At 57.2% G+C, this 230686-nt stretch carries 190 protein-coding genes, 1 tRNA gene, 9 pseudogenes and 1 other annotated feature (1 of these 201 running past the window's edge); of the genes and pseudogenes, 100 read left to right on the top strand and 100 right to left on the bottom strand.

Annotated features, from left to right (window positions below; genetic code table 11):
* Positions 1 to 1614: pseudogene (locus tag BJF97_RS08265) on the top strand (glycosyl hydrolase family 18 protein); it begins 503 nt to the left of the window's first position.
* A gap of 400 nt (positions 1615 to 2014) precedes the next feature.
* Here the strand turns inward: BJF97_RS08265 and BJF97_RS34670 are convergent.
* Together BJF97_RS34670 and entS are read right to left on the bottom strand one after the other, a co-directional pair.
* On the bottom strand, positions 2015 to 2221 hold the full coding sequence (locus BJF97_RS34670) for a hypothetical protein (protein ID WP_158657244.1): 207 nt from the start codon (positions 2219 to 2221) through the stop codon (positions 2015 to 2017).
* A gap of 116 nt (positions 2222 to 2337) precedes the next feature.
* The gene (gene entS, locus BJF97_RS08260; protein ID WP_014228354.1) at positions 2338 to 3579 is read right to left on the bottom strand and encodes an enterobactin transporter EntS; all 1242 of its coding nucleotides are present in this window, start codon (positions 3577 to 3579) and stop codon (positions 2338 to 2340) included.
* A gap of 112 nt (positions 3580 to 3691) precedes the next feature.
* Here entS and fepD point away from each other — a divergent pair, with 112 nt between their 5' ends.
* From fepD to fepC, 3 genes are read left to right on the top strand one after another with little or no spacing between them, the layout of a single operon-like run.
* On the top strand, positions 3692 to 4699 hold the full coding sequence (fepD, locus tag BJF97_RS08255) for a Fe(3+)-siderophore ABC transporter permease (RefSeq protein WP_014228353.1): 1008 nt from the start codon (positions 3692 to 3694) through the stop codon (positions 4697 to 4699).
* Positions 4696 to 5688 (top strand): iron-enterobactin ABC transporter permease, encoded by a 993-nt coding sequence (gene fepG / locus BJF97_RS08250; RefSeq protein WP_009653197.1) that lies wholly within the window; start codon positions 4696 to 4698, stop codon positions 5686 to 5688. Before fepD ends, fepG begins: the two co-directional genes overlap by 4 nt.
* The gene (gene fepC / locus BJF97_RS08245; RefSeq protein WP_014837773.1) at positions 5685 to 6479 is read left to right on the top strand and encodes an iron-enterobactin ABC transporter ATP-binding protein; all 795 of its coding nucleotides are present in this window, start codon (positions 5685 to 5687) and stop codon (positions 6477 to 6479) included. Before fepG ends, fepC begins: the two co-directional genes overlap by 4 nt.
* A 98-nt stretch (positions 6480 to 6577) precedes the next feature.
* Here fepC and entF read toward each other — a convergent pair whose 3' ends face one another.
* From entF to fes, 3 genes are read right to left on the bottom strand one after another with little or no spacing between them, the layout of a single operon-like run.
* On the bottom strand, positions 6578 to 10459 hold the full coding sequence (gene entF / locus BJF97_RS08240; RefSeq protein ID WP_032693530.1) for an enterobactin non-ribosomal peptide synthetase EntF: 3882 nt from the start codon (positions 10457 to 10459) through the stop codon (positions 6578 to 6580).
* Positions 10460 to 10469: 10 nt separating this feature from the next.
* Positions 10470 to 10673 carry an MbtH family protein gene (locus BJF97_RS08235; protein WP_004848660.1) on the bottom strand — a complete coding sequence of 68 codons (204 nt, stop codon included), beginning with the start codon at positions 10671 to 10673 and terminating at the stop codon, positions 10470 to 10472.
* A gap of 27 nt (positions 10674 to 10700) precedes the next feature.
* On the bottom strand, positions 10701 to 11900 hold the full coding sequence (gene fes, locus BJF97_RS08230; RefSeq protein ID WP_032693529.1) for an enterochelin esterase: 1200 nt from the start codon (positions 11898 to 11900) through the stop codon (positions 10701 to 10703).
* Between the two features lie 272 nt (positions 11901 to 12172).
* On the opposite strand from fes, the gene BJF97_RS08225 reads away from it, so the two are divergent.
* Positions 12173 to 14422 (top strand): TonB-dependent siderophore receptor, encoded by a 2250-nt coding sequence (locus BJF97_RS08225; RefSeq protein WP_032693528.1) that lies wholly within the window; start codon positions 12173 to 12175, stop codon positions 14420 to 14422.
* 68 nt (positions 14423 to 14490) lie between these two features.
* Entirely contained in the window at positions 14491 to 15114 is a 624-nt protein-coding gene (entD, locus tag BJF97_RS08220) for an enterobactin synthase subunit EntD (protein ID WP_014228347.1), read from the top strand.
* 55 nt (positions 15115 to 15169) lie between these two features.
* Here entD and BJF97_RS08215 read toward each other — a convergent pair whose 3' ends face one another.
* Together BJF97_RS08215 and BJF97_RS08210 are read right to left on the bottom strand one after the other, a co-directional pair.
* Positions 15170 to 16105 (bottom strand): transketolase family protein, encoded by a 936-nt coding sequence (locus BJF97_RS08215; RefSeq protein ID WP_014228346.1) that lies wholly within the window; start codon positions 16103 to 16105, stop codon positions 15170 to 15172.
* Entirely contained in the window at positions 16098 to 16928 is an 831-nt protein-coding gene (locus BJF97_RS08210) for a transketolase (protein WP_004848651.1), read from the bottom strand. The genes BJF97_RS08215 and BJF97_RS08210 overlap by 8 nt, the downstream gene beginning before the upstream one ends.
* A gap of 364 nt (positions 16929 to 17292) precedes the next feature.
* On the opposite strand from BJF97_RS08210, the gene BJF97_RS08205 reads away from it, so the two are divergent.
* From BJF97_RS08205 to BJF97_RS08170, 8 genes are all read left to right on the top strand, one after another.
* A complete protein-coding gene (locus BJF97_RS08205) occupies positions 17293 to 18243 on the top strand; it encodes a sugar-binding transcriptional regulator (protein WP_004848649.1) in 951 nt (316 codons plus the stop codon).
* A 362-nt stretch (positions 18244 to 18605) separates the two neighbouring features.
* Positions 18606 to 20126: an FGGY family carbohydrate kinase gene (locus BJF97_RS08200; protein ID WP_032693527.1), complete on the top strand. Its 1521-nt coding sequence runs from the start codon at positions 18606 to 18608 to the stop codon at positions 20124 to 20126.
* A gap of 280 nt (positions 20127 to 20406) precedes the next feature.
* Complete coding sequence (locus tag BJF97_RS08195) at positions 20407 to 21342, top strand: D-ribose ABC transporter substrate-binding protein (RefSeq protein WP_004130307.1); 936 nt, start codon at positions 20407 to 20409, stop codon at positions 21340 to 21342.
* A gap of 43 nt (positions 21343 to 21385) precedes the next feature.
* Positions 21386 to 22006, top strand: coding sequence for a DUF2291 family protein (locus BJF97_RS08190; protein WP_014228344.1), 621 nt, complete (start codon positions 21386 to 21388; stop codon positions 22004 to 22006).
* Between the two features lies 1 nt (position 22007).
* Entirely contained in the window at positions 22008 to 23552 is a 1545-nt protein-coding gene (locus BJF97_RS08185) for a sugar ABC transporter ATP-binding protein (RefSeq protein WP_014228343.1), read from the top strand.
* Positions 23553 to 23569: 17 nt separating this feature from the next.
* Positions 23570 to 24625 carry an ABC transporter permease gene (locus BJF97_RS08180; RefSeq protein ID WP_004848640.1) on the top strand — a complete coding sequence of 352 codons (1056 nt, stop codon included), beginning with the start codon at positions 23570 to 23572 and terminating at the stop codon, positions 24623 to 24625.
* Between the two features lie 60 nt (positions 24626 to 24685).
* Complete coding sequence (locus BJF97_RS08175; protein WP_014228342.1) at positions 24686 to 25483, top strand: SDR family oxidoreductase; 798 nt, start codon at positions 24686 to 24688, stop codon at positions 25481 to 25483.
* 179 nt (positions 25484 to 25662) lie between these two features.
* A complete protein-coding gene (locus BJF97_RS08170; RefSeq protein WP_004130297.1) occupies positions 25663 to 26448 on the top strand; it encodes an SDR family oxidoreductase in 786 nt (261 codons plus the stop codon).
* Between the two features lie 194 nt (positions 26449 to 26642).
* Here BJF97_RS08170 and BJF97_RS08165 read toward each other — a convergent pair whose 3' ends face one another.
* Positions 26643 to 26795 carry a Hok/Gef family protein gene (locus tag BJF97_RS08165; protein ID WP_004130292.1) on the bottom strand — a complete coding sequence of 51 codons (153 nt, stop codon included), beginning with the start codon at positions 26793 to 26795 and terminating at the stop codon, positions 26643 to 26645.
* 222 nt (positions 26796 to 27017) lie between these two features.
* Positions 27018 to 29051: a choline BCCT transporter BetT gene (gene betT, locus BJF97_RS08160; protein WP_025107047.1), complete on the bottom strand. Its 2034-nt coding sequence runs from the start codon at positions 29049 to 29051 to the stop codon at positions 27018 to 27020.
* Between the two features lie 128 nt (positions 29052 to 29179).
* On the opposite strand from betT, the gene betI reads away from it, so the two are divergent.
* From betI to betA, 3 genes are read left to right on the top strand one after another with little or no spacing between them, the layout of a single operon-like run.
* Positions 29180 to 29773, top strand: a complete 594-nt coding sequence (gene betI / locus BJF97_RS08155) for a transcriptional regulator BetI (protein WP_032693526.1) — start codon at positions 29180 to 29182, stop codon at positions 29771 to 29773.
* 10 nt (positions 29774 to 29783) lie between these two features.
* Positions 29784 to 31256 carry a betaine-aldehyde dehydrogenase gene (gene betB / locus BJF97_RS08150; RefSeq protein WP_032693525.1) on the top strand — a complete coding sequence of 491 codons (1473 nt, stop codon included), beginning with the start codon at positions 29784 to 29786 and terminating at the stop codon, positions 31254 to 31256.
* Between the two features lie 14 nt (positions 31257 to 31270).
* Positions 31271 to 32935: a choline dehydrogenase gene (gene betA / locus BJF97_RS08145; protein WP_014837759.1), complete on the top strand. Its 1665-nt coding sequence runs from the start codon at positions 31271 to 31273 to the stop codon at positions 32933 to 32935.
* 51 nt (positions 32936 to 32986) lie between these two features.
* Here betA and BJF97_RS08140 read toward each other — a convergent pair whose 3' ends face one another.
* Positions 32987 to 33682, bottom strand: coding sequence for a GNAT family N-acetyltransferase (locus BJF97_RS08140; protein ID WP_014228336.1), 696 nt, complete (start codon positions 33680 to 33682; stop codon positions 32987 to 32989).
* Between the two features lie 209 nt (positions 33683 to 33891).
* On the opposite strand from BJF97_RS08140, the gene BJF97_RS08135 reads away from it, so the two are divergent.
* The 5 genes from BJF97_RS08135 to BJF97_RS08115 all read left to right on the top strand — a co-directional run bounded on the left by BJF97_RS08135 (position 33892) and on the right by BJF97_RS08115 (position 39027).
* A complete protein-coding gene (locus BJF97_RS08135) occupies positions 33892 to 35460 on the top strand; it encodes an ABC transporter substrate-binding protein (protein WP_025107051.1) in 1569 nt (522 codons plus the stop codon).
* 164 nt (positions 35461 to 35624) lie between these two features.
* A complete protein-coding gene (locus BJF97_RS08130) occupies positions 35625 to 36674 on the top strand; it encodes an ABC transporter permease (protein WP_032693524.1) in 1050 nt (349 codons plus the stop codon).
* Positions 36674 to 37507, top strand: coding sequence for an ABC transporter permease (locus tag BJF97_RS08125; RefSeq protein ID WP_014228333.1), 834 nt, complete (start codon positions 36674 to 36676; stop codon positions 37505 to 37507). Before BJF97_RS08130 ends, BJF97_RS08125 begins: the two co-directional genes overlap by 1 nt.
* Entirely contained in the window at positions 37500 to 38336 is an 837-nt protein-coding gene (locus tag BJF97_RS08120) for an ABC transporter ATP-binding protein (protein WP_032693523.1), read from the top strand. The genes BJF97_RS08125 and BJF97_RS08120 overlap by 8 nt, the downstream gene beginning before the upstream one ends.
* Entirely contained in the window at positions 38323 to 39027 is a 705-nt protein-coding gene (locus tag BJF97_RS08115) for an ABC transporter ATP-binding protein (RefSeq protein WP_032693522.1), read from the top strand. Before BJF97_RS08120 ends, BJF97_RS08115 begins: the two co-directional genes overlap by 14 nt.
* A 108-nt stretch (positions 39028 to 39135) precedes the next feature.
* Here the strand turns inward: BJF97_RS08115 and BJF97_RS08110 are convergent, their stop codons facing one another.
* On the bottom strand, positions 39136 to 40473 hold the full coding sequence (locus BJF97_RS08110) for an aspartate aminotransferase family protein (RefSeq protein ID WP_032693521.1): 1338 nt from the start codon (positions 40471 to 40473) through the stop codon (positions 39136 to 39138).
* 182 nt (positions 40474 to 40655) lie between these two features.
* On the opposite strand from BJF97_RS08110, the gene BJF97_RS08105 reads away from it, so the two are divergent.
* Positions 40656 to 41420, top strand: a complete 765-nt coding sequence (locus BJF97_RS08105) for an SDR family NAD(P)-dependent oxidoreductase (RefSeq protein WP_014228329.1) — start codon at positions 40656 to 40658, stop codon at positions 41418 to 41420.
* Between the two features lie 544 nt (positions 41421 to 41964).
* On the opposite strand, the gene BJF97_RS08100 is transcribed toward BJF97_RS08105, so the two are convergent.
* The 4 genes from BJF97_RS08100 to BJF97_RS08085 are packed head-to-tail and all read right to left on the bottom strand — an operon-like array spanning position 41965 to position 44940.
* Positions 41965 to 42726 (bottom strand): amino acid ABC transporter ATP-binding protein, encoded by a 762-nt coding sequence (locus BJF97_RS08100; protein WP_014228328.1) that lies wholly within the window; start codon positions 42724 to 42726, stop codon positions 41965 to 41967.
* Positions 42719 to 43384, bottom strand: coding sequence for an amino acid ABC transporter permease (locus BJF97_RS08095; RefSeq protein WP_032695098.1), 666 nt, complete (start codon positions 43382 to 43384; stop codon positions 42719 to 42721). Before BJF97_RS08095 ends, BJF97_RS08100 begins: the two co-directional genes overlap by 8 nt.
* A 14-nt stretch (positions 43385 to 43398) precedes the next feature.
* Positions 43399 to 44040 carry an amino acid ABC transporter permease gene (locus tag BJF97_RS08090; RefSeq protein WP_004100025.1) on the bottom strand — a complete coding sequence of 214 codons (642 nt, stop codon included), beginning with the start codon at positions 44038 to 44040 and terminating at the stop codon, positions 43399 to 43401.
* Positions 44041 to 44088: 48 nt separating this feature from the next.
* Entirely contained in the window at positions 44089 to 44940 is an 852-nt protein-coding gene (locus BJF97_RS08085) for a transporter substrate-binding domain-containing protein (RefSeq protein WP_004848610.1), read from the bottom strand.
* Between the two features lie 234 nt (positions 44941 to 45174).
* On the opposite strand from BJF97_RS08085, the gene pdxR reads away from it, so the two are divergent.
* Positions 45175 to 46641: a MocR-like pyridoxine biosynthesis transcription factor PdxR gene (gene pdxR, locus BJF97_RS08080; RefSeq protein WP_014228326.1), complete on the top strand. Its 1467-nt coding sequence runs from the start codon at positions 45175 to 45177 to the stop codon at positions 46639 to 46641.
* Positions 46642 to 46665: 24 nt separating this feature from the next.
* On the opposite strand, the gene BJF97_RS08075 is transcribed toward pdxR, so the two are convergent.
* Together BJF97_RS08075 and BJF97_RS08070 are read right to left on the bottom strand one after the other, a co-directional pair.
* Positions 46666 to 47307, bottom strand: a complete 642-nt coding sequence (locus tag BJF97_RS08075; protein WP_014228325.1) for a LysE family translocator — start codon at positions 47305 to 47307, stop codon at positions 46666 to 46668.
* A gap of 275 nt (positions 47308 to 47582) precedes the next feature.
* A pseudogene (locus tag BJF97_RS08070) lies at positions 47583 to 48005 on the bottom strand (PLP-dependent aminotransferase family protein); the annotation flags it as partial.
* Here BJF97_RS08070 and BJF97_RS08065 point away from each other — a divergent pair.
* Positions 47994 to 48694, top strand: a pseudogene (locus BJF97_RS08065) (DMT family transporter); the annotation flags it as partial. The pseudogenes BJF97_RS08070 and BJF97_RS08065 overlap by 12 nt on opposite strands.
* Before the next feature lie 817 nt (positions 48695 to 49511).
* On the opposite strand, the gene BJF97_RS08055 reads toward BJF97_RS08065, so the two are convergent.
* Genes BJF97_RS08055 through BJF97_RS08025 form a run of 7 tightly spaced genes read right to left on the bottom strand, consistent with a single transcriptional unit; the run spans position 49512 to position 57552 of the window.
* Entirely contained in the window at positions 49512 to 50780 is a 1269-nt protein-coding gene (locus tag BJF97_RS08055) for a Zn-dependent hydrolase (protein WP_032695063.1), read from the bottom strand.
* Positions 50770 to 51954, bottom strand: a complete 1185-nt coding sequence (locus BJF97_RS08050) for an amidase (RefSeq protein WP_032695062.1) — start codon at positions 51952 to 51954, stop codon at positions 50770 to 50772. Before BJF97_RS08050 ends, BJF97_RS08055 begins: the two co-directional genes overlap by 11 nt.
* An 18-nt stretch (positions 51955 to 51972) precedes the next feature.
* Positions 51973 to 52983, bottom strand: a complete 1011-nt coding sequence (locus tag BJF97_RS08045) for an ABC transporter ATP-binding protein (RefSeq protein WP_032695061.1) — start codon at positions 52981 to 52983, stop codon at positions 51973 to 51975.
* Complete coding sequence (locus tag BJF97_RS08040; RefSeq protein ID WP_004848592.1) at positions 52973 to 54016, bottom strand: ABC transporter ATP-binding protein; 1044 nt, start codon at positions 54014 to 54016, stop codon at positions 52973 to 52975. The genes BJF97_RS08045 and BJF97_RS08040 overlap by 11 nt, the downstream gene beginning before the upstream one ends.
* Positions 54017 to 54019: 3 nt before the next feature.
* Complete coding sequence (locus BJF97_RS08035) at positions 54020 to 54913, bottom strand: ABC transporter permease (RefSeq protein WP_014228319.1); 894 nt, start codon at positions 54911 to 54913, stop codon at positions 54020 to 54022.
* A gap of 2 nt (positions 54914 to 54915) precedes the next feature.
* Positions 54916 to 55869 carry an ABC transporter permease gene (locus BJF97_RS08030; protein ID WP_032695060.1) on the bottom strand — a complete coding sequence of 318 codons (954 nt, stop codon included), beginning with the start codon at positions 55867 to 55869 and terminating at the stop codon, positions 54916 to 54918.
* An 18-nt stretch (positions 55870 to 55887) separates the two neighbouring features.
* Positions 55888 to 57552: an ABC transporter substrate-binding protein gene (locus tag BJF97_RS08025; protein ID WP_014228317.1), complete on the bottom strand. Its 1665-nt coding sequence runs from the start codon at positions 57550 to 57552 to the stop codon at positions 55888 to 55890.
* A 324-nt stretch (positions 57553 to 57876) separates the two neighbouring features.
* Here BJF97_RS08025 and BJF97_RS08020 point away from each other — a divergent pair, with 324 nt between their 5' ends.
* Positions 57877 to 58992: a YbdK family carboxylate-amine ligase gene (locus BJF97_RS08020; RefSeq protein WP_025107066.1), complete on the top strand. Its 1116-nt coding sequence runs from the start codon at positions 57877 to 57879 to the stop codon at positions 58990 to 58992.
* Between the two features lie 51 nt (positions 58993 to 59043).
* Entirely contained in the window at positions 59044 to 59763 is a 720-nt protein-coding gene (locus BJF97_RS08015; protein WP_014837746.1) for a phosphodiester glycosidase family protein, read from the top strand.
* Between the two features lie 643 nt (positions 59764 to 60406).
* Here BJF97_RS08015 and BJF97_RS08010 read toward each other — a convergent pair.
* The 3 genes from BJF97_RS08010 to BJF97_RS08000 form a co-directional block, all read right to left on the bottom strand.
* Entirely contained in the window at positions 60407 to 63499 is a 3093-nt protein-coding gene (locus BJF97_RS08010; protein ID WP_032694565.1) for an efflux RND transporter permease subunit, read from the bottom strand.
* Positions 63500 to 63509: 10 nt separating this feature from the next.
* The gene (locus BJF97_RS08005; protein WP_032694566.1) at positions 63510 to 64592 is read right to left on the bottom strand and encodes an efflux RND transporter periplasmic adaptor subunit; all 1083 of its coding nucleotides are present in this window, start codon (positions 64590 to 64592) and stop codon (positions 63510 to 63512) included.
* Between the two features lie 70 nt (positions 64593 to 64662).
* Positions 64663 to 67386, bottom strand: a complete 2724-nt coding sequence (locus BJF97_RS08000; RefSeq protein WP_032694567.1) for a cation-transporting P-type ATPase — start codon at positions 67384 to 67386, stop codon at positions 64663 to 64665.
* Between the two features lie 493 nt (positions 67387 to 67879).
* On the opposite strand from BJF97_RS08000, the gene BJF97_RS07995 reads away from it, so the two are divergent.
* The gene (locus BJF97_RS07995; protein WP_032694568.1) at positions 67880 to 68128 is read left to right on the top strand and encodes a DUF1158 domain-containing protein; all 249 of its coding nucleotides are present in this window, start codon (positions 67880 to 67882) and stop codon (positions 68126 to 68128) included.
* Positions 68129 to 68491: 363 nt separating this feature from the next.
* Here BJF97_RS07995 and BJF97_RS07990 read toward each other — a convergent pair whose 3' ends face one another.
* The 7 genes from BJF97_RS07990 to BJF97_RS07960 form a co-directional block, all read right to left on the bottom strand.
* The gene (locus BJF97_RS07990; RefSeq protein WP_032694569.1) at positions 68492 to 69490 is read right to left on the bottom strand and encodes a LacI family DNA-binding transcriptional regulator; all 999 of its coding nucleotides are present in this window, start codon (positions 69488 to 69490) and stop codon (positions 68492 to 68494) included.
* Between the two features lie 291 nt (positions 69491 to 69781).
* Entirely contained in the window at positions 69782 to 71176 is a 1395-nt protein-coding gene (locus BJF97_RS07985) for an MFS transporter (RefSeq protein WP_032694570.1), read from the bottom strand.
* A gap of 18 nt (positions 71177 to 71194) precedes the next feature.
* Complete coding sequence (locus BJF97_RS07980; RefSeq protein ID WP_032694571.1) at positions 71195 to 72895, bottom strand: glycoside hydrolase family 32 protein; 1701 nt, start codon at positions 72893 to 72895, stop codon at positions 71195 to 71197.
* 59 nt (positions 72896 to 72954) lie between these two features.
* Positions 72955 to 74304, bottom strand: a complete 1350-nt coding sequence (locus BJF97_RS07975; protein WP_032694572.1) for a glycoside hydrolase family 172 protein — start codon at positions 74302 to 74304, stop codon at positions 72955 to 72957.
* A 362-nt stretch (positions 74305 to 74666) separates the two neighbouring features.
* Positions 74667 to 75959: a NosD domain-containing protein gene (locus BJF97_RS07970; RefSeq protein ID WP_050595151.1), complete on the bottom strand. Its 1293-nt coding sequence runs from the start codon at positions 75957 to 75959 to the stop codon at positions 74667 to 74669.
* Between the two features lie 417 nt (positions 75960 to 76376).
* The gene (locus BJF97_RS07965) at positions 76377 to 76718 is read right to left on the bottom strand and encodes a RamA family antibiotic efflux transcriptional regulator (RefSeq protein WP_004848570.1); all 342 of its coding nucleotides are present in this window, start codon (positions 76716 to 76718) and stop codon (positions 76377 to 76379) included.
* Positions 76719 to 76750: 32 nt separating this feature from the next.
* Positions 76751 to 77851, bottom strand: a complete 1101-nt coding sequence (locus BJF97_RS07960; protein ID WP_014228309.1) for an MBL fold metallo-hydrolase — start codon at positions 77849 to 77851, stop codon at positions 76751 to 76753.
* A 190-nt stretch (positions 77852 to 78041) separates the two neighbouring features.
* Between BJF97_RS07960 and BJF97_RS07955 the strand changes: the two genes are divergently transcribed.
* From BJF97_RS07955 to BJF97_RS07915, 9 genes are all read left to right on the top strand, one after another.
* Entirely contained in the window at positions 78042 to 78623 is a 582-nt protein-coding gene (locus BJF97_RS07955) for a TetR/AcrR family transcriptional regulator (protein ID WP_004848568.1), read from the top strand.
* Positions 78623 to 78991, top strand: coding sequence for an MmcQ/YjbR family DNA-binding protein (locus BJF97_RS07950; protein WP_032694574.1), 369 nt, complete (start codon positions 78623 to 78625; stop codon positions 78989 to 78991). The genes BJF97_RS07955 and BJF97_RS07950 overlap by 1 nt, the downstream gene beginning before the upstream one ends.
* A 118-nt stretch (positions 78992 to 79109) precedes the next feature.
* Positions 79110 to 79763 (top strand): oxygen-insensitive NAD(P)H nitroreductase, encoded by a 654-nt coding sequence (gene nfsB, locus BJF97_RS07945; RefSeq protein ID WP_032694575.1) that lies wholly within the window; start codon positions 79110 to 79112, stop codon positions 79761 to 79763.
* Positions 79764 to 80011: 248 nt separating this feature from the next.
* Positions 80012 to 80446 carry a PTS sugar transporter subunit IIA gene (locus BJF97_RS07940; protein ID WP_004099989.1) on the top strand — a complete coding sequence of 145 codons (435 nt, stop codon included), beginning with the start codon at positions 80012 to 80014 and terminating at the stop codon, positions 80444 to 80446.
* Positions 80439 to 80909: a PTS sugar transporter subunit IIB gene (locus BJF97_RS07935; RefSeq protein ID WP_004099987.1), complete on the top strand. Its 471-nt coding sequence runs from the start codon at positions 80439 to 80441 to the stop codon at positions 80907 to 80909. Before BJF97_RS07940 ends, BJF97_RS07935 begins: the two co-directional genes overlap by 8 nt.
* Before the next feature lie 14 nt (positions 80910 to 80923).
* Entirely contained in the window at positions 80924 to 81667 is a 744-nt protein-coding gene (locus BJF97_RS07930; RefSeq protein ID WP_004099986.1) for a PTS mannose/fructose/sorbose/N-acetylgalactosamine transporter subunit IIC, read from the top strand.
* A gap of 2 nt (positions 81668 to 81669) precedes the next feature.
* Entirely contained in the window at positions 81670 to 82524 is an 855-nt protein-coding gene (locus BJF97_RS07925; RefSeq protein WP_032694576.1) for a PTS system mannose/fructose/sorbose family transporter subunit IID, read from the top strand.
* 17 nt (positions 82525 to 82541) lie between these two features.
* Positions 82542 to 83603, top strand: a complete 1062-nt coding sequence (locus BJF97_RS07920) for an SIS domain-containing protein (protein ID WP_032694577.1) — start codon at positions 82542 to 82544, stop codon at positions 83601 to 83603.
* 64 nt (positions 83604 to 83667) lie between these two features.
* Complete coding sequence (locus tag BJF97_RS07915; RefSeq protein WP_032694578.1) at positions 83668 to 84654, top strand: SIS domain-containing protein; 987 nt, start codon at positions 83668 to 83670, stop codon at positions 84652 to 84654.
* 52 nt (positions 84655 to 84706) lie between these two features.
* On the opposite strand, the gene BJF97_RS07910 is transcribed toward BJF97_RS07915, so the two are convergent.
* Both BJF97_RS07910 and BJF97_RS07905 read right to left on the bottom strand, forming a co-directional pair.
* The gene (locus BJF97_RS07910) at positions 84707 to 87436 is read right to left on the bottom strand and encodes a sigma 54-interacting transcriptional regulator (protein WP_032694579.1); all 2730 of its coding nucleotides are present in this window, start codon (positions 87434 to 87436) and stop codon (positions 84707 to 84709) included.
* Between the two features lie 95 nt (positions 87437 to 87531).
* A complete protein-coding gene (locus BJF97_RS07905; RefSeq protein ID WP_032694580.1) occupies positions 87532 to 88401 on the bottom strand; it encodes a helix-turn-helix transcriptional regulator in 870 nt (289 codons plus the stop codon).
* 109 nt (positions 88402 to 88510) lie between these two features.
* Here BJF97_RS07905 and BJF97_RS07900 point away from each other — a divergent pair, with 109 nt between their 5' ends.
* Both BJF97_RS07900 and BJF97_RS07895 read left to right on the top strand, forming a co-directional pair.
* Complete coding sequence (locus BJF97_RS07900) at positions 88511 to 89938, top strand: MFS transporter (RefSeq protein WP_032694581.1); 1428 nt, start codon at positions 88511 to 88513, stop codon at positions 89936 to 89938.
* Positions 89939 to 90015: 77 nt separating this feature from the next.
* The gene (locus BJF97_RS07895) at positions 90016 to 91260 is read left to right on the top strand and encodes a mechanosensitive ion channel family protein (RefSeq protein WP_014837733.1); all 1245 of its coding nucleotides are present in this window, start codon (positions 90016 to 90018) and stop codon (positions 91258 to 91260) included.
* A gap of 5 nt (positions 91261 to 91265) precedes the next feature.
* On the opposite strand, the gene BJF97_RS07890 is transcribed toward BJF97_RS07895, so the two are convergent.
* Positions 91266 to 92246: a LacI family DNA-binding transcriptional regulator gene (locus BJF97_RS07890; protein WP_032694582.1), complete on the bottom strand. Its 981-nt coding sequence runs from the start codon at positions 92244 to 92246 to the stop codon at positions 91266 to 91268.
* Between the two features lie 211 nt (positions 92247 to 92457).
* On the opposite strand from BJF97_RS07890, the gene BJF97_RS07885 reads away from it, so the two are divergent.
* From BJF97_RS07885 to BJF97_RS07855, 7 genes are all read left to right on the top strand, one after another.
* Positions 92458 to 92856, top strand: a complete 399-nt coding sequence (locus BJF97_RS07885) for an NUDIX hydrolase (RefSeq protein ID WP_025107080.1) — start codon at positions 92458 to 92460, stop codon at positions 92854 to 92856.
* Positions 92857 to 93536: 680 nt separating this feature from the next.
* Positions 93537 to 94154, top strand: a complete 618-nt coding sequence (locus BJF97_RS07880) for a LuxR C-terminal-related transcriptional regulator (RefSeq protein ID WP_014228281.1) — start codon at positions 93537 to 93539, stop codon at positions 94152 to 94154.
* Positions 94155 to 94224: 70 nt separating this feature from the next.
* Positions 94225 to 94803, top strand: a complete 579-nt coding sequence (gene ecpA, locus BJF97_RS07875; protein WP_032694583.1) for a common pilus major fimbrillin subunit EcpA — start codon at positions 94225 to 94227, stop codon at positions 94801 to 94803.
* Positions 94804 to 94867: 64 nt separating this feature from the next.
* Positions 94868 to 95545 carry a hypothetical protein gene (locus BJF97_RS07870; RefSeq protein ID WP_014228279.1) on the top strand — a complete coding sequence of 226 codons (678 nt, stop codon included), beginning with the start codon at positions 94868 to 94870 and terminating at the stop codon, positions 95543 to 95545.
* An 8-nt stretch (positions 95546 to 95553) separates the two neighbouring features.
* Complete coding sequence (locus tag BJF97_RS07865; protein WP_032694584.1) at positions 95554 to 98091, top strand: TcfC E-set like domain-containing protein; 2538 nt, start codon at positions 95554 to 95556, stop codon at positions 98089 to 98091.
* Entirely contained in the window at positions 98081 to 99700 is a 1620-nt protein-coding gene (locus BJF97_RS07860) for a hypothetical protein (RefSeq protein WP_014228277.1), read from the top strand. Before BJF97_RS07865 ends, BJF97_RS07860 begins: the two co-directional genes overlap by 11 nt.
* Entirely contained in the window at positions 99697 to 100380 is a 684-nt protein-coding gene (locus tag BJF97_RS07855; RefSeq protein WP_032694585.1) for a fimbria/pilus periplasmic chaperone, read from the top strand. Before BJF97_RS07860 ends, BJF97_RS07855 begins: the two co-directional genes overlap by 4 nt.
* Before the next feature lie 6 nt (positions 100381 to 100386).
* Here the strand turns inward: BJF97_RS07855 and BJF97_RS07850 are convergent.
* Together BJF97_RS07850 and BJF97_RS07845 are read right to left on the bottom strand one after the other, a co-directional pair.
* Positions 100387 to 101086, bottom strand: a pseudogene (locus BJF97_RS07850) (helix-turn-helix transcriptional regulator).
* Positions 101087 to 101352: 266 nt separating this feature from the next.
* Positions 101353 to 102261 (bottom strand): LysR family transcriptional regulator, encoded by a 909-nt coding sequence (locus tag BJF97_RS07845; RefSeq protein WP_032694586.1) that lies wholly within the window; start codon positions 102259 to 102261, stop codon positions 101353 to 101355.
* Between the two features lie 180 nt (positions 102262 to 102441).
* Between BJF97_RS07845 and BJF97_RS07840 the strand changes: the two genes are divergently transcribed.
* Together BJF97_RS07840 and BJF97_RS07835 are read left to right on the top strand one after the other, a co-directional pair.
* Positions 102442 to 103191 (top strand): SDR family NAD(P)-dependent oxidoreductase, encoded by a 750-nt coding sequence (locus tag BJF97_RS07840; RefSeq protein ID WP_014228273.1) that lies wholly within the window; start codon positions 102442 to 102444, stop codon positions 103189 to 103191.
* Positions 103192 to 103318: 127 nt separating this feature from the next.
* The gene (locus tag BJF97_RS07835) at positions 103319 to 103735 is read left to right on the top strand and encodes an Exc2 family lipoprotein (RefSeq protein WP_014228272.1); all 417 of its coding nucleotides are present in this window, start codon (positions 103319 to 103321) and stop codon (positions 103733 to 103735) included.
* A gap of 38 nt (positions 103736 to 103773) precedes the next feature.
* Here the strand turns inward: BJF97_RS07835 and BJF97_RS07830 are convergent.
* From BJF97_RS07830 to BJF97_RS07785, 10 genes and pseudogenes are all read right to left on the bottom strand, one after another.
* Positions 103774 to 104926: pseudogene (locus tag BJF97_RS07830) on the bottom strand (Gfo/Idh/MocA family protein).
* Complete coding sequence (locus tag BJF97_RS07825) at positions 104926 to 105951, bottom strand: sugar phosphate isomerase/epimerase family protein (protein WP_014228270.1); 1026 nt, start codon at positions 105949 to 105951, stop codon at positions 104926 to 104928. The pseudogene BJF97_RS07830 and the gene BJF97_RS07825 overlap by 1 nt, the downstream one beginning before the upstream one ends.
* A gap of 16 nt (positions 105952 to 105967) precedes the next feature.
* Positions 105968 to 107209, bottom strand: coding sequence for an MFS transporter (locus tag BJF97_RS07820; RefSeq protein ID WP_014228269.1), 1242 nt, complete (start codon positions 107207 to 107209; stop codon positions 105968 to 105970).
* Positions 107210 to 107359: 150 nt separating this feature from the next.
* Positions 107360 to 108736 (bottom strand): phenylalanine transporter, encoded by a 1377-nt coding sequence (pheP, locus tag BJF97_RS07815; RefSeq protein ID WP_014228268.1) that lies wholly within the window; start codon positions 108734 to 108736, stop codon positions 107360 to 107362.
* A 267-nt stretch (positions 108737 to 109003) separates the two neighbouring features.
* Complete coding sequence (locus BJF97_RS07810; RefSeq protein WP_014228267.1) at positions 109004 to 111241, bottom strand: TonB-dependent receptor; 2238 nt, start codon at positions 111239 to 111241, stop codon at positions 109004 to 109006.
* Positions 111242 to 111583: 342 nt separating this feature from the next.
* Positions 111584 to 112537: an aldo/keto reductase gene (locus BJF97_RS07805; protein ID WP_014228266.1), complete on the bottom strand. Its 954-nt coding sequence runs from the start codon at positions 112535 to 112537 to the stop codon at positions 111584 to 111586.
* Positions 112538 to 112668: 131 nt separating this feature from the next.
* Positions 112669 to 113445, bottom strand: a complete 777-nt coding sequence (locus tag BJF97_RS07800; protein ID WP_032694587.1) for an ABC transporter substrate-binding protein — start codon at positions 113443 to 113445, stop codon at positions 112669 to 112671.
* A gap of 19 nt (positions 113446 to 113464) precedes the next feature.
* Positions 113465 to 114643 carry a M20 aminoacylase family protein gene (locus BJF97_RS07795; protein ID WP_004848538.1) on the bottom strand — a complete coding sequence of 393 codons (1179 nt, stop codon included), beginning with the start codon at positions 114641 to 114643 and terminating at the stop codon, positions 113465 to 113467.
* Positions 114644 to 115082: 439 nt separating this feature from the next.
* On the bottom strand, positions 115083 to 115565 hold the full coding sequence (locus BJF97_RS07790) for an RcnB family protein (protein ID WP_032694588.1): 483 nt from the start codon (positions 115563 to 115565) through the stop codon (positions 115083 to 115085).
* Positions 115566 to 115873: 308 nt separating this feature from the next.
* Complete coding sequence (locus BJF97_RS07785) at positions 115874 to 116266, bottom strand: hypothetical protein (protein WP_004130158.1); 393 nt, start codon at positions 116264 to 116266, stop codon at positions 115874 to 115876.
* Between the two features lie 274 nt (positions 116267 to 116540).
* On the opposite strand from BJF97_RS07785, the gene BJF97_RS07780 reads away from it, so the two are divergent.
* The 8 genes from BJF97_RS07780 to BJF97_RS07745 all read left to right on the top strand — a co-directional run bounded on the left by BJF97_RS07780 (position 116541) and on the right by BJF97_RS07745 (position 126366).
* Positions 116541 to 117659, top strand: a complete 1119-nt coding sequence (locus BJF97_RS07780) for an ABC transporter substrate-binding protein (protein WP_009654147.1) — start codon at positions 116541 to 116543, stop codon at positions 117657 to 117659.
* A gap of 6 nt (positions 117660 to 117665) precedes the next feature.
* A complete protein-coding gene (locus tag BJF97_RS07775; protein WP_032694589.1) occupies positions 117666 to 118748 on the top strand; it encodes a FecCD family ABC transporter permease in 1083 nt (360 codons plus the stop codon).
* On the top strand, positions 118745 to 119536 hold the full coding sequence (locus tag BJF97_RS07770; protein WP_014837719.1) for an ABC transporter ATP-binding protein: 792 nt from the start codon (positions 118745 to 118747) through the stop codon (positions 119534 to 119536). The genes BJF97_RS07775 and BJF97_RS07770 overlap by 4 nt, the downstream gene beginning before the upstream one ends.
* 281 nt (positions 119537 to 119817) lie before the next feature.
* Complete coding sequence (locus BJF97_RS07765; RefSeq protein ID WP_025107095.1) at positions 119818 to 120741, top strand: aminoimidazole riboside kinase; 924 nt, start codon at positions 119818 to 119820, stop codon at positions 120739 to 120741.
* A gap of 164 nt (positions 120742 to 120905) precedes the next feature.
* Positions 120906 to 122423: a carbohydrate porin gene (locus BJF97_RS07760; protein WP_032694590.1), complete on the top strand. Its 1518-nt coding sequence runs from the start codon at positions 120906 to 120908 to the stop codon at positions 122421 to 122423.
* Between the two features lie 137 nt (positions 122424 to 122560).
* Positions 122561 to 123931: a sucrose-specific PTS transporter subunit IIBC gene (locus tag BJF97_RS07755; protein WP_014837718.1), complete on the top strand. Its 1371-nt coding sequence runs from the start codon at positions 122561 to 122563 to the stop codon at positions 123929 to 123931.
* Entirely contained in the window at positions 123931 to 125331 is a 1401-nt protein-coding gene (locus BJF97_RS07750; protein WP_032694591.1) for a sucrose-6-phosphate hydrolase, read from the top strand. Before BJF97_RS07755 ends, BJF97_RS07750 begins: the two co-directional genes overlap by 1 nt.
* Positions 125332 to 125361: 30 nt before the next feature.
* Entirely contained in the window at positions 125362 to 126366 is a 1005-nt protein-coding gene (locus BJF97_RS07745; protein WP_032694592.1) for a LacI family DNA-binding transcriptional regulator, read from the top strand.
* Between the two features lie 84 nt (positions 126367 to 126450).
* Here BJF97_RS07745 and BJF97_RS07740 read toward each other — a convergent pair whose 3' ends face one another.
* From BJF97_RS07740 to BJF97_RS07700, 9 genes are all read right to left on the bottom strand, one after another.
* Positions 126451 to 127740, bottom strand: coding sequence for a type II toxin-antitoxin system HipA family toxin (locus tag BJF97_RS07740; protein WP_032694603.1), 1290 nt, complete (start codon positions 127738 to 127740; stop codon positions 126451 to 126453).
* Positions 127730 to 128068: a helix-turn-helix domain-containing protein gene (locus tag BJF97_RS07735; protein ID WP_032694593.1), complete on the bottom strand. Its 339-nt coding sequence runs from the start codon at positions 128066 to 128068 to the stop codon at positions 127730 to 127732. The genes BJF97_RS07740 and BJF97_RS07735 overlap by 11 nt, the downstream gene beginning before the upstream one ends.
* 149 nt (positions 128069 to 128217) lie before the next feature.
* Positions 128218 to 129057 (bottom strand): PRD domain-containing protein, encoded by an 840-nt coding sequence (locus tag BJF97_RS07730; RefSeq protein ID WP_032694594.1) that lies wholly within the window; start codon positions 129055 to 129057, stop codon positions 128218 to 128220.
* On the bottom strand, positions 129054 to 130478 hold the full coding sequence (locus tag BJF97_RS07725; RefSeq protein ID WP_032694595.1) for a glycoside hydrolase family 1 protein: 1425 nt from the start codon (positions 130476 to 130478) through the stop codon (positions 129054 to 129056). The genes BJF97_RS07730 and BJF97_RS07725 overlap by 4 nt, the downstream gene beginning before the upstream one ends.
* Positions 130475 to 132355 carry a beta-glucoside-specific PTS transporter subunit IIABC gene (locus BJF97_RS07720; RefSeq protein ID WP_032694596.1) on the bottom strand — a complete coding sequence of 627 codons (1881 nt, stop codon included), beginning with the start codon at positions 132353 to 132355 and terminating at the stop codon, positions 130475 to 130477. Before BJF97_RS07720 ends, BJF97_RS07725 begins: the two co-directional genes overlap by 4 nt.
* A gap of 253 nt (positions 132356 to 132608) precedes the next feature.
* The gene (locus tag BJF97_RS07715) at positions 132609 to 133631 is read right to left on the bottom strand and encodes an ABC transporter permease (RefSeq protein ID WP_176394052.1); all 1023 of its coding nucleotides are present in this window, start codon (positions 133629 to 133631) and stop codon (positions 132609 to 132611) included.
* Between the two features lie 19 nt (positions 133632 to 133650).
* Positions 133651 to 135135 (bottom strand): sugar ABC transporter ATP-binding protein, encoded by a 1485-nt coding sequence (locus tag BJF97_RS07710; protein ID WP_032694598.1) that lies wholly within the window; start codon positions 135133 to 135135, stop codon positions 133651 to 133653.
* Positions 135136 to 135159: 24 nt separating this feature from the next.
* Entirely contained in the window at positions 135160 to 136083 is a 924-nt protein-coding gene (locus BJF97_RS07705) for a sugar ABC transporter substrate-binding protein (RefSeq protein WP_004848507.1), read from the bottom strand.
* A gap of 449 nt (positions 136084 to 136532) precedes the next feature.
* A complete protein-coding gene (locus tag BJF97_RS07700) occupies positions 136533 to 137552 on the bottom strand; it encodes a LacI family DNA-binding transcriptional regulator (RefSeq protein WP_032694599.1) in 1020 nt (339 codons plus the stop codon).
* A 104-nt stretch (positions 137553 to 137656) separates the two neighbouring features.
* Between BJF97_RS07700 and BJF97_RS07695 the strand changes: the two genes are divergently transcribed.
* Positions 137657 to 138664 carry a Gfo/Idh/MocA family oxidoreductase gene (locus BJF97_RS07695; protein ID WP_014228249.1) on the top strand — a complete coding sequence of 336 codons (1008 nt, stop codon included), beginning with the start codon at positions 137657 to 137659 and terminating at the stop codon, positions 138662 to 138664.
* 43 nt (positions 138665 to 138707) lie between these two features.
* Here BJF97_RS07695 and BJF97_RS07690 read toward each other — a convergent pair whose 3' ends face one another.
* Complete coding sequence (locus BJF97_RS07690) at positions 138708 to 139739, bottom strand: Gfo/Idh/MocA family protein (protein WP_032694600.1); 1032 nt, start codon at positions 139737 to 139739, stop codon at positions 138708 to 138710.
* Positions 139740 to 139901: 162 nt separating this feature from the next.
* Here BJF97_RS07690 and BJF97_RS07685 point away from each other — a divergent pair, with 162 nt between their 5' ends.
* Positions 139902 to 140777, top strand: coding sequence for an extended-spectrum class A beta-lactamase OXY-1-1 (locus tag BJF97_RS07685; RefSeq protein ID WP_014228247.1), 876 nt, complete (start codon positions 139902 to 139904; stop codon positions 140775 to 140777).
* A gap of 267 nt (positions 140778 to 141044) precedes the next feature.
* On the opposite strand, the gene BJF97_RS07680 is transcribed toward BJF97_RS07685, so the two are convergent.
* The 6 genes from BJF97_RS07680 to cadC all read right to left on the bottom strand — a co-directional run bounded on the left by BJF97_RS07680 (position 141045) and on the right by cadC (position 150499).
* Positions 141045 to 141458 (bottom strand): hypothetical protein, encoded by a 414-nt coding sequence (locus BJF97_RS07680; protein WP_014228246.1) that lies wholly within the window; start codon positions 141456 to 141458, stop codon positions 141045 to 141047.
* 152 nt (positions 141459 to 141610) lie between these two features.
* The gene (lysS, locus tag BJF97_RS07675; protein WP_004848495.1) at positions 141611 to 143128 is read right to left on the bottom strand and encodes a lysine--tRNA ligase; all 1518 of its coding nucleotides are present in this window, start codon (positions 143126 to 143128) and stop codon (positions 141611 to 141613) included.
* A gap of 372 nt (positions 143129 to 143500) precedes the next feature.
* The gene (dtpD, locus tag BJF97_RS07670) at positions 143501 to 144976 is read right to left on the bottom strand and encodes a dipeptide permease DtpD (RefSeq protein ID WP_014228245.1); all 1476 of its coding nucleotides are present in this window, start codon (positions 144974 to 144976) and stop codon (positions 143501 to 143503) included.
* Positions 144977 to 145035: 59 nt separating this feature from the next.
* On the bottom strand, positions 145036 to 147183 hold the full coding sequence (cadA, locus tag BJF97_RS07665) for a lysine decarboxylase CadA (protein WP_004848492.1): 2148 nt from the start codon (positions 147181 to 147183) through the stop codon (positions 145036 to 145038).
* Between the two features lie 81 nt (positions 147184 to 147264).
* Complete coding sequence (gene cadB / locus BJF97_RS07660; protein ID WP_004848490.1) at positions 147265 to 148602, bottom strand: cadaverine/lysine antiporter; 1338 nt, start codon at positions 148600 to 148602, stop codon at positions 147265 to 147267.
* A 364-nt stretch (positions 148603 to 148966) separates the two neighbouring features.
* Positions 148967 to 150499: a lysine decarboxylation/transport transcriptional activator CadC gene (cadC, locus tag BJF97_RS07655; protein WP_014228244.1), complete on the bottom strand. Its 1533-nt coding sequence runs from the start codon at positions 150497 to 150499 to the stop codon at positions 148967 to 148969.
* Between the two features lie 351 nt (positions 150500 to 150850).
* On the opposite strand from cadC, the gene BJF97_RS07650 reads away from it, so the two are divergent.
* Positions 150851 to 151717, top strand: coding sequence for a GNAT family N-acetyltransferase (locus BJF97_RS07650; RefSeq protein WP_014228243.1), 867 nt, complete (start codon positions 150851 to 150853; stop codon positions 151715 to 151717).
* A gap of 37 nt (positions 151718 to 151754) precedes the next feature.
* On the opposite strand, the gene BJF97_RS07645 is transcribed toward BJF97_RS07650, so the two are convergent.
* Positions 151755 to 152630: a LysR substrate-binding domain-containing protein gene (locus BJF97_RS07645; RefSeq protein ID WP_032694546.1), complete on the bottom strand. Its 876-nt coding sequence runs from the start codon at positions 152628 to 152630 to the stop codon at positions 151755 to 151757.
* A gap of 137 nt (positions 152631 to 152767) precedes the next feature.
* Here BJF97_RS07645 and BJF97_RS07640 point away from each other — a divergent pair, with 137 nt between their 5' ends.
* The 3 genes from BJF97_RS07640 (at position 152768) to BJF97_RS07630 (ending at position 156288) form a co-directional block, all read left to right on the top strand.
* The gene (locus BJF97_RS07640; RefSeq protein ID WP_014228241.1) at positions 152768 to 153310 is read left to right on the top strand and encodes a hypothetical protein; all 543 of its coding nucleotides are present in this window, start codon (positions 152768 to 152770) and stop codon (positions 153308 to 153310) included.
* Positions 153311 to 153319: 9 nt separating this feature from the next.
* Positions 153320 to 154147, top strand: coding sequence for an MBL fold metallo-hydrolase (locus BJF97_RS07635; protein WP_032694547.1), 828 nt, complete (start codon positions 153320 to 153322; stop codon positions 154145 to 154147).
* A gap of 185 nt (positions 154148 to 154332) precedes the next feature.
* A complete protein-coding gene (locus BJF97_RS07630; RefSeq protein ID WP_032694548.1) occupies positions 154333 to 156288 on the top strand; it encodes a glycosyl hydrolase family 28 protein in 1956 nt (651 codons plus the stop codon).
* A gap of 223 nt (positions 156289 to 156511) precedes the next feature.
* On the opposite strand, the gene BJF97_RS07625 is transcribed toward BJF97_RS07630, so the two are convergent.
* Positions 156512 to 157126, bottom strand: a complete 615-nt coding sequence (locus tag BJF97_RS07625; protein ID WP_032694549.1) for an FMN-binding negative transcriptional regulator — start codon at positions 157124 to 157126, stop codon at positions 156512 to 156514.
* Positions 157127 to 157551: 425 nt separating this feature from the next.
* Here BJF97_RS07625 and BJF97_RS32255 point away from each other — a divergent pair.
* Positions 157552 to 157749: pseudogene (locus tag BJF97_RS32255) on the top strand (integrase); the annotation flags it as partial.
* 331 nt (positions 157750 to 158080) lie between these two features.
* On the opposite strand, the gene BJF97_RS07620 reads toward BJF97_RS32255, so the two are convergent.
* From BJF97_RS07620 to BJF97_RS07610, 3 genes are all read right to left on the bottom strand, one after another.
* Positions 158081 to 159334: a pyridoxal phosphate-dependent aminotransferase gene (locus BJF97_RS07620; protein ID WP_050595147.1), complete on the bottom strand. Its 1254-nt coding sequence runs from the start codon at positions 159332 to 159334 to the stop codon at positions 158081 to 158083.
* A 64-nt stretch (positions 159335 to 159398) separates the two neighbouring features.
* Entirely contained in the window at positions 159399 to 160322 is a 924-nt protein-coding gene (locus tag BJF97_RS07615) for a dihydrodipicolinate synthase family protein (RefSeq protein ID WP_032694550.1), read from the bottom strand.
* A 131-nt stretch (positions 160323 to 160453) separates the two neighbouring features.
* On the bottom strand, positions 160454 to 161230 hold the full coding sequence (locus tag BJF97_RS07610) for a LamB/YcsF family protein (protein ID WP_077253369.1): 777 nt from the start codon (positions 161228 to 161230) through the stop codon (positions 160454 to 160456).
* A gap of 125 nt (positions 161231 to 161355) precedes the next feature.
* Here BJF97_RS07610 and BJF97_RS07605 point away from each other — a divergent pair, with 125 nt between their 5' ends.
* The 10 genes from BJF97_RS07605 to BJF97_RS07565 all read left to right on the top strand — a co-directional run bounded on the left by BJF97_RS07605 (position 161356) and on the right by BJF97_RS07565 (position 170730).
* Positions 161356 to 162405 carry an ABC transporter substrate-binding protein gene (locus tag BJF97_RS07605; protein ID WP_050595148.1) on the top strand — a complete coding sequence of 350 codons (1050 nt, stop codon included), beginning with the start codon at positions 161356 to 161358 and terminating at the stop codon, positions 162403 to 162405.
* Positions 162406 to 162490: 85 nt separating this feature from the next.
* Positions 162491 to 163777, top strand: a complete 1287-nt coding sequence (locus BJF97_RS07600) for an ABC transporter permease subunit (RefSeq protein WP_228706701.1) — start codon at positions 162491 to 162493, stop codon at positions 163775 to 163777.
* Positions 163720 to 164202 carry an ABC transporter permease gene (locus BJF97_RS35045; RefSeq protein ID WP_236945566.1) on the top strand — a complete coding sequence of 161 codons (483 nt, stop codon included), beginning with the start codon at positions 163720 to 163722 and terminating at the stop codon, positions 164200 to 164202. The genes BJF97_RS07600 and BJF97_RS35045 overlap by 58 nt, the downstream gene beginning before the upstream one ends.
* Positions 164183 to 165184, top strand: coding sequence for an ABC transporter ATP-binding protein (locus BJF97_RS07595; protein ID WP_032694552.1), 1002 nt, complete (start codon positions 164183 to 164185; stop codon positions 165182 to 165184). The genes BJF97_RS35045 and BJF97_RS07595 overlap by 20 nt, the downstream gene beginning before the upstream one ends.
* Positions 165181 to 165897 (top strand): 5-oxoprolinase subunit PxpB, encoded by a 717-nt coding sequence (gene pxpB / locus BJF97_RS07590; RefSeq protein ID WP_032694553.1) that lies wholly within the window; start codon positions 165181 to 165183, stop codon positions 165895 to 165897. Before BJF97_RS07595 ends, pxpB begins: the two co-directional genes overlap by 4 nt.
* Positions 165897 to 166856, top strand: a complete 960-nt coding sequence (locus BJF97_RS07585) for a biotin-dependent carboxyltransferase family protein (RefSeq protein WP_050595149.1) — start codon at positions 165897 to 165899, stop codon at positions 166854 to 166856. Before pxpB ends, BJF97_RS07585 begins: the two co-directional genes overlap by 1 nt.
* Positions 166853 to 167530 (top strand): GntR family transcriptional regulator, encoded by a 678-nt coding sequence (locus tag BJF97_RS07580; RefSeq protein ID WP_050595150.1) that lies wholly within the window; start codon positions 166853 to 166855, stop codon positions 167528 to 167530. Before BJF97_RS07585 ends, BJF97_RS07580 begins: the two co-directional genes overlap by 4 nt.
* A gap of 16 nt (positions 167531 to 167546) precedes the next feature.
* The gene (locus BJF97_RS07575; RefSeq protein ID WP_032694554.1) at positions 167547 to 168485 is read left to right on the top strand and encodes a dihydrodipicolinate synthase family protein; all 939 of its coding nucleotides are present in this window, start codon (positions 167547 to 167549) and stop codon (positions 168483 to 168485) included.
* Positions 168485 to 169270 (top strand): SDR family oxidoreductase, encoded by a 786-nt coding sequence (locus BJF97_RS07570; RefSeq protein ID WP_032694555.1) that lies wholly within the window; start codon positions 168485 to 168487, stop codon positions 169268 to 169270. The genes BJF97_RS07575 and BJF97_RS07570 overlap by 1 nt, the downstream gene beginning before the upstream one ends.
* 14 nt (positions 169271 to 169284) lie before the next feature.
* On the top strand, positions 169285 to 170730 hold the full coding sequence (locus BJF97_RS07565; protein ID WP_196548528.1) for an N-acyl-D-amino-acid deacylase family protein: 1446 nt from the start codon (positions 169285 to 169287) through the stop codon (positions 170728 to 170730).
* Between the two features lie 103 nt (positions 170731 to 170833).
* Here BJF97_RS07565 and BJF97_RS35040 read toward each other — a convergent pair.
* Positions 170834 to 171068: pseudogene (locus BJF97_RS35040) on the bottom strand (hypothetical protein); the annotation flags it as partial.
* 82 nt (positions 171069 to 171150) lie between these two features.
* Between BJF97_RS35040 and BJF97_RS07555 the strand changes: the two are divergent.
* Positions 171151 to 171399, top strand: a complete 249-nt coding sequence (locus BJF97_RS07555) for a helix-turn-helix transcriptional regulator (protein ID WP_032694558.1) — start codon at positions 171151 to 171153, stop codon at positions 171397 to 171399.
* 115 nt (positions 171400 to 171514) lie between these two features.
* Here the strand turns inward: BJF97_RS07555 and BJF97_RS07550 are convergent, their stop codons facing one another.
* From BJF97_RS07550 to BJF97_RS07535, 4 genes are all read right to left on the bottom strand, one after another.
* Entirely contained in the window at positions 171515 to 172351 is an 837-nt protein-coding gene (locus BJF97_RS07550; RefSeq protein WP_064388308.1) for a DUF2971 domain-containing protein, read from the bottom strand.
* Positions 172352 to 172429: 78 nt separating this feature from the next.
* Positions 172430 to 172741 (bottom strand): hypothetical protein, encoded by a 312-nt coding sequence (locus tag BJF97_RS07545; protein ID WP_050595142.1) that lies wholly within the window; start codon positions 172739 to 172741, stop codon positions 172430 to 172432.
* 24 nt (positions 172742 to 172765) lie between these two features.
* Positions 172766 to 173149, bottom strand: a complete 384-nt coding sequence (locus BJF97_RS07540) for a Rap1a/Tai family immunity protein (RefSeq protein WP_032694173.1) — start codon at positions 173147 to 173149, stop codon at positions 172766 to 172768.
* A 2-nt stretch (positions 173150 to 173151) separates the two neighbouring features.
* Positions 173152 to 173784, bottom strand: coding sequence for a hypothetical protein (locus BJF97_RS07535; protein ID WP_032694172.1), 633 nt, complete (start codon positions 173782 to 173784; stop codon positions 173152 to 173154).
* A 244-nt stretch (positions 173785 to 174028) separates the two neighbouring features.
* Between BJF97_RS07535 and BJF97_RS35035 the strand changes: the two are divergent.
* Positions 174029 to 174149, top strand: a pseudogene (locus BJF97_RS35035) (hypothetical protein); the annotation flags it as partial.
* A 15-nt stretch (positions 174150 to 174164) separates the two neighbouring features.
* Here BJF97_RS35035 and BJF97_RS07530 read toward each other — a convergent pair.
* A tRNA-Arg gene (locus BJF97_RS07530) sits at positions 174165 to 174241 on the bottom strand.
* 340 nt (positions 174242 to 174581) lie between these two features.
* Between BJF97_RS07530 and folD the strand changes: the two genes are divergently transcribed.
* Both folD and ybcJ read left to right on the top strand, forming a co-directional pair.
* The gene (gene folD / locus BJF97_RS07525) at positions 174582 to 175448 is read left to right on the top strand and encodes a bifunctional methylenetetrahydrofolate dehydrogenase/methenyltetrahydrofolate cyclohydrolase FolD (RefSeq protein WP_004099791.1); all 867 of its coding nucleotides are present in this window, start codon (positions 174582 to 174584) and stop codon (positions 175446 to 175448) included.
* A gap of 1 nt (position 175449) precedes the next feature.
* Positions 175450 to 175662, top strand: a complete 213-nt coding sequence (ybcJ, locus tag BJF97_RS07520) for a ribosome-associated protein YbcJ (RefSeq protein WP_025107125.1) — start codon at positions 175450 to 175452, stop codon at positions 175660 to 175662.
* 294 nt (positions 175663 to 175956) lie between these two features.
* Here ybcJ and cysS read toward each other — a convergent pair whose 3' ends face one another.
* On the bottom strand, positions 175957 to 177342 hold the full coding sequence (cysS, locus tag BJF97_RS07515) for a cysteine--tRNA ligase (RefSeq protein WP_004848430.1): 1386 nt from the start codon (positions 177340 to 177342) through the stop codon (positions 175957 to 175959).
* Positions 177343 to 177515: 173 nt separating this feature from the next.
* On the opposite strand from cysS, the gene ppiB reads away from it, so the two are divergent.
* The 5 genes from ppiB (at position 177516) to mnmH (ending at position 181867) form a co-directional block, all read left to right on the top strand.
* Complete coding sequence (gene ppiB, locus BJF97_RS07510) at positions 177516 to 178010, top strand: peptidylprolyl isomerase B (protein WP_004099775.1); 495 nt, start codon at positions 177516 to 177518, stop codon at positions 178008 to 178010.
* A gap of 3 nt (positions 178011 to 178013) precedes the next feature.
* Positions 178014 to 178736: a UDP-2,3-diacylglucosamine diphosphatase gene (gene lpxH, locus BJF97_RS07505; protein WP_014837623.1), complete on the top strand. Its 723-nt coding sequence runs from the start codon at positions 178014 to 178016 to the stop codon at positions 178734 to 178736.
* 272 nt (positions 178737 to 179008) lie between these two features.
* Positions 179009 to 179518 (top strand): 5-(carboxyamino)imidazole ribonucleotide mutase, encoded by a 510-nt coding sequence (gene purE / locus BJF97_RS07500; protein WP_004130058.1) that lies wholly within the window; start codon positions 179009 to 179011, stop codon positions 179516 to 179518.
* The gene (gene purK / locus BJF97_RS07495; protein ID WP_014228235.1) at positions 179515 to 180582 is read left to right on the top strand and encodes a 5-(carboxyamino)imidazole ribonucleotide synthase; all 1068 of its coding nucleotides are present in this window, start codon (positions 179515 to 179517) and stop codon (positions 180580 to 180582) included. Before purE ends, purK begins: the two co-directional genes overlap by 4 nt.
* A gap of 205 nt (positions 180583 to 180787) precedes the next feature.
* Positions 180788 to 181867: a tRNA 2-selenouridine(34) synthase MnmH gene (gene mnmH / locus BJF97_RS07490; protein ID WP_032694170.1), complete on the top strand. Its 1080-nt coding sequence runs from the start codon at positions 180788 to 180790 to the stop codon at positions 181865 to 181867.
* 117 nt (positions 181868 to 181984) lie between these two features.
* On the opposite strand, the gene BJF97_RS07485 is transcribed toward mnmH, so the two are convergent.
* Entirely contained in the window at positions 181985 to 183130 is a 1146-nt protein-coding gene (locus BJF97_RS07485; protein ID WP_004130005.1) for a porin, read from the bottom strand.
* 209 nt (positions 183131 to 183339) lie between these two features.
* On the opposite strand from BJF97_RS07485, the gene BJF97_RS07480 reads away from it, so the two are divergent.
* Complete coding sequence (locus BJF97_RS07480; RefSeq protein WP_014228233.1) at positions 183340 to 183648, top strand: monooxygenase; 309 nt, start codon at positions 183340 to 183342, stop codon at positions 183646 to 183648.
* A gap of 123 nt (positions 183649 to 183771) precedes the next feature.
* On the opposite strand, the gene ybbP is transcribed toward BJF97_RS07480, so the two are convergent.
* Positions 183772 to 186189 carry a putative ABC transporter permease subunit YbbP gene (ybbP, locus tag BJF97_RS07475; protein ID WP_032694169.1) on the bottom strand — a complete coding sequence of 806 codons (2418 nt, stop codon included), beginning with the start codon at positions 186187 to 186189 and terminating at the stop codon, positions 183772 to 183774.
* A complete protein-coding gene (gene ybbA / locus BJF97_RS07470; RefSeq protein WP_014228231.1) occupies positions 186186 to 186872 on the bottom strand; it encodes a putative ABC transporter ATP-binding protein YbbA in 687 nt (228 codons plus the stop codon). The genes ybbP and ybbA overlap by 4 nt, the downstream gene beginning before the upstream one ends.
* Between ybbA and tesA the strand changes: the two genes are divergently transcribed.
* The 3 genes from tesA to BJF97_RS07455 all read left to right on the top strand — a co-directional run bounded on the left by tesA (position 186843) and on the right by BJF97_RS07455 (position 189181).
* Complete coding sequence (gene tesA / locus BJF97_RS07465) at positions 186843 to 187466, top strand: multifunctional acyl-CoA thioesterase I/protease I/lysophospholipase L1 (RefSeq protein WP_014228230.1); 624 nt, start codon at positions 186843 to 186845, stop codon at positions 187464 to 187466. The genes ybbA and tesA overlap by 30 nt on opposite strands.
* Positions 187456 to 188265: an SDR family oxidoreductase gene (locus tag BJF97_RS07460; protein WP_177341165.1), complete on the top strand. Its 810-nt coding sequence runs from the start codon at positions 187456 to 187458 to the stop codon at positions 188263 to 188265. The genes tesA and BJF97_RS07460 overlap by 11 nt, the downstream gene beginning before the upstream one ends.
* Before the next feature lie 61 nt (positions 188266 to 188326).
* Positions 188327 to 189181, top strand: coding sequence for a co-chaperone YbbN (locus BJF97_RS07455; protein WP_014837618.1), 855 nt, complete (start codon positions 188327 to 188329; stop codon positions 189179 to 189181).
* A gap of 108 nt (positions 189182 to 189289) precedes the next feature.
* Here BJF97_RS07455 and fetB read toward each other — a convergent pair whose 3' ends face one another.
* Positions 189290 to 190072: an iron efflux ABC transporter permease subunit FetB gene (fetB, locus tag BJF97_RS07450; RefSeq protein ID WP_014228227.1), complete on the bottom strand. Its 783-nt coding sequence runs from the start codon at positions 190070 to 190072 to the stop codon at positions 189290 to 189292.
* A complete protein-coding gene (gene fetA / locus BJF97_RS07445; protein ID WP_004848402.1) occupies positions 190059 to 190739 on the bottom strand; it encodes an iron efflux ABC transporter ATP-binding subunit FetA in 681 nt (226 codons plus the stop codon). Before fetA ends, fetB begins: the two co-directional genes overlap by 14 nt.
* 136 nt (positions 190740 to 190875) lie before the next feature.
* Here fetA and BJF97_RS07440 point away from each other — a divergent pair, with 136 nt between their 5' ends.
* From BJF97_RS07440 to BJF97_RS07425, 4 genes are read left to right on the top strand one after another with little or no spacing between them, the layout of a single operon-like run.
* A complete protein-coding gene (locus BJF97_RS07440; RefSeq protein WP_004129981.1) occupies positions 190876 to 191793 on the top strand; it encodes an SPFH domain-containing protein in 918 nt (305 codons plus the stop codon).
* A complete protein-coding gene (locus BJF97_RS07435) occupies positions 191790 to 192248 on the top strand; it encodes an NfeD family protein (RefSeq protein WP_014228226.1) in 459 nt (152 codons plus the stop codon). The genes BJF97_RS07440 and BJF97_RS07435 overlap by 4 nt, the downstream gene beginning before the upstream one ends.
* A 21-nt stretch (positions 192249 to 192269) precedes the next feature.
* Complete coding sequence (locus BJF97_RS07430; RefSeq protein WP_032694167.1) at positions 192270 to 194435, top strand: hypothetical protein; 2166 nt, start codon at positions 192270 to 192272, stop codon at positions 194433 to 194435.
* A complete protein-coding gene (locus BJF97_RS07425; protein ID WP_032694166.1) occupies positions 194405 to 195121 on the top strand; it encodes a DUF3142 domain-containing protein in 717 nt (238 codons plus the stop codon). Before BJF97_RS07430 ends, BJF97_RS07425 begins: the two co-directional genes overlap by 31 nt.
* Here the strand turns inward: BJF97_RS07425 and cueR are convergent.
* Positions 195118 to 195528, bottom strand: coding sequence for a Cu(I)-responsive transcriptional regulator (gene cueR / locus BJF97_RS07420; protein WP_014228223.1), 411 nt, complete (start codon positions 195526 to 195528; stop codon positions 195118 to 195120). The two genes, BJF97_RS07425 and cueR, sit on opposite strands and share 4 nt — an antisense overlap.
* Positions 195529 to 195634: 106 nt before the next feature.
* On the opposite strand from cueR, the gene copA reads away from it, so the two are divergent.
* Positions 195635 to 198136 carry a copper-exporting P-type ATPase CopA gene (gene copA / locus BJF97_RS07415; RefSeq protein ID WP_032694165.1) on the top strand — a complete coding sequence of 834 codons (2502 nt, stop codon included), beginning with the start codon at positions 195635 to 195637 and terminating at the stop codon, positions 198134 to 198136.
* Positions 198137 to 198210: 74 nt separating this feature from the next.
* Here the strand turns inward: copA and BJF97_RS07410 are convergent, their stop codons facing one another.
* Genes BJF97_RS07410 through BJF97_RS07390 form a run of 5 tightly spaced genes read right to left on the bottom strand, consistent with a single transcriptional unit; the run spans position 198211 to position 203548 of the window.
* Positions 198211 to 199461, bottom strand: a complete 1251-nt coding sequence (locus BJF97_RS07410; protein WP_014228221.1) for a phospholipase D-like domain-containing protein — start codon at positions 199459 to 199461, stop codon at positions 198211 to 198213.
* Positions 199454 to 200101, bottom strand: coding sequence for a MotA/TolQ/ExbB proton channel family protein (locus BJF97_RS07405; RefSeq protein ID WP_004137930.1), 648 nt, complete (start codon positions 200099 to 200101; stop codon positions 199454 to 199456). The genes BJF97_RS07410 and BJF97_RS07405 overlap by 8 nt, the downstream gene beginning before the upstream one ends.
* 19 nt (positions 200102 to 200120) lie before the next feature.
* The gene (locus tag BJF97_RS07400; protein WP_014228220.1) at positions 200121 to 202361 is read right to left on the bottom strand and encodes a TonB-dependent receptor family protein; all 2241 of its coding nucleotides are present in this window, start codon (positions 202359 to 202361) and stop codon (positions 200121 to 200123) included.
* Between the two features lie 34 nt (positions 202362 to 202395).
* The gene (locus tag BJF97_RS07395; protein WP_014228219.1) at positions 202396 to 203139 is read right to left on the bottom strand and encodes an energy transducer TonB family protein; all 744 of its coding nucleotides are present in this window, start codon (positions 203137 to 203139) and stop codon (positions 202396 to 202398) included.
* Between the two features lies 1 nt (position 203140).
* A complete protein-coding gene (locus BJF97_RS07390; protein ID WP_004848379.1) occupies positions 203141 to 203548 on the bottom strand; it encodes an ExbD/TolR family protein in 408 nt (135 codons plus the stop codon).
* Positions 203549 to 203870: 322 nt separating this feature from the next.
* Between BJF97_RS07390 and BJF97_RS07385 the strand changes: the two genes are divergently transcribed.
* Positions 203871 to 204665 (top strand): TraB/GumN family protein, encoded by a 795-nt coding sequence (locus BJF97_RS07385; protein ID WP_014228217.1) that lies wholly within the window; start codon positions 203871 to 203873, stop codon positions 204663 to 204665.
* 201 nt (positions 204666 to 204866) lie between these two features.
* A complete protein-coding gene (gene ybaK, locus BJF97_RS07380) occupies positions 204867 to 205346 on the top strand; it encodes a Cys-tRNA(Pro)/Cys-tRNA(Cys) deacylase YbaK (RefSeq protein WP_032694164.1) in 480 nt (159 codons plus the stop codon).
* Positions 205347 to 205474: 128 nt separating this feature from the next.
* Here ybaK and ushA read toward each other — a convergent pair whose 3' ends face one another.
* Positions 205475 to 207127: a bifunctional UDP-sugar hydrolase/5'-nucleotidase UshA gene (ushA, locus tag BJF97_RS07375; protein WP_014228215.1), complete on the bottom strand. Its 1653-nt coding sequence runs from the start codon at positions 207125 to 207127 to the stop codon at positions 205475 to 205477.
* Between the two features lie 163 nt (positions 207128 to 207290).
* Between ushA and BJF97_RS07370 the strand changes: the two genes are divergently transcribed.
* Positions 207291 to 208511, top strand: a complete 1221-nt coding sequence (locus BJF97_RS07370; protein WP_032694163.1) for an MFS transporter — start codon at positions 207291 to 207293, stop codon at positions 208509 to 208511.
* A 357-nt stretch (positions 208512 to 208868) separates the two neighbouring features.
* The gene (gene ybaL / locus BJF97_RS07365) at positions 208869 to 210545 is read left to right on the top strand and encodes a YbaL family putative K(+) efflux transporter (protein ID WP_014228214.1); all 1677 of its coding nucleotides are present in this window, start codon (positions 208869 to 208871) and stop codon (positions 210543 to 210545) included.
* A gap of 43 nt (positions 210546 to 210588) precedes the next feature.
* On the opposite strand, the gene BJF97_RS07360 is transcribed toward ybaL, so the two are convergent.
* From BJF97_RS07360 to BJF97_RS07320, 9 genes are all read right to left on the bottom strand, one after another.
* Positions 210589 to 211893, bottom strand: coding sequence for an inosine/guanosine kinase (locus BJF97_RS07360; RefSeq protein WP_004137947.1), 1305 nt, complete (start codon positions 211891 to 211893; stop codon positions 210589 to 210591).
* A gap of 63 nt (positions 211894 to 211956) precedes the next feature.
* The gene (gene hemH / locus BJF97_RS07355) at positions 211957 to 212919 is read right to left on the bottom strand and encodes a ferrochelatase (protein WP_014228213.1); all 963 of its coding nucleotides are present in this window, start codon (positions 212917 to 212919) and stop codon (positions 211957 to 211959) included.
* 127 nt (positions 212920 to 213046) lie between these two features.
* Complete coding sequence (gene adk / locus BJF97_RS07350; RefSeq protein WP_004848363.1) at positions 213047 to 213691, bottom strand: adenylate kinase; 645 nt, start codon at positions 213689 to 213691, stop codon at positions 213047 to 213049.
* A 188-nt stretch (positions 213692 to 213879) separates the two neighbouring features.
* Complete coding sequence (htpG, locus tag BJF97_RS07345; RefSeq protein WP_009653565.1) at positions 213880 to 215754, bottom strand: molecular chaperone HtpG; 1875 nt, start codon at positions 215752 to 215754, stop codon at positions 213880 to 213882.
* Between the two features lie 111 nt (positions 215755 to 215865).
* On the bottom strand, positions 215866 to 216471 hold the full coding sequence (gene recR, locus BJF97_RS07340; RefSeq protein WP_004129946.1) for a recombination mediator RecR: 606 nt from the start codon (positions 216469 to 216471) through the stop codon (positions 215866 to 215868).
* On the bottom strand, positions 216471 to 216803 hold the full coding sequence (locus BJF97_RS07335; protein ID WP_004099673.1) for a YbaB/EbfC family nucleoid-associated protein: 333 nt from the start codon (positions 216801 to 216803) through the stop codon (positions 216471 to 216473). Before BJF97_RS07335 ends, recR begins: the two co-directional genes overlap by 1 nt.
* 57 nt (positions 216804 to 216860) lie before the next feature.
* On the bottom strand, positions 216861 to 218768 hold the full coding sequence (dnaX, locus tag BJF97_RS07330) for a DNA polymerase III subunit gamma/tau (RefSeq protein WP_032694162.1): 1908 nt from the start codon (positions 218766 to 218768) through the stop codon (positions 216861 to 216863).
* Positions 217464 to 217528: a sequence feature (DnaX frameshifting element), on the bottom strand. It overlaps the preceding gene by 65 nt.
* A gap of 91 nt (positions 218769 to 218859) precedes the next feature.
* Positions 218860 to 219411: an adenine phosphoribosyltransferase gene (apt, locus tag BJF97_RS07325; RefSeq protein WP_004099669.1), complete on the bottom strand. Its 552-nt coding sequence runs from the start codon at positions 219409 to 219411 to the stop codon at positions 218860 to 218862.
* Positions 219412 to 219561: 150 nt separating this feature from the next.
* Positions 219562 to 219939: a DUF454 family protein gene (locus tag BJF97_RS07320; RefSeq protein ID WP_004848353.1), complete on the bottom strand. Its 378-nt coding sequence runs from the start codon at positions 219937 to 219939 to the stop codon at positions 219562 to 219564.
* 69 nt (positions 219940 to 220008) lie between these two features.
* Between BJF97_RS07320 and priC the strand changes: the two genes are divergently transcribed.
* From priC to BJF97_RS07305, 3 genes are all read left to right on the top strand, one after another.
* Positions 220009 to 220536, top strand: coding sequence for a primosomal replication protein N'' (gene priC / locus BJF97_RS07315; protein ID WP_032694161.1), 528 nt, complete (start codon positions 220009 to 220011; stop codon positions 220534 to 220536).
* A gap of 14 nt (positions 220537 to 220550) precedes the next feature.
* A complete protein-coding gene (gene rsmS, locus BJF97_RS07310; protein WP_064506547.1) occupies positions 220551 to 220724 on the top strand; it encodes a pleiotropic regulatory protein RsmS in 174 nt (57 codons plus the stop codon).
* A gap of 66 nt (positions 220725 to 220790) precedes the next feature.
* Positions 220791 to 221726, top strand: a complete 936-nt coding sequence (locus tag BJF97_RS07305) for an Rpn family recombination-promoting nuclease/putative transposase (RefSeq protein WP_032694160.1) — start codon at positions 220791 to 220793, stop codon at positions 221724 to 221726.
* 35 nt (positions 221727 to 221761) lie between these two features.
* Here BJF97_RS07305 and mscK read toward each other — a convergent pair whose 3' ends face one another.
* Together mscK and acrR are read right to left on the bottom strand one after the other, a co-directional pair.
* Entirely contained in the window at positions 221762 to 225103 is a 3342-nt protein-coding gene (mscK, locus tag BJF97_RS07300; RefSeq protein ID WP_014228209.1) for a mechanosensitive channel MscK, read from the bottom strand.
* 130 nt (positions 225104 to 225233) lie between these two features.
* A pseudogene (gene acrR / locus BJF97_RS07295) lies at positions 225234 to 225884 on the bottom strand (multidrug efflux transporter transcriptional repressor AcrR).
* Positions 225885 to 226026: 142 nt separating this feature from the next.
* Here acrR and acrA point away from each other — a divergent pair.
* Positions 226027 to 227220 carry a multidrug efflux RND transporter periplasmic adaptor subunit AcrA gene (acrA, locus tag BJF97_RS07290; protein ID WP_004136054.1) on the top strand — a complete coding sequence of 398 codons (1194 nt, stop codon included), beginning with the start codon at positions 226027 to 226029 and terminating at the stop codon, positions 227218 to 227220.
* 22 nt (positions 227221 to 227242) lie between these two features.
* Positions 227243 to 230389: a multidrug efflux RND transporter permease subunit AcrB gene (gene acrB / locus BJF97_RS07285; RefSeq protein ID WP_070082856.1), complete on the top strand. Its 3147-nt coding sequence runs from the start codon at positions 227243 to 227245 to the stop codon at positions 230387 to 230389.
* Positions 230390 to 230686 lie beyond the last annotated feature (297 nt).

Below are 230686 nucleotides of genomic sequence, written 5' to 3'. Positions count from 1 at the left end.
CGGCGGCCTGCGCGATCTGCAGGCTAAAGCGAAGCAGCAGGGCCACGACCTGGTGCTGTCCATGAGCATCGGCGGCTGGAGTATGAGTAACGGTTTCCATGAAACCGCCGCGTCTGACGCCTCGCGTAAGGTCTTTGCCAAAGGCGTAGTAAAACTGTTCAAGCAGTTCCCGATGTTCAGCGAAGTGGACATTGACTGGGAATATCCGAATGCCGAAGGCGCTGGCAACCCGTACGGCCCGGAAGACGGCGAGAACTACGCCCTGCTGATTGGCGAACTGCGTAAGCAGCTGGACGCCGCAGGCCTGAGCAACGTCAAAATCTCCATTGCCAGCTCCGCGGTGGTCAAGACGCTCGGCTACTCCAACGTCAATGCGCTGCTGAAAGCGGGCCTGTACGGTATCAACGTCATGACCTATGACTTCTTCGGTACCCCGTGGGCGGAGAGCGTGACCCACCACACCAACCTGAAGGCGCTGGAAGAAGGCGGCTGGGGGTGGATACCGTTGTCGGCCATCTGCTGTCCGAAGGCTTCCCGGCAGAGCGAATCAACATTGGTTACGCTGCCTACACCCGTAACGGCCGCAACGCGGAGCTGGAATCCCTGTCCCCGCTGAAAGGCACCTATAGCCCGGGCACCGGCACCACCGTCGGCTCCTTCGAATCGGGTACCACCGAATGGTACGACATCATTTATAACTACCTGGACCTGGAAAACCAGAAAGGCCGTAACGGCTTCAACGTCTACACCGACAAGGTTGCCGACGCGGACTACCTCTACAACCCTGACAGCAAACTGTTCATGTCCCTGGATACGCCGCGCACGGTGAAAGCCAAGGGCGAATACGCCGCCAGCCTCGGCCTGGGCGCGCTGTTCACCTGGACAATCGACCAGGACAACGGCGTGCTGGTTAACGCCGCCCGTGAAGGTCTGGGCTATGAAATGGCGTCTGAAGTTATCGATATGGAGCCGTTCTATTTCGAAGGCATCAACGTCGACCCGGCGGATGAACCGGCTGAACCGGAGGAAGAGGAGGAGGATACCGTCCAGCCTGAACCGTCGGTAAACCATGCGCCGAAAGCCGCTATCGAACTGATGGTGGTAGGCGGCTCCCGCGTGCGCCTTTCCGGCGAAAAATCTTCTGATGAAGATAACGACGAGTTGACCTTTAGCTGGGGCGTGCCCGCGGCGATCAACGTCGCCGATAAAACCGCGGCGGTCATTGAGTTCGATGTGCCGAAAGTGGCTGAGGATACCGAGTATACCTTCACCCTGTTCGTGCGCGATACCTGGGGTGAACCGTCAACGCAGCAGCGCTTTGTGCTCTCCGTCGTCGCCGCGACTCAGACCGATGATACCGAGGACGAGCCGGCTGACGACCAGGATCGCACCGATGATACGCCTCAACCGGCAGATGATGATGTTGTTCCTTCTGACGAAACCACGCCTTACCCGCTGTGGAATGCCAGCACCGTCTATGGTAGCAACTGGGGCAGCTTTGAAATCGTGAGCTGGAAAGGCCATAACTACCAGGTGAAATGGTGGTCTCAGGGCAACCAGCCGGATCTGAACTGCGGTCAGTTCCAGGTCTGGAGCGATCTCGGCGCGTACTAAGCGTAAATCGTCACTGACGAGTGATAGCCAGCCCCGGAGCGATCCGGGGCTTTTTATTATCGCTCTTTTCGGTTTTCCCGGTGGCGCTACCGGGCAACTGCAGGTCGGTAGCCTGGGTTGCTCCGGGATGAATGCATCGGTGCGGCTTCTTCCCGGGTCGCGCTGCGCTTACCCGGGCTACGAGTCCACCGCCGTCTGTGGGCTAGTAGCCCGGGTCAGGCGTTTACGCCGCAACCGGGAATGTACGGGGATAAATACATCGATGCGGCTTCTTCCCGGGTTGCGCTGCGCTTACCCGGGCTACGGGTCCTACCGGGCAACTGCAGGTCGGTAGCCTGGGTTGCTCCGGGATGAATGCATCGGTGCGGCTTCTTCCCGGCTCGCGCTGCGCTTACCCGGGCTACGAGTCTACCGCCGTCTGCGGGCCAGTAGCCCGGGTCAGGCGTTTACGCCGCAACCCGGGAATGCGCCGGGATAAATACATCGGTGCGGCTTCTTCCCGGGTTGCGCTGCGCTTACCCGGGCTACGAGTCCACCGCCGTCTGCGGGCCGGTAGCCAGGACAGGCGCAGCGCGCCGCCTCCGGGAATGCGCCGGGATAAATACATCGGTGCGGCTTCTTCCCGGGTTGCGCTGCGCTTACCCGGGCCTGGAGTCCACCGCCGTCTGCGGGCCGGTAGCCCGGACAGGCGCAGCGCGCCGCCTCCGGGAAAACCCGGCTCAATTAATTTTCGCTCGCCGTCTCCGGGCGCTGAAAGCGGCGCAGCTCGCGTAGCAGCCCCACCAGCACCACGCCCACAATGACCAGCGCCCAGCCGCTGGCGCTCGCCGAAGCGGCCGGCGTCAGAATCGCGCCCAGGCCGCCGAGCAGCGCCGCGCCTATCGCATCGCCGGTCACGTTCTGCGCGGTCCACAGTCCGTTGATACGCCCAAGCATATTTTCCGGGGTTTGCGTCTGAATCAGCGTATATTGCAGCAGCGAGCTTATCGCGCTCAGCCAGCCAAACAGCGCCAGGCACAGGGCGCCCAGCGCCCACACCGGCATCAGGCTGAACAGCGCAATCGCCACAAAAGAGCCAACGGTGGTCGCCAGCATCAGCACGCCGGGCCTCGCCGTCTGCGCCAGCTGTCCGCTGGTCAACGCCCCGAACGCCGCGCCCAGAGGGATCGCGGCGTACAGCAGGCCAATCTGCGACGTCGACATCTGCCAGCTCCCGGCCAGCGCCGGATAGAGCACGCGCACCGCGCTGGCCATGGTCAGCAGGCCGCCAAGCAGCGCAATGCCGCCGATAAGCGGGCTGTTAAACAGAAACTTCAGTCCCGCGTACAGCGATTTTAGCGGATGCTCGCGCGGCTGCGGCGGCGGCGCCAGCCGCGGCAAACGCAGCAGCGTCAGCGTCGTAATAAAGGTACCTGCCGCCGCCAGACCGTAGTTCCAGGCCACGCCGCCGGTTGCCAGCAGCAGGCCGCCGATCATCGGCGAAATCACCGATCCCAGCCGCACCGTCAGCATGGTGATCGCCCCGGCCTGCATCAGGTTTTCCCGGCCAACCAGCGCCGGAGTCGCCGCCAGCAGCGCGGTCACGCCGATTGAGGCAAACAGGCCGTCCCAGATGCCCAACAGATAGATGGCGATGAGCGACGGCTCCGGCAGCATGGCGTTGAGACACAGGCCGACGAAGCCAATCCCGCAGGTGCCGCGCGCCAGCAGGATCAGACGTTTACGCTCATAGCGGTCGGCAAGCACGCCGCCGATCATCAGACCGACAAACATCGACCCGCCGGTTAAGGTCACCGACAGCCCCACTTGCCAGGTGGAATGGGTCATCAGCTGGATTTGTACCGGGATCGCCACGCCCAGCAGGCCAAGCGACAGGATCGAGATAAAGCGGGCGATAAAGACGGCGCGAAAGGCCGGGTGGGTTTTCAGCAAACTGAGATTCAGCAGCCAGGATTGTCGGTTCATGACAGCGCCTTGTTATTATTTTCCATACCATTTTTATGGGTGCACATGCTAACATAACCGGATAGAATCGATAACGATAATTACTATCATTATCATGTCAGGGATGTAAGCCATGTCGTCTTCCACGACCGCGGCGCGCGCCTTTGCCGTGCCGGGTCTTTTAATCGTTTTAATCATCGCCGTTGCGCTCAGCCTGCTGGTCGGCGCCAAACCCCTGCCGTTTAGCGTCGTCATTGATGCCTTCACCGGCACCTGCCAGAGCGCCGATTGCACCATCGTCCTTGATGCACGACTGCCGCGAACCCTCGCCGGGCTGCTGGCCGGCGCCGCGCTGGGTCTGGCCGGGGCGCTGATGCAAACGCTGACCCGCAACCCGCTGGCGGACCCGGGGATCCTCGGCGTCAACTCCGGCGCCAGCTTCGCTATCGTGCTGGGCGCGGCGCTGTTTGGTCTCTCCTCGCCGCAGGAGCAGCTGCTGATGGCCTTTTGCGGCGCGTTCGGCGCCTCGCTGCTGGTAGCCTTTACCGGCAGCCAGGGCGGCGGCCAGCTGAGCCCGGTTCGCCTGACCCTCGCGGGGGTCGCCCTGGCGGCGGTGCTGGAAGGGCTTTCCAGCGGTATCGCCCTGCTTAACCCTGACGTCTACGACCAGCTGCGCTTCTGGCAGGCGGGCTCGCTGGATGTGCGCACCCTGCAAACACTGAAAATCGTGCTGATCCCGGTACTCATTGCCGGCCTGGTGACGCTGCTGCTGAGCCGGGCCTTAAACAGCCTGAGCCTCGGCAACGATACGGCCACCGCGCTCGGCAGCCGGGTCGCGCGTACTCAGCTTATTGGTCTGCTGGCGATTACCGTCCTGTGCGGCAGCGCCACGGCGGTGGTCGGGCCCATCGCCTTTATCGGCCTGATGATGCCGCATATGGCCCGCTGGCTGGTGGGCGCGGATCATCGCTGGTCGCTGCCGGTGACCCTGCTGGCGACCCCTGCCCTGCTGCTGTTTGCCGACGTGCTGGGGCGCCTGCTGGTGCCCGGCGAACTGCGGGTTTCGGTGGTCAGCGCCTTTATCGGCGCGCCGGTGCTGATCTGGCTGGTACGCCGCCAGCCGCGCGGAGGTGGCATGTGATTGCGCCTTCTCGTCGCCTGATTTTTAGCTGCCTGCTGCTGCTGGTCGCCAGCGCGCTGGTCTCCCTGTGGGGGCTGGGCACCGGCCTGGTGCCATTGAGCGTTGAGCAGGTTATCTCGGCGCTGCTCGGCGATGCGCCGCGCAACGTCGCCATGGTGGTGACCGAGTGGCGCCTGCCCCGCGTGCTGATGGCGCTGCTGATTGGCGCCGCCCTCGGCGTCAGCGGCGCGATTTTCCAGTCGCTGACCCGCAACCCGCTGGGGAGCCCGGACGTGATGGGGTTTAACACCGGAGCCTGGAGCGGCGTGCTGGTAGCGATGGTGATGTTTGGCCAGAACCTGGCGGCCATCGCCATGGCGGCCATGGCTGGCGGGATCCTTACCGCGCTGGCGGTCTGGCTGCTGGCGTGGCGCAACGGGATTGAAACCTTTCGCCTGATTATTATCGGCATCGGCGTGCGCGCTATGCTGGTGGCATTCAATACCTGGCTGCTGCTGCGCGCTTCGCTGGAAACCGCCCTCTCCGCCGGGCTGTGGTATGCCGGTTCGCTTAACGGTTTGACCTGGGGAAAAACCTGGCCCTCGGCGCCGCTGATTCTGCTAATGCTGGTCTGCGGGGCGCTGCTGGCGCGGCGCATGCGGCTGCTGGAGATGGGTGACGATACCGCCTGCGCCCTGGGCGTGCGGGTTGAGCGCTCGCGGCTGCTGCTGATGCTGGTCGGGGTGGTGCTGACCGCCGCCGCTACCGCGCTCGCCGGGCCGATTTCGTTTATCGCCCTGGTGGCGCCGCATATCGCGCGCCGCCTCAGCGGCACCGCGCGCTGGGGGCTGGCCCAGGCGGCGCTGTGCGGCGCCCTGCTGCTGGCGCTGTCTGACTACTGCGCGCAGCGTCTGTTTATGCCCTATCAGTTACCGGTGGGCGTGGTGACCGTCAGCCTTGGCGGCATCTACCTTATCGGGTTGTTAATTCAGGAGTCCCGCAAAAAATGACCGCTGTAACCTCCCGTTTGCGCGGCGACCAGCTGACCCTGGCGTACGGCAAAAAAACCATCGCCGAATCGCTGAGCGTCACCATTCCCGACGGCCACTTCACCGCCATTATTGGCCCTAACGGCTGCGGTAAATCGACGCTGCTGCGTACCCTGAGCCGCCTGATGACCCCGACATCCGGTCATGTGTATCTCGACGGCGAGCAGATCCAGCGTTACGCCAGTAAAGAGGTGGCGAAGCGGATCGGCCTGCTGGCGCAGAACGCCACTACGCCGGGAGATATTACGGTTCAGGAGCTGGTGGCCCGCGGGCGCTATCCGCACCAGCCGCTGTTTACCCGCTGGCGCAAAGAGGATGAAGAGGCAGTCAGCAGGGCGATGAAGGCCACCGGCATTACCGACCTGGCGCTGCAAAGCGTCGATACGCTCTCCGGCGGCCAGCGCCAGCGGGCGTGGATCGCCATGGTGCTGGCCCAGGAGACGGCGATTATGCTGCTCGATGAGCCCACCACCTGGCTGGATATCAGCCATCAGATCGACCTGCTTGAGCTGCTAAGCGAGCTGAATCAGGAGAAGGGCTATACCCTGGCGGCGGTGCTGCACGATCTGAACCAGGCCTGCCGCTACGCGACCCATTTGATCGCCCTGCGCGACGGCAAAATCGTCGCCGAGGGCGCGCCGAAGGAGATTGTCAACGCGGCGCTGATCGAGGAAATTTACGGCCTGCGCTGTACGATCATTGACGATCCGGTGGCGCATACGCCGCTGGTGGTGCCGCTGGGTCGCAAGTAGCTCTTCCCGGCTCGCGCTGCGCTTAGCCGGGCTACCCACTCTGGCGCAAACGGTAGCCCGGGTAAGGCGTTAGCCGCAACCCGGGAGTTCATCTGCCCCTAACCTAATATCTCCCTGAGCACCGGGCCGATCGCTTCAAAGGCCTGCGGAGAGATAATATCCACGTGGGCGCAATCCTGGCTGAATACCTCCAGCTCGCCGACCCACGGCCCCCACACCACCTGCGGGTCCATCCCCGGCTGACGGGTTTTCTCCGCCACGAACAGCGTCGCCTTACCGTCAAACTTCGCGCTATGCGCGGTGGTCAGCAGGCGCACCGCATCGGCATAGTTGCCTTCGATAACGCTGAACAGCTCGCCGGAAGCCTGCCCCTGCCGGGCGGCCAGAAACGCCTCGCGTTCACGGGCAATCTCCGCCAGCACCTCAGGATCCAGACCGTTCGCCTCTTTCTCCGCCCAGTTCTGCGTCTCCGGCGGCCAGGTATCGAGCAGCCCGAGGAAGGCCACCGCTTCGCCGCGCTGGCGTAACCGGGCGGCAATCCCCTGCGCCAGGGTACCGCCGAGCGAATAGCCCAGCAGATAATAGGGGCCGTGAGGCTGCTGCGTCAGCAGAGTGTGGAGATGATGTTCACACACCGCATCCAGATCCGCCGCCGTGGCCATCGGTCCCTGCGGTCGCGGCGACTGAATGCCGACGATCGACCAGCGCGGGCTTAAATAACGCGCCAGCACGCTGAACTGCCAGGCAAAACCGGAAGCAGGATGGAAGCAAAATAGCGTCGGGCCGTCGCTCTCGCGCAGCGGCAGGAGAGCGTCGAAGCCCAGCCGTTGCGCCTGCTCATCGCTGAGGTCCGATGCCAGCAGCGCGCTCAGCTTGCCGACGGTAGACGCGACCATCACCTGCCCCGGCGTCACCTGCCGCTCCAGCTCGCGGCCGAGCGTCGCCGCCAGGCGCATCGCCAGCAGCGAATGGCCGCCGAGGGCGAAGAAATCGGCGTCGATATCGTTCACCTCGCAGCCGAGCAGCTGGCTAAAGGCCGTGGCGACGGTGGTTTCCACGCCAGGCTCCGGCGGACGGCCACTGCGCTCACTGCTCAACGTGGGTAACGGCAGCGCTTTACGATCCAGCTTGCCGTTAGCGCTCAGCGGCAGCGCCGGCAGCTGTATCAGCACCACCGGCACCATATGCGGCGGCAGCTGTTCGCCAAGCCGCGCTTTGAGCGCGACGGCGTCCAGCGGCAGGCCGGAGTCAGAAACCAGGTAGCCCACCAGCTGACGGGCATCGCCGCCGGTTGCCGCCGCCTGATTGAAGACGCAGGCGTGAGCCACCGCCTGCGCAACGTCCGGCAGCGCGGACATCGCGCGGTCAATCTCGCCCAGCTCAATCCGCTGGCCGCGAATTTTTAGCTGGTCGTCGCTGCGCCCGAGATACTCGACGGCGCCGTTATCCAGCCAGCGGGCAACGTCCCCGGTGCGGTACATGCGCTCGCCCGGCGCGTAAGGGTCGGCAATAAAGCGGCTGGCGGTTAAATCGGGGCGCCCCAGATAGCCCTGCGCCAGCTGAATGCCGGTCAGGTAGAGATCCCCCGCCACGCCCGGCGGCACCGGGCGCATGGCGGCATCAAGAATACGCAGCCCGGTATTCCACACCGGCCAGCCAATCGGCACGCTGGTGCCGCTTACCGCCGCCAGTTCGGGCCCACAGGCCGGATACCAGCTAACGTCCACCGCCGCTTCCGTCGGGCCATACAGGTTATGCAGCGGCGCGCCGGTCAGCTGCTCCCATTCCCGACACAGCGCCGTCGGCAGCGCTTCGCCGCTGCAAAATACCCGGCGCAGGGTTTGGCAGGCGCCGACGTTCTCCGCCTCCAGCGAGGCGACGAACGCCGCCAGCATCGACGGCACAAAGTGGGTAGTGGTGACGCCATAGCGGGCAAAGAACCGCTGCATCGCCAGCGGATCGCGATGGGCTTCCGGCTCGGCCATCACCAGCCGCGCGCCGGCGATAAATGGCCACCAGAACTCCCAGACCGACACATCAAAGCTGCACGGCGTTTTCTGCGCCACGACGTCGTCAGCGCAGAGCGGATAGTGGTCCTGCATCCACAGCAGGCGGTTGACGATGGCGGTTTGCCCGACCATCACCCCTTTCGGTCGCCCGGTAGAGCCGGAGGTAAAGATGATATAGGCAGTATGCTCCGGCCGTGAGAGCGCCAGCGGCGCGGCATCCGCCGCCGCCAGCGGCTGCTGGTAGCACAGGCTTTCCAGTCCGGGAATATCGCTAAAGCGCGCCCGCTGATCTTCAGAAGTAATCAGCAGCGACGGCCGGGCGTCTTCCATCATCATCCGCAGACGATCGTCGGGATAGCCGGTATCCAGCGGCAGCCACGCGGCGCCGGCCTCAACAATACCGTGCAGCGCCAGCGTCAGGAATACCGAACGCGGCAGCGCGACCGCGACGCTATCGCCCGGCTTGACGCCCCGCGCGCGAAGCTGTTCAGCCAGCGCCACCACCTGCTGGCGCATCTCGCGGTAGCTAAACTGCCAGCGGCCGTCCGCCAGCGCAGGGGCATTCGGGGTTTTCGCCGCCTGCTCCGCTACCAGCGAGCTCAGGGTGGTGAGCGGCAGGTCGACGGCGGTCGCGTTGACCTGCCGCAGCTGTTCCGTTTCCGCCGCCGACAGCATATTCGCCTCGCCGCAGCGCAGGGTCGGATTATCGGCAAACTGGGCCAGCAGCGCGGAGAGTCGGGAGATATGGTTACGCAGCGTCCGTTCCTCGTATCGCTGCTTATTCGCCAGCACCTCCAGCGACAGACCGCCAGCTTCATCCGGGAAGAGCGCCAGCTCCAGGTCATTGACCGGGCCGGTGGCCAGAGTGTGGGTAATAGCCTCCACGCCGTCGATATCCAGCTGATAGTCGAAGACTTTAATATTGAGCACCGGGCCAAACAGCGGTTCATCGCCCGCCGCTCTGCCGCTGTCGCGCACAATCTGTTCGGCGTCATAGCGCTGATGGCGGCGCATTTTCTTCAGCTGCCCGGCAAGACGCGTGGCCAGCTCCGGCAGCGTTTCCCCGGCGTCAATAGTGACCGCCAGCGGCAGAACGTTGAGCACCGGGCCGGTAGCGGTGAGCGCCGCAGAGCCCATGCGGCGCATAAAAATAAAGCCCGCGGCGTAGTCCGTTCGGCTGCACAGCCGTCCCAGCCACAGGGCGGTCAGCGCCAGCGCCAGATCGGCGCGCTGGCACTGCGGCGCGCCTGCCGCCAGCCGGCTAAAGACCCCGGCATCCACCTCCAGCTTCATGCGCCAGATATCGCTGCTGGTCGCCCTTCCCGCCAGCGGCGCGTCCGACAGCGAGGCCGGTGCCGGCAGCGCCTGACGCTGCGCCTGCCAGAACTGTTTGTCGCGCTGCCAGGCGTCGCTGCCGTAGTAGCGCTGATACTCTTCCACCACCTCGGCAAACGGCGTAAACGGGGAATCAGGCGTCGCTTCGCCGCGCTGCCAGGCGCGGTAGATCGCGGCGATCTGGCGGGTAATCGCCGGGAAGCTGAAGCCATCGACCAGCAAATGGTGGTAACGCTGATACCAGTACCAGCGGTTATCACCCACCCGCAGCAGCTGATGGCAGACCAGCGGATTGCCGCCGTCCACCCGCAGGTTTTGTCCGAGGTCGGCCTGCATCAGCGCCAGCGCGGCCGCGTGCGGGTCGCTCGCGGCAAGCAGATCCCGACAGTCCGGTTCGGCAAACGCGCGATGTTCATCGACCCACTGCCAGGCTTCGCCGTTATCTTCGCAAAAACGCATGCTGAGGGTGTCGGCCTGCGACAGCCCGGTGACAATGGCCCGGCCGAGCAGTATCGGGTCGATATCACCGCGCAGTTCAACATAGTGGGCGACGCTCCAGGCGCCGGGCAGCGTCGAGAGGCGCTCCGCCATCCAGATCCCCGGCTGCGCCGCAACCAGCGGTAAACGTGTGGTCATCGTGAGCTCCTCAGGATGCATGGTGCGCGGGGGTCAGCGTTGACCAGTTTGCCGCCAGCCAGGCATTGCACGCCGCTAACGACTGCGGCGGGCACTCCACCGACCAGCCTTCCGGCAGCGCGCAGGAGTGCGGCCACAGGCTGAACTGCTGCTGGCCATTGCGCAGGATGTAAAACTGCCCTTGCGGATTGTCGAAGGGGTTACTGAATTGCATGTCTAATTCCTCGTAAAGCGCGCGTTGTTACTCATCACGGCATAAAGGCTGCCACAGCTGGATAAGCCCGGCGGTCAGCCCGCCGCGCCAGCACAGCGCATCATGCCCGCCGTCAACCTGACGCCAGAAAATCGTCTGCTGCTCCAGATGCGCGAGCAGCGCCTGGTTGGCGCGAAAAATGATCGGCTCGCGAATACCGGCTTCCAGCCAGATACGTAGCCCTTGCGGATGTAATTCGCCGCGGCTCAGGCGGTCAATCAGCAGACCCGTCTGCGCGCCGCCGCGATGCGGCCACCAGTAAGAGCCGGACTGGCTGAGCACGCAGCCAAAGCGCTGGGGCCAGTAGAGCGCGGCGAACATCGAGGCCAGGCCGCCAAAGCTCTGACCCGCCACCACCGAGCGATCGGCGCGATCGCTGAAAGGCGCCAGCCGGTGAACCATTGGCAGCAGTTCTTCCTGAACCGCCAGCCAGAACGCCTCATTGCAGGGAAGCTCCGCGGCCCGGTGCGGATTATCAATCGCGTCAATCAGCAGATAAACCGCCGGCGGGAGCCGTTTTTCGCGGGTTAAGCCCGCCAGCGGCGCCCATACCGGCATGCTTTCGGCCCAGAACTGGCCATCCAGCAGGATCGCCAGCGGGCGCGCCTGCGGCTGCGCGTCGCCGGTGGCGTAAACCCATATCCGTCGGCGGTTGCCGAGGCGCTGGCTCTGCCATTCGATGCAGAGCGGAGGCGGGTAAGATTCATCGCGCAGGGCCCAGCCGGGCTGTTCGGGGGCGTGCGGCAGCTCCAGCGCGGAGACCGCGTGGCCGCGCCCGCCCTTCCAGCTTTGCGGATTGAGCGGGTCGGCAATCGCCTGCGGCAGCAGCCTGCGCCAGCCTTCGCGCAGCAGCGCGCGGTCCGGGCCGTCACCGTTAAAAAGCTGGGGGGAAAAGTCGTCGTCGCGGGCGGAAGGGATAAAGCAATAGCTGCCGCGCCAGGTCGGAGAAAGCGTGGTTTGCCAGCACCAGGCATCGGTACCGGGAATGCGCCGCAGGGTTTGCGGTACGGCGTTTTTATGATGGTCAGTCACGCCGGTGATATAAATCCATACCCGCCGGGTTGCCGAAGACGTTTCGTTGCCCGCCGGATCGCGCCACCAGAAGGTTACCCGATACGCGTCGTCCACGGCCTCTATTTGCGGACCGGAGATATTGCGCCACCAGTCGTCGCATCCTGTCTTATGCATTCCTTTTCAACCCTATGTTTATCGTGACATTTATCAACAAACGCATTAATAAACGCAATATTTATTGATAATATTATTGATAACTATTTTCATTTGCAATAGCGTATTAGCGCGCTGTGGGAAGCGCGTCTTTTAAAAATAAACATGTCAGAGAGAGCTCATTTAGTCCGCGACGGAGCGCCCTTTGCCCTCGACTGGCAACATTGATACCGCCTCTCCTCCCGCTGGGAAGGGTCTTTTGGAGAAGGTGGCGACAAAAAGCAGGAATTACAATGAATAACAGGATCAAATCCCTGGCCTTGCTGGTCAATCTGGGAATCTACGGGGCTGCGTTTCCGCTGAGCGCGGCGGAAACCGCCTCCGATAGCAAAACCGCAACCGCTGATGAAACCATGGTCGTCACCGCCGCCGAGCAGAACCTGCAGGCGCCCGGCGTTTCAACCATTACCGCAGATGAAATTCGTAAACGCCCGCCAGCGCGCGACGTGTCGGAAATTATCCGTACCATGCCCGGCGTTAACCTGACCGGCAACTCCACCAGCGGCCAGCGCGGCAACAATCGCCAGATTGATATTCGCGGCATGGGCCCGGAAAACACCCTGATCCTGATTGACGGCAAGCCCGTGACCAGCCGCAACTCCGTGCGTCTGGGCTGGCGCGGCGAGCGCGATACCCGCGGCGATACTTCATGGGTACCGCCGGAGCTGATCGAACGTATTGAAGTCATTCGCGGCCCGGCGGCCGCGCGCTATGGCAACGGCGCGGCGGGCGGCGTGGTCAATATCATTACCAAGAAAAGCGACGGCGAATGGCATGGTTCATGGAACACCTACATGAACGCCCCGGAGCATAAAGAAGAAGGCTCGACCAAACGCACCAACTTTAGCCTCAGCGGCCCGCTGGGCGGCGATTTCAGCTTCCGCCTGCTGGGCAACCTCGATAAAACGCAGGCCGATGCCTGGGATATCAACGACGGGCATCAGTCAGAGCGTACCGGCGCGTACGCTAATACCATGCCTGCCGGGCGTGAAGGGGTTAAAAATAAGAACATTAACGGCGTCGTGCGCTGGGATTTCGCCCCGATGCAGTCGCTGGAGTTTGAATCCGGCTACAGCCGTCAGGGCAACCTCTACGCGGGCGATACGCAGAACACCAATACCAACGATCTGGTAAAAGAGAACTACGGGAAAGAGACGAACCGCCTCTATCGCCAGACTTACTCCGTCACCTGGAACGGCGGCTGGGATAACGGCGTGACCACCAGCAACTGGGCCCAGTACGAACGTACCCGCAACTCGCGTAAAGGCGAAGGTCTGGCGGGCGGTACGGAAGGTATCTTCAACAGCAACCAGTTCAGCGATATCGACCTGGCCGACGTGATGCTGCACAGCGAAGTTAACATCCCGCTGGATCTGGTGTTTAACCAGAACCTGACGCTGGGCTCCGAGTGGAATCAGCAGCGGATGAAGGATTTGGCGTCAAATACCCAGACCTTTATGGGCGGCGATATCGACGGCTATGACAGCACCGGCCGTAGCCCATACTCGAAGGCCGAGATCTTCTCCCTGTTTGCCGAAGACAACGTGGAGCTGACCGACACCACCATGCTGACGCCGGCGCTGCGTTTCGATCATCACACGATCGTCGGCAACAACTGGAGCCCGTCGCTCAACCTGTCTCAGGGTCTGTGGGATGACTTCACGTTGAAAATGGGCATCGCCCGCGCCTATAAAGCGCCGAGCCTGTACCAAACCAACCCGAACTATATTCTCTATAGCAAAGGCCAGGGCTGCTACGCCAGCGGCACCGGTACCGGTTGCTACATGATGGGTAACGATGACCTGAAAGCCGAAACCAGCATCAACAAAGAGATTGGCCTTGAGTTTAAACGCGACGGCTGGCTGGCGGGGGTGACCTGGTTCCGCAACGACTACCGCGATAAAATCGAAGCCGGCTACGCGCCGATTGCACACACTTCGAAAGGTAACGTCAATACCGATATCTATCAGTGGGAAAACGTGCCGAAAGCGGTGGTTGAAGGTCTGGAAGGCACCCTGAACGTGCCGGTCAGCGAAACGGTGAACTGGACCAATAACATCACTTATATGCTGCAAAGTAAAAACAAGGAAACCGGCGATCGTCTGTCGATTATTCCGGAATATACCCTGAACTCCACTCTGAGCTGGCAGATTCAGCAGGATATTTCCGTACAGTCGACCTTCACCTGGTACGGCAAGCAGCAGCCGAAGAAATATAACTACAAAGGTGAGCCCGCGGTGGGTTCTGAAACGGATGAAGTCAGCCCATACAGCATCGTTGGCCTGAGCGCCACCTGGGATGTGACCAAAAACGTCAGCCTGACCGGCGGCGTGGATAACGTCTTCGACAAGCGCCACTGGCGCGCGGGGAATGCGCAAACCACCGGTAGCCTGACCGATGTTTCTTATATGGCTGGCGCGGGCGCCAACACCTATAACGAATCTGGCAGAACCTGGTATCTGGGCGTCAATACCCACTTCTGATTGTCTGGCCGTTCCCCCCGCCCTCTTGCCATAGAGGGCGGCGGGGAGAATCTGTTAACATCCCCCCTATGCAAACCCAACGTTCTATTATTCAGCTTGCCGATCGCTCGCTGCAGCGTGTCGATTTCGACCCATTGACCTTTCGGCCTGAAGATCTCCTCTGGCTGCCTCATCATGCCCGGCTAAGCGACTGCGCCCGCAAGCGGCAGACCGAGCACCTCGCGGGGCGTATCGCCGCGGTTTACGCGCTGCGGGAGGTCGGTGAGACAGAGATCCCTGCCATTGGCGACCAACGCCAGCCCCTGTGGCCCGCGCCGTGGTACGGCAGCATCAGCCACTGCGAACGCAGCGCGCTGGCGGTTGTCTCCGCCGGGCCGGTCGGCGTTGATATTGAACGCATCCTGTCTCCCGCCCTCGCGGCCGAGCTGGAAAGCAGCATCGTCAATAGCGCGGAAAAAAGCCTGCTGGACGCCAGCGGCCTGCCGTCGGCGCTGGCGCTGACGCTGGCGTTTTCGGCAAAAGAGAGCGCATTTAAGGCCAGCCCGCCCGAAATACAGAACTGCGTGGGTTTCAGCGATTTTGAGGTGACGTATATAAAGGAAGGAAATCTGCTTCTTCGGCTCTCCGCCGGGGAGTATCGGCTGCAATGGATTAAGGCCGGTGACTACGTCATCACGCTCTGCGCAGCGTAAAAAACAAAACCCGCGCGGCAGACCGCGCGGGTTATCGGTTTACGGCGCCGTAAAATCAGCGCATTTTCTGCGCCAGCTCGGCGACGGAAGCGGCATCGAAGCCGTGGTGTTTGCGCAGCCAGCCGCGGTCCGCCGCCGCCGCATACTCGCCATCCGGGATCCCCAGACGTTTGAGCGGGATTCCCGCGCCGGCTTCGGCCAGCACTTCCGCCACCAGGCTCCCCAATCCGCCGTTGACGTTATGCTCCTCCACCGTTATTACCGCTTTGCACGGCTTCAGGGCCGCCAGCAGCGCGGCGGTATCGCAAGGGCGAATGGACGGCACGCTCACCACTTTGGCCTGAATCCCCGCGTCGGCCAGCCTCTGCGCGGCATCGACGATTTCATGCACCGTCGAGCCGGTGGCCACCAGCGCGATATCCTCGCCTTCCCGCAGCGTAACGACCGCTCCCGGCACAAAGCGATAGCTTTCATCGTGCAGCTCCGGCAGCGCCTTGCCGTCGAGGCGAATATAGACCGGCCCCTGATAGCCGATGGCGTAATCGATAATCTGCCGACATTCGCGTGGCGAAGACGGAGCGAAAATCTGGATATTACCGAAGCCGCGCATCACCGCCAGATCGTCAATCGCGTGATGGGTGCTGGCCAGCGGGCCGTAGCTGGCGCCGGCGTTAAGGCCAAATAGCTTAACGTTGGTGTTGTTATAGCAAACGTCGACTTTAATCTGCTCATTGGCGCGGGAAATCAGGAACGGCGCGGCGTTACAGGTGACCGCCACTTTGCCCCCCAGCGCCAGACCCGCCGCCGTCCCGACCATGCTCTGCTCGGCGATACCCACGTTCACCAGACGCCCGGGGAACTGTTTAATAAACGGCGCGATTTTGGCCGTTGACGTGGAGTCAGCCACCACCGGCACCAGATCGACGCCGCGGTCGACCGCATCAATAAAGGCCTGAACCATCACGCTCGCCAGGTGTTCTGCATTACTCATCTTTCAGTTCCTCCAGTGCCAGTGCAATTTCTTCGCCTTTCGGTACCCGGTGGTGCCACTCCGGGCGCCCCTGGATAAAGGAAATACCGGCACCTTTCGTGGTGTTGGCGATAACGACGTTCGGTTTACCTTCCTGCTTCAGCCCTTCCAGGGTCGCCACTACCGATGCCATGTCGTTGCCCTGGCATTCGGTGACCGTCATCCCGAAGGCCTTCCATTTGTCGGCCAGCGGATCGGTATTCATGATTTCGCGCGTCGGACCCGCCAGCTGGAGATTGTTCTTGTCATTAATAATGATCAGATTATCAAGGCCGTAGTGCGCCGCGGCTAGCGCCGCTTCCCAGTTGCTGCCTTCCGCCAGCTCGCCATCGCCGGTAATTAAAAAAATGCGGCGGGAGCTGTTGCTTTTTTTCGCAGCCAGCGCCAGCCCCACCGCAACAGGCAAACCGTGGCCCAGCGCGCCGGTGTTAAGCTCAATCCCCGGCGTTTTCTGGCGCACCGGGTGACCCGGAAGATGGGAGTTCGCATGCTGATAGGTTTCCAGCCACTCAACCGGAAAGAAGCCCGCCTCGGCCAGCACGCAGTAGTAGCAGCCCACCGCATGGCCTTTCGACTGGATGTAGATATCGCGCTGGTCGTCAGCAAGACGCTCCGGCGCGACGTTCAGAATACGGAAATAGAGCGCGGTGAGCAGTTCAACCTGCGACAGGTCGGCGCCGGTGTGCCCGCCCGCAGGGCTGTTGGCGTTCAATCTGACGATATGGCGACGTACGGCGCGGGCTTTACGCTCAAGGGCCTGGACATCATAGCTATAGGGATTCATTTAATACCTCTGAATTTATTTTCAACTTGGAATATTTATTCCGTCAGGGACTAAAAAAACCAGACATCCCCAGGCAACGCATCGTAAGGCTTACGCCGCTGCATCATACTCAGGAACATTCTGCCTCCTTACCACCGGGCGTGACGTCACCCGGGCACTTTTCAGTTGACCTGAAATCGCCATGAATATATATTCACTAACGACTCTTTATTCAATTATGCGGCTACTGTTCTGTTTTTGTCCATAGCTGATTTTGAGGATTGGCGAAAGTTAGATATCCATCACACTTAACTGTCTTTTCTTTTCGCGTATGATAATGAGCTCTAACATAATGGCTGCACGTAAATGATTTTCGGGGAAATATATGGCTAAGCAGGATGAACAACGGCTATTAGTTAAGATTGCCACGCTCTACTATCTTGAAGGACGAAAGCAGTCCGATATCGCTCAACTTCTCTCGCTTTCTCAGTCATTTATCTCCCGAGCGATCGCCCGCTGCCAAAAAGAAGGCGTGGTCAAAATCAGCGTTGTTCAGCCATCGAATATTTTCCTCAATCTTGAAAAAGGCCTCGAGGATCGCTACGGAATTAAACAGGCCATCGTCGTGGATACCGAAGAGGACGCCAGCGATCACACCATCAAGCGCGCCATTGGATCCGCCGCGGCCCACTATCTGGAAACGCGATTGCGGCCGAAAGATCTGATTGGCGTCTCGTCGTGGAGTTCGACTATCCGCGCAATGGTTGATGAGGTTCACGCGCAAAACCTGAAGGCCAACGGCGTGATTCAACTGCTCGGCGGCGTGGGTCCTAACGGTAACGTGCAGGCGACCATCCTGACCCAGACCCTGGCGCAGCGTCTGAACTGTGAAGCCTGGCTGCTCCCTTCCCAGAGCATCGAAGGTTCTACGGAGGAGAAAAATCGCCTCGTGGCCAGCAAAGATGTCGCCGATGTGATTGCGCGCTTCGACGAAGTCGATATCGCCATCGTCGGGATTGGCATCCTTGAACCTTCGCAGCTGCTCAAAACGTCCGGTAACTACTATCACGAAGATATGCTGCAGGTGCTGGCGGAACGCGGCGCCGTGGGTGACATTTGCCTGCACTACTACGATAAAAACGGCAAGGCGGTGTTACGCGATGATGAAGATCCTGTGATCGGCATGGCGCTGGAGAAAGTGAAGAAGTGCCCTAACGTGGTGGCCCTTGCCGGCGGCAGCGAGAAGGTAGCGGCTATCAAAGGCGCGCTTTCAGGCGGTTATATCGATGTTCTGATCACCGATTATCCAACGGCCAGGCTGCTTATCGCCGGGTAATTTCCTCACTCAAACACTTTCCCACAGCCTTTACGCTTTCCTTCAGGCGTAAAGGCTTCGCCAATAAATTTTTATATTTCAATCGTATATAACCAGCCAACCGCGCTCTTTTCCCCCGACATCCAGAAGCTTCACCAAACGGATAAGTGTGATTGCCAGCACAATTGATAACTTTTCCTGTAGCCCGACGGGAAGTTTCTGGCTAAGGTAACAAATAAATAATCACTATCGAATATATATTCAGTGATTAAAAAAGTGAAAACGAATTGTCACATCATGGCCTGCTAAGAAGCAATGCGATAAAGAGGAATGCCGACTTCCCCCTCCGCGCCAGGACGAAGTGTGACTCAGGAGACTACCTAATGCAGGCAACACGTAAAGAGTTCATCATTGCGCTGGACGAAGGCACCACCAATGCCAAAGCCGTCGTACTCGATAGCCGCGGCCAGGTCGTGGTGAAATTCTCTCAGCCGCTGGCGATCCAGACGCCGCGTGAAGGCTGGGTCGAGCAGTCGGGAGAAGTCCTGGTTGACGCTTCGCTAGCGGTTATCGCGCAAGCGGTAGCGCACATTGGCGCAGAAAATGTCGCGGCATTAGCCATCAGCAACCAGCGCGAGACCGCGATCGGCTGGTATCGCCAGAGCGGTAAGCCAATCAACGCCGCGATCACCTGGCAGTGCAGCCGCAGCGCCGCGTTTTGCGATGAACTGCGCCACAGCGATAAAGAGCAGCAAATCAAGGCCGTGACCGGCCTGCCGATTGCACCTCTGTTTTCGGCCTCGAAAATGCGCTGGCTGCTGGAATCCCTTCCTGAGGGGCGCGCGCTGGCTGAGCGCGGAGAAATCTGCCTCGGCACTATCGACAGCTGGCTGCTATGGAACTTAACCCAGGGCGATGCGTTCTACTGCGATTACTCCAATGCCGCGCGTACCCAGCTGCTGAACCTGCAAACCGGCCAGTGGGATGACAACATGCTGGCGCTGTTCCAGATCCCGCGCGCCGCGCTGCCGGAGATCAAGCCCTCCAGCGGATTGTTTGGCTATACCCGGGGGTTGAACGCTATCCCTGACGGTATTCCGGTGATGGCGATGGTCGGGGATTCCCACGCCGCGCTGTTTGGCCACGCGCTGGGCGAACTCGGCTGCGTGAAAGCCACCTACGGTACGGGGTCATCGGTGATGGCGCCGGTAAAATCCGCACAGTGCGATATCGACGCGCTGGCCACCACCATCGCCTGGCACGACGGCGACAGCATCACCTACGGACTCGAAGGTAATATTCCGCATACCGGCGATGCCGTGGCGTGGATGGCGGACAGCACCGGCCTGAGCGAACTTTCCGATGCCGAACTGGCGCATGAACTCAACACCCTGCCCGCCTCCGTGGACTCCACGCTGGGCGTCTATTTTGTGCCGGCGTTAACCGGCCTGGGCGCCCCGTGGTGGGATGACAGCGCCCGCGGCGTGATTTGTGGCCTGAGCCGCGGCGTCAAGCGCGCCCATCTGATTCGCGCCGCGCTGGAATCCATTACCTATCAAATCGCCGATGTCGTGGTGGCGATGCGCCAGCAGGACGACTTCCACTTAACGGCGCTGATGGTCGACGGCGGCCCAACCAGGAACGACTGGCTAATGCAGTATCAGGCTGACCTGCTCGGCTGTCCGGTGATGCGCAGCGACGTTGCCGAGCTGTCGGCGATTGGCGCGGCCCTGCTCGCGCGCAAAGCCCTGAATCCCGGATCGGTGACCGACCTGAACGCGTTTTTAACCGAACACAGCGAATTTATCCCCGATATGGCCCGCCACCAGCGCCTGCAGAAAAGATGGCAGGAGTGGCGCCATGCGGTGAACAGAACATTATGGAAACCGGCAACGTCCGCCTGACGCCCACCAGGGAATCGAACGCGTGACGCACCTTAGAGCCTATCCCAGTAGGCGTTATTGGCGCAGGCAGTTTGAACACGGCCAGCGCGGAAGAACCGGAGCGTACACGTAGTACGTGAGGATTCTGAGCACTGCCCTGGTTCAAAATGGCCAGTAAAATAGCCCTAATGGATAGGCTCTTAATCATCAACAAAAGGAGACCCCCGGCCCATAAACTCGATTTACAGGCCTTACGTTGTTTCACCGTACCCGACAATAACAACCAAGAGAGAAAATTGTCATGAAATTACGTTTAACGCTTTTAACCGCTGCTACCCTGACCGCCTTTTCTTTCGCTGCCCAGGCGGCAGAAAAAGGCACCATCATGATCATGGTTAACTCGCTGGATAACCCCTATTACGCCTCTGAAGCCAAGGGCGCTAGCGAAAAAGCCAAAGAGCTGGGCTACCAGACCACCATTTTGTCGCATGGTGAAGATGTCAAAAAACAGAATGAGCTGATCGATACCGCCATCGGTAAAAAAGTTCAGGGTATTATTCTGGATAACGCCGACTCCACCGCCAGCGTCGCCGCCATTGAAAAAGCGAAGAAAGCGGGTATTCCGGTGGTTTTAATTAACCGCGAAATTCCTGTCGATGATATCGCGCTGGAGCAAATTACCCATAATAACTTCCAGGCCGGTTCTGAAGTCGCCAACGTATTTGTCGAGAAAATGGCGGAGAAAGGCAAATATGCCGAACTGACCTGTAACCTTGCGGATAATAACTGCGTGACCCGCTCTAAATCTTTCCACCAGGTGATTGACCAGTACCCGGATATGGTCAGCGTCGCTAAGCAGGACGCGAAAGGCACGTTAATCGACGGCAAGCGCATTATGGACAGTATTCTGCAGGCGCACCCCGACGTGAAAGGCGTGATTTGCGGCAACGGTCCTGTGGCCCTCGGCGCCATTGCCGCGCTGAAAGCCGCGAATCGTAACGATGTGGTGGTGGTCGGTATCGATGGCAGCAACGATGAGCGCGACGCGGTAAAAGCCGGCACCCTGCAGGCCACCGTAATGCTTCAGGCGCAGGCCATCGCCGCTCAGGGGGTGACCGACCTCGATAACTACCTGCAAAAAGGTGAAAAACCGGCCAAGCAGCGCGTGATGTTCCGCGGCATTCTGATTACTCAGGACAATGCAGACAAAGTGCAGGACTTCAATATCAAATCCTGATTTCGGGTTGTTGCGCCCCGTCCGGGGCGCACAGGAGCGTATTATGTATAAAAAAATCTCGCTGACGCTGGTTATTCTTGCGCTCGGGGGCTGTCGTATCGTCTCTCAGCAGGAGCTGGCCGATCTTAAATCTCCGCCCAACCCGCATATGGCGGATATCGATCGGACATGGCAAGACCAGCTGGTTCCCCAGGTTGTGGCTAAAGCCCGCCCCGTTGCCGAGCTGATGACCGCCCTGCGCGCGGCGAAAGATATCGATAGCGCCTGCAAAACCTTAGGCTATCGCGCTCAGGACGAAAACCCCTGCGTGTTTTACGTCAAAGTCGAAGGCAATATCAGTAAAATTGATTCCGCTTCGCGCAGCGGAAAAATGACGATTCAGGATATCAGCGGCGGCAACGTGGTGGTGCAAATTGGCCCAACGCTGCGCGGCACATTATTACGCGACGGCTATCAGGGCGCCAGCTATCAGGACTTTAACGATCAGGTGCTGTTTGGCGAATATAGCCGGGCGATTAACGAACATGCGGTCAAGATGATCCAGACGGCGCAGGTGAAAACCGGCGAAGCGGTACAGGTGTACGGCGTGTTCTCGGCCTGGGATATTCCGCAGACCATGCCTGATATTACGCCAGCCAAAATTGTTCGTTTGGGAGGGCAATAACATGCAGCGGCAAGAACTCGTCAATTCCCAACCAGTCGACTCTGAAGTTATTATCGAAACTCGCGAATTATCTCGCGTTTATCCGGGCGTTGTCGCCTTAGATAGCGTGAATTACCGGGTCTATCGAAATAAAGTAAACGTTCTGATCGGTGAAAATGGTGCGGGTAAATCCACCATGATGAAAATGCTTGCTGGCGTTGAAACACCCTCTTCCGGTCAAATCATTCTTGATGGCGCCCCGGTGACCCTTAGCTCGACGCACCAGGCTGAAAAGCAGGGAATCAGCATCATTTTTCAGGAATTAAATTTATTCCCGAATATGAACGTCATGGATAATATTTTTATGGCTAACGAATTCTTTCAAAAAGGGAAGATTAACGAAAAATATCAATATGAGTTAGCCAAATCATTACTGGAAAGACTGGAGCTGAATGTCGATCCCTACACCCAGCTTGGTGAATTAGGCATTGGCCATCAGCAGCTGGTGGAAATTGCGCGAGCGCTTTCTAAGGACACCCGGGTATTAATTATGGATGAACCCACTTCCGCGCTCAGCCAGTCGGAAGTCAAAATCCTGTTTAACGTGATCGAACAGCTTAAACGCCGCGGCGTCACCATTATCTATATTTCCCACCGTCTGGAAGAGCTGATGGAAATTGGCGACCACATCACTATTTTCCGCGACGGGCGCTTTATCAGCGAGCGCGAGGTCAGCGACGCCAGTATTCCGTGGATTATCGAACAGATGGTCGGCGATAAGAAAAAACATTTCGACTACCGGCCGGCGCCGAAAGGCGAAGCGGTCCTTGCCGTTGAAGGTCTGACGGCGCTGCACCCCAGCGGCGGCTATAAGCTCAACGATGTGACCTTTACCTTAAGTAAGGGAGAAGTGATCGGCATCTACGGCCTGCTCGGCGCCGGACGCACGGAGCTGTTTAAAGGCCTGGTCGGCCTGATGCCCTGCCAGAGCGGTAACGTCCATCTCAACGGCGAAAATATCGAAAAGGCCCCGTTCCAGGCGCGGCTGAAAAAAGGGCTGGCGCTGGTGCCTGAAGACCGTCAGGGCGAAGGCGTGGTGCAGATGATGTCGATTCAATCGAATATGACCTTATCCGATTTCAGCCTGCAGGGATTTCGCCGGGCGTGGAAATGGCTGAATCCGCAGAAAGAAATCGCCTGCGTCAAAGAGATGATTCGCGAACTGGCAATCAAGGTGAGCGACCCCGATCTGCCTGTCACCTCACTCAGCGGCGGCAACCAACAAAAGGTGGTGCTCGGCAAGGCGTTGATGACGAAGCCGGAAGTGGTGTTTCTCGATGAGCCCACTCGCGGTATCGACGTCGGCGCGAAAACCGACGTTTATCATCTGATCGGCAAAATGGCCCAGCAGGGTCTGGCAGTGATGTTCTCTTCATCGGAGCTGGATGAAGTGATGGCGCTGGCGGATCGCATCCTGGTCATGGCCGACGGTCGGATTACCGCCGATTTACCGCGTCATGCGGTGACCCGCGAAAAATTAATCGCGGCTTCAACACCTCAAGATTAATCAGGCTGGAACCCATCATGAACCAGAAATATATGATTTATATGTACCTGCTGAAGGCCAGAACGTTCATCGCTCTGCTGCTGGTTATCGCGTTCTTCAGCGTGATGGTACCGAATTTCCTGACCACATCTAACCTGCTGATTATGACCCAGCACGTGGCCATCACCGGCCTGCTGGCCATCGGCATGACGCTGGTTATCCTGACGGGCGGTATCGACCTCTCCGTCGGCGCCGTGGCCGGCATCTGCGGCATGGTGGCCGGAGCGCTGTTAACCAACGGCCTGCCCTTATGGAACGGCAGCGTTATCTTCTTCAACGTACCGGAAGTTATCCTCTGCGTGGCGCTCTTCGGTGTGCTGGTTGGCTTCGTTAACGGCGCGGTCATCACCCGCTTCGGCGTCGCGCCCTTTATCTGCACCCTGGGCATGATGTATGTCGCCAGAGGCTCGGCGCTGCTGTTCAACGACGGCAGTACCTACCCCAACCTCAACGGCATGGAAGCGCTGGGCAACACCGGTTTCTCCACCCTGGGATCCGGGACGCTGTTGGGCATCTATCTGCCAATCTGGCTGATGATCGGCTTCCTGCTGCTGGGCTACTGGCTGACCACCAAAACCCCGCTGGGCCGCTATATCTACGCTATCGGCGGTAACGAATCCGCCGCACGCCTGGCCGGCGTGCCTATCGTCAAGGCAAAAATCTTCGTTTACGCCTTCTCCGGCCTGTGCTCAGCGTTCGTCGGCCTTATCGTCGCCTCGCAGCTGCAAACCGCGCACCCGATGACCGGCAATATGTTCGAAATGGACGCCATTGGCGCCACCGTGCTCGGCGGAACCGCGCTGGCGGGCGGTCGCGGCCGGGTGACCGGGTCAATCATTGGCGCGTTCGTCATCGTCTTCCTCGCCGACGGCATGGTGATGATGGGGGTCAGCGATTTCTGGCAGATGGTCATTAAGGGGGTGGTTATCGTCACCGCCGTCGTCGTCGACCAGTTCCAGCAGAAACTGCAGAACAAAGTCATTCTGATGCGCCGCCATGAGGAGAAGCTGGCTGCGGCAGGCGCCACTAGTTAATCACGTCTTTATTACCCCGCCGGATGCTCTGCCGTCCGGCTTCAATAAGGGATGAAAAACATGCAAAGAAATTTCCACAACAAAACGGTTGTTATCACCGGCGCCTGCCGCGGAATTGGTGCAGGTATTGCCGAGCGCTTTGCGCGCGACGGCGCGAATCTGGTGATGGTCTCTAACGCCGAGCGCGTCCACGAAACGGCGGAAACCCTCCGCCAGCGCTACCAGGCCGACATCCTGTCGTTACAGGTTGATGTGACCGACGAAGCGCAGGTGCAGTCGCTGTACGAGCAGGCGGCAGCGCGTTTCGGCACCATCGACGTCTCTATCCAGAACGCAGGCGTGATCACCATCGACTATTACGATCGCATGCCGAAGGCCGACTTTGAAAAAGTGCTGGCCGTTAACACCACCGGCGTCTGGCTGTGCTGCCGCGAAGCCGCCAAATATATGGTCAAGCAGAACCACGGCAGCCTGATCAACACCTCTTCCGGCCAGGGTCGTCAGGGCTTTATCTACACCCCGCACTATGCCGCCAGCAAAATGGGCGTGATCGGCATCACCCAAAGCCTGGCGCACGAGCTGGCGCCGTGGAATATCACGGTTAACGCCTTCTGTCCGGGCATTATCGAAAGCGAGATGTGGGACTACAACGACCGCGTCTGGGGCGAAATCCTCAGCACCGAGCAGAAGCGCTACGGTAAAGGCGAGCTGATGGCGGAGTGGGTCGAAGGCATTCCGATGAAGCGCGCCGGCAAACCGGAAGACGTTGCCGGGCTGGTGGCGTTTCTCGCCTCCGACGACGCGCGTTACCTCACCGGGCAGACCATCAATATCGATGGCGGCTTGATTATGTCGTAATGCCGCCAGCCTGGCATTTTTCAGGTCAGGCTACACAAATCATGTCCCGGAGGCGGTGCTGCGCACCTGTCCGGGCTACCCGACGGCACAAGCCCCGTAGTCCGGACAGGCGCAACGCGCCGCCTCCGGGAACGCCAACACCGGGCATGCTAAAGAATATTTTTTAGAGAGTAATAACTATGATCGCAAAAGATTTTGCCCAACAGCTGTTTAACCTGCAGGACCGCGTGGCCTTTGTCACCGGCGCGGGCAGCGGCATCGGCCAGATGATTGCTTACGGGCTCGCCAGCGCGGGGGCTCGGGTCGTCTGCTTCGATCTCCGTGAAGATGGCGGCCTCGCCGAAACCGTCAAAAATATTGAAGCCATCGGCGGAGAGGCCTGCTTCTACACCGGTGATGTGCGCCAGCTTAGCGACCTACGCGCCGGCGTGGCATTAGCGAAAAGCCGCTTTGGCCGCCTCGATATAGCCGTCAACGCCGCCGGGATTGCCAACGCCAATCCGGCGCTGGAGATGGAAACCGAGCAGTGGCAGCGGGTTATCGATATTAACCTGACCGGCGTGTGGAACTCCTGCAAAGCGGAAGCCGAACTGATGCAGGAAACGGGCGGCGGTTCGATTATTAATATCGCCTCGATGTCCGGCATTATTGTTAACCGCGGTCTCGATCAGGCGCACTACAACTGCTCTAAAGCGGGCGTTATCCACCTGTCAAAAAGCCTGGCGATGGAGTGGATCGGCAAAGGGATTCGGGTCAACTCCATCAGCCCCGGCTATACCGCCACGCCGATGAACACGCGCCCTGAGATGGTTCATCAGACCCGCGAATTCGAAAGCCAGACGCCGATCCAGCGTATGGCGAAGGTTGAGGAGATGGCCGGCCCGGCGCTGTTCCTCGCCAGCGATGCCGCCTCGTTCTGCACCGGCGTTGACCTGGTGGTTGATGGTGGTTTTGTCTGCTGGTAGAACGGATTTAGCGTAGAAAAATGCCGGTAAGGGTGAGGTTGACGTCAGCGAAGCAGTATGCAGGGTGGCGGCGCGATTGTTTTAACCGGTCGATGTTCTCTCGCCGTCCATCCTGCCCCCATAAGCAGAAAAAAGGTGCCTTAAGGTTCCTTACCCAGCCTGCGGATAAGCGGGGATAGCTCCCCGCATACCGGCTACTTCTTCGTTTCGTAAGCGAGAACGGCCTTGAACTCCATACTACGTTCTTTGATGCTCAGCTCGCACAGCGAGTCGCGCACCATTAACGTCAATCCCAGCGCTGTCAGACACAGCACGATGATTGCCACCAGGGCGTATTTTGTCAGCATCTCGTTGCCTCCATGCGAAGAAGGGGCTACTATCCAACGTGCTAGGTTTGGATTGTAGGCCTCAGGTTGATGGGAACATCTCCTGGGGCTTCGTCTTTCTGAATCCTCACCTAAGCCTGAACGCAGAAAGCCTCAGGCACCCGCCGCCATCATACGCTTCCCTGCGCAATTCACTGTATATTTAACCAGCCGCAATCCTTTTTCAGAAAACGTTTAGATAGCCTACATTCCGGGGAAGGTCACGCTGTTGCCCGGCGCTTCGCGATGCAGATGGATAAAGTTCAAATGACGCTCGTACTGGTCAAGAATATCGGTAATGACCTGCTCTTTGCTGTAGTCCATCAGGTCGTTGCCCTGACTCCCTTCCAGCAGGAAGGTCTCCAGACGATAGTAGGTCGACTTCCCGCTGCGCGCCCGGTAGGTAAAGCCGGGAATGGAGTACTGCTGCGGCCAGATCTGATAAACAAAGTTCTGCTCGTCGCCCATATGCACCAGCAGGTCAAGATGGCCCAGGCTGTCCCCCTCTTCCGGCGGCAGGCTTTTCAGCTCGACGTAAGCGCCGCGCAGCTTCAGCTCCTGCGCCACCTCTTCCATCGCCGGGAAGCACACCGTCTCCATCATCTGGCGGGTATAGCGCGTGCCGGGATAGTTCATCAGCCGCGACAGGCGCTTCTTCCAGCTCAGGCGATCCTGCACGCCGAGCGGTCGCGGAGCGGTGTCGCGGTTGGCGCTCTCGCGGCGATAATCCTCAACCTTCAGCGACTTATATAACCCCGCCATCACGAAGAAGATCACGAAGCTAAACGGCAGCCCCATAATCACCGTCGCGTTCTGTAGGGCGGAAATGCCGTTAGTCATCAGCATCCCGAGGGTCAGCAGGCCGATAACCACCGACCAGAAGATCCGCAGCCAGTTTGGCGCATCGCTGTTGATATCCTTCAGCTTCGAGGTGAAGTTACCCAGCACCAGCGCCCCGGAATCCGCGGAGGTCACATAGAACAGCAGGCCGGTAATCGTCGCCACCGAAGCGCTAAAGGTAAACGCCGGATACTGCGCCAGCAGGTTATAGAAGCCGCGCTCCGGGTGGGCGACCGCCTCGGCGGCGAAGGCCGCATTGCCGTGGATGATCTCATACAGCGCGCTATTGCCGAACACCGACAGCCACAGCAGGGTAAAGGTGAACGGGATAATCAGCGTTCCCACCACAAACTGACGAATGGTACGTCCACGTGAAATACGCGCCAGGAACAGGCCGACAAACGGCGACCACGCCACCCACCACGCCCAGAAGAACAGGGTCCAGTTGTTCATCCACTCTACCGGACGATCGAAGGCGAAGCTGTTCAGGGTCATGCCCATAAAACGATTCACATAGTCGCCAACGTTGAGCACCAGTGCGTTGAGCAGAAACTCGGTGTCGCCCATAAACAGGACAAACAGGATCAGCCCGAGGGCCAGCACCACGTTAAGCTCGGAAAGAATACGAATGCCTTTATCCACCCCGGAGGTCACGGAGATGGTGGCGATAATGACCGACAGCACGATCAGCGCCGCTTTCGCGCCCAGCGAGTCCGGAATATCAAACAGCACGTTGAGGCCGTAGTTTAGCTGCACCACGCCAATCCCGAGCGTGGTGGCGATACCAAAAATGGTGCCGATAACGGCGGCGATATCCACGCTGTGGCCGATTGGGCCATTAATCTTTTTGCCGAAGATCGGATAGAGCGCGGAGCGGATGGTCAGGGGTAAATTATAACGATAGCTAAAGTATCCCAGCGCCATCCCCATCAGGGCATACATCGACCAGCCGGTCAGCCCGTAGTGAAACAGCGTCCACACCATCGCCTGGCGCGCCGCCTCCATGGTCTGCCCCGCCCCTTCCGGCGGCTGCATATACTGGGTCACCGGTTCGGCGACGGAGAAGAACATCAGGTCGATACCGATACCGGCGGCGAACAGCATTGCCGCCCAGCTGAGCACGCTAAACTCCGGCTTCGAATGTTCCGGCCCGAGCTTCACCGAACCGAAACGCGAGCAGGCGATGCACACGACAAACACGATATAGAGCGTCGCGGCGAGCAAATAGTACCAGCCAAAGGTGCGGGAAACCCAGTTCAGGGTACGGCCAATCCAGGCCGCGGAAAAATCGCTGAAGAAGAGAGTCATCAGGGAAAACAACAAAATCAGTCCGGCGGAAGTGTAAAAAACCACCGGATTGATTTTGTCCTTTTCTCTGCTCGGCGAAAGGTCTGTCATCCATTCTCCTTACTGTTTTTGCAACTATTAGAACCAAAATCGGCAACAATTAAGACACATTTTATATTGAACGTCCAATCAAAAACCGCTTTAATAGATAAACAAAGCTGATGAATGGAGTCTGAGAAATGCCCAAACTGGGGATGCAACCGATACGGCAGCGGCAGCTGATTGACGCCACCCTGGCCGCCATCAATGAAGTGGGAATGCACGATGCCACCATCGCGCAGATCGCCCGGAGGGCTGGCGTATCAACCGGCATCATCAGCCACTATTTCAAGGATAAGAACGGGCTGCTGGAAGCGACGATGCGCGATATCACCGGCCAGCTGCGCCAGGCGGTGTTGGGCCGTCTGCACGCCCTGCCCGGCGCCGGCCCGCAGGAACGCCTGCGCGCCATCGTGGCGGGAAACTTCGACGACAGCCAGATAAGCAGCGCGGCAATGAAGGCCTGGCTCGCCTTTTGGGCCAGCAGCATGCATCAGCCGATGCTCTATCGCCTGCAGCAGGTCAGCAGCCGGCGACTGCTGTCAAATATCGTCTATGAGTTTCAGCGCGCCCTGCCGCGCGAAGAGGCGCAGGAGGCCGGATACGGTCTCGCCGCGCTGATCGACGGGCTGTGGCTACGCGCGGCGCTGAGCGGTAAACCGCTGGATAAAGCCCGCGCCGAAACGCTCGCCGAGCACTTCATCAGCCAATATCTGCCACCGACTTCTCACTAATGGAGGACCCATGTCCCGAATGGCCGAACAGCAGCTTTACATCGACGGTGGTTATGTTTCCGCCACCAGCGGTAAAACCTTCGAGACGATTAACCCCGCCAGCGGGGAAGTGCTGGCGACCGTCCAGGCCGCCGGCCGCGAAGACGTCGACCGGGCGGTAAAGAGCGCCCAAAAAGGGCAAAAAATCTGGGCGGCGATGAGCGCCATGGAACGTTCGCGCATTCTGCGTAAAGCGGTCGATATTCTGCGCGATCGCAACGATGAACTGGCGCGTCTGGAGACTCTCGATACCGGCAAACCGCTGAGCGAAACCGCCGCCGTCGATATCGTCACCGGCGCCGATGTGCTGGAGTACTACGCGGGCCTGATCCCGGCGCTGGAAGGGAGCCAGATCCCGCTGCGCGACAGTGCATTCGTCTACACCCGCCGGGAACCGCTGGGCGTCGTCGCCGGGATCGGCGCCTGGAACTACCCGATCCAGATCGCCTTGTGGAAATCAGCCCCGGCGCTGGCGGCCGGTAACGCGATGATCTTTAAGCCGAGTGAAGTCACCCCGCTCACCGCCCTGAAGCTGGCGGAAATTTACCGCGAGGCGGGACTGCCGGCGGGGGTATTTAACGTGCTGCCGGGCACGGGCGCCGAAACCGGCCAGTATCTCACCGAGCACCCGGACATCGCCAAAATCTCCTTTACCGGCGGCGTCGCCAGCGGCAAAAAAGTGATGGCCAACTCCGCCGCCTCCTCGCTGAAGGAAGTCACCATGGAGCTGGGCGGTAAATCGCCGCTGATCGTCTGCGAAGACGCCAACCTCGACCTCGCCGCCGACATCGCGATGATGGCTAACTTCTATAGCTCAGGACAGGTCTGCACCAACGGTACCCGGGTATTCGTTCCGGCGCGCCTGAAGGCGGCGTTTGAAGAGAAAATCCTCGCTCGCGTGGCGCGTATCCGCCCCGGCGATCCGTTTGCTGAAAGCACCAACTTCGGGCCGCTGGTGAGCTTCCCGCACCGCGATAACGTGCTGCGCTACATCGCGATCGGCAAGCAAGAAGGCGCGCGCCTGCTCTGCGGCGGCGAGGTGCTGAAAGGCGAAGGCTTCGACCGCGGCGCGTGGGTCGCCCCGACGGTGTTTACCGACTGCGATGACCAGATGACCATCGTCCGCGAAGAGATCTTCGGCCCGGTGATGTCGATTCTGAGCTACGACGATGAGGAAGAAGCGGTTCGCCGCGCCAACGCCACCGAATACGGCCTCGCCGCCGGCGTCGTCACGCCGGATTTAAACCGCGCCCATCGCCTGATTCATCGGCTGGAGGCCGGGATCTGCTGGATCAACACCTGGGGCGAATCCCCGGCGGAGATGCCGGTTGGCGGCTACAAGCACTCCGGGATTGGCCGCGAAAACGGCGTGCAGACGCTGCACAGCTACACCCAGGTCAAATCCATCCAGGTTGAGATGGGTCCGTTTCAATCCATATTTTAACCAGGAGGTCATTTTTGCAGTTTGACTACATTATTATTGGTGCCGGTTCCGCCGGCAACGTACTGGCTACACGACTGACGGAAGATCCCCAGACCACCGTCCTGCTGCTGGAAGCGGGCGGCCCGGATTACCGTTTCGACTTCCGCACCCAGATGCCCGCCGCGCTGGCCTTTCCTCTACAGGGTCGGCGCTATAACTGGGCCTACGAGACCGAGCCTGAACCGCATATGAACAATCGCCGCATGGAGTGCGGACGCGGTAAGGGCCTCGGCGGGTCCTCGTTAATCAACGGCATGTGCTATATCCGCGGCAACGCTATGGATCTCGATAACTGGGCCTCGGCGCCGGGGCTTGAGCACTGGAGCTACCTCGACTGCCTGCCCTACTACCGCAAAGCGGAAACCCGCGATATTGGCGCCAACGACTACCACGGCGGCGACGGCCCGGTCAGCGTCACCACGCCAAAGCAGGGCAACAATCCGCTGTTCCACGCGATGATTGAAGCCGGCGTACAGGCCGGCTACCCGCGCACCGACGATCTTAACGGCTACCAGCAGGAAGGGTTTGGCCCCATGGATCGTACCGTGACGCCGCAGGGACGCCGCGCCAGCACCGCGCGCGGCTATCTCGACCAGGCGCGCGCGCGTCCCAATCTGACCATTCGCACCCATGCGCTGACCGATCGCATTATTTTTGCCGGCAAGCGCGCCGTCGGCGTCGAGTGGCTGGAGGGCGACAGCACCGCGCCGTCAAACGCCACCGCCAGTAAAGAAGTGCTGCTCTGCGCGGGCGCCATCGCTTCGCCGCAAATCCTGCAGCGCTCCGGCGTCGGCAGCCCGGAACTGTTGCGCCAGTTCGATATTCCGCTGGTTCACGCCCTGCCCGGCGTCGGCGAGAACCTGCAGGATCATCTGGAGATGTATCTGCAGTACGAATGTAAAGAGCCGGTGTCGCTCTACCCGGCGCTGCAGTGGTGGAACCAGCCGAAAATCGGCGCCGAATGGCTGTTCGGCGGGACCGGCATCGGCGCCAGCAACCAGTTTGAAGCGGGCGGATTTATTCGCAGCCGGGAAGCCTTTGCGTGGCCGAATATTCAGTACCACTTCCTGCCGGTCGCGATTAACTACAACGGCTCAAACGCGGTGAAAGAGCACGGATTCCAGTGCCACGTCGGCTCCATGCGCTCCCCAAGCCGCGGCCACGTGCGTCTGAAGTCGCGCGACCCGCACGAACATCCGGCGATTCTGTTTAACTATATGTCCAGCGAACAGGACTGGCAGGAGTTCCGCGACGCGATTCGCATTACCCGCGAAATCATGCATCAGCCGGCGCTGGATAACTATCGCGGCCGGGAGATCAGTCCGGGGGCGGAGTGCCAGAGCGATGCCGAGCTGGATGAGTTTGTGCGCAATCATGCGGAAACCGCCTTCCATCCGTGCGGCACCTGTAAAATGGGCTACGACGAGATGGCGGTGGTGGATGGCGAAGGTCGGGTTCACGGGCTGGAAGGCCTGCGCGTGGTCGACGCCTCGATTATGCCGCAGATTATTACCGGCAACCTTAACGCGACCACCATCATGATTGGCGAAAAAATGGCTGACGCCATTCGCGGCCGTCAGCCGCTGCCGAAGAGCACCGCGGCGTATTACGTGGCGAACGGCGCGCCGGTTCGCCGGTAAGAGTAAGCCCCCGCCCCTCTCCCTGCGGGAGAGGGTTAGGGTGAGGAAAAACTAACGGAAATCTTCCAGCCGCTTTAGCTGCCGTCCATCAGCATCAAAGTTCTCCGGCGCCAGCCACGCCCGCAGCGCCGCGTCGCGCGCGGGCCATTCGCTATCGATAATCGACAGCATATCGCTATCGCGGGTGCGTCCTTTGCGTACCATCCTCTGACGAAGACGCCCCTCCCAGGTAAACCCCAGCCGGTCGGCGGCGCGGCGGGAGGCGAGATTCATCGAATCGCACTTCCACTCCAGCCGACGATAGCCGTGAGCAAAACCATTTTGCAGCAGCAGCCACACCGCCTCGGTCCCGAGCGGCGTATTTTTCATCGCCCGCGACCAGGTGACGTGCCCTATCTCCACCGTGCCCATCGCCCGCTCAATCGCCATATAGCTGACCAGCCCGACGGCCCGCTCGGCGCGCAAATCGATAACCGCATACGGCACCAGCCCGTCGTCCATAACCTTACCGGTGATCCAGTTCGCCGTTGACTCCACGCTCTGTGGGCAGGTGCTGGCAAGCCAGGTCCAGTCGCTGTCGTCGCCGAGGGCATAGGCGGCAAACAGATCCGCCGCGTGCCGCTCGGTATCCAGCGGCTCCAGCCGGCAAAAGCGGCCATTTAACGCCGTGCGGCGCAGAAGTCCCGCGCCCTGCCACCCTGGCACGCGATCGTTGACCTGCTGACCAAATTCATTAATTTCCGGCACGCTTATCTCTCCCGTAGTGTTATCAAATTGTTATATCAAGAAAGGCGAATGGCCGGAAGATGCCCGGTACGATCGATCGTCATAACCCCTTGGTCTTTCTTATGCTTTTTAAGCATAAACTTAGCCGATCTTTGACTTTACGCCCGTAATTAAGCGGCCTAACGTAGCGAAACATCAATAATCACAATAACTTTTTTCAGGGATCGCATATGACTAAAAAACTGCTGCCGCTGCTGGTGCTCGCCGCGTTATCCGCCGCCGTTCACGCCGCCACGCCGCCGGGGACCCTGGTGGTCGCGCAGGGCCTCGACGATATCGTCAGCCTCGACCCGGCGGAAGCCAACGAGCTCTCCAGCATCCAGACGGTACCGAGCCTTTATCAGCGCCTGGTGCAGCCGGACCGCGATAACCCTGAAAAAATCACCCCGATCCTGGCCGAAAGCTGGCAGGCCGATCCGGCGGCGAAAACCCTGACCATCAAGCTAAAGCCCGACGCCAAATTCGCCTCCGGTAACCCGCTGCGCCCGGAAGATGTCATTTACTCGTACACCCGCGCGGTCATCCTGAACAAATCGCCAGCGTTTATTCTTAACGTCCTCGGCTGGCAGCCGGATAACATCGCCAGCCAGCTGAAGAAGGTAGACGACCATACCCTGGAGCTCCGCTGGACCGCCGACGTCAGCCCGGCGGTGGCGCTGAATATTCTCTCAACGCCGATCGCCTCTATCGTCGATGAGAAACAGGTCGCCCCGAACGCCAAAGATAGCGACTTCGGTAACGGCTGGCTGAAAATGCACTCGGCGGGCAGCGGCGCGTATAAAATGCGGGTCTATCAGCCGCATCAGGCCATCGTGCTGGAGGCCAACAGCAGCGCACCCGGCGGCGCGCCGAAGCTGAAAAGCATCATTATTAAGAACGTTCCGGACCCGGCCTCACGTCGTCTTCTCATCCAGCAGGGTGATGCCGACGTGGCGCGCGATCTCGGCGCCGACCAGATTGCGGCTCTGCAGGGTAAACCGGGCGTCAAGGTCCTCAGCATCCCTTCCGCTGAGCAGAACTATCTGGTCTTTAATACCGGCAACAGCGCCAACCCGCTGCTGAAAAACCCGGCCTTCTGGGAAGCGGCGCGCTGGCTGGTGGATTACAACGGCATCACGAAAGATTTGCTGAAGGGGCAATATTTCGTCCATCAGAGCTTCCTGCCGGTCGGCCTGCCGGGCGCGCTGGACAATAACCCGTTTACATTCAACCCGCAAAAAGCCAAAGATATCCTCGCTAAAGCGGGCATCAAAGAGGCGCATTTCACCCTCGACGTCGAAAACAAGCCGCCGTTTATCACCATCGCCCAGTCGATGCAGGCGAGCTTCGCCCAGGGCGGCGTGAAGGTGGATTTGCTGCCGGCCGCGGGTAGTCAGGTCTATGCTCGCGTGCGCGCCAAACAGCATCAGGCGGCGATTCGGCTGTGGATCCCTGACTATTTCGATGCCCACTCTAACGCCAGCGCCTTTGCGTACAACGACGGTAAATCCAGTACCGTCGCTGGGCTAAACGGCTGGCAGATCCCGGAGCTGAATAAAGCGACCCTGGCGGCAGTCGCCGAGCCGGACGCAGCGAAGCGCCTGGATCTGTATAAAAACATGCAGGAGGCGCTGCAGCGCAGTTCGCCTTACGTGTTTATCGATCAGGGTAAAACCCAGATTGTGGTTCGCGATAACGTGAAGGGTTATCAGCAGGGTCTCAATGCCGATATGGTCTGGTATGACCGGGTAACCAAATAACGCCTGGGGCAGGTACGATCAGGTAGCCCGGACAGGCGCAACGCGCCGCCTCCGGGAACGCAGGCCCCGATACCTTATGTTTTCCCGGTGGCGCTGCGCTGACCGGGCTACAACAACAGATCGCGCCAGCTGATAACACTGTACTTTTTACCAACGGAATAACCATGTCTGCTGTGTTACCCCCCCGAGCAGAGCGGCGCGCAAAACGCCCCCTGCTCGCGCTGTTTCAGGGACTGCTGACGCTGGCCCTGACGCTGCTCGGCCTGCTGCTGGTGACCTTTGCGCTCTCGGCGCTGTCGCCGGTGGATCGGGTGCTGCAAATCGTCGGCGACCACGCCAGTCAGTCCACCTATGCTCAGGTACGTCACCAGCTCGGCCTCGACCAGCCGTTGCCGCTGCAGTTCTGGCGCTATCTGGTGAATCTCGCCCACGGCGATCTCGGTATCGCCAGCTCAACCGGCCAGCCGGTGCTGCACGACCTGCTTGCCGCTTTCCCGGCCACCCTCGAACTGGCTACGCTGGCGCTGATTATCGGCGCGCTGTCGGGCGTTATCGCAGGCGTTCTTTGCGCCCGCTACGTCGGCTCGCCGTGGGATCTGGCGATGCGCACCTTTACGCTGCTCGGCAACTCGGTGCCGATTTTCTGGCTCGGTCTGCTGATGCTGGCGCTGTTTTACGCCAAACTGCAGTGGACGCCGGGGCCGGGGCGGCTGGACGATATTTATCAGTACACCGTCGAACCGCGCACCGGCTTTGCGCTCATTGATACCTGGCTCTCGGGTGATAAAGAGGCGGTTAAAAACGCCGCCGGGCACCTGCTGCTGCCGGTGCTGCTGCTGGCCTATTATTCTCTGGCGAGCATCACCCGCCTGACCCGTTCCGCCTGCCTGAGCGAAATGAACAAAGAGTACATCCTGCTGGCGCGCGCCAAAGGGGCCGGTGAGATGACGATTCTGCTGCGTCACGTCCTGCCCAATATCCGCGGCACCCTGCTGACGGTGACCGCCCTCGCCTGGACCTCCATGCTGGAAGGCGCGGTGTTGACCGAAACCGTCTTCTCCTGGCCGGGAATTGGCCGCTATCTGACCACCGCGCTCTTTGCCGGCGATACCACGGCGATTATGGGCGGTACGCTGCTGATCGGCGCGAGCTTTGTGCTGATTAATAACCTCACCGACCTGCTGGTGCGGCTGACCGATCCGAGGATACGCTGATGCCTGGCTACCTTTTTTTACGCCGCCTGCGCCGCTCTCCCGCCGCCTTTTGCGGCCTGATCATCATTACGGTACTCCTGCTGATTGCGCTCTTTGCACCCTGGCTGGCTCCTCTCGACCCGAACTGGCAGGACGCCGCCGCGCGGCTGCAGGGTCCGGGCCCGCGGCACTGGCTCGGCACCGACAGCTACGGCCGCGATCTTCTCTCAAGGCTGATTTTCGGCGCCCGTCCGGCGCTGGGGCTGGTCGCGCTGGTGACGGCGATTACGCTCCCCGCCGGTCTGCTGGTGGGGATCCTGTCCGGCTATTACGGCGGCTGGCTGGAGCGCGTGCTGATGCGTTTTACCGACGTGGTAATGTCGATGCCGCGGCTGATTCTGGCCTTCGCGTTTGTCGCGATGCTCGGCCCGGGCCTGGTGAACGGCGCCCTGGCGCTGGCGCTAACGACCTGGCCCGCTTACGCCCGTCAGGCGCGCAGCGAAATTCAGCGCCTGCGCCACAGCGACTATCTGGCGGCGGCGGAGATGATGGGCATTCGCGGCTGGCGTCTGCTGATGGGTCATATTCTGCCGCTCTGTCTGCCCTCGGCGATCGTCCGGCTGGCGCTGGATCTAGCCGGGATTATTCTCGCCGCTGCCGGTCTCGGCTTCCTTGGCCTCGGCGCCCGCCCGCCAATGGCGGAATGGGGCGCGATGATCGCCGACGGCATGCAGGTCATTTTCGACCAGTGGTGGATCGCCGCCGCCCCTGGCGCCGTTATCCTGATCGCCAGCCTGGCGTTTAACCTGCTGGGCGATGGCCTGCGCGACGTTCTGGAGCCGCAACATGACTGATACTCGCCTGATCGTTCAGGGACTGACCATCGACTATCCCACCGCCAGAGTGGTGGACCATTTAAGCTTCACGCTCGGCAACGAGCGGCTGGCGCTGGTCGGCGAATCCGGCTCCGGTAAATCCATGACCGCCCGCGCCCTGATGGGGCTGGTACGCCGGCCCGGCGTCGTCAGCGCCGAGGCGCTCAACGTGCTGGGGCGCGACGCATTAACCCTTCGCGACCGCGGCTGGCGCGGGCTACGCGGCAACGATATAGCGATGGTGCTGCAGGACCCGCGCTACGCGCTCAATCCGGTAAAAAGCATTCAGGCGCAGTTGGAAGAGGCATTAACTCTGCATCAGCGCCTTAGCCGCCGCGCGCGGCTGGAGGCGGTCAAAGCCGCCGTTGCCGCCGTCGGTCTGGATTTACCGGTGCTCAACCGTTATCCAGGCGAACTCTCCGGCGGGATGGGCCAGCGGGTGATGATTGCCCTTGCGCTGCTCAATAATCCGCAGGTGCTGATCGCCGATGAGCCCACTTCAGCCCTCGATGCCCGGCTGCGTAATCAGATCCTCGAACTGCTGGTAGAGCAGTGCGAACAGCGGCGGATGGCGATGCTGTTGATTAGCCACGACCTGCCGCTGGTGGCCGAGCACTGCCAGCGGGTGCTGGTCCTGTATCAAGGGGAAAAGGTCGATGAGATGGCGGCGCGAGATCTGCCGAAGGCGACGCATCCCTACACCCGTACGCTCTGGACCTGTCGCCCGGCCGCGCAAACTTACGGTCAGATGCTGCCGACCCTCGACCGAACCCTGAACTTGACGGAGGCGGCGCATGGTGGTCGTTAATCTCAAGGATTTACAGGTTATTTTTGGCGAAAAAACCGCGGTGTCCGCCGCCAGCTTTGCCGTTGACGCGGGAGAAACGTTCAGCCTGATCGGCGCATCCGGCTGCGGAAAATCAACGATTCTGCGGGTATTAGCCGGGCTGCAGCGGGACTGGCGCGGCCGCGTTGAACTGTTCGATAAGGCCATTACGCCGGGCGCGCGTTTTCAGGGCGAGCTGCGGCGCAACGTACAGATGGTGTTTCAGGACCCGTACGCCTCGCTGCATCCCAATCATACGCTATGGCGCACGCTGGCGGAGCCGCTGAAAATTCACGCTATCGGCGAGATCGAACAGCGGGTGTCCACCGCCCTGCAAGAGGTGGGGCTGCCTGCCGACGCCGCGCGCCGCTATCCGCACCAGCTTTCCGGCGGCCAGCGCCAGCGGGTGGCGATTGCTCGCGCGCTGCTGCTGCGGCCAAAGATTCTGCTGCTGGATGAGCCAACGTCGGCGCTGGATATGTCGGTGCAGGCGGAAATACTGAATCTGCTCAATCGGCTAAAGCAGGAGCACGGAATGACCTATCTGCTGGTCAGCCACGATGCCGATGTGATTGCCCATATGTCAGACCGGGCGGCGTTTATGGCGGAAGGCGTGATTCAGCGCTTCTTTAACCACGAAGCGCTGGTGAACGGCGAACATCGGATAGGCTGAAAACCCGCCCCCGCTCGCGCTACGCTTAGCGGGGCTACGGGTTCGCCGCCATCTGCGAGAAGGTCGCCCGGGTAAGGCATTTACGCCGCGCCCCGGGAAATCATCCCCTTATTTCGCCAGGCTCGCGAAGCGGGCGAATACCGCATCAAAAATCGCCAGCCCTTTTACCACCTGTTCGGCGCTGATGGTGCACGGCGGCACCACGTGAATGCGGTTCTCCACCACAAACGCCAGCAGGCCGGCTTCGGTTAACGCGCCTTTAATGGCCGCCATATCGGCAGCGGTCAGCGGCGTTTTCCGCTCGCGGCTGCTGACCAGCTCCAGCGCCTGGAACAGACCGCGGCCGCGCACGTTGCCGATAATCGCGTGCTTCTCCGCCAGCGCTTCCAGCCCCGGACGCAGCACTTCGTTGCCGATGGTCGCCGCGTTCTCCACCACCTTCTCTTCCTTCATCGCGTCAATGGTGGCGACAATCGCCGCCATCGCCAGCGGATGGCCGGAATAGGTCAGCCCCCCGGCAAAGAAATGGTCATCAAAGTAGCGGGCGATTGGCTCGCTAATCAGCACGCCGCCGGCCGGGACGTAGCCGGCGTTAACCCCTTTGGCGAAAGTCACCAGATCCGGCACCACGCCATCCTGCTCGAAGGCGAACCAGCTCCCGGTACGACCAAAACCGGCCATCACTTCATCGAGGATCAGCACAATGCCAAACTCGTCGGCCAGCGCCCGCACGCCCTGCATATAGCCCTCCGGCGGGACAAGAATCCCGGCGGTCCCCGGAATCGACTCCAGCAGAATCGCGGCTATCGCGTTCGGGCCTTCGCACTCGATCATCCGCCGCAGATGGGCCAGCGCGCGCTGGCACTCCTCCTCTTCCGTCGTGGCGTTAAATTCGCTGCGGTAGAGATAGGGGTTAAAGAAGTGCACGTGACCGCGTGAATACTCGTTCGGCACGCGGCGCCAGTCGCCGGTGGCGGCAATCGCGCTGCCGGTATTGCCGTGATAGGAGCGATAGGCGGAGAGCACTTTATCGCGCCCGGTATAGAGCCGCGCCATACGGATGGCGTTCTCGTTGGCATCGGCGCCGGCGTTGGTGAAGAACACTTTGCTAAAGCCTTCCGGCGCCAGCTCGACAATCCGCTTCGCCGCTTCGCCGCGGGCGAGGTTGGCGGTGGCGGGCGCGATGGTCACCAGCTCTTCCAGCTGGGCTTTCATCGCCGCCAGCACGCGAGGATGCTGATAGCCAATGTTGACGTTGACCAGCTGGCTGCTGAAATCCAGGTAAGTATTGCCTTCGTAATCCCACAGCTCGCAGCCTTTTGCCCCGGCGATCACCAGCGGATGTAAATTGCCCTGCATCGACCATGAATGAAACACATAAGCGCGATCCAGCAGCCGAACTTCATCATTGCTTATCGCTACCTCGTTCTGTAGTGCCAGCTTCATACCCTGCCCTCTCTCATGTCGTTGTTGTTGTCCTCATCATTGGCCGTGCGGGGGAGAAACGGATAGAGCCAGTCAGGCGAAAATGATGTGACACCGTGTCACATCGCCGCGCGCCGACTGGCCCTGTGCCCGCGCGCGCGCGGTTTTTATAGTGGGAGCGACAACCTGCACAGGAGAATGAAATGGCAACGAGCAAAGTGGTGTTTATTACCGGGGCGACCTCGGGATTTGGGGAAGCAGCGGCGCAGGTCTTCGCCGATGCGGGCTGGTCGCTGGTGCTGAGCGGACGCCGTTTTGCGCGGCTGAAGACGCTACAGGATAAGCTCGCCTCGCAGGTGCCGGTGCACATTATCGAACTCGACGTACGCGATAGCGATGCGGTGGCCGCGGCCGTGGCGGCGCTGCCCGCGGGCTTCGCCGATATCACGACGCTGATTAACAACGCCGGGCTGGCGCTGTCGCCGCAGCCCGCGCAGAAAGTGGATCTGGACGACTGGAAAACGATGATCGACACCAACGTCACCGGGCTGGTCAACGTGACCCACGCGCTGCTGCCGACGCTGATTAACCACGGCGCGGGCGCGAGCATCATCAATATCGGCTCTATCGCCGGGCAGTGGCCCTACCCCGGCAGCCACGTCTACGGCGCCAGTAAGGCTTTCGTGAAGCAGTTCAGCTATAACCTGCGCTGCGATCTGCTCGGGACCGGGGTGCGCGTGACCGATCTCGCGCCGGGCATTGCCGAAACGGAATTTACCCTGGTGCGCACCAAAGGCGACCAGGCGGCGTCGGACAACCTGTATCGCGGTACCACGCCGCTGAGCGCGCGGGATATTGCCGAACAGATGTTCTACATCGCCACGCTGCCGGACCATATGAATATCAACCGGGTCGAGGTGATGCCGGTGCGTCAGGCCTGGCAGCCGTTCGCCATCGATCGGGATTAAGGTTTGGTAGAGCGGAGAGGCGCGTAAGCGCCGCCTCCGGGAATGTTTCATGCAGCTACGGATATGTCTCTGAAACAACGTGTTATGCAGCGATGCCCTGGCCCCCGCTGAAATCGGCGAACCGGAGGACCGAAGACAAGGGCTGGCCGCCAGGGATGGCGGACAGAGGCGAATCGAGACAGTGATGTCGAGTTGAGCCGACCGCAGGCTGAGGTCCGGGAGGTGAGCGCAGTGCGCAGCACCGATTTCTTTGCGGGACCGCGGGGATTGTAAAGGGGGAGACGGTTTTCTCCCCCTTTACCCGTTCACCTACCACGGTGAGACATTTTCTGCGAAATAGCGGTGAACGGAACCCCTACCACACCGTCCCGGGGGCGGCGCTTGACGCGCCTGTCCGGGCTACCCAATCTGCCACCCTCAGGCGCCGAGCCCGGAAATCCCGGGTCGCGGCGTAAACACCTTACCCGGGCTACCGCCCCGCAGACGGCTGGAAACCCGTAGCCCCGGTAAGCGCAGCGCGACCGGGGAGAACGGCCGCTGATGCTTACCGGCTGCTCTGCAAAAACTGCCTGACGCGCTCGGAATCCGGGTTGGTGAAAAACTTCTCCGGCGGCGCTTTCTCAATCAACAACCCCTTCTCAAGAAACACCACCTCATCCGAGACCTGGCGCGCAAAGTCCATCTCGTGGGTCACCACCACCATCGTGTAGCCCTCGGCGGCCAGCGCCTTCATTACCCCCAGTACCTCGTTGACCAGCTCGGGATCCAGCGCCGACGTCGGCTCATCAAACAGAATCACCTCCGGCGACATCGCCAGCGAACGGGCAATCGCCACCCGCTGCTTCTGTCCGCCGGAGAGCGTAATCGGGTAAACGTCGGCTTTATGCGCCATCCCCACTTTCTCCAGCTGCTGCATGGCGATAGCTTTCGCTTCATCACGCTTCATCCCCTTCACGTGCAGCAGCGCTTCGCTGACGTTCTGCTGCACCGTCAGGTGCGGCCACAGGTTAAAGCTCTGAAACACCATGCCTACCCGCTCGCGGATTTTCGACAGCTGGCGATGGGACATCGCGCGGCCATTATGCTCATCAATCCCCAGCCGCTGGCCGCTGATGCGGATCTCGCCGCGATCCGGCTGTTCCAGCCAGTTCATGCAGCGCAGCAGCGTCGATTTACCCGACCCCGACGAGCCGAGAATGCTCACCACGGTCCCCTTTTCTACCGTCAGGTTGATATCACGCAGAACTTCCACGTTATCAAACTGTTTAGAGACGTTTTTGACGCTTACAGCAGTAGTATCAGACATGACTCATTCCTCTTCTGACTCCCCAGGCGCTCAGGCGTTTAATCAGCAGCTCCAGCAGAATGCTGATCGCCCAGTAGAGCCCAATCGCGACGATAAAAGCGTTAAACGGGATAAAATAGGTGGCCTGCACGCTGTTAGCCGCAGCGGTTATCTCCTGGACGGTGATAATGCTGAGGAAAGCGGTATCTTTCAGGCAGATAATCAGCTGGTTCCCCATCAGCGGGAGCGCGGAAGAGAGAATATTGGGCAGAATAATGCGGCGGAATATTTTGTAGCGCGAAAACCCCTGCGCGACCGCCGCCTCGATATAGCCACCGGAAAATACCCGCCGCTGGCTGCGCAAAATCTCAAAGAAATAGGCGCCGTGGTAGATAATTAAGGCAATTAAGCCGGCGGTCCAGGGCTCCATACTAATACCCACTTGCGGCAGCCCGTAATAGAGCAAATAGGCGAGAATCAAAAAGGGAATCGCCCGCATTAAGCTGACAAAGGCAATAATAAGCCGGTTAAGGATTTTCTTTTGATATTCGGTTAAATAGCACAGGACAATGCCGATAATTAATCCGGCAATTGCCGCGGTAATAAAAAGCTCAAGGGTGGCGAGTAAACCGGCAATAAAGCTGTCGCGCACCGACCAGATAACGGCCCACTGATTCATAGCACCTCCCGTATTTATCGTGCCAGACGCTTCGCTTTACGCTCGGCCATTCCCTGCAATTTCAGCAGCAGGCCAATAATCACCACGTACAGCAGACCCGCCGCCAGGATTGGCGAAAGCGGTTCATAGGTGACCGAAGAAATCCGGTTGGTGACGCGCGTCAAATCCACCACGCCAATCACCGCAATGGCCGGACTGCCCTTAATCAGGAACGACATCTCGTTAACCAGCGCGGGCAGGCTTTCAATCCACATCTGCGGCAGCATGATGTAGCGGAAGTAGGCCCAGCGGCGCATCCCGACCGACTCCGCCGCTTCCCGCTGTTCGCGGGGAAAAGTGCGAAAGGCGTTGCGCCATATTTCGGCGTTAAAGGCCGAGGTATTGAGCGTCAGCGCCACAATCGCCGCGACGTTTTTGTCGAGGTTAATCCCGACGGTCGGCAGAGAAAGAAACAGGAACAGCACCAGCGTGACCAGCGGCGTCGCGCGGGCGAGGCTGATATAGACCACCAGCAGCTGATCGATAACCGGAATGCGCAGCATGCGCACCAGCGCAATCAGCAGGCCAATCACCACCCCAAAGGCAATGGCGATGGCCGAAATCCAGAGGGTCGTCCATGCGCCTTCAATCAGTAACTGCCAGGAAATTGCATCCATGAAGCCCTCCTTCACTCAACGGGCGGCGGTTACCCGCCGCAGAACGCATTACAGACCGGCCAATTTATGGAACTGTTCCGGGCTGGTGATTGGCACGTTCGGAAGATCGTCATAGGTTTCGCCAAACCACTTTTTCTGGAGTTCCGCGAGCTTGCCGGTCTCCTTCATGTGGTTCATAAATTTGGTCATATAGGCCAGCAGCTGCGGCGAGTTTTTCGGGATCGGCCAGGCCATATAGCCCGGGCCGGATACCGCCAGACCTTTGGCGAACACCTTCGGCTTGGCCTTCGCCAGGTCGTTGACCGAGATAACCACGTTAATCACGTAGTCCAGGCGTTTGTTGGCGAGATCGGCGTAAGCTTCCGGGTAGGAGGGATACTCCACCACCGGCCCCAGCTTACCGCCGGTTTTCTCCAGCATCGCTTTCAGTTCTGGCAGCCTTGCCAGCAGCGCGCTGCCCGCCTGAACGCCCACTTTTTTCCCACTCAGTTCGGCAATGGTATTCAGGGAATTATCGCCCGCGCGTTTGACAAAATAGTGCTGCGCTGACGCCCACGGCGGCGTGAAATCAAAGACCTTGAGACGATCGTCGGTAATTACCGCGCCGGTTAAGGCCATATCGTATTGCCCGGTAGAAACCGCCGCCAGTAATCCGGTCCACGGCAAAATGCTCTGGTCGACGTTGAATTTCGCGTATTTGCGTAATTCATCGAGCATATCTTTGTTGAAGCCATCCGCCTGGCCGTTATTCATAAAGTTAAAAGGCGCGTAATCATCTTCGGTCGCGACTTTCAGGGTGCCGGATTTTTCTATTTCCGGAAGATCCGCGGCGGCTGCGTGATAAGAAAAGGCCATCGCCATGATGGCGCCCAGACAAATTGAACCTAATGATTTTTTCATTAATTCACCCCTAATTAATTCGCCAGACGTGTTCACTCCAGAACATGAAAAGGTTTTGCAAAATATGTGCCGACGGAAGTTCCGGTCCGCGACTGATGAATACGTTTTTACTGTAGGGAGCGTTTTAAATTTCCGGATAGAGCCAGATTCACCGCGCGGATGTGTCAGTCATTCTCAGGGTGGTATGGAATTTGCTCCAGTGTCTGTACTGTGCGTTTGAGTAAGGAGCCAGGCATGATCCGACACCTGTTACACGTTGATTTCGACCCGCGCCGCGGTTTGCAGGAGCAGGTGCGCGAGACGCTGATTAACGCCATTCTGGGCGGCATTTTTTCCGCCGACACGCCGCTCCCCTCCTGCCGCCAGCTGGCCAGCCAGCTGCGGGTCTCGCGCAACACCACGGCGCTGGTTTTTGAGGGTCTGGTTAACGAGGGATACCTCGTGAGTCGCCCGCGCAGCGGTTATTACCTGCATCCGGATTACCAGCACGCCAGCCCCTCTTCGGCGCCGGAAGCTGCACCGCAGGACGAGGGTTCTGCACCACGCTGGGGCACGCGGCTGCAAATCACCCCCAGCCAGCAGGAGTCGATTCTGAAGCCGGCCGGCTGGATGAACTACCGCTATCCGTTTATCTACGGCCAGCCGGATACTCGCCAGTTCCCGCTGGCGACCTGGCGCTCGGCGGCAAACTGGCTGCACGGCGGGGTTCGCGACCCAGAGTGGGTGGTGGATCACATCGATCGCGACGTGCCGATGCTGATTGAGCAGATCCGCACCCGGGTGCTGCCCAAACGCGGCATTGTCGCCTCGCCGGACGAGATTCTGATTACCCTCGGTTCGCAAAACGCGCTGTACCTGCTGACGCGCCTGCTGATGTCATCCAGCACGCGCGTTGGCGTGGAGAATCCCTGCTTTCGCGAGGCCATTAACACCTTTCTGCTTGCCGATACCGATATCGTGCCGCATCCGGTGGATGAACAGGGGATCGTCCTCAACGACGCCCCCTGCGATTACTACTACGTCACTCCCGGACACCAGGTGCCAACCGGGGTGGCGATGAGCAAAGCGCGGCGCGACCAGCTGCTGGAGCATGCCGCTCGCCATGATGCGGTGATTATTGAGGACGATTACGACTCTGAAAGTAACTTTATGCTCAACCCGCTGCCGGCGCTGAAGGCCAGCGATCGCTGCGGAAGAGTGATCTACGTGAGCAGCCTGTCAAAAGCGCTATCGCCGGGCCTGCGGCTGGGCTTTATGGTCGCTGACCCGGATCTGATTGACGAAGCCCGGGCGCTGCGGCGGCTGGTGTATCGTCATCCGCCGACCAATATTCAGTATCAGATGGCCCATTTCCTCGCCCAGGGCCACTATGAAACCCACCTGCGGCGCTACCATTACGACTCTGCCCAGCGCTGGGACCGTCTCAACAACGCGCTACAGCAGCATCTGCCGGAGTGCCGCATCATCCCCGGCAGCGAACACGCCAACGCGTTCTGGCTGGCCACGCCGGAGCAAATTAACACCCAGCAGCTGACCTGGCGCGCCGCCCACGCCGGGGTACTGATTGAGCCCGGCGCGCGGCATTTTCTCAGCGACGCGCCGCCGGCTAATTTCTTCCGGATGGGGTTCCACGCCATTCACCCTGACGCCATCGAACAGGGCGTGGAGGTACTGCGCGGCCAGCTGGCGCAGATGGGCTGAACGCCGGGCCCCGCGCCCTCACGGTCATGACGACAAATAAGGATGAACGGCGGAAACAATAAGACCGACGGCAAAACACACAAACACGATGCCACCGGTTTTATTCAGCTTAACAAAGGCATTCCCGGACGACATTTTCGTTTTTACGCTGTGCGCGAAAAGGCCGTAGAGTGAATGAATGACAACCACCAGAATACAGAAGGTTATCGACAGCACGCTGAACTGCGGAATAAAGGGCTGCTGCGGATGAATAAACTGGGGAAACAGCGCCATAAAAAACACAATGGGTTTGGGATTAAACAACGACACCAGTACTCCCTGACGAAACCGCTGGCTGGCGGAAGGCATCGTTGAATCGGCGGAAGAGAGAGGTTGATTCAGCGCGCGGGGCACCGAGCGAAACAGCTTTACGCCCAGATAGATCAGATAGGCCGCCCCAACCCCCTTGACTATCAACAGCGTCAGCTGAGAGGTGGTAATCATCACGCCAACGCTGCTGGCAGCAATAATCGATATGACGCCCATCCCCACCGCCACGCCGATAATCCCCGCCATTGCATTACGCAGATTATAATTCAGGGTGTTGGTCAGCGTCAGGAGCACTCCTGGCCCGGGGCTGGCAATGGTCAGGCTGGCAATCAGTATATAAAGGTAGAGCTGCTGCATTGAAAAAGTATCCTGTACAGAACAGGGCGCGGCTCCGCCCCTGAAATGATTAACAACGTCGTATCTTCAGGACGTGCGCTCGCTCAGCGTCAACAGCACAACCGTACTTGATGTGTTTTGTACACTACCGTAACAATTTTATATTGTCATTAAATTTAAAATTAACCCTATAAATCATAACAATAAAAAAACAACATTTATTCTAAGACTATTAACCCTCTATTTACCCCATAAAACGTTACTAATAAGTCACCCTATCGCTCGCCGCCGAAACGCTAGCGATATTGCTCATACTCCACGGCTTCGCGAACCTGGACTAGCGCCGCGCGCAGGCTATCGAAGGGAACGGAGCCGAGGGCGATGCGGAGCGCCTGCGGAACGTTCGCTGTAACGCAAAAAGGCTCGGCGGTCGACACGGAAATATGGCGCTCCATCAGCGTTTTCGCCAGCCGATCGGCCCGACCCTCCTCGCCCAGAGGCAGCCAGACAAAATACGAACCCGGATGGCTGACGAAGGGAAGCGCGCCGAGAACCTCGCGGGCAACCCCCTGCCGCCGCGCATCCTGGCGTTTCTGCGCTTCAAAACGCGCTACCGTGCCGTCTTCAATCCAGGTGCAGATCAGCGAACTCACCAGCGAAGGGGTGTTCCACGTGGTGGCCCGTATAGCGCGCTCAATCTCCGGCCGATAGCGGGACGGGCAGGCTTTCGTCAGAAACGGCCGCGCGCGTAGCAGCTTGTGCCGCTGGCCATCGTCTCGTCAGGGGTGGTGATCGGCTTTCCGCTGCTCACGGCGCTGGCCCTGCGGCACGTCACGTCTGCGCATTCGATCGTTTTTATCGGGCTATTACCGCTGATGACGGCCATTTTTGGCATACTGCGCGGCGGAGAACGTCCGCGCCGCGCTTTCTGGATCTTTTCGGTTATTGGCAGCCTGCTGGTGGTGGGATTCGCCCTGACGAAAAACGCGGCGGCGTCGCTCAGCGGCGATCTGCTGATGCTGGCGGCGGTGATCGTCTGCGGCCTCGTCTATGCGGAGGGCGCGAAGCTGACCCGGGAGCTCGGCGGCTGGCAGGTGATTAGCTGGGCGCTGATTATGGCGCTGCCTTTTATGCTGGTGGCCTCGTGGATGACCCGGCCAGCGTCATGGGGCGCTATATCGCCTTCCGCCCGGATCGCGCTCGGCTATGTGTCGCTCTTTAGCATGCTTATCGGCTTTATTTTCTGGTACAAAGGGCTCGCCGCTGGCGGTATCGCCGCCGTCGGCCAGCTCCAGCTATTACAGCCGTTCTTCGGGCTTGGCCTGGCGGCGGCGCTTGCCCATTGATGCTGGCCGTGACGCTGGGCGTGATTCTGTGCGTTGTCGGTTCGCGCAAATTTGGCAGCTAGCCTGTATTGCCCTTGTAGCCCGGAAATCCCGGGTCGCGGCGTAAACGCCTTACCCGGGCTACCGCCCCGCAGACGGCTGGAAACCCGTAGCCCCGGTAAGCGCAGCGCGACCGGGGAGAACGGCCTGATGCTGACCGTAACCCTGGGCGTGATTCTGTGCGTTATCGGTTCGCGCAAATTTGGCAGCTAGCCTGTATTGCCCTTGTAGCCCGGAAATCCCGGGTCGCGGCGTAAACGCCTTACCCGGGCTACTCCCCGCTGACGACTGGAAACCCGTAGCTCTTGTAGCCCGGACAGGCGCGTCAAGCGCCGCCTCCGGGAGAGTTTCATACAGCAGCGGGGATATCTCTGAAACAACGTGAGATGCAGCGATGCCCTGGCCCCCGCTGAAATCGGCGAACCGGAGGGCCGAAGACAAGGGCTGGCCGCCAGGGATGGCGGACAGAGGCGAATCGAGACAGCGATGTCGAGTTGAGCCGACCGCAGGCTGAGGTCCGGGAGGTGAGCGCAGTGCGCAGCACCGATTTCTTTGCGGGACCGCGGGGATTGTAAAGGGGGAGACGGTTTTCTCCCCCTTTACCCGTTCACCTACCACGGTGAGACATTTTCTGCGAAATAGCGGTGAACGGAACCCCTACCACACCGTCCCGGAGGCGGCGCTTGACGCGCCTGTCCGGGCTACCCAATCTGCCTCCCTCAGGCTCCGGGCCCGAAAATCCCGGGTCGCGGCGTAAACGCCTTACCCGGGCTACTGCCCCGCAGGCGGCTGGAAACCCGTAGCCCCGGTAAGCGCAGCGCGACCGGGGAGAGCGGCGGTTTATACCACCCGCGCGTACTGCAGCATCACCTGCAGCAGCACGTTCGCGCCGGCCTCAACGTGCTCCGGCGACGCATACTCAATTTCGTTGTGGCTGATCCCGTCCCTGCAGGGGATAAAAATCATCCCGGTCGGCGCCAGATAGCTCATATACACCGCGTCGTGCCCGGCGCCGGAGACAATATCCCGCGCCGGATAGCCCAGCCGCTGCGCGGCGTCGGCGATCGCCGCCTGGCACTCCGGGTGGAACGGCGCCGCCGGATAGTGGCTCACCTCTTTCAGCGCCACCTTCAGGCCGCTCTCCCGCTCAACCCCGGCGATAAACGCCCGCAGCTGGCGGTCCATCTCATCCACCAGCGCATCGCTGAGATTACGCATATCAATCGAAAAAGTGACCTCTCCCGGCACCACGTTGCGGCTGTTCGGATAGACCTGCACCCTCCCTACCGTACCGCGCCCCTCGTCGCTGCGCCCGGCGATCGCCACGACCTCCTGCATAATGCGGGTCGCCGCCTGCAGCGCATCCTGACGCAGGCGCATCGGCGTCGGTCCGGCGTGGGACTCCTGGCCGGTTACCACGCAGTCATACCAGCGGATCCCCAGCACGCCCTGCACGATACCGATAATTTTCGCTTCATCCTCCAGAATCGGCCCCTGTTCAATATGCGCTTCAAAGTAGGCGCCAATCGGATGATCGCCCGGCGTCTGGCTGCCGATATAGCCGATGCGCGCCAGCTCCTCGCCCACGGTTTTACCGTCCGCATCCTGCGCGGCATAGACAGTTTCCAGCGGGAATACCCCGGCAAACACCCCGGAGCCCATCATCACCGGCACAAAGCGCGAACCCTCTTCGTTGGTCCAGAACACCACTTCAATCGGCGCTTCGGTTTCGATATGCCGATCGTTCAGGGTGCGCACCACCTCCAGCGCCGCCAGCACGCCGTAGTTGCCATCAAATTTGCCGCCGGTGGGCTGGGTATCAATATGGCTGCCAGAGACAATCGGCGGCAGCGCCGGATTACGCCCTTCCCGGCGCATAAAGACGTTGCCGATTTTATCGACGGTGACGCGCATCCCCGCCGCCTGCGCCCAGCTAATCACTAAATCCCGCCCCTGGCGATCGAGATCGGTGAGCGTCAGACGACAGCAGCCGCCCTTCGGCGTGGCGCCGATTTCCGCCAGCGCCATCAGCGACTCCCACAGACGCTCGCCGTTAACCCGGCAGTCGGTGGTTTCGGTCATCGGGGTAAAAAGGACATCACTGCTCATTTCGGTCTCCTTGCATAAACGCGGCGGCCAGCTCGACAAGCAGACGATCGCTGCCGCGCGGGCCTAAAAATGACATCCCCAGCGGCAGACCGCCCGTCTGGGCGACCGGCAGCGTCACCTGCGGACGTTGGGTCATCACGGAAATTAACAGCAGGTCGTGAGACAGGCGCCGGACCGCTTCTATCTCTTCGGCCTGCGCCGTCACCAGCGGCGCGCCATCGGGAACGGTCGGCATCACCAGGACCGCATCGCCCAGCTGCGCGTCCCACCAGGCGGTAAAACGCTCGCGCAGCTGGCAGGCGGCGTCAAACTGCGCGCGGGTGACCGCTTTGCCCCAGAAAAAGCGCTCGCGGACGTCCGGGCCTAGCTGCAGACCATAGCGCTCAATGGTTTCGCCCTGCGCCTGCCACGCTTCGTAGCCCTGAATCTGACGGAAGGCGAGATAAATATCGTCCGCGTCGGGCAGCGGCGCGTCGAGCGGCGCTAACGGGCCGAAAAAGCGCGCCAGCCGTTGGCGGACCGGCAGCAGCGCCTGCTGGCTGCGCAGCGGCAGGCGGGAAAACAGCCCATCGTGGCAGGCCAGCCGCACGCCGTTGAGATCCGCGCGTTCAGCGTCGAACAGACAGGCGGCGACGGCGGAAAAGACCTCCGGCGAGCGGGCAAAGAAGCCGCAGGTGTCCATGGTGGCGCACAGCGGCTGGCAGCCGTCGAGGGAGAGACGGCCGTGGGTTGGACGCAGGCCAAACAGTCCGCAGTAGCTCGCCGGCGTGCGTACCGAGCCGCCGGTATCGCTGCCGAGGGCAAAGTCGCACGCCGCGTTCGATACCGCCGACGCCGAGCCGGACGACGATCCGCCGGGTATATGATTCGGCGCGGCGCCGTTGCGCGGGGTACCGTAATGCACGTTGTGCCCGCTCATCGAATACGCCAGCTCGCTGGTATGGGTTTTGCCGATAAAGCGCGCGCCGTTATCTAACAGCTTTTGCACCACCGGCGCGGTGCGGTTTTTAATCCCGGACAGCGCCAGCAGGTGCGGATTGCCCCCGCCGGTTGGGTAGCCCGCCACGTCGAACAGATCTTTGACCGCAAAGGTTAAGCCGCTCAGCGGCCCGCTGAGCGCATGCGCCACCGGATGCGGCGGATAGGGCATAAAAGCGCGAATGTCGTCCTGCATGATGGTTTCCTCCTGGCCTCAGGCGTAAAGCGCCTGGTTTTCAACGGACGGGCTCAGATCACGCCAGCGATGGCAACTTACCACGTGACGCGGCCCGGCCGGTTCGGTCGTCGGCTGGCTTTGCGCGCAGGCGGGGCGCGCGTGTGGACAGCGTTCGGCAAACGCGCAGCCCGGCGGCAGGCGCGAGAGATCCGGCGGTGAGCCGGGGATACAGTGCAGCGCATCGCCCTTTTTCAACCCCTCTTTCGGCCGGCTGCCCAGCAGCACCTGGGTATAGGGATGGCGCGGACGATACAGAATCTCCTCGATCGACGCCTCCTCCACGATGCGCCCGGCGTACATCACCGCCACCCGGTCGGCGATCTCCACCGCCGCGCCGATATCGTGGGTCACAAATATAATCGACAGATCGCGCTGCTTTTGCTGCTCGCGCAGCAGAATCAGGATCTGGATTTGCACCGTGGCATCGAGGGCGGTGGTCGGCTCATCCGCCAGCAGCAGCTGCGGGTTGCAGGAGAGCGCGAGGGCAATCATCGCCCGCTGGCGCATCCCGCCGGACATCTCGTGCGGGTAAGCATCCAGCCGCCGCTCGGGGCTCGGAATGCGCACCTGACGCAGCGCCTCCAGCGCCCTTTCCCGCGCCGCCTGCCGCGACAGGCCTTCATGGCGACGCAGCCCCTCGACAATCTGCTGGCCCACGGTATAGACCGGGTCGAAGGCCAGCAGCGGCTCCTGGAAAATCATCGCGCAGCGCGCGCCGCGGTAGCGCCGCAGCTGCCCGGCGCTCATGTTCAACACATCCTCTTCCCCGACCCTCAGGGTACCGGAAAGCACGCTGCTTTTCGGCGGGTGCAGCCGCATCAGGGCGCGCAGGGTGACGCTTTTCCCGGAGCCAGACTCGCCGATCAGCGCCATCACCTCGCCTTTTTGCACATCAAAGGAGACGCCGTTGACCGCGTTGACCGTCTGACCGTCGCGGCGAAACTCAACCCGCAGGTCGCGGATATGGACGTAGGCTTCATGCGACATGGCTGACCTCCTGAATGGCGATATTTTGATGCCAGGGCGACGCGGGCTGCGCCATCAGGCAGGCGCTCTGGTGCCCCTCGCCGACGCTTTCGAGCGTCGGTTTCACCTCGGCGCACACCGCTCTGGCGTGCGGGCAGCGGGTATGAAAGCGGCAGCCGGAGGGCGGAGAAATCGGGCTGGGCGGATCGCCGCTCAGCGGCGAGGTTAAGGTGCGATTGTGCGGGTCCATCGACGGCATCGAGCTTAACAGCGCCCGGGTATAGGGGTGGGCCGAGGCGGTAAACAGCTGCTCCGCCGGGCCAATCTCCACCACCTCGCCGAGATACATCACCAGAATGCGGTCCGACAGCCAGCGCACCACGTGCAGATCGTGGCTGATAAACACATAGGTCAGCGCCAGCGTCCGCTTCAGCTCCTGCAGCAGCTGCAGCACCTGAGCTTCCACCGACTTATCCAGCGCCGAGACGGCCTCGTCGAGGATCACCAGCCGGGGCTTCATCGCCAGCGCGCGGGCGATATTCACCCGCTGGCGCTGGCCGCCGGAAAGCGCGTGCGGATAACGATGGGCAAAACGTTCCGGCTCAAGGCCGACGTGCGCCAGCAGATAGCGGGCGTACTCGCTGGCCTCTTTGGCGCTGACGCCGTGTACCCGCTGGCCGAACGCAATGCTCTCTTCCATGGTCATGCGCGGGTTGAGCGAGGCGTAGCTATCCTGGAAAACCATCTGCACCTGGCGGCGATACGCTTTCATCGGCAGGCGCGATGAGCCCACCTCCAGACCATCGAAGATCAGCTCCCCGCTGTCCTGCTTAAGCAGCTGCATCAGCAGCCGCGCGGTGGTGGATTTACCGCAGCCCGACTCCCCCACCACGCCGAGGGTTTCGCCTTTGATCACCGAAAAACTGACGTCGTCCACCGCCTGCACCACTTCGCGCGCTTTGCCGCCGCCGGCGGGAAAATGTTTCAGCAGATTGTTGACCTTCAGCAGCGGCTGCGCCGGTCCGCCGAGGTCGATATTGATAAAGGGTTGCATCGCTTACTCCTTAATCGCCATTGCCGCACGCAGGCGGTCCGCGAGGATATTGAACGAAATGGAGGTGATAAAAATCATCAGGCCGGGCAGCGCCGCTACCCACGGCTGGGTATAAATCGCCGTACGCAGGGTGTTCAGCATCAGCCCCCATTCCGGCTCCGGCGGGCGAACCCCGAGACCGAGAAAAGAGAGCCCGGAGGCGAGGATCATGCACACCGAAATCAGGCCGGTGGAGAAGACGAAAATCGGCCCCAGCACGTTGCCCAGCACCTGGACGCGAATAATGGTGAACGCGCTGGCCCCGGTGGCCCGGGCGGCGTCGATATAGTCCATATGCCGCACCTGCGCGGTGACGCTTTCGGCGATACGCGCCACCTGCGGCACGAACACCAGGGTCAGCGAGAGCAGCGCGTTACCGATCCCCGCCCCCAGCGCGCCGGAGAGCGCGATCGCCAGCAGCACCGAGGGAAAGGCGTAAAACACGTCCACGGTGCGCATAATCAGGGTGTTGGTTTTACCGCCCGCATAGCCGGCGATGATGCCGATCGCCCCGCCGATGAAAAAGGCGAACACCACCGGGACAATCCCCATAAACAGCGACAGCCGGGTGCCGAGAATCAGCCTTGATAGCATATCGCGCCCGAGCTCATCGGAGCCCAGCGGAAAGCCGTCGGCGCCAATCGGTTTGAGGCGTAAAAACATCGACGTTTGATACGGATCTTTCACGATTAGCCAGGGACCGAACAGCGCCAGCGCCAGCAGGATGAGAATGATCGCGCCGACGAATACGCCGCCCGGGTCGCGCAGCAGGCGGCGAAACACGCCGCGCCAGTAGCCTTGTCTGGCAACCGTCGCGGCAGAGACGGTAATGCCTTTGGTCGTCACGGTATCCACCATCGTCAGCTCCTCTTAATTCGCGGATCGAGACTGGTTTGCAGAATATCCACCAGCAGATTGAGCAGGACAAAGAACAGCGCCAGTACCCAGATGGTGCCCTGCAATAGCGGCAGATCGCGCTGGAAGATAGCGGTGTTGAGCAGCAGACCGGTGCCGGGCCAGGAGAAGACGGTTTCCACCAGAATCGAGCCGCCCATCAGATAGCCGACCTGCAGCCCCATCACCGCCAGCGCGGTCGGGGCGGCGTTTTTCACCACGTGCAGAAAGATCCGCGACTCGTTGAGCCCCCGGGCGCGCAGGCCGACGATAAACTCCTGGCTGAGAATGTCCGCCACCTGCGAGCGAACGGTGCGGGCGATAATGCCGGTCGGGATCACCGACAGCGTGAAGGCCGGCAGCAGCATAAACTGCAGGTGTTCCCAGTTCCACTGCCAGCCCACCTCGCCGATTGGCCCGCCGCCGGTCGCCGGCAGCAGCGCGAATTTGACGCTAAAAACGATGACCAGCAGCATCCCCAGCCAGTAGTGCGGTACGCTGACGCCAAACACGGATAGCACCGAGGCCAGACGGTCAATAATGCTGTTACGAAAGTAGCCGGCGACAAAACCGAACAGGCTGCCCAGCGCAAACCCGATCGCCGTCGCCAGCAGCGCCAGACGCAGAGAGTAGGTGACCGCCGTCATCACTTCATCGATGACCGGGCGCCCGGTGGCGACCGACATGCCCAGATCGCCGTGCAGCGCCCGCCATAGCCAGTGCACAAACTGCAGCGGCAGCGGTTTATCAAAGCCGTAGGCCTGCATTAAGGTCTGACGCAGCGATTCCGAAGCGTCCGGCGGCATCACCGATACCAGCGGGTCGCCCGGCGCTATCTGCACCAGCATAAAACAGATCACCGCTACCCCGAGCATGGTGGGGATGGCCAGCAGGATGCGATATAGCAGCGTATTGATCATCTCTTGCTCCCGTGTCGATTACTCTTTTTTGCTCACCAGGCTGAGGTCGATAAACCAGCTTTGCGGCTGTACCACACCGGTGACGGCTGGCGATATCGCCCTTGGCCCGACATCGTGGGCGACGAACAGGAACGGCACCTGATCGACCAGCGCGGCGTGCAGTTCACCCGCGGCTTTATCCATTTCAGCCGGGGTAAACGCGTGTTTCACCGCCGCCGCCAGCTTTTCGGTTTCCGGGGTCGAAAAGTAGCCCCAGTTGGTCGCCACCGGCGGGAAGGCCTTCGCGGTGGAGAAGCGGATCATGCCGAAATAGGGATCGTTAACCGCGGCGCTGACGTTGATCGCGTCGATCCCTTTCGCCGACGGATCTTTCGCCCCGAGACGCCAGTTGGTAAACAGGGTGTTCCATTCGTTGACCTTAATGTCGACGTTAAAGAAGCAGCTTTTCAGGCTCTGCTGGATGTACTCGTTCATCGGCAGCGGCTGCATCTGCCCGGAGCCGGAGGCCGAGGTGGCGACCGTGACGTGCAGCGGTTTCCCGGCGCTATACCCGGCTTCGGTCATCAGCTTACGGGCGGTATCCGGGTCATATTTGATCTGGAAAGTGGGTTTACCGTGCCACGGGCTGCCGGCCTCGTAGACGCCGGTCGCTTCGGTCATATAGCCGCCGAGATAGCTTTTGAGCTCCGCGCGGTTCAGGCACAGGTTGGCGGCTTTGCGCACGCGAATATCTTTCCACGGCGAGCCCTCTTCGAAGGAGAACTGCCACGGCCACAGGTGCGGCTGGGTGTTGGCGTAGATTTTAAAGCCCTGGGCTTTTATCTGATCGACCGCGTCCGGGGCCGGGGCTTCGATCCAGTCCACCTGCTTCGAGAGCAGCGCCGCCGTGCGGGCGTTAGCTTCCGGCAGCGGGATCAGCACCACTTTGTCCACTCGCGGAATGCGATCTTTGTTCCAGTAGTCGGGGTTCTTATCGAGGATCAGCTGCTGGCGAGGAACCAGTTTTTCCATTTTGAACGGACCGCTGCCCACCGCGTGGGCGGCGAACTCGGTCCACGCCTGCTTACTACGCGCGGCGGCATCGCCGGCGTTTGCCGGCACCGCGTCATACAGCTTCTGCCACGCCGTCGGCGAAACGATAAACAGGTTGGTAAGGTTGTACGGCAGCAGCGCGTCCGGTTCGGAGGTGGTCAGCGCCACGGTGTGGTCGTCAATCTTTTCCGCGCCGGTCAGGGTCGGCATGCGTGAGAGGGTGTTGCCTATCTGGCCCGGGGCATACTGCGGCGCGGCTTTATTCAGCACCTTATCCACGTTCCAGACGATGGCATCGGCGTTGACCGTTGAACCATCGTGAAACTTAACGCCCGGGCGCAGGGTGAAAATCCAGCGGCTTTGATTTTGCGGGTCAACGTGCCACTCGGTCGCCAGCCCCGGCACCAGGCCGCTGGGCTTTTCTCCCTGTGAGAGATCCCATTCAACGAGGGCGTCGTAGAGCGGAATGCCGGTGAAGCGGTTGCCCTCAAAGCCCTGATCGGGCTGTCCGAGGGTCAAAGGGATATCGGCGGCGGTCATGGCGATCCGCAGGGTTGAGGCATTGGCCGGCAAAGAGGCGATCAGCGCCAATGCTCCGCTAACAGCAACGGCGAGATGGCATTTACGCGAAAATATTTTTTTCTTCAGCATCACATTGTCCCTGTTAAATAAAAGTCGCTATTTAACAGGCAAGATACATACCAGTTCTGAACGCGCGGGGAATAAGCGTGAAATGGCTTATAAAATAAGAATGACTTATATCATCTATATGATTTTATTTAAAAAATAGAATAACCTTATCTTTTTGCACCACCGGCGGGAATTCTGTTGCAGGATTGCACCAGCCTTACTTTCTTTTTAAAGGGATAATCACGTGGCGTTATTTTCTATAAATTAAATTCATAATGTCCGGCAAATCATCAGTTTGAGGCGTTGTCTTCTATACTTTCTGATAAAGAGAAAGAGGGAGTCGCCATGCCGTTACCTGATTTTCACCGCTCCGAGCCGTTTACCCTCGGTATCGAGCTGGAGCTTCAGGTCGTCAACCCGCCGGGTTTCGATCTGAGCCAGGACTCTTCCGCGCTGATTGACGAGGTGCAGGGCACGCTGAAAGCGGGCGAGGCCAAGCATGACATTACCGAAAGCATGCTGGAGATCGCCACCGGCGTCTGCCGCGATATCCACCAGGCCACCGCACAGCTGAGCGCGATTCAACAGGCGGTGCTGCGCGCCGCCTCCCGCCATCATGTGCAAATCTGCGGCGGCGGAACGCATCCGTTTCAAAGCTGGCAGCGTCAGCAGATCAGCGATAACCCGCGCTACCTGAAAACCGTCGAGCACTTTGGTTACCTGGCGAAGCAGGCGACGATCTTCGGCCAGCACGTGCACGTGGGGTGTCAAAACGGCGATGATGCCATCTATCTTCTGCACGGCCTCTCGCGCTTCGTACCGCATTTTATCGCGCTGAATGCGGCATCGCCCTGGCTCGACGGGACCGATAGCGGCTTTGCCTGTTCGCGGCTTAACCTTTTTGCCGCCTATCCCGATAACGGCCCGATGCCGTGGGTGAATAACTGGCAGGCTTTTACCGGTCTGTTTCGCCGTCTTAGCTATACCAGCATGATCGACAGCATGAAGGATCTGCACTGGGATATCCGCCCCAGCCCGCGCTTTGGTACCGTCGAAGTCCGGGTGATGGATACGCCGCTGACGATTGCTCAGGCGGTGAATATCGCCGGGTTTATTCAGATCATCGCCTGCTGGCTGCTGACGGAGCGGCCGTTTAAGCATCAGCCCGAGGATTATCTGCTCTACCCCTTCAACCGCTATCAGGCCTGCCGCTACGGGCTCGATGGGATCAACACCGATGTTAACGGCGGCGAACAACGAACATTGCGCGAAGAAATTTTACAGCTGGCGGATAGGCTGGCCCCCAGCGCCCACAAGCTGAATGCCGGCAGCGCGCTGGAGGCGATTGTGCGCCAGGCGAAGCAGGATCGCAGCGAGCCGCAGCAGATGCGCGAGTTTGTCGCCAACGGCGGGTCATTGATCGGGCTGGTACAAAAGCACTGCGAAATCTGGACGGCGTAGCGGCGATAAAACGCTATACTGCACGCTTTCGTCGTCTGTCTGGAACCTGTCGTGCGCTTTTTCTCTCTTCTGCCGCTGCTGCTGTTATCCCTGCCCGCTTTCGCCAGCGGGAAGTGCTCGCTGACCGACCCGTCGCTGACGCTGCAAAGCTATACCGTTGATCCGCAGCGCGAACGCATCGTGATGTACTGGCAAAAAGAGGACGGCAAAGCCTGGGGATCGCTGCGCTCCCTGCTGGCGGATATCGACCACAACGGACAGGTGCAGATGGCGATGAACGGCGGAATTTATGATAAAGCCTATGCGCCGCTGGGGCTGTATATCGAGAAAGGCAGGCAGCTGACCCCGCTTAACCGCGCTTCCGGCGGCGGCAACTTTTTTATTCGTCCCGGCGGGGTGTTTTATCTGCGCGGGCAAAACGCGGGGATTGTCAACATCGATAAATTCAGGCCGTCGCCGGCCATCCGCTACGCCGTGCAGTCCGGGCCGATGCTGATTGAAAACGGCAAGATCAACTGGCGGTTGAAGCCGTCCGCCAGCTCGCGCAAGCTGCGTAACGGCGTGGGCATCACCGGCGATGGCAAAGTGGTCTTTATGCTCAGCGCGCGCGAAACCAATTTCTATGATTTTGCCTGCTACGCGCAGTCCAGGCTCAACGTGCGCCAGATGCTCTATCTCGACGGTACCATTTCGAAGATGTACCAGAAAGGCGGCAGCGTGCCGTGGCAGTACCATCCGTTCGTCACCATGATCGCGGTGGAGAGCAGATAGTTTTCATAACATCGTCTGCGGGGAGTAGCCCGGGTAAGGCGTTTACGCCGCGACCCGGGATTTCCGGGCCCGGTGCCTGAGGGAGGGAGATTGGGCAGCGCCGCCTCCGGGACGGTGTTGAGGGGTTCCGTTCACCATCAAGTCGCAGAAAATGTCTCATCGAGGCACGTGAACGGGTAAAAGGGGAGAAAACCGTCTCCCCCTTTACAATCCCCGCGGTCCCGCAAAGAAATCGGGGCTGCGCACTGCGCTCACCTCCCGGACCTCAGCCTGCGGTCGGCTCAACTCGACATCACTGTCTCGATTCGCCTCTGTCCGCCATCCCTGGCGGCCAGCCCTTGTCTTCGGTCCTCCGGTTCGCCGATTTCAGCGGGGGCCAGGGCATTGCTGCATGACACGTTGTTTCAGAAACATATCCGCAGCGGCATGAAAATCTCCCGGAGGCGGCGCTGCCGCGCCTGTCCTGGCTACGGATTACCGGCAATCTGCGGCCCGGTAGCCCGGCTAAGCGCAGCGCAAGCCGGGAAGAAGCCACAGCAATACCACGTCGCGGCATATTCCCCGGGTTGCGGCGTAAACGCCTTACCCGGGCTACGGGTTATCGGCAATATGCAGTACTGTAGCCCGGACAGGTCCGGGCCACCTACATCCGGCGGTGGGCCCACTCGCGCAGCCGCTGGAACAGCACGTACAGCGAAGGAATAAACAAAATGCCGATTACCGTCGCCACCAGCATGCCGCTGAACACCGTGGTACCGATAATCCGCCGGCTCTGCGCCCCGGCGCCGGTGGCAAGCATCATCGGCACAATCCCGATGATAAAAGAGACCGCCGTCATCATTACCGCGCGGAAGCGGCGGGTCGCCCCTTCGCGGGCGGCATCGACGATCGACATTCCCTCTTCGCGCTTCGCCCGGGCAAACTCGACGATCAAAATCGCGTTTTTCGCCGCCAGCGCGATCAGCAGCACCAGGCCTATCTGTACGTACACATCGTTGGCATAACCGGCCCACCAGAGCCACAGCAGCGACCCGCCGATGGCGAACAGCACCGACAGCATCACGCTCGCCGGCAGCGTCCAGCTCTCATACTGGGCGACGAGGAACAGCCACGCCATCGCTACCGCCGCCAGCACGATCCACACCGCCTGGTTACCGGTCTGCTGCTCCTGCCAGGAGATGCCGCTCCAGGCGTAATCATAACCGTGCGGCAGGTTCGCTTGTAAAATCTGCTCCATCACCGCCATTGCCGTCCGGCTGCTGACGCCTTCGGCCGCCGACCCGCTCACCGATACCGACGGGAACTGGTTATACTGCTGAATAAACGGCGCGCCCACCGTCGGCGTAATCGTCACCAGGTTACTCAGGCGAACCCGCTCGCCGCTGTCGCTGCGCACGTACAGCTCGCTTATCTGCTCTGCCCGCTCGCGCCACTGCATCTCGTTTTGCATCACCACGTGGTAGACACGATTGTTGATGCTGAAATCGCCGGCGCGGGTGCCGCCAAACGCGGTTTGCAGGCTGCTGAAAATCCTCGCCACCGGTACGTTCAGGCGGGCCGCCTGGTCGCGATCGACGGTGAGCGTCAGCTGCGGCACGTTGCTGCTCCAGGTGGTAAATACCCGGCTCAGCTGCGGGTACTGGTTAGCCGTCCGCAGCACCTGATGCGTCACCTGCTCCAGCTCCGCCGGCGATTGTCCGGCCTGGGCCAGAATGCGTAAATTAAACCCGGAGGCGTTGCCCAGCCCCGGCAGCGTCGGCGGCGCAAAAGTCATGATCGTCGCCTCCGGTAGCCCCATCAGCTGGCCCTGCACCTTTTCCATCACCGCCTCCAGCGGCGGCCGCTGGTGCCAGTCCTTCAGCATCACCGAGATAAATCCGCCGTTTGAAGCGCTGGTACCGTTGAGAATATTAAAACCGGAGACCTGAATCACATCCTCAACCGCCGGATTCAACAACAGCAGCTCGCGCGCCTGCGCCATCACCGCTTCGGTACGCTCCAGCGAGGCGGCTTCAGGCAGCTGCACGCTGGCAAAGAAGTAGCCCTGATCTTCCTGCGGCAGAAAACCCTTTGGCATGGTGGTAAAGCTAAACACCACCACTCCGGCCGCCACCATCGTCGCCGCCAGCGCCAGCCAGGGGCGACGATTCATCCTCCCGACCAGACGCCCGTAACCATCGCGCACCGTATCCAGACCGCGGTTAAAACCGCGCCAGATGGCGGCTGGCTGCTGCGGCCGCGGACGCAGCAGCAGCGCGCACAGCGCGGGCGTCAGGGTCAGCGCCACCACGCTCGACAGCGTCACCGCCGTCGATAAGGTCACCGCAAACTGGCGATACAGCTCGCCGACGATCCCCGGCAGCATCGCTACCGGCACAAACACCGCCAGCAGCACCAGAGTTGTGGCGATCACCGGCCCGGCGATTTGCCGCAGCGCCTCGGCGGTCGCGGCTCCGCGATCCAGCCCCTCCGCCATTTTCGTTTCCACGCTCTCCACCACCACGATGGCGTCATCCACCACCATCGTCAGGGCGAGAATAATCGCGAACAGGCTCAGGGTATTGGCGCTGTAGCCCAGCGCATAAAGCACGGCAAAGGTGCCGATAAGCGACACCGGGATCGCCAGCGCGACAATCAGCGTTGCCCGCCAGCTCTGGAGGAACAGCGAAACCACCACCACCACCGCCATAAGGGTCAGCGCCAGCGACACGCCGATCTCTTTGATCGTCGCCGCCACAAAGCGGGTGGTATCAAACTTCACTTCCCAGGTGAGATCCGCCGGGAAACGCGCGTGCAGCCGGGTCAGCTCAGCGCGCACCGCGGTGGCGACCTGCAGGGCGTTGGCGGTGGGCGTCGGATAGATACCGAGATAGGCGGAATCTTTACCGTTCAGCTGCGCGCCGGAGCTATAGCTGCGCGCGCCCAGCTCAATGGTCGCCACGTCAGACAGGCGCACCAGCTGGCCGCGTTCGCCGCTGCGAACCACAATTTGCCCGAAGCCGGCGGCGTCGCTGAGTCGCCCGATACCGTTGATGGTCAGCGTCTGCTGCTGGCCGTTAAATACCGGCGGCGTCCCCACCTGCCCCGCCGCGCCCTGCACGTTCTGCTCGCGCAGCGCCTGGGCAATATCGTCGGTTGTGATATTCAACGCGTTCATGCGGTCGGGCCGCAGCCAGATGCGCATGCTGTAGTCGCGCGCGCCGAACATCTGTACTTCCCCGACGCCGGGTAGACGCGCCAGCGCCTCGCGCACCTGAGTGCTGGCGTAGTTGCTGACAAACAGCGGCGATAGCGTGCCGAGCGGCGAATAGAGACTCACGCCCATCAGCAGGTTCGTCGCCCGCTTGCGCACCTGTACGCCGTTCTGCTGCACGTCGGCAGGCAGCTGCGCCACCGCCTGCGACACGCGGTTCTGCACATCGATCGCGGCTAAATCGGCATCGGTCCCGGCGGCAAAAGTCAGGCTCAGGCTGTAGGTCCCCTCATCGGAACTGGTGGACTCCATATAGAGCATATGATCGACGCCGTTGAGCTGGGTCTCCAGCGGCGCGGCAATGGCTTCCGCCACGTCCGCCGCGCTGGCGCCCGGCCAGTTGGCGCTAACGTTGATGACCGGCGGCGTAATCTGCGGATACTGCTCGACCGGGATCAGCTTCAGCGAGACCGCGCCGACAAAGGTCATCAGCAGCGCAATCACCATCGCAAAGCGCGGGCGACGGATAAAAAATGTGAGCATCGCCTCTCCCTTATTCACTCAGCAGCTGAACGGCCGCGCCGTCACGCAGGCGCTGGGCGCCTTCCGTCACTACGCGCTCCCCCGCTTTCAGACCATCGGCCACCACGAAGCTCTGGCCATGCTGACCGGCGGGCGCTAAACGGCGCATCGTCACGGTGTTGTCCGCCGCCAGTACCCAGCAGTAAAAGCCCAGCGCATCCTGCTGTAGCGCAGAGGCCGGGATCATCGGGCTCTCCTTAAGCTGCTGCGGCCGGAAGAAAACCGTGACGTTGCCGCCCGGCAGCAGACGGTGCTGCGGGTTGGCAAACTCAGCGCGCAGCGCCACGCTGGCGGTGCGGCTATCAATACGGTTATCGACGGAGGTCAGGGCGCCGTCTTCACGCCGCCCATCGACATCCACCTGCGCCAGCCACGCCTGCTTCAGCGCGGCGATATCCGTGTGCTGCCCCGCTTTCGCGAAAAAGGCGGTTTCATCCAGCGAGAACGCCACGCGAATGGGATCAAGCTGGACCACATCGACCAGCACGCCGCTGGCGGGATTCACCAGACCGCCGACGTGAAAAGGACTATGGCCGACGCGCCCGGTGACCGGCGAGGTAATGCGGGTATAGCCGAGCGTAATCTGCTGGGCGGCAATGCGCGCCCGGGCCTGCTCGACGGCGGCGGCGGCGACATCGCGCTGCATCTGCGCGGTGTCTACGTCGTTGCGGCTGATTGCGTGGTTATTTTTCAGCTGCTGGTAGCGGCTCAGCTGCTGCTGGGCCTGGCGTAGCGAAGCCTGCGCGCTTTTCAGTTCAGCCTGGGCCAGCGCCAGCGCGGCTTTCGGCTGGGCGTCATCCAGCGTAAACAGCGGATCGCCCTGGTTGACGTACTGCCCATCCTGGAAGTGGCGCTGCACAATCTTTCCTTCGGTGCGGGCGCGAATATCGACGGAGTGAATGGCCTCAACGCGGCCGGAGATTTGCCGTTCATCGGCATGCGGCGCGTGTTCCACGGTGGCGACGCGCACCGGAATAGCCGGCGCGGCGGTGGCGGTGAGCGCGTAGCCTGCCAGGCCGCAGGCCAGCAGGGCGGAGCGGATAATCTTGTTCATGGGGAATTCCTTACGACGATGCGGCGTCCCTCCCCCCTCAGGAGAAGGGACGCCGGGCGGGTCAGACACGCTATGCGGCTTTGCGGAAACGACGGGTCAGGCGCTTCTCAACTTCCACCACCAGGAACATCGCGATACCGATGACCAGCGTGATGAACCAGTAGCGCAGCGGCAGCCCTTCGGTGCCAAACATCGTCTGCATCACCGGTACATAGATGATGACCAGCTGCATCAGCAGCAGCACGCCGCTCACCAGCCAGATGCCTTTGTTGCGCAGCAGTCCCATGCTCAGCGAGAAGCTGTCGCTGCTGCGGCAGTTAATCATATAAACCCACTGTGCGGTGACCAGCATCTGCAGCAGGACGGTGCGGATAAACTCCGGACTGTGGCCGCGCGGCGCCAGCCAGGCTTCAAGCATAAAGGCGGCGACGGCGATCATGGTGCCGACGAAAGCGACGCGCCAGACGGCGAAGGCGTCCATAACGTGCTGGCCGGTTTTACGCGGCGGCCGGTTCATGGCGTTGCGCTCGGCGGCTTCAAACGCGAGGCCGAAGGAGAGCGTCGCGGAGGTGGCCATGTTCATCCACAGAATCAGCACCGGCGTCAGCGGAATGATGTTCCCCGCCAGCAGGGCGATGATAATCAGCAGCCCCTGCGCCAGGTTGGTCGGCATGATGAACAGAATGGTCTTCTTCAGGTTGTCGTAGACCCGACGCCCCTCTTTGACCGAACTGGCGATGGTGGCAAAGTTGTCGTCGGTCAGGACCATGTCGGCGGCCTCTTTGGTCACCTCGGTGCCTTTAATCCCCATGGCGATCCCGACGTCGGCCTGGCGCAGCGCCGGGGCGTCGTTGACGCCGTCGCCGGTCATGCCAACTACTTCGCCGTTATCCTGCAGCGCTTTTACCAGGCGCAGCTTGTGCTCCGGGCTGGTACGGGCAAAGATATCGTACTCAACGGCGGCTTTCGCCAGCTCGGCGTCGTCCATGTGCTCCAGCTGATAGCCGGTCATCGCCTGGCTGCTGTTGGTGATCCCCAGCATCTGGCCAATGCTCATCGCCGTCTGCGGGTGGTCGCCGGTAATCATCTTCACGCGGATCCCCGCGTTCTGGCAGGCGTGGATAGCGTCAATCGCTTCCGGACGCGGCGGGTCCATCATTCCGGCAATGCCGAGGAAGACCAGTCCTTCGCGCAGATCGTCGTGGGTCAGCGTCGTACTGCCGACGTTCGCCGGTTTGTAGGCGGCGGCGACCATACGCAGGCCCTGGCGGGCAAAGCGCGCCATCTCCTCTTCCCAGTACTGCGGCTCAAACGGCACCGCCCCCTGCTTGCTCAACTGATGGCGGCACAGGGCAAAAATCACGTCCGGCGCGCCGGTAATCAGCACCTGCTCGACGTCGCCCATTTTCTGGTGGGTCGCCATGTACTTGTACTGCGAGTCGAACGGGATTTTCGCGACCAGGCGGGCATCGACTGGCGCAAGCTGCGCTTTCGCCGCCAGCACCTTCAGCGCCCCTTCGGTCGGCCCGCCGGTAATGCCCCACAGGCCGCGCTCGTCCTGAATCATCTGGCTGTCGTTACACAGATCGATGGTGCGCAGATAGGTTTCCAGCACGCTGCCCGGTTTAATCTGCACCGGCTCGTTGCTGCCTTCCAGGCAGATGTTACCCTGTGGCTCGTAGCTGTCGCCTTCGACGCGGTAGCAGCAGTCGGCGGTGATGATCGCTTTGACGGTCATCTCGTTCATCGTCAGGGTGCCGGTTTTATCCGAGCACACCACGGTCATGGCGCCCAGGGTTTCCACCGTCGGCAGCTTGCGGATAATCGCCCGCTGGCGCGCCATCGCCTGTACGCCCAGAGAGAGAATAATCGAGATAATCGCCGGTAAGCCTTCCGGCACGGCGGCCACCGCCAGGCTAATCAGGGAGAGCAGCAGCTCGCCGAGAGGAATGTCGCGCAGCGCGAGGCTGAAGACGAACAGCGCGGCCATCATCGCCAGGATGATAACAAAAATCGCTTTACCGAGCTTATCCATCTGCACCAGCAGCGGCGTGCGGTGCTTCTCAATGCCCGCCATCATCTGGTTGATGTGGCCGAGCTCGGTCTCCTGACCGGTTGCGGTCACCACGCCAACGCCGCCGCCGGCGCTGATGGTGGTGCCGGAGAAGAGCATATTGGTACGGTCGCCCAGCGGCAGTTCGCCTTCCAGCGCGTCGGTGGTTTTATCCACCACCGTCGACTCGCCGGTGAGAATCGCCTCTTCGACCCGCAGATTATGGCTCTCAATCAGGCGCATATCGGCAGGCACGCGGTCACCCGCGCGCAGAATCACGATATCGCCCGGCACCAGGTCGCGGGTCGGGATGGTTTCATGCTTGCCGCTGCGCTGCACGCGCGCGTCGCTGGAGAGCATATTGCGGATGCCCTGCAGCGATTTTTCGGCGTTGCTCTCCTGGATATGGCCGATCAGGGCGTTGATCACCGTGACGCCCAGGATGACGAGCGTATCGACCCAGTGGCCCATGACCGCGGTGAGCGCGGCGGCGGCCAGCAGGACAAAAATCAGGACGTCGTTAAAGTGGGCAAGGAAGCGCAGCCAGGCCGGCTTGCCTTTTTTCTCCGGCAAGGCGTTGGGGCCGAAGGTCTTCAAACGCTCGGCGGCCTCGGCGGCGCTTAGGCCGTTGGCATGGCTTTTATTCTGCGCCAGCACCGCATCAACCGTCTGCTGATATGCGCGGCGTGGCGCGACATCCCCTGAGGGGGTGGTATTATTAGTTTTGATCGTTTTGGTCAAAATATATCTCCCTTAAAATTCCGTGAGGCGGAAAGCCTGGAATCATTCCGGGCCAATGAGAAAAATTTCAAACAGGCGGGAGATAATTTGAGCTTGCGCAATATTTACTCTCTCGCCAATACAAAATTTATGGTAAGTTAATTCTATAAAACAACTATTGCAGAATATTAATAAACCAAAACTAAACGAGGTCTACTATGTTTGGAATCTATCGCGGACGCCGTCTGGTGCTGTACATCCTGCTGGCCATTATTATCGCTACACTGGTGGGATATAGCACCTATACTTTTGTAAAAGCGCTGGCTTAATAATGACGTTAATTTACATTGCGACGTCATTAATTTAATCACAAATTATACCAAAATAATTAACATAAAAAGAAAGCGGATGTTTAAATATAATACTTAATGCGTATTTTAATAACGTACGAAACCATATTGCATTGATTCACTTTTTACCGGACAATATGTTTTTAACTGATGATTAACAAATAATGAAACATCCGCTAGAAACGCTCATGAGTGCCGCCGGCATTCTCCTGCTGGCTTTGCTCTCCTGCCTGCTGCTGCCGGCGCCCTCGCTGGGCCTGACGCTGGCGCAGGAGCTGGTGGCGTCCTTCCATCTGATGGATCTCAACCAGCTTTATACCCTGATCTTTTGCCTGTGGTTTTTAGCGCTGGGCACCATCGAGTATCTGCTGCTGCGCTGGGTCTGGCGTCGCTGGTTTTCCCTTGAGCGCTAAGCCGGTCAGGTCGCGCATGCCGTTGACCTGACCTTCTCACCAGGCGGGGCATCATCGTGGCCGGTAAATTATCGCTTCACGCGTTTTCGCAATAGCCGCAGCGCAGTTAAGGGTAAGAGCCGCTGGCCGAAGAAGCCTGCGGTTTTCACAGCCCCCTGGTAATGGAGGTGCACGGTGCTTCAGGTCTCCCTGAGTCATCAGGTCAGTGCCTACAAAGAGAGATTCAGGATGGGCTCTGCAAGCAGAGTCCACGAAGCCGGTCTCTGCTTTGATCGGAATATACCCGTCATACTTTCAAGTTTTTAGGGTATGAATAGCTGAAACGCCTGCGCAAGCCGCTTTATTTATACTCATAGCCGTAGCCTACTTTAACGAGCCTCGAATTATCGGATCACAACTAATCGCTACATTACAGATGGAGTGTGAATTTTCCGAAACGATTAAATCATAACCTTTTAATACCATATTTCGGTAAGGTAACTCTACCGTAGTAAGCTTAGGATAGACTCTCTGCGAAATAATACTCTGGTTATCAAAACCGATCACCGAAACGTCCTGGGGAATAGAAAACCCCAGCCGTTGCAAAGAAAAGTATACTTCCAGCGCAATTTCGTCACGACCGCAAAAGATGACATTAACGCCACGCTGAATAGCACCAAGAATATCATTATCTAATACTGTGAAATCATAATCATAGCTAACCGGAACAACAAAATAATCATCAGCAGAAAACGCAATGTGATTATCATTAAGCGCCTTTATATATCCCTGTTTGCGCTTAACCGCGGCGTGATAACTTTCATCAAAATTAATAAAAAGGCTGCGGATAAACCATGGGCGATGAAAGACCAGATTAGCAATATTATACAATCCTTGCTCGTTATCAGCCTGCACGCTCGAATAATTACCACGCGCACAATGACAGTTAACAAACACGGTCTTGACCTCATCAAATATTGACTGATGTTCAATCTCGCAAGGATCAAGCGAAAGGTAAATAAGACCAGATATTCGTTTCTCTCTAAGAAAATTAAGATCCACTTCGGTAGGAGAGGAATCTTCAACATGGATAAAAATTAACTGATGGTTGGTTTCCTTAGCTTTTTCACTGATCGAACCCAGCATTTCACTACCATAGCTACTTCTTCCCATATTTAATGAGATAACGCCAATAACCGGTAGCCTGGATTTTTTCATGTCCCTTGCCGCCGCATTGGGGACATAGTGCAGCTCTTTGGCCTTGGCCAAAACCTTCTCTCTGGTTTTGGCTTGAACTTTTTCAGGGTTATTAAGCGCTCTTGATACGGTGACGTGTGAAATACCTAACGCCAACGCTATATCTTTGATTGTGACCATTTCCATCTACCCTCTCAATCAATAACGTGTGTCGTTAAATAAATCAGACATGGGTCACAACTATTCTCAAAAATACCAAGCCGCACCTTTCTCTCCGATATTTGTCCAATCATCAACGGGGTCCTTATCTGCTTGCCACCGCTCAGCAGCAGTCGGTGAGCCTTGAAGAGTACCGCGATCCTAATATTACTATACTCTTTAAGATGTTCGTTTTCCACTACGGAGATATCGGAACAATTGTTATCGGGGTACCAGATACGGCAAAATCTAGTACCTGAATGCTTAAGCAAAAAGTCATTAACAATCTACTATCCGATCTTTTTCACGAGATAGCTTATCAGTGGGTAATTTATTGCTAACGATCATCTCCCTGAAATATTCATTATCAATAAAATAGCGTTTAAATACAAAACTGGCTATCAAAAAGAAAATGGCAGGAATAAATGTTACCGCCATCGATAGCCCTAGCAATGTTTCCATAGATAATTTAGCCCCCGCTTCATATCCAATCCAGGTCAGGGTATAGCCCGTAATAGGGCCAGAAATACTCATTCCCAGCTTTTGGCTAAACGAGATAAAGCCAATCGATAAGCCTGAGGTATTCACCCCGGTTTTAATTTCACCATAAAAACCCACCTCAGCGATAGAGGCCCATAAAATAGGCGAGTTAATCTCCGAGACGGCACAACACAGGAAATAGAAGAGGATGGCCAAATATAAATCACCGATACCAACGATGAAATACATGCCAACGGCCATTAACGCGGATAAATAAAGAGACCAGCGGAATACGGCCAGCTTATTATAGCGATCCGTTAACCATTTAGATATCAACGCACCAGCGATACCGCCGGCAGACCACATCCCCATGAAGATACCGATTTCCCATCCACCTGCGGCTTTGGCAAACTCAGTGCCATAAATGAAGGCGATGTTACCACGCGTGGCGAAAGCAATTAGTAGCAGGACCATAGTAATACAGAGAATCAACCATTGGTCATTTTTCATTAATGATAGAATTTGCTTCTTCGTTGAAATATTGTTGGGGCTATTAATTTCAACCCGTTCTTTAACATAAAAAGCACAAAACATAAGAACAATAATGCTGGCAATCCCTAAGACCAAAAAGGCCAGAGCATAGGCATTTCCAGCCTCGGCAGCACCTTTAGAAGTCACATAGTATGGTACAAAGGTGGTCACAATAATGGTAGCGGCTTTGGCCATCGGGAAACGAAACGTATTCGCCTTCAGACGTTCAGCAGGGTCGTTGGTCATTACCCCGACAAGAGAAATATAGGGGATCGCAATCATGGTAAACATAATGCTATTTAAAATATATGCCCCTGTTGTCCACCCCAGCCTGGCACTGTAACTTTCACCAACCACGGTGAACAACATAAAGAGGGAAATACCAAAGGGAATTGAACAGATAGCGATCCAGTGACGATAGCGGCCCCAGCGAGTTTTCACCTTACCTGACAGCCACCCCATCACAGGATCGGTAATGGCATCGATCAAACGCACGGCGAGGAGTACCCATCCCGCATCAATCGGCGTTAGCCCTACCACGCTGATCATAAAAGTATAAATAAGGAGAGAGGCGGAAATAATTGAAACACTTAAGGCCATATCTCCGGAGCCGTATGCCACGTGCTCACGCACGGACATCCGTTCTTGGCTTGTGGTATTCATTTTTCAATCCTCCAGGCTTTACCAGCTTGTATGTAAGGTTTCGATTCGTATGTTTTTTTCGCGAAGAGTATTCACTTTTAATTGCTTACAGTGTGATAGTTTATAACTGCGTTTCGTTGCGCAGATTTCACCATCATTGATAAACAGCTCGACAATTCCCGCATCAAAAATAATCTCGAGATTTTTTATCTCTGCTGCGGGAGCCCGGTATTGCGCTTCACTCACGACGGTTTCTTCTATGCTCACATAGCCATCGCGGTATGAAATCGCCAGCCATTCCCCCTTATCTCCGGCCAATATGAGGTCTTCGTTCGGCTGTAAACCCTGCTCTAAGCGGATCCTTAACGATTCTCCCTTGTTGATACGATGGTCCTCACCGGCTTTCAATTTGACGTCACAATATTCGTCAACGTATTTTTCAAGTTCGTTAACGGGGCGCATAGCGACTTTATTGTTGGCGTTAATGAAGATTTCTTTTGGAATAGACATTTCACCGTTATATGATGATTTAATTGGCTTTTTCATCGCCCAATTAAATAACCATGCAATACCAACCTGACGCTGGCCGTCCTTGAACGTTTGTAATGCATAATACTCCGTCGCGAAGTCCAGCACTTGCATCTCGCTTTCCGCAGTGAAAACGCCGTTGTCAAATGTGCCAATAATGGCGTACAGAAGATTGTGACGCTTTGTCTCTGGCTCCTGGTAACCGACAATACCGATAGTCAGTACCCATTTAGCACCCAGCTGGAAAAAATCCGGACATTCAACGCAACGGCCTTTATTTTCAGCAAAATATCCCGGCGCCGTATACAGGACATTTTCAAACGCCCATTCCTCACTGTCCCGTGAGACAAATTGAAGCACGGACGGGTTCCCGTCATAAACGGAGCCGAGGATCATTCGATAGCACTGCGTTTCGCTATCAAACCAAACTTTAGGATCGCGAATATCACAGCCGACTAATTCTATTTTTTTCTCCAGAATAGTCTGGATATGCGTTGCTTTAATACCATAGCGATCAATTGCGGCCTTCTTCTGTACTTCAATATAATCCTTATAGAGATCGTAGGCCGGGAGACGTTCCGTATAGAAAATTTCCGCCTCGCCTTCGTTATTGATAAAGGTCGTACCGGAGAAAGCCCCACCGGTCGCCCCCAGAGAAGCCAGGGGATGTTCGGGATGGTTAAATACCGGCAAATGCGTCCAGGAAATCAAATCGTTACTGATGGCATGCCCCCAGTGCATCGGGCCCCACTCGGTACTGTTTGGATTGAACTGGTAGAACATATGATAAGTGTCATCTATCTTACACAAACCATTTGGATCATTCATCCAGGCCTGAAAAGGTGAGAAATGCAGTTGAGGTCTGAATGTTTCTTGCGTATACCACTCTTTCAGTTTTGATTTTGGGTAGCATTGCAGACCGGTGCCATTATCAATAAGGTAAATAACGCCTTGATGATAGACGTTAGTTTTATCATAGTAATAAAAAAGGGATATCTCTGCCCTGTCTTCATCATAGCTTAAGGTTAACTCCCCCTTTTGATGGTGGGTATAATGATAATAATTAAAAAAACCAGCCCCTTCCTGGATTTTATATAGCAGTTGATTATCGCTTTTAATAACTAATAGAGGTAGCGGTTCATTATTTTTCTTTTGGCGCAGCCAAAATTCAATCGTGATGCCTTCAGCAGAGGGTATTGAGAAACTTTTCATATTGATGACCTGTAGGTAAGCTCGGCCAGTTCAGCCACTGGCCGAGACGAATTAATAAATTACTTCACCTTGCGTGCGATAAATTGCGCGTGCTTCTTATTGCCGGCTTCTTTTTCTCGGGTGGCTTTTAATTTGGCTTCGATTTCAATTTGTCGGGTTTTCATAAACTCTTCGAAGCGCCGTTTAGCCGTGTCCTTCTGCATTTGCTGCTCTGCGGTCAATTCGCACGTTGATTTACCGATACCCCGACGTTCAATATCGCCAGGGGTCGTAGGAATACGTTCATCTAAGGGCTGGATAGTGACAGCGCCTGGCTTTTTTTGATACCAGTAAGCCGTAGAGGCCCAGTCATCACAAAGATGGTTGGCGTGACCATGCTCAATTGTTACGCGAATGCGTTTCTTGAAATGTACAGGATCGGTAATATGAAATTTATAGCTTGTCTGGAAGCCGGGAACGATGCTTTCGTGTAATGCTGTTCCATTATATAAACCCGCGTTATCCTGCATCCCCCAGGCATGATTAAAGTAATCTTCCGTGCCGGTACCGTGTATACTCGGCGGCCATGTATCATCATCGACAAATATCATGTCGTCACCCTCCCCCCACCAGCTTCCCTGGAAATGAGCGACCGATAAATTACAGCCGACATAATGCCCCTCGCCTTCAACATTAAGCACTTCATAGTTCCCTTCAGCGCTCAAAGTTGAGATATTGACTTCCGGGCTATTGGTTTGCAGCTCGGGTCCCCAGCCATTGCATGGGTTAGCGCGCTTCCAGTTAGCATGAAAATACGCGATATCATCCTTGTGTTCTTCAGCATACATTTCATAATCGATGTAAAAATACTGCCCATAGGGAATATCATTCTGATTTTCAATTTCGATGACGGCGCGCGTGTTAAACGGCATTGGAAAGAAACAGTTCAGTGCCGCGCTGCCGCCAAACTTATAGCGTTCTTCAGGCTTCGTAGAAATATTAATCGGGAGGGTATTAATATTACCGGGCATGGAGTGACCAATACAGAAAAAGTCCCCCAGGGGCACAACCACACTCGGTTCTTCAGCATTGTCCCAGTACATTTTAATTAGCACTTTGCGGTAATAATGGGGATCGGCCACTTCCCAACACACGCCCAACGCATTGTGAATTTCATTGACTGGCGCAATCCATTGGCCCATTTTGGGATCAATAACACTCGCCCCCAGCACGCGGCGACAAAATTGCGTCATCCAGATATGGGTGATACAGCCAGCCCCTTGAATATCTGCTAGCGTTACGCTTTCCCCGGGACCAATTAGCCAATAATCCTGATTCTTACCGCTTTGATCCCAGCTTGAAAGACGCCCCGTTTTTGCATCCCGAACCGTTGCCAAACTTTGTAAAAAACCACCGTATTGTTGAGCCATGATACCCTCCGATTGTCAGTTTAATTTAAATGTACACGTGTACATTTGCGTTGGTTTGAATGTTAGTGACTAAACTCAGGCATAAATGTGATTAAAATCTCGTTTGACCGACGTTAAGGCAGGAAATTAAAGAGATGTGATCGATAACACAAAAATGTACACGTGTACAATCCATAAAAAAGGCATTGAGGCCTGGAAAAAAAACCGTATAAATAGACAAATAAAACATATAGTTAACCAGAAAACCACAATGAAAATGCTTAGATTTTATTGGGAGATAAGGCTAATTGCTTCAGGCCCCTGAGGACCTGACTTTTGCGATGATGTGTTATTCAAAAGAATGTCTTCTTAAGGGCTAACTGTTATGCTGTTTGTGCCGGGATAATAACGTTTCCATTCATGTCCTTACCATCGGAACCCAGGAAGATGTAAGTGGCGCCAGCAGACGGTAGAAACTCCTCATACAATGCAGTTTGAAAAACTCTCGAATTGCGCGAGGAAGAATCAAGGACAATCTTAACACTGATATTATCGCTGTAGGCGAGGTGGTTAGAAGAGAGAAGTGTATTGTCGCTATCATCAGTAACGAGTATCGCTACGGGATCTGCTCCCGCGGGCCTAATGTTCGAGACATCCGAAAAAGTTATACTAAACATATTTGAAGTGATGCTGTTATTATTACCACTAATGTGAACGATTCCCATCAGGTCATCATAGATAGTACCTCCGACATCTGCACTGGCCGTTTCTGTATCAACACGAATGAACATGTTTGAAGATACTAGGTTTTCATCACATGGACTTAGCATTACAATCGTTCCCGGCCAGCTCCCTTGAAACTTATTAGCCGAAATATTGGTGTGATGAGTATTCAGGAGTACTATTTGAGGGTTCCAGAAAAACGTGTTGCCGGTAATCTGATGACGGTCTCCATTTTCAATAGAAATTGAATAGCCGCCAGGAGAGTTGCCAAAGAAGTTATTGGTTATTTTCGCAACAATGGAGCTGGATGTCATTGTAATACAATTAGCACATTCACCGATAAAATTATTAGTGATTGAAATAGAGTCAGCATTTCTGACCACCATAGCCTCCTCAAGAAGGCTGAACCCCATGCCTTCAATCCGTAATGAATCGCTATCGCTCGCGATATCGATCCCTTTTGTACCGCTTGTATTGTAGGGATTCGTGGCAACCACCAGACCGATACAAAAATCACGCAGCTCAACGCCTGATATTCGCCCAGTGGTAGCAAAATCATCTCGTTCAATTTTGATTGCCGTCAGAGTTGAACTGGTATCTAGCTCAATAAAGCTGGCTCCAGGGGCTGTTTCAAGCCATCCACTGCTATCTGTATCCGGAGCATCCCGACTTGCCTGGCTCATCCATCCATGGCCCGCCCCTTGTATTACCAGGTAGTTAATGGTGATAACAAAAGTGGTTTGTAACCGATAACGCCCTGCTGGAATAAAAATAGTTGCGCCAGGCCGCAAGCCTTTATCATCCTGATTTGTCTGTTGCTGTAATATAATGTCATTCTGGATCTCAGACATTATTTTCCCAATATCTTCATAAGGCGAAGTATTGCTGGGGGAAGCAAAGGTAGTGACATCATAAGACTTAATATACGATGCCTGGGAATTATAATCAGTCATAATATTGCACACCTATAAATAGTTAAACATTATTTGCCAGTACGTTGAAAATGAAAATATCACGACTTTCACTCAGTGATGCAAATGAAATTTAATCATTAATATAAATGATTAATTAATATTAAAGAATGATAATTAACATTAGAAATAAAAGATAAGTGAGTTGTCATCAATAGACAACAATTTCTTCAATAAGATAACCAGCTTAAGTACGACATTGTTCCACGCCGTCCTGAAGAACCGGGCGATTATTCGTACCGTTAACCCCTCATATTTCAGACTGTAAGGGCGTTATCTGCGCTCTTAAACCGCGTCATATCGAAATGCCAGCAGCGGTTGCTGAATTCTGTCTCTCTCGGCCTGACGACGTGAGTCGGGTAAAAAAGCGTCCGCCGGTCTTCCCCCGGCGGACGCTTTTCAGTGCGCGCGGCTGTGATTTTCTTTTCGGTAGGCACCCGGCGGCTGATTAAACGTGCGGGTGAAGATGCGGGTAAAGGTTTGCTGCGAGTCAAAACCGTATTTCAGGCAAATATCGTAGACCCGCTGATCGGTATCGCGCAGATCGCGGGCCGCCAGCAGCAGCTTACGCTCGCGGATATAGCGCCCAAGACTCTCCCCTTTATACTGTAAAAACAGTCGTTGCAAATGCCACTTCGAATAACCGGCGTGGCGCGCAATATCGTCAATACGTAGCGGCTGATGCAAATTATCATCAATCCACTCGACGATAGTATCAATGACCTGAGCGGAAATAGTCATATGTCCTCTCTCCTCCTGAACCACTCTCATCGTTAGCGCCACCAGGCGTTAAATGATTGCGTTTTATCAGCGACCCAAACCGGCTCACCCAACATTGGCGTCAGCAGTCGCCACGGTCGCCCTGTGCTGGCCTCCGCCAGCCTTTTGTACGGATCGTCCCATGTGTGTTTTGCCAGCACGAAGCGCCCGGCGTGACCCGGCAGTACCGCGCGTGCATGAACATCGTCAGCGGCTTGCGCCGTCTCTTCCGGCATCATGTGGATGTACTTCCAGTCCTGGTCATACTGACCGTTTTCCATGATCGCCAAATCCACTTCGCCAAACTGTTCGCCGATGGCTTTAAAGTGCGGGCCGTAGCCGCTGTCGCCGCTGTAGTAAATTTTCTGCTGCGGGGTAACGAACATAAAGCTGGCCCACAGGGTCTGGTTGCGCTTGAGGCCGCGGCCGGAAAAGTGGCGCGCGGGCAGGACGTGTACCGTCAGCTCATCGCTCACCTGCAGCGACTGATTCCAGTCCGCCTCGCTGATGATCGCGCTCTCCATTCCCCAGTAGCGCAGGTGCGACCCCACGCCCAGCGGCGTCACCACGCGCTTGACCTTCGGCATCAGAGCTTTGATGGTGGCGTAATCGAGGTGGTCGTAATGATCGTGCGAGATAATCAGCAGGTCGATATCCGGCATGCCCTCAGCGTGCCACGGGTAATCCCCGGCAAAGGCCTTATTAATAAACGAAAACGGTGCGGCATAGTTGCTAAATACGGGATCGATCAGGATGCGTTTGCCCGCCAGCTGCAGGTACCAGGAGGAGTGACCGAGCCAGACCATCACGTCCTGCCCTGACGGCAGGCTGGCCAGATCGGTGTTCACCAGCGGCAGCGGCTGCGCCGGTCTGGCATTTTCACGTTTGGCGACCAGAAACTCCCACCATGCGGCCAGCATATTTTTTTGCCCGGTAAACCCCGGCGTCGGAAGCTGATTGTGAAACTGACCGTCGTGATAGTGCGGCGACTGCTCCACCAGGCTGAGCTGCGCGCCCTGCGGCGCCTGACCAAATCCGGCATTTAACACAAACGGCAAAGTTGTTGCTGACGCTAATAACATGATGGCGACCACGCTGAAAGTGACACGGTTCATATCCTGACCTGGCGAAATCCCCCTTCCTGGAGGTTTTTGTTATAAGGCTTGATTATGAGTGAGTAAGCACTCATTATTAGGAAGAAGCTGAAAGTCGTCAAGACGATTTTCAAATTTTGACAGACAGCGTTGCAGCGCCCATGCCGGGCGTGCTTAGATCGTGGTTTTATTATGAGTGAGGTAAAGTGTAGTGGCTCGTCCTAAGAGTGAAGATAAAAAGCAAGCGTTACTGGAGGCCGCAACCGCCGCCTTTGCCCAATCGGGAATCGCCGCCTCAACCTCCGCCATCGCCCGCAGCGCCGGGGTTGCCGAGGGTACGCTGTTTCGCTACTTTGCCACCAAGGACGATTTGCTCAACGAGCTTTATCTGACCATAAAAGCAGACCTGGTTCAGACAATGATAGCGGGTCTCAACCCGAACGAAACCCGGCCAAAAGAGAACACGCGCAATATCTGGAATAGCTATATCGGCTGGGGCGTGCGTAACCCCATGGAGCATAAAGCGATTCGCCGGATGGCGCTGAGTGAACGGATCACCGACGAAACCCGCAACCGCGTCCAGGAGATGTTTCCCGAGCTCAATGAACTGTGCCAGCGCTCAATCAAACCCGTTTTTCAATCCGACGAGTACCGTACCTTCGGCGATGCGTTGTTTCTTTCGCTGGCCGAAACCACCATTGAATACGCCAGCCACGAGCCGGAGCGCGCCGTCCGTTTTGTCGAGCTGGGCTTTGAAGCCATGTGGCAGGCCCTTGCCGAGGACAATAGCTGATGGATCACCGCTCGCTGCATGACAACGCGCATCGTATCGCGCTGGAGCTTCCCTTTACCGAGCACTGCTGGCCGTTTGGCCCGGAGTACGATGTGTTTAAAGTCGGCGGGAAGATTTTTATGCTCACCGCGACGGTACGCGGCCGCGCGCTGGTCAACCTGAAGTGCGATCCGCAAAAATCGCTGCTTCATCAGGCCATTTACCGCAGTATCGAGCCCGGCTATCACATGAACAAAAAGCACTGGATCACCGTGGTTCCCGGCGAGGACATCAGCGTCGAGTTACTAGCGGAGCTGATCGATGATTCGTGGAATCTGATCGTCGATAAACTCAGCAAAAAAGAGCAGCAGCGCCTACGTCCGGGGTGATTTTCAGCGCTGCGCGATAAGTGTTATCGCATTTTTGCCCCTTATCATTTGCCCGCCATCGCTGTACTCTTCCTTCACGAAACGCACCCGCAAGGGGTTGTAAACAGTGAGGAAGAGTATGGATATCGTATCGGTTGCCTTAAAGCGCTACTCCACCAAGGCATTTGACGCCACCAAAAAGCTAACTGCCGAGCAGGCGGAAAACCTGAAAACGCTGCTGCAGTACAGCCCGTCAAGCACCAACTCCCAGCCGTGGCACTTTATCGTTGCCAGCAGCGATGAAGGCAAAGCGCGCGTCGCCAAAGCGGCGAGCGGCACCTACGTGTTTAACGAACGTAAAATTCTCGATGCCTCCCACGTGGTGGTGTTCTGCGCCAAAAACGCGATGGATGACGCCTGGCTTGAGCGCGTGGTGAACCAGGAAGAGGCCGATGGCCGCTTCGCAAACGCCGACGCCAAAGCCGCGAACCATAAAGGCCGCACCTTCTTTGCCGATATGCACCGCAAAGAGCTGCACGACGACGATCAGTGGATGGCGAAGCAGGTTTACCTCAACGTCGGCAACTTCCTGCTGGGCGTGGCGGCAATGGGCCTGGACGCCGTGCCGATTGAAGGCGTCGATTTCGCGATTCTCGATGCCGAACTCGACCTGAAAGCCCAGGGCTACACCAGCCTGGTGGTGGTGCCGGTCGGCCATCATAGCGTCGAAGACTTCAACGCGACGCTGCCGAAATCACGCCTGCCGCAGGCGACGACCATTACCGAGATTTAATTCCCTTCAGCCGGGAACGCCCGGGTCATGGCGCAGCTGCGCCTCGCCCGGGGCTTCCTACCCCCACTCTTTCCCCCTCTTTTTCTGCCGTTTGTGCCAGGTTTCCGGCGCTAATAAGCCCGCTTGTGCCAGGAATAACGCCTTTAGTGTGAACCAGCCGCTTTAATTAATTGATAAATAATATTTTTTATTTCTGGCACGCCCTTTGCTCTTAACAGATACCACTATCTGGATGAAGGAGAAACCGGGTGAAACATATCTATGTGGCCAGCCACGGCCATTTTGCTCGCGGACTGGTGAACAGTTTGTCGCTGCTGATTGGCGACGAACACGGCGTTATCCCGGTCTGCGCCTATGACGAAGATATCGTGACCACCGAACAGCTGGAGCAAACCCTGGAGCATCTCATCGTCCAGGCGAATGGTGATGAAGTGGTGATCTTTACCGACCTGCTTGGCGGCAGTATCAACAATAGCGCCGTGAGCGTCTTGATGCGCCATCGTAACGTTTTCGTGGTCGCCGGCATCAATCTGACTCTGCTGCTGGAGTTTCTGCTGTGCGAAGAAGCCACTACCGAGGCCGCGATTGTCTACGCCACCAGCGCGGCGCGTGAATCCATTGTTTTCATCAACCCTCTACTAACACAACCATCCTCTGACCCACAGGGAGAATCTCATGATTAAACTCGTGCGCATTGATTATCGGCTGCTGCACGGCCAGGTGGTTTTTGCCTGGACCCGAGCGCTGGATATCGACCATATCATCGTCGCTAACGCCAAAGCCGCGGCGGATGCCTTCATTACGATGTCGCTTAACCTGGCCAAGCCGGCGGGCGTCACGCTGGACATCGCCACCGTTGAACAGGCGGCGGAAAAGCTTAACGGCGGCAAGTTGGATCATAAAAAAGTCATGGTGGTCCTTGGCAATACTGCTGAAACCCTCGCGCTGGTAGAAAAAGTCCCGGGAATTAACGCCATTAACTACGGCGGTCTGCCGCAGAAGGAGGGCGCAAGACAATTCGGCAAGGCCATCTATCTGACCGAAGAGGAAATCGCCGATAGCAGAGCGCTGAAAGAAAAAGGCATTCGGCTGGAGATGCGTCAGGTACCCGCCCACTCGGCCGAGCTCCTCAACGAACAACTTTAACTTCGGAGGTCACTATGTTGCTCACCGCAACGTTACTCGGACTGATTGCCGCCCTGGGGATCCTCGATGGCCGCCTGCTTGGGGTATCGATGATCGACCGGCCGCTGGTGATGTGCGCCCTCACCGGTCTGGTCTGCGGCAATCTGCATGAGGGGATTCTGATTGGCGCTACGCTGGAGCTTATTTTTCTCGGCAACGTCGCCATCGGCGCCGCGCACCCACCCGATATCGTGACCGGCTCCGTACTGGCGACCGCGTTTTCGATCATGTCCGGCCGCGGTCCGGAGGCTGCGCTCACCATCGCCATCCCCGTCTCAATGCTGGCGCAAACGCTGGGCATTCTGGTACGCGTGGTGAACGCCCGCTTCGGTCATCTGGCGGACCGCTATGCGGCGCAAGGTAATACCCGGATGGTCGGCCTGATGCACCTCGGCGGTCCGACGCTGCTCTATTTTTTAAACGGATTTCTGCCGGTTTTTTTCGCCATCCTGCTCGGCTCTTCGGCGGTTAGCTGGTTCCTTGAGGCGATTCCGCCGGTGATCACCAACGGATTGATCGTCGCCAGTAAGATCCTGCCGGCGCTCGGCTTCGCCCTGCTGATCAGCATGATGCTCAGCAGCAAACTTATGCCATACCTCGGTCTGGGATTTTTGATAGCGGCATATACCAAACTGGATATTATCGCCATCGCGCTATTCGCCGTGGTGTTGGCTTTTATCATCAGCCAGTTTCTTAATCTTAAGCAGCAGGAGAGCTAATCATGAGTGAAATGACGCAGACCCTGTCAGGCACCGCCCAGCCGCAAAGCGATGACGCAAGCCGGGTCACCGCTCGGGATTTACGCAGCGTGTTCTGGCGCTCCTTTACGCTGCAGGGCTCGTGGAACTACGAGCGCCAGCAGCATATGGGCTACGCCTTCGCCATGTCGCCCGCTCTGAAGCGCATCTATCAGGACCCGACGGAACTGGGGCGCGCCCTGCAGCGCCATCTGGTGCTGTTTAACACCACGCCGCACCTCTCCACCTTTATCTTCGGCTTGTCGATCGCTATGGAAGAGGAGAATCAGCGCAATCCCGAATTTAATGAAGAATCAATAAACGCGATTAAAACCAGCCTGATGGGGCCGCTGGCGGGTATCGGTGACTCCATATTCTGGGGGTCATTGAAGGTGATTGCCGCCGGGATGGGGATTTATTTCGCCCAGCAGGGCAGCCTCCTGGGACCGATAATGGCGTTGTTAGTTTATAACCTACCTCATCTGTTATGCCGCTGGTATGGGCTGAAGCTCGGCTATCGGGCTGGCACCACCTGGCTGATGCGGATTTACCAAAGCGGCCTCATGGATCGGGTGACCTATATCGCGTCAATCGTTGGCCTGATGGTCGTCGGCGCGATGACCGCCAGTATGATAGATATCACCACCCCGCTCAGCTTCACTGCCGGGCAGACGACTATGAAGGCACAGGAGTTTATCGACAAAATACTTCCTTCGCTGCTGCCTCTGCTTTTCACCCTTGGGATGTACAAGCTGATCCGTAAGGGAGTCAACATCAACTGGATCCTGTTAGGCACCATCGCGTTTGGCATGGCGGCCAGCGCGTTAGGCCTGCTTTAAGAAGAGGAATATTACCCATGCACGTAGAAGACTATATGAATGAAACCCCCGCTCGCCTGCTCGCTATGCTAACGCAGACGCGGGAAGATCTCTGGCAAGCGGCGAAAGCGCTGGCGGATCGCGGGATCTCTCGAATCATCCTGACCGGTTCCGGTACGTCTTACCACGGCGCGCTGACCGCGCGGTCGTTTATGCAGCAGTGGTGCGACATCCCGATCGATGTGTACTGGCCCTTCCTGCTGGACGAGATGGCACTTTCCCTCAGCGACAAAGCGCTGGTCATCGGCATTTCTCAGGGAGGCGGTAGCCTCTCCACTCTCGCCGCAATGGAGCGCGCCCGGGCAGCCGGGCACCTTACCGCTTCCATGGCCGGGGAAGCGCCAGCTGCCATCGACCAGGCGGCAGATTTGATCCTGACGGTCCCCTGTGGAGAAGAGCGCGCCGGCGCCAAAACCAAAGGTTATCACTGCACCATACTCAACCTGATACTGCTTGCGCTTGCCGTCGCCAGCCGCCAGCAGCGCCTGAGCGATGAGGAGCGCAAGGCGCTACTCGTCCGCATGGAGAGGACGTTTAATCATTTGCCGACGCTCATTGAGGCCTCGCAGGCGTGGGTTCTCAATCAGGCCCGGCCGCTTATCGACAGCGCAGATATTCGCCTGACCGGCCCGGCAGGGCTGTTTGGCACCGTTCAGGAAGGCGCGCTAAAGATGCTTGAAACGCTGCGCTGCCCGGTGGCCGGCTATGAATTTGAGGAATTCATCCACGGGATCTATAACGCCTTTGATGAGCGCTCGACCCTGATTATGCTCGATCCGCATCCCGATGAGCGTCAGGATCGTCTGGCGGAAATACTGTCTGGTTGGACGCCGCATATTTATCGCATTGGCCCGCATGTTGACAATAACGGTAAAAACATGCCCTTTACGTTTATTAACGATCCAGACTTTGCAATCTTTGAATATATTATTCCATTGCAAATGGTCTGCGCCAGGCTACCGCCAGTGAAGGGTGTCGATCCCGCAATACCTAAGGATCCGCAGTTCCACCAGAAAATGAAAAGTAAAAAACTTAATTAAATAATGCCCTGTAATAGTTATCCGCCATGCAGCGGAGGACCCTTTACATCTCAAGGAGATCAATATGTCTATAGCTCAGAAAAACGCCCACCATATTATTCGCGATATTTTAACCAGGCAACGTATTGAACGCGTGTGGTTTGTTGGCTGCGGGGGTTCGTTGACCGGCTTCTGGCCGGGGAAATATTTTCTCGACTGTGAAGCGAAAAAGCTGGCCGTCGGTTATGTGACCAGTAATGAATTTGTCCACGCGACGCCGAAAGCATTAGGAGAAAATAGCGTGGTGATCCTTGCCTCTCAGCAGGGCAACACCGCTGAAACGGTCGAAGCCGCCCGCATCGCGCGTCAAAAAGGCGCGGCTACGATTGGGCTGGTATATACCCCCGGCACGCCGCTGTGCGAACACAGCGATTACACTATCGAATACTGCTGGGCCCGCTATCCCGAAACTGTCGATCCGACACAGCAAAAAGCGGCGTACAGCCTGTGGCTGGCGCTGGAGATCCTGGCGCAAACCGAGGGATACGACCATTACGATGAGATGGTCAGCGCCTTTGCCAATTTTGAATCCGTGGTGCGCGGCGCTCAGCAGCAGGTGCAGGCGGATGCGCAGCATTTTGCTGAAGCGTGGAAGAGTGAAAAAGTCATCTATATGATGGGGAGCGGTCCCTCATTCGGCGCCGCACATCAGGAGTCAATCTGTATTCTGCTGGAAATGCAGTGGATTAACTCCGCCAGCATCCACAGCGGCGAATATTTCCATGGCCCCTTTGAGATCACCGAACCGGGGACGCCGTTTATGTTGTTAAAAAGCAGCGGCCGCACCCGCCCGCTGGACGATCGCGCGATCCGCTTTATCGAACGCTATCAGGGAAAACTGCAGATTATTGACGTGGAAAAAGTGGGAATTGATACGCTTCACGCCAGCGTGCGCGAATATTTCTGCGGCCTGCTGCACAACTGCGTTCTTGATGTGTACAACCTGGCGCTGGCCACCGCCCGCAACCATCCTCTGACCACCCGCCGCTATATGTGGAAAGTCGAATATTAATTCGCTAACTCTCTGCCAGCCCCGGCGACCTGCTCCGGGGCTGTGCTGAGGATTACCAGCGAAAATCGTCAATGCGTAATTCAAAAATATCGTGAATATAACCAATTTCCGCTACCGGCAGCGTCACATTATAGAGTATTTTCAGGCGCTGAAACGAGTGGTTCACCATAGCAATAAATTCTCCGTGCTGGCGAGAAAATTGCTCAAGATTTTTATAATGGGTAATTTCATTACGCATTACCAGACGCTCAATCATGCAGCTGAGATGCACATACAGGCTAATAATTAAATTATTATTAAAATTAAAGCTAAGCGTGTTTTGCCACTCTGCAATAATAGTCTCAATATGGCTCATCGTTTTTCCGGCATTCAGTATCGTCAAGGAGTTGACGACGTTATGCAGCGAAAACTCGCGAACCATATTTTTATTAATCAGCGCAATTTGCTTTTCATTGAGATAGCCGCTTAAGAGCTGACTGAGATGCCGATGCCCCTGCTCGCCCAGCAGCTCTTCAATACCTACCCATGGCACCCCCGCAAGCTGTGGGTCGTGCGTACCCACAACCGCAATCACTTCATACTGGTGGAGCAACGATATCGCCGTGCGACTATTTTTTAAGCGCGTATACTCGCAGGCGATAATGTTAATATCAAAGTCGCTGAGCAGGCTCTTCTCCATCAGATTTTTAAATTTAAACGCAGTACCGATTCCGGTAATGCAGGTCACCAGCAGAGCACGCTCTTTTTTTTCTGTCGGCCAGAAGACATCCCAACGCGACTGATTGAGCGGCACGATCTCTTCGGCAATATGTTCGATATTTTTCCCCAGCGCGATCTCGCTGGCGACGTTCAGCGCCATGCGCGTCGTGACGTTATCCACCACCACCAGCGGGCCGTTAATCACCGACAAAAGCGCATCGGCAATCTCTTTGGTATAGCCCATATCGATAAGCACCATGACTCCGGCTCGGGTATCGGTATGCTGGAGATAATCAACCACGGCGCGGCTGACATCGCTGAACGCCACCTCCATCGGCATGTCCATCGCCTGGTAGATCTTCTCGCCAATCAGGCGATTGGCGACCCCCGCAATGCTGCTGGCGGTCGAATAGCCGTGGGCGATAATCAGCGCTTTCACTTTTCCGCCGCTGGTCGCATCAATCGCATTGCTGACGATGGCGGCAACCGCCAGGCGGTCAAGCGTATCGATGAGCAGATCGTATTTGTTATTGACGACATCCAGTAGTTTCCCCGCGATACGCTGCGCCAGCCCCGCTGAGGACTCCAGCCAGCGCTGCATCACCAGACGCGCGGGTTCGGCAACGCTGCGCGGAGCAAGAGGCAGGCTGGTCAGGTAGCGGCCAGTAAGATAGGCGAATTCGGCATTCAGCTGGAGATCGTAATTGGCGGCGATCGCCTTGCCCACATCCTCAATAAAGCGCAGCCGCTTATCCTGAAGAGAGACCGCGCTCTCCTGATTCATCAACGCATCGAGATAGAGCGTCACGTTTTGATAAATGAGCTTTTCAAAGGTCCTCGCGCTGATATTGTCCTTCCCTAGTTCCTCGCACAGGCTGCAAATATTTTCCGTTAGCCGTTGATACTCATGATGACGACCGGAAAACAAAGGCTGCGCGTCGCCATCGCGGTAAATCATGACCCGTTCGCTATTTTGCTGAAGAGAAAAAGGCGCATCCGCCAGCAACCGGTCGGGCAGTAAACCCGCTTTTATCTGTAAAAGATCGCTATCCCGCTCGCCAAATGTCCAGGCGCTGGCGCAAATATTGCGGATCAAATTCTCTAGTCCGCCGACGTTACCCTCGAGCGTTTCGCGCATCAGCTGGCTAATGATTTCGCCGTCCAGCGCCAGATCGTGATGTAATCGCTGCGCTTCACGGCGAAAAAAGTGATGGATAAACGCCAGTCTTTCATACTGTCCACGCTCGGCGATCGGCAGGATTTTGACGATCACTGGAATACGACGAATAAAAGTTGCCAGGAAGTGCTTTTCCAGATCCTCCGTTGAAGCAAAAATCAGCCGTACCGTGGCGCTGCGCTCCTCGCTGCTCTCCCCCAGTCGCCGCCAGCTACCGTTATCCATAAAATGGAACAGTTTCTCCTGTCCTTCGGGGGGCAGACGATGAACCTCATCAATAAACAGTACCCCGCCGTTGCTGGTCTCGATAAGACCGGGGACTGATTTATCCGCACCGGTAAAGGCGCCCTTCGCGTGACCGAATAATTTTGAGGTCAGCAGTTCTGGATTATTGGCGTACTCGGCGCAGTTAAACACGGTGAACGGCGCATCGGCAGGTAAAACCTCCTGTTCCATAGCGTAACGCCACAGCTGGCGGGCAAGGAAGCTTTTCCCCGTGCCGGTGGGACCGCGCAGCAGAAGCGGTAGACCTGCGCCGGGGTAGCTGATGGCGGCCTTGCACTGTCGCAAAGCTTCCTGCAGGCTGCCCTGAGCGCCTATCAGCTGCGCCAGACTATCCTGGCGCTCAGCGCACAGGGCCTGAAGGGAAGCGTATTCGCCGTGTCGAACCGCGAGGCGGTGGTGGTCGCGCAGCGCGGCAATGGGTAAAAACAGCACCGGGCGACCATTTACTTTGACCACCCGCTGCTCGCGATGGAGATTATTCAGATGATGGCTGATGATACTGCGTTTTTGCTTCAGGCTATCGGCAATCGCCATCGCATTAAACTCGCCAAGCGCTTCCGCGGTCAGCGGTCGCCCGACGATCCGTTGTTCTAGCTGGCGAAAAATCGACTCCTTATTCATCTTGCGCCCCTGTCAAAAGCGTAAAATTCGCTTATACGACAATTCGCGTAAGAGGTCGCTGCCCCCTGCCACACTTCTTAAAAAAGCTTAATTATTCATGGGTTACCGTGCAGCCACGCCAGCGCCCGCTCGCCCGTTTCATCCATCGGCAAATAGACCAGCAGGCGCGAGCCGTTGCGCGGGGCCGAGTACCAGTACATCTGCTGCAGGCTGAAGCGTCCGAGCTGCGGATGGTTAAAGTGTTTCACCTGATTTTCCACCCCGCGTACCTCATAGCGCTGATGCCAGAGCGCCTCGAACTCCGCCGACGCGGCGAAAAAGCGCGCCAGCTTATTCTCCCACAGCGGATCGCCGCGGTGCTCCGCCATCGCCGCGCGGAAATAGGAGACAAACGTCGCCAGCACGTCGCGATTTTCAATACGGCTGCGCCAGGTTTCATTGGTCAGATACAGATAAATGCAGTTGCGATCCTCTTCCGGAATGGTGGCGAAATCGATGCCCATCAGGCGGCAGAAGCTGTCGTTCCACGCCACAATATCGAAGCTCGGCTTCTGAATACTGGCGGGCTGCGGCATCAGGCTATCGAGCATCCGCCGGGTGCCGGGGCTGATGCCTTCGCATACCGTGACCTGCGCGGCTTCCGGCGGCGTCAGTCCGGCCAGGACAAACAGGTGCCGGGTCTCCAGCGGGCTGCACTGCAGCGCGTTCGCCACCGACACCAGCACGGCCTCGGACGGATTCACTTCCCGCCCCTGCTCCAGCCAGGTGTACCAGGTGACGCCGACCTCCGCCAGCATCGCCACCTCTTCCCGCCGCAGGCCCGGCGTGCGTCGTCGGCCAACGCGCGGCAACCCCAGGCGCTGCGGATCGAGGCTCTCACGCCGGGCGCGCAGAAACGCCCCCAGCTGTTTACGGCCGTCATCGGGCGCGGCGATCGTCGATTCACGTTGCGGCATGGTCGTCATAAAACCTCCAGCATGGTAGTGCTAATACCAGTATAAGCAGGAACTGGTACCCGTTTAATTTATCGGTGATGCTACGGCCATCCGCTGAATGACGCAATGGAGAGATCCGATGAATTCGTCTGCTGTTTCACCCGGCCGCGCCGGTTTATTCCTTCTGTTGACCGGCCAGATGCTGCCGCTGATCGACACCTCGATCGCCAACGTCGCGCTGGACTCCATCACCCAGTCGCTGAACGCCAGCGCCACCCAGCTGGAACTGATCGTCGCGCTGTACGGCGTCGCCTTTGCCGTTTGCCTGGCGATGGGCAGCAAGCTTGGCGATAACTATGGCCGCCGCCGTCTGTTTATGTGGGGCGTGGCGATTTTTGGCGTCGCCTCCCTGCTGTGCGGGATGGCGAACTCCATCAGCACGCTGCTGGCGGCGCGCGCGGTCCAGGGCGCCGGCGCGGCCCTGATCGTGCCGCAGATTCTCGCTACGCTGCATATCACCCTCAAAGGCACCGCCCACGCCCGGGCCATCAGCCTCTACGGCGGCATTGGCGGAATCGCCTTTATCGTCGGTCAGATGGGCGGCGGCTGGCTGGTCTCGGCGGATATCGCCGGTTTAGGCTGGCGAAATGCCTTCTTTATTAATGTGCCGATCTGCCTGCTGGTGCTGGCCTTCAGCCCGCGATACGTCCCGGAGACCCGGCGCGAAGCGCATTCGCGCATCGACTGGCAGGGCACCTTCAGTCTTGCGCTAATCCTCTGCTGCCTGCTGTTTCCGATGGCGCTGGGGCCGGAGCTGCACTGGCCGTGGACGCTGCAGCTGATGTTAGCTGCGGTGCTGCCGCTGCTGGTCTGGATGCGGGCCAGTGCGCTGAGCAAACAGCAGCGCGGCGAGCAGCCGCTATTGCCGCCTCGCCTGCTGAAGCTCACCAGCATTCGCTTTGGCATGGCCATCGCCCTGCTCTTTTTCAGCGCCTGGTCCGGGTTTATGTTCTGCATGGCGCTGACCATGCAGGCCGGTCTGGGGATGGCGCCGTGGCAGTCCGGCAACAGCTTTATCGCGCTCGGCGTGGCCTACTTCATCTCCGCGCTGTACGCGCCGAAGCTGATTGCCCGCTACAGCATGGGGCGCATTTTGCTGACCGGCCTGTCGGTGCAGATTGTCGGCCTGCTGCTGCTGAGCGCGACCTTTTATCGCCTTGGTATCCACACCACCACCCTGGCGCTGGTCCCCTCCACGGCGCTCATCGGCTACGGGCAGGCGCTGATCGTCAACAGCTTTTACCGTATCGGGATGCGCGATATCAGCGCCTGCGACGCCGGGGCCGGGAGCGCGATTCTCAGCACTCTGCAGCAGGCGACGCTGGGCCTGGGCCCGGCAATTCTCGGGTCGCTATTCTTAACCCTTGCCCAGCGCAGCGGCGGCGACTATCCCCGGGCGCTGATCGATTTCCTGGCGCTGGAAGTGGTGATGATGCTGGTCCTGGGCGCCATCGCGCTGTGGCTACGCCATCACCTTAACGTCCGTCCGGCGGTAGCGACCCCATAATTCACAACAGCGTAACCTGCGATTTGCATAATAGACATCCAGCGGTCATCATAACCGCTGGATGTAAAGGAGACGTTATGCAGGAATTCATATCGCAAATCGCCGCATTAGGCATCAAAATTACCCCCACTACCTCACTCATTATTATCTTCGGCATTATTTTTCTGACGGCGATTGTCGTTCATCTTATTCTGCACAAAGTGGTGCTGCGCACCTTCGAAAAGCGGGCGAAGGCCAGCAGCCACCTGTGGCTGCAAATTATTACCCAGAACAAACTGTTTCATCGTCTGGCCTTCACCCTGCAGGGGATTATCGTCAACGTGCAGGCGGTGTTGTGGCTGCAAAAAGGCAGCGAGGCCGCGGAAATACTCACCACCTGCGCGCAGCTGTGGGTGATGATCTACGCGATGCTGTCCTTCTTTTCGCTGCTGGACGTGGTGTTCAATTTATCGCAGAAATTCGCCACCGCTTCTCAGCTGCCGCTTAAAGGGATATTTCAGGGTATTAAGCTGGTCTGCGCGATTATTGTCGGCATTCTGGTTATCTCCTTACTGATTGGCCAGTCGCCGGCGATTCTGATTAGCGGACTCGGCGCGATGGCCGCGGTACTGATGCTGGTATTCAAAGATCCTATTCTTGGCCTGGTGGCGGGAATTCAGCTCTCCGCCAACGATATGCTCAAGCTCGGCGACTGGCTGGAGATGCCCAAATATGGCGCCGACGGCGCGGTGATTGACATCGGCCTGACCACGGTGAAGGTACGCAACTGGGATAACACCATCACCACCATTCCAACCTGGTCGCTGGTTTCCGACTCATTTAAAAACTGGAGCGGTATGTCGGCATCCGGCGGTCGCCGCATTAAGCGCAGCCTGAATATCGATACCACCAGCATTCATTTTCTTGATGAACAGGAGCAGCAGCGCTTGATTCAGGCCAGGCTGCTGAAGCCGTATATGGATTCACGTCACCAGGAAATCAGCCTGTGGAACCAGCAGAACGCCGCCGATCAATCGATATTGAATCAGCGCAGGATGACCAATATCGGCACCTTCCGCGCCTATTTGCAGGAGTATTTGCGTAATCATCCGCGCATCCGTAAAGATATGACGCTGATGGTGCGCCAGCTGGCGCCGGACGCCAGCGGCCTGCCGATTGAGATTTACTGCTTCACCAACACCGTGGTGTGGGCGGAATATGAAAGCATTCAGGCGGATATATTCGATCACGTTTATGCCGTGGTTGACGAATTCGGCCTGCGGATCCATCAGTCCCCTACCGGTAACGACATTCGTTCGCTGGCGGGCGCGGTGTCTCAGTAATATCCTCAGGCACTGGCGCGGGAAATGACGCGCCAGTCCATCATCACCCGCTCGACCGCGGCGTCGGGATTGTCGATTCTTTTCATCAGCAGCGTGACCGCCGTACGGCCAATCTCGCGCGAAGGCTGTTCCACGGTGGTCAGCTGCGGCGATACCACTTCAGCCAGTTCGGTGCCATCAAAACCGACCACCGCAATATCATCCGGCACCCGCATTCCGGCCTGAGCGATAGCCCGCAGCGCGCCCGCCGCCAGCGAATCAGAGACGGCAAACACCGCGTCCGGCTGCTCTTCCTGCGCCAGCAGCGTCTCCATCGCCTGTTTACCGGCCGCGGCGCTCAGATCGCTGGCGTAGATCACCTGTTGATACGCCAGTTCGCGAACGTGCAAAACGCTTTTATAGCCGCGCTCGCGCAGGCGCGAGTAGCGATAGCTGAGATCGTGGTTGATTAAAGCAATGCGTTTACACCCGCCGTCAACCAGCCGGGAAACGGCGCCCTGCGCCGCGTCGACGTCGTTGATGCCGACGCAGGAGATGCTGCCGTTATCGGCATATTCCGCGCACTGAACCCAGGGCGCGTCGCCGATCATGGTGGTGAGTTCCGGCAGGCTGGAGAGCGCGTTCATGGTGATGATGCCGTCGACCATTTTGCCGGAGAGCAGCTGCAGCCCCGAGGTTGAACGGGCTAAATCCGAACCTGAATTACACAGCAGGATCCGGTAGCCGTTCTTTTCCGCCTCTTCTTCAATGCCCTTGACCACTTCGGCGCAAAAGGGGTTGGCGATATTAGAGACCATCACCAGAATCATATTGCTGCGGGCCGTTCGCAGCTGGCGGGCCAGCAGATTCGGCTGGTAGTTACTCTCTTTGATCGCCTGCAGCACACGTTCGCGATTCTTCGCTTTAACGGTATCGCTGTTATTCAATACCCGCGATACCGTCGCCACCGAGACGCCCGCCAGGCGAGCGATTTTCTGAATTGACATAGAGGCTGCACTTCCCGCATAGACGTTATATTTCGCAGGCTATCATAAATGAGCCCCGCCTGCGCCGTCAGCAGGTTTTGCGATAATCGACGGGATTGATTAGCACGCTAAGGTCGCTATCATGATAGCGTCGGCGTTGTTTCGCGAGAGATGAAACGTACGCTGGCCGTTGAACATCATCGGCATATAACTGGGGTATCTCTTGAACACAATAAAAAATATTCATATCGCGGCGGCAGTGATCGCCGACGGCCAAGGACGCTGTCTTTTAGTGCGCAAACGAGGGACTGAGTACTTTATGCAGCCCGGTGGAAAGCCTGAAATCGGGGAAGCCCCGGAAGCGGCGCTGATCCGCGAGCTCGAAGAGGAGCTCAACTTCATCGTCTCACCTGAAGAACTGGTCCCGTTAGGCCGCTTCACCGATACGGCGGCAAACGAGCCGGGCCATACGGTCTCTGCGGATATCTTTCAGATAGCCACCAACAGAGCGAGCTTTACACCGACGGCAGAAATAGAAGAAGTTATCTGGTATACGCCGGGCCAGGATCGGCATATTAAGCTTGCTCCCCTTACCGAGAACCACCTGCTTCCTCTGCTGAAAGGGGCGTAAGCGCCCGGGGCGCATCGAAAGTATTCGCTCATTTGTCTGCAAGTCAAAATCCACGCTGCCATCGTCCCGGTTGCGCTACGCGGCTTGCAGGCAGAGCCAGTTCAGGCTGAAGCGCCATGTCTCTCCGAAAATCCTTTGTCCTCTTCTTCTGTTTAAGATTTAATGCATCCTTCTGATTCACTCCCCTTCAAACGCCGACGCGTTTTAGTGCATAAAAACGCCCTGTTTTGTACGCCAGATCATATTTCACCAGACTATCCTTTCCCCATTAATCCAAAATATCGCAACTTTCCCTTACAAAAAGCAGGCATTTACAGAATAAACCTCATAAAATAAAACAAAATAAAAACACAAAATTAACAAAAAGTGATGGGATAGCGTTTTTTTTGACTTATTGTGCTGTTTTTTTTTAACCAATCTTCTCCCATTCAGCGAGAAAATTCCTGGTCACCATGGATAATTCTTAAAGAGGAATCGACATAAAACTCTGCATCTTCAGATTTTTCTTATTCATTAGAGTAGGTTAGTATAAATCCAGACAGTTTTTGGCATTAAGAATTTACACATTTTTCATCTATATAACCATCCAGAAATTAAAGTTGTCACATTTATTAACTAGCCATAATATAGCCACATCATTGAACGATAGGGTAAGACAATATAGGGAAATAAATCGACATATGGCTCCACAGAAATATGAGAAGGTATACTGCATAAGCTGTCAGTATCAATGCGAAATCTATCCCCGACCTACGATAAAATCGATTAACTGCATTGAAACCCGCTATTGCGTATGGCCCGATAAAAACATCTATTTAAAAAATGGTGTGCATTGTTTTTTAATTAACAAGCACTACAACTTCTCTAATTCTGGCTTTATTTTTGTTGATTTTTCTCGCTACAACATCAGATTATTCACCAATAATAAATGGCTTGAATATCTGATCAAAACAGGATTGCGGGTAGTGTTGATTGCCGACAGATTAGCACAACCGCTCGCGCTGTACTGGAAACACCGCTGTCAGCAGATAATTTCGATTATCAACGCCAGCGATACCCGGCATGAGATTGGAAAGAAAATACAGCTTTCGTTTCTCGGTCAAAGAGATGGTCGAGGTTACCGCCAAAAACTCAGCGACCAGGAAGTGTTGGTTCTCGATCTTTTACTCGCAGAAAAGTCGATTAAGCAAATAGCCAACGAATTGCAGATGGCAGAAAAAAGAATCTACGCAATCAAGCTCAGCTTGCAGAATAAGATGGGAGGCAGAGGGAAGTTAAACATTATTCTATCTGGATAAAGTCATTATCAGTATTTGTAGCAATAACTCCATAAATGGAACTAACTTAATTATTCTCAGGAAATTTAAAATGAAAAAAATCGTATTAGCGGGTGTTGTGGCTGCGGCTCTTATCTCTTCCAACGCAATGGCTGACGTGACCACTTCCGCCACGGCAAGCTGGGATGCAAGCGCAACTAAAGACACCACCAGCGCGCTGGTCGTCACTCCGCTGAAATCCCTGAACTTCCAGTACGCTGAAGGGATTAAAGCGTTTAACGCCCAGAAAGGCGCTTTTGACATCACCATCCAGGGCCAGTCTGGCGCGACCGACTTCACGCTGACCTCTCAGATCGTCAGCAACACCCTGAGCCGTACCACTGATGCCTCTACTCTGGCCGTTGGTGTGAGCTGGAACGGCAACGCGCTGAACAAAACCACGCCGGTAACGATGATTGATACCGCCAACAACATCTCCGCGGGTCTGGATGCGCTGGCTGTCGCTACCGCCTTCGCAGGCGCCGATCGCGTCAGCACTCAGGGTAACTTCGATTTCACTGTCGACTCTGCGACTTCTGACGGCAGCACCGTCGCTGAGTTCAAAGATTTAACCGACGGTTACTGGAGCGGCGACGTTCGCGTTCAGTTTAACGCGGTCTGGACTATCTAATCAGGTGTAGCCAACACCTGTCCGGTATGACAAGGAGGCTTCGGCCTCCTTATAAGGATGCGCCATGAAACTGAATCCATTATTACTCTCTCTCTTCTTATTCACCGTGACGCCCTCCTCCTATGCGATTAATGTCGGAGACGTCACCTCAATAATGGGGCCGGATGCCTCGACTCTGGCAAAAGAAATCATTAATACCACCGATACGGCGCGTTACGTTAGCGTCAGCGTGGAGCGTATCTCATCGCCTATGGCCGGCGGCAAGGTTATCCCGATGGCGAGCAGATCGGAATTATTATCAACGCCAGCCAGCCTGATATTACCCGGAAATGCCAAAGAGAACTTTCGTTTTTTTTACAAAGGACCTCAGGACAACCAGGAACGTTATTACCGCATATCCTGGACCGATGAGCCGGTGACCGAATTCGAAGCCAGCAAGAAGAAAAAACAGGGTGAGGCAACGACCTCTGCCATTATTGGTACGATTCTGGTGGTCGCGCCGCGTGAAGAAAGATTTGACTATCGTCGCGATAATGACACGGTCACCAATACCGGCAACGCTTCATTCCGCGTTATCTCCTACGGGCCCTGTCGTGATAAAGCGAAGGATGAGGGTCAAGGCTGCCGTGAACGCTATTATGTCATGCCTGGTGTCAGCGTAAAAATAAAGCATACCGATCTCACCAACAAACAAACGCGAATTGGAATATGGCACGGTGAGCAATATATAAATGTAAACTGAGTAACATTATGGATAATCTTGGTTATGTCAAAGGGACGTTGTTCGCTGGGTTATTGATCACGGTAAACCAGGGTTGGGCAGCTAATGCTACAGCGCCAGTGAAAGTCAGTAACTATGTTATTCCTTCGGTATTTGCTAACGCGTTATATCAGGGCATGACGGTCCCTGTTTTTATTCGTTATGAAGGCGATAATAGTACCCAACGCAGCCAGCAAAAAATCGCCGATGCTGTCCTCACAATCAAGGATAATGAGTTTCGCCTGAACCAGATCGCGCTGAGCGATCTCCCTGAGCGAACCGAATTATCACCGCAGATAAAATCGTTGCTCAACGAGATGCAGGACAAAAGCATCGGCGACGGTCAGCGCGTTTATATCAACAAAGACGCCTCACTTTCACTCGATACGCGTTCCTTTTATCTTGAGCTGACGGTTAACCGGGCAGCCATGCAGGCCGCTATTTTGCCGCGTACCAACATGCTTGGGGAATCCACTGCTCAGAATCTCTCGAGCGTGCTGAATTACTCGATGGGGAGCTATTACAACAAATATGAGAATACCGATAACGCCAGCAGCTACCTGACGCTGGACAATACCTGGTCGCTGCGCGAGCACCATCTGAACTTTAACGGTTCCCTCTACGGAATTGGTACCGGCAACCAGCAGGGTAAACTGTATCGCTCGATGTACGAACGTGACTATCAGGGACGCCGCTTCGCCATGGGAATGGTGGATACCTGGAATCTGCAATCGATCGCCAGCATGAGCGCCCTGAACTCCAGCCGCATTTACGGCATCAGCTATGGCAATAAAAGCAGTTCCCAAACGCAAGACAATACGCTTGCTCTGGTGCCCGTAACGGTGTTCCTGCCAGCCGCCGGTGAAGTGCACGTTTACCGTGACGGTAAACTGCTCAGCATTCAAAACTTCTCCATGGGCAGCTACGAACTGGATACGTCGCGCCTGCCGTTTGGCATCTACAACGTTGATATACAGGTGGTCGTTAACGGGCGCGTGGTCAGCAGCCGGACGGCGAACATCAATAAAACGTTCGCCCGGAAATCGAGCGTCACCGGCGATCTCTCGTGGCAAACCTTCGCGGGCAGCCTCGAATACAACAAGATGGACTATCGTCACAACTACAACATCAATTATGGTACACGGAATACGTGGATAGCCGGGGTCGCCGCTGCAACCAGCCAACCCTGGCTTTCCGGCGTGAATCTGAAAACCACGCTCTACGGTTTTGACAATAACGGCGTCAATGAAACGGAAGCGAACGTTATTTTCAACAACGCGTTCAGCTTTAACCAGCAGGGGCTGCTCGCTACCGACGGCAGCTGGCAGAGTACCTCCACCTTCAATATGAGTTTACCGGACGGGTACGGCAACCTGTGGGGATCGCGCCAGTACAGTTCCATCGGTAACGCGCTACCGATGCAGCAAAACGACTATGTGACCGTCGGCGCCAACGCGAACCTGCGCAAAATCGCGCCGTTCCTCGGTACGCTGAGCGTCAGCCGAACCAATAACAAATATACCGGGAGCACCTATACCAACGTCGATTACGATCAATCGCTGCTAGCCAATCGCTACGCGACGATTTCTCTGCGCGCCGGTATTCAGAATTATCAGTACAACACCCACGAAAATCTGCGCGATAAGTACGTCAATATTGACGTTTCTATCCCCTTCTCCGCCTGGCTTAGCACCGGCGTGTCCAGCCAGAACGGTAACATGCTGGCGAACGCCACGCTGCGCAAGAGCTTTGACAACAGCGCCATTACTCAGGTGGGAGCATCGGTTTCAAAACAGATTAAACAGAACAAAAATGACGATAGCCGCTATCGCACCGACGATTACGCCGCCAATGGTTACGTCAGCTATGACACCAAATATAACGCTGGCACCGTCTCCGTCAGCCGCTCATCGCAGCACAGTTCAAACTACAGCCTGAGCTCGCAGGGCAGCGTGGCCTGGACGGAAAAAAATATCTATGCCGGAAAAGGCACCCAAACCGCGGGCCTGGTGGTGAATACCCATTTCAGCGGCAAGGGCAGGATGATGGCGCAGATCAACGGCCAGAACTACCCGCTGACCGGCAAAAGCAACTTCATCAGTCTTCCGCCTTACGCGGAATATAAAGTGGAGCTGATGAACGACAAAAATTCGGAAGACAGCGTCGATATCGTGACCGGCCGACGTAACAAAGTCGTGCTCTATCCCGGCAACGTCAGCGTGCTTAACCCGGAAGTCAAACAGCTGGTCACCGTATTTGGCCGGGTGAAAGACCGTCGCGGCGGTTACTACGCCAACGCCGATATTCATAACCACATTGGTAAAACGCGCACCGACGAACTCGGCGAGTTCGCCATGGACGTCGATAAGCGCTTCCCGGTAATCACCCTGGTCGATAAATTCGGCGGCATCTGCGAAGTGGATCTGGATCTGACAGAGGCGAAAGGCGCCGTATGGGTCGGTGAGATCCCTTGTGAGATCCAACAACAAACGGCATCAGTGACTGGAGATGTTAAGAATGTCTATTAAACCCCAGGCCATCATGCTGCTGGCCGGCTGGCTGCTGGCCGCGCCGGCTATGGCGCTCACCGCTACCAACGACGGGAGCGGCAGCAACACCTATATGTTTATCGACAATGATGTCGATGATGAATATTTCATCACCACCAGCTCCCTCTCCCCGCGCTTCACCGGGGCCAATATCTGGACGAAATATAAAACGAACCAGCGTAGTCTGGGATATCTGGGCAACTCGGGCTGGAGTTACAGTAACCGCTATTTTGATCTCTGGATCGACAACTCCCCCATTAACCAACCGTTTCTCGGGCTCCGCTGCATGTCTACTGGCGCAAACTGCCCGGCTTCCGGCTATATCCCTGCGGATGTCCTCGACAAAGACGGTTACTATCACGCGATGTCCGGCAACAGCGTAGCAAACGGTTACTACGGCGCCGGAGTGCTGAGCCAGTCGGCCTATGAGTATTTTCGCAATCAGCCGGTGGGAACCATCGATAGTTTGCAGCTTAATCTCTGCTATATGGACTCCAAAGCCGATTATGACTTTGCTTCCGGCGTTCGCTGTAAAGATCTCCCCAGCGGAGGAAAGTGGGTTTACTATACGATGAACCTCGAAAAGGTCTCGCATCTGACCTTAAACAGTACCGGATCTATGGCGGAAGTGTGGATTGCCAGCGACGGTACGCCAAGCGTTAACCTCGGCTCTGAATTGTGCCAGATGGGCGTAGTCGGGAGCGCTTCCGGGATCATTTGTAAAATGGTGTCTTACAACTTTCAGGAGACCAAAACCCTCACCACCTCACTTGATTTCCGGATGGTTATCGACACGGCGATGCTGGGATTTTCCCCTTCTTCGTCTGACGTAAAGTACAGCGGTGATGGGGCTAGCTGGACTAATTTCGGTACTGCCATTACCTATAACAAGGTTTTCAAGCCGTCAGGCGAGTACGTCTACGTATTCCTGTCCAATGCCTTTTTCCAAAAAGCCCTCAAGGCAGGAACGGATTTAACCAACAAGAATGAACTGTTTACCTTCTATTTTGATAACTCCGTCACCCCGCAATCGGGTTATTATCAGTTCACGCCTTCCACATTAATTAACATCATCCCGCGGGAATACGGTATCAGCATTGTTGCCAGCGACGGGCGTTCTCATCCCAAAGCATCCGGCAAGATCGGTAGCGAAGAGCCCATCACTTTTGAATATAAAGTCACCACCTCCGCGTCGCGTCAGGCCGACAGTATTACCGCCCAGGTCATCGGCGACTCCATCAACATATATGGTCTGCCGTACTGCCTGTTTACCTCAGCGGACGAGACGCTAAAAGTCCCCATCCCGGCCTACCTCGAATGGACGTCCGCTGCCGGTAAAGCGGTAAAAGTCCGCAACAGCTGCGGTGAAAACCCTGTCGATATGACCAACGCCGCCTGGGTACAGACGGCCTGGAACGCTAACGTCAACGATGGTTTCTTTTTTACCACCACGCTGAAACTGCTGTTTCCGATGGATGACCCGCATTCACAGTTCACCACCGATGGACATGACTGGATGGGGACCGTCAGCGCCACCGGGGATGTAAAAGTGACCGCCACATGGGTCGGCGTCGATCGGGGGGTATGATGCAAAAAATCCTGGCCATCGGATTGTGCGGGCTGTGTGTCCAGCCCGCTTCCGCGGTGTACTTTGATTCCATCATTTATGATATGGATGCCAGTAAAGATTTTATCTCCCGGCCGCTAGTCAACGATACAAAAAGCACTAACTTATATACCATTTCGGCTTACAAAATCTCCCGGCCGGGCAACGGTGATGAAATACCGGTGCCCGGTCAGAGCAAAGACCTGGTCTGGTCGCCGCTGCAGTTCACCGTACAGGCCAAAGGTCAGGAATATTTTAAACTCTATTATCGCGGGCCCAAAGATGACGTTGAGCGATATTATCGGGTGATCTTTAAGGAAACGCCCGTCACGGTTTTCCCCTGGCGCATGGATCAGAAAAAAATGGCGGTTGTCCCTTCGGTGTCGATGAGCACGATTCTCATCGTGCGCCCCCGCAAGACGCGATTCCAGTATGAAATTAACGAAGCCACGGGCACCATTAAAAACACCGGCAACACCTATTTTAGAGTCATTCTGCAGAAAGGCTGCAATGGTGACGATGAAAGTTCAACGCAATTTTATATGCTACCAGGGGAGAGCTGGACAGGCCCCGAAGCGAACAATAGCCACAGGAAATATATTGTCGCATTAGGCCGCTATCATCAGTTAGGAAACGGCTGTTTTATAGATTCGCCGGGTTAAGCGCTGCTAATCCAGAGCGGGTATGGTATGCCTGAAGCGCAGCTCGCGCAGGCGATTGAGTCCGCCGAACTTCTTGCATAAAGAGTATTGAAAGCGGTAGACGCTGCGGGTATCGCATGCCATGATGCGGGCGATATCCTGACTGGAATGCCCGTCTGCCAGCAGGCGCAGCGTCTTCATTTCATGCTCAGTCAGCGACGGGGTGCGCCGACAGCGAAGATTCCGCCCCAGCATGATGCGTTTTATTTTCTTGATTAAGCTGCTCAAGCTATCGTTGACCTCCACCACCGACCATAATAATCCGGAGCGGAGCATCCAAAAATTAGCCATGGGCAGCATGCTTTTATCCGCGAGTAAAATAATCTTCAGACCGGTCTCCTGCAGTTTTTCAGCCCAGCCCTCATGCAGAAAATACAAGATATTGTCGAGGGAGAAGTCCACCACCACCATTCCTTCAGGCAGAAAACAGGTGAGTTCACGAAAAACCAAATCATTGACCGCTCGCTTAAAAAAATAGTTTTTATCCGGCCATACAGAAAACTTCCTCTCTCCGCAAAGGGATCGCTCCATTTTATCTTCCGCTTCAATAGGGCAGTTTAAACCACACGCCATACATTTAATCTCACGGTTACCTGCCGGCATTATATTTACCTCTTGAGTGGCTAAAAAATACTTTCAAAAAAGATACATACGTAATACCAAACATACTATAAACAAAATAAATTGCTGCTATTATATTTACTGTAAACAAAGAAAAAAAAGACTAATCTATAATTCCAGACCTTAGGGCAAATAACATTAACACATTTCATTAAATATTTTAATAAAACACCCACTGAATTTAACCATGTCATATTATATAGAAAAATATATCCCCATACTGTAAGCGGGCGTAATATTTATTGTTACTTGATTTATAATCACACGATGAATATTTTTCACAGGCTGCCATTATATGTTGGTTCCTCTCATTTAGCCCCCTTTTACCGCTGCCGGAAATGCCTCCGCCAGCCAGTCGATAAATACGCGCAGCCGGGATGTGACGTGGCGATTCTGCGCATAAACCACGTGAAAGGGATAAGGGGCCGGGCGCCATTTGCTGAGTATTTCCACTAGTGTTCCGTTCACCAGCGCATTTCTCAACGAATATGAGAAGGTCTGCACAATACCCAGCCCAGCCTCCGCAGCCGCGATATGCTCGTTGCTCTCATTTACGCCAAGGTGATGTTCCGTTTTGATCTCCTGACTGATGCCGTTATCCAGAAAGCGGAACGGGAAGGCTCTTCCGCTGGCGGGAGATAAATAGCTGACCAGCCGATGTCCGTTCTTCAGCTCATCGGGATACGCGGGAATGCCGTAGAGCCTGAAATAGCCCGGCGTAGCGCAGGTCACAATCGTTGCTTCGCCGATTTTGCGCGCGATCAGCGTCGAGTCGTCCAGCGGCCCTCCTCTAATCGCGCAGTCGATATTGCCGCTGATAAGGTCCGAGGGGCTGTCAGCGACCGCCAGATCGATGCGGATATCCGGATAGGTCGTCATAAAATCAGCCAGCAGCGGGATCAGCACGTCGCGAGCGGTGGAGCCGCCTACCGCGACGCGCAGGTGGCCCTTTGGCTTATTGCGGGAAGCGCGAAATGAGGCATCAATCTCGTCCAGATCTTTCAGAATTCGCACCGCTTTTTCATAGTATTCACGCCCTTCCGGCGTGACGGTAATGCGTCGGGTTGTGCGCTGCAGCAGGCACACGCCAAGATGCGATTCAAGCTGTTGAATCGCTTTACTGAGAGTGGCGTTGGGCATATTCAGGGAGTCTGCGGCCCGGGTAAAACTGTTGGCTTCGACAACGCGCGTAAAGACTTTAAGGGCTGAAAACCGATCCATTATTCATTTTTCCTGATAATAGCCGCTGATTATTCACCGGTATGAAGAGTGTTTTTCACATTACTCCGTTTTTTGCATCCGTGGCTGACGGTAGAGTGACCCCCGTACTCAGTCGCCAGGTAGTCACGGTAAGTGGATGACTCAATTGGCATATTCATACTTTAGTTAAGGAAGTGCACCATGAGTAAAAAACTTTCGGCAAAAATCGCGTTAGTCACCGGCGGCACCTCGGGCATCGGCCTGGCATCAGCCCGGGAGCTGGCCTCGCAGGGAGCGACGGTCTATATCACCGGTCGCCGTCAGGAAGAGCTTGACGCGGCGGTCGCGTTAATCGGTCCCGCCGCCAGCGGGATCCGCGCCGATGCCTCGGTATTAAGCGACCTCGATAGGGTGTTTTCGACCATTGCCAGCGAATCAGGGCGAGTGGATGTGCTTTTTGCCAATGCGGGCGGCGGCGATATGATGCCGCTGGGCGCCATAACGGAAGAGCACTTCGATCGCATTTTCGCTACCAACGTGCGCGGCGTGCTGTTCACCGTCCAGAAGGCCTTGCCGCTGTTGACCCAGGGGGCTTCCATCATCCTTACCGGCTCGACGGCGGCGGTGAAAGGCACCGCGAACTTCAGCGTGTACAGCGCCAGTAAGGCCGCCGTGCGTAATCTGGCCCGCTCATGGGCGCTGGACCTGAAGGCGCGCGCTATCCGCGTGAATGTGGTCAGCCCGGGGCCCGTCCGTACGCCCGGTCTGGGGGGACTTGTCGCCCCAGAGCAACGTCAGGGGCTCTTCGATATGCTGGCCGCCGACGTCCCGCTGGGCCGCATTGGCGAGCCGGAAGAAGTGGCTAAAACGGTGGCTTTCCTGGCCTCTGACGACGCGAGCTTTATTAACGCCGCTGAAATCTACGTTGATGGCGGGCTGGCGCAGATCTAAAAAATGCTGCCTGAAGCCCCTTGGATTCATGGGTCTTCAGGTGCTACCGTACAGACATAATTAGCCGTTTTGTCCTGTACCTGAATTATCAGAGTACCTTTTCTAATAATTATGGATGATGATATCAATGAAACTAAAAATAGCGTTTATCGCGCTTGGCTGTTCGCTTGCCGCCCTTTCCGGCTGTACCTCCTCAAAATCTTCCCCGGAACGCCACGCTTACTATTTTGTCTCACACCGCAGCGATTTCGTCGGCGGTAACTTCGTTAGTAACCGTCAGGAAAACTACCGCTTAAATCTGCCGAACTTTACCGATATCTATGCCCGCGGCCAGCAGGACAGAAAGTCGGGGATGAGCGAAAGCGACGCCCGCCGTACCGCCGACGCAATCAGGCAGCAGGTGGCTGAGGGCACAAAAACCCAGCACGCATTTACCGGCAACGTCAGCGATAAATGGGATAACGAAATGGAAAATAAAGACGCCGTGCTGTTCGGTAATGAACTGGCCGGAACGTATCTCGACGGCTATTTTGGCGTGAAATAACCCAGCGGGTGCGCGAAATGCGCACCGCGCCTTCGGGCTTATCTTTCCACCTTCACCCAGCGCTGCTGCTGATGGCTTTTCACTATCGCCGCAATGATGTACATCACGTCCGCCCCCCTCGTAGAACGAGGCGAAACGCCGTGACGATGCCGGCGGCATCTCACCGGCGCGCACCGCCTGATAAAAGCTCAGCATCATATTTTTAAACGCATCGGGCCAGCCTTCATTATGCCCGCCGGGGAAGTGGGCGCTGGCGGCGGCCTCGCCGAGCATCAGGCTCGGATCGTCGCTCAGCAGCTGGTTTGGCCCCTGGCGATGGCCAATCCACAGCCGCTGCGGCAGCTCCTGATCCCAGGCCAGCGAGCAGCGGCTGCCGCCGATCTCCACCGTCAGGCCGTTTTTTCTCCCGGCGCTGACCTGCGAAACGATAAAGCTCCCCTTGCTGCCATCGTCGAAGCGAAACAGGACCGACCCCAAATCTTCGGTATCGACGGGCCGCGCTTCATACGCGATATCATCGCGATGCTGGCTGAACGTCGCGTCGCCGGCCACGGGCGCCTGGCGCGTCGGCCAGACGATGGAGAGATCCGCCATCACCTCCACAATGCGTCGGCCGGTCATAAACTGCACCGTATCGCACCAGTGGGAACCAATGTCGGCCATCGCCCGCGAGGCCCCGCCCAGCGCCGAATCCACCCGCCAGTTATAGTCGGTCTCCAGCAGCATCCAGTCCTGCAAATAGCTGCCGTGCACCGCAAACAGCCTCCCGACATCGCCGTTGCGCATCATCGCCGCCGCCTGCTGCACCATGGCAAACTGGCGATAAACAAAGCTGACGCCATGAATCACCCCGGCGCTTTCCGCCAGCGCCACCAGCTCACGGGCCTCCTCCGCGGTCATGCAGAGCGGCTTTTCCGAAAAGACGTGCAGTCCGGCGGAGAGGATCTGTCGGTTAATCCGCGCATGCAGATGGTTCGGCGTACAGTTATGCACCACCTGTAGCCCGGGATGCGCCAGCAGCGCCTCAACGCTACCGTAGGCGTGCGCCACGTTGAGCTGGCGCGCCTTCTGCTGCGCCATCTCCAGCGAACCGTCACACAGCGCCACCACCTCGATGTCGCCCACCCGGCGCAGCGCTTCCAGATGCGCCGGCCCGATAAATCCGGAGCCAATAATGCCGACCTGAATCATTATTCCCCCTCCTTGCCTGCGGCGAAATCGTCAAACGCCCGCCCGGAGACCGGGATGATATGGCGGCGGATAAACTCGCTGCCTTCGCGCGCGCCGACCTCCGCGTCCTTCAGGCAGCACTCCCACTCCAGCACCGCCCAGCCGTCAAAATCATACTCGGTGAGCTTGCTGAAAATCGTTTTGAAGTCGATCTGCCCGTCGCCCAGCGAACGAAAACGCCCCGCCCGCTGCTGCCAGTTCTGATAGCCGCCGTAGACCCCGCTGCGCCCGTCGCGGCGGAATTCGGCATCTTTGACGTGAAACGCTTTGATTCGCGAATGATAGATATCGATGTAACCCAGGTAGTCCATCTGCTGAAGATGAAGGTGGCTGGGGTCATAGAGCATATTGCAGCGCGGATGGTTATCGACCCGCTGCAAGAAACGCTCGAAGGTCACGCCGTCATGCAGGTCTTCGCCGGGATGGATTTCGTAGCAGACATCCACGCCCTGTTCGTCAAAAACATCCAGCAGCGGTCGCCAGCGCCGGGCCAGTTCATCGAAGGCCTCATCGAGAAGCGGCTGATTATGCGGCGGCCACGGATAAAAATAAGGCCACGCCAGCGCCCCGGAAAAGGTGGCATGCGCCTTCAGCCCCAGACGCGCCGAGGCCACCGCCGCCTGGCGTACTTTTTCTACCGCCCACTGCTGGCGCGCCTGCGGGTTACCGCGCAGCGCGGCGGGCGCAAACGCGTCAAAGGCCGTATCATAAGCCGGATGAACGGCCACCAGCTGCCCCTCAAGATGGGTGGACAGCTCGCAGATCGCCAGGCCCTGTTCCGCCAGGATACCGCTCACCTCATCGCAGTAGGTCTGGCTCGCGGCGGCGCGTTCAACGTCGAAAATCGCCGGATGGTTACAGGGGATCTGCAGTGCCTGATAGCCCAAACCGGCGGCCCACTGCGCCAGGCCCTCCAGGGTATTAAACGGCGCCTGCGCGCCGATAAACTGCGCCAGGAAAATGCCCGGTCCTTTGATTGTTTTCATACCACCTCCTGAAAAATTAACGCTGCTCTTTCTCGTTGTACTGGAAAGAGAAAAGGAAAATCAGCGCGATAACCGCAGCGGCCACCGCCGGGATCCACCAGAAGGTCACCCACGCCTGCGGTACGCTCTGGCCTGCCACCAGATGGTTGTACAGCGCGCCGGAGATCTGCGACCCCAGCAGCATGCCGATACCGTAGGTGAACATCACGATCATGCTTTGCGCCTGGCCCTTCACTTTTTCACCGGCCACGCGGTCGGTATAGATAAAGCCGACAACAAAGAAAAAGTCATAGCACACGCCGTGCAGCAGGATGCCGAGATAGAGCAGGAAGCGCCCCTCTTCGCTGACCCCCAGCGCAAAGAAGGCGTAGCGCACAAACCACGCCGCCATGCCGATCAGCAGCATGTATTTCACCCCGAGGCGGCGGAACAGCAGCGGGATCACCAGCATAAAGAAGATTTCTGACATCTGACCGAACGACATCGCGGTGCTGACGTCCGCGATGCCGGCATCCGCCAGATAAGAGGCGGTATAGGCGTAGTAGGTCCCCAGCGGAATCGAAATCAGCGTCGCGCAGAGGGAGAAAATCAGGAAGTGGCGCGTTTTCAGCAGCGCGAAAGCGTCGGCGCACAGCAGATCGCGAAACTGGACCGGCGTCCCTTTCGCCGGCGCCGGCGTGTGCGGTAGCGTCAGGCTATAAACGGCCAACGCCGCCGAGCAGAGCGCCGCCAGGGTAAAAATGCCGGTGGTATCGGAGATACCGGTGACGCCGATGAAGATACCGGCGATAATCCAGCCGATGGTGCCGAAGACGCGCACCACCGGAAAGGTTTTATCGACGTTCGCCAGGCTGTGGAAAGCGATGTTGTTGGTCAGCGCCAGCGTCGGCATATAGCACAGGGTGTAGCCGAACAGCAGGCCAATCAGCAGCGCGCCGTTTTGCGCCACCAGCGCCTGCGGGACAAACCACAAAATAACCGCTCCGGCCAGATGCATCACCGCCATCACCTTCTGCGAAGCGAAAAAGCGATCGACCAGCATTCCCAGCACAAACGGCGAGAGAATAGACGCAATCGGCCCGGCGGAGAAAGCATCGCCGATCAGCAGCGACATCTCATAGCGGGTCATCACCAGCCCCAGCGTCACCGACCAGCTACCCCAGATAAAGAACTGCATAAACATCATTAACGACAGCCGCGGCACCAGAAAACGGTGGGCTACGCGGGGACTTTCACGACCTTCGGTTGTTGTGACCATTTCGACCGCCCTCAAAAAGTAATCGATTACAAATACGCTCAAATAAAAAGTAATCGATTACAAAAAGAAGATCGCGGGCAAAATACGCTAAGCGCGAAGACGATCACAATAAAAAGAGATAATGCCCCGCCGGACGACGGGGCGATCGCGCTACGCCGGACGGCGCAGGGTTTTAAAGGCCACAAACAGGAACAGGATCCACACCGGCAGCAGAATCGCCGACAGGCGCATCCCGTCAATGGTGCACATCAGCACCAGGATCAGCCCCAGAAAGGCGATACAGATATAGTTTCCGGCGGGCGACAGCAGCGCTTTAAACTTCGACTCGCGCCCCTTGCGCCGCTGGGCGGCGCGGAACTTGAGGTGCGCCAGGCAGATCATAATCCAGTTCAGCAGCAGCGTCGCTACCACCAGCGCCATCAGCAGGCCGAGGGCTTTTTGCGGCAGCAGGTAGTTAAGCAGCACCACCAGCGAAGTAATGACTCCCGATAGCAGCAGGGAGTTAACCGGCACGCCGCGCTTGCTGACGCGGGCGAGAAACTTCGGCGCATTGCCCTGCACCGACAGACCGAACAGCATCCGGCTATTCGAGTAAACGCCGCTGTTATAAACCGACAGCGACGCTACCAGAATCACGAAGTTCAGCGCGGAAGCCACCACGTTGCTGTCGAGATTATGAAAGATCATCACGAACGGGCTGCTGTCGGATTTGATTTCCACCCACGGATAGAGCGCCAGCAGAACCACCAGCGAACCGATATAAAACAGCAGGATACGATATACCACCTGGTTAACCGCTTTCGGGATGCTCTTTTCCGGGTTCTGCGCTTCCGCGGCGGTAATGCCGATAAGCTCCAGTCCGCCGAAGGAGAACATAATCACCGCCAGCGACACGATCAGGCCGTGCCAGCCGGTGGCGAAGAAACCGCCGTGTTTCCACAGGTTATCGATTCCCGCCTTGCTGCCGCCGTGGCCGCCGAACAGCATCCACAGGCCAAAGCCGATCATGCCGATAATCGCCAGCACCTTAATCAGCGCGAACCAGAACTCCGCTTCGCCGTACAGGCGCACGTTCACCAGGTTTACGGCGTTGATAATGATGAAGAACGCGGCGGCCCAGATCCACGTCGGCACATCCGGCAGCCAGTACTGCATATAGATCCCGGCGGCGGTCAGCTCCGCCATCCCGACCAGCACGAACATCACCCAGTAGTTCCAGCCGGAAAGAAAACCGGCGAACGGGCCCCAGTATTTATAAGCAAAGTGGGCAAAGGAGCCTGAAACCGGTTCTTCGACGACCATTTCGCCCAGCTGGCGCATGATCAGAAAGGCAACTATCCCGGCGACGGCATAGCCGAGCAGTACGGCCGGTCCCGCCATTTGAATCGCCGGCCCGATGCCGAGAAACAGGCCGGTACCGATGGCGCCGCCAAGGGCGATAAGTTGAATATGTCGGTTCTGTAAACCGCGATGAAGCGTCGGGCCGCTTTCCTCTACGGCATCCGACGACGTTGACGCGTCTTTCACGTCGATCCCCTGTGTGTATATATGAAGGGGCACCTTTTAACACTTATACCCGTCATACTTCAAGCTGCATGTGCGTTGGCTTTTCTCGCTCACCCCAGTCACTTACTGGAGTAAGCTCCTGGGGATTCCCTGCGTCGCCGCCTTCCTGCAACTCGAATTATTTAGGGTATAAAATCGTCATACTTCAAGCCGCAGATGCCTTGGCTTTATACATTCATTGATTTATTACAACCGGCGAGCCGCCCTGCCCGCTCCTGCGGTTTTGCCTTAAAATTCGTAGCCGACCGAAACCTTGAACGTGCGCGGTTCGCCGCGGAACAGATAGGTTCCGCTGTCGTCCGCGCCGGACCAGTAGTTCTCATCCGTCACGTTATCGACGCCCGCGCGTACCGTCATCTGATTCTGGTTCTCGTTAAGCGCCAGACGATAGCGCACGCCGAGATCCAGGGTCGTGAAGCTATCAATCTTCTTGCTGTTCGCCTGGTCGGCATACTGCGAACCCGAGTGATTGAGGCGTGCGGTGGCGGTCAGGCCGTCGATAGGTTTGATGTCATACTCTGCGCCAAGCACCGCGTAGAAGCCCGGTACGCCGATGGCCGTTTTACCATCATTGACGCCATCCTTGGTTTTCGACAGTTCGGCTTTCAGCCAGGTCGCGCTGGCGTTAAGGCGCAGGCCGTACAGCGGTTCGCCGAATACGTTAAATTCCACGCCGCGATTGCGCTGCTCGCCGTTAAGGCCATAGCGTTTCTGGCTATCCAGGAAGGCGGAAGGCATTTTAATTTCAAACAGCGCCAGCGAGCCGCCAATGCGGCCAAAATCCGCCTTCATCCCGACTTCGTTTTGTTTTGAGTGAATAATGCCGACGCTTTCCCCATAGTTAGCGGCGGAGGTTGGCGCATTGCTGCCCGGCTGCAGGGCTTCGGTATGGTTAGCGTATAAAGAGAGAACCTGCCACGGCTTATAGACCACGCCATAGGTCGGCATCCAGCGGCTGTCGTCATACGCATCGCTTTGCAGGCCGGTGACTTTATCGTAGTTGCGCACCACCACTTTTTGATGACGGGCGCCGACGGTGAACAGCAGCGTATCGTCCAGCACGCCGAGGGTGTCGCTCAGCAGCCAGCCCTGGGAACGGGTGCGGCCGCTGGTGAGCGGATCGCCATAGTCGCCGCCGAATGATGCGTTCGCCGGGGGCGCAACCGGACGGGTATCGTAGATATTCACCAGCGGATTATCCGCCGCCTTCGACATCCGCCACGCGGTTTTGTCGTTCTGGGTTTTCGCCGAATAGCCGACGTTGACCTTGTGCGACACAAAACCGGTAGCGAATTCGCCGCGTATCCCGGCCATGCCGCTGGCGGTATCCATATAGCGGTTGGTGTCCAGGCGCCCCGCCGTGGCGTTGCCCGCCCGGTCAATCAGCTTCGAGGCGCTATAGAGACCGATTTCATGGGCATGCTGCGCCCCCAGAGCGGCGTAGGCGGTCCATTTATCGACAATGTCGTATTCCATTCTCAGCATACCGAACTCATTTTCGATATCGCTGTAAGCCCATTTTTGCGTGTAGTTGTGGGTGTTATCCGGCAGGCGCGGAATAAAATCGACGCCCGAAATGTTGATGCCCATCGGGCTACCGTGGAAGGTTTTTTTCTGATAGCCAAAGTCAAACGAGCTGCGCATCCGTTCGCCGCGATAATCGAGCCCTATGGAGGCCAGCGTGGTTCTGCGCTTATCACTCTCCACCGCCGCCTCGCCTTCGCGGTGCACCAGATTCACCCGCGCGCCGAACTGGTTGTCGTCGCCAAAGCGGCGGCCCAAATCCAGCGTGCCGCCGACCTGAGAATCCGAGGTATAGTCGACGCCCACGCGGGCGGTCGGGGTATCTTCCGCGCGCTTAGGCTCCAGGTTGATCATCCCGCCGACGCCGGAGCTGGCCGCACCGTTAAGCAGAGCGTTGGCGCCTTTAAAAATTTCGACCCGCTCAAGCATGGCGGTATCCACCACCTGACGCGGCACCACGCCCGCCAGCCCGCTCAGGGTCATATCGTCGCCGTCAAATTTAAGGCCGCGAATGCGGTAGGTCTCGGCGTAGTTACCGTAGCCCTGCACCGGCTGAACCCCGGCATCGTTACTCACTACGTCGGCGATGGTTTTCGCCTGCTGATCCTCGATAAGCTTCGAGGTAAAGCCGATGATACTAAACGGAACGTCCATCGCGTTTTGTTCGCCGAGCATCCCGAGACGGCCGCCGTTGGCGATCTGGCCGTCAAGATAGGCGGGCACCACCAGGTCGCCGCCGGCTTTAAAATCGCTGGCGGATGCGGCCTGAACGACCATCGTTTCTTCGCTTTTCTGGCGTTCGGCGACGTTTTCCGCCGCCGTTGCCGAATGGGAGATAGCGCCAACAGTTAACGCCAGCAGCGTTTTCCGCAGCGGGAAAGCCGGTGCGGCGCGGCCGCTTAAGTTGGCAGAGACGGCCAGCGCCGGCAGAGTGCGTTTCATAAGATCAGTCCTGAACAAAATCAACGATCCGATAGTGGCTCCGCCGCCGAAATTCGCGTTTCCGGTCTTGCGCCTGTGAGCCCCATCCAGTGCCTTCGCCGTTTCCCTGTGAGCCCGCGACGTACGCAGGTTATCTCCTGATAAAACCGCAAACAAGAAGAAGAATGAGAACTATACTCATTATCTTATCGTAATCAAGCCTGGCTTTTGCCGTCTGGAAAAACGTTTCATTTTTCGCTGAAAGGGATTCGCCGCAGAGGTTTGGGCTGAAGGTGAGGAAGCGCGCGCAGCAAAACGCGGAGAGACAAAAGGCCGGAACCCGACAGGCTCCGGCCTCAATCACTACGCGCTGGCGGTATCCAGACGCGCCAGCTGCCCGGCGCTCAGGCTCAGCGCGGCGGCGCGAGCAAAGCTCTCCACCTGAGCGAGGCTGGTGGCGCTGGCGATGGGCGCCGTCACGCCGTCGCGGCTCATCAGCCAGGCCAGCGCGACTTCGGCAGGTTTAGCGCCGCTTTGCTCCGCCACTTCAACCAGGGTATCGACAATACGCAGCCCGCGAGGATTGAGATATTTGCCGATACCGCCCCCGCGCTGGCTTTGCGCCAGGTCGGACTGCTGGCGGTATTTGCCGGTCAGGAAGCCGGACGCCAGGCTGTAGTAGGTCACCACGCCGATATCGCGGCTGATGCACAGGTCGCAGAGCGCGCCCTCAAAAGCCGAGCGATGATAAAGATTGTATTCCGGCTGCAGCACCTGCCAGGCCGGCAGGCCGCTTTTACGCGACACCTCCAGCGCGCCTGAAAGCTGCTGCGCATCGAGGTTCGAGGCGCCCATGGCGCGGATTTTCCCCGCCTGCTGTAGGGCGTGGAAGGCGTCGAGGGTTTCGGCGACCGGCGTTTCCGGGTCCGGCCAGTGGGCGAAATAGAGGTCAATATAATCGGTATTCAGACGTCGCAGGGAGTCGTCCACCGCCTGCTGGATCCAGGCTTTTTTCAACCCTTTATGACCGGGAAGGCCTAAATCGGAACCCACTTTGGTGAAGAGCTTTACCTTATCGCGCATGCCTGGCCGCGCCTGTAGCCAGCGGCCGATAATGGTTTCAGACTCGCCGCCCTGGTTGCCATCCGCCCAGCGGGAGTAGACATCCGCCGTGTCGATAGCATCGAAGCCGTGGTCTATAAACGCATCAAGAATGGCAAAACTGGTTTTTTCATCAATGGTCCAGCCAAAAACGTTACCGCCAAACACCAGCGGGGCGATGGAAAATCCGGTTTTGCCCAAGGGACGTGTCATCATGCCGTTCACTCCTTATCGCTTATATTCAGTATCCTTCGGAACGCCGTGAGGGCCAGAAAAGGACAATTACGGGATAGTAAGAAAAGGAAGCTTGAAGCGGGCTATCCGTGCCCGCTGAATGCATAACAACATTATGTCCCGGAATAGACGTCAAAGCTAAAATATTTCCCGGCTAACTTTTTATAGGTGCCGTTGGCGAGAATAGTGGCAATCGCGCCGTTAATCTCCTGGCGCAGGGCATCGTCCTCTTTGCGCAGGCCAATCGCCGCGCCGGCGCCGAACAGCTTGTCGTCCTTCAGGTGGCCGCCAACGAAGGCAAAATCTTTACCCTGCGGCTGCTGCAGGAAGCTGTAGTCGGCCATCATCCCGGAAAGCACCGCGCCGTCAATACGCCCGGACTCCAGATCCTGAACCACGCGATCCGCCCCCTGATAGGCGACGATATTGATCCCCGCCGTGCGCCAGTGCTGGTTAACGTAAGTCTCCTGCGCCGAGCCCTGCTCTACGCCGATGGTTTTGCCCTTCAGTTGCTCGACGGTATTCCCGGCCAGGGTGTTTTTACGCGCCACGAGGAACACCGGGCCGTTGTACAGCTTGTCGCTAAAGCCGATCTGCTCTTTACGCTTCTCGGTCATATACATGCCGGAGAGGATCGCGTCGAACTTACGCGCCTTCAGCGCCGGAATAATGCCGTCGAAGTTGCTTTCCACCCACACGCACTTCGCCTGCAGCTGGGCGCAAATCGCGTTGCCGAGGTCAATATCAAAACCCGCCAGCTTACCCTGCGGATCTTTCCATTCAAACGGCGCGAAAGTCGGATCGACGCCAAAGCGAATTTCCTTATTTTCTGCGGCCAGGGCTGAAGTTGAGGCCATCAGCGCGACCCACAGCAGAAGAGATTTTTTCATTATTTACGGACTCCAGAGATCAACGGCAGTGTGTTTCAACTAACCGGGCGAACAGCGTCGCGCCGGTAGAAATAATGTCATCATTAAAGTCATAGCCGGGGTTGTGCACCATACAGCTGCCCTTCCCGCCTTTCTCGCCATTGCCCAGCAGGAAGTAGCAGCCGGGGCGCTGCTGGAGCATAAAGGCGAAATCTTCGCTGGCGTTCATCGGCGAAATGGATTCCAGCACGCCCTCCTCGCCAAAGACGTCCAGCGCCAGCGCTTTGGCGAATTCGGTCTCTTCGACGCTGTTGGTCAGTACCGGATAGGAGTCAAAAACCGCTACCTCGCTGCTGGCGCCGTAGCTTTTGGCGGTAAAATCAGCGAGCTCCTTGATCCGCTTAATCAGCAGGTCGCGAATTTCCGGCTTCATCGCCCGCACGCTCAGCTCCATCACCACGTTCTCAGGGATGACGTTGGAGGCGATACCCGCCTGGAAGGTGCCGACGCTCACCACCGCGGTTTCGCCCGGCGGTACGTTACGCGCAACGATGCTTTGCAGATTCATCACCAGCGCCGCGCCGGTAACAATGGGATCGACGGTGCGCTCGGGGTGCGCGCCGTGGCCGCCGTAGCCGGTAATGGTGATTTTTACCGTATCCGCCGAGGCCATAAAATTCCCGGCGTAAAAGCCGATTTTCCCCACCGGCAGGCCCGGCATATTGTGCAGGCCGAAGATGCGCTCGCAGGGAAAGCGCTCAAACAGGCCGTCTTTGATCATTAAATCCGCGCCGCCGATCGCTTCTTCCGCGGGCTGGAAAATCAGGTGTACCGTGCCGTTGAACTGGCAGGCCGGCGAGGCGATATATTTCGCCGCCGCCAGCAGAATGGTGGTGTGGCCGTCGTGGCCGCAGGCGTGCATTTTTCCGGCCACGGTGCTGGCCCAGGGGAGATCGGTCGCTTCGAAAATCGGCAGCGCGTCCATGTCGGCGCGCAGGCCGATAGTGCGCGGCGAATCGCCCTTGCTTAACGTTCCTACCACCCCGGTTTTCGCCAGCCCGCGGGTCACCGTATAGCCCCACTCGGTCAGTTTTCCGGCCACCAGCTCGCTGGTATTAAACTCTTCCAGGCTTAATTCCGGATGGGCGTGTAAATAATGACGGATCGCAATCATTTCATCTTCGGTGGCTTTAATTTCAGGAATTACACAGTCGGTCATGCCGGTCTCCGGGATATAGAATCAGGTGCTAAGCTTTAATAACTTAACGTGCTAAGGGTTTATTGCAAGCAGGATTTCTTATTCCGCGCGGGGTTTTCATCTGATTTATTCATAGCGATTTAACGGCGAAGCGGATGAGTTTTACTATCACCTGAACCATGAAACGTCTTACATTCTCTGCCTTTTATTAACCATGAAGCACAATACTCATTTATAAAGCCTAAATAAGCAGATAAAACATCAAAGAAGAGGCGCAAGGATGATATTTTCAACTTTGCGGTTTTTAAGCGGATTTGATGTGAGAACAGGAGCGGGTGGGCAGTGCCCAATAGCGCCAGGCTGGCCGGACTACCGTCCCGCAGACGCGGAAATCGGTAGCGCGAACAGGTGCACAGCACCGCCTCCGGGGGAGGCGGTTGCGAGGTTAAAGCAGAAAAGGTTAGTGGCTCAGCGCGCCGTTAATCAGGATCGACGTAATAATCCCGGTCGCGGCGGCAATCAGCACATAGTTACCGTCAATATAGGACCAGTGCTGCCCGTGCGGCGGTGCCGGTAATCCGCGATCGTTCCAGTCGTTTATCCGGTAATCATTGCCGCGATAACGTTCCGGAGCCGGCTGACCTTTGCGAAAATCATGGCCGTTCCACGCGAAGTGGTCCCGCTCATGTCGCTCCTGATGAGGGTTACCCTGCGGCCCCTTGTCACCGCGCGACGGGCCACGGTTATCGTCGTTACCCTGATGATTGTTGGCCTGCGGCCCCTTGCCCGGCCCCTGCTGACGGTTGCCGTCCGGACCGCCGCGGCCGGCATCTTGCTGCCAGACCTGCTGCTGACCGTGGTTGTTGCCGCCAGGACCATCCGCCCAGGAGACGGAAGTCAAAGCACAAGATAGAATAATCGCCAGTGAAAGAATCTTTTTCATAATACACCTCCTGATATATTTCCTTTGTACCGGGAAAATGTGGAGGAATAGTGAGTAACAATATAACCAGGACAATTCCTGGCTTATACCTTTCATCTTTTAAGGCGCATGTCCTGGCTGCGTGCATTCCCCCCGTTCACCTGGCAACCGGTGCTCCCGGGGACTTATGAACCTGCCGCCGCAGTGCGGCTAAAAATTCAGGGAGAGAGCATTATAACGTTTTAAAAATATTATCCCGACGCTGAACAAAGCGCACCAAATAACAAAAAAGGCCGCTTTCGCGACCTTTTTTAGAAAATAGCCAGAGATTACTCAGTGACTTTAGTTTTTAGCTCTTCGGCACCCTGCTTGGTTTTATCCCAGCCTTCTTTGCTGACCTCTTTGGTCTTATTCCAGCCTTTTTCGGTGCCTTCTTTGGTCGCGTTCCAGCCCTTCTCAGTCCCTTCTTTGGTCTTATTCCAGGTTTTCTGCGCGCCTTCGCTGACTTCGCTGCCTACGCTGTCGCTTTTGCCTTCTGCCGCGTGTTTGGCTTTCAGCTGCTGCTCTTCACCCTGGTGCTGGGCCTCGTGCAGTTTTTCTTTCGCGGTGTTCGCCCCTTCATGGGCCGCCGCGACGGTATCGTCGGTTGCGTGTGTCGTTGTTGCAGCAAAAACAGGAGCTGCTACCAGAATCGCAGATAACGCAATCATTGCTTTTTTCATAATGTCCTCTCTCGCTAACGAACTTAATGTTATGAGTCGCATTTAGCATGGCACAAGATTTTACCGTCTGGCTTTAGGGATTGTTCTTAAAACTGATTTCGGACTTTTCTATCGACTTTTGGTCTGCCGCGTCCCGCTTCTGATTGCGCGAATAAATTCCAACAAATTTGTTACATTTTAAGTCATTTGCCGTTGATATACTTGCCGTTTATGTTTACACGAGAATAATTCTCAGAATCATTATATTTATAAATTAGCAAACGGAACGCATATTATGGCAAGAAAATCAGTAGGTTCGTTCATCCTTACTGCCCTGATTTCCACTCCTCTCTGTAGCTTTGCCGCGCAATATCCGCTCACCGTCACCGATCTCGACGGCCGCGCGATTACGCTCCAGCATGAGCCACAGCGCATTATCCTGCAGGATGGTCGCGATATTATGGCCATGGCTCTGCTCGACCGCGACAACCCCTTCAGGCGCGTCGTGGCATGGAATAACCTGGCCAGAAAACAGGACATCAATACCTGGAAAATGCTGCAAGAGAAGTGGCCGCAATCCGCTCAGATCCTCGATATGGGCTTTAGCGATAAGGGCAACGTTGACCTTGAGAGCGTCATTTCCCGCCAGCCGGACCTGATGATCGCCCAGCTTCGCGCGAAGCCCGCGCTGGAGGAGAGCGGTGTCATCAGCAAGCTCAGCGCGCTGAATATTCCCGTGCTGTTCGTCGATTATGAAATCAACCCCGGCAAAGACACCGCCCCGAGTATCGATCTGCTGGGGAAAGTCCTTAACCGTGAAGAAAACGCCAAAGCCTATACCGACTATTACCGTCAGCAGCTGGACGCCATCCGCCAGAAAACCGCGAACATCACGCCGAAGGCTAACGTTTTTGTCGAGGCGCTGGCGGGTAATAGCGATGCCTGCTGCTTTACCCACGGCCACAACGGCTGGGGCGGTCTGGTCGAAGCCGTCGGCGCGAACAATATCGGCTCGCAGCTGCTGCCGGGCGCTTCCGGCTTTGTGTCGCTGGAAAAAGTGATTAGCATGAAGCCGGATGCCTATATTATGACCGGTTCAAAACGCGGGAATAGCCAGGTGCTGCCGCTCGGTTTACAGGCCGATCCCCAGGAGGTCAATCGTCAGGCGGAGCGGCTGCTGTCGCGCACCGGCGTGAGCAACATCCCGACGATTGAAGCAAAACGCGCTTACGGCATTTACCACCACTTCTACAACCATCCGTGGAATATCGTCGGTATGGCGTATCTGGCGAAGGATATCTATCCCCAGACCTTCAGCGACCTCAACCCTGACGATAGCTGGCACTACATTGTCCGTCATTTCACCACCCTGCCCGATCTGCCGTTTGTTTTTTCCTGGCAACAAGGTGAGTAATTAGCCATGAGTCTCTCTCCTGAATCCGATATCGTCGCGTTCGGCGTCGATAGCCGTGACGTAATGGCAAACTACCGTCACATTGTGCGCCGCCGCGCCATCATGCTGCTGCTGCTGACGCTGTTGATTGTCGCCTCGCTGCTGCTCGACTTCGTGATGGGGCCATCCGGCCTGTCGCTGCAGGCGCTTTGGCAAACCCTTACCGACCCGGCCAGCGCCAGCGCCGGGACGCGGGCGATCGTCTGGGATATCCGCATGCCCTATGCGCTGATGGCGATCGTCGTCGGCCTGGCTCTCGGCCTCGCCGGGGCGGAAATGCAGACCATCCTTAACAATCCGCTGGCGAGCCCGTTTACGCTCGGCGTCTCCTCGGCGGCGGCATTCGGCGCGGCGCTGGCTATCGTGCAGGGGATAGGAATTCCCGGGGTTCCCGGCCAGTGGTTTGTCTCGGCCAACGCTTTTATCTTCGCCCTGCTGGCGGCGCTGCTGCTGGACGGCATTACGCGCTGGACCCAGGTCGCCACCTCCGGCGTCATTCTGTTCGGGATCGCGCTGGTGTTCACCTTCAATGCGCTGGTATCGATGCTGCAGTTTGTCGCCAACGAAGATACCCTCCAGGGGCTGGTGTTCTGGACGATGGGCAGCATTGACCGCGCCTCATGGCAAAAGGTGGGGATCCTGCTTGCGATACTGGCGGTCGTCATGCCGCTATCAATGCGCAGCGCGTGGAAGCTGACCGCGCTGCGCCTCGGCGAGGACCGGGCCGTCAGCTTCGGCATCAACGTGCGCCGCCTGCGCCTGACCACCCTGCTGCGCATCAGCGTTCTGTCGGCGATTTCGGTGGCGTTCGTTGGCCCAATCGGTTTTATCGGCCTGGTGGCGCCGCATATCGCCAGGCTGGTTTTCGGCGAAGATCACCGCTTTTACCTGCCGGCCAGCGCGTTAATCGGCGCCCTCGTCCTGTCGCTGGCTTCGGTTGCGGCAAAAAACCTGATTCCCGGCGCAGTGATTCCGGTGGGTATCGTCACCTCGCTGGTGGGGGTGCCTTTTTTCCTGAGCATCATTTTGCGCCATCGGGGGCACGTATGAGCCATATTGTATCCGGACTGGCGCTGACCCATTTCAGCGCCGGTTATCCCAGACGTCAGGTGATCCGCGACCTGACGGTACCGCGGCTGCAGCGCGGTAAAATCACCGCGCTGCTCGGCCCCAACGGCAGCGGAAAATCCACCCTGATGCGGGCGATGGCCGGGCTGGGGCCGTCCGCGGGCGAGCTGTCGCTGGACGGTGAGAATCTGCTTGCCCTCCCCTTTGCCCGGCGTGCGGAAAAAGTGGTCTACCTGCCGCAGACGCTGCCCGCCGGCGTGCACTTGCGGGTGCTGGAGTCGATTATTGTCGCTCAACGCGCCGCCGGAGGAGCGCACAGCCCGGAAAATCAGGCGCAGGTGATGTCGCTGCTGCGCCAGCTAGGCATTGAACATCTGGCGCTGAGCTACCTCGACCGGCTATCCGGCGGGCAGAAGCAGCTCGTCGGCCTGGCACAATCGCTTATCCGTCAGCCAGCCCTGCTGCTGCTGGATGAGCCCCTTAGCGCGCTGGATTTAAACTATCAGTTCCACGTGATGGATCTGGTGCGTGAGGAGACGCAGAGGCGCAACATCATCACGCTGGTGGTGGTTCACGACATCAATATCGCCCTGCGCCACGCGGATCACGTGCTGATGTTGAAAGAGGGACAACTGCTGGGGGACGGCGCGCCGGCCGAGGTGATTACCCCGCAGGCTCTGGCTGCGGTTTACGGCGTGCGCGGGCGCATCGAGCCCTGTTCTCAGGGGGTGATGCAGGTGATTATCGACGGTCTGGCGGCGGGGGCTTAAGCGGCTGCGGCGTTGAACATCAAGCCCTGAGATCCCCTCTATCCAGGGCTTTGCCGGAGGCGGCGCGCTGCGCCTCTCCGGCCTACCGCGTTATGCCGCCATCTCGCCCGCCGCCACCGGAAGCCCCTCCCGCCTGGCCGAATCATCACTCTTTTGCTAACCAGCTCACGTTTTTATGCCCTGATTGGCACTTTTCCGCCCGTGACGTTCCCCTCATTCTGTCGCTATGCTTTAATGTGCTAAACCGGTTTAATTAAGTTTAGCTATGGAGAATTTTCAACATGAATGCAAAAGTTTGGGTTCTGGGAGACGCAGTAGTGGACCTGCTGCCGGAGAGCGAAGGCCGCCTGCTGCGCTGCCCCGGCGGCGCCCCGGCTAACGTGGCGGTCGGTATCGCCCGCCTTGGCGGCGACAGCGGATTTATCGGCCGCGTCGGCGACGATCCGTTTGGCCGCTTTATGCGCCATACCCTGCAACAAGAGCAGGTCGACGTCAGCCATATGCGCCTCGACGGCCAGCACCGTACCTCAACCGTGGTGGTCGACCTGGACGATCAGGGGGAACGTACCTTTACCTTTATGGTGCGCCCCAGCGCGGACCTGTTCCTGGCGGAAGAAGACCTGCCGCAGTTTACCGCCAACCAGTGGCTGCACGTCTGCTCCATCGCGCTCAGCGCCGAGCCCAGCCGCAGCACCACCTTCTCGGCGATGGAAAGCATCAAACATGCCGGCGGCCGGGTCAGCTTTGACCCCAATATCCGCCCGGACCTCTGGCAGGATCAGGAGCTGCTGCACGCCTGCCTCGATCGCGCCCTGCGCATGGCCAACGTGGTGAAGCTGTCGGAAGAGGAGCTGGTATTCATCAGCGGCAGTGATGATTTAGCCTACGGAATCGCCAGCGTGACCGAACGCTATCAGCCTGAACTGCTGCTAGTGACCCAGGGCAAAGCCGGCGTACTTGCCGCCTTTCAGCAGCAGTTTACCCATTTCAGCGCCAAGCCCGTTGTCAGCGTGGACACCACCGGCGCGGGTGACGCATTTGTCGCCGGACTGCTCGCAAGCCTTGCTGCCAACGGGATGCCGACGGATATCGCTGCGCTGGAACCGACGCTCACGCTGGCGCAAACCTGCGGCGCCCTGGCGACAACGGCGAAAGGCGCCATGACCGCCCTGCCATACCAGCGCGATCTTAATCGCCAGTTTTGATCCTTCAGGCCGCCGCGCGCGGCCCACTTTGTTGCATCCATCACATTTATTAAACCGGTTTAGCAAAATCCATTTCAAAATGTTAAGGGTCGTGTTTAACATAGCTCCTAAACCGGTTTAGCAAAAAACAACATTTTACATTTTCCTTTCGGGATGCAACCAGCATGTATAAAAAAAGCACACTCGCCGTCCTTATCGCTTTGCTAACCGGTGCCGCCTCAGCCCACGCGCAAACGGATCTCAGCACGATCGAAGCCCGTTTGATCGCCCTGGAAAAACGCCTGCAGGAGGCGGAAAACCGGGCACAGACTGCGGAACACCGCGCCGAGTCGGCGGAGAAACAGGTCCAGCAGCTCACCGCGCAGCAGCAGAAAAATCAGGACACGACGCAGGAAGTGGTTCAACGTACCGCCAAACTCGAGAAGAAGGCCGATGAGAAAAGCGGCTTTGAGTTTCACGGCTACGCCCGCTCCGGCGTGATAATGAATGATTCCGCCGCCAGCACCAAATCCGGCGCCTACATGACGCCAGCGGGGGAAACCGGCGGGGCTATCGGTCGTCTGGGAAACCAGGCCGATACCTATGTTGAAATGAACCTTGAACATAAGCAGACCCTGGATAATGGCGCGACGACCCGCTTCAAAGTGATGGTCGCCGACGGACAAACCACTTATAACGACTGGACGGCAAGCAGCAGCGATTTGAACGTTCGTCAGGCCTTTGTCGAACTGGGCAACTTACCCACCTTCACAGGGCCGTTTAAAGGCTCCACCCTGTGGGCCGGGAAACGCTTCGACCGCGACAACTTTGATATTCACTGGATTGACTCTGACGTTGTGTTCCTCGCCGGTACCGGCGGCGGTATTTACGACGTCAGGTGGAACGACAGCATCCGCAGCAACCTCTCGCTTTACGGGCGCAATTTCGGCGATATTGCTGACTCGAGCAACAGCGTGCAGAACTATATCCTCAGCATGAACAACTTCATCGGTCCGGTGCAGGTGATGGTCAGCGGGATGCGGGCAAAAGACAACGACAACCGTCAGGATACCAACGGTAACCCGGTCAAAGGCGATGCGGCAAATACCGGGGTACATACGCTGCTCGGCCTGCACAACGACAGTTTTTACGGTCTGCGTGAAGGCACCAGCAAAACCGCCCTGCTCTACGGTCACGGCCTGGGCGCGGAAGTTAAAGGTATCGGCTCTGACGGCGCGCTACGGTCGGGAGCCAACACCTGGCGCTTCGCCAGCTATGGCACCACCCCGCTCAGCGAAAACTGGTCTATCGCCCCGGCGATCCTGGCGCAAAGCAGTAAAGGCCGTTATGCCGATGGCGACAGCTATCAGTGGGCCACGCTCAACATGCGCCTGATCCAGGAGATCAACCAGAACTTCGCTCTCGCTTACGAAGGCAGCTACCAGTATATGGATCTCAAACCCGAAGGTTATAACGATCGTCATGCGGTAAACGGTAGCTTCTACAAGCTCACCTTCGCCCCGACATTTAAGGTCGGCAGCATCGGTGATTTCTTCAGCCGCCCTGAAATCCGCCTTTACACCTCGTGGATGGACTGGAGCAAAAAACTGAATAATTACGCCAGCGATGACGCGCTGGGCAGCAATGGTTTTACCTCGGGCGGCGAATGGTCGTTCGGTATGCAGATGGAAACCTGGTTCTGACGGTGAATGCCTGACGACAGGCCCCTCCGGGGCGATGACGCGCCTTTCATCGCCCCGGACACAATAACGACGCAGAGACTGCGCCCCCGTTAACGCGGGACGACAACACGAATTTTTTTACGCATTCAGAGGGTACTATGGATTTTGAACAGATTTCCCGCTCGCTGCTTCCGCTTCTGGGAGGCAAGGAAAATATCGCCAGCGCCGCGCACTGCGCCACGCGCCTGCGCCTGGTGCTGGTCGATGACGCGCTGGCCGACCAGCAGGCTATCGGCAAAATTGAAGGGGTTAAGGGCTGTTTCCGCAATGCCGGGCAGATGCAGATTATTTTCGGCACCGGGGTGGTGAATAAAGTCTATGCCGCCTTTATTCAGGCGGCAGGTATTAGCGAATCCAGCAAATCGGAGGCCGCCGACATCGCGGCGAAAAAGCTTAATCCTTTCCAGCGCATCGCGCGCCTGCTGTCGAACATCTTCGTACCGATTATCCCGGCTATCGTCGCCTCCGGCCTGCTGATGGGCCTGCTGGGGATGGTCAAAACCTACGGCTGGGTTGATCCGAGCAACGCCCTCTACATCATGCTGGATATGTGCAGTTCGGCGGCGTTTATCATTCTGCCGATCCTGATTGGCTTTACCGCTGCCCGCGAATTCGGCGGTAACCCCTATCTCGGCGCAACGCTCGGCGGCATTCTGACCCACCCGGCACTGACTAACGCCTGGGGCGTGGCCGCCGGTTTCCATACCATGAACTTCTTCGGCCTCGAAATCGCCATGATCGGCTATCAGGGGACGGTGTTCCCGGTTCTGCTGGCGGTGTGGTTTATGAGCATCGTTGAGAAGCAGCTGCGCCGCGCGATCCCCGATGCCCTGGACCTGATCCTGACGCCGTTCCTGACGGTGATTATTTCCGGTTTTATCGCCCTGCTGATTATCGGCCCGGCCGGTCGCGCGCTCGGCGACGGCATTTCGTTTGTCCTCAGCACCCTGATTAGCCACGCCGGCTGGCTGGCCGGGCTGCTGTTTGGCGGTCTCTATTCGGTTATCGTCATTACCGGTATTCACCACAGCTTCCACGCCATCGAAGCCGGACTGCTGGGCAACCCGTCCATCGGGGTCAACTTCCTGCTGCCGATCTGGTCCATGGCCAACGTCGCCCAGGGCGGCGCCTGCCTGGCGGTATGGTTTAAAACCAAAGACGTCAAAATCAAAGCCATTGCGCTGCCCTCGGCGTTTTCCGCTATGCTGGGCATCACCGAGGCGGCGATTTTTGGTATCAACTTACGCTTCATGAAGCCGTTTATCGCGGCGCTGATCGGCGGCGCGGCGGGCGGCGCGTGGGTCGTGTCAGTGCACGTCTATATGACCGCAGTCGGCCTGACGGCGATTCCCGGCATGGCCATCGTGCAGGCCAGCTCGCTGCTGAACTACATTATCGGCATGGTCATCGCCTTTGGCGTCGCTTTCGTCGTCTCTCTGCTGCTGAAATACAAAACGGACGCTGAATAATGTCACTACCATCACGTCTGCCTGCGATTTTGCAGGCCGTTATGCAGGGCCAGCCGCGCGCGCTGGCCGATAGCCATTATCCGCGCTGGCACCATGCGCCGGTGACCGGGCTGATGAACGACCCCAACGGCTTTGTCGAGTTTGCCGGGCGCTATCATCTGTTCTACCAGTGGAACCCGCTCGCCTGCGATCATAAGTTCAAGTGCTGGGCGCACTGGAGTTCAGAGGATCTGCTGCGCTGGCGGCATGAGCCTATTGCGCTGATGCCGGATGAAGAGTACGACCGCAACGGCTGCTACTCCGGCAGCGCGGTGGATAACAACGGTACGCTCACCCTGTGCTATACCGGCAACGTGAAGTTTGACGACGGCGGCCGAACCGCGTGGCAGTGCCTGGCGACGGAAAACGCCGACGGTACCTTCCGCAAAATCGGTCCGGTCCTGCCGCTGCCGGAGGGCTATACCGGCCACGTGCGCGACCCGAAGGTCTGGCGGCATAAAGACCGCTGGTACATGGTGCTGGGGGCGCAGGATCGGCAAAAGCGCGGTAAGGTGCTGCTGTTCAGCTCCCCGGACCTTCATCAGTGGCGCAGCGAGGGCGAAATCGCCGGCTACGGCCTCAATGGCCTCGACGACGCCGGCTATATGTGGGAGTGTCCGGATCTGTTTCCGCTCGGCGACCAGCATATTCTGATCTGCTGCCCGCAGGGGATTGCCCGCGAAGACGAGCGCTTCCTCAATACCTATCCGGCGGTGTGGATGGCCGGTAGTTTCGACGACCACCGCGCCGCGTTCAAACACGGCGAGCTGCACGAACTGGACGCCGGGTTTGAGTTTTATGCCCCGCAAACCATGCACACCAGCGATGGCCGCCGCCTGCTGGTCGGCTGGATGGGCGTCCCGGACGGTGAAGAGATGCTTCAGCCGACGCTTGCCAGCGGCTGGATCCACCAGATGACCTGCCTGCGCGAGCTGGAATTTATCGACGGCCGGCTCTACCAGCGTCCGCTGCGCGAGCTGACCGCCCTGCGCGGGGAGGCACACGGCTGGCAGGGGAACGCACTGCCGCTGGCGCCGATGGAAATCGCCCTGCAAACCGCCGGCGACGACGCGCTAAGCCTTGATTTCGGCGGCGCGTTAACCCTGGAGCGCGACGCCAGCGGTATCCGTCTGGCGCGACGCAGCCTCGCCAGCGACGAAATGCACTATCGCTACTGGCGCGGCGAGGTGCGCTCGCTGCGGATTTTCATCGATCGGTCGAGCGTGGAGATTTTCATCAACGACGGCGAGGGGGTGATGAGCAGCCGCTGCTTCCCCGATTATCCGGCGCAGCTGATTTTCTCCGGCAGCGCGCCGGATGCATTCTGCTACTGGCCGCTGCGAACATGCATGATAGAATAAGCGTTTTGCTTTCAGGCTCATGGCGTCGTAATGAAAACCAAACGCGTAACCATTAAAGATATCGCCGAACTGGCGGGCGTTTCCAAAGCGACCGCCAGCCTGGTGCTGAACGGTCGTGGCAAGGAGTTGCGCGTGGCGCAGGAAACGCGCGAGCGCGTGCTGGCGATTGCCCGCGAGCAGCACTATCAGCCGAGCATTCACGCCCGCTCGCTGCGCGATAACCGCAGCCACACCATCGGCCTGGTGGTGCCGGAGATCACCAACTACGGCTTTGCGGTCTTTTCCCATGAGCTGGAGATGCTGTGCCGCGAAGCGGGCGTCCAGCTGCTGATCTCCTGTACCGATGAAAACCCCGGTCAGGAGAGCATGGTGGTCAATAACATGATTGCCCGCCAGGTCGACGGTCTGATCGTCGCCTCCTGTATGCACAGCGATGCCGACTACCTGAAGCTCAGCGAACAGCTGCCGGTGGTGCTGTTTGACCGCTGTCCTACTGAAAGCGCGCTGCCGCTGGTGATGACCGATTCGATTACCCCGACGGCGGAGCTGATTTCCCGCATCGCGCCTCAGCATCACGATGAGTTCTGGTTTTTAGGCGGCCAGCCGCGTCTGTCGCCCTCCCGCGATCGCCTGGCCGGGTTTACGCAGGGTCTGACTCAGGCGGGCATTGCGCTGCGCCCGGAGTGGGTGATCAACGGCAACTATCACCCCAGCTCCGGCTATGAGATGTTCGCCGCCCTCTGCGCGCGCCTGGGCCGGCCGCCAAAGGCGCTGTTTACCGCCGCCTGTGGTCTGCTGGAAGGGGTGCTGCGCTATATGAGCCAGCACCATTTGCTGGATTCAGACATCCACCTGGCAAGTTTTGACGATCACTATCTCTACGATTCACTGTCGCTGCGTATTGATACCGTCCAGCAGGACAACCGCCAGCTGGCCTGGCACTGCTACGATTTAATCAGCCAGCTGATTGACGGCAATACGCCTGAGCCGCTACAGCGCTACCTGCCGGCGACGCTGCAGTTTCGGCATCGGTGATACTACGGAGGTTTAAAAGGTTATCGAAACGCGTTAACGGACTATTTGTCTTGCCGCGTTGAAAATGCAGTGGCACCGGACGCATTAAAGCCACGACTTACGTAGTCTCAAAATCTCTTCTGGCGCGCCTTCAAATATGAAAGGATTTAAAAACATCCTTCCCCAGAAGAGTTTTCTGTCCACTTCACTTAACCCCACCTCATCGCCGAGGGCTTTCCAGTTCATATGGACCGTATCGAGATAATGGGCAATAAGCTCAATGGCTTCACGTCTGCTCAGTAAAAAACGGTCGGCAGCCGACAGGCAAACCGCAAGGTTACTCATCCGATTTTCGCCTACGATCAGCATAGCCTGCGTGGCTTCATTGCCGGCTCTCCCTTGAGGACAAATGTCATATGCAGGCGTCAGGCTAAGCCTTTTACCATCCCAAAATGCCGCATGGTTTCTGGCATGATCGTCGGTATTACCACAAATAATGTTAAAAACAAGCCGCCCAAACAGCTCCCGCAGCGTCTCTTTAGGGGCACTAAAACGCTGACGTATAATGTCCGCCAAATCTTCATAGCTCGCATATCTTGCCATCATTTCATCAAGACCAAAGATAGTCAGCGCTGACACCATCAGGCGGCGTTGCCAACCGGTCTTGCTTTGGACGCGATCAAAACGCTCGATAAGCAAAACATCTTTACCAGCAGTATGGCGAAAGAGAACAGGCGCAACATTCAATCCAACGCAGCCTGCCAGGCGCATGGCGATATATTCGCCTTTAACAACATTATAGGTATCTGTTGAAGAAGAAAATTTAGCGATAAATTTATGATTCCCAAATTCGATCATCGCTTTTGGTCGTGCTCCACCGAGTGAAGTGCCGTGAAATAACGCCTGTTCAAGATCGACGGTTAACGGTATACCGTTTTCCACCATCGACGCTGCCTGCATAAGCTCTTCAAGCGATGCTCCTCGGGCCGCGCGTGGAACGTACTCCGTCGCAGAGCGCTGAAAATCAAGACCACCAATCCGATCGGAACCGGACTCAAGTAAGTAGGTCATTTCATCCAGGGTGTTGGGATCGGTCTCTCTGCCTTGTGCGCCCATCAGTCGGTTCAGAATAACTCGCCGCCCCCAGGCATCAGGAGCTCCATCGCGTAACGCGCCAGCCATTTGCAAACCAGGGGCAGGTACAATTGCGCCTCTGACTAAAGGAAGCTCCGGCACATAAACCGCTATCGCCTCTTTCCGCTCCAGATAACTGCGGCCGTAGTTGAAAATAAACCGACCGTTGTCTCTGCTTAACACTCCGGCGACAACGGGTTCTGTTGCTCCAGGCAGCCAGATCCAGACATACACTTGCTCAAGGCTATTCTCAGAAGTCATCATTTATCACCTTCCTTGAGTGATGAACCGCACGCGGCATTAATGACAGCGTTTTCTCTGCATTAGCAATATGTAACGCCAGAGCAGAACGATCTGGCGTAAACAGCGGCACGCCCACTATTGTCGCCAGTTCAAATACCGCGCCAATCGCACATCCCATATCGCCTTCCTCAGCACGATAAACCAGCCCACGCGACACGCCAGCACGTTCTGCCAGCTCCTCGATAGTGAGTCTGGATTCTATGCGTGCGGTGCGGATCATCATTCCCAGCAACCGTGCTGCATCGCGACTGTAACGAGAGTAGGTTCGGGTTGACGGCTTTGCCATAATGCTTCTCTTGTCTTATTAATAGAACGTAGTTAGCGATTATAACCTGTTTATAGAACACTACAAATGAGCCAACTCAGTCATTCCAAAGAGCTCATGTCCCATAAAAAAAACAGAAATGGCTATTACGCCCTACTAATAGAACACAATCACGCATCCAGTCCCGCGATCCGCACCAGATGAACGGTGAGCCACAACAGCTCGTTACCGCCGAGGGTGATATCGAGCTGGGCTTTGACGTAATCGCGGATTAGCAGCGCGCAGCGGTATGCGTCCGGATACGCCTTAATCACCTGCACCAGCAGAAAACTGTCCCGCGCGCCGTCCAGCTCCCCCTCCTGTAAACGCTGGAGGAAAAACTGCATATGGACCAGAAAGCGCGAGTAGTTTATCGAGTCGGTGTCTATCTGCTGCTTAAAGTGGTACTGCACGAGATTAAAAATATCCTTCAGCATTTTCACCGACTGCATGGTCTGCGCCACGTCGTCGCCCTCGCTCTGGCCGTTTACCAGATGAAAGGCGATATTCCCGGCTTCCTCCTCCGGTAGTTCGATCCCGTACTGCTGGCGAATAATCGTCACCGCCTCGCTGGCGACGCGAAACTGCTGCGGATAAAAACGCCTGACTTCCGGCAGCAGGCGATTTTGAATGGCGATCCCTTTACGGCTGCGCTCGATGGCGAAAGTCAGATGGTCGGCGAGGGTAAAGAAAATCTGCTCGCGGACTTTGCCGGCGAGCTGCAGATTGGCGCGGGAAATAATCATCGCCGCCATTTCGATGACCTCATCCGGAATGGCGGAGAGCGCCTCAAGATAGCCGCTGCGCGCGCCGAGCGTCTGGGTTACGAATAGCTTCTCTATCTTCTCCGGGGCGATTGCATCGCCGGGCCTGCTATTGAAACCAATGCCTTTCCCCATGACGATAACCTCCCTGTTATCGTCGTCCATCGAGAGCACGAGGCTATTATTGAGCACCTTCTGAACAATCATCTCTGCGACTCGTCGTGGTTGCCGTTTTGCGCGATGACATCCTTATACCACCAGAAGCTGCGTTTGCGGATCCTTTGCAGGCGCTTCAGGTCATCCTCGCCGCGATCGACATAAATAAAACCGTAGCGCTTGGCGTATCCCTGGTGAGTGCTGACCACGTCAATCGCCGCCCACGGGCAGTAGCCCATCAGCTCGACGCCGTCGGCTATCGCCAGCCGCATTTGCTCGATATGCGCCTGTAAGAAGGCGATGCGATAGTCATCATTTACCGTCCCGTCATGCTCCAGCTTGTCCGGCGCGCCCATCCCGTTTTCGCTAATCAGAATCGGCAGACCGTAGCGCTCGCACACTTTACGCAGCGTCAGGCGCAGCCCCACCGGGTCAACAACCCAGCCGTAGGGGGTTTTGCCAACCCACGGATTTTCCGCCGGACGATAAACCCCCTCTTCGCCCAGCATAATTTGCTGATCGCCCGCGCGGGGCGCAACGTCCCCGCCGTCGCCCCGGCTGGCGGCAATGGTGGCGGTCGAGTAGTAATTAATGGCGATAAAGTCCGGCCTCCCCTGCTGCAAAATCAGCGCATCCTCCGGCTGCAGTTCCGGCGCGAGGCCGCGATCCTGCATATAGGCCCACGCCAGGGCGTTGTAGCGCCCATGCACCGCAACGTCCAGAAAGCTCCAGCAGCGCAGCGTCTCCCAATTATGCGCGGCGATGGCGTCCTCCGGCTTACAGCTTTCGGCGTACATCGACGTGGTGTTTATCGCCGGGCCGATGCGCAGCCCGGGGAACTCGCGGTGGCACAGGGCGAAGATCTGCGCCTGGGCCAGCATCATCTGGTGATTCTGCTGGTACAGCGCTTTCTTGTCCGGCAGTTCGCGATCGGCGGGCACGCCAATCGCGCCGGGATGCAGGATCATGGTGTTCTGTTCGTTAATGGTCAGCCAGAGCGGAACTTTATCGGCAAACTCGCTGAACAGCAGCCGGGCATAGCGCACGAACGCCTCCCCGGTTTTGCGGTTCAGCCAGCCGCCTTTTAGCTCCAGCGCCCACGGCAGGTCGAAGTGGTAGAGCGTCACGATGGGGGTAATCCCGTGGCGCGTCAGGGCGTCGATCAGGCGGTGATAAAAGGCCAGCCCGCGCGGATTCACCGCGCCGTCGCCGTCCGGTATCACCCGCGACCAGGCCACCGAAAAGCGGTAGGCCTTCAGCCCCATCTGCGCCATCAGCGCGACGTCCTCCTCCACCCGGTGATAGTGGTCGCTGGCGATGCGGAAGTCCGCCGTACCCGGCGGATGGCTGAGCATGTCGACTACCGACGGTCCTTTACCGTCTTCATTCCACGCGCCCTCAACCTGATAGGCCGAGGTGGACGCGCCCCACAGAAAACCGTCCGGGAACCGGGCCTGCTGTTGATAAATCATACCTGCGCCTCCTTAGCGGATTGCACCATCAGGGGTTCGCCGTAATCCACCTGCGCGGCGGCGGTGAAGCGCAGAGCGCGCTGCGCGTCGCCGTTGACCACAATCACCGGGGTAATCAGGTCGTATCCGGCCTGTTCGATGGCGGGAATATCAAAGCGGATCAGCGCCTGTCCCGCTTCCACCCTATCACCCACCTTCAGGGTAGAGCTAAAGTGCTGGCCGTTAAGATTGACGGTGTCGATACCGATATGGATCAGCAGCTCAAGACCGCTGTCGCTCTGCAGGCCAACGGCGTGGCAGGAGGGCAGAAACATCATCACCGTACCGCTAAACGGCGCGCGCAGTACTCCCTCTTCGGGACGAATCGCCAGCCCCTCGCCCAGCAGACCGCCGGAAAAGACGTCGTCGTTCACGTCGCTGAGCGCCAGCACCTGACCGCGCAGCGGGCTTAATACTTCCGTCTCCCCCTCGCTTTTAGCGCTCACCGCAGGCTGCGGCGCCTCGTCCACCGCTTCTTGTTCCTCAGGAACATCTTTGAAGGCGATAAACCAGGTCAGGGTAAAGGTCACCACGATGGAAATCGCGCAGGTCACCAGCGCATGAACGATGTTCATCGGGTTTTCACCGATAAACGCCGGCAGCGCCGCGAGGCCTGGCGAGACAAACGCGTAGCGCACCAGCCCGCTCACCCCGGCGTAGACCCCGGCGCAGCCGCCGCCGATCATCGCGGCAATCAGCACCCGGCGGAACTTGAGCAGCACCCCGTACAGCGCCGGTTCGGTGATCCCCAGCAGCGCGGTAAAGCCCGAGGAAGAGGCCAGCTGGCGCAGGTTGCTATTTTTGGTTTTCAGCGCCACGCACAGCGTCGCCGCTCCCATCGCCACGTTTGATGCCAGCATCCCCGGGCCGTTAATCATCTCGTAACCGCTTTTACTCAGCTGACCGGTGGCGATCGGCGTCATCGCCCAGGCGGTGCCGGTGATGATCAGGAAGGGCTGCAGGGTGCCCATCAGCATCGGGATTAACCAGCTGGCGTGGCGGTCGATAGCGCCCGCCCCGGCGGCGACCAGATCGTTAAGCAAAATGCCCGCCGGGCCGACCACCACCAGCGCCAGCGGCGCGGTAATCAGCAGAATCAGCATCGGCTTAACGAAAAACTTGATAATCGATGGCGACACTTTTTCGGCGAAGCGCTCCACCCACGACATCAGCCACACGGTCAGAATAATCGGCAGCACCGAACCGGCGTAATCGGAAAGCAGGACGTTGATGCCGACAAAATCCACCGCTTTACCGGCCGCCAGCATCTGGCCGATGCCCGGATGCAGCAGCACGCCCGCGAGGGTCATCGCCAGAATCGGGTTGCATTCAAACTTCAGCGATGCGCCGTAGGCCAGCAGCACCGGCAGGAAGAAGAAGGCGGCGTCGGCAATAATATTCAGCAGCTGATACGTCGAGCTGGTTTCGCTAATCACCCCCGTGAGCTTGAGAATGGCCAGCAGCGCTTTAATCATCCCCGCGCCGGTAATCGCCGGGATCACCGGGGTAAAGGTGGTCGAAATAACGCTGATAATCCGGGCGACGATGCCGGCCGGCTTCGCGTTTTTATCGCCGCCTGCCGGGCCTTTTTTCTCCGGCAGCGCCTTATTGAGCAGGCGATAAACCTGCTGCACCTCATTGCCGATAACTATCTGGAACTGGCCGCCCTTCTCCACTACGCTGATCACGCCGGGAAGGGCGCCAATCTGCGCATCGTTAACCTTTGCGCGGTCGTTGAACTCCATGCGCAGCCGGGTCGCGCAATGGGTGAGCATACGGATGTTCTCCGCACCGCCCACCGCGTGGAGGATTTTGTCTGCTGTTTCGTTATAGTTCATAGTGTTCCCTGGTGTTGGGGCAAAAAAAAAGACCAAAACAGAGACGCTCCCCTTGGCGGGAGAGCATTTCTATTTTGGTCTTGCCTGCTTTCGCAGTAGCACGCCATCATAAAAATGGGTTATTTCGGCGGATTATCTAAGCGCCCCTGCGTAATGACAATGGCGACCGAACAAAAGTGTGAACTGGATTAAGTAAATTCTTATTTAAAATAATTTATGGCCTACGGCGATAGCGGCTGCAGGCCATAAAAAATCAATGCTTTTTGCGGTTGCGGCGCATATCGATAGTCACCGCCGCGACGATAATGATGCCTTTGATAATATCCTGCACGTAGGCGTCGACGCCGACAAAGGTAAACCCGCTTTTAATCAGGCCGAGGATCATCGCGCCGATTAAGGTCCCGGTGATGCGCCCCACCCCGCCCATCAGGCTGCTGCCGCCGATAACCGCCGCGGCGATAGCATCCAGTTCGTAGGACATGCCCATGCTCGACTGCCCGCTGCTGACGCGCGCCGCCAGCACCACGCCCGCGAGGCCGGAGAGCGCCCCGGCGATGGCATAGACGATCACCAGGTATTTATTCACGTTGATACCGGAGACCCTGGCCGACGTCATGTTACCGCCGATAGCGTAAACGTATTTACCGTAGCGGGTATGCTTCAGGGCGATATGGAAGACCGCGGCGACGACGAAGAAAATAATCACCGGCATCGCCCCCTGGCCGATGGCGGTAAAGCTGTCGGATAAGAAGCTGATTGGGTTGCCCTGAGTGTAGTACTGCGCCAGACCGCGCGCCGACACCATCATTCCAAGCGTCGCGATAAACGGCGGGATGCCGGTGCGGGTCACCAGAAAGCCGTTGGTTAAGCCGCATAGAAGACCGACGCCGATGCCGGCGCCAATCGGGATAATCGCCGGCATATTGACCAGCGACGGGAACATCGGCGACAGGCTATCGGAGGTTTGCGCGAGGCTTGCCGCCACCACGGCGGCGAGAGCGATCACCGAGCCGGAGGAGAGGTCAATGCCGGTGGTAATAATGACCTGGGTGACCCCGACGGCGATAATACCGATAATCGCTACCTGCAAAACAATTAATATCAGGCGATTGGTGTTTAATAAAAAGGACTGGTCGCGGACGTACCAGCCGGCAATTTCAAACGTCAGGGCAATCACCAGCATGACGATAAATATCCCGGTATCTTTCGGCAGCCGGTGGCGTAATTGCCCAAAGAAAGAGGGTTTCTCAGTGATCGGGGTCGCCGTTATTTTCATATTGCTCATTCTCTGTGCCTCAATGGGATGCCAACGACAAAATGGTTTCCTGGTCGGCGTCCTCTTTATTGAGGATGCCGGTAATACGCCCTTCATGCATGACCATCACCCGATCGCTCATCCCGAGAATCTCAGGCAATTCTGAAGAGACCATAATCACCGCCACGCCGCGGTTGGCCAGCTCGCTGATCAGATGGTAAATTTCCGCTTTCGCCCCGACGTCGATTCCGCGCGTCGGCTCATCGAGAATCAGTATTTTCGGCTGGGCCAGCAGCCAGCGGGCAATCAGTACCTTCTGCTGATTACCGCCGCTGAGGTTATTAATAATCTGATCCATGGTGGGGGTTTTAATATTCAGGCGACGGATCTGCTCCATGCAGTCTTCGGCCATTTTGAGGTGCTGAACAAAGCCGGTTTTACCGATATATTCCGACATTTTGACGATGCTCATATTCTCCAGCACCGACAGCACGAGAAACAGTCCGGACTTTTTGCGGTCTTCCGTCAGCAGCGCCATCCCTTTTTCAATCGCCGTCGAAGGCGAGTCAATCGTGACCGGCACTCCCTCAATCAGCACTTCGCCGCTATCGGCTTTATCCATGCCGAACAGGCTCTCCATCACTTCGCTGCGTCCGGCCCCCACCAGCCCCGCCACGCCGAGGATTTCGCCGCGGCGTACGCTAAAGTTGATATCGTGAAAGACCCCCTTGCGCGACAGATTGCGGACGGTCAGCACCTCTTCGCCAATGGCGTTATTGAACTTGGGAAAGAGCTGGGTGAGCTCCCGGCCGACCATCTGGGTGATCAGCGACTGACGGGTAAACTCGGTGGTATGTTTACTGCCGACCCAGGTGCCATCGCGAAATACGCTGATCTCATCGGTAATCGCGAAAATCTCATCCATTTTATGGCTGATATAAATAATGGCTTTTCCCTGCTGGCGTAAATCGCGAATAATGGTAAACAGATGCGCCACTTCGCTTTCGGTTAACGCCGAGGTCGGCTCATCCATAATCACAATATCCGCGTTCCACGAAACCGCTTTGGCAATTTCCACCATCTGCTGGGAGGCGATACTTAACTCCCCCACCAGCCGGTCGGCGGATAGCCGGATATTGAGTTTATCCAGCAGATCCTGCGTCTGGCGGGCAAGCTGGCGATGATCGACAAAACCGTATTTCATCGGCTCGCGGCCGAGCCAGATATTTTCCGCCACCGTCATATGCGGCACCAGATTCAGCTCCTGGTGGATCATCGAGATCCCGGCGCGCAGCGCGTCCATCGTATCCTGAAACTGGACCGGCTCCCCTTTAACGCGGATCGCGCCCTTATCGGGACGGTAGATCCCGATCAGGCATTTCATCAGCGTGGATTTTCCGGCGCCGTTTTCGCCCATCAGCGCGTGCACCGTCCCCGGGCGCACGCGTAATGAGACGTTGTCGAGCGCCTTCACGCCGGGGAAGAATTTGCTGATCCCTTCGGCTTCAAGTGCAAAAGCGTTCATACTTCACCTCCGTACCCTGAGCGACTATTTCTGGTTGCGATTAACGAACTCAGCCATGTTGTCTTTGGTGATCAGCTGGTAAGGGACGTCGATGATCTTTTCCACTTTCTCGCCGTTGGCCAGCTTAATGGCGGCATCCACCGCGCCTTCGCCCTGCCCTTTGGCATCCTGGAAAATCGTGGCGATCATCTTGCCGTTTTTGAGCATTTGCAGGGCATCGGGCGTCCCGTCCACCCCGGCAATCAGGATATGGTTCGGGTTTTTACCCAGCGCCTGCAGCGCGCCGATAGCCATTTCATCGTTGTTGGAGGCGATGGCCTGAATGTCTTCGCCGCTGGTCATCCAGTTACTGACCACGTCAACGGCATCGTTGCGGGTAAATTTCGCGGTCTGCTTCTGCACGATTTTGATATCCGGGTACTTCGCCACCACCTCTTCGACGCCTTTGGTGCGGTCACGGGTCGATTCATTCGCCAGGTCGCCGAGCAGAATGGCGACGTTCCCTTTGCCGTTCATCGCTTTGGCTAACGCTTCCATCTGTAAGCGCCCCGCCAGCACCGAGTCGGAGCCAACGTAGGCCATTTTGTCGGTCAGCTGCGCCTGCGGGCGGCGGTTAACAAAGATCAGCGGAATGCCCGCTTTGGTCGCCTGGTCCATAATCGGTTTGACCGCGTTGGTGTCGACCGGGTTGACGATAATCGCGTCGACGCCCTGGCCAATAAAGTTCTGTACCTGCTGTAGCTGCTGGGAGACGTCGCCTTTGGCATCTTCCACCTGCGCCTTAACGCCATCTTTTTGCATCTCTTTTTGCATTGCGGTGCGCAGAATCGTCAGGAAGTTGTCATCGAATAGCGCCATGGAAACACCGACCGAAATATCTTTCGCCATCACGACCGCTGGCAGCATGCAGGCTATCAAAGAGGCAACAACCGTTTTCTTAATATTCATCGTGGATCCTTTATTTTCAGGTACATCGGTTAGGTAAGGTAAAATGAAAAAATAGTTTCATTAATTGAGCGTTAAGCGCCTGCTTTTCCAGCTTTTTGAAAAAACAGCCCGCGCGCTGGTGCATTTTTTGTTGTTGATCGAAATCACAAAATTCAGTTGTTTTAAAATGGTTTTTTGAAACATTAGTCCATTTATAGCGGAAGAAAAATTCCAGACCGTTTATTTCATTAACAACACATATGAAACTTTTATAAGTAAATAACTGAAATGAAAATTTTAAAACTGCGTGTTAACAGAACTTTGACACACATCTAACATTGACGCATAAATGCGCAAAAAATGAGAGGCAGGCGACGGTTTGCCGCGCGGCGCGCCGATAGCGGCAGCGGTTTAAAACGAGACAGGAGATAGGGTGTAAAAGGGGATGTCGCCCCGCGGGCCGCGGGCGCTCAGTCGACGTTTTCAGCGCTGTAAAGGATAAATTCGACCTTGCCGTCGCTGAACAGATGCGGCTGATAGCCGGTTTCCAGATGGCGCAGGGCCAGCTCCACCGCCAGACGGGCATGCTGGCGCGGGTTTTGATCGATCGTCAGCGCCATTCCCCCCTGGGCCAGCTGTTCACGGGTGGTGCTGTAGCGTTCATGGGTCATCCAGCAGCACTCGCCGTAGCGGCGATGGCGAGCCAGCGCCTGCGCCACCTGCGTGTTGCCCAGCCCGGTATTGTAGATGCCCACTACGTCGCGGTTGCGGCGCAGGGCCTCTTCCAGCAGGCGGTCGATTCGCTGTCGGTTGTCCTCCCCCGCCAAAACCTCGCCCAGCAGCAGATGCGGAAAGCGCTGGCTAATCACCTCGCGAAATCCCTGAATCCGCAAGCGATGAGCGCTGAAGTCCTGGCGCCCGCTGAGCATCAGCACTTCTCCAGGACGGTGCGCCATTAACCCCATCATCCTGCCCGCGGTGCGGCCGGCCTGCTGCTGATCGATCCCGACGTGGCAAAGCCTCTGCGCGCCGGGGAGATCGGTGACCAGCGTAATCACCGGCACGTTCGCCTCGCGACACTGGCGCAAGGCGTCATAGACCCGCGGATGTTCGTTGCCAAAGACAATTATCGCATGGCGCTTTTTGCTGCTGCGGATAAGGCTTTTCGCCAGCTTTTCCGGCGCGGACTCCGCCACCAGCGTGCGGTGCAGCGTCAGCCGGCGATAGCCAAGGCTATCCGCCACGTCGGCGAAATCCTGCGTCAGACGGGAGAAAAAGCGCGAATCGTTATCGCTGAGAAACACTTCTATTTGCCACGGGAGACGGCGCTCTTCCGGCAGAATGCGCTTCAGCCCGGCCTCCCGCGCGGCCTGCAGCACCCTGCGCGTGGTTTCCGGCGACACGCCGCCGCGTTCGTTAAGCACCCGGTCAACGGTCGCGACGCCCACGCCAATCCGTTTAGCCAGCGCCTCCAGCGAAATGCTTTTCATCGTCTCGTCTCCCCCATGATGGAAATCCATCAAAACGCCCGTGTCGGTCAGTGTAGCAAACGGATTACTTTGGCAACGCTAAATCCCTCTTTCTGGAGAAAAAAATGACCTGCATTCGTTTTGCATTGTTGGGCAGCGGTTTTATTGGCCAGGTTCACGCCGCCAGCCTAGCTCGCCATGAGCGAACCCTTCTGGCCATGGTGGCCGACGCCGATCCCGAGCGGGCGAAAGCGCTGGCTTCCCGCTACGGCGCGCGGGCGGTAACCGTTGCCGAAGCCATCAATAGCGACGCCATTGACGCGGTACTGATCGCCAGCTCGACGCCTTCACACGCGGCGCTGCTGGAAGCCGCCGCGCGCGCGGGAAAAGCGGTCTACTGCGAAAAACCGATCGATCTTTCGCTGGCCCGCGCCCGCCAGGTCGTCGAGAAAGTGCTGCCGCTCGGGGTACCGGTGACCGTTGGCTTTAACCGCCGCTTCGACGCCAGCCACCAGCAGCTGCGCCGGGAGATCGAGGCGGGCGCGATTGGCAAAATCGAACTGGTTCAGATGGTGTGTCGGGCATCGGTTATGCCGCCGCTGGAATATCTGCGCAGCTCAGGCGGCCAGATGCGCGACCAGGCGATTCACTTCTTTGACCTGCTGCGCTTTCTTACCGGTGATGAAGTGACGACCGTCGCCGCGCTGGGGGCTGCGCTGGCGCTGGCGGAAATTGCCGAATTCGACGATGTCGATACCTCCATTGTCATGCTGCGGATGCGCGGCGGCGCGCTGGCGCAGCTGGACAACACCCGGCGCACCGGCCACGGCTACGATGAGCGCATTAGCCTGCTTGGCCCGCAGGGAGTGATAGAGTCCGGCAGCCAGGCATCGCGCGGCGTCACGCTGTGGCAGGGAGCGCGCTGCATTCAGCCCGGCCTCTATCCGGACTGGTTCAGTCGCGTCGAGGGGTCGTACTACGCGCATCTGGATGCTTTTGTCCGCTCGCTAGGCGGAGAAGCGGTGCCGGACCTGCCGGGGCTGCTGGACGGGCTGCGGGCGCAGGCTATCGCCGAAGCCGCCGTGCTTTCCCTGCGGCAAGGGCAGTTTGTCAGCGTCGAACCGCTGGCGTAAAAAAGCCCCGTATGCGGTCGGCATACGGGGCAACGGCGCGCCGTTAACGCTCCTCGTTAAATATCACGCCAATCTGCCGCCGCACTTCGTCCATCACGCTCAGGTTTTCCAGCACCCTGGCCAGCGGGCGGATCGGCGAGTCCGTAAGCCCTTGCCCCACGCACCAGGCAAAATGTTCGGCCTGATAAAACAGCTGGTCGTAGCGGTTGCGCGGCTCCTCCCAGCGCAGCACCTGCCCGCCCTGGCTGGCGGCGAGGGTAAAATTCCCCGGCGCGTAGAACTGCCCGTCGAGGGTAAGGGTCGCATCGCGCCCGGCCACCACCGCGCCGCCCGGCGTGTTGCTGAACAGGGTGGTATTGAGCAATCCCTGTAAGCCGTTTTCCCAGTTAAACAGCATCGAAATCTGCCCGTTGACGCCTCTTTGGGCGGGACGCCCGCGGGCGATAATGTCCTGCGGCACGCCGCCGACCATCACGCAGAATGAGGTCAGATAGCTGCCGAGATCCATCATCGGCCCGCCGGCGAGATCGGCATTAAAAATGCGATGATCCGGGGTAAAAAACTCGCCGTGATCGGCGAGCAGCGTGTGCAGATCGCCCAGCACGCCGTCCTCCAGCAGCTGGCGAATCACGTCATACTTCGGCGCGTAGTCGCACCACATCGCCTCCATCGCCAGCGTCCCCTGCTTCATGGCCTCCGCTTTCAGCGCCGCGCCTTCCCGCCGGTTCAGCGCAAACGGCTTTTCAATCAGCACATGTTTGCCCGCCTGCAGCACCCGCAGCCCGTCGGGAAAGTGGTGGTTATGCGGCGTGGCAACGTAAACCGCATCAATATCCGCTCGCGCCAGCATCTCATCCACCTGAGCATAAGCCTGCGGGATCCCCCAGCGGGCGGCGAAATCGTCGGCTTTTTGCTGCGTGCGCGAGGAGACGGCAACCACCCGCTGGTGGCTGAGCTCTTTTAACGATTTCACAAAGCGCTCGGCAATCCAGCCGGGGCCAATAATGGCCCAACGCAGCGAGGGGATCGCCGAGGCGGCGGGATGGCGCGGTTTTGGTAACTGTGACGGGAACATAGCGGCTCCTGATTTTATTTTGCCGGGGGGAGACACTATAAGCAGGCGCAGAGGAGGACGAATAACGAATTAATGATGGAATTCCATCATCGACATAGTGCTTGTCAAAAGCGCGGGAGTCGCGGATAGTCCGGGCAGCTCATCACTATCAAGGAGTCTGAGATGTTGAAAAGTTCGTGGCGTAAAACCGCCCTGATGGCCGCCGCCGCCGTTCCGCTGCTGCTGGCGAGCGGTTCATTATGGGCCAGTGCCGATGCTATCCAGCAAAAGCTGGCTGATTTAGAAAAACGTTCCGGCGGTCGGCTGGGCGTAGCGCTGATTAACACGGCAGATGATTCGCAAACCCTCTATCGCGGCGATGAACGTTTTGCCATGTGCAGCACCGGTAAAGTGATGGCCGCCGCCGCGGTGTTAAAACAGAGCGAAAGCAATCCAGAGGTGGTGAATAAAAGGCTGGAGATTAAAAAATCGGATTTAGTGGTCTGGAGCCCGATCACCGAAAAACATCTGCAAAGCGGAATGACCCTGGCGGAACTCAGCGCGGCGGCGCTGCAGTACAGCGACAATACCGCGATGAATAAGATGATTAGCTACCTTGGCGGACCGGAAAAGGTGACCGCATTCGCCCAGAGTATCGGGGATGTCACTTTTCGTCTCGATCGTACGGAGCCGGCGCTGAACAGCGCGATTCCCGGCGATAAGCGCGATACCACCACCCCGTTGGCGATGGCCGAAAGCCTGCGCAAGCTGACGCTGGGCAATGCGCTGGGCGAACAGCAGCGCGCCCAGTTAGTGACGTGGCTAAAAGGCAATACCACCGGCGGGCAAAGCATTCGCGCAGGCCTGCCCGCAAGCTGGGCGGTCGGGGATAAAACCGGCGCCGGAGATTACGGCACCACCAACGATATTGCGGTGATCTGGCCGGAAAATCATGCCCCGCTGGTGCTGGTGACCTATTTTACCCAGCCGCAGCAGGATGCGAAAAGCCGCAAAGAGGTGTTAGCCGCGGCGGCAAAAATCGTCACCGAAGGGCTTTAACCCGGGAACAGGCCCGTTCTGCAACACTCTGCGCTTTGTTTCCCCGGTGGCGCTGCGCTGACCGGGCTACGGGTTCCCCGCCGTCTGCGGGCCGGTAGCCCGGACAGATGTGCAGCATCGCCTCCGGGAAATTCAGCCACTCTGCGCTTTGTTTCCCGGTGGCGCTGCGCTGACCGGGCTACGGGTTCACCACCGTCTGCGGGCCGGTAGCCCGGACAGGCGCAGCGCGCCGCCTCCGGGACAGCCTGAATAGACAGCCGCCAAATATTAGTCGGTAATTTTAAACGTCAGCGCGTAAGCGCTGGTTTTCCTTTCATCGCGCGCGCCGCCCATCTGATAAACCCGCACCGTATATTTACCGCTGCTCATCAGACGTTGTTCAAAGGTATCACCGCTCAGAGAACCGTTAAAAATCGAATTATTATCAGGAGCGATAACATTGAAATAAGGATGCGGCCGCTGGCTGTTCATATTGATATGCATCATCTGGCCCGCTTTCGCCTCCAGCGTATAGTCGTTAACGCCGTCACCGGTCACGGTGCTTTTTATTATCGTGCCGTTGCTGCCTTTATCAAAATGAACGGTATGGTTGTTGATATTATCACTTGCCATTGATAACACTGACGTAAATAAATAACTTGCACAGATCACGCCACCAACAATTAATTTTATTTTTTTCATTTAATTAACACCTTATGTTTTTTATGCGCGCTGTTATAGCACATAAGGTGTCCGGAGTAAGCTGATTCGCAATTATTGCTCGCCGGAATTAAACACGTCGAAATAAAGGCCCCCCGGTTCAGGGAAACGAGGGGACCTGGTTTTAGCGGGATTTACTTCTGCGGACGCATTGCCGGGAATAGAATCACGTCGCGAATGGTATGGCTGTTGGTAAACAGCATCACCATGCGGTCGATACCGATGCCCAGACCGGCCGTCGGCGGCAGGCCATATTCCAGCGCGGTGACGTAGTCTTCGTCGTAGAACATCGCTTCATCATCCCCCGCCGCTTTGGCGTTGACCTGATCCTGGAAACGCTGGGCCTGGTCTTCCGCGTCGTTCAGCTCGCTAAAGCCGTTGCCGATTTCACGCCCGCCGATAAAGAACTCGAAGCGATCGGTGATTTCCGGGTTCACGTCGTTACGGCGCGCCAGCGGCGAAACCTCCGCCGGATACTCGGTGATAAAGGTTGGCTGGATCAGATGGGCTTCCGCCACTTCGTCGAAAATTTCGGTGACGATACGCCCCAGCCCCCAGCTCTTCTCAACGTGAATACCGATGGATTCCGCCAGCGCTTTTGCCGCCTCGAAGTTATCCAGATCCGCCATCTCGGTTTCCGGACGGTATTTCTTGATCGCTTCGCGCATGGTCAGTTTTTCAAACGGCTTGCCGAAGTCGAACACCTGGTCACCGTACGGGACTTCGGTTTTCCCCAGCACGGTCTGCGCCAGCGTGCGGAACAGAGATTCGGTCAGTTCGATCAGATCTTTGTAATCCGCATACGCCATATAGAGTTCCATCATGGTGAACTCAGGGTTGTGGCGCACGGAGATGCCTTCGTTACGGAAGTTGCGGTTGATTTCGAACACCCGTTCGAAGCCGCCGACCACCAGCCGTTTCAGATACAGCTCCGGCGCGATGCGCAGATACATATCCAGATCGAGCGCGTTGTGATGGGTGATAAACGGACGCGCGGAGGCGCCGCCGGGGATCACCTGCATCATCGGAGTCTCGACTTCCATAAAGCCGCGCGCGACCATGAACTGACGCATGGTGGCGAGGATCTGCGAACGCACCTTGAAGGTGTGGCGCGACTCTTCGTTGGAGATCAGATCCAGATAGCGCTGACGATAGCGCGCCTCCTGATCCTGCAGGCCGTGAAACTTGTCCGGCAGCGGGCGCAATGCCTTGGTCAGCAGGCGCAGCTCGGTGCAGTGAATGGAGAGTTCGCCGGTCTGGGTTTTAAACAGCTTACCGCGGGCGGCGATGATGTCGCCAAGATCCCATTTCTTAAACTGTTCGTTGTAGACGCCTTCCGCCAGATCGTCGCGGGCGACGTACAGCTGAATGCGGCCGCCGACGTCCTGTAAGGTGACGAAAGAGGCTTTCCCCATAATCCGGCGGGTCATCATGCGGCCAGCCACGGCGACCTCGACGTTCAGAGAGGTGAGCTCGTCGTTTTCCTTACCATCAAATTCCGCATGGAGCTGGTCAGAAGTGTGGTCACGGCGAAAATCGTTCGGGAACGCCACGCCCTGCTCGCGCAGCGCGGCCAGTTTTTCACGACGGGTTTTCAGTTCATTATTAAGGTCAATTGCCTCATCGGCACCTTGTGCTTGTTGTTCAGACATGTTGGTTCCTCATAACCCTGCTTGCAAACTTGCTTCGATAATTGAACCAGGTCACTCTCCAGCGCGGCCTGTTCCGGCGTCGACGCCAAAGAACAATCTTAAGGATCCTGGCTTCAATTCCGGCTGATTTCGCTCAGCCATCGCTTCAGTAACAGTTTTTTATCTTCGGCTTCCGCGCCTGCCAGAATATCCTCCTCCTGTTCAGTAAACGGTGCAAGGAGCGGCTTGTCGCTCCACTGTTGGGGTTACCGATCCCCGGCTCGCGGCGTAAACGCCTTAGCCGGGCTACCAGCCAGCACGATTTTGTAGCCCCGGTAAGCGCAGCGCGACCGGGGAGTTTTCCCGGTAAGCCGGACCTGTCGCCAGACGGGGCTAGGCGCCGCCGCCGGGAAGTTCACCGGCGGCCGCGCGGCGTTTGCCGACGCTAAACGCGGCGGCGAAGGCGACGACGACAATCACCGCCACGCAGCCCAGCGTCCATTCGCCCATCTGGGCAAAGAAGTGCTGATACGCGGCAATCGCCGTATCGCTGATCTGCGACTCGGTGGTCTGCTGCGCCACCACTCCCGCCAGCCAGTTGGCTACCGCGCCGGTCGCCAGCATATAAATCCCGGTCAGTACCCCGGTGACGCCGGGCATATTGAGGCGGGTGATCTGCGCCATCGCTACCGGGTCGATAAACAGTTCGGCAAAGCCCATCAGCGCCAGGCCGGCCACCATCATGCCCATTGATGCCTGCCCTTCCGCCGCGCCGTGGCGCGCGTTAAGCGCCAGCAGCATAAAGCCGCAGCCCATCAGCACCAGGCCAAAGGCGAACTTCAGCCACACGCGCAGCGCCGAGCGGGTCGCGCCTTCCGGCCGCATCAGCCACGCCAGCACGACGCCAGCCGCCATCACCGCCACGGCGTTAACCGACTGGAACAGCGCGGTCGGCACCTCAATATTCAGCAGACGACGGTTAACAAAGTGGTCGATGAACAGGCTGATTGAACTCCCGCCCTGCTGCGCCAGAACCCAGAACAGAGTCCCGGTCAGCATCAGCAGAACGATTTGCCACAGCGCGCGGCGATGCTCCGGCGATTTGACCATAATGCGCGCTACCATCTGGGCGGCGAACACGCACACGATCGCCAGCAGATAGCCGGACCAGTTATTCTCCAGCAGCAGCGTGAAAAACACCGGCGCAACGCAGAGCATCACCACCAGCCAGCCCCAGGTCGGCAGCACAAACTTTACCGCCCGCAGCGCCTGTTTATCGACGCCGCGCGCGTGGCGGAAGTAGCGGCTACCGCTGAGGAAAATCATCAGGCCGACAAACATGCCGATTCCCGCCAGCGCAAAGCCGATATGCCAGCCGTACCACTGCGCCGCCAGCCCACAGGCGATAGGCGCGGCGATGGAGCCGACGTTACCGGCGGCGTACAGCAGCGAAAAACCGCCGTCGCGGCGAGGGTCGTCAACGGCGTAGAGCTCGCCAAGCAGGCAGCTGATGTTGGATTTGAACAGGCCGTAGCCGCAGATAATGATCGCCAGCGCAAGGTACAGGCTCCAGGTGGAATCGGATTCCACGCCCAGCACCACGTGGCCAAGCGTCATTAACAGCGCGCCGGCAATCACCGCCGTGCGGTTGCCGAGCAGGCGGTCGGCAAGCCAGCCGCCGAGAATAGGAGTGACGTACACGAGGGAAGCGTAAGCGCTGAACAGGCTGATAGCGTGGCTGTCATCAAAGCCGAGCTGATGGGTGAGGTAGAGGATGAGTAAGGCACGCATGCCGTAAAAGCTGAAATATTCCCAGATTTGGATCGCAACGATGTAATAAATCGCGCGCGGCTGTGAGGGTGTTTTCATGTGTTCTCCTTGCAGCGTGAAAAAGGGAAGTGGCAAGCCACTTCCCTGTTGTGCATCGATTATTTGTTATTTTCTTCTTTCAGCACTTTAACGGTGTAACGACCATCCGCCTGACGATAGGCGCCGTGGATATCGGTTTCGAAGCCCGGATAGTGGGCGCCGATTTCGCACAGCATCTGCAGGAACTCCAGCACCGGACGGCTCTCTTCGGTGATCATTTCACCCGGCATCACCAGCGGCACTCCCGGAGGATACGGCAGGATCATATTGGCGTTGACGCGGCCCACCATCTCTTCGAGATACACCTCTTCGGTCTGACCGTGCAGCTCTTTCTGGAACGCGGCGTACGGCGTGATCATCATGGTCGGCAGCACTTCGAACGCGCGGAACATCAGATCCGGCAGGTTGTGGTGCTCAATCAGTTTATGAATGTTCTGCGCCAGTTCCTGAACGCGCATGTTTTCGTAGAATTCCGGATCTTCACGATACAGCGACGGCAGCATGTTTTTCACCCGCAGGTTCAGGTCGAACGCGCGTTTGAAATCGGTCAGCGCACGCAGCAGGCTCAGCGCTTTGGTTTTGTCGATACCGATACTGAACAGGAACAGCAGGTTGTACGGACCGGTTTTTTCGACCACGATACCGTGCTCGTCGAGATACTTCGCCACGATGCTCGCCGGAATACCGAACTCATCCATGGTGCCGTCTTTCTTCATCCCCGGAGTCAGCAGCGTGACTTTAATCGGGTCGAGATACATGTGCTCGTTATCGATGTTTTTGAAGCCGTGCCACGCGCTGTCGGAGCGCAGCGGCCAGCATTCAGCGCCATCGATATGTTCCGGCTGCCAGACGTCGAAGAACCAGCCGTCGGACTCGCCTTTCAGGCGTTTGATCTCTTTACGGAACTTGATTGAACGTTCGATAGAGCCGTCAATCAGGCGCTTACCGGCGTTGCCTTTCATCATCGCCGCCGCGGTTTCCGTCGAGGCCACCACGCCGTAGTGCGGAGAAGTGGTGGTGTGCATCATGTAGGCTTCGTTAAAGGTTTCTTCGTTCACGTCGCCTTTAACGTGAATCATCGAGGCCTGAGAGAACGCCGCCAGCAGTTTGTGCGTGGACTGGGTTTCGTAAATCACTTTCCCTTCGACGCGGCCGCCGCTCATCCCGCATTTGCCTTCATAAATCGGCGAGAAGTTGGTGTAAGGCACCCACGCGGAGTCAAAGTGGATGGATTTCACATCCAGGGTTTTCTTGATGTAGTCCGTGTTGTACAGCAGACCGTCATAGGTGGAGTTGGTGATAACCGCGTGCACCGGCCAGGTCGCGTTCGGGGTTTCTTTCACGCGCTTCGCGATGGTCGCATGCTGGAATTCGCTCTGCGGGATACCGCCGAGGATACCGTAGGCGTTGCGGGTCGGGCGGAAGTAGATTGGCGTAATGTCGCTCATCATCATCAGATGGGTCAGCGATTTATGGCAGTTACGGTCAATCAGCACGGTGCTACCGGCCGGGGCGGAATACATGCCGACAATTTTGTTGGCGGTAGAGGTCCCGTTGGTCACCATGTAGCTGCGTTCCGCGTTGAAGACGCGGGCGATGTACTCTTCCGCTTCTTTGTGCGGGCCGCTGTGGTCCAGCAGAGAACCGAGTTCAGAAACCGAAATCGAGATATCGGATTTCATGGTATTGGAACCAAAGAAATCGTAGAAGATGCTGCCGACCGGGCTTTTCTGGAACGCGGTACCGCCCATATGGCCTGGGGTACAGAAGGTGTATTTGCCTTCACGCACGTATTTAAACAGCGCTTTGGTCAGCGGCGGCAGAATGGTGTCGATATACTCGTCGGTATTCTGTTTGATTTTGTTGGCAATATCTTCCGCTGCGCCCAGCGCATATTCGAAGAAGCGAACCTGCATCCGCAGATCGTTGAGGCTCACGTCCAGCGTTGAGTAAGTGTTCGCAAAGGCGTACAGCGGCATGTATTCGTTCATTTTGCTGATGTCTTCGCACAGTTCGAGATTGTATTTATCCCAGTCGAAGATCACGCCGCACAGACGCGCATTGTTTTCGATAAGTTTTAATAAGTCTTCACGGTCGTTCGGGTAGACAATACGGAAGTCCAGGCGTTCGAGGGCGCGATGCAGTTCACGGATGGGTTCTTCTTTGAAGTAGACACCCATGTGATTCATGATTGCGATAACGTTCATAGTCAAATCTCCAGATAAAGAAAGCCCCTCCCGCCACGTCGTGACAGGTGATGGAAGGAGCCTCAGGAATAGGGTTGCTGATTAATGCGCGCTGGCGGTGCTGCTATCAGCGGAGTTGTCGTTGTTCTGGCGCTGGTGCATTTTGCGACCGTAGAACATCAGGATAATCAGGCTGACGATAAAGGTACCGGCCAGTTCGAAGGAGCTTGCCCCCATCAGGGCGATGAAGCAGAACGCGCAGCCGAGTACGGAGCAAATCAGGCTGACGAAGTTGCGTACATTGATGCCTTCGAAGCGAATCAGGTCAACGCAGGAGTAGAAGTAAGGCAGCATGGTCAGCAGTACCGCGATACCGGTCAGCTCACCGAACAGGTCAGACGCTTTGCCGCCGGTAGAGTTCATCAGGGTAATCAGCACCATCAGCGCGGTCATTTTCACCGCGGCCAGCAGCAGGCCTTTTTTCGGAATACCGTTGCTGTCGAGTTCGCCATACACTTTCGGGAAGTTACCGTCATTGGCGGCACGTACGCCGGCCTGACCCACCAGCATCATCCACGAGCCCAGCGAAGTCAGGCAGGCAAAGGCGGTGAAGGCGGAAACCATCGGCGCAGCCCAGCCGCCGAGAATGGTGGAGGCGCTCACTGCAAACGGCGCACCGGATGCGGCCATCTGAGAGGCAGGATACATACCCGCAATCACCTGGGTCGCGGCGATGTAGACGATACCGGCCATCGCGGTGCCCAGCATGGTGGCCAGCGGCACGGTGCGTTTCGGGTTTTTCACCATCCCGGTACTCACGGCGGCAGATTCTACCCCGACAAAGGCCCACAGGCAGAGCAGGATACTTTTGATTACCGCGTGGCTGTCAGTGGTGCTGGAGGTGTTCCAGTTTGCCTGATAGGTTGCGGCATCAAACCAGTGCCAGCCGACCACCGCGGTCATGACCACCGGAATAAGTACCAGTACCAGGCCAATTGTTGTCAGGCGGCTCACCCAGGTCCCGCCGAGCATATTCACGAAGGTGAATATCCATACGATGGCGATACAGGCAATACCTGCCGGCACCGGGTTATTTAAAATTGGGAAGAATGTTGATAAATAAGAGACGGCGGTAATACCGATTGCCAGGTTACCGATCCAGTTGGCGTGATAATAAAGCACGCCGGTCTGGAAACCGAACGCTGGGGATATTTCACCGGCGTAGGCAATTGGGCCACCCTGCTGCGGATTCTTGGTCGCCAGCCGGGCATAAACATAAGCCAGAGACATCGCGCCAATAATAGAAATCACCCAACCCCAGATGGCAATACCACCGATGCTAGCGAGGTTTGCAGGTAATAATGCAATACCGCTCCCCATCATATTACCGGCGACTACGCCGGTACAGGCAAATAGCCCGATCTTCTTGGCAGAACTCATGTTTGCTTTTCTCCTAAGTTTATTTGGGAGGTACAGATCATGATGATGAACCTTTTATTGACCCGACCAACTGCCAACAAGATTACGGATTAGTACGAGATAAGTCCTAAAGATAAAGTGAAATAACTGCAAACATCAGACAAATGATATTTTGACCTTTTTCGCGCAACATATCAGGATGACATGTTGATATCAGGAAAAGGTAAATTTAGATGTTTTTCATTGGGTTATGAGGTCAACTTCATGTTGAAAAAGTGTTACATGCGGAACCGGAGAGGTTATAAAAAATAACAACCCGGTGGCTCATGAGAAACATAATTTTAACCTCACCACGGCCAAAACCATGACCATGATGAGGGTTTACTTATTCTGAAGCGAGGAAGTTATCGAGATACGGAACCACGCGGGTCACGGAGGTCTGGAATACGGCGTTTTCAATCCAGTAAAATGTATTCTCACCCGGGCGTAAATTAAACGCCGTCAGGTAGGCATCGGCAGCTTCCCGGTTCTGCCCTTTCATTTCGTAGACTTTGCCCAGCAGCACGTAATTCATCCACGACATTTCCAGATCAATCCCGGCATTAATCGCGTCATAGGCTTCATCCACTTTTCCTTTGCCCAGCATATCCACCGTTTTAATCTGATAAAATATTGCCATATCTTTAATCCCCGGCATATTACCCACCCGGGTTATTTCGCTGTACAGATCGGCGAGCTGTTTCTCATCCAGCGGCTGCTGAGAATGGCGCAATACGTCAACCAGCGCCTTTTCCGCCCACGCATAGGTAAAGTCCGGCGACTGCTTATTCACGTCGGCAAGCAGGCTACTGGCTTTGCCCAGCGAATCAACGTCTCCGTTCATTAATAGCTGATGCGCCTGATAGAAATGGGTAAGCGCGATACTTTGCGACGGCTGATACTGCTTTAACATCTCCTGCATCCGCGCCGGCCACGGCTGCTTCAGCGCCTCAGAGAGGCTGCTCAGCAGGTCGTTCTGAATCGAAAGCTGATTGTCGCTGGTGACAAAGTAACGCTTATCCATCATGGTCGAGCCGTCGGCGTTATCCACCACCTTCACCGACATGAAGCACTGCTGTGCGCGATAGTGCCGCTGGTTGACGAACTCAATGGTCAGGGTTTTACCGGAACTGCTAGGCTCATTGATGTTGTAGTTGGTTTTGTCGTGCACCATAAAGGTGGAGAAGGTGTTCAGCGAGGTGGTAATCAGGCTCCCCAGCCCGATGGCATAGGAGTGCTGCGATGACCAGTTGTTGCAGGTGTTGCCGCTGAGCAGGTGAATATCGACATCACGCGGGTTAAGCAGCAGCCGGGTTTTCGTGACCGGCGGGCGCGACTGCAGGGTTGACAGGGCCACCAGCGCCACGCAGCTCGCGAGGGCCAGCAGGAACAGACCCCAGACGATAAACGTGCTCAGCCGCTTGCGTTTTTCCGGCTTCGCCACCGCTGTGCTGTCTGGCGCAGCCGCATCGGGCTGCGGGGAGGTCAACGGCGCGTCAAACCCGACCGTCTGCGTTTCTGCGGGGATAACCGGCGTCGGCTCCTCCCCCTCTTCGGTACACCAGATCACCGGCACCGTCAGCTTATAGCCGCGTTTGGGTACGGTAGCGATATATTCAAGGCTGCCATCGTCGCCATCTTTCAGCGACTTACGTAGCTCGGAAACGCTTTGCGTGACGACGTGACTGGTGACAACGTTGCGGGTCCAGACATTATCGATGAGCTCATCCCGACTGAGTACTTCGCCGGGATGACGGGCAAAGAAAACCAGAAGATCGATTAAGCGCGGTTCGAGAGTTAGCTGACGCCCCTTGCGGCTAATTTGGTTAACAGAGGGAGTAACCAGCCATTCTCCAACGCGAACAACAGGTTGTTGCATAAAAAAGAGCCCCAGGACGAAAAGGGAAAGGCGCGATGATACCACATTTACCCTACCTATTAATGATAGGGGTCATGACCATGAACGCAATATATTCCTCTTCGTTTTTGATGACTGGCAAACTTTCATTTGCTAAAGGCGTCTTTTGCCTGAGGGCGATGTTCCCTGGGCGACAAAAGTGCGCCATTTTTAGCCCTATTTTCCCCGAATGTGTGACCTGAGCAAAGCTTAGGCGCGACAATCGTCGCCCATCCGTGGGGATATGCTATTTTTAGCTCGCCCGACAGAGATCGGACCGCCGAACAGATGGCCGAAAACAGTGCCTCACCCGCAGCGTAAGGAATGTCGACGATGAACTACAAATTAGATAAGCAAATTGTGCACAATGACGTGTTAAGAAATAGCTTCATTGACCTGGCGATTAAAACCTTCGATCTCTCCTTTAAAGAGTGGTACCGCAAAGGGTACTGGACCGACGCCTATATTCCCTACGCCCTGGTGAGCAACAATAAAGTGATTGCTAACGCCTCCGCCAATATTATCGATCTGATCTGGCAGGGCGAACCCCGCCGCTATATTCAAATCGGCACCGTGATGACCGATATCGATCATCGTGATAAGGGCCTGGCCGGGCAGCTCGTCAGGGAGATTCTGACGGACTGGCAGGATAAGGCCGACGCCTTTTTCCTGTTTGCTAACCCGACAACCGTTGATTTTTATCCGAAATTTGGCTTCGAGCGCACCGCCGAATATCAATATATTATGCCGGTGGTACCGGCAGCGGGCGACTTCCGCAAGCTCGATATGGACCAGCCGGAAGAGGTTGCGCGATTACAGCGGTACTATCAAAAATCGAATCCGTTTTCACAGCTGCGGGTAGAGGATAACTTCGGTTTATTGATGTTCTACTGCTCCGCCTTTATGAAGCACTTCGTCTATTATTCCGACAAAAACCAGGCCATCGCGATTGCGATGCAAAACGGTCCGGCGCTGATCTGTTTTGATATTTTCTGCGACAGCGGACGTTCCCTGTCGGCCATTATTAACGAGCTCGCCGATGAAAATACGTACCAGGCTATCCTCGGCTTTACCCCCAAAGAGAATCGGACCGGCGAGTATGAAAAAATCGAAGGCGAAGATATTCTGTTTATCTACGGACAAAAAGAAAATATCTTCAAAGAGAATAAGCTGATGTTCCCGCTTTTATCCCACGCCTGAGGCTGCGCTTAACGCGTCTACGGCCCGCGACCGGGCCTTATTGCGCCAATAACCACTGTTCAAACGCCTGTAGCGCCGATTCGTTGACGCCGTTTTCCAGCGGCCTCACCAGGCAAAAGCGCTTGCTCAGGCTGCGGGCCTGCGGCCAGGGCGCAGCCAGCGTCCCGTTTTCGAGCGCTTTTTCAACGTACACGTGCGGTACCAGCGCAACGCCCTGCCCGGCCAGCGCAGCGGCTATCGCCATCTCATGCAGATCGTAGCGCACGCCCTGCGCCGGATTATCCAGCGCAATCCCGCACTCTTCAGCATAGCGCTGCCAGGCGTCAGGATTCTGCCGTCGATGAATACGCGGCAGCGCGTTCAGCTGGCTGGCGAGATCTTCTGCCGTAAGTAGCCCGGCGTGGCATACCGGCACCAGTCTCTCTTCAAACAGAAACCGCAAGCGCATTCCTGCCCATGCGGGATGCTCGAAATGAACCGCCGCGTCAAAACCGCTGCCGGTGAGGATAAACGGGTCGGTTCTGACCGCGATATTCAGCGTGATATCCGGATTGCGGCGCTGAAAATCCCCCAGTCGGGGAATGAGCCAGCGGCTGGCAAAGGTCGGCGGCGCGGCGATTTCCAGGCTTCGGCTGCCGTCCGCAGCCCCCATCAGATACTGCGTATCTCGCTCAAGACGCTCCAGCGTCTCGCGGACATGGTGCGCATAGCGCGCGCCGTTGGGGTTCAGCCGTACCCGGCTCCCAGTCCGCTCAAACAGCTTGCAGTTTAACAGCGATTCCAGGCGGGCGATTTGCCGGCTGATCGCGCCTTCGGTAAGCGACAGCTCTTCCGCCGCGCGGGCAAAGTTACCGTGCCTGGCGGCAGCCTCAAAGGCCTGCAGCGAGGTACTGCTGGGGAGTTTTTTTCGCACGAACGCCGCCTCTGCTGAAGGTTTATCAATGATGAAATGTCATTGAGTGGTGAAATAATATCGTTTTATAGCGCTTAATGCCCAACGTAGCATGATCAAACGTCAATAACATCATTCCATCATGCAGAGGTCAGCCCATGTTATATATCGTTGAGTGCAGCTACGCCGACCCGCAAAGCGAAGCCGGCTGGAACAGGTTTTACAGCGAGGACAAGCTGCCTGCGCTGGTGTCCGTCAGCGGATTCCGCGCCTCGCAGCGCTTCAGGGCGCTCTCCTCCGGCTGCCCGGTCTATCTTGCTATTCATACCATCGAGCATGGCGATACGCTCGCCAGTGAAGCGTATCGCCAGAAAGGCGGCGGCAGCTTTTCCCGCTGGCAGGCGCATATTCGCGACTGGCGGCGAAACCTGTATCGCTACGGCGGCGTCTTTCCCGCCGTCGCTGAGGGGGATGTTTTGCTACTGAGCCCCGAGCCGCTGGACGTCGTTGAGTCGGAACTGGGATATCCGCCGACAAACCTTTCGGCCGCCGGGCTGGATAACAACCCGCCGCAGCGCGTGGCGTACGTTCTGCCGCGCCGGGAAGGCATGCTGCTGGCGGGACGGGAAAACGTCTCGATGTATGAGCCCATGGCCGGTCAGTTGCAAAGCCCGACTGAAATACAGCCCCCATCACGCTAAGAGGTTGATATGCACAAACCCGCTTTTCTCTCCCGCCAGATTGGCGATTTTCAGGTGACGCCCCTCAGCGACGGCAGCATGGCCGCTGGCCTGGCGCTGCTGTCGGGTATTAATATCGACGATGCCGCAGACATTCAGCGCAGCGCGGGCGTCATTGACCCCGGCAATATCGACATTAGTGGCTATCTTATTCGCGGTCGGGGAAGGACGATTCTGGTCGACGCGGGTACGGGAAGCGGCGTGCTGGAAACCAGTCTGCGAGCGGCGGGGAGTGCGCCAGACGACGTGGATACTGTCCTGCTGACTCACGCTCACCCGGATCATATCGGCGGCCTGCTGGATGCCAACGGCGCGCCGCGCTATCGCCACGCCCGTCTTTATCTGCACCCTCTGGAAGCCGAGTACTGGCAGGACGACGCCATGCTAAACCGGGCCAATGCGCGGGGGCAGCGCAACTTCACGCTCGCCCGCCGCGCCCTGGACGCCTATTCCCGCAGCCTCGGTTTTCTGGATGAGCGCGAGGCCGTCGCGGGTATCCGCCCGCTATGGCTACCCGGGCACACGCCGGGCCATAGCGGGTTTCGCATCGACGCCGCGGCGCAAAGCCTGCTGATTTGGGGCGACATCGTCCATTTTCCGCATATTCAGACCGCCCGACCCGCCGCCGCCGTTGCTTTTGATTGCGATCCCGCGCAGGCCAGAGCGACGCGGGAAGCGATCCTCGCCCAGGCCGTCAGCGAAAACCTGCTGATTGCCGGCATGCACCTTGGCGGGTCGGGATTTGCGCATATCCTACCGACCTCGCACGGCTATCGTATTCAATATTCCGCGCCGTAAAGAGAAAGCGGGCCGGAGGTTAACGCCCTGGCCGCCTTTTCTTATCCAACAACGCTTTATTTTTCACCTGCTGAAAGATTGAACTGACTCGCGTTTATTTTTTGCCATAAATATAAAATGTCATTTTATTTTAAATGAATTTGTATTTTGTTTTTTTACAGGCGATATGACATTAAGGGAAATTTATGCGCAATACCTTTGGACCTTCACGCAGTATGCTGGCGCTGGCTATCGCGCTGGCTGGCCTCGCGGGCGGCTGTAATGACAGCGGCGGCCCCCGCGACAATCAGCAGGATGCGCCCGCCTCCGCGCCGCAGAATGTCTTCGTTCCCGCGCTTTCTGCCGATGAAAACAGCCTGGTGCTGGTTTGGGAAAAACCGGAATCAGAGACGCAGCAGGTGGTGGACTACGCGATTTACCGTCAGGGCGAGCGGCTGGGTCTGGCGCGCGAAAATCAAAACCATTTTTCACCGGCCAAACCCTATATTGATAACTTCTATCAGCGGATTGCCAGCGACGGCTGGCAGCAGCCAATCGACTTGCGTACCTTTACGGTCACCCACCTGGAGCCGGAGCGCGCGGTCTACGCCAATGGCAAAGAGTCGCCGGATAGCGCGGTGATTAAAGCGCGGACCAGCAAAACGCCGCACATCATCGAAGCCAGCACGTTCGGCGCGAAGGGTGACGGCACCACGCTGAATACCCAGGCGCTGCAGCAGGCGATCGATAGCTGCACCGTCGCGCACTATCCTCAGGGCTGTAAGGTGGTGATTTCCGACGGCGAATTCAAAACCGGCGCGCTGTTCCTGCACAGCGATATGACCCTGGAGATTGCCGCTGGCGCCACCCTGCTGGGTTCGGACGATCCGGCCCAGTATCCGCTGGAAAAAGGCTATTACCTCTATCCCTACAGCGATCATCCGCAGCCCCGCCGCCCGCCGTCATTAATTAACGTGCTGGAAGCGGACGATAAGGGCGAGTCTCCGGCCGGGACGTTTCGCAATATTCGCATCGTCGGTCAAGGCGCGATTGACGGCAACGGCTGGACCCGGGGCGTCAAAAGCGGCGGCGAGGCCACCATCATCGACGAAATGGGGAACGCGCTGCCGCAATACCGGGCCAGCAATGCGGCAAAAGTCAGCGCGGACGGCATTCTGGCAAAGCATCAGACCGAAGCGGCTATTGCGGAAGGCATCGAAAGCAATAGCGCCTATAAAAATCGCCGCTCCAGCCTGATGACCCTGCGCGGCGTGCAGAACCTCTATCTTGCCGGGCTGACGATCCGCAACCCCGCCTTTCACGGCGTGATGGTGCTGGAGTCAAAAAATATCACCCTCAATGGCCTGGTCCACCAGACCTTTGACGGCAATAACGCCGACGGCGTCGAGTTCGGCAATAGCCAGAATGCGCTGGTTTTCAACAACTTCTTCGATACCGGAGATGATTGCGTCAATTTCGCCGCCGGGTTTGGTAAAGGCGCGGAAACTTTTCATCAACAGCCGCAAAGCGGGGCGTGGATCTTTAATAACTATTTCCGCAAAGGCCACGGCGCCGTGGTGACCGGTAGCCACACCGGCGCGTGGATCGAAAACGTCCGCGCCGAGGATAACGTCATGTATATGACCGATGTCGGCCTGCGCATGAAAAGCCGCCCCTACTATGGCGGTGGGGTGCGGGATGTGTTGTTCCGTCATAATGCGATGAAAGATATCGCCAAAGAGCCGTTCGTTTTTACTATCAAATACAGCGCCGACGTGAATGATACGACCCCTGCCGACGAGCCCGCTCAGTTCCGCGACGTTCAGGTGCAGGACGTCACCGTCGATGGTACTTCGGCTAAGCACAGCATCCTGATTGACGGCATGACGGTAGCCGAAATGGCAGAATCATTTGGGCTGACCTATTCTCGCGATGCCTATCACCAGAATCTGCGTTTTTCCAACGTCAGCTTCCGTAACACCAAAGCGACCAGTATCTCCTTCCTGCACGACAGTCAGTTTGATGAGGTGACGTTCGCCAATACGCCGCAGGCCTGGGCTTTTTTCGCCGTCAATGACGTGACGCTCGCTGACAGCCTGCATCAGCAGAGCATCACCCGCGGAGAAAAGGACAAACTTATCCTTGAGGGGGCAATGAAGTAATGGCGTTCCCGGCGGCGTAAGGCGCCGGGTTTAACCGAACTCACCCCTGATTTAAACGGCGTTTCCCTATGCTTTCTTCTGATAAACGCGGCGCTCAAATTCAATTTCATTATCCTTCCGACAAGCCGCTCGCGAGTACGTTTTTCCGGGATGGTTGATTCAATACATTACGTAAGGTGTAAGTATTTTCCTCCAACATAAATAATAGAGCGAAGTATCGCTTTTAAACGCCAGTGCCTTTCTTCACCTTAAGCATATAGTCAGCCAGCGCAACGGACTCTGAAGATTGGCTGTTGATTAACCCCTGCAGCGTTCCTCGCTGATCGGCCTGAGAACGATGCTGCCCCAGCTTTTCTTTGGCCTGAAACTCCTCAATTTCAATTTTGAATCCAATAATATTTTTTAATTTTTCTTCGATAAATGCCTTTGGCATAACGTCTTTCTGCGCCTGAAGGGTTGGTTCATGTTTATGAACTAACGCATCCATCACCGTGCGCAATTCATTGACGGGTACAAGGCTTACCGTGCCATAACAGTGAATGGCGGTATAGTTCCATGTTGGCACCGCGGGAGAAGTTTGATACCAGGTTGGAGAAACGTAACTATGGGGCCCTTGAAATATGGCGAGAACCCTCTTTCCGTCAAAGTCTTTCCATAGAGGATTCGCACGGGCCATATGGGAAAGAAGAATTCCCTGCGATGAAGAACTACGATCGAGGATAAAAGGAAAATGGCTGGCGTTGAGGGTGGGTGAAACGACTAATCCAAAGCTATAAGTGTCAATAAAATCAAAAATATGCTTTTTATCTGATAGCCTCATTGCATCAGGTGTATACATTTTTTACCTCATCATGTTGACCCGCCAGGTAGTTTCTTTGAAAAAGATAACGCCCCCTTTTTATTAAGCAATGATTTAGTGTATCAAAGCGTTGGCACCAGGGAGCGTCATCCACTTCGCTTCTCCTTATTGCACTGGTTAGTAATATTTTTTGTTATTTTTATCGTTTTAGTTAGAATTGTATAAAGTTTTTATGTATTTTTTAATGATATTAATTATCAACACCTTTTTAACCAATTGAATATAATGATCTTACATAGACATACACATTCTGTGTTCGTATTATCTACATATTGATCTCTTGCCAGACTATTGTGTTTTTTTGATGTACTACCAGGTAGCAAAGTTAATTAAAAACTAAAGGATCAAAACATGAAAAACATCATCAAAGCAAAAGCAACCTGTAAGTTTCCGCTTGATGAGACCAGTCCGGAGTTCTACTTTCCGTGCTTAAGGAAATGGGCGGATGGGAAAGCATCAAAATATTACGCCGTTATGCCCAGCCGGCGTCTAACCATTTAACGGAACACGCAAGGCAAATTGGCGCCATTTTTGGCGCTAACGACACAAATACGACACAAGGAGGAAATCAGGCGCCTACAGGATTCGATATAAACACATAACAAACTGATTATATTTAACTATGTAGGTTAAGAAAATCACACATACTCCCAAATGTACCCCCATATTTTTTCTATGGCCGAACATTGACTATTTATCATGCAATTTTGGGCCTGTAGGTTCAGTTGGTTCAGTTGGTTCAGTTGCCTCAAAACGTAAAAACCATTGTTTTGTTTGATTATTTTTAAAAAAATTGAACCAACACCACCTGATTTTGAACCAACATCTAACGGATTGAACCAACAATCCTAAAGATTGCGGTCCTTTGAATAAAACCATACAAACCGTCTGGAGGCGGTTTGTATGAACTGGCTGGAGTTAGATGATTGGGTATTAGGTTAGTACAGACTTTCTAACGGTTGAATGTTCTAACAGCGCTGGGCGCAGTTCCCCGCAGGCGTTTGCGATTTTCTGACAGGCTGATTCCAGCAGGGCATCATCCAGCGCGTAAGCGAGACGCAGATACCCCGGTGTACCAAACGCCGTTCCGGCCAGAGTAGCAACATGAGCTTCGGTTAACAGGTAATCGGCAACCGCAACGTCATCATTGAGACGAACGCCCTCAGGGGTTGATTTACCGATAAGACCGGAACAATTTGCGAAAACATAAAATGCGGCCTGCGGCGGTGTGGCGCTCAGCCCGTCGACCTGGTCTATCAGCGCCATCACCCGATCGCGACGTTTACCGAGGATAGCCAGCCACTGCGGCAGGAAGTCGGCGGGCTGGGTCAACGCTGCGACGCCCGCCGCCTGCGCGAGCGAACAAGGGTTAGAGGTGCTTTGCGACTGAAGAATGGTCATCGCGGAAATTAGCCATGCGGGCCCGGCGGCATAACCCAAACGCCAGCCGGTCATGGAAAACCCTTTTGAGAGCCCATTCACCGTCAGAATACGCTCGCGTAGCGCTGGTGCAACCTGAGCCATTGTACAGAAAGGGGCACCGTCGTAGCGCAGCGCCTCATAGATATCGTCCGCCAGAATCAGTACCTGTGGCGCGGCCAACAATACTTCCGCAAGGGCCTGCAGCTCTTCGCAGCTGTACAGCGCCCCCGTTGGGTTGGAGGGCGAGTTGAGGATCAGCCAGCGGGTACGGGGAGTGATGGCTGCGGCAAGAGACTGAGGCGTGAGCTTCCAGCCATCTTGTTCCTGAGTTGCTACGATGACGGGATCGCCATCCGCCAGTGCCACCATATCGGGATAGGAGACCCAGTAAGGTGAGGGAATAATGGCTTCCAGACCACTGCTCAGCGTGGCCTGTAGCGCATTAAAAATAAGCTGTTTAGCTCCCGTGCCGGCAATAATCTCCCGGGAGGCGAAGTGCAGGTCGTTGTCGCGGGTGAATTTATCAATAATGGCGGCTTTCAGGGCGACGGTACCGCCGACCGCGGTGTACTTCGTCTCACCGTGATGGATAGCATCGATACCCGCCTGGCCGATCGCCGCAGGCGTGGCAAAGTCCAGCTCGCCCAGGCCGAGGCTGATAATGTCGATTCCCTGCTGTTGCAGAATGCGGACCCGGTCGGCGATGGCGGCGGTTGGCGACGGACGAACTCGCCGCATTCGCGGCGCGAGAAATTGTGCTGACATAGCGATCTCTTTGGTTAGATGCCGCCACAAGCGCAGCGGCGTATTAATCTGTTTCAGGGTGAACTCAGGCCGGCAGAGTGACGCCGCTTCGCGCGTCGGCGGCGAGTCGCTGAAGCTCCGCCTGTGTTTCGGCAATCACCTCCGGGGTGACATCGATCAGCGGTGAACGCACGTGTCCACCGTTGAAGCCGCGCAGATTCATTGCGGCTTTTACCAGTTGCGGCTGGCCGTGGCGACGCGCCAGCGCGCGGAAGCCGTACCATAGGCGATGTAATTCTCTGGCGGTGACGGCATCCCCGCGTTCCAGCGCCCGGAAGCTGGCCAACACCAGCTCCGGCAGCGCACCGCTGTTGGTGGTGCTGATACCATCGAAGCCGCACATCATCGGCCCTAAAAACGCCAGATCTGAGGCACAGAACAGACGCAGGCGGCCGGATAAGCGATTGGCGATTTGGTCAATGACGGTCGGATTGAGATCACCCTGCTTAATACCCACGACCTGCGGGATATCCGCCAGTTGCTCCAACAGTGCCGGGGGCAAGGTTATGCCAATACCCGGCGCGTTGTAGACCAGAATACCGGTCTTCGACAACGGCGCCATCTGTTGAAAGAAGCTAACGATTTGCGCATCAGTCACTTCCGATACAAAAGGCGGCGTGACCATCGGCAGGCCGCCCAGGTCGCCCGCCAAAGCGGTCAGTTCGCGGACCACCCGGGCGTCGGACCCGGCGCTGCACAGCATAACCGGAACGCGATCCCCCACGACCTGCATGACGTGGCGGAAAATAGCGACGCGTTCCTCAACGCTCAACGCCGGGAACTCGCCATAGGTCCCGCCAATCAGGATGCCGTCATAGCCGAGGTCAATGACGCGCTCGATATTGGCTGCCAGCCCGGTGAAATCAATTTCGCCCTGTGCGGTAAAAGGGGTCACGGTAATATTGAAAATTCCGCGCAGTCTTTCACGGCATTCAATCCTGTCTTTCATCTCTCTCTCCTTTACTGGTCATGCCACTCCGGCATGACGATGGTTTTGTGGTTCGTGACCGGCGACTGCCTGCCGATGGTGCAAATGTGCACGATAAGTGCGCATCATTTGTGCATTCATGTTGCAACGGCTTATAGATGACTCAGTTGACTGAGCGGGCGAATGACGACGCCCGCGGCAGTCAGACGTTCGCGCAGCGTGCGGGCGATGGCCACGCCCTGCGGGTTATCACCGTGGACACACAGGGTGTGAACGGGCATCGGGATTTTGGCCCCGCTAATGGTACGAATCGCCTGTTCTTCAATCATTTGCAGCGCACGGCTGGCGGCGCGTTCGGGATCGTGGATGATGGCGTCCGGCAGATGTCGCGGCAGGGTCAATCCGTTTTCACCGTAGCTGCGGTCAGCGAACACTTCGCAGGCGACGCGCAGCCCGGCCTTGCGAGCCGCCCGTTCTGTCGCATTGTGCGGCGTGGTAACCAGCACCAGCCGGCGGTCGACGGCAAGAATGGCGCTGACAATGGCCTCCGATAACGCATCGTCGGTGAAGGCCTGAGTTGCCATTGCGCCGTGCAGTTTAACGTGGGTCATCACATGGCCGCAGACCCGCGCCACCGACTGCATCGCGCCTAACTGATACACCACCATTTTGCCGACATCCGCCGGGCTATCGCCGGTTATGGTTCGCCTGCCAAAACCCCACAGGTCAAGAAACCCCGGATGGGCCCCGACATCCAGCCCGCGCGCTCTGGCATGGGCGATGGTGCGATGCATCACCAGCGCATCGCCGGCGTGAAAACCGCAGGCGACATTGGCTGAGGTCACCAGATCCAGCATGGCTTCATCGTCGCCAACGCTGAATTGGCCAAAACTTTCACCCAGATCTGAATTCAGGTCCACTTCTTGCATGATTGCTCCTCGAGACAGTTGGTATACCAAATGCATGCAATGAGAATGCCAAAGGCTACGAGCCAAAATGACGCCGCTGGCGAATGCGCCGATGAGCGAATGTTTAACCAGGAGAGAGTGAGCAGATGAAACCATCGATCAAAGCAGGCTGTCTGACATTGGGCCTGTTGACCATGAGCTATAGCCTGTCCGCCAGCGCGGATGAGCTCTATTTTGCCAGCTGGGGCGGGGCCTATCAGGATGCGATTCGTGAAGCCTGGCTGAAGCCCTTCAATAAAGAAACCGGTATTGATGTCGTGGAAGATACCGACCCGCAGGTCAGTAAACTAAAAGCCATGCAGGATACCGACACCGTGTCATGGGATGTGGTGACTGAGAATAGCTCGCGCCTGGCTCGCGGCATTAAGCTCGGGGTATTTGAAAAGATCACCCCGGAAATGGTCAACCAACAGCATGTTATCCCCGGCGCGCGTAATGATTACGGCGTCCCGTCTGAGATTTTCTCCACCCTGATAGGCTTCTCAAGTAAGGTCTTCCCGGAAGGGAAACCGCAGCCGAAAACCTTCGCTGATTTTTGGGATGTGAAGAAATTTCCCGGTAAACGCACCTTGCAGGATGAACCGGCCACAGTTATCGAAGCCGCGCTCATTGCCGATGGCGTCAAGCCGGAAGATGTCTATAAAACGCTCAGCACCCCGGAAGGGGTCGATCGGGCGATGAACCAGATTAAGAAAATCAAACCCTATGTAGCGAAATGGTGGAAGAGCGGTGCGGAACCGGTGCAGGCGCTCTCCAGCGGTGAAGTAGTGATGGCTTTGGGCTGGAACGGCCGCTTCCAGTCGGGTATTGATTCTGGCGTACCGATCAAAATGTCATGGGATGATTCTGTCGCACAGGTTGGCTACTTTGCGCTGGTCAAAGGGGCCCACAACCGCGACGCGGCGCTGAAGCTACTCAACTATATTATCTCGCCGCAGCATCAGGCTGAGTTCAGTAAGTACATCGCCTATGGCCCGACCACCAGCGAGGCGATGCAGTATATCGACAAAGCGCGTCAGGAACGTTTGCCGTCCACCCCGGAACGATTGCAGCACACTCTGTTTATGGATGCCGCATGGTGGGATAAAAATGGCCCGGCCATCATTGAGCGCTACAACCAGGTGCGTGCGCAATAACGGCGTGCGAAACATAAGTTGATTCAGTGAGTCACTGGGCGGACGGGGTTCCTATGACGGTGCCTCGTCCAGAACGGAGTGTGTTATGGTGGCAACGATATTGACCGACAACCTTACCCCATCCCGGCGGATCCGATGGCCCGGGCTGGCCCTCGTGGCGACGCTACCGTTGCTGTTTTTTTTACTACTGTTTTTTGTCTGGCCGATTGCCGGGTTGCTTAAACAAGGTTTCCTGGCACAGGGGCACTTTAGCCTCGAAAACTATCTCCATCTGTGGGATACGCCTATTTATCGCATTGTGCTGGAAAATACCTTTGTTATCGCCGTGGCGGTGACGGCCGGCTGCATTGTGATGAGCTACCCGCTGGCCTGGCTGATGGCCTCGGTGCGTCCGGCGATGGCGAAGCTACTGTTTTTTGCCGTTCTGCTTCCGTTCTGGTCCAGTGCCCTGGTGCGCACCTCGGCGTGGATAGCACTGTTGCAGCAAAACGGCCCGCTGAATAATCTGTTGATGACCCTGCAAATTACTTCACAGCCGGTGGCATTTCTCTATAACTTTACCGGCGTGCTGATTGGTATGGTTCATGTTCTGATGCCCTTCGTCGTACTGCCGCTTTACGCCTCATTCCGGTCGCTGGACAGCTCATTGCTGCAGGCGGCGCAAAGTTTAGGCGCGGATTCGCTAAGCGTCTTTACCCGCATCATCCTGCCGCTGACGCATCCTGGTGTTGTCGCTGGCGCGGTCATCGTGTTTATGAACGCCGTCGGTTACTACATCACACCGTCGCTGATGGGCGGACCGGCGCAGCGCATGGTAGCGGAGCTTATTTCGCACAATATTACCGACGAGCTGAACTGGGGGATCGCCGCCGCGCTGGCCTGCGTATTGCTGATCACCACGCTGGTCGCGCTATGGCTGTTTAATCGACTGTTTGGTCTCGATAAGCTGATGGCAGGTTCCAGCGGTAAAGGGAGCCAGTCTGTTGTCGTGGCGCAGCGCAGCAGCGGTGGGCGTATTAGCGCAGGCGCAGGCGTGCTGGTGGCGCTGTTTCTTATCCTGCCGATTGTTGTCGTTATTCCGATGAGTTTCGGTACCGCCAGCTTCCCTACGTTCCCTCCTGCTGAATACGGCATGCGCTGGTACGTTAACTTTTTTACCGATCGTAAATGGATGCTGGCGCTGGCCGAGAGCGTGCGGATTGGGCTGATCGTCACCATTTTGTCGATGGTGCTGGGGGGCGACCGCCGCGATGGGGGATCCATAAGCTCCGTTCGCCGCGCAAAAGCTGGCTGGAGACGCTGTTCATCGTTCCCATGTCGGTACCCGCCATTATTACGGCAGTCTCGCTTTATTATCTGTGCGGACCTTTAGGGCTGATCAACAATTCGGTAGCGCTGATCCTCGGCCATACCGTTCTGGCCACCCCTTATACCTTTATTACGCTACGTGCAGCGCTGAAGGGATTCGATCCCAGCCTTGAGCTGGCGGCCTATAGCCTCGGTGCCAAACCCTGGCAGATGTTTCGCCGGGTTATGTTGCCACTTCTGCTCCCCGGCATGATTGGCGGGGCGGTGTTTGCCTTCGTAACCTCATTTGACGACGTTGTGATGTCGCTATTTCTCACCACTATCCGTAATCGAACCTTGCCGAAACTCATGTATGAAGGACTGGCGTTCGATTTTGACCCGACGGTGATTTCAGCTTCCTGCGTACTGATCGCGGCGACGGCGGGGATCCTGATTTTGCAGAGTCTGGTAAAACGTAATGGAGGCAAACATGCGTCAAATGCAGGGTAAAGATGTCACTCTTAACACCATTCGCAAAACCTACGGTTCAACAATCGCGCTGCCGCGTATCGATCTTCAGGTGGCGCGCGGTGAGTTCTGTACGCTGCTGGGTGCTTCCGGCTCCGGAAAAACGACGCTGCTGAAAGTGATTGCCGGGTTTGAGCGCCCTGATAGCGGCAGCGTTCAGATTGCCGGTAAGGACGTGACTCGCGAACCAATTTCCGACCGCAACATCGGCATGGTGTTCCAGAACTATGCGCTTTTCCCGCATATGTCGGTATTTGAGAACGTTGCCTTTCCATTACGTATGCGCCGCCTGGCGAAGGTCGATATTGAACGGCGGGTTGGTGAGGCGCTGGCGCTGGTCAGTCTTGACACATTTCGCAAACGCCTGCCCGGAGAGCTCTCCGGTGGCCAGCAGCAGCGCGCCGCGTTGGCCAGGGCGCTGGTGTTCAATCCGGATATTTTGCTGATGGATGAACCGCTTGGCGCGCTGGATAAAAATTTGCGCCAGTCGATTCAGATTCAGATTAAGCAACTGCATCAGGAACTGGGCCTGACGGTGGTATTTGTCACCCACGATCAGGAAGAAGCGATGAATCTCTCCGATCGGATAATCATTATGGATAAAGGGGAGATTGTTGGCGATGGTTCTCCGCAGACCCTTTATCGCCAGCCTGATAGCCGCTTTGTCGCCGGTTTTCTCGGCGAGTGTAATTTCATTCCTGGCGAGCGTGACGGGACGCTGGGTATCCGGCCCGAGCATATGCTGGTTGGCCGCGCCAGCGAGAGGGCGGCCCGACGCTATCAGGGCAACATTGTGATGGCGACCTTTTGCGGCCTGCACTGGAAGTTATTGATTGAGTATCAGGGGCAGATGGTCGTGGCCTACGCGCCGGTCGATCTCCCGCCCGACGAGCGTCATTCTGGTCAGACCATCAGCTTTGGCTTTCAGCCGGAACTGGCGATGACCTTCAGGGAGTCCGAGTGAACGGTTATCCACGTTTTATCGCGGTGGGCGAACTGGCCCTGTTAGTTGAATTTGGCGACCGCATCGACAACCAACTGAATGCCCGGGTACTGACGCTGGCGGCAGCATTGAACGGTACGACCGGCGTGAGCGAAATTATTCCCACCTATCGCTCCCTGACCGTGGTGTTTGACCCATTAACAGTTACCTGTATTGAGCTTTGTGAACGCGTGGCGCTTCTGCTTAATCAGCTTCCTGCTGCACATTCAGCGCGTCGCCGCTGGCGCGTGCCGGTGTGCTATGGCGGTGAATATGGCGAAGATTTGCCTGCGCTGGCGCAAGGACATGGGCTGAGCCCGGAGCAGGTGATTGATTTACACAGCAGCGCGCGCTATCGGGTTTATATGGTGGGCTTTATGCCGGGATTTGCCTATCTCGGTGGTCTGCCTGAAATGCTGCATACCCCGCGTCGTTCGTCGCCGCGTGCGATGACGCCGGCTTCCAGTATCAATATCGGCGGCCAGCAGACGGCAATCAGCTCGGTAGCGGGCCCCAGCGGCTGGCACCTTATTGGCCGGACCCCCTGGCGTTCATTTGATCCGCTGCGACAAAGACCATTTTTGTTTCAGGCCGGGGATGAAGTTGGCTTTATGTCCATTACTCCGGCGGAGTTCGCCCGACTGAGCGACGAGTGCCGTGCGGCGGATTGGTACCCTGAACCGGAGGTAGCGTGATGCGCTGGCTGGAAGTTATCTCTCCAGGATTATTGACTACCGTACAGGATGAGGGGCGTCGTGGTTTTGTGCATTTGGGCGTACCGGCATCCGGGCCGATGGACATGATTGCGTTTCGATTAGCGAATGCCGTCGTTGGAAATGGGCCGGAATGCGCGGCGCTGGAATTAACCGCGCTTGGTGGGCGATACCGGGTGATGGGTGGCGAATGCATCCTGTGCCTCGGCGGTGCAGTCGACGCGCAGGCCGATGGTCGGGTCCTGGAGCCCTGGGTCGGCCATCGGCTGGCGGAGGGCAGCGAACTGGTCGTTGGACGCATACAGCGCGGGCTGCGCGCCTATCTGGCTCTGGCTGGTGGTGTCGATGTGGAACCTGTTTTGGGCAGCCGCGCTACGCTGACCCGGGCGTCGCTTGGTGGTCTGAATGGGCGGGCGGTGGCAAAAGGTGATCGCTTGCCACTGGCGGAACAAACCGCTATCGCACGACGCCGCTGCTTGCACGCACATCTTACATCGTTGTACAGCAGCGGTCCGCTATCGGTGGTGATGGGGCCGCAGCAGGAGGCCTTCACCGCCGCCTCGCTGCTGACGTTTTTACATGGCCGCTATCGGGTTAGCGCCCATGCGGACCGGATGGGGTACCGCATGTCGGGCCCGGCGCTGGCTCATTTGCACGGGGCCGACATGGTTTCCGATGCGGTAGTACCTGGGAGCATTCAGGTTCCCGGTAATGGTCAGCCGATTATTGCGCTGCACGATCGTCAGACCACGGGAGGATACCCAAAAATCGCCACCTTAATTGGGGCAGATCTGCCGCGCGTTGGACAGCTGCGACCGGGGCAGAGCGTGGCGTTTCGTGCAGTCACCGTACCGGAAGGCGTTGCGCGCTGGCGGCGTTTGCAAGAGGGCATCGCCGCCTGTTTACAGCATATTCAATCAACGGAAGTGAGCTGGCTATGAGTGAAACACAGACTGATGTAGACAATATTTTCCTCAATTCGGGCGGCGAGGATCTGACAGAAGCGACCTATCGGCAGCTACTGGAAATGATCCAGCAGGGACGGATCCCCACCAATATGCCGTTGCAGGAGCGGACACTGGCGGCCGCACTGGGGGTCTCTCGCACGCCGCTGCGTGAAGCCTTCAGCCGCCTGGTCGGCGGCGGCTTCGCGACCCGGGTCGGTCGAGGGCAGCTCATCGTTAAAGAGCCCACGCTCCGCGAATATCTGGAGATCCTGCAACTACGGATTCTTCTTGAGGGGGAAGCGGCGTTCGCCGCCGCGACCCGTATGCCGACGACGCAGGCGCAATCGGTGATTAGCGCGCTGACCGCCCACCGCCAGGCGCGGGACTTTTCCGCCTCTGAGAATCATCGTATCGATAACCTGGTTCACCAGACCATTGCCGCCCACTGCGGTAACGTCATGCTTGAGAGCATGATTTTTGATTTACGTATTAAAGCGCGCACTTTTGACCAGAACGGCACCGTCGCACGCTTCGAGCCCGGCTGCCTGGAGCATATCGCGCTAATGGAACGCATTCACGCCGGTGATGCGCCGGGGGCCAGAGAAGCAATGGTCTTTCATCTGACACAGGCGCGGGCCGGTATCGTAGCCCGATTTACGGCAATCTGAGTAGGGAAGAAGATTAATGAATAAACTGAGCGAACAAGCAAACGGGGTTTACATTATTTCCGCGACGCCGTTTACCGAAAGCGGCGAGCTGGATTTAGCCAGCGCTGACAGCCTGACCGACTTCTATCTCGAAAAAGGCGTCAGTGGGATCACCATCCTTGGCATGATGGGCGAGGCGCATAAGCTTACTGAAGAGGAAGCGCTGAGCTTTATGCAGCGGGTGCTGGCGCGGGTGCACGGGAAAGTGCCTGTGGTGGTTGGTGTCAGCCATGCTTCCCACCGCCACGTGGAGCGTCTGGCGAAAACGGCCATGGATAAAGGTGCTGCCGGGGTCATGCTGGCGCCGGGCCCAAATCTGGCAACCGATCCGCAGGTGGAAAACTATTTTCTTAGCGTCGCGCAGCTGCTGGGCAACGAGGTGCCCATTTGCCTGCAGGACTTCCCGCAATCGACCAAAGTTCACACCTCCGTTCCTGTGATGTTGCGGCTGATCGAGGCGCTGCCGCAAATCGTGATGCTTAAGCACGAGGATCTGCCTGGAATGCGCAAACTTAGTCAGCTTCGCAGTCAGAGTGAGGTGCTTGGGCTGCGCCGTATCAGTGTGCTGGTGGGTAACGGCGGGCTCTTTTTGCCGCAGGAACTGGCGCGCGGAGCCGACGGGGCGATGACCGGCTTTGCCTGGCCGGAAATGTTAGTGCAGGTGTGCCAGGCCTATGCCGAGGGTAATCCGGGGCGCGGCGAGGATATTTTCGATTGCTATCTGCCGCTGCTGCGCCATGAGTTTCAGTACGGTATTGGGCTGGGGCTGCGCAAGGAGGCGCTGCGTCGGCGCGGGGCGATAAAAAGCGCGGCTGTTCGCCAGCCGGGGCCGGTTCTCGACCACATCGACCTACAGGAACTGAGCGGGTTGATGGCTCGCCTGGAGCGTAAACTGGCAGACAAGGGACTGAACTGATGGACTTTATGATTAGCGGAAAAACGGCGCTGGTTTGCGGCGCGGGCAGCGGTTTAGGGCGCGCTATGGCTCAGGCGCTGGCTGCTGAAGGGGTCAAGGTAGCAGTTACCGGGCGCAATGAAGAAAAACTCGCTGAGACGGTGGCGCTGATTACTCGGGCCGGCGGGGAAGCACGGGCCTGGCAACTGGATCTGACGGTTCCGCAGACCTTTGACAAGGTCCTTGGCGAGATACGCCAGCGCTTCGGCGCTATCACCATTCTGATAAATAATTCGGGTGGTCCCTCCCCTTCCACCGCTTCTGGCGTTGACGCGGCGGTCTGGCAACAGCAGTTCAGTGCGATGGTCAGTTCGCTCATTCAGTTAACCGATAAGGTGCTTCCAGATATGTACGCGGAGGGCTGGGGACGCATTATTACCAGCACCTCTTCCGGCGTGGTCGCGCCGATTGCCCGGCTGGGAGTATCTAATACCCTGCGTATGGCGCTGGTAGGCTGGTCGAAAACGCTGGCCGCGGAAGTTGCCGCCAGCGGAATTACGGCGAACGTGCTGGTACCGGGGCGCATTGCCACCGAGCGCGTTGGTCAGCTTGACGCTGCGCGCGCCGGGCGTGAAGGCGTGAACGTCGAGACGGTACGCAGCAACAGCCAGCGAACGATTCCGGTCGGACGCTACGGTCGTCCGGATGAGTATGGCGCGGCGGCGGCGTTCCTGGCCAGCCAGCAGGCGTCGTTCATCACCGGCAGCGTATTGCGGGTTGATGGCGGCATGATCCCCTCTCTTTAACGTGGAAAATGTCGATGAATGAGGCTATACGCAGTATGACGCTGGTGATTCGCGATGTGTTGCTGTTTGATGGCGGCGGCGAGCCGCCGGTCCCCTCGGATGTGGCGATTGCTGGCGAATATATTACGGCCATCGGAGCTCCGGGTTCACTGGTCGGGGAGCATATCGTTGAGGCAAACGGTCTGGCGCTGGCGCCGGGGTTTATTGATGTTCATACCCATGACGACCGGGCGTTGTTAATCCCGGGAATGATGGCCGCGAAACTTTCCCAGGGCGTGACGACGGTGATTACCGGCAACTGCGGCCTGAGCCTGGCCCCGGCGCAGATGACGAACGTTCCCGCACCGCTGGATCTGATAGCGACGCCAGAGTGGCTACGCTTCCCCCATTTTGCCGACTATCTGGCGGAGCTGGCCAGTAGCGGTATTGCCGTCAACGCCGCCTGCATGGTGGGACACACCACGCTACGCGCCAGCGTGATGGGCGATTCGCTGGATCGTAGCGCCAGTGAAGATGAGTGTTACCGAATGCGGGAACTGCTTGAAGAGTCTCTTGCCGCCGGTGCGTTTGGCTTCTCGACCGGCACCTTCTATCCACCGGCCCGGGCAGCCACTCTCGATGAGATTGTCACTGTGGCTGAACCGCTGGCGCGCTACGGGGCGTTCTACGCGACCCATATGCGTAACGAAGCTGAAGCGGTACTGGACTCGCTTGAGGAAACCTATGAGATTGGCCGTCGGTTGAGAGTGAGGGTGTTGATTTCTCACCATAAATTAGCCGGAGTGAAAAACTACGGTCGCTCGCGGGAAACGCTGGCCAGTATTCAGGCCGCCCGCGATCGCCAACCGGTATCGCTGGATTGTTACCCCTATAACGCCTCATCCACGACCTTAAATCCGGCCTTTATCGCCAGAGCGGCCAGGGTGCTGGTGAGCTGGTCTGCTCCGTATCCGCAGCATGCCGGAAGGCTGCTGGCTGAGATTGCGGCTGAATGGGGTATTAGCGATGAAGCTGCAGCGCAGCGGCTGATGCCTGCCGGGGCTATCTATTTCATGATGGATGAGGACGATGTCCAGCGTATTCTGGCTTTCCCGACAACGATGATCGGCTCTGACGGCATGCCACACGATGAGCATCCGCACCCGCGTTTATGGAGTACCTTCCCCCGCGTGCTGGGTCATTACAGCCGCGAACTGGGGCTGTTCCCGCTGCACACGGCGGTCAATAAAATGAGTGGCCTTCCCGCTGCTGAGCTGGGTATTGACCGGCGCGGGCGGATTGCCGCTGGATATTATGCCGATCTGGTGCTGTTTAACCCGCAGACGGTAAAGGACAGCGCCACTTTTGCGCAGCCGCGAACCCGGGCTGAAGGGATTGAGAAGGTGTGGGTCAATGGCCACCTGGCCTGGGATGATGGTGAAATTCGTCATCAGACGGCGGGGCAGGTCATTCACCGGTGAACAGTAGATTGTTGTCCTGAAGGGAATGCGAGGTTCAAAAAATCGCTCATCAAAACTCATGTGCGATTCCCTTTCTTCAATGTGCTGATATAGCTTAAGTTACTTGCTTAATAGACATTTCAGCGATTTCAATCTCAGCACCATTTTTGCGACCTACACTTTTTGTGTAGGTCTCCCCATCAAGTTCATCAATGATTTTCTCAATGAACTTGTTATTTGCGTACAGGCGGCTCCCCGCACTGCTTGCGAGCCTGATTGACCATATCCAAAAGAGGAAAAGAGTTAGCGTTGAACAACAAATGGATAACATCTGGCCAATCATATCCACAACAGCACATAACCAAGAATAATCTTCTGCATTTCTAACATAAAACCTGCTAAAAACGCCACCATTCTTAGTCCATTTGGTCGAATTAATTAATGAAAAAAGCTTTTGGTAGGAAAGAGTTGTTGCTGGTGGTGCCGTTATCGATGAGTACTATCGACCGCCTTGAACACAAAGGTCAGTTCCCAAAACGCTTTTATATTACCGACGGACGCTGTGCCTGGGATGGAGATGAAGTCGAACAGTGGCTTGACGAAAGAAAGGCCGCAAACACCGGTAATTTTGGTGGGAAAAAGCCACCTGTTGACAAGAGAGCATTTCGCCCAGTGGGTAAGGAAACGTGATACAACTGGCGCAGGGAAGCGCCAATGAACTCGAAAAGCGATAAATTACCCATCAGCAATACCTCTGCATATTCTTGGGATACTGCTGATAGTTGATTACAAATCATTCTGGATTTTATAAACCCCCATATATTTTGGAACGGTTAACTGGTATATCTAAGTCATATTTTTTACATACTAATTTCACTAACTCAAAAAACCAGTTAGGTGCATAAGGTGACACTCTTATCTCCTGTATTAAGTTTGTGATATCCAGATTTACCTTTGTACCAAAATCATCTCTCTGTTCTTTAAACTTACAGAGAGGGTTATAACCAATAAGTCTGACTTCTTGTTCGTATGTATAAAAGTTACATTTGTGCATGAAAGGGGCTAGAACGTGTTCAATTTTAAACGACTCAGTATCGTGAGATATGTATTCGACTTTAGCGATGATCATCTTATAGCCGTTGGGAGGGGTAAAACTTGATTTTATTTTTTCAAGACTGGTAACTATGCATACCGAACTTTCAGATTCACCATAAATTTTCCACATCGCCATGCTCTCATGCATGTTTGCATGCCAGCAGCTCACATCAATCCATTCTTTATATTGTTTGTTAATATCATCATAGCTAAATTCGTTATTCGGAAAGTCGCCAAAGACAGTACTATTAATTCTTTTTTCTATTATTTCAAATAATTGCTCTGTTTTCTTGTTATGTTCAACCCTTTCTTCTGGAGATAATTCCCTAACACTCGGAAATATATGATTCATTGCAACATCTAACATCATTGCACTACCATCATTCAAAAACCTGAATTCTAAACTTAAACCACCTTCATTCTTATCTTCAAAACCAGATGCTTTTGAAAGAAATATTTTATTTGTTTCAATCAGGTCCATGAACTTTGAAAAGTTCATATACTTTTGAAGTTCAGTAACATCACTGAAATCACCTGCCGTTTCCATATAACAACTCCATTAAGATATAATAATAAGTCAATAACTGAGCACGTTACAAAAAAGGCCCTCATAGTGGGCCTTTTGTTAGTAATCTTTAGCCTTGCGGTTATATTCTTCGACAACTCTGTTTGCCTTGTCTATCGCTTCCTGCTGTGACTCTTGAATCCTTTTCATATCAGAGTTGGAGTCTTCGAGATACTGCTTTGCCTTCTCAGTATAATCGGCAACCTGGCGGCGATAGTTTTCCCAAGCATACTGATCGTCAGTGTATGGCGGGGATGGCTCCATCTCAGAGAAGGCAGGATACCCACCAAACCCGAGATTGCTGCCCCCCATGACGATCGCCGATGCTGAAAAAGGTAAGGCCAAGCAAAACAAAATAATGAAATTGCGCATTAGTACCCCTCGTGACATGTCACGCTATTTATTGTTCATCCATTTTGATGGCTCTTTACAACGAAACGATGTCTGCATAGCGGAAATAACTAAGCTTTCAGCTGAATTAACTCGCTGACTAGGGTTATCGTTTAAGTATTTATAAACGACATCGGCATATGTCTGTAACCGCCCATTAGGCTGACAAAAAACCTGAGCGCCTTCAGCCCCGTATGCATCAATGATTGACGCCACATATCCCATGAATACGCCAGCCAGAAGCTGGTTATCAGGCGTGCTGCGAACCCCTTGCTCAGCTTTTTTATACTCCAGGGCATATTGGTATAGCTGTTGACCATTGTAGAACTTTGCTTCTGCTGGTAACAAAAATGAGCAAAAAAGAGCGCAAGCAATATATTTGGCATTCATTATTATTTCCCTAACATGAATTGCGACGGCGGTAACATAAAGGTATTACCCTGATCTTTCTGTACGCGCTGCTCATAGCGCTCAAGAGAACCAGGTGATAACCATTCCTGCATGCGGTTCAGAATAAGATAGTCCATTCCCTGACGCACACCAAGCAGATTGAGGAACGGTGTATGGTTGATACCGAAACGGAGAAAATCTCCGGCCTTTGCATCGCCATCTCGGGCCTGCAGGTACAGGTTCCGTAGCTGATCCACATATCCTACAAATGGCCCGGCCAGGCTGGATGCCATGCCCCCACCGAAACGGTTATATTCGCCGAAAAGGAAATCCCCCATCAAGCCAGCACCACCACCTTGTGCCATCGCTGCCATGACTGATTTATGATCCAGTGGTCGCGGTGTTTGCCCTTTTGCCATGAGTTTTGCCTGCATGGACAGATATCCAAAGGCAGTCATCCATACGAACAACTGAGCAAATCCCTGCCATTCCCCGTTACCTGCAAACATCGCTTTGGCCAGCGCCGGTAGCTTACTCTGCCCAAGGGCCGCCGGCGTGTAACCACGGCCGTACAACTCCCTTCCCAGGGTATTCTGCATAAATGACGCTGTGAAAGATTTGAACTGCATCATCATTCGAACGGCTTCACCAACCGGCGTGCCTGGTACAGTACCGAATTTAATTAGCGCATTTGTTCTCGCCCCTGGCTCGGACATAGCAACCTGAATACGATCGAGATAGTAACCTCAGAGTTTACCTGCAAGGGTTTCCCTCGCATTGGCGATCGCCGCTAAACGGGCCTTGATGTTCTGCATCGCAAGTTATTTTTCAATGTCGGGAGCGGGGGTAAACTGAACACTATTAGGGTCATATGACCATTATGCTCACCTGGCGTCGAACCATTTGACCGAACACGCCATGGAAAATTGACGCCATTTTTGGCGCTAACGACACAAATACGACACAAGGAGGAAATCAGGCTGGACTAAGACTGGGGTAAGTAACTGTTTCTTAATGGTACGCCCTACAGGGTTCGAACCTGTGACCTACGGCTTAGAAGGCCGTTGCTCTATCCAGCTGAGCTAAGGGCGCATTGAGAAGCGAGCTTCATGATGTGCAATCGCCGGAATTATACGGTCCACGCCTGATGAGTCAATGTATTTTGCCGCGAAACTGCGCTTGCCTGTGCAGGCTGGCGGCTTATGCCGCAAAAGCAGTATAAAGTTTATCCAACCTTATGTTTCTGCACGTTAACCTTTCTTCGGCTCCCGGGCTCCTTTTTGCGCCATTCGCAGCGCGGTCAGGCCCGTTTTTCAGCCTCGGCAACGCCAAAGAAAGATAAAATCTTAAACGAAGACTGACAGCGGGGCTGGCTTCTGACAAAATATCGCCATCCCCCTTTCGTAAAGATACAGATGGAATCCTCTCTCTGATGGCAGCAAAAATTATTGACGGTAAAACGATTGCGCAGCAGGTACGCTCTGAGGTTGCGGAAAAAGTGAAGGCGCGCGTTGCGGCCGGATTTCGTGCTCCAGGGTTAGCCGTCGTGCTGGTCGGCAGCAACCCGGCATCGCAGATTTATGTCGGCAGCAAGCGCAAAGCGTGTGAAGAGGTAGGCTTCGTCTCCCGCTCGTACGATCTCCCGGAAACCACCAGCGAAGCGGAGCTGCTGGAACTTATCGACACCCTGAATGCGGATAGCGCCATCGACGGCATTCTGGTCCAGCTGCCGCTGCCCGCCGGCATTGATAATGTCAAAGTGCTGGAGCGCATTTCGCCGGACAAAGACGTTGACGGTTTCCACCCGTATAACGTGGGCCGTCTGTGCCAGCGCGCGCCGCGTCTGCGTCCGTGCACGCCGCGTGGGATCGTCACGCTGCTTGAGCGTTACAACATTGATACCTACGGCCTGAACGCGGTGGTCATTGGCGCCTCCAATATTGTCGGACGCCCGATGAGCATGGAGCTGCTGCTGGCAGGCTGCACCACCACCGTCACCCACCGTTTTACCAAAAACCTGCGTCATCACGTCGAAAATGCCGACCTGCTGATCGTGGCTGTCGGTAAACCGGGCTTTATTCCGGGCGAATGGATTAAAGAAGGCGCGATCGTGATCGATGTCGGCATTAACCGCCTGGAAAGCGGCAAAGTGGTCGGCGATGTGGTCTATGAAGATGCCGCCGCGCGCGCATCGTACATTACGCCGGTTCCCGGCGGCGTCGGCCCGATGACCGTAGCCACCCTCATTCAGAACACGCTGCAGGCGTGCGAAGAGTATCACGATATTCAGGAGGCCTGAGATGGCGAATTTTTCTTTAGGCAAACACCCGCACGTTGAACTGTGCGACCTGCTGAAGCTGGAAGGCTGGAGCGAAAGCGGCGCGCAGGCGAAAATCGCTATTGCCGACGGCCTGGTCAACGTTGACGGCGTGGTGGAAACCCGCAAGCGCTGCAAAATCGTCGCCGGTCAAACGGTGAGCTTTGAAGGTCAGAGCGTTACCGTTACCGAGTAAAACGTTCAGGCGCCGCAGCCGGCGCCTGTCCCCCCACCCCGACAGATGATCTCTCGTTTTTCTGCACTTCAGTCAGCGCCGCCATCTTCCGATATCACGTCCTGTGTAGCACAGCCGCTCCCCTGGCTGCCTCCGGCAACCTGCACTTCCGCCTGATACCTCTTCTTCCCAACGAACGCTGCAGCCGCTGGCCGGGAACGTACGAAGGCGAAATCAGGACCGCGCTTCGTTTCTTAGCCTGAGTCGGGGCAAAAAAATGCCGGGGATGGCCCCGGCTAAAAAGAGAGAATGAGACTACTTACGGCGCCAGGTGGTGCCCTGCGGGCCATCTTCCAGCACGATGCCCATCTCGTTGAGACGGTCACGCGCGGCATCCGCCGCCGCCCAGTCTTTCGCTTTACGCGCGTCCAGACGCTGCTGGATCAACGACTCGATTTCCGCCACTTCCCCGTCGTCCGCCTGCGCGCCGCTCTGCAGGAAGGCATCCGGCTCCTGTTCCAGCAGCCCCAGTACCGAAGAGAGCTTGCGCATATGCGCGGCCATCGCGTTGGCCGCGGCGGCATCTTCGGTTTTCAGGCGGTTAACCTCACGCGCCATATCGAACAGCACGGAATAGGCTTCCGGAGTATTAAAATCGTCATCCATCGCTTCGATAAAGCGCGCTTCAAACGCCTCGCCGCCGGCCGGCTCTGCGGTTTTGTCGGTTCCGCGCAGCGCGGTATACAGACGCTCCAGCGCGGAGCGCGCCTGCTTTAAGTTCTCTTCGCTGTAGTTCAGCTGGCTGCGATAGTGGCCGGACATCAGGAAGTAGCGAATGGTTTCCGCGTCGTAGAACTTCAGCACGTCGCGCACGGTAAAGAAGTTGCCCAGCGATTTTGACATCTTCTCGCGGTCAACCATCACCATCCCGGAGTGCATCCAGTAATTGACGTACTCGCCGTCGTGGGCGCAGGTGGACTGGGCGATTTCGTTTTCATGGTGCGGGAACATCAGATCCGAACCGCCGCCGTGAATATCAAAATGGTTGCCCAGCTGTTTGCAGTTCATCGCTGAACACTCAATGTGCCAGCCTGGACGGCCCGCGCCCCACGGCGACGGCCAGCTTGGCTCGCCCTCTTTCGACATCTTCCACAGCACAAAGTCCATCGGGTTATGCTTGACGTCAACGACATCAACCCGCGCGCCGGCCTGCAGCTGATCGAGATCCTGACGCGACAGCTGACCGTAGTTCGGGTCGGTCGGCACATCGAACATGACGTCGCCGTTGTCGGCGACATACGCGTGGCCTTTGGCGATCAGCTGCTCGGTAATCTCAATGATTTCCGCGATATGGTGGGTGGCCCGCGGCTCCATATCCGGGCGCAGGATATTCAGCGCGTCGAAGTCTTTGTGCATCTCGGCAATCATGCGATCCACCAGCGCAACAAAGCTTTCGCCGTTTTCATTAGCACGCTTAATGATTTTGTCGTCGATATCGGTGATATTGCGCACGTACTTTAGCTTGTAGCCCAGGAAACGCAGGTAGCGCGCGACTACATCGAATGAGACGAAGGTACGGCCATGGCCGATGTGACAGAGGTCATAAACGGTAATACCACACACGTACATGCCAACTTCCCCGGCATGGATAGGTTTAAATTCTTCTTTTTGGCGCGTCAGTGTATTAAAAATTTTTAACATCGAAGATTCCGTGTAGACGTGTGTGGATATAAGTCGCGTATTCTAACCTTAATTCAACCCCGAAGCAGCACACATTGCAAGGTGATCCAACCCCGCGGTTATGCTATAACAGCCCCCTATATCTCACCCGACTCCGGGTGCAGGCACCACAATCATCGGAACAGGATGCAAAAATGGTTACTTTCCACACCAATCATGGCGATATCGTAATCAAGACGTTTGACGACAAAGCGCCGGAAACAGTTAAAAACTTCCTGGACTACTGTCGTGAAGGTTTCTACGACAACACTATTTTCCACCGTGTAATCAACGGCTTTATGATTCAGGGCGGCGGTTTTGAGCCGGGCATGAATCAGAAAACCACCAAATCTCCTATTCAGAACGAAGCGAACAACGGTCTGAAAAACACCCGCGGTACGCTGGCGATGGCCCGTACTCAGGCGCCCCACTCCGCCACCGCGCAGTTCTTCATCAACGTCGCCGATAACGACTTCCTGAACTTCTCCGGCGAAAGCCTGCAGGGTTGGGGCTACTGCGTATTCGCAGAAGTCGTTGAAGGGATGGACGTGGTCGACAAAATCAAAGCGGTCGCCACCGGCCGCAGCGGCATGCACCAGGATGTGCCGAAAGAAGATGTTGTGATCAAAAGCGTCACCGTTAGCGAATAATTCGTGGCGACACTTTTTATTGCGGATTTGCATCTGCAAACGGAAGAACCGGCGATTACCGCCGGTTTTCTGCGCTTTTTACAGGGGGAAGCCCGCAGGGCGGACGCCCTGTATATCCTCGGCGATCTCTTTGAAGCCTGGATCGGCGATGACGATCCTAACCCGCTGCATCGGCAAATCGCCGCAGCGCTCAAAGCGCTGGCCGATTCCGGCGTCCCCTGCTACTTCCTTCACGGCAACCGCGACTTTCTCGTCGGCAAGCGCTTTGCCCGCGAAAGCGCGATGACCCTGCTGCCGGAAGAGAAGCTTCTCGACCTCTACGGGCGCAAGGTGCTGATTATGCACGGCGACACCCTCTGCACCGACGATGCAGGCTATCTGGCGTTTCGCGCGAAAGTTCACAATCCCTGGATCCAGCGCCTGTTTCTGGCCCTGCCGCTGTTTATCCGCCGCCGTATCGCCGCCAGAATGCGCGCCGACAGCAAAGCGGCCAACAGCAGCAAGTCGATGGAAATTATGGATGTGAATCCCCAGGCGGTCGTTGACGTCATGGAGAAACATCGCGTTCAGTGGCTGATTCACGGGCATACGCACCGCCCCGCCGTCCACCCGCTAGAAGCCAACGGCCAGACCGCGTACCGCGTGGTGCTCGGCGCCTGGCATAGCCAGGGCTCTATGGTCAAAGTGACGCCAGAAGACGTTGAGCTGATTCATTTTCCTTTCTAGCCCCCGGCAAGGGCTGATTCTTTATTTTCCGCGATTTATCCGGGCCGCGCGTTGTGCAAATCTACCTGCTGGTGATGGGCATTCTTATGCTGACCCGGGGACGGGGGCTGGTTTTACTTTTTGCCCGCTCATAACCGGCGCGTTTCATCGAATACCGACAACACAAAGGCGGCTGGCCATGCGCACGCAACCGTTTTCCTTGCCGGGAGTTCATGCTATTCTCTGTGGCCTCTAAAGCAGTGTGAAACACACCCACAGGAGTTTTAAGACGCATGTCTTCCCGCAATAATTCGGCGCGTATCGCCATCGTGATGGGGTCCAAAAGCGACTGGGCTACCATGCAGTTTACCGCAGAAATCCTTGATGCCCTGAACGTTCCGTACCATGTCGAAGTGGTCTCCGCCCACCGCACGCCCGATAAACTGTTCAGCTTCGCCGAAGGCGCGGAAGAAAACGGTTTTCAGGTGATTATTGCCGGTGCCGGCGGCGCGGCGCACCTGCCGGGCATGATTGCGGCGAAAACGCTGGTGCCGGTGTTAGGCGTGCCGGTTCAGAGCGCGGCGCTGAGCGGCGTAGACAGCCTCTACTCTATCGTCCAGATGCCGCGCGGCATCCCGGTGGGTACGCTGGCCATCGGTAAAGCCGGGGCCGCCAACGCCGCCCTGCTGGCGGCGCAGATCCTCGCCCAGCACGATGCGGAACTGCACCAGCGCCTCAGCGCCTGGCGTCAGGCGCAAACCGATGACGTGCTGGATAATCCGGATCCGCGGGGTGCGGCATGAAGCAGGTTTGCGTTCTCGGCAACGGCCAGCTAGGCCGGATGCTGCGCCAGGCCGGCGAGCCGCTGGGTATTGCGGTCTGGCCGGTCGGTCTGGAAGCCGACCCGGAAGCGGTGCCGGTACAGCAAAGCGTGATTACCGCAGAGATTGAACGCTGGCCGGAAACGGCGCTGACCCGCGAGCTGGCGCGTCATTCCGCCTTCGTTAACCGCGACGTTTTCCCGATAATCGCCGACCGCCTGACGCAAAAGCAGTTGTTCGATAAGCTGGCGCTCGCCACCGCGCCGTGGCAGCTTCTGGCGGATAAAAGCGAATGGCCTGCGGTATTCGCCCGCCTCGGGGAGCTGGCTATCGTTAAGCGCCGCGTCGGCGGCTACGATGGCCGCGGCCAGTGGCGTTTGCGGGAAAATGAAACCGCGCAGCTGCCGGAGGATAACTACGGCGAGTGTATCGTTGAGCAGGGCATTAACTTCTCCGGCGAGGTGTCGCTGGTCGGCGCTCGCGCCCGGGACGGCAGCACGGTCTTCTATCCTCTGACCCGCAACCTGCATCAGGACGGTATTTTACGCGCCAGCGTCGCTTTTCCGCAGGCCAATGCCCGCCAGCAGGCGCAGGCGGAGCAGATGCTGTCGGCGATCATGCATGAGCTGGGCTACGTTGGCGTGATGGCGATGGAGTGTTTCGTCACCGCTGATGGCCTGCTGATTAACGAACTGGCGCCGCGCGTGCACAACAGCGGCCACTGGACGCAAAACGGCGCCTCCATTAGCCAGTTCGAGCTGCATCTGCGGGCGATTACCGATCTGCCGCTGCCGCCGCCGGTGGTGAACAGCCCGTCGGTGATGATCAACCTGATCGGTACCGATCTGAACTATGACTGGCTGAAGCTGCCGCTGGTGCATCTGCACTGGTACGACAAAGAGGTACGTCCGGGTCGTAAAGTCGGCCACCTGAACCTGACCGACAGCGATACCGACCGCCTGAGCGCGACGCTGGAAGCGCTGAAGCCGCTGCTGCCGCCGGAATATGCCAGCGGTATCTTCTGGGCGCAGGCGCAGCTGGCGTAATCCTCTCTCCTTTATCCCGGCTTGCGGCGCGCTGCGCCTTAGCCGGGCTACCCAACTTGCCAGCCCCACGGATGCTTAAATCCAGCCATTCCTGACGCTATTCAGCGATACACCGTGAAAAATCAATTCAGCAGGGCGCTCACCGCGTACAATAGAAGAATTATCGCGTCGAGCGACGCGTCTGAATGACATAACGGTTTAAATGATGGAATTAGTACCACAGAATATTCGGCAGATTCTCGCCAGCGATACGCCGCTGATTGACGTACGCGCCCCGGTTGAATTCAGGCAAAGCGCCATGCCCGCGGCGATCAACCTGCCGCTGATGAACGATGACGAGCGCGCCGCCGTCGGCACCTGCTATAAGCGTCAGGGGCCGGACGCCGCCCTCGCGCTGGGCCATCAGCTGGTCAACGGCGAGATTCGCGCCCGCCGCCTCGCCGCCTGGAAAGAGGCCTGCGCGCGCTATCCCGAGGGCTACCTGTGCTGCGCTCGCGGCGGCCAGCGTTCGCATATCGTCCAGCAGTGGCTGAAGGAAGCGGGCGTGGATTACCCGCTGATCGTCGGCGGCTACAAAGCGCTGCGCCAGGCGGCGATACAGCTTACCGAAGAGCTGGTGCAGCGCCCTATCGTGCTGATCGGCGGCTGTACCGGTAACGGTAAAACCCAGCTGGTCGGCACTCAACCGGACGGTATCGATCTCGAAGGGCTCGCCCATCACCGCGGCTCTTCATTTGGCCGAACCCTGCAGGAGCAGCATCAGCAGGCAACCTTTGAAAATCACCTGGCCGTGGCAATGCTCAAAAAGTCAGAGCAGCAGACGCGCTGGGTGCTGGAGGATGAGGGGCATATGATTGGCGCCAATCACCTGCCGGAGTGCATGCGCCTTCGCATGGCGCATTCGCCGCTGGCGGTGGTGGAAGATCCGTTCGCTGTCCGTCTTGAACGGCTGCGGGAAGAGTATTTTGCGCGCATGCATCATGATTTCCTGGCGGCCTACGGCGAAGAGCAAGGCTGGCAGGCGTATAGCGAATATCTGCATCATGGTCTGTTCGCAATCCGCCGCCGCCTCGGGTTACAGCGTTTTGCCCAGCTCACCGCCCGGCTTGATGAAGCCCTGCTTGAGCAGCAGCGAACCGCCAGCACCGAAGCCCACTTCAGCTGGCTGGTTCCCCTGCTGAACGAGTATTACGATCCGATGTACCGCTACCAGCTCGGCAAAAAAGCGGAGAAGATTATTTTTCGCGGCAGCTGGCAGGACGTCGCCGCCTGGCTGGCGGAGTAATCACATTCTCTCCTGTCCCGGCTTGCGGCGTAAACGCCTTAGCCGGGCTACGGGTCCGCAGACGGCGGTGAACCTGTAGCCCCGGTAAGCGCAGCGTCACCGGGGAAGTGTCAGCGCTTAGAAGTCGTAGCGCAGACGCACCAGGTTCATATCGCCCAGGTTGTCGGTGCTCGACGTGAAGACGTGTTCATAGTCAACGCGGAAACCATAATCCAGCTGGAAGCTCACGCCGACGCCGTTATCAATCCGCTGATAGTTGCGGCCGTTCACGTACTGCAGGCGGTCGCCCATAAAGTACGGCTGAATAGATTTCACCGCATACTGACCAATCGGGAATTTATAACCGGCAAAGTACTCAATACCCCAGGCATCGCCCGCGAAGTAGTTATGAACATCGGTTTTTTTGGTGGTCAGGAAGTTCTGATACCAGCCGCCGCCGAAGGAGAAGGTCCAGTTATCCGGCGTCCAGCTTAGCGCGGTACCGACGATATTCTGATCGTATGATTTGCTGTCTGAACTGGAGGGGTTACGCATATCGGCGCGGGTATAGTTCCACGCTGCGCCCCAGGTCAAATCCTTCATGATGTGGTAATCGGCGCCGATGGAGCCGCCGCCTTTACGCTTGTAGCGCAGGCCGTTGCCCGGCAGATATTCGCTGTCCTCAAACAGATAAGAGGCGTAAAGATCGACATCGCCAACGGTTTTCTTATATTTCAGCATATTGCGTGAGCGATAGGAGCCATCGTAGTCGCCGTTGATGCCGTTACCCGGCGCCTGGCCTATCATGTCGTAATCCCAGATATCGGTTTTTACCCCGACCACGTCGTAATAAACGCTGTTCTGCTGACCGTAGGTTAACGTCCCCCAGGTATCGCTTTTCAGGCCGGTATAGAGCATACGGCGGCTGGTGTTATTCGCGCCTTCGGCGTAGTGGTTATCCCAGTCGAAAAGCGCCGGAATATTGACGCCCAGCTCGTAGTAGCTGATCCAGCTAATATCATCGAACAGATAGTAGTCGGCGGCGAAGCGGAAACGGGTACCGCCATCGAAGCCGTTACGTTTATAAGAGCCTTTGTCTCCGTCGCCGGACATCATGTTGAACTGGGGACGGATGCTGCCGCCGACGGTGAAATTAAGCCGGCTTAACGGATCGCCCGCCTGTGGATCTTGTTTTAAAAGCGTAATTTCCGCCTGGGACGCAAAAGAGGTTAACGCCAGGGCTGCGCCGATCGTTATCGCCAGCGCTTTTATTTTATGTGCCATACTTTTTCCTTGATTAATAAGCAACCTTATATTTGCCAGTTGAATATTAACTGCGTTCGAGTATGGCGTGTTGTTGAGTTTTTAATGTTTCGTGCGGTTAAAAATCAGTGACTTACCATTTTGTGCCGTTAAAAAAACTGTGGTTATCTTTTCATCGCCATGTCATTAAAATGGTCTATTACCGCGCAAACATCATCCATGGAGGAAGTATGTCGAAAAAACTACTGCAGCTGCACTTTGCCTTTAACGGTCCCTTCGGCAGCGAGATGTCCCGTCAGCTCGTGGAGCTGGCCGAGTCCATCAATCAGGAGCCGGGTTTTATCTGGAAGGTCTGGACGGAAAGCGAAAAAAATCAGGAGGCGGGCGGGATCTATCTTTTTGCGAATGAAGAAACCGCGCTCGCTTATCTCAACAAGCACACCGCGCGTCTGAAATCTCTCGGCGTAAACGAGGTTATCTGCAAAATTTTCGATGTTAATGAGCCGCTCACCGCGCTGAACCACGGTCATCTGCAATAGCAACGCGCATCCGTACCGGGTACCCCCCCGGGTTGCGGCTGACGCCTTACCCGGGCTACTTTCCCGCATACAGTGAACCCCCCGGGTGGCGGATAACGCCTTACCCGGGCTACATAGCTAACCCTATCCCTGACTAAACTGGCGGAACAGCGCCTTACCTTTCAGCAGACGCAGCCCCAGCCAGCCGCCGCACAGCGACAGCAGTATCGCCCCGCACAGCGGCAGCATCACCCACAGCCGCCAGTCCGGAGACCACGGGAAGTCAAAGATTTTGCTTTGCAGCAGCGCCAGCGCCACCTCAGCGCCAATCGCCGCCACGACGCCGGACACCACGCCCAGCAGCGCGAATTCCGCCCACAGCGTGGTGCGCAGCAGAGACTTCCCGGCCCCCAGCGTGCGCCAGACCACCAGCTCCTGATAACGCTGACGCATCCCGACCTGTACTTGCGCCAGCAGCAGCAAAACGCCGCAGGCGGTCACCAGAATCACCATCACCTCAAGCGCGCGGCTTACCTGGGTCAGCACCTGGCCAATCTGCTGCAAAATCGCGCCGATATCCAGCAGGCTGACGGTGGGGAATTCGCGGTTGAGCTGTGTGAGCATCCCGTTGCCGTTATCCCAGCGGAAGCTGGTCAGCCAGCTTTGCGGCTGGCCGTCGAGCGCCCCCTGCGGGAAGATAAAGAAGAAGTTCGGCCGCAGGCTCTCCCAGTCGACTTTACGCACGCTGGACACCTTCGCGCTAAAATCCTGAGTATCCCCGGTAAAGGTCACGCTATCGCCGAGCTTGACGCCCAGACGCTGCGCCAGCCCCTCTTCAATCGACACCTCGCCCGCCTTCGGCGGCCAGCTACCGGCAACCAGCGGATTATGATCCGGACGCTCGCGGCTCCAGGTGAGGTTAAGCTCCCGGTTCAGGGCTTCATCTTTATTGCCCTCCGTCACCTGACCGTTAATTTGCGTCAGGCGGGCGCGCACGATGGGGTAGAACTCGGTGGCGCGGGTCTGATGTTCGGCGAGGAAGGTTTTCACCGGCACCACCTGCTCCGGCGCAATGTTAATCAGGAAATAGTTAGGACTTTCCGGCGGCAGCTGCTGCTGCCAGCGGTCAAGCAGATCGCCGCGCAGCACCAGCAGCAGCGCCAGCAGCATAAACGACAGCGAAAAGGCCGCCAGCTGGCTCAGGGTCGACCACGGCTGACGCAGCAGACGGTTCACCGCCAGGCGCAGCGGCAGCGCTTTTAACGTCAAACGCTTCAGTAGCCACAGAACGCCCCATCCCGCCAGGCCGCACAGCAGCGCCAGCACCACGGCGCCCGCCAGCACCGCCCATAGCAGGGGGCTGCCGCCCATCAGCAGCGCCAGCAGGGCTACCACCACCGCGCACACCACTGGAATATAGATCGTCAGCGGCCAGACGTTAGCGACGACATCCTGGCGCAGCACCCGCAGCGGCAGCGTCGCCAGCAGCAGTCTATAAGGACGCAGCCCGACCAGCAGGGAAATCACCACCATCGCGCCGATCGCCCACAGCCACGGCCAGCCGCTCGCCGCCGGCAGCGCCGCCGGGAGCACCGGCTTAAGCATCAGCAGCAGAATATGCTCCAGCCCGACGCCCATCGCCCCGCCGGCGACCACCGCCAGCGCCAGCAGCATCAGCCACTGGCCGACAATCAGCTTGCGCAGCTGCGCCCGCCCGGCGCCGAGGGTTTTAAGGATCGCCACCAGATCGTAACGACTGCGGCAGTAATGACTCATCGCCACCGCCACCGCGGCGACCGCCAGCAGCAGCGTTAACAGCGCCGACAGCAGCAAAAACTGCTGCGAGCGCTCCAGCGATTTACCCAGCGCGCTGTCGTCCTGCTCCAGGCCGATCCAGCGATGTTCAGGCCCCAGCTTCGGCAGCAGCCACTTTTCGTAGTCCGCCAGCTGCTGCGGGGTTCCGGCATACTTATAGCGCCAGGAGACGCGGCTCCCGGGCTGCACCGCGCCGGTTTTCGCCACGTCTGCGGTATTCATCATCAGCCGCGGCGCCATCTGGAAGGGGTTAAATCCGGCATCCGGCTCCTGTATCACCTCGCCGGCAATGCGCAGCGTGGCGTCGCCCACGTCGATGGTGTCGCCGGTTTTCAGATTCAGCAGCGCCATTAATCGCGGCGCCAGCAGCACGGTGCCGGCGTGCGGCTTCAGCCCCGGCGGCTGGGTCTGCAGCTGACCATATAGCGGATAGGTGTCGTCAACCGCTTTGACGTCCGCCAGCTGCGGCGTATCGCCGGAAAACGTCATGGTGGCGAAGCTCAGCTGTTCGCCGACGATTAAACCAAGGCGACGCGCTTCGTCAATCCATGCGCCCGGGACTTCTCGCGAGCTGCGCAGCGTGCGGTCGCCGGCCATAAATTCCCGGCTCTGCTGGCTGAGTCCTTTCTCCATGCGGTCGCTTATCGAGCCCAGCGCCAGCACGCAGGCCACCGCCAGGCTCAGCGCCAGCCAGACGATCAGCAGCGACGGCGAGCGCCATTCGCGCCAGAACCAGCGAGCGATCATGCTTCCTCCCGCAGCTGGCCATCCACCAGCCTCAGCCGTCGGTCGCAGCGCGCCGCCAGCAGCGGGTCGTGGGTGACGAGGATCAGCGTGGTGCCGTGCTCGCGGTTCAGCGAGAACAGCAGGTCGGCGATTTTATCCCCGGTGTGACGGTCGAGGTTGCCGGTGGGTTCATCGGCGAACAGCAGCTCCGGGCGGCCGTTAAACGCGCGCGCCAGCGCGACCCGCTGCTGCTCGCCGCCGGAGAGCTGTACCGGCAGGTGATGCAGGCGTTTGCCCAGCCCCAGCTGCTCCAGCAGCGCCCGGGCGCTGCCGCGGCTCTGGCTATCGCTTTCGCCGCGCAGCAGCGCCGGAAGCTCAACGTTTTCCAGCGCATTGAGGGTGGGTATCAGCATAAAAGATTGAAACACAAAGCCGACGTGCTTAGCGCGCAGCTTCGCCCGCGCCTCTTCGTCCATCTGGTGCAGCGGCTGTCCGAGCAGCGAAACCTCCCCGCTGCTGCCGTCGTCCAGCCCGGCGAGGATCGCCAGCAGCGTCGATTTACCGGACCCCGACTCGCCAATCAGGGCGATGGTCTGCCCCTGTTTGACAACCAGCTCAACTCCGGTAAGGATGGAAAGCTGATGCTCACCCTGACCGACGGATTTCTTAAGACGATGAACTTCAAGTATGTTTTCCGCTGGCATTTGCCTTTCCTGTTTCTGGTCCTGTTTACCTGCCGCGCGATGGCGGCCGACACGCTGTTGGTTCTCGGCGACAGTCTGAGCGCCGGTTATCGCATGGCGGGCAATACCGCCTGGCCTGCGCTGCTTAACGATAAGTGGCAGACCAAAACGCCGGTGGTTAACGCCAGCATCAGCGGCGATACCTCGCAGCAGGGGCTGGCAAGGCTGCCGGCTCTGCTTAAGCAGCATCAGCCGCGCTGGGTGCTGGTAGAGCTGGGCGGTAACGACGGGCTGCGCGGTTTCCCGCCGCAGCAGACGGAGCAGACGCTGCGTACCATTATTGAGCATATCAAAGCGGCGAACGCCCAGCCGCTGCTGATGCAAATTCGCCTGCCCGCCAACTATGGCCGCCGTTATAATGAAGCCTTTAGCGCAATTTATCCGGCACTGGCCAAAGAGTTTGATATTCCTCTGCTGCCCTTTTTTATGGAAGAGGTTTATCTGAAACCGCAGTGGATGCAGGACGATGGAATTCACCCTAATCGCGACGCCCAGCCGTTTATCGCCGACTGGATGGCGACGCGTTTGGCTCCCTTAGTTAATCATGACTCCTGATAACAGCGAGTCATTTGCAGGTAAAGTTATGCAAAAATCGGTTTTAGTTACAGGATGTTCCAGCGGAATTGGTCTTGAAAGCGCCCTTGATTTAAAGCGCCAGGGCTTTAACGTGCTGGCCGCCTGCCGCAAAGCGGAAGATGTCGCACGGATGCAGGAGCTGGGGCTGACCGGTGTGTTGCTGGATCTTGACGATCCGCAGAGCGTTGAACGCGCCGCCGCCGAGGTGATTGCCCTGACCGACAACCGCCTGTACGGCCTGTTTAACAACGCGGGCTACGGCGTCTACGGCCCGCTGCCGACCATCAACCGCCGGCAGATGGAGCAGCAGTTTTCCGCCAACTTTTTCGGCGTCCATCAGCTAACGATGCTGCTGCTTCCGGCAATGGAGCCGCACGGCGAAGGGCGTATTGTGATGACCTCATCGGTGATGGGAATTATCTCCAGCCCCGGCCGCGGCGCCTATGCCGCCAGCAAATTCGCGCTGGAAGCCTGGTCAGACGCGCTGCGCATGGAGCTGCGCCACAGCGGAATTAAGGTCATCCTGATTGAGCCGGGCCCGATCCACACCCGCTTCACCAACAACGTCAACCAGACCCAGACCGATAAGCCGGTGGAAAACCCCGGCATCGCCGCCCGCTTTACTCTCGGGCCGGAAGCGGTGGTGGAAAAAGTGCGCCATGCTTTTGTCAGCGATAAACCGAAGCTGCGCTACCCGGTCACTCTGGTGGCGCATGCGGTCGCCCTGCTGAAACGCCTGCTGCCGACCCGCGCGATGGACAAAATTATCCAGGGCTAAGTTGAAGCGCCTGCCGTCGCCCCCATATATCTATACAAATATCGATCAAAGAGACTTGCTCATGTCCGCACAGAATATTGTCAATATTACCGAAGCTAACCTACACCAGACGCTACAGCAGTCCGCGACAACGCCGGTGCTGTTCTATTTCTGGTCCGCGCGCAGCCAACATTGCGAGCAGCTGACGCCGGTACTGGAGAGCCTCGCCACCCAGTACAACGGCCTGTTTACCCTCGCTAAAGTTGACTGCGATGCCGAACAAATGCTGGCTTCGCAGTTTGGCCTGCGCGCAATCCCTACGGTTTACCTGTTCCAGAACGGTCAGCCGGTCGACGGCTTCGAAGGCCCGCAGCCGGAAGAAGCGGTGCGCGCGCTGCTGGATAAGTTCCTGCCGCGCGAAGAGGAGCTCAAAGCGCAGCAGGCGCTGGCGCTGATGGAGGAAGAGAACTACGCCGAAGCGCTGCCGCTGCTGAAAGACGCCTGGCAGCTGTCGAACCAGGAGAGCCAGATTGGCCTGCTGCTGGCGGAAACGCTGATTGCCCTCCACCGTTCCGATGAAGCGGAAACGGTGCTGAAAACCGTGCCTCTGCAGGATCAGGATACCCGCTATCAGGGACTGGTGGCGCAGATCGAGCTGCTGAAAAAAGCCGCCGACACGCCGGAAATTCAGCAACTGCAGCAGCAGGTAGAGCAGAACCCGGAAGACGCGGCGCTGGCCTCCCAGCTGGCATTACAGCTGCATCAGGTTGGGCGTAACGAAGAGGCGCTGGCGCTGCTGTTCAGCCATCTGCAAAAAGATTTAGGCGCCGGAAACGGCGAGGTTCGCAAGCTGCTGCAGGAGATCCTCTCCGCCCTCGGCACCGGCGACGCGCTGGCCGCGAAGTACCGCCGCCAGCTCTACTCTCTGCTTTATTAATCGTAAAAAACCCGGCTCGCGCTGCGCTTAGCCGGGCTACAGGTTCCCCGCCGTCTGCGGGACGGTAGCCCGGACAGGCGCGTTCAGCTCCGCCTCCGGGGAAAAAACTTACGCGCGTTTTTTCAGCTGCGTCACCACCAGCTGATGGCGAGCATTAAAGAACTTCAGGTAGGTCAGATACCCGGCGATAATCGTTGACAGGCTGGCGGTCGACAGCAGCATAAACGTCACCATAATCTGGTACTTAATCGCTTTTACCGGATCAATCCCGGCGAAAATCAGCCCCGACATCATCCCCGGCAGGCTCACCAGCCCCACCGTTTTCGCCGAATCTACCGTCGGGATCAGCGCGGCGCGAATGCTATCGCGGATAAGTCTTGCGGAAGCCATCTTCGGCGTCGCGCCCAGGCTCAGCTTCTCCTGGATCTGCTGCTGCTCGCTGCTGAAACGCTGCCCCATGTTGTTGTAGCACAGCCCGACCGCCACCATCGCGTTACCGGCCACCATCCCGGCAATCGGAATCACCTGCATCGGCACAAACGCAATCGATCCGGAAAAAACCAGCACCGCCAGGGTTAATCCGGCGCCGGTGGTTATCGCGATAAACGAAGAAAGAAAGGCTTTATCGATATATTTGCTGCGCTTTTTCGCATTCCACGCCGCGTTAAAGCAGATAAACAGCACCATCAGCAGCGTCAGCACGGCGTGATTAACGTTAAAGATATATTTCAGCACGTAGCCGACGATAATCAGTTGCACAATCGCCCGGCAGATACTCCAGATAATATCTTTTTCCAGCGCCAGCTTTTCCCGGTAGCTGACCACGATCGCCACCAGCACCAGAACCATGGAGAGCGCCAGCGATTCGTTAGTAATATTATGCCCGTTCATTTTTTTTCTCCTCCTGCGCTTTTCCGCCGGCAGGCTTTAGGGTAATCACTTCATCCGCATGGGCAATTTCATTGCTATCGTGAGTGACCCACAGAACGGCAATATTTTTTTCGGTCGTGTAGCGATGGATAATCTCATTCACGTTTTTTTTATTGCTCTCGTCCAGCGCGCTGGTAATTTCATCGAGCAGCAGCACCTGCGGTAAAAACTGCAGATTGCGAATCAACGAAACGCGCTGCTTTTCCCCGCCCGAAAGTTCATTGATTGACTTTTCCAGCGTATTCTCCGCCAGCCCGAAGCGCAGCAGATCGGCGACCAGCGCGTTGGGATCCGGCTGTTGATGACGGATCTGCCACGGGAAGACCAGGTTGTCATACACTGAATCGCCGAACAGCGCCGGGGTTTGCGCGCAGTAGGAAACCTGCTGACGATAGGTTTCCGGCGTTAAGTCATTAATGTTTTTACCGGCGAAGAAAATGCTTCCCGCGGTGGGGCTCAGCAGCGAAGCGATTATTTTTAATAACGTGCTTTTTCCGCAGCCGGAAGGGCCGGTAATCAGCTTAAATTCCCCTGCCCTGAGCTGAAAACTCATCTCATTAAGGATGGTCACTCCATCGGCCTGAAAACCCACATTGTCCAGGCGCAAAATAGCGTTACTTTCGGTCATTATTATTCCCAGTTTTTCGACAACGCCTCTAGTTTACTCCACTTTTCTTTCACCCGGATGCGCGGAAAGATATACTCTGGTTAAACGCGCGCCACTCTCCCGGCGCATCAACAGGCAACAAGACAGGAGGTTTTTGATGCTGATTTTTATCCCCATTCTTATTTTCGTCGCGCTGGTTATCGTCGGAGCGGCGGTAAAAATCGTTCCTCAGGGCTACCAGTGGACGGTAGAGCGCTTTGGCCGCTATACGCAAACGCTGCAGCCGGGGATGAGCCTGGTGGTGCCCTTTATGGATCGTATCGGGCGCAAAATTAATATGATGGAGCAGGTGCTCGATATCCCTTCGCAGGAGGTGATTTCGCGCGATAACGCCAACGTCACCATTGATGCGGTGTGCTTTATTCAGGTCATCGACGCGCCGAAAGCCGCCTATGAAGTCAGCAACCTCGAGCTGGCGATAATCAACCTGACCATGACCAACATTCGTACCGTGCTGGGCTCCATGGAGCTGGACGAAATGCTCTCCCAGCGCGACAGCATCAACACCCGCCTGCTGCATATTGTCGATGAAGCGACCAACCCGTGGGGCATCAAAATCACCCGCGTTGAGATCCGCGACGTACGCCCGCCGGCGGAGCTTATCGCCTCCATGAACGCCCAGATGAAAGCCGAGCGCACCAAGCGCGCCTATATTCTTGAGGCCGAAGGGATACGTCAGGCGGAAATTTTAAAAGCCGAGGGCGAGAAGCAGTCGCAGATCCTCAAAGCCGAAGGCGAGCGTCAGTCAGCGTTTTTACAGGCAGAGGCGCGCGAACGTTCCGCGGAAGCGGAAGCGCGCGCTACGCAGATGGTCTCATCCGCTATCGCCTCCGGCGACATTCAGGCCATCAACTACTTTGTCGCGCAGAAATATACCGATGCGCTGCAGCAAATTGGCGCGGCCAACAACAGTAAAGTGGTGCTGATGCCGCTCGACGCCAGCAGCCTGATGGGCTCCATCGCCGGGATCGGCGAGCTGCTTAAAGAAGGCGCTGGCGCGCAGAAAAAATCATGATCGCGCTGATTCTCGCCCACCCGCATATTTTCTGGCTCAGCCTCGGCGGGCTGCTGCTGGCGGCGGAAATGCTCGGCGGCAACGGTTATCTGCTGTGGAGCGGCATTGCCGGCGTCGTAACCGGGCTGCTGGTCTGGATGCTGCCGTTGAGCTGGGAGTGGCAGGGTACGCTGTTCGCCGTGCTGACCCTGCTGGCGGCCTGGCTGTGGTCGCGCTGGCTGCGTAACCGCGTTAAGCGCCAGAAGCCGGCGGACGCTCAGCTTAATCAGCGCGGGCAGCAGCTGCTTGGCCGCCGCTTTACGCTGGAAACGGCGCTGGTTAACGGCCGCGGACACGTCCGCGTGGGCGACAGTTCATGGCCGGTTATTGCCGATGACGACCTCGCGGCGGGCAGCAAGGTTGAAGTGGTCGCCATCGAAGGCATAACCCTACATATAAGAGTCGTATCACAATAATCACGCCACAGGACATCCGTCATGGTCAGGAAGACAACGTTTACCCTTTCGCTCTGCGCCCTGCTCGCGGCAGCCGCTCAGGCATATGCTTCTGCTGATATCGAAGATTGCTCGTGGAGCGACCCGCTATGCCTGCTAAAAGGCGAACCTGTACTGACACCGGGAAATGACTCGCGGGACAACTTGCTGCGCCTGCTGAGCGAAGCGAAATCTTTCGCCCTGCCCGTTCAGGCCATTCCCGCTGATGTCAGCCGTACCCGCGATGTTTACTTTGCCTGGCATCCTGAGTGGGATAGCGCGCCGCCTCCCGCGCCGCCGGCGCAACGCGAAGATGAAACCTTCATCCAACAAATGGCGGCGCTGAATATCGATCCGGCGCAGATCATGCCGGCCGATTCGGCTGAACGGCTGGGAACATCCGACTATGAACTGGAAAACCGCTTTGTCAGCAACACCCTTGCCGCCGTCAGCCAGTTCAACGCCGCCCTGCTCGCCGCGCCCTCTGTGACCCCGCAGCAGCGTCATGACCTGGCGCTGGCGCGGCTGAAACTGTTTTATGGCGCCAATATCACCGCAGTCGCTGATATCCTCAATAGCTTCCCGGCAGATGCGGACGCCGACTTATTCGCTTATTACCTTTCCGGCATCGCCCACTTCTATGGCGGCAATTACACCGCCGCGACCCACGATTTCACCCTGTTGCGGGAGAGTCAGCAGCCCTGGCTGACCGAGACCGCGCAATATATGCTGATGCGCACGGCGCTCAACAAAAGTAGCCAGAACAGCGTCGGGCAGTACGGTGATTTTGATATTGCGCGGATCAATCGTGATGATGCCGCACAGGCGCAAAAAGAAGCTCAAGCCTATTTGCAACGCTGGCCCGCAGGGCTTTATGCCGACTCCGCGCGCAATATGCTGCGCCGCATTAACTGGTATCTGCAGGCGTGGCCGCAGCTGGCCGGACTCTATGAGCAGGCCTTCCGGCAGGCTGCCGACGCCGGGGAACTGCGTAGACTGGTGAGTGAATATGATAATGTCTTCGGCATGCCGTTCTACGCGCAGCCCGTTCTGGCAGCATTCCCGGACGCGCCGCAGGTCAGCTATGTCGAACTTCTCCGCGCCCTGCGCCTGAATGCTGACAATAAGCCAACCTTAACCCAGGCACAGCTTGACGCCAGCAAAGCGGCGTTTGAGAAGAGCGGAAATCTGCCGCTGTGGCGCGACCTGCAGCTGCAGCTGTGGAGCGCGACGGGCAACGATGCCGCCATCCTGCAGGCTGTCACGCCGGCGAAAACGCTGCCGGCGAATGATATTCTCGCCTTCAGCGAACAGGTCCTCTACGGCGAAGCGCTAATGGGACAAACACAGTGGCCCGCGGCGCGCGATTTTTGGCAGCAGCTGCTACAACTTAGCCAAAACCCCGAGCAACAGCAGTATATCCAGGCAAAACTGGCGGCAACGCTGGTCTACAGCGGTAACGCGGCGGCTATCTTTGCCGCCGATAGCCCGGTGACCAATCTACGCTTTCGCTCCCGAGTGCTGAAAACCCAGGCCTCGCCTGAACTGCTACGCCAACAGGCGGCCAACGGCCCCAATAATGAAGAACGTACTATCGCTCTGCATACGCTGCTGGTGCGGGATCTCACGGAAAATCGTTTCGGCGACTGGCTGAAAGACAAAAAGCTCGCCACCGCCATTACCCAGCCGGTAATCAGCGAGGCCTTTAACGACGTCAACCTTAGCAGCTTCGACTGGGATGGCGAGGCGACCGAAGCCGGTTATGCCTGCCGCAGCCTGGATGACACCGTCACCGTGCTCAGTAAAAACGCCGACGATGCCCACGGGCTTAACTGCCTGGGCGAGTTCTTCCGCACCACGCAGACGCATGTTGATCTGTGGAAAGACCACGCCGGCAACGATATGCTCGAGCCAGCCATCAACCGCCAGCAGCCTCTGGGACAGTACGATCGCCAACGCTATTACCAGCAGATTATCACCTCGCCGAAAGCGGAGCCGGAAGATAAAAGCTATGCGCTCTATCGGGCGATTCTCTGTTACGCCCCCTCCGGTAGCAACGAATGCGGCGGCGAAGATGTCGAAAAACTGCAGCGTAAGGGCTGGTTCACGCAGTTGAAAACGCAGTATCCGGGAAGCCCGTGGGCGCAAAAACTAAAATATTACTGGTAATCGCGCTGCTGTCCGGGTCAGCGCAGGCGGCGGAGCGCGTGGATGCGCGCCAGCATTCCGCCTTCTGGCTGTGGTCCGGGGTGAAAGCCAGCAACGATCTGCAGAACGCGCAGACGGTGTATCTGCATCAGGGCGAGGTGCTGACGCGCGCGGGCGAGGTCATATTCCAGCGCCTCGGCCTGCCGGTCAGCCGCCTGACGTTTCCCGCAATCTGGCTTACCGTCCGGTTTACCACACTTGATGTACCGCAGACGATTGTGCCGCGGATCGTACGCCTGATGCAGCGCTGGCGGGCGGCTGGCAATCAGGTGGTTGGTCTGCAGGTTGATTTTGACGCAGCCACATATCAGCTCGCCGACTACGCCCAGTTTTTGCAACAGCTACGCCAGCAGCTGCCGCCAGAGTTCGCGCTGGGGGTAACGGGCCTGCTGGACTGGGCTAAAACCGGCGATATTGCCACACTGAACGCGCTTGCGGTTGATGAACTGGTGGTACAAAGCTATCAAGGACGCCGCACGGTGGCGAATTATCAGGACTATCTCCCCGCGCTCAGCCGGCTGCGTATCCCGTTCAAACTCGGGCTGGTGCAAAACGGCAAACGCGATCGGCAGGCGGAAATGCAGCTGAATGACTCCCCCTACTACCGCGGCACGGTGGTCTTTATGCTCAACCCGGCGCGGCGTTAAGCCTGCGCCTTGCGGTGACAGCAGCCTGAGAGATTATCGATGATCGGGCAATCCGCGCTGTCATCGCCGGGGCAGGAGTCCGCCAGCGCCAGCAGCTGCGTACGCATGCCCTGCAGCTCGCTGATATGCCGCTCAATTTCCGCGACTTTCTCCAGCGTCCGGCGTTTCACGTCGGCGCTGTGCCGCGAGGGATCGTTGAACAGGAATATCAGCTCGCGACACTCTTCCAGATTAAACCCCACCTGGCGCGCCTGGCGCAGCAGGGTCAGTTCATCCAGATGCTGCTGGCTGTAGCTGCGGTAGCCGTTTTCGCTACGCAGCGGCGGCGTCACCAGCCCCTTCTCCTCGTAAAAACGGATCGCTTTGCTGGTTAAACCGGTCTTTTTCGCCACATCGCTAATATTCATCTTTCCCCCTTGACCTTCCCCTTGCTGGAAGGTTTAACCTTGTTAATACTCGATGAAAGAGTGTGTTCGGTCAATCATTAACCGGAAATTTATTCAGGAGTTATGTATGTCTACCACTATCGACCTCGCGCTTGATGGCCTCTCCTGCGGCCACTGCGTTAAACGGGTGAAAGAGAGTCTGGAGCAGCGTCCCGACGTTGAGCAGGCGGAAGTCACCGTTACCGAAGCCCACGTCACGGGCAGCGCCAGCGCGGAAGCGCTGATTGAGACCATTAAACAGGCCGGATACGGCGCGGAGCTCAGCCACCCAAAGGCTAAACCGCTGGCAGAATCATCAATCCCGCCGGAAGCGCTGACAGCGGCCACCTCTGAGCTTCCGGCAGCCCGTGACGAAGATGACAGCCAGCAGCTGTTAATCAACGGCATGAGCTGCGCCAGCTGCGTATCCCGGGTACAACACGCGCTCGCCGCGGTGCCGGGCGTCTCGCAGGCGCGGGTCAACCTGGCGGAACGCACTGCGCTGGTGATGGGCAGCGCGTCCGCCGCAGAATTAGTCCAGGCCGTAGAGAAAGCGGGCTACGGCGCGGAAGCTATCGAAGACGACCTCGAACGCCGCGAGCGCCAGCAGGAAACCGCCGTCGCCACAATGAAGCGCTTCCGCTGGCAGGCTATCGTCGCCCTGCTGGTCGGTATCCCGGTCATGGGCTGGGGAATGATCGGCGACAATATGATGGTCAGCGATGATAACCGCGCCCTGTGGCTGGCTATCGGTGTTGTCACCCTGGCGGTGATGGTCTTTGCCGGCGGCCATTTCTACCGCAGCGCGTGGAAAAGCCTGAAAAACGGCACCGCGACCATGGATACGCTGGTAGCGCTGGGTACCGGCGTCGCCTGGCTCTATTCAATGAGCGTCAACCTGTGGCCGCAGTGGTTTCCGATGGAAGCCCGCCACCTTTATTATGAAGCCAGCGCGATGATTATCGGTCTGATTAACCTCGGCCATATGCTGGAAGCCCGCGCGCGCCAGCGCTCTTCGAAAGCGCTGGAAAAACTGCTCGATTTAACCCCGCCGTCAGCGAGGGTGGTCACCGACGAAGGCGAAAAAGATCTGCCGCTGGCTGAGGTTCAGGCGGGAATGATCCTGCGTCTGACCACCGGCGATCGCGTACCGGTCGACGGCGTCATTAGCCAGGGCGAAGCCTGGTTCGATGAAGCGATGCTCACCGGCGAGCCGGTGCCGCAGCAAAAAGGCGACGGTGACGCCGTTCATGCCGGGACCGTAGTGCAGGACGGCAGCGTACTGTTTACCGCCAGCGCCGTCGGCAGTCAAACCACCCTGGCGCGCATTATCCGCATGGTGCGCCAGGCGCAGAGCAGTAAACCTGAAATCGGCCAGCTGGCGGACAAAATCTCCGCCGTGTTCGTCCCGGCGGTTGTGGCGATAGCCCTGTTCAGCGCCGCGATCTGGTACTTTTTTGGCCCGGCGCCGCAAATTGTCTATACCCTGGTGATCGCCACCACGGTGCTGATTATCGCCTGTCCGTGCGCCCTGGGGCTGGCAACGCCGATGTCGATTATCTCCGGCGTGGGCCGCGCGGCGGAGTACGGCGTACTGGTGCGCGACGCCGATGCGCTGCAGCGCGCCAGCACTCTCGATACGCTGGTCTTTGATAAAACCGGTACCCTGACCGAGGGTAAACCGCAGGTGGTGGCGATAAAAACCTTTACCGCCATAGATGAGTCCACCGCTCTACGTCTGGCGGCGTCTCTGGAGCAAGGTTCCAGCCACCCGCTGGCGCGCGCCATTCTCGACAAAGCCGCGGACCAACGCCTGCCTGCGGTAGAAAACTTCCGCACGCTGCGCGGGCTGGGGGTCAGCGGCGAAGCCGAAGGCCGCCGTCTGCTGCTCGGCAACCAGGCGCTGCTTAATGAGCACAAGATTGCAACGGCTGAAATAGAAGACGACATGACCGCCCAGGCGTCACAGGGTGCCACGCCGGTGCTGCTGGCGGTAGATGGTCAGGCGGCGGCGCTGTTCGCCATCCGCGATCCGCTGCGCGAAGATAGCGTGGCGGCATTAGCCAGGCTGCACCGCCAGGGCTATCGTCTGGTCATGCTGACCGGCGATAACCCAACCACCGCCAACGCTATCGCTAAAGAGGCGGGCATTGATGAGGTGATTGCTGGGGTTCTGCCGGACGGTAAAGCCGATGCGATTAAGCGCCTGCAAAGCGAAGGGCATCAGGTGGCGATGATCGGCGACGGTATCAACGATGCGCCCGCGCTGGCGCAGGCCGATGTGGGGATCGCCATGGGCGGCGGCAGCGATGTCGCCATTGAGACGGCGGCGATTACCCTGATGCGCCATAGCCTGAACGGCGTTGCCGATGCGCTGGACATCGCCAAAGCCACGCTGCGTAATATGAAGCAGAACCTGCTGGGGGCATTTGTTTATAACTCGCTGGGCATTCCGATTGCCGCCGGGATCCTGTGGCCGCTGACCGGAACGCTGCTCAACCCGGTGGTGGCGGGCGCGGCCATGGCGCTCTCTTCGATTACCGTCGTGAGCAACGCCAACCGCCTGCTGCGCTATAAGCCCAAAGCATAAGGCAGCCTCTGGCGAGGACGAAAACAGGCTTCCCCTCTCCCCCTTCGGGAGAGGGGAAGCCTCAGCCGATTTATCTATTCGAACTCGCGGCCAGGATGCGGAACCGGATAATCAAAATCGACCTTGATCGGCGCCGCATAGCGGCTATTCCACAGCTGGCTGTAAAGCGCGTCCACGCGCGCGGCCATCGACGCATTATTCAGCACCAGCTCAAGGTTGCGTGAGTTATCGAAATAGCCTCCGCTCCAGTTGCTGGTTCCGACCCACGCCGTCGTACCGTCGATGGTCATCAGCTTACTGTGTACCACCCTGGCAAAGGGGATAAACCCTCGGCTGGCGGGAGGTATGGTCACCACTTTTAGCTGAACGTTTGGCACCAGAGAGAGACTCTTCAGCCAGAATACCTCCGGCTTTTTCAGGTTCCAGTTCGCCACCATCAGCTCCACCTGTACGCCGCGGGCCGCCGCGCTGCGCAGAGCGTTATCAATGGGCGCATAAAAGGGCCGGCTCCCCTTTTCTCCCCACGCCAGCGGCGCATAGTCCATCACCTGCACCCGGATCCGCGATTTGGCGCTCGCCAGCAGCCGCGGCAGCGCCACCTGCGAATCAATCACCCCGCTCGGGTTATAATCGCGCGGGCTGGCAACCAGATAATTGCCCTGCGGGGCCGACGCTACCGCCTGCCGCGCCGGCTTCGGTACCGGCTTACTCTCCGCCAGCAGAGCTTGCGCCTGCCAGTCCTGATCGAAAATAGCCTGAATCTGCTGTACCGTTTGCGGATCGCTGATGCGCAGACCGGTCTCCTGGATCTGTTCCAGCGCGCGCCAGTCAAAATTCTGGCTACCGACAAAAGCCTCTTTGCCATCCACCAGCAGATACTTGGCGTGAACAATACCGCCGGTCAGCCGATGGAACGGAATCACCCGCAATTCCAGGTTCGGGATCGCTTTCAGCGCCGTCAGCGTTTCCGGCGTTGAAAGGCCCACGCCCTTCTCCTCCATCAGAAAACGAATTTTTACTCCACGCTCCCCGGCGGCCCGCAGACGTGCCAGAACCCCATCCAGCAGAGAGCCTTTTTCATTCGCCACATAAAACTGCGCCAGATCGATATGGCTGCGCGCCGCATCGAACATCTGCTGCCAGACCTCGGCAGCATGACGTAAGTCGTTATCCTGTAAGGTGGTTTCCTGCGGCGCGTTATACACCAGCTCGTAGCCGGGTATAGAGAACGCCGCCCATACCGGCTGGCTTAACAGCATCCAGCTCCCCGCCAGCGCGCTCATCAGGCGGCCTGCCGGCCACCCGCATTGACCATGTTCAGGCATAGCGCTGCGCCTCGTGGCCTTCCCAGCGTTTGCCGCCCTGCTCCGGACGGCTGACAGGGCTGCCGGCGCGGATCAGCAGCACCTTCAGCAGTTCGTTGATTCGCTCCATGCGGCTTTGCAAATAGTTATTGCCCACCAGGCACAGCAGCGCAATAGCAATGCCCAGGCCGGTGGCATACAGGGCGGTCCCCATACCCGCAGAAACCATGCTGGCATCGGAGACGCCTGAGGCGGAAAGGGCCTTAAAGGTATCCATAATACCGAGGATCGTCCCCAGCAGGCCCAGCAGCGGCGCGGCGGTGACAACGGTTTCAAGCATCCACAGCCCACGCGACATCTGCGGTTTGCTGAGCAGATACTGAGCGTCGATCAGATCGCTCATCGCCTCACGGTCTTCCGCCGTCTGCTTTTTCTCCAGCACCGGCAGAATGAGGGTCAGCGGGAGGCTACTGCGGCCGGTCAGCGATTCCGGCAGATCCGACGCGCGGCGAACGTCCGGCGTCAGCGCCTTTTCAAAGCGCAAAGCCTGACGCTGGGCCCACGAAAAATAGAGGCCGCGTTCAACCAGTATCACCACGGCGATCGCCAGCGCGGCGTACATAACGTAGAAAATAATATCGTGAATCAGATTGGCATCCATCAGAGTGCCCTCCGGTTAATTAAAAGGTGGCTTCCAGCGAGACGCTAAAGGTGCGCTCTTCGCCAACGTTGTAGTACGGGGTACTGGCCTTCACGCCGTCGTAAGCCGCCGCGTTAAAAGTCGTCGAGCGGACGGAAGTCAGGTACTGTTTATCGAACAGGTTATCGATGCCAAAGCGCAGGGTGGCGCTTTTGACAATCTTTTTATCCACCGGCAGATGCACGCCCGCGGCGACATCAAAGACCGTGCGCCCGCCGATTTTTTCGTCGTTGGTCAAATCGCCGTAGAACGAACTGACGTATTTGCCGCCGAAGCTGCCGTAGTAGAGACCATCGTCATAGCCCAGCGACGCGTTAAGCATGTTTTTCGGTACGTTTGGCACCGTTTTGCCCGCCGTTGGCAGCGGATGTCCGCCGTTGCTCACAATGTCGTCTTTTTGTTCGGAATGGGTGTAGGTATAAGAGGTGTAGTAGTTGAAGTTGTACGGCAGCTTACCGCTCCACTCCAGCTCCAGACCTTTACTCTCCACGCTGCCGATGTTCATCATTTCGTAGTCACCATCCGCATTGGTGGTCGAAATCTGCCGGTCGGTATAGCGCATATAGAAGAGCGTCGCGCTCAGCAGCATATCTTCGCGCTGAAAACGCCAGCCCAGCTCGTGGTTCCAGCTCAGCTCAGGTTTGGTGCTGATCGAGTCGCCGACGTTGTAGAGCACGTAGTTGGGTGGCGTACGCATGTTGCGCGTCAGGTTATAGAACAGCTGATTTTCGCTATCCGGCTTATAGCTGATGCTAAAGTTCGGCAGGAATTCATGGTAGGTCGCCTGGCGTTTTTCCGCAGCGCTATACAGGCTGCCTTTATTATCGCCTTTACGTTCAACATACTGATAAGCCAGCCCGCCCACCAGCGTCCAGTCCGGCGTCACGAACCAGCTGTCCTGAAGCCATACTTTGTGCGCAGGAGTCACCGTGTACTGGTTACGCCCCTGTACCGTATTGCCGTTCGCATCTTTAACCTGATCGGAACCGCCCGGTTTGCCGGAAACGTTCGCCGGGTTGCCATCGTCCTGAATGCTAATAAACGGCTGGGTCTGCGACTGACGCGCGCGCTCGTACCAGTAGCCAATATCCAGGCTGTGTTCGTCGTTAATATCCCACTTCAATTTCGTGGTAACGCCCGGCCGCCAGGTCTGGGTCCACGAAGGCCGGTAGTAGGTATTGGAAGTCAGGTTGCTGAGATCGTACTGTCCGGCGGTATCAGACGTATTGGACAGCACCGAGGCCGTTTGTCCGGTAAAGCTGCCGCCGTTACCCCAGTAGTAATAGGGCTGAACGGTCAACGCGAGGTTATCGCGCAGCTGTAAGCGCTGGGCAAAAGAGAGGGTGAAGGTTTCAAACGGATTACGGTTCAGCTTGTAATATTTGCTCAGCTGACCTTTGCTGTTGTAGACCGGGGTGGTCGAGTAGTCCTGACGCGGGTCTTCTTCGAACTGCGCTTTACTCAGGGTGTTATAGTTGCTGTTATCCTGACGGTTATACTTCATGATCAGGTTGCTGCTGTTGCCGTTGCCATCCTCGTACAGCGAGTTCATTTCGAACTTATCGGAATAATTACGCCCCTCCCCGCGCCATTTTTTGGCTTCAGTATGCGAGTACGAGAGCCAGTTGCTAAAACCGTTGTACTCCCCGGTCTCCAGACGAGCGAAAGTTTTGCTGAGGTTATGGCTGCCGAGCGTTTGTTTGACGAAGCCGCCAAACTCCTTTGAGGGACGCTTTGTCACAAGGCCAATATTACCGCCGCTGGAACCAATATGCGGGCCGTCAGCCTCGGAAGAGCCCTGGGTGACAAAGATCTGCTCAAGGTTTTCCGCGTCGCCCAGCAGGTTGGGGTAGACCGCATAGTTGCCCGAGTCGTTAATCGGGATGCCGTCCATCGACAGGCCGATCTGATCCGAGTTCATCCCGCGCATGGTGTAGTCGATACCGCTCAGGCCGCTGGCGTCATTGCTGTTGACGTTCATTCCCGGCGTATATTTCAGCATGTCGATAGCGTTGCTGGCGCCGGGGGCTTTTTCCATCGCCTCTTTGGTCAGGGTGGAACGCGCTTTGCCGCTGTCTTCCTGCACCATCAGACCGCCGCCGAGCGATTGCCCCTTAACGTTAATCTCCCCCACGTCGCTGCTTTCCGCCGCCAGCGAGGACCCCGATAACAGGGCCGACACCACGGCTAACGCAATCCCAGAATAATTAAAGTTTTTCATTTCTTTTCCTGTAAAAACAAATGATTAATTAGGCTTATGGCGCCTGGTAATTAAACGTCGCGGTAAATTTTTTGCTGCTTTGTCCGGCAAAAGCCTCTTCAGGAAAGGGCTTCAGCTGGCTGATGCTTTGCAGGGAACTAAGCGCAGCGCGATTGAGCAGCATGTTCGGCGCCCTGCTGGCAATACCGGAAGCCAGCACCCTGCCGCTGCGGTCAACCTCCAGCCAGACCTCCACGTTGCCCTGCGGGCGCTCCAGCGAAGCCTGACGGCCGCTCGGGTAGCGCTTGCGCTGCTCCAGCTCCCGGCGCAGCGCCTGCAGATAGCCGTTTTCCACCGCCTGCGCGTTCGCCTTCGGCGCCGGGGGAGAAGGCGGCGCGGCTGGTTTACTCACCGGACTACGAACGGCGGCGGGCTGCGGAGCCGCGATCGCCTGCGGTTTCGACGCTTTTTCCTTCACAACCGGTTTGGGTCTGGGTTTGGCTTTCGGTTTAACAACCGGTTTGGCCTGAATAATGGGTTCTGGCGCAGGAACGACGGGTTCAGCGACCGCCTCCGGTTCCGGCTCAGGTTGAATTTGCGGCGGTATTTCCGGCTGCGGTTCCGGGACAGGCTCCGGCTGCGGCGGTTCGGGTTCAGCCAGCGACAGTTCCATGACCGTATCGTCGTAATGCGGTTTGACCTGCAGCACTGCCTGCTGGCTGACAAACAGTAAACATCCGGCGACGACAATAGCGGGTAGCCAGCTAACAACGTGACGTGAGCGATAAAGCAGATACATATCACTGCTTCCGTGTGGCAATGGAAATGGAGAAGAAACCACCCTGACGCAGGGTATCCATCACGGCGATCAGGCGTTCCACCGCAACCTCTTTATCGCTGTTCACGATAATGGTGGTGGTTTGGTTTTCCTGCTGCTGTTGCTTCAGGGTATTGACCAGCGCATTCAGGGGCAGCGGCTGGCCATCAAGCTGCAGCTGGTCGCCGGCGCCGAGGGTGATAATGGCTTTTTTTTGCGGTTTAAGCTGTTGGGCGCTGCCGGCCGACGGCAGCTGCGTTTTCAAGCCCAGAGCCGGGATCACATTCAGGCTAATCAGGACAAAGAAAACCAGTAGAAACATCATCACATCGATCATCGGGATCAGCTCGATATGGGCTTTATTCTTTTTAGGCTCACTCCAGTTACGCATGTCACTCCCCCCAAAAATTGAAGGGGCCAATATAGAAGCGTTTTGTTTATTTTTTGTTACAGATTTTTTATTTTATTATCACAACAGAGGAATATTTGAGAAAAAAACACCATAGCCATTCACGTTATAAATAGTCATTCCATTGTTTTTTAAGTGATAATTAATTTCAAAACGCCATTACAGAAATGACGAAAAAGAGAACATCAAATTTTTTTGTTATTTTCGTGACATTGCAAAACGCCTCTTCCGTCGCGCACGTTGAGTCCCCTTGCGCCCCAGCCCCCCGCGCGCTAGCATGGCTTCCTCACACTACGGAGCACGTATGGGCCTGTTAAACCGAATAAAAATGCTGTGGCAAGCCGCCGTCGGCTCGTCTTATTCCTGGCCCGCGCTGGATATCACGCTTCCCGGCGAGCGCTATCTGCACCTGGTCGGCAGTATTCATATGGGCACCCGCGACATGTCGCCGCCGCCCGCCAGGTTATTAAAAAAGATCCGCCAGGCCGATGCGCTGATTGTGGAAGCGGATATTAGCGGCAGCGAAACGCCGTTCAGCAACCTCCCCTCCTGTCCGCCGCTGGCGGAACGCCTGAGCGCCTCCCTGCTTGCTGAACTGCAAGAGCGGGCAGGAGAAATGGGGCTGTCCATCGCGCTGTTCGACAGCCAGCCGCTGTGGCAGGTGGCGATGGTATTGCAGGCGACTCAGGCGCAAAAACTGGGGCTAAGGGCGGATTACGGCATTGATTATCAACTGCTGATGGCGGCGCGTGAGAGCAATATCCGCGTGATGGAGCTGGAGGGAGCCGATAGCCAGATAGCGCTGCTGCGGGATCTGCCCGACGGCGGCCTGGCGCTGCTGGAGGATACCCTCACCCACTGGCGCACGAATGCGCGTCTGCTGCAGGTGATGATCGGCTGGTGGCTGGAGCAGCCGCCGTCAACGGGCGCAACCTCGCTGCCGACAACGTTTAGCCAGTCGCTATATGATGTGCTGATGCATCAGCGCAATCTCGCCTGGCGCGAAACGCTGCTGGCGCTGCCGCCGGGGCGCTACGTGGTTGCCGTAGGGGCGCTTCATTTGTACGGGGAAGGGAATCTGCCGGACATGCTGACGTAAAAAAATGGCCAATATTGCTATTGGCCCGTCAAAGAGGAATTTCATCATTATTATTATTCCGGGGTTCGCGCCCCGGATCGTCTGATTGTCGCTCAAAGTGACCATCACTGCCAATACTATTGCGCAAGATGATACTATTTTTTAGACAGCCGTCGGGCGTATGCTTATGTCACATTAAATCGGTTGGTAAGAAGGATAACGATGACTCCCGCCGTAAAATTACTCGAAAAAAACAAAATTAGTTTTCACATTCACAGCTACGATCACGATCCGAACGAAACCAATTTTGGCGATGAGGTGGTGCGTAAGCTGGGGCTCAACGCCGAGCAGGTCTATAAAACGCTGCTGGTCGCCGTCAACGGCGATATGAAGCATCTGGCCGTCGCGGTGACGCCGGTAGCGGGTCAGCTGGATTTGAAAAAGGTGGCGAAGGCTTTAGGCGCTAAGAAAGTCGATATGGCAGACCCGATGGTCGCGCAGCGGGTCACCGGCTATCTGGTGGGCGGGATCAGCCCGCTTGGGCAGAAAAAACGCCTGCCGACGGTGATTGACGCGCCGGCCCAGTCGTTTGCCACCATCTATATTTCCGGCGGCAAACGCGGGCTGGATATTGAGCTGGCGGCCAGCGATCTGGCGAAGATCCTTGAGGCAAAATTCGCCGATATCGCGCGTCGCGATTAATTGACGGTTTTTCGTCTGAGGACACTCCCGGAGGCGGCGCTGACGCGCCTTGTCCGGGCTATAAAATCCAAAACTGCTCAGACCTGTCGCCCCGGTAAGCGCAGCGCCACCGGGGCGCTGCTCTGACGTTACTGCCAGCTTACCTCGCCTTTCGGTTCATAAGCTGCCGCGTCCAGCGGTGAGTTTTTCTGGATATACTCTTTCAGCACCTCGGCGTCGATAAAGCCGGTATTCACATAGCCGGGCCTGGTATCAATATGCGGGTAGCCGTCGCCGCCGGTGGCGTTAAAGCTCAGGGTCGCCATACGGTAGGTCTTCGCCGGATCGACCGGTTCGCCTTTGATGGTCAAATTATTAAGCTTACCGTCTTTGGCCACAAAACCGACGTTGGCAAACTGCGGATAGGCGCCAGAATCGGGCTTCATCTGCGCCACGGCGGTCAGATACTCCGTCACTTCCTTACCGCTCATATCGACATACACCAGCACGTTGCCGAAAGGCTGTACCTTCATCACGTCTTTATAGGTGATATCGCCCGCTTCAATCGAATCACGCACGCCGCCGCCGCTCATCACCGCGAAATCGGCATTGCTGCGCGCCATCTGCGCCGCCAGCAGCAGACGTCCCATATTGGTTTGCACAAAACGCACTTTGCTGCGATCGCCCTCCAGGTGCGCGTTTACGCTACCGATTTTGACCTGCAGCTGCGCTTTGCCCTTATTCTGGAACGGCGTCAGCAGGGAGAGCATCTGCGGATTTTCGGCGATTTGCGGCGTATAGAGCACGCGCTCGCTCTCGCCGTTGTCGTAAGTGACCTTTTTCTTCAGGTTGACCGGGATCAGCTGATAGTGCACCAGCTTCATTTCGCCGTTGCGGAATTCGAAGTCGGCGCGGCCCACATATTTGCCCCACTCATGGGCCTGGACGATCCAGATACCGTTCTGCTTGTCCGGCGCGCACGGGCTGCCCGGAACGTAATCCACCTGTTTTTTATTCTCAGAGGCCATGCATACCGGGTCCTGCGAGTGGCCGCCGACGATCATCGCCAGCGAACCTGCCGGCAGGCTGCGCGCCATCTCGACGTCGCCCGGCGCATTCGAGCCGTGGGCGCCGTTGTCATAATGGCCCATGTGGGTGGTGGCCAGAATGACGTCCGGTTTTTCATTCTGCTGCAGCTCCTGGATAACGAGTTTGGCCTCTTCCGCCGGTTTGCGGAACTCGATATCCGTAAAGAACTCAGGGTTACCAATTTTGGCCGTATCGTCGGTCGTCAGGCCGATAACCGCAATATTCAGCCCGCCGCGTTTGAACAGCGCCCACGGCTTAAACAGACGCTCGCCGGTGCTTTTCTGGTAAATATTGGCGGAGAGGAACGGGAACTTCGCCCATTTTTCCTGCTGACGCAGTACGCTAAGGGGATTATCAAACTCGTGATTGCCTACCGCCATCGCATCATAGCCAATCAGGTTCATCCCGCGAAAATCGGGTTCCGCGTCCTGTAAGTCGGATTCCGGCACGCCGGTGTTGATATCGCCGCCGGATAACAGCAGCACGCTGCCGCCCTCTGCCGCCACCTCTTTGCGAATGCCGTCCACCAGCGTTTTTTGTGCCGACAGCCCGTATTCGCCGTAGTCGCTGCGCCAGAAGTGGCCATGATGATCGTTAGTATGCAGAATGGTAATTTTATAGGTTTTATCCTGCTCATAAGCCTGCGCAGACAGGCTCCCCAGCGATAACGCCGTGAATAGCGCCAGCGCAACGCCTTGCTTCATAAAGTGCATATTTCTCTCCCTGACGAAATGACAAGTGCCGAAAGTATAGCGAGTTAGCCGATTAGACAAATATGTTTTCAGAATTGCGACTTCCTTCAAACCTTAGGGGCAGGTATGTTAGGCAGATAATAATTCCACCTGCATCCTCTATAAAAAATACTTAAGCGAACCTATGGCAATGAATCAGACCGCACAACCCTTATCCGGCCCTGCTGCTGCGCCGCAAAAAGCACGCATCTCGTTTCGCATTCTCGGCGCTATCAGCCTCTCACATTTGCTAAACGATATGATCCAATCGCTTATTCTGGCTATCTACCCGCTGCTGCAAGCCGAGTTTTCGCTGACCTTTGTGCAGATAGGGATGATTACCCTCACCTTCCAGCTGGCCTCATCGCTGCTGCAGCCGGTCGTGGGCTATCTGACCGACAAACACCCGATGCCGTGGTCGCTACCGATAGGCATGTGCTTTACCTTAAGCGGTCTGGTGCTGCTGGCGATTTCCGGGAGCTTCGGGATGGTTCTGCTGGCTGCCGCGCTGGTCGGTACCGGCTCTTCGGTCTTTCACCCGGAGTCTTCACGCGTGGCGCGAATGGCCTCCGGCGGTCGCCATGGCCTGGCGCAGTCGATATTCCAGGTCGGCGGCAACTTTGGCAGTTCGTTAGGCCCGCTGCTTGCGGCCCTGATTATCGCGCCCTACGGCAAAGGTAACGTTGGCTGGTTTGTCCTGGCGGCGCTGCTGGCGATCGTCGTGCTGGCGCAGATCAGCCGCTGGTATGCCGCTCAGCACCGTATGAACAAAGGTAAACCCAAAGCGGTCATTGTCAATCCATTGCCGAAAAACAAAGTCATTCTGGCGGTTAGCATTCTTTTGCTGCTGATTTTCTCAAAATACTTCTATATGGCGAGCATCAGCAGCTATTACACCTTTTATCTGATGCAAAAGTTTGGATTATCGGTGCAAAACGCGCAGTTTCATCTGTTTGCTTTTCTTTTTGCCGTCGCGGCGGGAACGGTGATTGGCGGGCCTGTAGGCGATAAGATTGGGCGCAAATATGTTATTTGGGGCTCTATCCTTGGCGTAGCGCCGTTTACTCTTGTTTTACCCTACGCATCGCTGGAATGGACCGGCATTTTAACGGTGATAATTGGTTTTATCCTCGCGTCGGCTTTTTCCGCCATTCTGGTCTACGCTCAGGAGCTGTTGCCGGGGCGGATCGGTATGGTTTCTGGTTTGTTCTTCGGATTCGCTTTTGGCATGGGTGGCCTTGGCGCCGCGGTGCTGGGGCTGTTAGCTGACCATACCAGTATCGAGCTGGTCTATAAAATCTGCGCTTTCTTGCCACTGATTGGCATCCTGACGATATTTCTGCCTAACAACCACCAAAAGTCCTGATTCTTCGGCAGCCAAAGTGTAACTTTGGCTGCCTCAATCCCTTACTCCACCAGCATTACCCCGCATAAGCTGCTGCCATTTTGCGGTCCGTGCTTTTTTGCATGCCAATTCCATCTTTCTGCAAAATTCAACGATTATTCATAAACAAAACCGCTGAAATTGTCATAAACTATTATTCGGTTTTTTGGTTTTATACCCTAAATAATTCAAGTTGCAGGAAGGCGGCGATGCAGGGAATCCCCTGGAGCTTACTGAAGTAAGTGACTGGGGTGAGCGAGGAAAGCCAACGCCCATGCAAATTGAAGTATGACGGGTATATGCCGAAAATGGATCAGCTCACCACTGCAAGGAGACGGAATGCACCACGCAACACCGCTAATCACCACCATTGTCGGCGGCCTTGTGCTCGCCTTTATTCTCGGCATGATTGCCAATAAGCTACGTATTTCTCCTCTGGTGGGATATTTATTAGCGGGCGTGCTGGCCGGACCTTTTACCCCAGGTTTCGTTGCTGATACCAAGCTGGCGCCGGAGCTGGCCGAGCTTGGCGTGATCCTGCTGATGTTCGGCGTGGGTCTGCATTTCTCCTTAAAAGATTTGATGGCGGTCAAGGCTATCGCTATTCCGGGGGCAATCGCCCAGATCGCCGTGGCGACGCTGTTGGGTATGGCGCTCTCTGCCATGCTGGGCTGGTCGTTAATGACCGGGATCGTTTTTGGTCTGTGTCTTTCTACCGCCAGTACCGTGGTGCTGCTGCGCGCGCTGGAAGAACGACAGCTTATTGATAGCCAGCGGGGGCAAATCGCCATCGGCTGGCTGATTGTGGAAGATCTGGTGATGGTGCTGACGCTGGTGCTGCTGCCGGCAGTCGCCGGCATGACCGAGAAAGGCGACGTTGGCCTGGCTACCCTGGCCCTCGATATGGGCATTACCATCGGTAAAGTCGTTGCCTTTATCGCCATAATGATGCTGGTCGGCCGCCGACTGGTGCCGTGGATTATGTCACGCAGCGCGGCAACCGGCTCGCGCGAGCTGTTTACGCTGTCGGTGCTGGCGTTAGCGCTCGGCATCGCCTTCGGCGCCGTTGAGCTGTTTGACGTCTCCTTCGCCCTCGGCGCCTTTTTCGCCGGTATGGTGCTCAATGAATCCGAGCTCAGCCATCGCGCGGCCCACGATACCCTGCCGCTGCGCGACGCCTTCGCCGTACTGTTCTTTGTTTCCGTGGGAATGCTGTTTGACCCGATGATCCTGATCGATCAGCCGCTGGCGGTGCTGGCGACGCTGGTCATCATTATTTTCGGTAAATCGGCCGCCGCTTTCTTCCTGGTACGAATGTTCGGCCACTCGCCGCGCACCGCGCTGACCATTGCCGCCAGCCTGGCGCAAATCGGTGAATTTGCCTTTATTCTCGCCGGGCTGGGAATGGCGCTGGATCTGCTGCCGCAGGCCGGGCAAAACCTGGTGCTTGCCGGCGCCATTATCTCCATCATGCTCAACCCGGTCCTGTTTACCCTGCTGGAAAAATATCTCGATAAAACGGAGACGCTGGACGAACAGACGCTGGAAGAAGTGCTTGAAGATGAGAAACAGATCCCCGTCGATATCTGTAACCACGCGCTGCTGGTCGGTTTCGGTCGCGTCGGGAGCCTGCTCGGTGAAAAACTGATGGCGCAGGGCGTGCCGCTGGTGGTTATCGAAACCTCGCGTACCCGCGTTGACGAACTGCGCGCACGCGGTATTCGCGCGGTATTAGGCAACGCCGCCAATGAAGAGATTATGAATCTGGCGCATCTTGACTGCGCCCGCTGGCTGCTGCTGACCATCCCTAACGGCTATGAAGCCGGGGAAATCGTGGCTTCCGCGCGCGAGAAGTGCCCGAATATCGAGATCATCGCGCGCGCCCACTACGACGATGAAGTGGAGTATATCGTTGAACGCGGCGCCAACCAGGTGGTGATGGGCGAGCGGGAAATCGCCCGCGCCATGCTGCAGCTGCTCGAAACGCCGCCAGCAGGCGAGCTTATTACCGGTTAATGCTTCCGGCCCCGACTTCTCGGGGCCGGCTTTACTTACCGGCTTAGCGATCCCAGTAAGCCTCTTCCAGGCTATCTTCACGCTCCGGCAGGCCGCGGGTCAGACGCGGCGAGTGCTGGTTCAGCACCTGATAGCTCACGCGGTTAGCGTATTTACACACCTGCGCCAGCGAGGAATAGGTCAGCCACTTGCACTTGTGCTTGCTGGAGTTCGGCACGTTGTTGCGATGATAGTTATTGGCGGTGATATCGTGCAGCAGCGCCGCCAGCGCGCCGTCGCCCGCGCCGTTGGTATTCATGATCTTCTCCGGCCCGCCCATATAGGGTGCGATATGCGAATAAATACGCAGCGGATTTTCGCAATCCTGATGGCGCATCGCGCGGCTGAATTCATACTGGTTAAACTCGGCAATCGCGCCCGGCAGCAGCGGATGTTGCGTTTTGCGCTTAGCCTCATCCTCGGTAAAACTGGCCATATACAGCCCGGCAGGCCCGGCGGTGCACAGTACCAGGTCAACCCACTCCAGCGCCTTGTCGGAAGCCAGCAGCGGATCGGATAGTCCGGTCAGCGCTTCCGCTTCCTCTTCGTTCATCGCCAGAATAGAGACGTGCTCCTTGAGGAACGCCTGCCACCACGCCGGATTATCGGCGATAACGTATTTGGTCCCCAGAGTCAGGACCACCGGTACATCGTGCTTTTTCGCATATGCGATGGCCTGCATCGTCGCGTCCGGCATCGGCTCGCCCGGCTTGCAGCGCACGAGATAGGAGGTCAGCACCAGCGCGGAGGCGCCGGCGATGACGCTCTCCGGAATGCTTTCCGGACGGAGCTTGTTCATATGCCCGGGGCTGATCGCAAAGGTGCGCTCGCCGGAGTCGCTAATCAGCGTAAAGCAGCGCCCAATCGCCCCATCCACCCCCTGCAGGTAGTTCAGATCGGTACGGCTGGAGGTGTTGCACAGGTAGCGGTAGGCGTAGCCGCCGATTTCAATATTACTGCACATTACGCCAAGCAGAACCGAACGGTCATCCGCCAGCACCGAGTAGTTGTGCATGGTGTTACCGATGGTGCCGCCGGCAAACTGGTGGGTAATCAGGTCGTTGCGGACCAGTTCCTGATACAGCGCTTCGGCGACATCGTCTTCAATCACCAGCGAATGCCCGGCGCTCAGGCCGTAGCGTACGATAAACGCCTCATCCACTTTCGCTTCGATATCAACCAGGGTTTGATCGATGCCGACCACCCAGGCGACGTTAGACTCATTGTCCGGCTGAATTTGCTGCAGCAGCGGATCGCGAGCGTTGACGGGAAAATAGTGTTTGGATTTGCGTTTACCGGGAAATTTCATAGTGGCGATTTATTGACAGTGAACAAGCGGGGAATAGTAGCATACTCCCCGCCGCACGCGCGATCAGCGATATTTCGCCGTCAGGTTGACCATCATTTCAATATGCGCGGTGTCCGCATTAAGCGCCGGAATGTACTCATATTGCTGGCCGCCGGCTTCGAGGAAGATTTCCCGGTTCTGCACCGCGATCTCCTCCAGCGTCTCCAGGCAATCGGCGGAAAAGCCGGGGCAGATAACCTGAATATGCTTCACCCCTTTCTCACCGAGCATTTTCAGCGTTTCGTCGGTGTAGGGCGTCAGCCAGGGCTCACGACCAAAGCGCGACTGGAACGTCATCATCACCCGCTCAGGCGGCAGCCCCAGGGCTGAAACCAGCTCACGGGTGGTATCGCGACAGCGCTGAGGATAGGTATCCCCTTGCTGGGCGTACCGCTGCGGGATGCCATGATAGGAGAGCAGCAGTAAATCTGGCTCACCGTGCACCGCAAAGGATGCCCGCACGCTGGCGGCCAGCGCGTGAATATAGTCCACGTCATCGGCGTAGTCGCGAATAAAAGAGATGCCGGGGATGGCGCGCTTTTTGGCAAGGATACGCCCTAGTTCATCCCAGACCGCCGCCACGGTGGAGCAGGAGTACTGCGGATAGAGCGGTAGCACCACGATGTGATCCACGCCCTGCTCCAGCAGTTCATCAACCGCGCTCTCCAGCGACGGCGAACCGTAGCTCATCCCCAGCGCCACCGGCGTATCCGGAAGCCGCGCGGCCAGCGCCTGCCGCTGCTGCTGGCTATAGACCATCAGCGGCGAGCCATCTTCCATCCAGATGGACTGATAGAGCTTGGCGACCCGGGGCGCGCGCAGGGGCAGTATCACGCCGCGCAGCAGCGGCCACCACAGTAGACGGGAGGTATCCACCACGCGCCGATCGCTAAGAAACTGTCGTAGATAGCGCTTTACCGCGTCGGGCGTGGGCGCATCGGGAGTGCCTAAATTGGCTAATAAGATACCTGTTTTCGTCTGATGCATTACCGCCTCTTAACCATTTGAATCGCTGACAATTGTAGCTGAAATGGCGCTAAACGGAACCAATCATAGAAAAAGGTAAAATGAGAGGAGTTCTCACCCCGCCGCGGCGGGATGAGAACTAACGGAATTAACCGAGGATTTTTTCCAGTTCAACGCGAACGTCGGCCACCGCTTTGGTGCCATCGACTTTCGCGTACTGGGTATTGCCCGCTTCGGCTTCTTTCTGATAGTAGCCGATCAGCGGAGCCGTCATCTGATGATATTCAACCAGACGCTTACGCACGGTCTCTTCCTGGTCGTCTTTACGGGTGGTCAGCTCTTCGCCGGTCACGTCGTCTTTGCCTTCAACTTTCGGCGGATTAAATTTGATGTGGTAAACGCGGCCGGAAGCTGCGTGAACGCGACGCCCGATGATGCGGTCAACGATCAGTTCGTCAGGAACATCGAATTCCAGCACGTAATCCACGGTGATACCCGCTTCTTTCATGGCGTCAGCCTGCGGAATGGTGCGCGGGAAGCCGTCCAGCAGAAAACCGTTGCGGCAATCTTCCTGAGTAATACGCTCTTTGACCAGGGCGATAACCAGTTCGTCGGTGACCAGCTTACCGGCGTCCATAATATCTTTCGCCTGTTTGCCCAGCTCGGAGCCTGACTTCACCGCGGCACGCAGCATGTCGCCGGTGGAGATTTGCGGAATACCGTATTTCTCCATGATGAACTGAGCCTGAGTTCCTTTACCCGCGCCCGGAGCGCCAAGCAGAATAATACGCATTACGAAAATCCCCTCAAAAGTTGATTCAATTTTTCAAAAAACGCTAAACCATACCACCAGAACGCGGATGGCTCAAGGAAGGCGGGGCGGCTGAAACGGTTAATGGTGAGATATTTTACGTAGAGTGCGGTTTGATGCCCTCACCCCGGCCCTCTCCCAGCGGGAGAGGGGTAGAGTGAGGGTAAAGATTACGACGCCAGCAGCTGGTTCATGCGGCGGATAAACTGGTTCGGATCTTCCAGCGTACCGCGCTCGGCCAGCAGCGCCTGATCGAGCAGCAGCTCAACCCACTCGCCGAACTGTGCATCATCCTGGGTATCCGCCGCGCGTTTTACCAGCGGATGCAGCGGGTTCAGTTCAAAGATGTACTTCACTTCCGGCGCGGCCTGGCCCGCAGCGGCAAACAGTTTTGCCATCTGGGTGCTCATTTCATCCGCGTCGGTGGTGACGATGGCCGGCGTATCGGTCAGACGATGGGTCAGACGAACCTCTTTCACCCGGTCGCCGAGCAGCGTTTTGGCACGCTCAACGAACGGCTCCAGCGCCTTCTCGGCTTCTTTAGTGGTTTCATCCACTTCGTCCGTCAGCTTATCCAGCGACTCATCGGCTTTCGCCACCGACTGGAACGGCTTACCGTCGAACTCGGTCAGATAGCTCATCATCCACTCGTCGATGCGATCGGAAAGCAGCAGCACTTCAATGCCTTTTTTACGCAGCAGTTCCAGATGCGGGCTGCTTTTCGCGGCAGCGTAGCTGTCGGCGGTAATGTAGTAAATCTTCTCCTGCCCTTCTTTCATGCGGGAGACATACTCTTCCAGCGACACGGTCTGCGCGGCGGAGTCGGTATGGGTGCTGGCGAAACGCAGCAGTTTGGCGATGGCCTGCTGGTTGGCCTGATCTTCCGCCGGCCCCTCTTTCAGCACGAGGCCAAACTGCTGCCAGAAGGTCTGATATTTTTCCGCGTCGTCTTTCGCCAGTTTTTCCAGCATCTGCAGGGCGCGTTTGCTCAGCGCGGTTCGCAGATTGCGGGTGACGCTGCTGTCCTGAAGGATTTCACGCGACACGTTCAGCGGCAGATCGTTAGAGTCGACCAGGCCGCGGACGAAACGCAGGTAGTTCGGCATAAACTGCTCGGCGTCATCCATGATGAAGACGCGCTGCACGTACAGCTTCAGGCCGTGTTTATGATCGCGATTCCACATATCCCACGGCGCCTGCGACGGGATATACAGCAGGCTGGTGTACTCCTGCTTACCTTCAACGCGGTTGTGGCTCCAGGTCAGCGGATCGCTGTAATCGTGGGCAATGTGCTTATAAAACTCGTTGTATTCGTCGTCTTTGATTTCCGACTTATTGCGCGTCCACAGCGCCTGGGCTTTGTTAATTTTCTCCCAGCTAATGACGGTTTCGCCGTCAACGTCTTCGCGCTTTTCAATTTCCACCGGCAGCGCGATGTGATCGGAGTATTTGCTGATGATCGAACGCACGCGCCAGTCGTTGAGGAAATCGTCCTCGCCTTCGCGCAGGTGCAGCGTGATCTCGGTACCGCGATCGGCTTTGTTAATGTCGGCAACGGTATATTCGCCTTCGCCAGCGGATTCCCAGAAGACGCCGTTTTCGGCGCTGTCGCCCGCCGCGCGGGTACGGACGGTAACTTTATCGGCAACAATAAACGCCGAATAGAAGCCCACGCCGAACTGGCCAATCAGCTGGCTGTCTTTCGCCTGGTCAGAGCCCATGGACTCAAGGAACGCTTTGGTGCCGGACTTGGCGATGGTGCCGAGATGGTCGATGACCTCATCGCGATTCATACCAATGCCGTTATCGGCGATGGTCAGGGTGCGGTTGTCTTTATCAAATGAAACACGCACGCGCAGTTCGCCGTCGCCTTCGTACAGATCCGGCTGGGACAGCGCGCGGAAGCGCAGCTTGTCGGCCGCATCGGAGGCGTTGGAAATCAGCTCACGCAGGAAAATTTCTTTATTGGAATAAAGAGAATGGATCATCAGGTGCAGAAGCTGCTTGACCTCTGACTGAAAACCACGAGTTTCTTGTCCTTTCATCTAAATCAACCTCAACAATGCCATTGTTAATGGTAAAAAAACCGTTGAGGGTGAGATGGGGACAGAGGGAGAAGTTTTCAAGCGGAGGCCCCGAAAAGCGCCTCCGTTTGATTAAAAACGAATCTTATGCCGCCCGGCGAGCGAGTGGGATAGCGTCGTGCCGTCAACCATCTCCAGCTCGCCGCCGACCGGTACGCCATGGGCGATACGGCTCGCGTCTACGCCATACTGCGCGCAGAGCTCGGCGATATAATTGGCCGTCGCCTCCCCTTCTACCGTTGGGTTGGTCGCGAGGATCACTTCCTGCATAGATTCGTCACGCAGACGCTGTTCCAGACGATCGAGCCCAATGTCATCCGGCCCGATACCGTCAAGCGGCGACAGGTGGCCCATCAGCACAAAGTAGCGACCGGAAAACTGCCCGGTCTGCTCGATAGCGTAGATATCCGCTGGGCTCTCTACCACGCAGATCTGGCCGTTTTCCTTGCGCCGAGGGTTGCTGCAAATATTGCACACCTCCTGCTCGGTGAAGGTACGGCAATCGGCGCAGTGGCCGATTTCCGACATCGCGCGCGTTAGCGCCTGCGCCAGGCGCATTCCGCCGCTGCGGTCGCGCTGCAGCAGGGTAAACGCCATGCGCTGCGCCGACTTCGGGCCGACGCCCGGCAGGCAGCGCAGTGCTTCCATAAGCTGCGTTAACAGCGGACTGGTCTGCATCAGAACGGCATCTTAAAGCCTGGCGGCAGCTGCATACCGGCGGACACGGACGCCATTTTTTCTTTCTGCGTCTCTTCAATGCGGCGGGCGGCGTCGTTAAACGCGGCAGCCACCAGATCTTCCAGCATCTCTTTGTCGTCTTCCAGCAGGCTCGGGTCGATCTCAACGCGACGGCAGTTGTGCGCGCCGTTGATGGTGACTTTTACCAGGCCAGCGCCGGATTCACCGGTCACTTCCAGTCGGGCCACTTCTTCCTGCATCTGCTGCATTTTTTCTTGCATCTGCTGGGCCTGCTTCATCAGGTTACCCAGACCGCCTTTTCCACCAAACATAGGCTTCTCTCTCAGTAAGTCATCGTTAAGGATGCTGACCGCAAGTCAGACTTGCAATCAAATGGGGCGAATACTCTCTTCATCCAGGTCCGCATCGAAGAATCGACGCAGCGTCTGAATGTTATTATCCGCAATAATCGCTTCACGCGCCTGCGCGAGCTTTTCTTCATAAATTGCCTGCCGCCACTCAAGCGGCGTGCGCATCGCGGGATTATCATCTTCCACGATGGTCAATTCAACCGGCGTACCGTACAAAATACCGAGCGCTTCCGCCAGCTTTTGCTGCGCGCCCGCCGAATTCAGGTGACACTGGCTCGGACGCAGATGCAGGCAGACGCGATTGCCCTCCTGCTCTTTCCAGGCGTTCAGGGCGACCTGCTCTACCAGTTTGGGTACCGCAAGCCGGCTGACCTCCGCCGCCCAGCTATCGCGCTCGACCGCTTCGACTGCCAGCTTTGCCGCCAGCTCCGGCGTTTTTTCATGCTCCAGCGCTTTTTTCAGCGCCTTCGGCGTCGCCACTTCTTCTTTTACGGCTTCAACAACCGTCGTCGATTTCCAGCGATAGGCTTCCTTTTTCGCCGGCGCTTTCTCCAGCGCAGCCGCCGCCGGACGCGCCTGTACGCGTTCGGTAATTGAACTCAGTCGTTCCAGCGCAGCGTTATTCACCGGCCGCGCGCGGGAAGCGGCTGCCGGTTCACTCTTTTTTGGGGTGGGCGCTCCCTGGCTACGCTGCAGCTGGCTGCGGGCCGCCAGCACCTGGCTGGTGGTCTGCGGCAAATTCGGCGGCGGCGACGGCGGCGCGGATGCCGGGGCAGCCTGCTGGGCCGGTGCGGCCTGAATAGCCTGCACCGGCGGCGCCTCCGGTTCCGGCAGCGGCATACGCGGATGGAAAGCCAGCGCACGCAGAAGCGTCATCTCGACGCCCATTCGTCTGTCCGGGGCGTACGGGAGCTCTTTGCGGCCAATCAGTAGCGTTTGATAGTACAGCTGAACATCGGTTGGCGGCACCGTCCGCGCCAGCTCGCGCATGCGCAGCTCAATCGCGGCCATATCCGCTCCCAGCGCCGACGGCGAGAGCTGAACCATCGCAATACGGTGCAGCAGGCTTTGCATCTCCACCAGCAAGGCCTCCCACTCCACGCCGCGGGCGGCAGCCTCATTGACGCCGGCCATGACCCGCTCGCCGTCGGCAGCCACCAGCGCCTCAATCAGCGAAAGCGCCTGATCGTCGTCAAGGGTGCCGAGCATGGTGCTGACGGATTCAGCCGTCAGGCGACCGTCGCCGCTGGCAATGGCCTGATCGGTCAGGCTTAACGCATCGCGCAGGCTACCGTCCGCCGCGCGCGACAGCAGCTGCAGCGCGCGCGGTTCAAAAGCGATCTGCTCGGCGCCGAGAATATGCTCCAGCTGATGGCGAATCTGTTCGACGTCCAGCGCCTTAAGATGGAACTGCAGGCAGCGGGAAAGAATGGTCACCGGCAGCTTCTGCGGATCGGTCGTCGCCAGCAGAAATTTAACGTGCGCCGGGGGCTCCTCCAGCGTTTTTAACAACGCGTTGAAGCTGTGGCGCGAAAGCATATGGACTTCATCGATCAGATAGACCTTGAAGCGACCGCGGGCCGGCGCGTACTGGACGTTATCCAGCAGATCGCGGGTATCTTCGACTTTGGTGCGCGAGGCGGCATCGATCTCAATCAGATCGACAAAGCGCCCCTGTTCTATTTCACGGCAGTTATCGCAGACGCCGCACGGCGTGGCGGTAATGCCGGTTTCGCAGTTTAATCCTTTTGCCAACAGGCGCGCGATAGAGGTTTTACCGACTCCGCGGGTACCGGAAAAAAGATATGCGTGGTGAATGCGCCCTAACGACAAGCCGTTCGCCAGTGCGGTCAGCACATGTTCCTGGCCGACGACGTCAGCAAAGGTTTGTGGGCGCCATTTACGGGCTAAGACCTGATAACTCATGGGCTGGCTCTGAAACGCTGGAAGGTGAAATCACGAGGGGTCATGCTATCACAGCCCCGCTCAATCAGCGAGGCTATGTGGTGGGATTTGCTTAGTGGCCCGGGAAAGGGACCAGGCTATAGCAGTTGATTCCCAGTTTTTCCAGGCGCTGCTCGCCGCCCAGATCGAACAGATTAATAATAAAGGCCGCATCGTGCACTTCACCGCCCAGGCGACGAATAAGCTTCACGGTGGCGTCAATGGTGCCGCCGGTTGCCAGCAGATCGTCAACCACCAGGACTTTATCGCCTTCTTTGATCGCATCGACATGGATTTCCAGCTGATCGGTGCCGTACTCAAGCTCGTAGCTTTCTGCGATAGTTTCACGCGGCAGCTTACGCGGCTTGCGTACCGGAACAAAGCCTACGCCCAGCGCCAGCGCAACCGGTGCGCCAAATAAGAAGCCACGCGCCTCGGTGCCCACCACTTTGGTAATCCCCGCGTCTTTATAACGCTCGGCCAGCAGCTCAATGCTGAGCGCGTAGGCCTTCGGGTCTTCCAGCAAGCTGGTGACATCACGGAAAAGGATGCCAGGTTTCGGATAGTCCTGGATGCTTTGGATGCTGTTCTTCAGATATTCAAGCTGCTGTGCTGTTGCGGTCATAAGTGTATGCCTGATTAAAACGGTGTTACTCACGGGCATGCCAAATGGGCCAAAGAAACTTTTGTTTAACCTTTGACCAGGCTTACCCGCGCTCGAAAACGCCAGAATTTACTGGCTGTCAGCGACAATTGCAACCATCATTATTGCGCATCAGTGCTTTTGTTGCTTTGCATCAACCACCGGAATGCGCCACATAAATATCAGCAGACAGGTCAGAATGATCAGCAGCAAGATGCGCACCCAGGTAAGATTAACCAGCCACAGCGAAATGGCAAAGGTCAGCAAAATCATCGCGACCGCCCGCGGCTTCGCGCCCGGCGGCATGGCGCGGTATTTCTGCCAGTGACGCAGGTAGCCGCCAAACCATGAGCGATACAAAAGCCAGTGGTGAAAGCGCGGCGACGAGCGCGCAAAGCACCAGGCGGCAAGCAGGATAAACGGCGTCGTCGGCAGTAGCGGTAAAAACACGCCCAGCGTTCCCAGCGCTACCGCCAGCCAGCCAATGATGATCAAAATAATACGTGGCATAATGCGAATCGTTATCACGAAGATAACGCTAATGTAGCACAGTTGCTTATCAGGGGATGGAGGAGTTATTTGAAAACCGCCCGGCTTTTACATTCACTGGAAAACCAGCTTGCGGAGCTGGCCGCTCAGGTGGCGCCCATGGCCAATCACGCGACCCTCAGCCCGCGCTTCGATCGTCAGCTGTTCCGTACCCGCAGCACGCAGATGCAGGCTTATCTCAATGAGGCCAGAGACGGCTTTACGGCGTTAAAACAGGCGGCCGAACGCCAGCAGCTTGCGCAGGTCGCCTGGCTGGCGGAACGTCTCGTTGCTCAAATCGCCGCGATTAACCGGGAAACGGCGACCTGGTCATTACGCGCCTGGGATAGCGCGTCGCCAACGCTTAGCCGCTGGCAGCGCCGACGTCTACAGCATCAGGAGTATGAACGGCGCCTGCTGGCCATGCGCAACGACCGACAAAGACGACTGGCGCAAGCCATTAGCCTTGATGACCAGCAGCGGCTGGCAAAGGAAGTTGAAGCCTATACCGGGCGCCTGGCCCGCTGTCGCGACGCGCTGGAAAAAATTGAAAACAGAATAGCCCGCTTAACGCGCTAACGGGAGGAAGAAGTATGTCGCTGGAAAATGCCCCTGACGAGGTCAAGCTGGCCGTCGATTTAATTATGCTGCTTGAGGAGAATAAAGTTCCTGCGCAAACCGTGCTAGCTGCGCTGGAAATTATCCGTCGAGACTATGAAAACAAAGTAAAAAGTGCGGAAGAGTCCTCGCAAAACGCACAGGAGTAGTCTGTTGGCGGATCGTTGGGGGTGGCAGAGTTGTCGCCTGCCCCTTACCACAACGGATAGATGCTCATGGAAAGATTCTCACGTACGCCGCACGATGCTATTTTTCGTCAAATGCTGGCCCAGAAAGAGGTCGCTCGCGATTTTTTACAGCTTTATCTTCCCGCGCAGTTTTTAAGTATCTGCGATCTCAATACGCTGCAGCTGGCTTCCGGCAGCTTTATCGAGGAAGACCTGCGATCCAGCTACTCCGACATTCTCTACTCCCTACAAACGCAGCACGGCGCGGGATATATCTACGCGCTGATTGAACATCAAAGCTCGCCGGATAAGCTGATGGCTTTTCGCCTGATGCGCTATACGCTGGCCGCCATGCAGCGCCACCTGGATGCCGGCCACAATACGCTGCCGCTGGTGGTCCCGATTCTGTTTTATCACGGCACCGTCAGCCCCTGGCCACATACGCTCAACTGGCTCCAGCTTTTTGACTATCCTGAGCTTGCCGGCGCGCTGTACGGCGGAGATTTTCCGCTGGTGGACCTGACCGTTATGCCAGATAATCATATCCTCCGCCACCAGCGTATGGCGATGCTGGAACTGTTGCAAAAGCATATTCGCCAGCGCGATCTGGCCGAACTGCAACCGATGCTGATTACGCTGCTGGCGCAAGGATATCTGACGGAAAACCAGATCAATATCCTCATCAGCTATATGCTGCAGGCGGGAACCTCGGAAAAACCCGGGCCCCTGATTCGCGAGCTGGCGAAGCAGTCGCCCAGGCACAAGGAGCTACTGATGACAATTGCCGAATGGCTGGAAGAGAAAGGCCGTAAAAAAGGTAGAAAAGAAGGCAGACAGGAAGGTTTGCAGGAAGGTTTGCAGGAGGGCCGTAGAGAAATCTCGCACAGCATTGCCCTGAAAATGCTCGCCTGCGGGCTGGAGCCGAAGATGGTGATGGAACTGACCGGTCTGAGCCAGGAAGAACTCTCCTCGCTCAGCCTTTAACATCTGCGGGGCGGATACCCACCGCCCCGTTATGCTTAGCTTATCGCCGGGGAGGCATCGTCGCCCTTATCCCGCTTCACCTCTGTCACTTCATCGCCCTTCTCATTGCGCAGATGCACCTCCAGCTGGTTAAAGGCGATGTCAATATTGTTCTCGCGGCACAAACGATCGATAGCGCGGTTAAGCTCATCCACCGCATAGCTGCGATCGCGAAGTTCACGCACGTACAGGCGCAGTTCATGATCGAGCGTGCTGGCGCCGAAGGTGGTAAAGAAGACCGAGGGCGCGGGCTCTTGCATCACTTTCGGATGCTCATGCGCGGCCTGGAGCAGCACTTCTTTAACCTTATCCAGGTCGGAACCATAGGCCACGCCAAGGCGGATGACCACGCGGGTGACGGTGTCGGAGAGCGACCAGTTGATCAAGCGTTCCGTCACGAAGGCCTTATTCGGGATAATGACCTCTTTACGGTCAAAATCGGTGATCGTCGTGGCGCGAATGCGGATTTTGCTGACGGTACCGGAGAAGGTACCAATGGTCACCGTATCGCCAATACGCACCGGGCGCTCAAAGAGAATAATCAGACCGGAAACAAAGTTACCGAAGATTTCCTGTAAGCCAAACCCTAAACCAACCGACAGGGCGGCCGCCAGCCACTGAAGTTTGTCCCACGAAACGCCCAACGAGCCAAATACCGTCATCGCGCCAATAACAATAATGGCGTAATTAAGGATGGTCGTAATTGCATACGACGCCCCCTGGCGCATATTGAGTCTCGATAGCACCAGCACTTCCAGCAGGCCCGGCAGGTTGCGGATTAACGCCCAGGCGACCATCGACGCGACAATCGCGAACAGCAGGCTGCCCATGGTGACGCTTTTCACGGCGCTGACGCCGGCTTCCGTACCGTTGTAATGCCACAGCGTAATACTGTCGAGATAGGCGAACACGGTGATCAGATCGGACCAAATCGCCCAGAACAGCACGGCAAACAGCGCAATCATCACCAGCATCGTAATACGCAGCGTTTGCTGGTTAACCTGCTCCAGGGCAATCGTCGGTTCTTCCTGGGGTTCGGCCCCTTCAGCACCCTCTTTAACCAGATGCTGACGACGCGCCAGCGCACGGCGCCAGGCAATACGCCGGGCGGCCACGCTCAGGCCGCGCAGAACGGTCTGGTACAGCAGGTTCCACAGCATCACCAGGTAAACGGTTTCAATCCAGCGGCCGGCCAGACGCAGCGTCGTGTAGAAGTAGCCGGTTGCCGTCAGCACCATCAGGGCGATGGGCACAATCGATAGCACGGTGACGGTGATAAGGCGCAGGCTGTGGGACTCTTTATCACGCCAGCTTTCGCGGCACATCGGCAGAACAAGCACCGCAATCAGCAGCAGGTTGAGGAAAATAACAAACTGCCCGAGCACGTCATCCATCAGGTGCAGCGGCGACAGCTCCGACATCACCGACCAGAAATTGAGCGGCAGCAGCGCAAGGCTGACGCGGACAATCTGCCGCCGCCAGTGGCTGGTCAACTGCGACGGCATATTAAAGTGGCGCACCGCCACGCCGTCTTTTTCCAGCACCTTCCAGCACAGGCCAAACACCAGCCAGAACAGCGCCAGCTTCTTACTATAGGCCCACAGCAAATCGCTGATATTCAGCTGCATGGTCAGCAGAATCAGGCCAATGGCCAGAATCACCAGCACCACAGGCAGCGCGCGGATCAGATCGATAAGAATCGCTTTCGGCGTGTGAAGCTGAGTGTCATTGCGCAGTTGCCCCACCTGTGAAGCCAGCTTCGCCTGATACGCTTTCAGCCAGTTAAGGCGCCAGCGAATCAGACCGGCAATCAGCAGCAACGGCAGGCCGGCAAGGAAAGCGATAAATACCGCAGGCCAGGCTTTTTCCCAGTTTACGGTGATTTTCATCGCCTTAAACTGCCCTTTCAGCGCTTCCGGGAAGGCTTTAACCCACTCCCAGTCCATCGGACGGTTACTGTTTACCCAAAAAATCTGCTGCGTCAGAATGGCTTTCAGGTTGGTCGACACGCTCATTAACTGCTGCTGATTGATCTGCAGGTTAATGGCCATCATCAGCTGGTTACCCAGCTGTTTGTTGAACTGATCGAGCAGCTCCCGGCGCATATCAACGATTTCGAGAAGCGCGCTATGCACTTCGGCATTGACATCGCTGCTGTGCCCTTCCTCCAGCTTCGCGACGTACGCATCGCTCTGGAACAACGCATCGCGCTGCTGGTTAACCTCAAACTGTTCGAGGCGCAGGTCGGCGATGCGGTTCGTCATATCGCTCAGCTCCTCCGCAGAGGGCAGCGTTTGCTGCTGCTGATAAAGGATACGCGACAGCAGCAGGCTGCCTTTCAGCACGGAAATCTGCTCTTTTATATCACGCTCGGATTGCAAAGCGCGATCGAGCCAGGTCTTCACTTTGATGTTGCGCTGAACCAGCTGATTACCATTTTCCGTCGCCGAAATCAGTCTTTCGCTAAGCTGGTGGTTAATCTCCAGCTCCTGCTTCACCAGCGGGTTTGCCTGAATACGCGCCGTTTCGTCCGGGGAAACCGCTTCCTGAGCCGTCTTTTCCGTCAGCGTCAGGCGCTTGCTATTCACCGCTTCCTGCAATAACTGAAGCTGGTGTTCAAGACGGTTGCTGTAGGCGGTGATGTAATCACGCTGCTTTTGCAGGGTATCCTGCAGGACCGTGTTACCTTCCAGGCTTTTGCGCTGCTGGTCTATCTGCGCATTCAGCAGAGCCTGCTGCGCCAGCAGCAAACTCTGCTGGGTAGGACGCAGCGTCTCCTCGCCCGTCGAGGTGCCATTCAGGCGGTTACGGATCTGCTGCAGCTGCTGCGAAGCGGAGTACATCGCATTCTGCACACGTTCCGGCTGGGTTTGTAGGGAGACTAACTGGCTGTTATAGGTTGCCAGATCGTTCTGCGCGTTTTGCAAATCGTCCAGCGTCTGAGAGACGCGCGATTCCAGCTGACGTAGCGATAACGTGCTCAACGTTTTACGCGTCGCCTCATCATCGGGAACATCGCTTAGCGCGTTGAGGCTATCGATAGCCTGATTCATTTTCGCTGGCGCCTGAGCCACCTGCTGACGCAGCTGCGTCGTTTCCGACTTAATGCGTTCGATTTTATCGAGGGTTTCCAGGGTCTGGGTCAGGTCCTGCTGAACCAGCTTGTCCTGCGGGGTCAGCTCTTTTTGCTTATTCAGCGTCGTGAGCTGGCTTTGCACCTCGGAACGTTCGGGTAAGTCAGCCGCCAGCGCCGTGTTAACGCTAATACAGCCGATAAAAAACATCAGGGTAAGAACAAAAGCGGATATGGCGTTTCGCCAACGGATAGTATGCAGCATAGTGTTAACATGAGTGATTGCAAAAGCCGGAGAATACCGGGGATCGTCGCAGCGCGAAGAATAGCACTTCTGTTATCGCGCGAATAGCGGCGGACAGCAGGAAAAATACCCCTTTTGTCCGCGAGGATACTTAAGCTTCCGCGCCTTCAGAACTGCGCAGAGAGGGGCACAATTGATACATTTCAAGCAGCGTTTCGACATATGCCCGCGCTTCATGCTGCAGATCGAAAGCGTTGGGCGCCAGCAGCCAGTTCTCCATCAGGCCAGAAAGATAGCTGCGCATTAAAATCGCCGCCCGCCGGGTGAGTAAATTGGCGGGCAGCATCTTCGCCGCAATGCACTCGTTTAATGTCTGCTCGATACGATCGTAGCTCTCAAGGCATAAACTTCGCTGCGCTTCTTGCAGCGTGACCATCTCTCAGACGAACTCGCATTTATGGAAAATGATTTCCATCATCAAGCGCCTGCGTTTTTCTGTCACCGTTGCTTCAAGGATATACACTAAGATCTCTCTGACAACTGACAGTGGATCGTTGGGGAATTTTGCCCGATACTCAACTTCGAGATCGTTGATGTTGGCTTCTGAAAGCACCCATATTTCATTAAATAAATCTGATTTATTTTTGAAATGCCAATAGATAGCGCCCCTCGTCACACCGGCCTCTTTTGCAATTGCGGCCAGCGAGGTGGATGATACGCCTTGCTGCGAAAACAGACGCAGAGCAACATCCAGAATATGTTGCCGGGTCTCAAGCGCCTGTTGTTTGGTTTTTCGTGCCATAGGTCGATGAGTTTACAGAGGTTACGTTTACATACATTTGTGAATGTATGTACCATAGCATGACCATAATAGAAACACAGCAGTGGGTTTGTGGTCGATTGAGCCACTGAACAATTTGAAATTGGACACTCGAGGTTTACATATGAACAAAAACAGAGGGTTAACGCCTCTGGCGGTCGTTCTGATGCTCTCAGGCAGCTTAGCGCTAACAGGATGTGACGACAAACCGGCTCAGCAAGGAGCCCAACAAATGCCGGAAGTCGGTATTGTGACGCTCAAATCCGCTCCTCTACAAATTACTACCGAACTGCCAGGCCGTACCAGCGCCTATCGTGTTGCGGAAGTTCGTCCTCAGGTCAGTGGCATTATTCTTAAACGTAACTTCACCGAAGGGAGCGATATCCAGGCAGGGGTGTCTCTTTATCAAATCGATCCGGCGACCTATCAGGCCACTTATGAAAGCGCGAAAGGCGATTTAGCCAAAGCGCAGGCCGCGGCAAATATGGATCAGCTGACGGTTAAACGTTATCAGAAACTGTTAGGCACTAAGTACATCAGTCAACAGGATTACGATACTGCCGTCGCGACCGCGCAACAGAGCAACGCCGCCGTGGTTGCCGCCAAAGCAGCGGTTGAAACCGCGCGCATTAATCTGGCCTACACCAAAGTCACCTCGCCAATCTCAGGCCGCATTGGTAAATCCGCGGTCACGGAAGGTGCTCTGGTGCAAAACGGCCAAACCACCGCCCTGGCGACCGTGCAACAGCTGGATCCTATCTATGTTGACGTGACGCAATCGAGCAACGATTTCCTGCGTCTGAAACAAGAGCTGGCCAACGGCAAGCTGCAGCAGGAAAACGGTAAAGCGAAGGTTGAGCTGGTGACGAACGACGGTCTGAAATACCCGCAGAACGGTACGCTGGAGTTTTCTGACGTCACCGTTGATCAGACCACTGGTTCTATCACGCTGCGCGCCATTTTCCCGAACCCGGATCACACTCTGCTACCGGGGATGTTCGTCCGCGCGCGTCTGGAAGAAGGCGTCAACCCGGATGCGCTGCTGGTTCCTCAGCAGGGCGTAACCCGCACCCCGCGCGGCGATGCCAGCGCGATGGTCGTCGGCGAAGGTGATAAAGTCGAAGTTCGCCAGATTACCGCCACTCAGGCTATTGGTGATAAATGGCTGGTCACCGAAGGGCTGAAAACGGGCGATCGCGTCATCATCACCGGTCTGCAAAAAGTCAGACCTGGCGTGCAGGTTAAAGCGCAGGAAGTCGTTTCTGACGATAAACAGCAAGCCGCAGGCAACGCTCAGTCAGAACAACCCAAGTCTTAACTTAAACAGGAGCCGTTAAGACATGCCTAATTTCTTTATCGATCGCCCCATATTTGCGTGGGTGATCGCCATTATCATCATGCTGGCTGGGGGGTTATCGATCCTCAAGTTGCCGATAGCGCAATATCCGACGATTGCGCCGCCGGCAATTTCCATTACAGCCATGTACCCCGGTGCCGATGCTGAAACCGTGCAGAACACCGTGACCCAGGTTATCGAGCAGAACATGAACGGTATCGATCACCTGATGTACATGTCTTCAAATGGCGACTCCACCGGTACAGCAACCATCACCCTCACCTTTGAATCCGGTACCGATCCGGATATCGCCCAGGTACAGGTACAGAACAAGCTGGCGCTGGCAACGCCGCTGCTGCCGCAAGAAGTTCAGCAGCAGGGTATTAGCGTTGAAAAGGCATCCAGCAGCTTCCTGATGGTTGTCGGCGTTATCAATACCAACGGCACCATGAATCAGGATGATATTTCTGACTATGTTGCCGCCAACATGAAGGATTCGATTAGCCGTACCAGCGGCGTCGGTGACGTACAGCTGTTCGGTTCCCAGTACGCGATGCGTATCTGGATGGATCCGAACAAGCTTAATAACTTCCAGCTGACGCCGGTTGACGTGATCAGCGCCCTGAAAGCGCAGAACGCCCAGGTTGCAGCAGGACAGTTAGGCGGTACTCCACCGGTGAAAGGTCAGCAGCTGAACGCCTCCATCGTGGCGCAGACCCGTCTGACCAATACTGAAGAGTTCGGCAACATTCTGCTGAAGGTTAACCAGGATGGTTCCCAGGTGCGTCTGCGCGATGTCGCGAAGATTGAGCTGGGTGGCGAAAGCTACGACGTCGTTGCGAAGTTTAACGGTCAGCCCGCGTCCGGTCTGGGTATTAAGCTCGCGACCGGCGCGAACGCGCTGGATACCGCCAACGCCATTCGTGCCGAACTGAAGAAAATGGAACCTTTCTTCCCGTCAGGCCTGAAGATTGTTTACCCGTATGACACCACCCCCTTCGTGCAGATCTCCATTCACGAAGTGGTGAAAACGCTGGTTGAAGCCATCATTCTGGTGTTCCTGGTGATGTACCTGTTCCTGCAGAACTTCCGCGCAACGCTGATTCCGACTATCGCCGTGCCGGTTGTACTGCTGGGGACGTTCGCTATCCTCGCGCTGTTCGGCTTCTCGATAAACACCCTCACCATGTTTGGTATGGTGCTCGCCATAGGCCTGCTCGTGGATGACGCCATCGTGGTGGTAGAAAACGTCGAGCGTGTAATGGCCGAAGAAGGGCTACCGCCGAAGGAAGCCACGCGTAAATCAATGGGCCAGATTCAGGGCGCGCTGGTGGGTATCGCGATGGTGCTTTCCGCGGTATTTATCCCGATGGCCTTCTTCGGCGGTTCTACCGGTGCGATTTACCGTCAGTTCTCGATCACTATCGTTTCCGCGATGGCGCTGTCGGTACTGGTGGCACTGATTCTGACCCCGGCGCTCTGCGCCACGATGCTGAAACCCATCCAGAAAGGCAGTCATGGCGCCACCACCGGCTTCTTCGGTTGGTTTAACCGCATGTTCGATAAGAGCACGCATCACTACACCGATAGCGTAGGCAATATCCTGCGCAGTACCGGCCGTTATCTGGTGCTGTACCTGATCATCGTTGTCGGCATGGCCTGGCTGTTCGTTCGTCTGCCAAGTTCGTTCCTGCCGGACGAAGACCAGGGCGTCTTCCTGAGCATGGCGCAGCTGCCTGCTGGCGCAACTCAGGAGCGTACCCAGAAAGTTCTGGATGAGATGACCGACTACTATCTCACCAAAGAGAAAAACAACGTTGAATCGGTATTCGCCGTAAACGGCTTTGGTTTCGCGGGTCGTGGGCAAAACACCGGTATCGCGTTCGTTTCTCTGAAGGACTGGAGCCAGCGTCCGGGCGAAGAGAACAAAGTTGAGGCGATTACCGGTCGCGCAATGGGGTATTTCTCGCAGATTAAAGACGCAATGGTCTTCGCCTTTAACCTGCCGGCAATTGTTGAACTGGGTACCGCAACGGGCTTTGACTTCCAACTGATCGACCAGGCGGGACTGGGCCATGAAAAACTGACCCAGGCACGTAACCAGCTCTTTGGTATGGTCGCGCAGCATCCTGACGTCTTAACCGGCGTGCGTCCAAACGGACTGGAAGATACTCCGCAGTTCAAAGTGGATATCGATCAGGAAAAAGCGCAGGCTCTCGGCGTGTCTATCAGCGACATTAACACGACGCTTGGCGCAGCATGGGGTGGTAGCTACGTCAACGACTTCATTGACCGCGGTCGCGTGAAGAAAGTGTATATCATGTCTGAAGCGAAATACCGTATGCTGCCGGAAGATATCGGCAACTGGTACGTACGCGGCAGCGATGGACAGATGGTGCCCTTCTCCGCCTTCTCGACTTCACGCTGGGAATACGGCTCGCCGCGTCTGGAGCGTTACAACGGTTTGCCATCAATGGAAATCCTCGGCCAGGCGACACCGGGCAAGAGTACCGGTGAAGCGATGAACCTGATGGAAGAGCTGGCGGGTAAACTGCCTGCGGGTATTGGCTATGACTGGACCGGTATGTCTTATCAGGAACGGTTGTCAGGCAACCAGGCACCAGCGCTGTACGCTATCTCGCTGATTGTCGTCTTCCTGTGCCTGGCGGCGCTGTATGAAAGCTGGTCGATTCCGTTCTCGGTCATGCTGGTTGTTCCGCTGGGGGTTGTGGGTGTGCTGCTGGCGGCTACCTTCCGTGGATTAACCAACGACGTCTACTTCCAGGTTGGTCTGCTGACCACCATCGGCCTGTCGGCGAAGAACGCGATACTTATCGTTGAATTCGCCAAGGACCTGATGGATAAAGAGGGCAAAGGCCTGATCGAAGCCACGCTGGAAGCCGTTCGTATGCGTCTGCGTCCGATTCTGATGACCTCGCTGGCGTTCATCCTTGGGGTCATGCCGCTGGTTATCAGCTCCGGCGCAGGCTCCGGCGCGCAGAACGCCGTCGGTACTGGCGTAATGGGTGGGATGGTGACCGCGACGGTGCTGGCGATTTTCTTCGTGCCGGTGTTCTTCGTGGTGGTTCGCCGCCGCTTTAGTAAGAAAAATGAGGATATTGAGCACAGCCATCCGGTTGAGCATCATTAATCTCTCCTCTCAGGGCCGCATTTGCGGCCCTTTTCTTTTGTTCCTCGTTAAAACGCACGGATTGTTATTGTCTAATTTATAAGCTGAGATATAATATTTAATGATGAGTCGCGGTGCTTATCTCCATTTTTTTTCCACAATTTTCTTTCCTGCGCCCCTAACTCAGAATATTCTTAATCACTGATTTTGTGTATGGTTGTCTCTCTATAACGGCTAAACGCGTCGGCTAACCTGATGAAATATAAGGTCAGTATTCGTTTTTTCCGATCGGGGTAACGGCACGATATAATAAAGTCC

Source organism: Klebsiella sp. LTGPAF-6F (assembly GCF_001753185.1).
GTDB classification, from domain to species: Bacteria; Pseudomonadota; Gammaproteobacteria; order Enterobacterales; family Enterobacteriaceae; genus Klebsiella; species Klebsiella michiganensis.
The sequence above is the reverse complement of the archived record's forward strand: the minus strand, read 5'-3'. Positions and strand labels throughout refer to the sequence as shown.

Bases quoted from the DNA above. Each gene is read 5' to 3' on its own strand.
- purE (WP_004130058.1), top strand. From the start codon at position 179,009: ATGTCTTCCCGCAATAATTCGGCGCGTATCGCCATCGTGATGGGGTCC.
- BJF97_RS07700 (WP_032694599.1), bottom strand. From the start codon at position 137,552: ATGAAAAGCATTTCGCTGGAGGCGCTGGCTAAACGGATTGGCGTGGGC.
- BJF97_RS07980 (WP_032694571.1), bottom strand. From the start codon at position 72,895: ATGAAAAGTTTCTCAATACCCTCTGCTGAAGGCATCACGATTGAATTT.
- BJF97_RS07620 (WP_050595147.1), bottom strand. From the start codon at position 159,334: ATGTCAGCACAATTTCTCGCGCCGCGAATGCGGCGAGTTCGTCCGTCG.
- BJF97_RS07320 (WP_004848353.1), bottom strand. From the start codon at position 219,939: ATGCCACGTATTATTTTGATCATCATTGGCTGGCTGGCGGTAGCGCTG.
- BJF97_RS07990 (WP_032694569.1), bottom strand. From the start codon at position 69,490: ATGGAAATGGTCACAATCAAAGATATAGCGTTGGCGTTAGGTATTTCA.
- BJF97_RS08020 (WP_025107066.1), top strand. From the start codon at position 57,877: ATGCCGTTACCTGATTTTCACCGCTCCGAGCCGTTTACCCTCGGTATC.
- BJF97_RS08025 (WP_014228317.1), bottom strand. From the start codon at position 57,552: ATGCTGAAGAAAAAAATATTTTCGCGTAAATGCCATCTCGCCGTTGCT.
- cadC (WP_014228244.1), bottom strand. From the start codon at position 150,499: ATGCAACAACCTGTTGTTCGCGTTGGAGAATGGCTGGTTACTCCCTCT.
- dtpD (WP_014228245.1), bottom strand. From the start codon at position 144,976: ATGAAAACACCCTCACAGCCGCGCGCGATTTATTACATCGTTGCGATC.
- fepC (WP_014837773.1), top strand. From the start codon at position 5,685: ATGACCGCTGTAACCTCCCGTTTGCGCGGCGACCAGCTGACCCTGGCG.
- purK (WP_014228235.1), top strand. From the start codon at position 179,515: ATGAAGCAGGTTTGCGTTCTCGGCAACGGCCAGCTAGGCCGGATGCTG.
- BJF97_RS08185 (WP_014228343.1), top strand. From the start codon at position 22,008: ATGCAGCGGCAAGAACTCGTCAATTCCCAACCAGTCGACTCTGAAGTT.
- BJF97_RS07535 (WP_032694172.1), bottom strand. From the start codon at position 173,784: ATGATGATGCAGTTCAAATCTTTCACAGCGTCATTTATGCAGAATACC.
- BJF97_RS07630 (WP_032694548.1), top strand. From the start codon at position 154,333: ATGCGCAATACCTTTGGACCTTCACGCAGTATGCTGGCGCTGGCTATC.
- BJF97_RS07870 (WP_014228279.1), top strand. From the start codon at position 94,868: ATGAAACTGAATCCATTATTACTCTCTCTCTTCTTATTCACCGTGACG.
- BJF97_RS34670 (WP_158657244.1), bottom strand. From the start codon at position 2,221: ATGTATTTATCCCGGCGCATTCCCGGAGGCGGCGCGCTGCGCCTGTCC.
- recR (WP_004129946.1), bottom strand. From the start codon at position 216,471: ATGCAGACCAGTCCGCTGTTAACGCAGCTTATGGAAGCACTGCGCTGC.
- BJF97_RS07545 (WP_050595142.1), bottom strand. From the start codon at position 172,741: ATGCGCAATTTCATTATTTTGTTTTGCTTGGCCTTACCTTTTTCAGCA.
- ybaK (WP_032694164.1), top strand. From the start codon at position 204,867: ATGACTCCCGCCGTAAAATTACTCGAAAAAAACAAAATTAGTTTTCAC.
- BJF97_RS07600 (WP_228706701.1), top strand. From the start codon at position 162,491: ATGGTGGCAACGATATTGACCGACAACCTTACCCCATCCCGGCGGATC.
- acrB (WP_070082856.1), top strand. From the start codon at position 227,243: ATGCCTAATTTCTTTATCGATCGCCCCATATTTGCGTGGGTGATCGCC.
- BJF97_RS08170 (WP_004130297.1), top strand. From the start codon at position 25,663: ATGATCGCAAAAGATTTTGCCCAACAGCTGTTTAACCTGCAGGACCGC.
- cysS (WP_004848430.1), bottom strand. From the start codon at position 177,342: ATGTTAAAAATTTTTAATACACTGACGCGCCAAAAAGAAGAATTTAAA.
- BJF97_RS07795 (WP_004848538.1), bottom strand. From the start codon at position 114,643: ATGACCGACTGTGTAATTCCTGAAATTAAAGCCACCGAAGATGAAATG.
- BJF97_RS07705 (WP_004848507.1), bottom strand. From the start codon at position 136,083: ATGAATATTAAGAAAACGGTTGTTGCCTCTTTGATAGCCTGCATGCTG.
- BJF97_RS07640 (WP_014228241.1), top strand. From the start codon at position 152,768: ATGTTATATATCGTTGAGTGCAGCTACGCCGACCCGCAAAGCGAAGCC.
- BJF97_RS07910 (WP_032694579.1), bottom strand. From the start codon at position 87,436: ATGAATAAGGAGTCGATTTTTCGCCAGCTAGAACAACGGATCGTCGGG.
- BJF97_RS07570 (WP_032694555.1), top strand. From the start codon at position 168,485: ATGGACTTTATGATTAGCGGAAAAACGGCGCTGGTTTGCGGCGCGGGC.
- BJF97_RS07775 (WP_032694589.1), top strand. From the start codon at position 117,666: ATGAGTCTCTCTCCTGAATCCGATATCGTCGCGTTCGGCGTCGATAGC.
- BJF97_RS07930 (WP_004099986.1), top strand. From the start codon at position 80,924: ATGTTGCTCACCGCAACGTTACTCGGACTGATTGCCGCCCTGGGGATC.
- BJF97_RS08125 (WP_014228333.1), top strand. From the start codon at position 36,674: ATGCCTGGCTACCTTTTTTTACGCCGCCTGCGCCGCTCTCCCGCCGCC.
- BJF97_RS08110 (WP_032693521.1), bottom strand. From the start codon at position 40,473: ATGAAGCTGGCACTACAGAACGAGGTAGCGATAAGCAATGATGAAGTT.
- BJF97_RS07745 (WP_032694592.1), top strand. From the start codon at position 125,362: ATGAAAACCAAACGCGTAACCATTAAAGATATCGCCGAACTGGCGGGC.
- BJF97_RS07485 (WP_004130005.1), bottom strand. From the start codon at position 183,130: ATGGCACATAAAATAAAAGCGCTGGCGATAACGATCGGCGCAGCCCTG.
- apt (WP_004099669.1), bottom strand. From the start codon at position 219,411: ATGACCGCAACAGCACAGCAGCTTGAATATCTGAAGAACAGCATCCAA.
- BJF97_RS07615 (WP_032694550.1), bottom strand. From the start codon at position 160,322: ATGAAAGACAGGATTGAATGCCGTGAAAGACTGCGCGGAATTTTCAAT.
- BJF97_RS08075 (WP_014228325.1), bottom strand. From the start codon at position 47,307: ATGCAGCAGCTCTACCTTTATATACTGATTGCCAGCCTGACCATTGCC.
- BJF97_RS07975 (WP_032694572.1), bottom strand. From the start codon at position 74,304: ATGGCTCAACAATACGGTGGTTTTTTACAAAGTTTGGCAACGGTTCGG.
- fetA (WP_004848402.1), bottom strand. From the start codon at position 190,739: ATGACCGAAAGTAACGCTATTTTGCGCCTGGACAATGTGGGTTTTCAG.
- BJF97_RS08120 (WP_032693523.1), top strand. From the start codon at position 37,500: ATGACTGATACTCGCCTGATCGTTCAGGGACTGACCATCGACTATCCC.
- BJF97_RS07785 (WP_004130158.1), bottom strand. From the start codon at position 116,266: ATGAAAAAAGCAATGATTGCGTTATCTGCGATTCTGGTAGCAGCTCCT.
- BJF97_RS07895 (WP_014837733.1), top strand. From the start codon at position 90,016: ATGCAGGAATTCATATCGCAAATCGCCGCATTAGGCATCAAAATTACC.
- BJF97_RS07780 (WP_009654147.1), top strand. From the start codon at position 116,541: ATGGCAAGAAAATCAGTAGGTTCGTTCATCCTTACTGCCCTGATTTCC.
- BJF97_RS08040 (WP_004848592.1), bottom strand. From the start codon at position 54,016: ATGCAACCCTTTATCAATATCGACCTCGGCGGACCGGCGCAGCCGCTG.
- BJF97_RS08130 (WP_032693524.1), top strand. From the start codon at position 35,625: ATGTCTGCTGTGTTACCCCCCCGAGCAGAGCGGCGCGCAAAACGCCCC.
- BJF97_RS07760 (WP_032694590.1), top strand. From the start codon at position 120,906: ATGTATAAAAAAAGCACACTCGCCGTCCTTATCGCTTTGCTAACCGGT.
- cadA (WP_004848492.1), bottom strand. From the start codon at position 147,183: ATGAACGTTATCGCAATCATGAATCACATGGGTGTCTACTTCAAAGAA.
- BJF97_RS08115 (WP_032693522.1), top strand. From the start codon at position 38,323: ATGGTGGTCGTTAATCTCAAGGATTTACAGGTTATTTTTGGCGAAAAA.
- nfsB (WP_032694575.1), top strand. From the start codon at position 79,110: ATGGATATCGTATCGGTTGCCTTAAAGCGCTACTCCACCAAGGCATTT.
- mnmH (WP_032694170.1), top strand. From the start codon at position 180,788: ATGGAATTAGTACCACAGAATATTCGGCAGATTCTCGCCAGCGATACG.
- BJF97_RS08195 (WP_004130307.1), top strand. From the start codon at position 20,407: ATGAAATTACGTTTAACGCTTTTAACCGCTGCTACCCTGACCGCCTTT.
- BJF97_RS08205 (WP_004848649.1), top strand. From the start codon at position 17,293: ATGGCTAAGCAGGATGAACAACGGCTATTAGTTAAGATTGCCACGCTC.
- betB (WP_032693525.1), top strand. From the start codon at position 29,784: ATGTCCCGAATGGCCGAACAGCAGCTTTACATCGACGGTGGTTATGTT.
- adk (WP_004848363.1), bottom strand. From the start codon at position 213,691: ATGCGTATTATTCTGCTTGGCGCTCCGGGCGCGGGTAAAGGAACTCAG.
- BJF97_RS08200 (WP_032693527.1), top strand. From the start codon at position 18,606: ATGCAGGCAACACGTAAAGAGTTCATCATTGCGCTGGACGAAGGCACC.
- BJF97_RS07805 (WP_014228266.1), bottom strand. From the start codon at position 112,537: ATGATGACACGTCCCTTGGGCAAAACCGGATTTTCCATCGCCCCGCTG.
- copA (WP_032694165.1), top strand. From the start codon at position 195,635: ATGTCTACCACTATCGACCTCGCGCTTGATGGCCTCTCCTGCGGCCAC.
- fepD (WP_014228353.1), top strand. From the start codon at position 3,692: ATGTCGTCTTCCACGACCGCGGCGCGCGCCTTTGCCGTGCCGGGTCTT.
- cadB (WP_004848490.1), bottom strand. From the start codon at position 148,602: ATGAGTTCTGCCAAGAAGATCGGGCTATTTGCCTGTACCGGCGTAGTC.
- BJF97_RS08105 (WP_014228329.1), top strand. From the start codon at position 40,656: ATGGCAACGAGCAAAGTGGTGTTTATTACCGGGGCGACCTCGGGATTT.
- BJF97_RS07950 (WP_032694574.1), top strand. From the start codon at position 78,623: ATGGATCACCGCTCGCTGCATGACAACGCGCATCGTATCGCGCTGGAG.
- BJF97_RS07715 (WP_176394052.1), bottom strand. From the start codon at position 133,631: ATGAAAATAACGGCGACCCCGATCACTGAGAAACCCTCTTTCTTTGGG.
- mscK (WP_014228209.1), bottom strand. From the start codon at position 225,103: ATGCTGCATACTATCCGTTGGCGAAACGCCATATCCGCTTTTGTTCTT.
- BJF97_RS07550 (WP_064388308.1), bottom strand. From the start codon at position 172,351: ATGGAAACGGCAGGTGATTTCAGTGATGTTACTGAACTTCAAAAGTAT.
- BJF97_RS07690 (WP_032694600.1), bottom strand. From the start codon at position 139,739: ATGTTCCCGTCACAGTTACCAAAACCGCGCCATCCCGCCGCCTCGGCG.
- BJF97_RS08095 (WP_032695098.1), bottom strand. From the start codon at position 43,384: ATGAATCAGTGGGCCGTTATCTGGTCGGTGCGCGACAGCTTTATTGCC.
- ppiB (WP_004099775.1), top strand. From the start codon at position 177,516: ATGGTTACTTTCCACACCAATCATGGCGATATCGTAATCAAGACGTTT.
- BJF97_RS07685 (WP_014228247.1), top strand. From the start codon at position 139,902: ATGTTGAAAAGTTCGTGGCGTAAAACCGCCCTGATGGCCGCCGCCGCC.
- BJF97_RS07390 (WP_004848379.1), bottom strand. From the start codon at position 203,548: ATGCGTAACTGGAGTGAGCCTAAAAAGAATAAAGCCCATATCGAGCTG.
- BJF97_RS07790 (WP_032694588.1), bottom strand. From the start codon at position 115,565: ATGAAAAAGATTCTTTCACTGGCGATTATTCTATCTTGTGCTTTGACT.
- BJF97_RS07820 (WP_014228269.1), bottom strand. From the start codon at position 107,209: ATGGTCACAACAACCGAAGGTCGTGAAAGTCCCCGCGTAGCCCACCGT.
- BJF97_RS07880 (WP_014228281.1), top strand. From the start codon at position 93,537: ATGGCTCCACAGAAATATGAGAAGGTATACTGCATAAGCTGTCAGTAT.
- ecpA (WP_032694583.1), top strand. From the start codon at position 94,225: ATGAAAAAAATCGTATTAGCGGGTGTTGTGGCTGCGGCTCTTATCTCT.
- BJF97_RS07400 (WP_014228220.1), bottom strand. From the start codon at position 202,361: ATGAAAAACTTTAATTATTCTGGGATTGCGTTAGCCGTGGTGTCGGCC.
- BJF97_RS07770 (WP_014837719.1), top strand. From the start codon at position 118,745: ATGAGCCATATTGTATCCGGACTGGCGCTGACCCATTTCAGCGCCGGT.
- BJF97_RS07740 (WP_032694603.1), bottom strand. From the start codon at position 127,740: ATGACTTCTGAGAATAGCCTTGAGCAAGTGTATGTCTGGATCTGGCTG.
- BJF97_RS07565 (WP_196548528.1), top strand. From the start codon at position 169,285: ATGAATGAGGCTATACGCAGTATGACGCTGGTGATTCGCGATGTGTTG.
- BJF97_RS08090 (WP_004100025.1), bottom strand. From the start codon at position 44,040: ATGGATGCAATTTCCTGGCAGTTACTGATTGAAGGCGCATGGACGACC.
- BJF97_RS07730 (WP_032694594.1), bottom strand. From the start codon at position 129,057: ATGATTGTTCAGAAGGTGCTCAATAATAGCCTCGTGCTCTCGATGGAC.
- BJF97_RS07925 (WP_032694576.1), top strand. From the start codon at position 81,670: ATGAGTGAAATGACGCAGACCCTGTCAGGCACCGCCCAGCCGCAAAGC.
- BJF97_RS07605 (WP_050595148.1), top strand. From the start codon at position 161,356: ATGAAACCATCGATCAAAGCAGGCTGTCTGACATTGGGCCTGTTGACC.
- betI (WP_032693526.1), top strand. From the start codon at position 29,180: ATGCCCAAACTGGGGATGCAACCGATACGGCAGCGGCAGCTGATTGAC.
- BJF97_RS07710 (WP_032694598.1), bottom strand. From the start codon at position 135,135: ATGAACGCTTTTGCACTTGAAGCCGAAGGGATCAGCAAATTCTTCCCC.
- BJF97_RS07735 (WP_032694593.1), bottom strand. From the start codon at position 128,068: ATGGCAAAGCCGTCAACCCGAACCTACTCTCGTTACAGTCGCGATGCA.
- BJF97_RS07440 (WP_004129981.1), top strand. From the start codon at position 190,876: ATGCTGATTTTTATCCCCATTCTTATTTTCGTCGCGCTGGTTATCGTC.
- BJF97_RS07835 (WP_014228272.1), top strand. From the start codon at position 103,319: ATGAAACTAAAAATAGCGTTTATCGCGCTTGGCTGTTCGCTTGCCGCC.
- BJF97_RS07410 (WP_014228221.1), bottom strand. From the start codon at position 199,461: ATGCCTGAACATGGTCAATGCGGGTGGCCGGCAGGCCGCCTGATGAGC.
- pdxR (WP_014228326.1), top strand. From the start codon at position 45,175: ATGATCCGACACCTGTTACACGTTGATTTCGACCCGCGCCGCGGTTTG.
- BJF97_RS07810 (WP_014228267.1), bottom strand. From the start codon at position 111,241: ATGAAACGCACTCTGCCGGCGCTGGCCGTCTCTGCCAACTTAAGCGGC.
- BJF97_RS07750 (WP_032694591.1), top strand. From the start codon at position 123,931: ATGTCACTACCATCACGTCTGCCTGCGATTTTGCAGGCCGTTATGCAG.
- ybaL (WP_014228214.1), top strand. From the start codon at position 208,869: ATGCACCACGCAACACCGCTAATCACCACCATTGTCGGCGGCCTTGTG.
- BJF97_RS07755 (WP_014837718.1), top strand. From the start codon at position 122,561: ATGGATTTTGAACAGATTTCCCGCTCGCTGCTTCCGCTTCTGGGAGGC.
- BJF97_RS07860 (WP_014228277.1), top strand. From the start codon at position 98,081: ATGTCTATTAAACCCCAGGCCATCATGCTGCTGGCCGGCTGGCTGCTG.
- BJF97_RS07695 (WP_014228249.1), top strand. From the start codon at position 137,657: ATGACCTGCATTCGTTTTGCATTGTTGGGCAGCGGTTTTATTGGCCAG.
- BJF97_RS07905 (WP_032694580.1), bottom strand. From the start codon at position 88,401: ATGACGACCATGCCGCAACGTGAATCGACGATCGCCGCGCCCGATGAC.
- BJF97_RS08100 (WP_014228328.1), bottom strand. From the start codon at position 42,726: ATGTCTGATACTACTGCTGTAAGCGTCAAAAACGTCTCTAAACAGTTT.
- BJF97_RS07720 (WP_032694596.1), bottom strand. From the start codon at position 132,355: ATGAACTATAACGAAACAGCAGACAAAATCCTCCACGCGGTGGGCGGT.
- BJF97_RS08190 (WP_014228344.1), top strand. From the start codon at position 21,386: ATGTATAAAAAAATCTCGCTGACGCTGGTTATTCTTGCGCTCGGGGGC.
- BJF97_RS07985 (WP_032694570.1), bottom strand. From the start codon at position 71,176: ATGAATACCACAAGCCAAGAACGGATGTCCGTGCGTGAGCACGTGGCA.
- BJF97_RS08210 (WP_004848651.1), bottom strand. From the start codon at position 16,928: ATGAATCCCTATAGCTATGATGTCCAGGCCCTTGAGCGTAAAGCCCGC.
- BJF97_RS07865 (WP_032694584.1), top strand. From the start codon at position 95,554: ATGGATAATCTTGGTTATGTCAAAGGGACGTTGTTCGCTGGGTTATTG.
- BJF97_RS07935 (WP_004099987.1), top strand. From the start codon at position 80,439: ATGATTAAACTCGTGCGCATTGATTATCGGCTGCTGCACGGCCAGGTG.
- BJF97_RS07800 (WP_032694587.1), bottom strand. From the start codon at position 113,445: ATGAAAAAATCTCTTCTGCTGTGGGTCGCGCTGATGGCCTCAACTTCA.
- cueR (WP_014228223.1), bottom strand. From the start codon at position 195,528: ATGAATATTAGCGATGTGGCGAAAAAGACCGGTTTAACCAGCAAAGCG.
- BJF97_RS08225 (WP_032693528.1), top strand. From the start codon at position 12,173: ATGAATAACAGGATCAAATCCCTGGCCTTGCTGGTCAATCTGGGAATC.
- BJF97_RS08005 (WP_032694566.1), bottom strand. From the start codon at position 64,592: ATGAACAAGATTATCCGCTCCGCCCTGCTGGCCTGCGGCCTGGCAGGC.
- BJF97_RS07765 (WP_025107095.1), top strand. From the start codon at position 119,818: ATGAATGCAAAAGTTTGGGTTCTGGGAGACGCAGTAGTGGACCTGCTG.
- tesA (WP_014228230.1), top strand. From the start codon at position 186,843: ATGAACTTCAAGTATGTTTTCCGCTGGCATTTGCCTTTCCTGTTTCTG.
- BJF97_RS08010 (WP_032694565.1), bottom strand. From the start codon at position 63,499: ATGCTCACATTTTTTATCCGTCGCCCGCGCTTTGCGATGGTGATTGCG.
- BJF97_RS07855 (WP_032694585.1), top strand. From the start codon at position 99,697: ATGATGCAAAAAATCCTGGCCATCGGATTGTGCGGGCTGTGTGTCCAG.
- dnaX (WP_032694162.1), bottom strand. From the start codon at position 218,768: ATGAGTTATCAGGTCTTAGCCCGTAAATGGCGCCCACAAACCTTTGCT.
- BJF97_RS07540 (WP_032694173.1), bottom strand. From the start codon at position 173,149: ATGAATGCCAAATATATTGCTTGCGCTCTTTTTTGCTCATTTTTGTTA.
- BJF97_RS07825 (WP_014228270.1), bottom strand. From the start codon at position 105,951: ATGAAAACAATCAAAGGACCGGGCATTTTCCTGGCGCAGTTTATCGGC.
- BJF97_RS07960 (WP_014228309.1), bottom strand. From the start codon at position 77,851: ATGAACCGTGTCACTTTCAGCGTGGTCGCCATCATGTTATTAGCGTCA.
- BJF97_RS07435 (WP_014228226.1), top strand. From the start codon at position 191,790: ATGATCGCGCTGATTCTCGCCCACCCGCATATTTTCTGGCTCAGCCTC.
- BJF97_RS08055 (WP_032695063.1), bottom strand. From the start codon at position 50,780: ATGAGCAGTGATGTCCTTTTTACCCCGATGACCGAAACCACCGACTGC.
- hemH (WP_014228213.1), bottom strand. From the start codon at position 212,919: ATGCATCAGACGAAAACAGGTATCTTATTAGCCAATTTAGGCACTCCC.
- BJF97_RS07595 (WP_032694552.1), top strand. From the start codon at position 164,183: ATGCGTCAAATGCAGGGTAAAGATGTCACTCTTAACACCATTCGCAAA.
- BJF97_RS07395 (WP_014228219.1), bottom strand. From the start codon at position 203,139: ATGTATCTGCTTTATCGCTCACGTCACGTTGTTAGCTGGCTACCCGCT.
- BJF97_RS07460 (WP_177341165.1), top strand. From the start codon at position 187,456: ATGACTCCTGATAACAGCGAGTCATTTGCAGGTAAAGTTATGCAAAAA.
- fes (WP_032693529.1), bottom strand. From the start codon at position 11,900: ATGCATAAGACAGGATGCGACGACTGGTGGCGCAATATCTCCGGTCCG.
- BJF97_RS08180 (WP_004848640.1), top strand. From the start codon at position 23,570: ATGAACCAGAAATATATGATTTATATGTACCTGCTGAAGGCCAGAACG.
- lysS (WP_004848495.1), bottom strand. From the start codon at position 143,128: ATGTCTGAACAACAAGCACAAGGTGCCGATGAGGCAATTGACCTTAAT.
- entD (WP_014228347.1), top strand. From the start codon at position 14,491: ATGCAAACCCAACGTTCTATTATTCAGCTTGCCGATCGCTCGCTGCAG.
- BJF97_RS08135 (WP_025107051.1), top strand. From the start codon at position 33,892: ATGACTAAAAAACTGCTGCCGCTGCTGGTGCTCGCCGCGTTATCCGCC.
- BJF97_RS07920 (WP_032694577.1), top strand. From the start codon at position 82,542: ATGCACGTAGAAGACTATATGAATGAAACCCCCGCTCGCCTGCTCGCT.
- BJF97_RS07370 (WP_032694163.1), top strand. From the start codon at position 207,291: ATGGCAATGAATCAGACCGCACAACCCTTATCCGGCCCTGCTGCTGCG.
- BJF97_RS08235 (WP_004848660.1), bottom strand. From the start codon at position 10,673: ATGCAATTCAGTAACCCCTTCGACAATCCGCAAGGGCAGTTTTACATC.
- BJF97_RS08165 (WP_004130292.1), bottom strand. From the start codon at position 26,795: ATGCTGACAAAATACGCCCTGGTGGCAATCATCGTGCTGTGTCTGACA.
- entS (WP_014228354.1), bottom strand. From the start codon at position 3,579: ATGAACCGACAATCCTGGCTGCTGAATCTCAGTTTGCTGAAAACCCAC.
- ybcJ (WP_025107125.1), top strand. From the start codon at position 175,450: ATGGCGAATTTTTCTTTAGGCAAACACCCGCACGTTGAACTGTGCGAC.
- acrA (WP_004136054.1), top strand. From the start codon at position 226,027: ATGAACAAAAACAGAGGGTTAACGCCTCTGGCGGTCGTTCTGATGCTC.
- BJF97_RS07680 (WP_014228246.1), bottom strand. From the start codon at position 141,458: ATGAAAAAAATAAAATTAATTGTTGGTGGCGTGATCTGTGCAAGTTAT.
- BJF97_RS07845 (WP_032694586.1), bottom strand. From the start codon at position 102,261: ATGGATCGGTTTTCAGCCCTTAAAGTCTTTACGCGCGTTGTCGAAGCC.
- BJF97_RS07575 (WP_032694554.1), top strand. From the start codon at position 167,547: ATGAATAAACTGAGCGAACAAGCAAACGGGGTTTACATTATTTCCGCG.
- BJF97_RS07625 (WP_032694549.1), bottom strand. From the start codon at position 157,126: ATGTATACACCTGATGCAATGAGGCTATCAGATAAAAAGCATATTTTT.
- ybbP (WP_032694169.1), bottom strand. From the start codon at position 186,189: ATGATCGCTCGCTGGTTCTGGCGCGAATGGCGCTCGCCGTCGCTGCTG.
- ushA (WP_014228215.1), bottom strand. From the start codon at position 207,127: ATGCACTTTATGAAGCAAGGCGTTGCGCTGGCGCTATTCACGGCGTTA.
- BJF97_RS07915 (WP_032694578.1), top strand. From the start codon at position 83,668: ATGTCTATAGCTCAGAAAAACGCCCACCATATTATTCGCGATATTTTA.
- BJF97_RS07635 (WP_032694547.1), top strand. From the start codon at position 153,320: ATGCACAAACCCGCTTTTCTCTCCCGCCAGATTGGCGATTTTCAGGTG.
- BJF97_RS07455 (WP_014837618.1), top strand. From the start codon at position 188,327: ATGTCCGCACAGAATATTGTCAATATTACCGAAGCTAACCTACACCAG.
- BJF97_RS07725 (WP_032694595.1), bottom strand. From the start codon at position 130,478: ATGATTTATCAACAGCAGGCCCGGTTCCCGGACGGTTTTCTGTGGGGC.
- BJF97_RS07970 (WP_050595151.1), bottom strand. From the start codon at position 75,959: ATGACTGATTATAATTCCCAGGCATCGTATATTAAGTCTTATGATGTC.
- BJF97_RS08175 (WP_014228342.1), top strand. From the start codon at position 24,686: ATGCAAAGAAATTTCCACAACAAAACGGTTGTTATCACCGGCGCCTGC.
- rsmS (WP_064506547.1), top strand. From the start codon at position 220,551: ATGTCGCTGGAAAATGCCCCTGACGAGGTCAAGCTGGCCGTCGATTTA.
- BJF97_RS07430 (WP_032694167.1), top strand. From the start codon at position 192,270: ATGGTCAGGAAGACAACGTTTACCCTTTCGCTCTGCGCCCTGCTCGCG.
- BJF97_RS08085 (WP_004848610.1), bottom strand. From the start codon at position 44,940: ATGAAAAAATCATTAGGTTCAATTTGTCTGGGCGCCATCATGGCGATG.
- BJF97_RS07305 (WP_032694160.1), top strand. From the start codon at position 220,791: ATGGAAAGATTCTCACGTACGCCGCACGATGCTATTTTTCGTCAAATG.
- BJF97_RS08215 (WP_014228346.1), bottom strand. From the start codon at position 16,105: ATGAGTAATGCAGAACACCTGGCGAGCGTGATGGTTCAGGCCTTTATT.
- htpG (WP_009653565.1), bottom strand. From the start codon at position 215,754: ATGAAAGGACAAGAAACTCGTGGTTTTCAGTCAGAGGTCAAGCAGCTT.
- BJF97_RS07555 (WP_032694558.1), top strand. From the start codon at position 171,151: ATGAAAAAAGCTTTTGGTAGGAAAGAGTTGTTGCTGGTGGTGCCGTTA.
- BJF97_RS07890 (WP_032694582.1), bottom strand. From the start codon at position 92,246: ATGTCAATTCAGAAAATCGCTCGCCTGGCGGGCGTCTCGGTGGCGACG.
- BJF97_RS07480 (WP_014228233.1), top strand. From the start codon at position 183,340: ATGTCGAAAAAACTACTGCAGCTGCACTTTGCCTTTAACGGTCCCTTC.
- folD (WP_004099791.1), top strand. From the start codon at position 174,582: ATGGCAGCAAAAATTATTGACGGTAAAACGATTGCGCAGCAGGTACGC.
- ybbA (WP_014228231.1), bottom strand. From the start codon at position 186,872: ATGCCAGCGGAAAACATACTTGAAGTTCATCGTCTTAAGAAATCCGTC.
- BJF97_RS07965 (WP_004848570.1), bottom strand. From the start codon at position 76,718: ATGACTATTTCCGCTCAGGTCATTGATACTATCGTCGAGTGGATTGAT.
- BJF97_RS07360 (WP_004137947.1), bottom strand. From the start codon at position 211,893: ATGAAATTTCCCGGTAAACGCAAATCCAAACACTATTTTCCCGTCAAC.
- BJF97_RS08030 (WP_032695060.1), bottom strand. From the start codon at position 55,869: ATGATCAATACGCTGCTATATCGCATCCTGCTGGCCATCCCCACCATG.
- entF (WP_032693530.1), bottom strand. From the start codon at position 10,459: ATGACCACACGTTTACCGCTGGTTGCGGCGCAGCCGGGGATCTGGATG.
- fetB (WP_014228227.1), bottom strand. From the start codon at position 190,072: ATGAACGGGCATAATATTACTAACGAATCGCTGGCGCTCTCCATGGTT.
- BJF97_RS07405 (WP_004137930.1), bottom strand. From the start codon at position 200,101: ATGGATGCCAATCTGATTCACGATATTATTTTCTACGTTATGTACGCC.
- BJF97_RS07385 (WP_014228217.1), top strand. From the start codon at position 203,871: ATGGGCCTGTTAAACCGAATAAAAATGCTGTGGCAAGCCGCCGTCGGC.
- BJF97_RS07335 (WP_004099673.1), bottom strand. From the start codon at position 216,803: ATGTTTGGTGGAAAAGGCGGTCTGGGTAACCTGATGAAGCAGGCCCAG.
- betT (WP_025107047.1), bottom strand. From the start codon at position 29,051: ATGACAGACCTTTCGCCGAGCAGAGAAAAGGACAAAATCAATCCGGTG.
- BJF97_RS08045 (WP_032695061.1), bottom strand. From the start codon at position 52,983: ATGTCGCATGAAGCCTACGTCCATATCCGCGACCTGCGGGTTGAGTTT.
- BJF97_RS07900 (WP_032694581.1), top strand. From the start codon at position 88,511: ATGAATTCGTCTGCTGTTTCACCCGGCCGCGCCGGTTTATTCCTTCTG.
- BJF97_RS07840 (WP_014228273.1), top strand. From the start codon at position 102,442: ATGAGTAAAAAACTTTCGGCAAAAATCGCGTTAGTCACCGGCGGCACC.
- BJF97_RS35045 (WP_236945566.1), top strand. From the start codon at position 163,720: ATGTCGGTACCCGCCATTATTACGGCAGTCTCGCTTTATTATCTGTGC.
- BJF97_RS07585 (WP_050595149.1), top strand. From the start codon at position 165,897: ATGCGCTGGCTGGAAGTTATCTCTCCAGGATTATTGACTACCGTACAG.
- BJF97_RS07995 (WP_032694568.1), top strand. From the start codon at position 67,880: ATGAAACATCCGCTAGAAACGCTCATGAGTGCCGCCGGCATTCTCCTG.
- BJF97_RS08035 (WP_014228319.1), bottom strand. From the start codon at position 54,913: ATGGTGGATACCGTGACGACCAAAGGCATTACCGTCTCTGCCGCGACG.
- BJF97_RS07650 (WP_014228243.1), top strand. From the start codon at position 150,851: ATGAACTACAAATTAGATAAGCAAATTGTGCACAATGACGTGTTAAGA.
- BJF97_RS08050 (WP_032695062.1), bottom strand. From the start codon at position 51,954: ATGCAGGACGACATTCGCGCTTTTATGCCCTATCCGCCGCATCCGGTG.
- BJF97_RS07580 (WP_050595150.1), top strand. From the start codon at position 166,853: ATGAGTGAAACACAGACTGATGTAGACAATATTTTCCTCAATTCGGGC.
- BJF97_RS07610 (WP_077253369.1), bottom strand. From the start codon at position 161,230: ATGCAAGAAGTGGACCTGAATTCAGATCTGGGTGAAAGTTTTGGCCAA.